This is a genomic window from Bradyrhizobium sp. LTSPM299 (genome assembly GCF_000938235.1).
Lineage (GTDB): Bacteria > Pseudomonadota > Alphaproteobacteria > Rhizobiales > Xanthobacteraceae > Bradyrhizobium.
In genome coordinates, this window is the sequence record NZ_JYMU01000058.1 from 1 (window position 1) to 228,799 (window position 228,799).

General features: G+C 64.1%; 216 protein-coding genes, 1 tRNA gene and 1 other RNA gene. 105 read left to right on the forward strand and 113 right to left on the reverse strand.

Annotated elements, in window-relative coordinates; all coding sequences use genetic code 11:
* Positions 1-334 precede the first annotated feature (334 nt).
* The 5 genes from UP10_RS29070 to UP10_RS29090 all read right to left on the reverse strand — a co-directional run bounded on the left by UP10_RS29070 (position 335) and on the right by UP10_RS29090 (position 7,686).
* Positions 335-2,779: a penicillin acylase family protein gene (locus UP10_RS29070; protein ID WP_044590648.1), complete on the reverse strand. Its 2,445-nt coding sequence runs from the start codon at positions 2,777-2,779 to the stop codon at positions 335-337.
* Positions 2,780-2,828: 49 nt separating this feature from the next.
* Positions 2,829-4,331, reverse strand: a complete 1,503-nt coding sequence (glpK, locus tag UP10_RS29075; RefSeq protein ID WP_044590649.1) for a glycerol kinase GlpK — start codon at positions 4,329-4,331, stop codon at positions 2,829-2,831.
* Positions 4,332-4,577: 246 nt separating this feature from the next.
* Positions 4,578-5,612, reverse strand: coding sequence for an SGNH/GDSL hydrolase family protein (locus tag UP10_RS29080; RefSeq protein WP_044590650.1), 1,035 nt, complete (start codon positions 5,610-5,612; stop codon positions 4,578-4,580).
* Positions 5,613-5,626: 14 nt separating this feature from the next.
* Positions 5,627-6,412 (reverse strand): SGNH/GDSL hydrolase family protein, encoded by a 786-nt coding sequence (locus tag UP10_RS29085; RefSeq protein ID WP_044590858.1) that lies wholly within the window; start codon positions 6,410-6,412, stop codon positions 5,627-5,629.
* 14 nt (positions 6,413-6,426) lie between these two features.
* Complete coding sequence (locus tag UP10_RS29090; RefSeq protein WP_044590859.1) at positions 6,427-7,686, reverse strand: OpgC domain-containing protein; 1,260 nt, start codon at positions 7,684-7,686, stop codon at positions 6,427-6,429.
* A gap of 231 nt (positions 7,687-7,917) precedes the next feature.
* Here UP10_RS29090 and apaG point away from each other — a divergent pair, with 231 nt between their 5' ends.
* Both apaG and UP10_RS29100 read left to right on the forward strand, forming a co-directional pair.
* Positions 7,918-8,316 carry a Co2+/Mg2+ efflux facilitator ApaG/CorD gene (apaG, locus tag UP10_RS29095; RefSeq protein ID WP_044541238.1) on the forward strand — a complete coding sequence of 133 codons (399 nt, stop codon included), beginning with the start codon at positions 7,918-7,920 and terminating at the stop codon, positions 8,314-8,316.
* A 245-nt stretch (positions 8,317-8,561) separates the two neighbouring features.
* A complete protein-coding gene (locus UP10_RS29100) occupies positions 8,562-8,900 on the forward strand; it encodes a hypothetical protein (protein ID WP_044590651.1) in 339 nt (112 codons plus the stop codon).
* A gap of 158 nt (positions 8,901-9,058) precedes the next feature.
* Here the strand turns inward: UP10_RS29100 and UP10_RS46010 are convergent, their stop codons facing one another.
* Positions 9,059-9,505 carry a DUF1488 family protein gene (locus tag UP10_RS46010; RefSeq protein ID WP_245321934.1) on the reverse strand — a complete coding sequence of 149 codons (447 nt, stop codon included), beginning with the start codon at positions 9,503-9,505 and terminating at the stop codon, positions 9,059-9,061.
* Positions 9,506-9,715: 210 nt separating this feature from the next.
* Between UP10_RS46010 and UP10_RS29110 the strand changes: the two genes are divergently transcribed.
* The 3 genes from UP10_RS29110 to UP10_RS29120 all read left to right on the forward strand — a co-directional run bounded on the left by UP10_RS29110 (position 9,716) and on the right by UP10_RS29120 (position 11,284).
* The gene (locus UP10_RS29110) at positions 9,716-10,099 is read left to right on the forward strand and encodes a response regulator (RefSeq protein WP_044541236.1); all 384 of its coding nucleotides are present in this window, start codon (positions 9,716-9,718) and stop codon (positions 10,097-10,099) included.
* Positions 10,100-10,204: 105 nt separating this feature from the next.
* Positions 10,205-10,984 carry a sensor histidine kinase gene (locus tag UP10_RS29115; protein WP_044590860.1) on the forward strand — a complete coding sequence of 260 codons (780 nt, stop codon included), beginning with the start codon at positions 10,205-10,207 and terminating at the stop codon, positions 10,982-10,984.
* Between the two features lie 72 nt (positions 10,985-11,056).
* Positions 11,057-11,284 (forward strand): hypothetical protein, encoded by a 228-nt coding sequence (locus tag UP10_RS29120; protein WP_044541235.1) that lies wholly within the window; start codon positions 11,057-11,059, stop codon positions 11,282-11,284.
* A 150-nt stretch (positions 11,285-11,434) separates the two neighbouring features.
* On the opposite strand, the gene UP10_RS29125 is transcribed toward UP10_RS29120, so the two are convergent.
* The 3 genes from UP10_RS29125 to UP10_RS29135 all read right to left on the reverse strand — a co-directional run bounded on the left by UP10_RS29125 (position 11,435) and on the right by UP10_RS29135 (position 14,766).
* Positions 11,435-12,448 (reverse strand): Hsp33 family molecular chaperone, encoded by a 1,014-nt coding sequence (locus tag UP10_RS29125; RefSeq protein WP_044590652.1) that lies wholly within the window; start codon positions 12,446-12,448, stop codon positions 11,435-11,437.
* Between the two features lie 183 nt (positions 12,449-12,631).
* On the reverse strand, positions 12,632-13,558 hold the full coding sequence (gene argF / locus UP10_RS29130) for an ornithine carbamoyltransferase (protein WP_044590653.1): 927 nt from the start codon (positions 13,556-13,558) through the stop codon (positions 12,632-12,634).
* Positions 13,558-14,766: an aspartate aminotransferase family protein gene (locus UP10_RS29135; protein WP_044590861.1), complete on the reverse strand. Its 1,209-nt coding sequence runs from the start codon at positions 14,764-14,766 to the stop codon at positions 13,558-13,560. The genes argF and UP10_RS29135 overlap by 1 nt, the downstream gene beginning before the upstream one ends.
* Positions 14,767-15,248: 482 nt before the next feature.
* Between UP10_RS29135 and UP10_RS29140 the strand changes: the two genes are divergently transcribed.
* Positions 15,249-15,758 (forward strand): GcrA family cell cycle regulator, encoded by a 510-nt coding sequence (locus UP10_RS29140; protein ID WP_044590862.1) that lies wholly within the window; start codon positions 15,249-15,251, stop codon positions 15,756-15,758.
* Between the two features lie 166 nt (positions 15,759-15,924).
* Here the strand turns inward: UP10_RS29140 and phoB are convergent, their stop codons facing one another.
* The 10 genes from phoB to UP10_RS29190 form a co-directional block, all read right to left on the reverse strand.
* A complete protein-coding gene (phoB, locus tag UP10_RS29145; RefSeq protein ID WP_044541087.1) occupies positions 15,925-16,635 on the reverse strand; it encodes a phosphate regulon transcriptional regulator PhoB in 711 nt (236 codons plus the stop codon).
* A gap of 53 nt (positions 16,636-16,688) precedes the next feature.
* Positions 16,689-17,405, reverse strand: a complete 717-nt coding sequence (gene phoU / locus UP10_RS29150; RefSeq protein ID WP_044541086.1) for a phosphate signaling complex protein PhoU — start codon at positions 17,403-17,405, stop codon at positions 16,689-16,691.
* An 11-nt stretch (positions 17,406-17,416) separates the two neighbouring features.
* On the reverse strand, positions 17,417-18,238 hold the full coding sequence (gene pstB, locus UP10_RS29155) for a phosphate ABC transporter ATP-binding protein PstB (RefSeq protein ID WP_044590654.1): 822 nt from the start codon (positions 18,236-18,238) through the stop codon (positions 17,417-17,419).
* Positions 18,235-19,080 carry a phosphate ABC transporter permease PstA gene (gene pstA / locus UP10_RS29160; RefSeq protein WP_044590655.1) on the reverse strand — a complete coding sequence of 282 codons (846 nt, stop codon included), beginning with the start codon at positions 19,078-19,080 and terminating at the stop codon, positions 18,235-18,237. The genes pstB and pstA overlap by 4 nt, the downstream gene beginning before the upstream one ends.
* Positions 19,081-19,084: 4 nt before the next feature.
* On the reverse strand, positions 19,085-20,074 hold the full coding sequence (pstC, locus tag UP10_RS29165) for a phosphate ABC transporter permease subunit PstC (protein ID WP_044590656.1): 990 nt from the start codon (positions 20,072-20,074) through the stop codon (positions 19,085-19,087).
* A gap of 213 nt (positions 20,075-20,287) precedes the next feature.
* Entirely contained in the window at positions 20,288-21,298 is a 1,011-nt protein-coding gene (gene pstS, locus UP10_RS29170; protein ID WP_044541082.1) for a phosphate ABC transporter substrate-binding protein PstS, read from the reverse strand.
* Positions 21,299-21,433: 135 nt separating this feature from the next.
* Entirely contained in the window at positions 21,434-22,738 is a 1,305-nt protein-coding gene (locus UP10_RS29175; RefSeq protein ID WP_044590657.1) for an ATP-binding protein, read from the reverse strand.
* 84 nt (positions 22,739-22,822) lie between these two features.
* Positions 22,823-23,878: a lysylphosphatidylglycerol synthase domain-containing protein gene (locus UP10_RS29180; RefSeq protein WP_044590658.1), complete on the reverse strand. Its 1,056-nt coding sequence runs from the start codon at positions 23,876-23,878 to the stop codon at positions 22,823-22,825.
* 295 nt (positions 23,879-24,173) lie between these two features.
* Entirely contained in the window at positions 24,174-24,470 is a 297-nt protein-coding gene (locus UP10_RS29185; RefSeq protein ID WP_044541079.1) for a hypothetical protein, read from the reverse strand.
* Between the two features lie 2 nt (positions 24,471-24,472).
* Positions 24,473-25,867: an OmpA family protein gene (locus UP10_RS29190; protein ID WP_044590659.1), complete on the reverse strand. Its 1,395-nt coding sequence runs from the start codon at positions 25,865-25,867 to the stop codon at positions 24,473-24,475.
* Between the two features lie 168 nt (positions 25,868-26,035).
* Here UP10_RS29190 and UP10_RS29195 point away from each other — a divergent pair, with 168 nt between their 5' ends.
* Positions 26,036-27,094, forward strand: a complete 1,059-nt coding sequence (locus UP10_RS29195; RefSeq protein WP_044590660.1) for a polysaccharide deacetylase family protein — start codon at positions 26,036-26,038, stop codon at positions 27,092-27,094.
* A 3-nt stretch (positions 27,095-27,097) separates the two neighbouring features.
* Here UP10_RS29195 and UP10_RS29200 read toward each other — a convergent pair whose 3' ends face one another.
* Genes UP10_RS29200 through UP10_RS29210 form a run of 3 tightly spaced genes read right to left on the reverse strand, consistent with a single transcriptional unit; the run spans position 27,098 to position 28,345 of the window.
* The gene (locus tag UP10_RS29200) at positions 27,098-27,826 is read right to left on the reverse strand and encodes a sulfite exporter TauE/SafE family protein (protein ID WP_044541076.1); all 729 of its coding nucleotides are present in this window, start codon (positions 27,824-27,826) and stop codon (positions 27,098-27,100) included.
* Between the two features lie 50 nt (positions 27,827-27,876).
* Positions 27,877-28,071 (reverse strand): hypothetical protein, encoded by a 195-nt coding sequence (locus tag UP10_RS29205; RefSeq protein ID WP_044590661.1) that lies wholly within the window; start codon positions 28,069-28,071, stop codon positions 27,877-27,879.
* Positions 28,058-28,345, reverse strand: a complete 288-nt coding sequence (locus UP10_RS29210; RefSeq protein WP_156180328.1) for a hypothetical protein — start codon at positions 28,343-28,345, stop codon at positions 28,058-28,060. The genes UP10_RS29205 and UP10_RS29210 overlap by 14 nt, the downstream gene beginning before the upstream one ends.
* 168 nt (positions 28,346-28,513) lie before the next feature.
* On the opposite strand from UP10_RS29210, the gene UP10_RS29215 reads away from it, so the two are divergent.
* A complete protein-coding gene (locus UP10_RS29215) occupies positions 28,514-29,314 on the forward strand; it encodes an SDR family oxidoreductase (RefSeq protein ID WP_044590663.1) in 801 nt (266 codons plus the stop codon).
* A gap of 149 nt (positions 29,315-29,463) precedes the next feature.
* Here UP10_RS29215 and UP10_RS29220 read toward each other — a convergent pair whose 3' ends face one another.
* From UP10_RS29220 to UP10_RS29240, 5 genes are all read right to left on the reverse strand, one after another.
* Positions 29,464-30,303, reverse strand: coding sequence for an alpha/beta fold hydrolase (locus tag UP10_RS29220; RefSeq protein ID WP_082077312.1), 840 nt, complete (start codon positions 30,301-30,303; stop codon positions 29,464-29,466).
* 130 nt (positions 30,304-30,433) lie between these two features.
* A complete protein-coding gene (boxB, locus tag UP10_RS29225) occupies positions 30,434-31,870 on the reverse strand; it encodes a benzoyl-CoA 2,3-epoxidase subunit BoxB (protein ID WP_044590864.1) in 1,437 nt (478 codons plus the stop codon).
* A 133-nt stretch (positions 31,871-32,003) separates the two neighbouring features.
* Positions 32,004-33,692, reverse strand: a complete 1,689-nt coding sequence (boxC, locus tag UP10_RS29230; RefSeq protein ID WP_044590664.1) for a 2,3-epoxybenzoyl-CoA dihydrolase — start codon at positions 33,690-33,692, stop codon at positions 32,004-32,006.
* A 162-nt stretch (positions 33,693-33,854) separates the two neighbouring features.
* Positions 33,855-34,664, reverse strand: coding sequence for an alpha/beta fold hydrolase (locus tag UP10_RS29235; protein WP_044590665.1), 810 nt, complete (start codon positions 34,662-34,664; stop codon positions 33,855-33,857).
* A gap of 150 nt (positions 34,665-34,814) precedes the next feature.
* Positions 34,815-36,347 (reverse strand): benzoate-CoA ligase family protein, encoded by a 1,533-nt coding sequence (locus UP10_RS29240; protein ID WP_044590666.1) that lies wholly within the window; start codon positions 36,345-36,347, stop codon positions 34,815-34,817.
* A 137-nt stretch (positions 36,348-36,484) separates the two neighbouring features.
* On the opposite strand from UP10_RS29240, the gene UP10_RS29245 reads away from it, so the two are divergent.
* The gene (locus UP10_RS29245; protein WP_283807689.1) at positions 36,485-37,498 is read left to right on the forward strand and encodes a helix-turn-helix transcriptional regulator; all 1,014 of its coding nucleotides are present in this window, start codon (positions 36,485-36,487) and stop codon (positions 37,496-37,498) included.
* 6 nt (positions 37,499-37,504) lie between these two features.
* On the opposite strand, the gene UP10_RS29250 is transcribed toward UP10_RS29245, so the two are convergent.
* The gene (locus UP10_RS29250; RefSeq protein ID WP_044590668.1) at positions 37,505-37,861 is read right to left on the reverse strand and encodes a hypothetical protein; all 357 of its coding nucleotides are present in this window, start codon (positions 37,859-37,861) and stop codon (positions 37,505-37,507) included.
* Between the two features lie 89 nt (positions 37,862-37,950).
* Positions 37,951-38,736: an IclR family transcriptional regulator domain-containing protein gene (locus tag UP10_RS29255; RefSeq protein ID WP_044590669.1), complete on the reverse strand. Its 786-nt coding sequence runs from the start codon at positions 38,734-38,736 to the stop codon at positions 37,951-37,953.
* 109 nt (positions 38,737-38,845) lie between these two features.
* On the opposite strand from UP10_RS29255, the gene UP10_RS29260 reads away from it, so the two are divergent.
* Both UP10_RS29260 and UP10_RS29265 read left to right on the forward strand, forming a co-directional pair.
* Positions 38,846-40,204 (forward strand): aromatic ring-hydroxylating dioxygenase subunit alpha, encoded by a 1,359-nt coding sequence (locus UP10_RS29260; RefSeq protein ID WP_044590670.1) that lies wholly within the window; start codon positions 38,846-38,848, stop codon positions 40,202-40,204.
* A 114-nt stretch (positions 40,205-40,318) separates the two neighbouring features.
* Positions 40,319-41,755 carry a glutamine synthetase family protein gene (locus tag UP10_RS29265; RefSeq protein ID WP_044590671.1) on the forward strand — a complete coding sequence of 479 codons (1,437 nt, stop codon included), beginning with the start codon at positions 40,319-40,321 and terminating at the stop codon, positions 41,753-41,755.
* 61 nt (positions 41,756-41,816) lie between these two features.
* Here the strand turns inward: UP10_RS29265 and UP10_RS29270 are convergent, their stop codons facing one another.
* The 6 genes from UP10_RS29270 to UP10_RS46015 form a co-directional block, all read right to left on the reverse strand.
* The gene (locus UP10_RS29270) at positions 41,817-42,833 is read right to left on the reverse strand and encodes an alpha/beta fold hydrolase (protein ID WP_044590672.1); all 1,017 of its coding nucleotides are present in this window, start codon (positions 42,831-42,833) and stop codon (positions 41,817-41,819) included.
* A gap of 24 nt (positions 42,834-42,857) precedes the next feature.
* On the reverse strand, positions 42,858-43,979 hold the full coding sequence (locus UP10_RS29275; RefSeq protein WP_044590673.1) for an ABC transporter ATP-binding protein: 1,122 nt from the start codon (positions 43,977-43,979) through the stop codon (positions 42,858-42,860).
* A 14-nt stretch (positions 43,980-43,993) separates the two neighbouring features.
* A complete protein-coding gene (locus UP10_RS29280; protein ID WP_082077301.1) occupies positions 43,994-44,881 on the reverse strand; it encodes an ABC transporter permease in 888 nt (295 codons plus the stop codon).
* Positions 44,878-45,741, reverse strand: a complete 864-nt coding sequence (locus UP10_RS29285) for an ABC transporter permease (RefSeq protein ID WP_044590674.1) — start codon at positions 45,739-45,741, stop codon at positions 44,878-44,880. Before UP10_RS29285 ends, UP10_RS29280 begins: the two co-directional genes overlap by 4 nt.
* A gap of 73 nt (positions 45,742-45,814) precedes the next feature.
* A complete protein-coding gene (locus UP10_RS29290; protein ID WP_044590675.1) occupies positions 45,815-47,140 on the reverse strand; it encodes an ABC transporter substrate-binding protein in 1,326 nt (441 codons plus the stop codon).
* A gap of 274 nt (positions 47,141-47,414) precedes the next feature.
* The gene (locus tag UP10_RS46015; protein ID WP_082077302.1) at positions 47,415-48,194 is read right to left on the reverse strand and encodes a response regulator transcription factor; all 780 of its coding nucleotides are present in this window, start codon (positions 48,192-48,194) and stop codon (positions 47,415-47,417) included.
* 479 nt (positions 48,195-48,673) lie between these two features.
* On the opposite strand from UP10_RS46015, the gene UP10_RS29300 reads away from it, so the two are divergent.
* From UP10_RS29300 to UP10_RS29320, 5 genes are read left to right on the forward strand one after another with little or no spacing between them, the layout of a single operon-like run.
* Entirely contained in the window at positions 48,674-49,906 is a 1,233-nt protein-coding gene (locus UP10_RS29300) for an acyl-CoA dehydrogenase family protein (protein ID WP_044590677.1), read from the forward strand.
* 29 nt (positions 49,907-49,935) lie between these two features.
* Positions 49,936-50,484, forward strand: a complete 549-nt coding sequence (locus tag UP10_RS29305) for an NAD(P)H-dependent oxidoreductase (protein WP_044590678.1) — start codon at positions 49,936-49,938, stop codon at positions 50,482-50,484.
* 54 nt (positions 50,485-50,538) lie between these two features.
* Positions 50,539-51,342, forward strand: a complete 804-nt coding sequence (locus UP10_RS29310) for an alpha/beta fold hydrolase (RefSeq protein ID WP_044590679.1) — start codon at positions 50,539-50,541, stop codon at positions 51,340-51,342.
* Between the two features lie 40 nt (positions 51,343-51,382).
* Positions 51,383-51,826: a cupin domain-containing protein gene (locus UP10_RS29315; RefSeq protein ID WP_044590680.1), complete on the forward strand. Its 444-nt coding sequence runs from the start codon at positions 51,383-51,385 to the stop codon at positions 51,824-51,826.
* Between the two features lie 46 nt (positions 51,827-51,872).
* Positions 51,873-53,144 (forward strand): MFS transporter, encoded by a 1,272-nt coding sequence (locus UP10_RS29320; RefSeq protein ID WP_044590681.1) that lies wholly within the window; start codon positions 51,873-51,875, stop codon positions 53,142-53,144.
* A 15-nt stretch (positions 53,145-53,159) separates the two neighbouring features.
* On the opposite strand, the gene UP10_RS29325 is transcribed toward UP10_RS29320, so the two are convergent.
* The 5 genes from UP10_RS29325 to UP10_RS29345 form a co-directional block, all read right to left on the reverse strand.
* Positions 53,160-53,894 (reverse strand): ABC transporter ATP-binding protein, encoded by a 735-nt coding sequence (locus UP10_RS29325; protein WP_044590682.1) that lies wholly within the window; start codon positions 53,892-53,894, stop codon positions 53,160-53,162.
* Entirely contained in the window at positions 53,887-54,654 is a 768-nt protein-coding gene (locus UP10_RS29330; protein ID WP_044590866.1) for an ABC transporter ATP-binding protein, read from the reverse strand. The genes UP10_RS29325 and UP10_RS29330 overlap by 8 nt, the downstream gene beginning before the upstream one ends.
* Positions 54,655-54,658: 4 nt before the next feature.
* On the reverse strand, positions 54,659-55,606 hold the full coding sequence (locus UP10_RS29335; RefSeq protein ID WP_044590683.1) for a branched-chain amino acid ABC transporter permease: 948 nt from the start codon (positions 55,604-55,606) through the stop codon (positions 54,659-54,661).
* Positions 55,603-56,520, reverse strand: coding sequence for a branched-chain amino acid ABC transporter permease (locus UP10_RS29340; RefSeq protein WP_044590684.1), 918 nt, complete (start codon positions 56,518-56,520; stop codon positions 55,603-55,605). The genes UP10_RS29335 and UP10_RS29340 overlap by 4 nt, the downstream gene beginning before the upstream one ends.
* A 204-nt stretch (positions 56,521-56,724) precedes the next feature.
* Positions 56,725-57,909 (reverse strand): ABC transporter substrate-binding protein, encoded by a 1,185-nt coding sequence (locus UP10_RS29345; RefSeq protein ID WP_044590685.1) that lies wholly within the window; start codon positions 57,907-57,909, stop codon positions 56,725-56,727.
* 406 nt (positions 57,910-58,315) lie between these two features.
* On the opposite strand from UP10_RS29345, the gene UP10_RS29350 reads away from it, so the two are divergent.
* On the forward strand, positions 58,316-58,864 hold the full coding sequence (locus UP10_RS29350; protein ID WP_044590867.1) for a hypothetical protein: 549 nt from the start codon (positions 58,316-58,318) through the stop codon (positions 58,862-58,864).
* 215 nt (positions 58,865-59,079) lie between these two features.
* Here the strand turns inward: UP10_RS29350 and UP10_RS29355 are convergent, their stop codons facing one another.
* Positions 59,080-59,973: a sigma-70 family RNA polymerase sigma factor gene (locus tag UP10_RS29355; protein WP_044590686.1), complete on the reverse strand. Its 894-nt coding sequence runs from the start codon at positions 59,971-59,973 to the stop codon at positions 59,080-59,082.
* A 19-nt stretch (positions 59,974-59,992) separates the two neighbouring features.
* Entirely contained in the window at positions 59,993-60,301 is a 309-nt protein-coding gene (locus tag UP10_RS29360; protein ID WP_044590687.1) for a hypothetical protein, read from the reverse strand.
* 168 nt (positions 60,302-60,469) lie between these two features.
* On the opposite strand from UP10_RS29360, the gene UP10_RS29365 reads away from it, so the two are divergent.
* The 3 genes from UP10_RS29365 (at position 60,470) to UP10_RS29375 (ending at position 65,153) form a co-directional block, all read left to right on the forward strand.
* On the forward strand, positions 60,470-61,876 hold the full coding sequence (locus UP10_RS29365; protein ID WP_044590688.1) for a DHA2 family efflux MFS transporter permease subunit: 1,407 nt from the start codon (positions 60,470-60,472) through the stop codon (positions 61,874-61,876).
* A gap of 120 nt (positions 61,877-61,996) precedes the next feature.
* On the forward strand, positions 61,997-63,271 hold the full coding sequence (locus tag UP10_RS29370) for an NAD(P)/FAD-dependent oxidoreductase (RefSeq protein WP_044590689.1): 1,275 nt from the start codon (positions 61,997-61,999) through the stop codon (positions 63,269-63,271).
* 268 nt (positions 63,272-63,539) lie between these two features.
* Complete coding sequence (locus tag UP10_RS29375; RefSeq protein ID WP_044590868.1) at positions 63,540-65,153, forward strand: tannase/feruloyl esterase family alpha/beta hydrolase; 1,614 nt, start codon at positions 63,540-63,542, stop codon at positions 65,151-65,153.
* Between the two features lie 133 nt (positions 65,154-65,286).
* On the opposite strand, the gene UP10_RS29380 is transcribed toward UP10_RS29375, so the two are convergent.
* Positions 65,287-66,498 (reverse strand): ABC transporter substrate-binding protein, encoded by a 1,212-nt coding sequence (locus UP10_RS29380; RefSeq protein WP_044590690.1) that lies wholly within the window; start codon positions 66,496-66,498, stop codon positions 65,287-65,289.
* Positions 66,499-66,535: 37 nt separating this feature from the next.
* The gene (locus tag UP10_RS29385) at positions 66,536-67,735 is read right to left on the reverse strand and encodes a cytochrome P450 (RefSeq protein ID WP_044590691.1); all 1,200 of its coding nucleotides are present in this window, start codon (positions 67,733-67,735) and stop codon (positions 66,536-66,538) included.
* 82 nt (positions 67,736-67,817) lie between these two features.
* On the opposite strand from UP10_RS29385, the gene UP10_RS29390 reads away from it, so the two are divergent.
* Positions 67,818-68,339: a MarR family winged helix-turn-helix transcriptional regulator gene (locus tag UP10_RS29390; protein ID WP_044590692.1), complete on the forward strand. Its 522-nt coding sequence runs from the start codon at positions 67,818-67,820 to the stop codon at positions 68,337-68,339.
* A gap of 176 nt (positions 68,340-68,515) precedes the next feature.
* On the opposite strand, the gene UP10_RS29395 is transcribed toward UP10_RS29390, so the two are convergent.
* Positions 68,516-70,327 carry a feruloyl-CoA synthase gene (locus UP10_RS29395; RefSeq protein ID WP_044590693.1) on the reverse strand — a complete coding sequence of 604 codons (1,812 nt, stop codon included), beginning with the start codon at positions 70,325-70,327 and terminating at the stop codon, positions 68,516-68,518.
* A 35-nt stretch (positions 70,328-70,362) separates the two neighbouring features.
* On the reverse strand, positions 70,363-71,544 hold the full coding sequence (locus UP10_RS29400) for an ABC transporter substrate-binding protein (RefSeq protein ID WP_044590869.1): 1,182 nt from the start codon (positions 71,542-71,544) through the stop codon (positions 70,363-70,365).
* A gap of 144 nt (positions 71,545-71,688) precedes the next feature.
* Between UP10_RS29400 and UP10_RS29405 the strand changes: the two genes are divergently transcribed.
* Both UP10_RS29405 and atzF read left to right on the forward strand, forming a co-directional pair.
* Positions 71,689-72,204, forward strand: coding sequence for a MarR family winged helix-turn-helix transcriptional regulator (locus UP10_RS29405; RefSeq protein ID WP_197086914.1), 516 nt, complete (start codon positions 71,689-71,691; stop codon positions 72,202-72,204).
* 257 nt (positions 72,205-72,461) lie between these two features.
* Positions 72,462-74,252: an allophanate hydrolase gene (gene atzF / locus UP10_RS29410; protein WP_044590694.1), complete on the forward strand. Its 1,791-nt coding sequence runs from the start codon at positions 72,462-72,464 to the stop codon at positions 74,250-74,252.
* 168 nt (positions 74,253-74,420) lie between these two features.
* Here the strand turns inward: atzF and UP10_RS29415 are convergent, their stop codons facing one another.
* The 8 genes from UP10_RS29415 to UP10_RS29450 all read right to left on the reverse strand — a co-directional run bounded on the left by UP10_RS29415 (position 74,421) and on the right by UP10_RS29450 (position 82,888).
* Positions 74,421-75,158, reverse strand: a complete 738-nt coding sequence (locus UP10_RS29415; RefSeq protein ID WP_044590695.1) for a GntR family transcriptional regulator — start codon at positions 75,156-75,158, stop codon at positions 74,421-74,423.
* A gap of 16 nt (positions 75,159-75,174) precedes the next feature.
* Positions 75,175-75,567 carry an oxalurate catabolism protein HpxZ gene (hpxZ, locus tag UP10_RS29420; protein ID WP_044590696.1) on the reverse strand — a complete coding sequence of 131 codons (393 nt, stop codon included), beginning with the start codon at positions 75,565-75,567 and terminating at the stop codon, positions 75,175-75,177.
* A 3-nt stretch (positions 75,568-75,570) separates the two neighbouring features.
* Positions 75,571-76,968: an AtzE family amidohydrolase gene (locus tag UP10_RS29425; protein ID WP_044590697.1), complete on the reverse strand. Its 1,398-nt coding sequence runs from the start codon at positions 76,966-76,968 to the stop codon at positions 75,571-75,573.
* Positions 76,969-76,975: 7 nt separating this feature from the next.
* Positions 76,976-77,155 carry a DUF4089 domain-containing protein gene (locus UP10_RS29430; protein ID WP_044590698.1) on the reverse strand — a complete coding sequence of 60 codons (180 nt, stop codon included), beginning with the start codon at positions 77,153-77,155 and terminating at the stop codon, positions 76,976-76,978.
* Between the two features lie 18 nt (positions 77,156-77,173).
* Positions 77,174-78,907, reverse strand: coding sequence for a dipeptide ABC transporter ATP-binding protein (locus UP10_RS29435; RefSeq protein WP_044590699.1), 1,734 nt, complete (start codon positions 78,905-78,907; stop codon positions 77,174-77,176).
* A gap of 97 nt (positions 78,908-79,004) precedes the next feature.
* Positions 79,005-79,904, reverse strand: coding sequence for an ABC transporter permease (locus UP10_RS29440; RefSeq protein ID WP_044590700.1), 900 nt, complete (start codon positions 79,902-79,904; stop codon positions 79,005-79,007).
* Between the two features lie 63 nt (positions 79,905-79,967).
* On the reverse strand, positions 79,968-80,981 hold the full coding sequence (locus UP10_RS29445; protein WP_044590701.1) for an ABC transporter permease: 1,014 nt from the start codon (positions 80,979-80,981) through the stop codon (positions 79,968-79,970).
* Positions 80,982-81,265: 284 nt separating this feature from the next.
* Positions 81,266-82,888 carry an ABC transporter substrate-binding protein gene (locus tag UP10_RS29450; RefSeq protein ID WP_044590702.1) on the reverse strand — a complete coding sequence of 541 codons (1,623 nt, stop codon included), beginning with the start codon at positions 82,886-82,888 and terminating at the stop codon, positions 81,266-81,268.
* A 391-nt stretch (positions 82,889-83,279) separates the two neighbouring features.
* Here UP10_RS29450 and UP10_RS45450 point away from each other — a divergent pair, with 391 nt between their 5' ends.
* The 3 genes from UP10_RS45450 to UP10_RS29465 all read left to right on the forward strand — a co-directional run bounded on the left by UP10_RS45450 (position 83,280) and on the right by UP10_RS29465 (position 84,538).
* On the forward strand, positions 83,280-83,597 hold the full coding sequence (locus UP10_RS45450) for an ArsR/SmtB family transcription factor (protein WP_197086922.1): 318 nt from the start codon (positions 83,280-83,282) through the stop codon (positions 83,595-83,597).
* A complete protein-coding gene (locus UP10_RS46520) occupies positions 83,594-83,854 on the forward strand; it encodes an SRPBCC family protein (protein WP_349643985.1) in 261 nt (86 codons plus the stop codon). Before UP10_RS45450 ends, UP10_RS46520 begins: the two co-directional genes overlap by 4 nt.
* Before the next feature lie 270 nt (positions 83,855-84,124).
* Positions 84,125-84,538 (forward strand): MAPEG family protein, encoded by a 414-nt coding sequence (locus UP10_RS29465; protein ID WP_044590872.1) that lies wholly within the window; start codon positions 84,125-84,127, stop codon positions 84,536-84,538.
* Positions 84,539-84,655: 117 nt separating this feature from the next.
* Here the strand turns inward: UP10_RS29465 and UP10_RS29470 are convergent, their stop codons facing one another.
* The 3 genes from UP10_RS29470 to ugpB form a co-directional block, all read right to left on the reverse strand.
* Entirely contained in the window at positions 84,656-85,279 is a 624-nt protein-coding gene (locus UP10_RS29470) for a class I SAM-dependent methyltransferase (protein ID WP_044590703.1), read from the reverse strand.
* A gap of 68 nt (positions 85,280-85,347) precedes the next feature.
* The gene (locus UP10_RS29475; RefSeq protein WP_044590704.1) at positions 85,348-86,301 is read right to left on the reverse strand and encodes a phosphotransferase; all 954 of its coding nucleotides are present in this window, start codon (positions 86,299-86,301) and stop codon (positions 85,348-85,350) included.
* A 115-nt stretch (positions 86,302-86,416) separates the two neighbouring features.
* Positions 86,417-87,733 (reverse strand): sn-glycerol-3-phosphate ABC transporter substrate-binding protein UgpB, encoded by a 1,317-nt coding sequence (gene ugpB, locus UP10_RS29480; protein WP_502692265.1) that lies wholly within the window; start codon positions 87,731-87,733, stop codon positions 86,417-86,419.
* A 181-nt stretch (positions 87,734-87,914) separates the two neighbouring features.
* Between ugpB and UP10_RS29485 the strand changes: the two genes are divergently transcribed.
* The 6 genes from UP10_RS29485 to UP10_RS29510 all read left to right on the forward strand — a co-directional run bounded on the left by UP10_RS29485 (position 87,915) and on the right by UP10_RS29510 (position 97,587).
* Positions 87,915-88,910: a TRAP transporter substrate-binding protein gene (locus UP10_RS29485; RefSeq protein WP_044590706.1), complete on the forward strand. Its 996-nt coding sequence runs from the start codon at positions 87,915-87,917 to the stop codon at positions 88,908-88,910.
* 103 nt (positions 88,911-89,013) lie between these two features.
* Positions 89,014-91,011 carry a sensor histidine kinase gene (locus UP10_RS29490; protein ID WP_245321954.1) on the forward strand — a complete coding sequence of 666 codons (1,998 nt, stop codon included), beginning with the start codon at positions 89,014-89,016 and terminating at the stop codon, positions 91,009-91,011.
* Positions 90,981-92,729, forward strand: coding sequence for an ATP-binding response regulator (locus UP10_RS29495; RefSeq protein WP_044590708.1), 1,749 nt, complete (start codon positions 90,981-90,983; stop codon positions 92,727-92,729). Before UP10_RS29490 ends, UP10_RS29495 begins: the two co-directional genes overlap by 31 nt.
* A complete protein-coding gene (locus tag UP10_RS29500; protein ID WP_044590709.1) occupies positions 92,726-93,463 on the forward strand; it encodes a response regulator in 738 nt (245 codons plus the stop codon). The genes UP10_RS29495 and UP10_RS29500 overlap by 4 nt, the downstream gene beginning before the upstream one ends.
* Positions 93,464-93,678: 215 nt before the next feature.
* Positions 93,679-96,693, forward strand: a complete 3,015-nt coding sequence (polA, locus tag UP10_RS29505; protein ID WP_044590710.1) for a DNA polymerase I — start codon at positions 93,679-93,681, stop codon at positions 96,691-96,693.
* A 258-nt stretch (positions 96,694-96,951) separates the two neighbouring features.
* Positions 96,952-97,587, forward strand: coding sequence for a LysE family translocator (locus UP10_RS29510; RefSeq protein ID WP_044590711.1), 636 nt, complete (start codon positions 96,952-96,954; stop codon positions 97,585-97,587).
* A 200-nt stretch (positions 97,588-97,787) separates the two neighbouring features.
* On the opposite strand, the gene UP10_RS29515 is transcribed toward UP10_RS29510, so the two are convergent.
* Entirely contained in the window at positions 97,788-98,414 is a 627-nt protein-coding gene (locus UP10_RS29515; RefSeq protein WP_044590712.1) for a glutathione S-transferase family protein, read from the reverse strand.
* A 188-nt stretch (positions 98,415-98,602) separates the two neighbouring features.
* On the opposite strand from UP10_RS29515, the gene pyrE reads away from it, so the two are divergent.
* Together pyrE and UP10_RS29525 are read left to right on the forward strand one after the other, a co-directional pair.
* Positions 98,603-99,166 carry an orotate phosphoribosyltransferase gene (gene pyrE / locus UP10_RS29520; RefSeq protein WP_044590713.1) on the forward strand — a complete coding sequence of 188 codons (564 nt, stop codon included), beginning with the start codon at positions 98,603-98,605 and terminating at the stop codon, positions 99,164-99,166.
* Between the two features lie 355 nt (positions 99,167-99,521).
* On the forward strand, positions 99,522-100,289 hold the full coding sequence (locus UP10_RS29525) for a DUF2865 domain-containing protein (RefSeq protein WP_197086924.1): 768 nt from the start codon (positions 99,522-99,524) through the stop codon (positions 100,287-100,289).
* Between the two features lie 128 nt (positions 100,290-100,417).
* Here UP10_RS29525 and UP10_RS29530 read toward each other — a convergent pair whose 3' ends face one another.
* Positions 100,418-100,849 carry a hypothetical protein gene (locus tag UP10_RS29530; protein WP_044590714.1) on the reverse strand — a complete coding sequence of 144 codons (432 nt, stop codon included), beginning with the start codon at positions 100,847-100,849 and terminating at the stop codon, positions 100,418-100,420.
* Positions 100,850-101,031: 182 nt separating this feature from the next.
* Here UP10_RS29530 and UP10_RS29535 point away from each other — a divergent pair, with 182 nt between their 5' ends.
* The gene (locus UP10_RS29535; protein WP_044590715.1) at positions 101,032-101,196 is read left to right on the forward strand and encodes an RNA polymerase sigma factor region1.1 domain-containing protein; all 165 of its coding nucleotides are present in this window, start codon (positions 101,032-101,034) and stop codon (positions 101,194-101,196) included.
* A 226-nt stretch (positions 101,197-101,422) separates the two neighbouring features.
* Positions 101,423-101,650 (forward strand): hypothetical protein, encoded by a 228-nt coding sequence (locus UP10_RS29540; RefSeq protein WP_044590716.1) that lies wholly within the window; start codon positions 101,423-101,425, stop codon positions 101,648-101,650.
* Positions 101,651-101,677: 27 nt separating this feature from the next.
* Here the strand turns inward: UP10_RS29540 and UP10_RS29545 are convergent, their stop codons facing one another.
* Positions 101,678-101,908 (reverse strand): hypothetical protein, encoded by a 231-nt coding sequence (locus tag UP10_RS29545; RefSeq protein WP_044590717.1) that lies wholly within the window; start codon positions 101,906-101,908, stop codon positions 101,678-101,680.
* 204 nt (positions 101,909-102,112) lie between these two features.
* Here UP10_RS29545 and UP10_RS29550 point away from each other — a divergent pair, with 204 nt between their 5' ends.
* The 3 genes from UP10_RS29550 to rocF all read left to right on the forward strand — a co-directional run bounded on the left by UP10_RS29550 (position 102,113) and on the right by rocF (position 106,676).
* The gene (locus UP10_RS29550) at positions 102,113-104,623 is read left to right on the forward strand and encodes a glycogen/starch/alpha-glucan phosphorylase (protein ID WP_044590874.1); all 2,511 of its coding nucleotides are present in this window, start codon (positions 102,113-102,115) and stop codon (positions 104,621-104,623) included.
* A gap of 194 nt (positions 104,624-104,817) precedes the next feature.
* A complete protein-coding gene (locus UP10_RS29555; protein ID WP_044590718.1) occupies positions 104,818-105,636 on the forward strand; it encodes an acyl-CoA thioesterase in 819 nt (272 codons plus the stop codon).
* 65 nt (positions 105,637-105,701) lie between these two features.
* A complete protein-coding gene (gene rocF / locus UP10_RS29560; protein ID WP_044590719.1) occupies positions 105,702-106,676 on the forward strand; it encodes an arginase in 975 nt (324 codons plus the stop codon).
* Between the two features lie 155 nt (positions 106,677-106,831).
* On the opposite strand, the gene UP10_RS29565 is transcribed toward rocF, so the two are convergent.
* The 3 genes from UP10_RS29565 to UP10_RS29575 form a co-directional block, all read right to left on the reverse strand.
* Entirely contained in the window at positions 106,832-108,448 is a 1,617-nt protein-coding gene (locus UP10_RS29565; RefSeq protein WP_044590720.1) for a phosphoenolpyruvate carboxykinase, read from the reverse strand.
* A 311-nt stretch (positions 108,449-108,759) separates the two neighbouring features.
* Entirely contained in the window at positions 108,760-111,357 is a 2,598-nt protein-coding gene (locus tag UP10_RS29570) for a CHAT domain-containing tetratricopeptide repeat protein (RefSeq protein WP_044590721.1), read from the reverse strand.
* A 121-nt stretch (positions 111,358-111,478) separates the two neighbouring features.
* A complete protein-coding gene (locus tag UP10_RS29575) occupies positions 111,479-112,213 on the reverse strand; it encodes a HugZ family pyridoxamine 5'-phosphate oxidase (RefSeq protein ID WP_044590722.1) in 735 nt (244 codons plus the stop codon).
* 238 nt (positions 112,214-112,451) lie between these two features.
* Here UP10_RS29575 and UP10_RS29580 point away from each other — a divergent pair, with 238 nt between their 5' ends.
* The 5 genes from UP10_RS29580 to UP10_RS29600 all read left to right on the forward strand — a co-directional run bounded on the left by UP10_RS29580 (position 112,452) and on the right by UP10_RS29600 (position 116,462).
* On the forward strand, positions 112,452-113,153 hold the full coding sequence (locus tag UP10_RS29580; RefSeq protein WP_044541017.1) for a response regulator transcription factor: 702 nt from the start codon (positions 112,452-112,454) through the stop codon (positions 113,151-113,153).
* 114 nt (positions 113,154-113,267) lie between these two features.
* The gene (locus tag UP10_RS29585; RefSeq protein ID WP_044590723.1) at positions 113,268-115,088 is read left to right on the forward strand and encodes a sensor histidine kinase; all 1,821 of its coding nucleotides are present in this window, start codon (positions 113,268-113,270) and stop codon (positions 115,086-115,088) included.
* Positions 115,085-115,651 carry an HPr kinase/phosphorylase gene (locus tag UP10_RS43340; RefSeq protein WP_082077306.1) on the forward strand — a complete coding sequence of 189 codons (567 nt, stop codon included), beginning with the start codon at positions 115,085-115,087 and terminating at the stop codon, positions 115,649-115,651. The genes UP10_RS29585 and UP10_RS43340 overlap by 4 nt, the downstream gene beginning before the upstream one ends.
* 86 nt (positions 115,652-115,737) lie before the next feature.
* The gene (locus UP10_RS29595) at positions 115,738-116,139 is read left to right on the forward strand and encodes a PTS sugar transporter subunit IIA (RefSeq protein WP_044541218.1); all 402 of its coding nucleotides are present in this window, start codon (positions 115,738-115,740) and stop codon (positions 116,137-116,139) included.
* The gene (locus UP10_RS29600) at positions 116,136-116,462 is read left to right on the forward strand and encodes an HPr family phosphocarrier protein (protein ID WP_044590725.1); all 327 of its coding nucleotides are present in this window, start codon (positions 116,136-116,138) and stop codon (positions 116,460-116,462) included. Before UP10_RS29595 ends, UP10_RS29600 begins: the two co-directional genes overlap by 4 nt.
* A 132-nt stretch (positions 116,463-116,594) precedes the next feature.
* On the opposite strand, the gene UP10_RS29605 is transcribed toward UP10_RS29600, so the two are convergent.
* Positions 116,595-118,193 (reverse strand): glycosyltransferase family 39 protein, encoded by a 1,599-nt coding sequence (locus UP10_RS29605; RefSeq protein ID WP_044590875.1) that lies wholly within the window; start codon positions 118,191-118,193, stop codon positions 116,595-116,597.
* Positions 118,194-118,380: 187 nt separating this feature from the next.
* Between UP10_RS29605 and lepA the strand changes: the two genes are divergently transcribed.
* From lepA to UP10_RS29625, 4 genes are all read left to right on the forward strand, one after another.
* The gene (gene lepA, locus UP10_RS29610) at positions 118,381-120,192 is read left to right on the forward strand and encodes a translation elongation factor 4 (RefSeq protein ID WP_044590726.1); all 1,812 of its coding nucleotides are present in this window, start codon (positions 118,381-118,383) and stop codon (positions 120,190-120,192) included.
* 102 nt (positions 120,193-120,294) lie between these two features.
* Positions 120,295-120,627: a hypothetical protein gene (locus UP10_RS29615; protein ID WP_044590876.1), complete on the forward strand. Its 333-nt coding sequence runs from the start codon at positions 120,295-120,297 to the stop codon at positions 120,625-120,627.
* Positions 120,628-120,829: 202 nt separating this feature from the next.
* Complete coding sequence (locus tag UP10_RS29620) at positions 120,830-122,002, forward strand: acyl-CoA dehydrogenase family protein (protein WP_044590727.1); 1,173 nt, start codon at positions 120,830-120,832, stop codon at positions 122,000-122,002.
* A 124-nt stretch (positions 122,003-122,126) separates the two neighbouring features.
* Positions 122,127-124,094, forward strand: a complete 1,968-nt coding sequence (locus UP10_RS29625; protein ID WP_044590728.1) for a methyl-accepting chemotaxis protein — start codon at positions 122,127-122,129, stop codon at positions 124,092-124,094.
* Positions 124,095-124,164: 70 nt separating this feature from the next.
* Here the strand turns inward: UP10_RS29625 and UP10_RS29630 are convergent, their stop codons facing one another.
* Positions 124,165-124,899, reverse strand: a complete 735-nt coding sequence (locus UP10_RS29630) for an RDD family protein (protein ID WP_197086916.1) — start codon at positions 124,897-124,899, stop codon at positions 124,165-124,167.
* Between the two features lie 128 nt (positions 124,900-125,027).
* On the opposite strand from UP10_RS29630, the gene UP10_RS29635 reads away from it, so the two are divergent.
* On the forward strand, positions 125,028-125,489 hold the full coding sequence (locus UP10_RS29635; protein WP_044590730.1) for a DUF1801 domain-containing protein: 462 nt from the start codon (positions 125,028-125,030) through the stop codon (positions 125,487-125,489).
* 114 nt (positions 125,490-125,603) lie between these two features.
* On the opposite strand, the gene UP10_RS29640 is transcribed toward UP10_RS29635, so the two are convergent.
* Together UP10_RS29640 and UP10_RS29645 are read right to left on the reverse strand one after the other, a co-directional pair.
* Complete coding sequence (locus UP10_RS29640; protein ID WP_082077314.1) at positions 125,604-127,808, reverse strand: putative bifunctional diguanylate cyclase/phosphodiesterase; 2,205 nt, start codon at positions 127,806-127,808, stop codon at positions 125,604-125,606.
* Positions 127,809-128,182: 374 nt separating this feature from the next.
* Positions 128,183-128,620: a L,D-transpeptidase gene (locus tag UP10_RS29645; protein ID WP_044590731.1), complete on the reverse strand. Its 438-nt coding sequence runs from the start codon at positions 128,618-128,620 to the stop codon at positions 128,183-128,185.
* A 210-nt stretch (positions 128,621-128,830) separates the two neighbouring features.
* Here UP10_RS29645 and mepA point away from each other — a divergent pair, with 210 nt between their 5' ends.
* The 7 genes from mepA to UP10_RS29680 all read left to right on the forward strand — a co-directional run bounded on the left by mepA (position 128,831) and on the right by UP10_RS29680 (position 135,611).
* A complete protein-coding gene (gene mepA, locus UP10_RS29650) occupies positions 128,831-129,778 on the forward strand; it encodes a penicillin-insensitive murein endopeptidase (protein WP_044590732.1) in 948 nt (315 codons plus the stop codon).
* Positions 129,779-129,882: 104 nt separating this feature from the next.
* Positions 129,883-131,442: a serine hydrolase domain-containing protein gene (locus tag UP10_RS29655; protein WP_044590733.1), complete on the forward strand. Its 1,560-nt coding sequence runs from the start codon at positions 129,883-129,885 to the stop codon at positions 131,440-131,442.
* 93 nt (positions 131,443-131,535) lie between these two features.
* A complete protein-coding gene (locus tag UP10_RS29660; protein WP_044590734.1) occupies positions 131,536-132,042 on the forward strand; it encodes a hypothetical protein in 507 nt (168 codons plus the stop codon).
* A 186-nt stretch (positions 132,043-132,228) separates the two neighbouring features.
* Entirely contained in the window at positions 132,229-133,014 is a 786-nt protein-coding gene (gene modA / locus UP10_RS29665) for a molybdate ABC transporter substrate-binding protein (RefSeq protein WP_044590735.1), read from the forward strand.
* Positions 133,015-133,019: 5 nt separating this feature from the next.
* Positions 133,020-133,715, forward strand: coding sequence for a molybdate ABC transporter permease subunit (gene modB, locus UP10_RS29670; RefSeq protein WP_044590736.1), 696 nt, complete (start codon positions 133,020-133,022; stop codon positions 133,713-133,715).
* 2 nt (positions 133,716-133,717) lie between these two features.
* A complete protein-coding gene (modC, locus tag UP10_RS29675; protein ID WP_044590878.1) occupies positions 133,718-134,389 on the forward strand; it encodes a molybdenum ABC transporter ATP-binding protein in 672 nt (223 codons plus the stop codon).
* Between the two features lie 136 nt (positions 134,390-134,525).
* Positions 134,526-135,611, forward strand: a complete 1,086-nt coding sequence (locus UP10_RS29680) for a hypothetical protein (protein ID WP_156180332.1) — start codon at positions 134,526-134,528, stop codon at positions 135,609-135,611.
* A gap of 16 nt (positions 135,612-135,627) precedes the next feature.
* On the opposite strand, the gene UP10_RS29685 is transcribed toward UP10_RS29680, so the two are convergent.
* Positions 135,628-137,421 (reverse strand): potassium/proton antiporter, encoded by a 1,794-nt coding sequence (locus UP10_RS29685; protein ID WP_044590738.1) that lies wholly within the window; start codon positions 137,419-137,421, stop codon positions 135,628-135,630.
* A gap of 234 nt (positions 137,422-137,655) precedes the next feature.
* Between UP10_RS29685 and UP10_RS29690 the strand changes: the two genes are divergently transcribed.
* Both UP10_RS29690 and map read left to right on the forward strand, forming a co-directional pair.
* On the forward strand, positions 137,656-138,972 hold the full coding sequence (locus UP10_RS29690) for a mechanosensitive ion channel family protein (protein ID WP_044590739.1): 1,317 nt from the start codon (positions 137,656-137,658) through the stop codon (positions 138,970-138,972).
* Between the two features lie 110 nt (positions 138,973-139,082).
* Complete coding sequence (map, locus tag UP10_RS29695) at positions 139,083-139,910, forward strand: type I methionyl aminopeptidase (protein WP_044590740.1); 828 nt, start codon at positions 139,083-139,085, stop codon at positions 139,908-139,910.
* Positions 139,911-139,958: 48 nt separating this feature from the next.
* Here map and UP10_RS29700 read toward each other — a convergent pair whose 3' ends face one another.
* From UP10_RS29700 to UP10_RS29715, 4 genes are all read right to left on the reverse strand, one after another.
* Positions 139,959-141,158: an MFS transporter gene (locus UP10_RS29700; RefSeq protein ID WP_044590741.1), complete on the reverse strand. Its 1,200-nt coding sequence runs from the start codon at positions 141,156-141,158 to the stop codon at positions 139,959-139,961.
* Between the two features lie 47 nt (positions 141,159-141,205).
* Entirely contained in the window at positions 141,206-141,817 is a 612-nt protein-coding gene (locus UP10_RS29705) for a TetR/AcrR family transcriptional regulator (RefSeq protein WP_349643986.1), read from the reverse strand.
* 66 nt (positions 141,818-141,883) lie between these two features.
* Entirely contained in the window at positions 141,884-142,603 is a 720-nt protein-coding gene (locus UP10_RS29710) for a DNA-3-methyladenine glycosylase I (RefSeq protein WP_044590743.1), read from the reverse strand.
* 29 nt (positions 142,604-142,632) lie between these two features.
* Positions 142,633-143,109 carry an Lrp/AsnC family transcriptional regulator gene (locus tag UP10_RS29715; RefSeq protein WP_044590744.1) on the reverse strand — a complete coding sequence of 159 codons (477 nt, stop codon included), beginning with the start codon at positions 143,107-143,109 and terminating at the stop codon, positions 142,633-142,635.
* Positions 143,110-143,448: 339 nt separating this feature from the next.
* On the opposite strand from UP10_RS29715, the gene UP10_RS29720 reads away from it, so the two are divergent.
* The 4 genes from UP10_RS29720 (at position 143,449) to UP10_RS29735 (ending at position 150,062) form a co-directional block, all read left to right on the forward strand.
* Complete coding sequence (locus UP10_RS29720; protein ID WP_245321938.1) at positions 143,449-144,075, forward strand: EamA family transporter; 627 nt, start codon at positions 143,449-143,451, stop codon at positions 144,073-144,075.
* 147 nt (positions 144,076-144,222) lie between these two features.
* Complete coding sequence (radC, locus tag UP10_RS29725) at positions 144,223-144,936, forward strand: RadC family protein (protein WP_044590879.1); 714 nt, start codon at positions 144,223-144,225, stop codon at positions 144,934-144,936.
* A 912-nt stretch (positions 144,937-145,848) separates the two neighbouring features.
* Positions 145,849-147,963 carry a glycogen debranching protein GlgX gene (gene glgX / locus UP10_RS29730; protein WP_044590746.1) on the forward strand — a complete coding sequence of 705 codons (2,115 nt, stop codon included), beginning with the start codon at positions 145,849-145,851 and terminating at the stop codon, positions 147,961-147,963.
* A gap of 230 nt (positions 147,964-148,193) precedes the next feature.
* Entirely contained in the window at positions 148,194-150,062 is a 1,869-nt protein-coding gene (locus tag UP10_RS29735; protein WP_044590880.1) for a sigma-54-dependent Fis family transcriptional regulator, read from the forward strand.
* A 181-nt stretch (positions 150,063-150,243) separates the two neighbouring features.
* Here UP10_RS29735 and UP10_RS29740 read toward each other — a convergent pair whose 3' ends face one another.
* From UP10_RS29740 to UP10_RS29750, 3 genes are all read right to left on the reverse strand, one after another.
* Entirely contained in the window at positions 150,244-150,798 is a 555-nt protein-coding gene (locus tag UP10_RS29740; protein WP_044590747.1) for a flavin reductase family protein, read from the reverse strand.
* Positions 150,799-150,879: 81 nt separating this feature from the next.
* Positions 150,880-151,980 carry an LLM class flavin-dependent oxidoreductase gene (locus UP10_RS29745; protein ID WP_044590748.1) on the reverse strand — a complete coding sequence of 367 codons (1,101 nt, stop codon included), beginning with the start codon at positions 151,978-151,980 and terminating at the stop codon, positions 150,880-150,882.
* A 404-nt stretch (positions 151,981-152,384) separates the two neighbouring features.
* Entirely contained in the window at positions 152,385-154,730 is a 2,346-nt protein-coding gene (locus UP10_RS29750; RefSeq protein ID WP_044590749.1) for a mechanosensitive ion channel family protein, read from the reverse strand.
* 342 nt (positions 154,731-155,072) lie between these two features.
* On the opposite strand from UP10_RS29750, the gene UP10_RS46020 reads away from it, so the two are divergent.
* The 3 genes from UP10_RS46020 to UP10_RS29760 all read left to right on the forward strand — a co-directional run bounded on the left by UP10_RS46020 (position 155,073) and on the right by UP10_RS29760 (position 157,121).
* On the forward strand, positions 155,073-155,258 hold the full coding sequence (locus tag UP10_RS46020) for an ATP-dependent Clp protease adaptor ClpS (protein WP_245321940.1): 186 nt from the start codon (positions 155,073-155,075) through the stop codon (positions 155,256-155,258).
* Between the two features lie 27 nt (positions 155,259-155,285).
* On the forward strand, positions 155,286-156,650 hold the full coding sequence (locus tag UP10_RS29755; RefSeq protein ID WP_245321942.1) for an AAA family ATPase: 1,365 nt from the start codon (positions 155,286-155,288) through the stop codon (positions 156,648-156,650).
* Between the two features lie 192 nt (positions 156,651-156,842).
* On the forward strand, positions 156,843-157,121 hold the full coding sequence (locus UP10_RS29760) for a helix-turn-helix domain-containing protein (protein WP_044590750.1): 279 nt from the start codon (positions 156,843-156,845) through the stop codon (positions 157,119-157,121).
* Between the two features lie 47 nt (positions 157,122-157,168).
* Here the strand turns inward: UP10_RS29760 and UP10_RS29765 are convergent, their stop codons facing one another.
* Both UP10_RS29765 and UP10_RS29770 read right to left on the reverse strand, forming a co-directional pair.
* Positions 157,169-159,277 carry a tetratricopeptide repeat protein gene (locus UP10_RS29765; RefSeq protein WP_044590751.1) on the reverse strand — a complete coding sequence of 703 codons (2,109 nt, stop codon included), beginning with the start codon at positions 159,275-159,277 and terminating at the stop codon, positions 157,169-157,171.
* A 75-nt stretch (positions 159,278-159,352) separates the two neighbouring features.
* Complete coding sequence (locus tag UP10_RS29770; protein WP_044590752.1) at positions 159,353-160,237, reverse strand: dihydrodipicolinate synthase family protein; 885 nt, start codon at positions 160,235-160,237, stop codon at positions 159,353-159,355.
* Between the two features lie 179 nt (positions 160,238-160,416).
* Between UP10_RS29770 and UP10_RS29775 the strand changes: the two genes are divergently transcribed.
* Positions 160,417-161,829 (forward strand): FAD-binding oxidoreductase, encoded by a 1,413-nt coding sequence (locus UP10_RS29775; protein ID WP_044590881.1) that lies wholly within the window; start codon positions 160,417-160,419, stop codon positions 161,827-161,829.
* Between the two features lie 19 nt (positions 161,830-161,848).
* Positions 161,849-162,514 (forward strand): GntR family transcriptional regulator, encoded by a 666-nt coding sequence (locus UP10_RS29780; RefSeq protein ID WP_044590753.1) that lies wholly within the window; start codon positions 161,849-161,851, stop codon positions 162,512-162,514.
* A gap of 310 nt (positions 162,515-162,824) precedes the next feature.
* On the opposite strand, the gene UP10_RS29785 is transcribed toward UP10_RS29780, so the two are convergent.
* The 8 genes from UP10_RS29785 to UP10_RS42240 all read right to left on the reverse strand — a co-directional run bounded on the left by UP10_RS29785 (position 162,825) and on the right by UP10_RS42240 (position 168,691).
* A complete protein-coding gene (locus UP10_RS29785) occupies positions 162,825-163,037 on the reverse strand; it encodes a hypothetical protein (RefSeq protein ID WP_044590754.1) in 213 nt (70 codons plus the stop codon).
* 34 nt (positions 163,038-163,071) lie between these two features.
* Entirely contained in the window at positions 163,072-163,482 is a 411-nt protein-coding gene (locus tag UP10_RS29790; protein WP_044590755.1) for a DUF3597 domain-containing protein, read from the reverse strand.
* Positions 163,483-163,839: 357 nt separating this feature from the next.
* Positions 163,840-164,340, reverse strand: a complete 501-nt coding sequence (locus tag UP10_RS29795; protein ID WP_044590756.1) for a Rab family GTPase — start codon at positions 164,338-164,340, stop codon at positions 163,840-163,842.
* A complete protein-coding gene (locus UP10_RS29800) occupies positions 164,340-166,091 on the reverse strand; it encodes an OmpA family protein (protein ID WP_044590757.1) in 1,752 nt (583 codons plus the stop codon). Before UP10_RS29800 ends, UP10_RS29795 begins: the two co-directional genes overlap by 1 nt.
* 1 nt (position 166,092) lies before the next feature.
* Positions 166,093-166,473, reverse strand: a complete 381-nt coding sequence (locus UP10_RS29805; RefSeq protein ID WP_044590758.1) for a hypothetical protein — start codon at positions 166,471-166,473, stop codon at positions 166,093-166,095.
* Between the two features lie 158 nt (positions 166,474-166,631).
* Complete coding sequence (locus tag UP10_RS29810; protein WP_050043852.1) at positions 166,632-167,288, reverse strand: response regulator transcription factor; 657 nt, start codon at positions 167,286-167,288, stop codon at positions 166,632-166,634.
* A 50-nt stretch (positions 167,289-167,338) separates the two neighbouring features.
* The gene (locus tag UP10_RS42235) at positions 167,339-168,409 is read right to left on the reverse strand and encodes a sensor histidine kinase (protein ID WP_050043843.1); all 1,071 of its coding nucleotides are present in this window, start codon (positions 168,407-168,409) and stop codon (positions 167,339-167,341) included.
* Between the two features lie 78 nt (positions 168,410-168,487).
* The gene (locus UP10_RS42240) at positions 168,488-168,691 is read right to left on the reverse strand and encodes a hypothetical protein (RefSeq protein ID WP_050043844.1); all 204 of its coding nucleotides are present in this window, start codon (positions 168,689-168,691) and stop codon (positions 168,488-168,490) included.
* Between the two features lies 1 nt (position 168,692).
* On the opposite strand from UP10_RS42240, the gene UP10_RS29820 reads away from it, so the two are divergent.
* The 6 genes from UP10_RS29820 (at position 168,693) to UP10_RS29845 (ending at position 172,301) form a co-directional block, all read left to right on the forward strand.
* A complete protein-coding gene (locus UP10_RS29820) occupies positions 168,693-168,992 on the forward strand; it encodes a hypothetical protein (protein WP_050043845.1) in 300 nt (99 codons plus the stop codon).
* Between the two features lie 210 nt (positions 168,993-169,202).
* Positions 169,203-169,490: a hypothetical protein gene (locus UP10_RS29825; protein WP_044590759.1), complete on the forward strand. Its 288-nt coding sequence runs from the start codon at positions 169,203-169,205 to the stop codon at positions 169,488-169,490.
* Between the two features lie 185 nt (positions 169,491-169,675).
* Entirely contained in the window at positions 169,676-170,128 is a 453-nt protein-coding gene (locus tag UP10_RS29830; protein ID WP_044590760.1) for a MarR family winged helix-turn-helix transcriptional regulator, read from the forward strand.
* Positions 170,129-170,183: 55 nt separating this feature from the next.
* A complete protein-coding gene (locus UP10_RS29835) occupies positions 170,184-170,753 on the forward strand; it encodes an isochorismatase family protein (RefSeq protein WP_044590761.1) in 570 nt (189 codons plus the stop codon).
* Positions 170,746-171,069 carry a hypothetical protein gene (locus UP10_RS29840; RefSeq protein WP_044590762.1) on the forward strand — a complete coding sequence of 108 codons (324 nt, stop codon included), beginning with the start codon at positions 170,746-170,748 and terminating at the stop codon, positions 171,067-171,069. Before UP10_RS29835 ends, UP10_RS29840 begins: the two co-directional genes overlap by 8 nt.
* Positions 171,066-172,301 (forward strand): MFS transporter, encoded by a 1,236-nt coding sequence (locus UP10_RS29845; protein WP_044590763.1) that lies wholly within the window; start codon positions 171,066-171,068, stop codon positions 172,299-172,301. The genes UP10_RS29840 and UP10_RS29845 overlap by 4 nt, the downstream gene beginning before the upstream one ends.
* A gap of 10 nt (positions 172,302-172,311) precedes the next feature.
* Here the strand turns inward: UP10_RS29845 and UP10_RS29850 are convergent, their stop codons facing one another.
* The 6 genes from UP10_RS29850 to UP10_RS29875 all read right to left on the reverse strand — a co-directional run bounded on the left by UP10_RS29850 (position 172,312) and on the right by UP10_RS29875 (position 178,910).
* Positions 172,312-173,529 (reverse strand): acyl-CoA dehydrogenase family protein, encoded by a 1,218-nt coding sequence (locus UP10_RS29850; protein ID WP_044590764.1) that lies wholly within the window; start codon positions 173,527-173,529, stop codon positions 172,312-172,314.
* Between the two features lie 110 nt (positions 173,530-173,639).
* Complete coding sequence (locus UP10_RS29855) at positions 173,640-174,065, reverse strand: phasin family protein (protein WP_044590765.1); 426 nt, start codon at positions 174,063-174,065, stop codon at positions 173,640-173,642.
* A gap of 23 nt (positions 174,066-174,088) precedes the next feature.
* A complete protein-coding gene (gene phaZ, locus UP10_RS29860; protein ID WP_082077309.1) occupies positions 174,089-175,033 on the reverse strand; it encodes a poly(3-hydroxyalkanoate) depolymerase in 945 nt (314 codons plus the stop codon).
* Positions 175,026-176,729, reverse strand: a complete 1,704-nt coding sequence (locus tag UP10_RS29865) for an alpha/beta fold hydrolase (RefSeq protein ID WP_050043853.1) — start codon at positions 176,727-176,729, stop codon at positions 175,026-175,028. The genes phaZ and UP10_RS29865 overlap by 8 nt, the downstream gene beginning before the upstream one ends.
* A gap of 5 nt (positions 176,730-176,734) precedes the next feature.
* Positions 176,735-177,217, reverse strand: a complete 483-nt coding sequence (locus UP10_RS29870) for a MaoC family dehydratase (RefSeq protein ID WP_044590767.1) — start codon at positions 177,215-177,217, stop codon at positions 176,735-176,737.
* A 40-nt stretch (positions 177,218-177,257) separates the two neighbouring features.
* Complete coding sequence (locus UP10_RS29875) at positions 177,258-178,910, reverse strand: fatty acid--CoA ligase (RefSeq protein ID WP_044590768.1); 1,653 nt, start codon at positions 178,908-178,910, stop codon at positions 177,258-177,260.
* Positions 178,911-179,317: 407 nt separating this feature from the next.
* Between UP10_RS29875 and UP10_RS42245 the strand changes: the two genes are divergently transcribed.
* Entirely contained in the window at positions 179,318-180,388 is a 1,071-nt protein-coding gene (locus tag UP10_RS42245; protein WP_050043847.1) for an AraC family transcriptional regulator, read from the forward strand.
* Between the two features lie 35 nt (positions 180,389-180,423).
* Here the strand turns inward: UP10_RS42245 and UP10_RS29890 are convergent, their stop codons facing one another.
* The 6 genes from UP10_RS29890 to fabA all read right to left on the reverse strand — a co-directional run bounded on the left by UP10_RS29890 (position 180,424) and on the right by fabA (position 185,954).
* Positions 180,424-181,143, reverse strand: a complete 720-nt coding sequence (locus UP10_RS29890) for an SDR family NAD(P)-dependent oxidoreductase (RefSeq protein ID WP_044590771.1) — start codon at positions 181,141-181,143, stop codon at positions 180,424-180,426.
* 35 nt (positions 181,144-181,178) lie between these two features.
* The gene (locus UP10_RS29895; RefSeq protein ID WP_044590772.1) at positions 181,179-182,429 is read right to left on the reverse strand and encodes an acyl-CoA dehydrogenase family protein; all 1,251 of its coding nucleotides are present in this window, start codon (positions 182,427-182,429) and stop codon (positions 181,179-181,181) included.
* 39 nt (positions 182,430-182,468) lie between these two features.
* Entirely contained in the window at positions 182,469-183,710 is a 1,242-nt protein-coding gene (locus UP10_RS29900; protein WP_245321944.1) for an acyl-CoA dehydrogenase family protein, read from the reverse strand.
* A 102-nt stretch (positions 183,711-183,812) separates the two neighbouring features.
* Positions 183,813-184,766, reverse strand: coding sequence for an AraC-like ligand-binding domain-containing protein (locus tag UP10_RS29905; RefSeq protein ID WP_044590774.1), 954 nt, complete (start codon positions 184,764-184,766; stop codon positions 183,813-183,815).
* Between the two features lie 136 nt (positions 184,767-184,902).
* Positions 184,903-185,280: a hypothetical protein gene (locus tag UP10_RS29910; protein ID WP_044590775.1), complete on the reverse strand. Its 378-nt coding sequence runs from the start codon at positions 185,278-185,280 to the stop codon at positions 184,903-184,905.
* 143 nt (positions 185,281-185,423) lie between these two features.
* Positions 185,424-185,954, reverse strand: coding sequence for a bifunctional 3-hydroxydecanoyl-ACP dehydratase/trans-2-decenoyl-ACP isomerase (gene fabA / locus UP10_RS29915; protein ID WP_044590776.1), 531 nt, complete (start codon positions 185,952-185,954; stop codon positions 185,424-185,426).
* Between the two features lie 489 nt (positions 185,955-186,443).
* Here fabA and UP10_RS29920 point away from each other — a divergent pair, with 489 nt between their 5' ends.
* The 6 genes from UP10_RS29920 (at position 186,444) to UP10_RS29945 (ending at position 191,012) form a co-directional block, all read left to right on the forward strand.
* Entirely contained in the window at positions 186,444-186,713 is a 270-nt protein-coding gene (locus tag UP10_RS29920) for a helix-turn-helix domain-containing protein (RefSeq protein WP_044590886.1), read from the forward strand.
* 142 nt (positions 186,714-186,855) lie between these two features.
* Positions 186,856-187,575, forward strand: coding sequence for an amino acid ABC transporter permease (locus tag UP10_RS29925; RefSeq protein WP_044590777.1), 720 nt, complete (start codon positions 186,856-186,858; stop codon positions 187,573-187,575).
* Positions 187,572-188,228 carry an amino acid ABC transporter permease gene (locus UP10_RS29930; protein WP_044540959.1) on the forward strand — a complete coding sequence of 219 codons (657 nt, stop codon included), beginning with the start codon at positions 187,572-187,574 and terminating at the stop codon, positions 188,226-188,228. The genes UP10_RS29925 and UP10_RS29930 overlap by 4 nt, the downstream gene beginning before the upstream one ends.
* Entirely contained in the window at positions 188,225-188,953 is a 729-nt protein-coding gene (locus UP10_RS29935; RefSeq protein ID WP_044590778.1) for an amino acid ABC transporter ATP-binding protein, read from the forward strand. The genes UP10_RS29930 and UP10_RS29935 overlap by 4 nt, the downstream gene beginning before the upstream one ends.
* 53 nt (positions 188,954-189,006) lie before the next feature.
* On the forward strand, positions 189,007-190,077 hold the full coding sequence (locus UP10_RS29940; RefSeq protein ID WP_044590779.1) for an NAD/NADP octopine/nopaline dehydrogenase family protein: 1,071 nt from the start codon (positions 189,007-189,009) through the stop codon (positions 190,075-190,077).
* Between the two features lie 62 nt (positions 190,078-190,139).
* Positions 190,140-191,012, forward strand: a complete 873-nt coding sequence (locus UP10_RS29945) for an amino acid ABC transporter substrate-binding protein (RefSeq protein WP_044590780.1) — start codon at positions 190,140-190,142, stop codon at positions 191,010-191,012.
* Between the two features lie 204 nt (positions 191,013-191,216).
* Here UP10_RS29945 and UP10_RS29950 read toward each other — a convergent pair.
* Positions 191,217-191,293: transfer RNA gene (locus UP10_RS29950), tRNA-Arg, on the reverse strand.
* A 272-nt stretch (positions 191,294-191,565) separates the two neighbouring features.
* Positions 191,566-193,044, reverse strand: a complete 1,479-nt coding sequence (locus UP10_RS29955; RefSeq protein ID WP_044590781.1) for a sensor histidine kinase — start codon at positions 193,042-193,044, stop codon at positions 191,566-191,568.
* A gap of 379 nt (positions 193,045-193,423) precedes the next feature.
* On the opposite strand from UP10_RS29955, the gene rpmH reads away from it, so the two are divergent.
* The 11 genes from rpmH to dapE all read left to right on the forward strand — a co-directional run bounded on the left by rpmH (position 193,424) and on the right by dapE (position 202,657).
* Positions 193,424-193,558, forward strand: a complete 135-nt coding sequence (rpmH, locus tag UP10_RS29960; RefSeq protein WP_006609582.1) for a 50S ribosomal protein L34 — start codon at positions 193,424-193,426, stop codon at positions 193,556-193,558.
* Positions 193,559-193,588: 30 nt separating this feature from the next.
* Positions 193,589-193,966 carry a ribonuclease P protein component gene (gene rnpA / locus UP10_RS29965; protein ID WP_044590782.1) on the forward strand — a complete coding sequence of 126 codons (378 nt, stop codon included), beginning with the start codon at positions 193,589-193,591 and terminating at the stop codon, positions 193,964-193,966.
* 4 nt (positions 193,967-193,970) lie between these two features.
* Positions 193,971-195,836 (forward strand): membrane protein insertase YidC, encoded by a 1,866-nt coding sequence (yidC, locus tag UP10_RS29970; RefSeq protein WP_044590887.1) that lies wholly within the window; start codon positions 193,971-193,973, stop codon positions 195,834-195,836.
* Positions 195,837-195,938: 102 nt separating this feature from the next.
* Positions 195,939-196,589 (forward strand): ribosome biogenesis GTP-binding protein YihA/YsxC, encoded by a 651-nt coding sequence (gene yihA / locus UP10_RS29975; protein WP_044590783.1) that lies wholly within the window; start codon positions 195,939-195,941, stop codon positions 196,587-196,589.
* A complete protein-coding gene (locus UP10_RS29980) occupies positions 196,589-196,957 on the forward strand; it encodes a DUF423 domain-containing protein (RefSeq protein ID WP_044540951.1) in 369 nt (122 codons plus the stop codon). The genes yihA and UP10_RS29980 overlap by 1 nt, the downstream gene beginning before the upstream one ends.
* Before the next feature lie 107 nt (positions 196,958-197,064).
* A complete protein-coding gene (gene argB, locus UP10_RS29985; RefSeq protein WP_044590784.1) occupies positions 197,065-197,958 on the forward strand; it encodes an acetylglutamate kinase in 894 nt (297 codons plus the stop codon).
* A gap of 194 nt (positions 197,959-198,152) precedes the next feature.
* Positions 198,153-199,139, forward strand: a complete 987-nt coding sequence (locus UP10_RS29990) for a DUF1036 domain-containing protein (protein WP_044590785.1) — start codon at positions 198,153-198,155, stop codon at positions 199,137-199,139.
* A 25-nt stretch (positions 199,140-199,164) separates the two neighbouring features.
* Entirely contained in the window at positions 199,165-199,857 is a 693-nt protein-coding gene (locus UP10_RS29995) for a pyrimidine 5'-nucleotidase (protein WP_044590786.1), read from the forward strand.
* A 94-nt stretch (positions 199,858-199,951) separates the two neighbouring features.
* The gene (dapD, locus tag UP10_RS30000; protein WP_044590787.1) at positions 199,952-200,797 is read left to right on the forward strand and encodes a 2,3,4,5-tetrahydropyridine-2,6-dicarboxylate N-succinyltransferase; all 846 of its coding nucleotides are present in this window, start codon (positions 199,952-199,954) and stop codon (positions 200,795-200,797) included.
* A gap of 67 nt (positions 200,798-200,864) precedes the next feature.
* The gene (locus UP10_RS30005) at positions 200,865-201,485 is read left to right on the forward strand and encodes a DUF805 domain-containing protein (RefSeq protein ID WP_044590788.1); all 621 of its coding nucleotides are present in this window, start codon (positions 200,865-200,867) and stop codon (positions 201,483-201,485) included.
* A gap of 17 nt (positions 201,486-201,502) precedes the next feature.
* Positions 201,503-202,657, forward strand: a complete 1,155-nt coding sequence (gene dapE / locus UP10_RS30010; protein ID WP_044590789.1) for a succinyl-diaminopimelate desuccinylase — start codon at positions 201,503-201,505, stop codon at positions 202,655-202,657.
* Positions 202,658-202,904: 247 nt separating this feature from the next.
* Here the strand turns inward: dapE and truA are convergent, their stop codons facing one another.
* From truA to def, 3 genes are all read right to left on the reverse strand, one after another.
* A complete protein-coding gene (gene truA / locus UP10_RS30015) occupies positions 202,905-203,642 on the reverse strand; it encodes a tRNA pseudouridine(38-40) synthase TruA (protein WP_044590790.1) in 738 nt (245 codons plus the stop codon).
* A complete protein-coding gene (fmt, locus tag UP10_RS30020; RefSeq protein ID WP_044590791.1) occupies positions 203,642-204,577 on the reverse strand; it encodes a methionyl-tRNA formyltransferase in 936 nt (311 codons plus the stop codon). Before fmt ends, truA begins: the two co-directional genes overlap by 1 nt.
* Positions 204,578-204,704: 127 nt before the next feature.
* Positions 204,705-205,232 carry a peptide deformylase gene (gene def, locus UP10_RS30025; protein WP_044590792.1) on the reverse strand — a complete coding sequence of 176 codons (528 nt, stop codon included), beginning with the start codon at positions 205,230-205,232 and terminating at the stop codon, positions 204,705-204,707.
* A 170-nt stretch (positions 205,233-205,402) separates the two neighbouring features.
* On the opposite strand from def, the gene UP10_RS30030 reads away from it, so the two are divergent.
* From UP10_RS30030 to UP10_RS30040, 3 genes are all read left to right on the forward strand, one after another.
* Positions 205,403-206,611, forward strand: coding sequence for a DNA recombination protein RmuC (locus tag UP10_RS30030; RefSeq protein WP_044590793.1), 1,209 nt, complete (start codon positions 205,403-205,405; stop codon positions 206,609-206,611).
* Between the two features lie 78 nt (positions 206,612-206,689).
* Positions 206,690-206,995, forward strand: coding sequence for a GIY-YIG nuclease family protein (locus UP10_RS30035; protein WP_044590794.1), 306 nt, complete (start codon positions 206,690-206,692; stop codon positions 206,993-206,995).
* Positions 206,996-207,074: 79 nt separating this feature from the next.
* Complete coding sequence (locus tag UP10_RS30040; protein ID WP_044590795.1) at positions 207,075-208,439, forward strand: AmpG family muropeptide MFS transporter; 1,365 nt, start codon at positions 207,075-207,077, stop codon at positions 208,437-208,439.
* Between the two features lie 146 nt (positions 208,440-208,585).
* On the opposite strand, the gene UP10_RS30045 is transcribed toward UP10_RS30040, so the two are convergent.
* The 5 genes from UP10_RS30045 to ffs all read right to left on the reverse strand — a co-directional run bounded on the left by UP10_RS30045 (position 208,586) and on the right by ffs (position 212,192).
* Positions 208,586-209,029 (reverse strand): hypothetical protein, encoded by a 444-nt coding sequence (locus UP10_RS30045; RefSeq protein ID WP_502692264.1) that lies wholly within the window; start codon positions 209,027-209,029, stop codon positions 208,586-208,588.
* Positions 209,030-209,175: 146 nt separating this feature from the next.
* The gene (gene recR, locus UP10_RS30050) at positions 209,176-209,781 is read right to left on the reverse strand and encodes a recombination mediator RecR (protein ID WP_044590796.1); all 606 of its coding nucleotides are present in this window, start codon (positions 209,779-209,781) and stop codon (positions 209,176-209,178) included.
* Entirely contained in the window at positions 209,782-210,102 is a 321-nt protein-coding gene (locus tag UP10_RS30055; protein WP_044590797.1) for a YbaB/EbfC family nucleoid-associated protein, read from the reverse strand. It lies immediately after the preceding gene.
* Between the two features lie 45 nt (positions 210,103-210,147).
* On the reverse strand, positions 210,148-211,983 hold the full coding sequence (locus UP10_RS30060; RefSeq protein ID WP_044590798.1) for a DNA polymerase III subunit gamma/tau: 1,836 nt from the start codon (positions 211,981-211,983) through the stop codon (positions 210,148-210,150).
* 112 nt (positions 211,984-212,095) lie between these two features.
* Positions 212,096-212,192: signal recognition particle sRNA small type (gene ffs / locus UP10_RS42610), an RNA gene on the reverse strand.
* A gap of 96 nt (positions 212,193-212,288) precedes the next feature.
* Here ffs and UP10_RS30065 point away from each other — a divergent pair.
* The 4 genes from UP10_RS30065 (at position 212,289) to UP10_RS30080 (ending at position 215,269) form a co-directional block, all read left to right on the forward strand.
* Positions 212,289-212,708 (forward strand): HIT domain-containing protein, encoded by a 420-nt coding sequence (locus UP10_RS30065; RefSeq protein WP_044590799.1) that lies wholly within the window; start codon positions 212,289-212,291, stop codon positions 212,706-212,708.
* 5 nt (positions 212,709-212,713) lie between these two features.
* Complete coding sequence (nudC, locus tag UP10_RS30070; protein ID WP_044590889.1) at positions 212,714-213,664, forward strand: NAD(+) diphosphatase; 951 nt, start codon at positions 212,714-212,716, stop codon at positions 213,662-213,664.
* Positions 213,665-213,744: 80 nt separating this feature from the next.
* Complete coding sequence (locus UP10_RS30075) at positions 213,745-214,692, forward strand: sugar kinase (protein ID WP_044590800.1); 948 nt, start codon at positions 213,745-213,747, stop codon at positions 214,690-214,692.
* A 76-nt stretch (positions 214,693-214,768) separates the two neighbouring features.
* Positions 214,769-215,269, forward strand: coding sequence for an Lrp/AsnC family transcriptional regulator (locus tag UP10_RS30080; RefSeq protein ID WP_044540933.1), 501 nt, complete (start codon positions 214,769-214,771; stop codon positions 215,267-215,269).
* A gap of 138 nt (positions 215,270-215,407) precedes the next feature.
* Here the strand turns inward: UP10_RS30080 and UP10_RS30085 are convergent, their stop codons facing one another.
* The 6 genes from UP10_RS30085 to UP10_RS30110 all read right to left on the reverse strand — a co-directional run bounded on the left by UP10_RS30085 (position 215,408) and on the right by UP10_RS30110 (position 222,332).
* A complete protein-coding gene (locus tag UP10_RS30085) occupies positions 215,408-216,907 on the reverse strand; it encodes a phosphomannomutase/phosphoglucomutase (protein WP_044590801.1) in 1,500 nt (499 codons plus the stop codon).
* A 140-nt stretch (positions 216,908-217,047) separates the two neighbouring features.
* The gene (locus UP10_RS30090; protein WP_044590802.1) at positions 217,048-217,395 is read right to left on the reverse strand and encodes a HepT-like ribonuclease domain-containing protein; all 348 of its coding nucleotides are present in this window, start codon (positions 217,393-217,395) and stop codon (positions 217,048-217,050) included.
* Positions 217,385-217,549: a hypothetical protein gene (locus UP10_RS46525; RefSeq protein WP_349643987.1), complete on the reverse strand. Its 165-nt coding sequence runs from the start codon at positions 217,547-217,549 to the stop codon at positions 217,385-217,387. The genes UP10_RS30090 and UP10_RS46525 overlap by 11 nt, the downstream gene beginning before the upstream one ends.
* 197 nt (positions 217,550-217,746) lie before the next feature.
* Entirely contained in the window at positions 217,747-218,259 is a 513-nt protein-coding gene (locus UP10_RS30100; protein WP_156180340.1) for a TIGR02281 family clan AA aspartic protease, read from the reverse strand.
* 164 nt (positions 218,260-218,423) lie between these two features.
* A complete protein-coding gene (gene hrpB / locus UP10_RS30105) occupies positions 218,424-220,892 on the reverse strand; it encodes an ATP-dependent helicase HrpB (protein ID WP_044590803.1) in 2,469 nt (822 codons plus the stop codon).
* A gap of 120 nt (positions 220,893-221,012) precedes the next feature.
* Positions 221,013-222,332 (reverse strand): UDP-glucose dehydrogenase family protein, encoded by a 1,320-nt coding sequence (locus UP10_RS30110; RefSeq protein ID WP_044590804.1) that lies wholly within the window; start codon positions 222,330-222,332, stop codon positions 221,013-221,015.
* A 177-nt stretch (positions 222,333-222,509) separates the two neighbouring features.
* Here UP10_RS30110 and UP10_RS30115 point away from each other — a divergent pair, with 177 nt between their 5' ends.
* The 7 genes from UP10_RS30115 to UP10_RS44645 all read left to right on the forward strand — a co-directional run bounded on the left by UP10_RS30115 (position 222,510) and on the right by UP10_RS44645 (position 228,783).
* Entirely contained in the window at positions 222,510-223,577 is a 1,068-nt protein-coding gene (locus tag UP10_RS30115; RefSeq protein WP_044590805.1) for an acyltransferase family protein, read from the forward strand.
* Between the two features lie 244 nt (positions 223,578-223,821).
* Positions 223,822-224,433 (forward strand): sigma-70 family RNA polymerase sigma factor, encoded by a 612-nt coding sequence (locus UP10_RS30120; protein WP_044590806.1) that lies wholly within the window; start codon positions 223,822-223,824, stop codon positions 224,431-224,433.
* A 411-nt stretch (positions 224,434-224,844) separates the two neighbouring features.
* Positions 224,845-225,540 carry a cytochrome c biogenesis CcdA family protein gene (locus UP10_RS30125; RefSeq protein ID WP_044590891.1) on the forward strand — a complete coding sequence of 232 codons (696 nt, stop codon included), beginning with the start codon at positions 224,845-224,847 and terminating at the stop codon, positions 225,538-225,540.
* 19 nt (positions 225,541-225,559) lie between these two features.
* Positions 225,560-226,138: a thioredoxin family protein gene (locus UP10_RS30130; RefSeq protein WP_044590807.1), complete on the forward strand. Its 579-nt coding sequence runs from the start codon at positions 225,560-225,562 to the stop codon at positions 226,136-226,138.
* Between the two features lie 109 nt (positions 226,139-226,247).
* Positions 226,248-227,654 carry a cytochrome ubiquinol oxidase subunit I gene (locus UP10_RS30135; protein WP_044590808.1) on the forward strand — a complete coding sequence of 469 codons (1,407 nt, stop codon included), beginning with the start codon at positions 226,248-226,250 and terminating at the stop codon, positions 227,652-227,654.
* Positions 227,651-228,655, forward strand: coding sequence for a cytochrome d ubiquinol oxidase subunit II (gene cydB, locus UP10_RS30140; RefSeq protein WP_044590809.1), 1,005 nt, complete (start codon positions 227,651-227,653; stop codon positions 228,653-228,655). The genes UP10_RS30135 and cydB overlap by 4 nt, the downstream gene beginning before the upstream one ends.
* The gene (locus UP10_RS44645; protein ID WP_156180342.1) at positions 228,655-228,783 is read left to right on the forward strand and encodes a DUF2474 domain-containing protein; all 129 of its coding nucleotides are present in this window, start codon (positions 228,655-228,657) and stop codon (positions 228,781-228,783) included. The genes cydB and UP10_RS44645 overlap by 1 nt, the downstream gene beginning before the upstream one ends.
* Positions 228,784-228,799: the final 16 nt, after the last annotated feature.

The following is a 228,799-nucleotide window of genomic DNA, read 5'->3' on the forward strand; positions in this document are numbered from 1 at the left end:
ATGGGAGCCGTCGCCTAACAGATTGGCCGGCCGGCGGGTTCGCCCACCGGCCGACCCGGAAGCTGCAAGAGCAGATGGAGCAATCGGTCGATCAACGATGCGAGACAGTCCGTGGGACCCATTGGCCGTCAACAGGTCGCGGGGTTGTTTGGAGCTCGCGTCGCGCAACCCATCTTGGCCAGCGATCAATGTGCGTCGCATCAACAGGCCGGACATATGGATGCAAGCGTTCCGATCTACTCACAAAGCTCTTGTGCCACGGGGGCCGTCCACATATGGGTCCCGGCCTTCGCCGGGACGACAGCGGAGTTTTTGGCAAGCGGCGGCGCCCCTCTCACCGCGGCGTCAGCGTGATCGCCTCTGCGGTGGCGGCTTCGACGGCGCTGCGGCTGTAGAGCAGCGGGACGTATTGGCCGGTCGCCCACAGTGGCGCGAGGTCGCGATAGTGGCCGCTGAAGGGATCGCCGGATTGGCCTGGTGTGTTGATGGTGCGGCTTGCATCCCACTGCCCGACATCGAGCACCATGCGGAACGAGGCGCCGCCAATGAGATGATAGTCGGAGCGGCGGTAATTGGCCGCACGCGGCACGTTGGCGGCGCCGCCATACGCGAGCGGGCCGACCAACATCTGCGCCGCGGTCGCCTTATCGGCCAGCGGCATCAGCGCGTGATCGAATTGTGCCACATGCAAACGGCCCCAGCGCCAGGTCGATGCATCGGGCCCGAGTTTTGACGTCACGTCGGCAACCGCCTCGCCGAGGCTGTCACGCAGCACGCGGTCGCGCTCTGCTGCTGGATTACTGCCCAGCGCTGCGTCAGGCTTTTCGAGGTAGCCGACAATGGCCGAGATGCTGGAGGCTTCCGGCGCGATCAGGTCAGCAGCCTTCGGCGCCGCGGTCTTCAGCAGCACCGGGCCGAGGTGATTTGCGATCCAGACCTCGTAGACCGCAGCCGCGGCACTATCGGCGGTGTCGCGCGCGTCCCACGCCTTCAACAAATCGAGGGCCTTCTTGACGTTGGCATCGTCTGAGGCGAGCGGCTGGAGCAGTGCGACCAGCCGGCGTCCGATCATGCCGGTGTCGTCGTTCTGCAAATCCATCGCGACTGATAAAGTCACCTTGCTGTTGGCCTGCAGCACCTCGGTGATGCGCTGCCAGCGCGCGCTGTCGGACCATTCGAAGCCGACCCGGCGCTCGTTGACGGGATAGTCGGCCGGCAGGTTCATCTGGTTGGCGGTGGCGATAAAGCCCTGCTTCGGCCGATAGGCCTTCGGCAGTTCGTCGAGCGACAGAAAGCCCTGCCACTCGTAGCGGCCGTCGCCGGGCACCGGCATCAGGCCGTCGAAATTGAGCCGGCGCGGCGTCTTGCCGGCGGCGATCCAGCCGATATTGCCTGACGTGTCGGCATAGACCTGGTTCTCCGACGGCGCGCCCCAGCGGCGCATCGCGGCGAGAAAGCCGTTCCAGCTCTTCGCCGTCATGTAATCGGCCGAGCCGAAATAGGCTGAGGTGCCGGCCTCGAACCAGATCGAGCGCACCGCGAAGGCGCGCTTGTTGGCCTCGTCGACATAGATCACCGGGCCATGGCGGGTAAATTTCAGCTCGAGGTCGCGGTTCGCCTCGCCCTTCACCTCCTCCTTCTCGTGGACGATGCGCATGTCTTCCCAGCCGGAGCCGTAGCGGTACTGGTTCGGGTTGGCGGGATTGAGCTCGTAGACGTAGAGATCTTCCTGGTCGACGTTGAAGATGGTCAGGCCGAACGCGATGGTGTCGTTGTGGCCGATCGAGATGCCGGGCAGCGCGGGTTCGCCGGCGCCGATCACGGAGATGCCGGGCGCGTTGAGGCCGACGATATAACGCAGCGACGGCACACTGTGTTCGCGATGCGGATCGTTGGCGAGGATCGGCCGTCCCGTGGCGGTGCGCGATGCCGCGATCACCCAATTGTTGGAGCCGATGGTGTCGCGCTGCTGGTCGGCCTCGGCCAGGAATTTATCGGGATCATGCGCCAGCGCGTCCTTCTGGTCCTTTGGTGCGGCGAAGGCGACCGGGCGCGTGGCGAGGTCGTAGGCGGCGAGGACTTCCTTCGGCACGCTGCAGGGATCGAGCCCATCGGGGATTTTCGTGGACCAGGCCGGCTCCAGCTTGACGCGGAAGCGGTCAGCATCGAGGCCGGCGGCACAGGCGACCAGCGCGCGCTTCACCTCAGACGCAACGTTGCGCGTCAGGCCGTGGCTGCGAACGCGGACGACATCCTCGGCCGACCACAGATCGGGCATGGTCCCTGCGATCCTGAACTCGATCGGCAGCGGGCGCTTGCCCGCCCTGACATCGGCGACATAGGCGTTGACGCCGGCGGCGAAGGCTTCCGCATAGGTTTTCGCCTTCGGGCCGTAGGCAGCCCATTCCGCGTTCATCTCGCCGCGATAAAGAAACAGCCGCAGCGCCTTGTCCTGCTCGGCATAGGCGGGGCCGAAATCCTTCGCCAGCAGGCCCAGTCCCCGCTTGCGCCAGAGATCGATCTGCCAGAGCCGGTCGCGCGCGGCGTTAAAACCTTGCAGGAAGAACAGGTCGTGCTCGTTGCCGGCATAGATGTGCGGGATGCCCCAAACGTCGACCAGGATCTGGCCCGGCGCCTTCAGCCCGGCGACGTCGGTCTTGACCTGGCGCGCGGCGGAGAGCGCGTTCTCCTTGTCGCGCGCCATGGCGGCTGAGGTCAGCAGCGCGGCGGCGATCGCGGTAGCAAGCAGTTTAGTGACCCGGTTGAAATCCGTGTTCATTGTCCTCTCCAATTTTTTGTTGTTGTCGAAACGCGCGATGGACTGCGCGCTATTCCCCCTCGTCGCTTGCCAGCACGCCCTTCACCGCGCGCCCCCATCCCGCAAGCTTGCGGTCGCGCGTCGCCTGACTCATCGCCGGCTTGAAGCGGTGTTCGAGCCGCCAATTGTCGGCGAATTTCGCCGGCTCCGGATAGACCCCCGCCTCGAGGCCGGCGAGATAGGCCGCGCCCAGCGCCGTGGTCTCCTGGATCATCGGGCGATCGACGGGGGCGTTGAGCAAATCCGCAAGGCGCTGCATGGTCCAGTCCGATGCGGTCATGCCGCCGTCGACGCGCAGCACGGTGTTGGCGGCATTGGCCTCCGGCCAGTCGGTGCGCATCGCAGCCCAGAGATCGAAGGTCTGGTAGCAGACGCTCTCCAGCACGGCATGCGCCAGCTCGGCAGGGCCGGTGTTGCGGGTGAGGCCGAACAGCGCGCCGCGCACGCGCGGATTCCAGTAGGGCGCGCCGAGGCCGACGAAGGCCGGCACCAGATAGACGCTCTGCATGCTGTCGGACTTGTCAGCAAGAGGTCCGGTCTCGGCGGCTTTCTTGATGATGCCGAGCCCGTCGCGCAGCCACTGCACGGCACTTCCGGCGACGAAGATCGAGCCTTCGAGCGCGTAGGTGCGCTGTCCGTTAAGCTGATAGGCAATCGTGGTGAGCAGCTTGTGCTTCGAGGCCACCGGCGTGGTGCCGGTGTTGAGCAGCGCGAAGCAGCCGGTGCCGTAGGTCGACTTCATCATGCCGGGCTCGAAGCAGGCCTGGCCGATGATCGCGGCCTGCTGGTCGCCGGCGATGCCCGAGATCGCGATCGGGCCGCCGAACAGATCGGCGGTGCTCTCGCCGAAGCGGGCCGAGGAATCCTTCACCTCGGGCAGCATCGAGCGCGGCACGCGCAGCAGGTTTGCCAGCTCATCGTCCCATTCGCCGCTGTGGATGTTGAACAGCAGCGTGCGCGAAGCGTTGGTGGCATCTGTCGCGTGCACCTTGCCGCCGGTGAGCCGCCACAGCAGATAGCAATCGACGGTGCCGAACAATAATTCGCCGCGCTCGGCGCGCTCGCGGGCGCCCGGCACGTGATCGAGGATCCATGCCACTTTGGTGCCGGAGAAATAGGGATCGACGATCAATCCTGTTTTAGCCGATATCGCGGGCTGATGGCCTTCGGCCTTGAGCCTGGCGCAGATGTCGGCGGTGCGGCGGTCCTGCCAGACGATGGCGCGGTGCACGGCCTGGCCGGTGGCGCGGTCCCACACCACGGTGGTCTCGCGCTGGTTGGTGATACCGATCGCGGCGATGTCCCTGGCCTTCAGGCCGGCCTTCTCCAGCGCCTCGCGGCACACCATGATGGTCGAGGTCCAGATGTCCTCCGGCTCGTGCTCGACCCAGCCGGAGGCCGGGAAATGCTGTGGAAATTCCTGCTGCGCAACCGCGGCGATGGAGATGTCGCTGCGGAATACCATGGCGCGCGACGATGTGGTGCCCTGATCGATAGCCAGCACGAAAGACATGAGCGTTCCCTGAAGCTTCGTCCCGAAGGTGGTTGTTTCGGGGCCAAAGGAGCGGATTACCGCGGCAACGTCAAGCTGGGGCGAGGGTACAGCGTTAGACCCGTCATCCTGAGAGTTCGTGAACCTATGCAGCCCCGTCATTGCGAAGAGCGACAGCGACGAAGCAATCCATGTATCCGCGCTTGCGGGCCGATGGATTGCTTCGCTTCGCTCGCAATGACGGCTGGACCGGGTGGCCAGAGCCGATCACATCGGCCGATAGGTCCGCACATCGGCCGGCACGTTGACGCCGGCTCGGACCTGGCCGACCGAGCGGATGATGTCGTCGCCGAGCAGTTGCGCGAAGCAGGCATAGCCCCAGTCGTTCATGTGGAGGCCGTCGGCGATGACGAAATCGTTGATCGGGATCGCCTGCCGCTCGTGCCAGTCGCGCATCACCTCGAAGCGCGGGAAGATGCCGACGTGACGAAGTGCTGCGATGCGGCTGAGCAGCTTGACCATGCCCCGCGCGCTCTCGGGCCGTTCGGTGACGCGCGGCGAATATTGCGGATCGACCAGCACGATGTCGGAGCCCGCGGCCTGGATACGCGCCACGCCGTCCTCGACCTGCTTGCCGGTTTCGCCGGGATCGAGGTTGCGCAGCACCGCATTGGTGCCAACCTGCCAGATCACCAGATCAGGATGCACGTCGATCACCTCCGACTGCAGCCGCTTCATCATCTCGGGCGCGTCGTCGCCGCCCTTGCCGCGATTGAGCACGGTGATGTCGGCGGACGGATACTGGCGGCGCAATTGCGTGTCGAGCCGGTTGGGATAGGTGAATTCCGGCGACGTCGAACCGTAACCTTGCGTCGAGGACGATCCGAACGCCACAATCACGACCGGCTTGCCCGCGGCGAGTTTGGCCGCGACATGCGGCAGCGAACCCATCGTGTCCGGCACGCCCTTGGGCTGCAGGCAAGGCACACGGTGGAAGATGTCGCCGGCGGCTTTCGCGACCTGCTTCACCTTATCGACGGCCCTCGCCGTCGCGCTGCGCTGGTCGACGGGCATGGCCGGATTGGTCGCGGCCGTAGATGTGGCTGACGTTGCGGCTGCAGGCGTGGCCGGATCGGGCTTCGCGGACTCGGCCCGTGCGCCGGGCGAGAGCGCCGCATGCTGGTCCGGCTGCGCGGTCTGCGCACAGAGCGGCGCGATCGGCGCTGAGGTCAGCAGCACGAGCGCCGCAACGGCGGACACGCTTCGCCAGCAGGTTCGGCGAAAAGGGGCGGCAAAACTCATCAACTCTGCTTCCTTTAATTCTGCTGCGCGGGGCCCAGATGGGCCGCATCGATCACAAATTTCGACAGCGCGCGGCCGAGACAGGCATGCACTTGCTGCGCCAGATCGACACCATGCGAGGTGCTGAACAGGTCGAAATATCCCGCATCGCTCCATTGCTTCATGATCGCGAACCGGTCGAACAGCGGGACATCGTGCTGCTGCGCCACCACCCGCATATTGTCGAGATAGGGCGGCGCAGAGATCATCGTCTCGGTACGTGGGCTGTACTGCAGATTAACCAAAACCACGTCGACCCCAGCGTTCCGCAACGCAACAACTCCGTCGTTGATGGCACCGCGGAAATCGTCGGGATCAATTGATCGCATAGCATCGACTGTGCCGGTCTGCCAGATAACCAAAGTAGGCTTTTTTGCTTCAACAAGCTTAACCAGGGTGCCGCCGGTCTCGTCGGCCGTGCTCTTTGCCTGTAATTCTACGGATAAATTGATCGTCGCGGACGGCAGCGCCGCCTGCAGGGCGGCCTGCAGCTTGGCCGGGTAGGCGCTCGTCTCATTCGAAGGGATGCTGGAGGAGCGGCTGCCCACCACCAGCACGTTCAACGGCTGTGCGGCCTTGACGGCCTCGGTGACCTTCGGAAGCGAGCTCTCGCTGGAGAGGAGATAGGCGGGCACGTCGCAGGGCGGCTCGGCCGTGTCCTCGGCACGCGCCGGGGCGGCCGCCAGCAAGGCGGCAAGCAGCGTCAGGCCAAATATCTGCAGGCCAACCTTCTTTAGGCCAACCTTCTTCAGGCCAAGCATCGTCCGTGCGGACTTCATGCTCCCCCTCCCGCCAGATCGGCGTTGCCGCCGGTGCTTTTTGTTCGCGAGGCACCTTTGTCGGCGGAGTGCTTGTACCACGAAATGATCCACGCCATGCCCCACATGATCAGGATGCCGGAGACGCTGATCAATGCGTGCAGTGCGGCACCACCGGAGACTTCAGCGAGCACGAAATGTCCGGCAAAGGCGAGGAAGACACCGAGGCAGAATATCTCAAGCGAATGCTGGCCGCACAGGATCAAAGGTCGCAACCAGGGCGATTTCAACCCCGGCCAATCCCGGGGCAGGAAGCGCACGGTGAGGGCTGCGAGCGCCAGGAAGTGCGCGAAACGCAACACGTCAAGGTCGGTCTTGTTGATCGGATACATCCACTGCTCGATGACCTTGGGCATGATGTGGCCGAGCTGCGGCACGTACCAGGTCAGCGTCACGAAGAACGCCGCGACCAGATAGACGATGCAGATCCACATCGTGACCGGCGATGACAGGATACGCGACATCCGCCGCGCGCCGCCGAGCGCGCACCAGGCGCCGAACACGAACAGCAATTGCCAGGCGAACGGGTTGAACGCCCAGAAACCGTTCGGATAGGCCGAGAGATAGAGGTCGAACTGCCAGGTCAGCGCATAGAGCAAGACCGACAGCCCCAGCGTGACGTCGGGCTTCCATTTCATCAGCCAAAGGATCAGCGGCAGGAACAGCATCAGTACGATGTAGAGCGGCAGCACGTCCATGTTGACCGGGCGGAAGCGCAGCAGCAACGCCTGGACGATGGTCACGTCGGGCTGCTTGAGGAAATCCATGATCCCCATCTCTTCGGTGTAGAGCGGGTTCTCGAACGAGGTCGCGACATAGGAGATCTCGGCGAGGAAGATCGTGAACAGGAAGACGTGCGCGACATAGATCTGCCAGACCCGGCGCAGGATCCGCGCGGTCGCGATCACGAAGCCGGCCTCCAGCATCGCCCGGCCGTAGACGAAAGCCGCGGTGTAGCCGGAGATGAAGATGAAGATCTCGGTGGCGTCGGAGAAGCCGTAGTTGCGGAGCGTCAGCCAGGTCAGCAGGTTTGCCGGCAAATGGTCGATGAAGATCAGCCACAGCGCGAGCCCACGGAACAGGTCGAGCCGCAATTCGCGCTCGCCGGCCGCCGGCAGCGTAATCGCCGGCGCCGCCGCCCGGATCTTTGCTGCCTCGGCCTTCGCCTTGGCGTCAGCCACCGGCGAACCGGCTATGGGATCGGCAATCGAACTCATCAAGCACCGTGTGGCCGCGGGAGGTGCGCGCCGCCCGGAATCGATAATATCGGTCCGCGACTTGCGGACAAAGCACTGAAAACGGCGGCACGCGGTCGCGCCTTAGAACGGAACTATGTTGAAACCGCGATGAAATCGGCCCGGACCGGGTTTTCACTGCCTCGCCAACCGATTGGTTCCGGCAGATCAATTCGATATGATGCAGTCATGAAGACCATCGGAATGAGCCGCATGTACCGCGCTGTTACCCGCCAGATCGAAGTCACCGTCGAGCCGAACTTCATGCCGGAGGAATCGTCGATCGAAAAGCGCGAATATTTCTGGTCCTACACCATCGTGATCACCAATTCCGGTTCGGAAACCGTCCAGTTGCGGACCCGGCACTGGATCATCACCGACGCCACCGGCCGCAGGCAGGAGGTGCGCGGGGAAGGCGTGATCGGCAAGCAGCCGGTGCTCGCCCCCGGCGAGCGCTTCGAATACACCTCGGGCGTGCCGCTGCCGACCGCCTCCGGCTTCATGACCGGCACCTATCAGATGGTCAGCGAGAGCGGCGAACGCTTCGAGATCGATGTGCCGACGTTTTCGCTGGATAGCCCGAGCCCGGACGGCAAAAGGGTGTTGAACTGACTGGGCGTGGCGTCGCCACGGATCGAACTCGCATAGCGGTCCTCAATCGGGTGAGACACGCTGACGCAGTGCGCTTGAACCCAACTCGTCATTCTTCGATGTGCCATATTCTTCGATGTGCCATGGCCCATCGGGGCGCTGCGACGCGGCCATCACGCGATCAATGGAATTCGCCGGTCGACACCTGGAACCAATGTCTCGCGAGACTCTTGGCTTCCTGACACAACCATTTTTGGAGGAGTATCTTGAAAAATTTTGCGATCTATCTGGCAGCCGGCGCAAGCGCTCTTGTCGTGACTGCCGCCACGGCTGCTTTCGCTGCCCCGCTTTCACCCCAGATCTCCATCGCGCCGGAGGGCAACATTCAAAACGTTCGCATGGTTTGCGATGAAACCGGCCGTTGCTGGCGCGACCGTGGTGAACGCCGCGTGATCCGCGACCCCGGTGATTCCTATGGATACGCGCCCCGCGAGCGTTATATCGAGCGTCGTGGCTATGAAGACCGCCGTGGCTATGACGATGGTGGTGGCATCGGCATCCGCGTCCCCGGCGTCAGCGTCGGAATCGGGACCGACCGCTACTGACGAAGGCCGAACGAGGTCAAAGGAAAAGCCGCGGAGAGATCCGCGGCTTTTCCTTTGGGAGAGCTGCCATCTCAGACAGAGTGAATCCAGCTTGCGGCGAACGCAACGCGGGCGCTCGATCTGCCAGATTGTCTCGCGTGATCCGAAAGGCTCTGGTTTCAGAAATTTGCGGCGACCAGATTGTACGAACCCCTGCTTCCGCGGACATAAATCCTGGCAGCGGCGGCACATATCGCATCACGGTTGGAATCGAAGGCGTTCAGAAATCCGGACTCATCGGGGCGTGCATCCGGTTGAATTCTCTTCAACGCGCCCTCGTCTATGAAGAATGAAGCCTCGATCGCGCTGTCGTGCCCCCAAAACCGCACGGCCCGCCGCGTTTGGTCGTATGAACGACTGTGATTTGGAAATTCGATCATGGTTGAGACCGTCAGGTTGTTGCCGTGGCTTGTCGTGACCCGCGTCGCGCGCGTCGAAGCGACGTGACGTTGGTCGATATCGGTCACAACATTTGGCGGCTTAAAGCTTCGCGCTTCCGCAAAGGGGATGCTGTAACAATACAGTTGCGCTGTGAAGCAAGTGGCTACTCCGGCATCGAACCACAAGCCCGCTCGAACCAGGCCGCGTTTCGGCCGGAATGCCTACACGCGAGTGACACGCAGAAGCATGCAATTCGCTGCCCTCGCGGCGGGCTTATTGTGTCAATGTTAAGCTGCCTTGGATCAAATGGGTGCTGAGATGCTTATTCCCAGTTCGGCCGCCTAAATTCCGGTCGATGGCAGTTTCGACACTCGAGCACCGTGAGCGCCGGTCTGATGGTACTTGATCATTCATCCATTCCAGCCGTCGTTCTGATTGTCGAAGACGAGATGATGCTGCGGATGAGCGCGGTCGACATGGTGGAATACGCCGGCTACACGCCGCTTGAGGCCCTGGACGCTGCCGAAGCCGTCGCCATCCTGGAATCCAGATCCGATATCGCGCTGATCTGCACCGACATCCAGATGCCCGGCAAAATGGACGGCATCGGGCTTGCGCATGCCGTGCATGCGCGGTGGCCGTCGATCAAGATCATCGTTGTATCCGGGCAAGCGAACCTGCCGAAGCTTGATCTTCCTCCGCACTGCAGGTTTTTCGGCAAGCCGCTCAATGCCGGGGAATTGATAGCCGGCATGCATGGCATGATCGGCCGGGCCTGATACGCGCGGTTTCAAGCTGATTGCAGCCTGAAACCGCCTTATTGCGGTAGAGCGCGTCTGCCGAACACTAGGTGCGGTATCCGACTCATGATGATACAGTGAATGATGATCGAAGCCGAATTCCGCACAATCCCGCGCCCCGCGAGCGTCACAGCATCGAATGAGGACGTTCTGGCGGCAGAGAATGTCAGCCTGCGGCTTCTGCTGGCGCAGGCCGAGATCAATGCAACGAGCTTGCTCGCCAAGGCCGGCATCGACGCCAGGGAGCGCGAGGCGTCCGATGAGCTGCAGAAGCTGATTCTCGAAGAGCTGCACCACCGCATCAAGAACACGCTCGCGACCGTTGGCGCGATCGTCTCCCAAAGCCTGCGTGAGCTGCCGGAGGCCAAGCCAGCGCAGCACGCCATCGAGGGCCGGCTATTGGCGCTCGGGCGGGCCCACGACCTGCTGCTGCAGGCAAGATGGAGCAGCGCGGATCTTGGCACCGTCGTCCGCGGCGCTGCTGAAGCTTTCATCGATCCGGATGAGCCGAAATTCTCGATTTCGGGACCCGCTGTCCGGATGGCGTCGGGCGCCGTCATCGCCATCGCAATGACGCTCAACGAGCTTTGCACGAACGCCACGAAGTTCGGCGCGCTGTCGGTCCCGGACGGGCGCGTCGACATCAGCTGGACGCTGGACCAGGCGGCGCAGCGCCTGCGCCTGACCTGGACCGAGAAGAACGGTGCGGCGGTCCGCCCTCCCGAAAGGCGCAGCTTCGGGACACGGCTGATCGAAACGCTCGGTAAGCAGCTCCGCGGCGACGTCCAGCTGAGCTATGAGCCCACCGGTTTCGTGTACGCATTCGATGTGCCAATGACTTCTCTGACGTCGTCGACGGCATAGCCTGTTCGTGCGAGAACCCTTGCCGACGGCGTTTCACAGACTGAGTCGAAGTAGATCTAGAAGGATCCCATGATGAAGAAAACCCTGCTCACTATTGACGAACCGGAACCGAGGAAAGTGATGCGCGCCGACCGGCCGCCCACCGAAGGTTTCGTGACCGTTGTCGACGGCCACTTCAAGTCGGAGTTTGACACTGTCGAGGCTGCTGAAACAGCCGGCCGAAAACTGAAGACGGCTTATCCGATGCTTCAGATCGAAATCTATGACGCCGCCAACAAGGCCCGTACCTTGCTGAGTTGACAGGCAAGCACCGACGGCACTGTCGACCATCAGACCGCGACGATGGGAATTGCCGAGCACGTCACCGAAAGTGGGCAAACGCCGGACGTCGCGAGCTGTGGCGCTTGCTGAGAGAACTGTTCGACGAACGCAGCGACACTGCGTTGCGGATCAGTTCCCCGCCTCCTCCACACCCGCTTCCTGCGGCGTAAAGTCGTAGACCGACGAGCAGAACTCGCAGGTCACGACGACCTTGCCGTCCTTGACCATGTCGGCGCGGTCGTTCGGCGCAAAACTGTTCAGCATCGCGGAGACGGCGTTGCGCGAGCAGGAGCACTGCGCGCGCAGCGGTTGCGGGGTGAAGACGCGGACACCGCGTTCGTGAAACAGCCGGTACAGCAGCCGCTCGCCGGAGAGACCAGGGTCGATCAGCTCGACATCCTCGACGGTTGAGATCAGCGACTGTCCTTCGACCCAGGCGTCGTCGTCGGGTACAGAATGCGTGACCGTGCCCTCCGGCGCGTCGCCGGGATGCATATCCGCCTGCTTGGCGCGCTCGGGTGCCTTGGGCAGGAATTGCAGCAGAATGCCGCCGGCACGCCAGTGGTGCTTGCCGCCCTCGCCGCCGCGCATCTCCTCGCCGACCGCCAGACGCACCCGCGTCGGAATCTGTTCCGAGCGAAGGAAATACTCATGGGCGGCCTCTTCCAGGCTGCCGCCGTCGAGCGCGACCAGTCCCTGGTAGCGGCTCATCTCCGCGCCCTGGTCGATGGTCATGGCCAGATGGCCCTTGCCGAGCAGCTCGCCCGAACTCTGGCCGGCCTTGAGCTGGCCCGCGTCGTAGCGCGCATAGGCGCGCAGCCGGTCGGGGGCCTGGAAATCGACGATCAGCAGCGAGACCGGACCGTCAGTCCGGGTCTGCAGGATGAAGCGCCCCTCGAACTTCACGGTCGAGCCGAGCAGCGTCGTCAGCACGATGGCTTCGCCGAGCAGCTTGCCGACCGGCGGCGGGTAATCGTGTTTGTGCAGGATCTCGTCGAGCGCGGGGCCGAGGCGGGTCAGCCGTCCGCGCAGGTCGAGCGCGCCGACCTCAAAGGCCAGCACCGCGTCATCAACGGGAATGGCCGACGGCGCGCGGATCGGCGCCTCAGCCGGGATTTTGATGTCAGAGGATTGTGAAACCATGGCGTTTTATCTGGGGTCTCGAACGATGAAATAAAGGGGTTGTTGTCGTCCCTGCGAACGCAGGGACCCATAACCACAGGAGCTTGTTTTGACTCAAGGCGTCTCTCCTTGTGCCTCTTTCACAGGCCGCCGCGTATGGGTCCCGGCTCGCGCCACGCTTGGCCGGGACGACAATTGTGGGCGCTACGCCACTGCGCCAAAACACCAGGCCAGAATGCCCTTCTGCGCATGCAGGCGGTTTTCCGCCTCATCGAATACGACGGATTGCGGGCCGTCGATCACCTCGTCGGTGACCTCCTCGCCGCGATGTGCCGGCAGGCAGTGCATGAACAGCGCGTCGGGCTTGGCAAGCTGCATCAGCTTGGCATTGACCTGATAGGGCTTAAGCACGTTGTGGCGGTGCTCGCCCTCCTTGTCGCCCATCGACACCCAGGTGTCGGTGACGACGCAGTCGGCGCCGTGCACCGCGGCCTCCGGATCGGTGCCGAGCACGATCGGCGCACCGGTCGCCTTGATCCAGTCGCGCATCGGCTTCTTCGGCGCGAGCTCCGGCGGCGTAGCGATGTTGAGGTTGAACTTGAAGCGCTCGGCAGCGTGGGCCCAGGAGGCCAGCACGTTGTTGTCGTCGCCGGTCCAGGCCACCGTCTTGCCTTCGATCGAGCCGCGATTTTCCTCGAAGGTCATCAGGTCGGCCATCACCTGGCAGGGATGCGAGCGGCGCGTCAGCCCGTTGATGACGGGAACGGTGGCGTGGGCGGCGAGCTCGAGCAGCGCATCGTGGTTGAGAATGCGGATCATGATCGCGTCGACATAGCGCGACAGCACGCGCGCGGTGTCGGCGATGGTCTCGCCGCGGCCGAGCTGCATCTCGGTGCCGGTCAGCATGATCGATTCACCGCCGAGCTGGCGCATGCCGACGTCGAACGACACCCGGGTGCGGGTCGACGGGCGCTCGAAGATCATCGCCAGGGTCTTGCCTTCGAGCGGCTTCCTGGGCTTCTCGTGCGCCTTCCGCGCCGCCTTCATGGCAGCGCCGGCCGAGAGCATGTTACGCAGCTCGGCAAGCGGCAGTTCGTCGATATCGAGGAAGTGTCGTACCGGCTTGCTCATCACCCGGCCGCCTTCTTCGGTAGCGCCGCCGACAGCGCAGCGCTGGCGCGCTCGAGGCTTGCGACCGCCAGGTCGAGTTCGGCCTCGGTGACGATCAGCGGTGCCAGGAACCGCACGACATTGTCACCGGCCCCGACGGTCAGCAGCTTCTCATTGCGCAGTGCGGCGACGAGATCGCCGGAGGGCACCACGGCCTTGACGCCGATCAGAAGGCCCTCGCCGCGTACGTCGGAGAGCACGCTGGGATAGCGGTCGACGACGGAGGCGAGCTTCTGCTTGAGCAGCAGCGACATCCGCTGCACGTGATCGAAGAAGCCGGGCTTGAGCATGACGTCGAGCACGGCGTTGGCCGCCGCCACCGCGAGCGGATTGCCGCCGAAGGTCGAGCCGTGCGAGCCCGGCGCCATACCTGCCGCGGCTTCCGCGCTTGCCAGCACCGCGCCGATCGGGAAGCCACCGCCGAGCGCCTTGGCGAGCGACATCACGTCGGGTGTGACGCCGGTGCGCTTGTAGGCGAACAGATCGCCGGTGCGGCCCATGCCGGTCTGCACCTCGTCGAACGCGAGCAGCAGGCCGTGCTCGTCGCAGAGCTGGCGCAACGCCTTGAAGAAGGCATGTGGCGCGGAGCGCACGCCGCCCTCGCCCTGCACCGGTTCGATCAGGATGCCAGCGGTGTGCGGTCCGATCGCCTTCTTGACGGCTTCGATGTCGCCGTGCGGCACCTGGTCGAAGCCGTCCATCGGCGGGCCAAAGCCCTCGAGGTATTTGGCCGAGCCGGTGGCGGCGAGCGTCCCCAGCGTGCGGCCATGGAAGGCGCCTTCGAAGGTGATGATGCGGTAGCGCTCGGGATGCCCCTTGGAGAAGTGATAATGGCGGACCAGCTTGATCACGCCCTCCATCGCCTCCGCGCCGGAATTGCAGAAGAACACGAAGTCGGCGAAGCTCTGCTCGCAAAGCCGCGCGGCGAGCTTCTCGCCGTCCGGGCTCTTGAACAGGTTCGACATGTGCCAGAGCTTCGTCGCCTGCTCCTGCAGCGCCGCGACCAGATGCGGGTGCGCGTGCCCAAGGGCGTTCACCGCGACACCGGAGGTGAAGTCGAGATAGCGGTCGCCATTGGTTGCGATCAACCAGGCGCCCTCACCGCGCTCGAAGCCGAGATCGACCCTGGCGAAGACGGGAAGCAGATGCGACGCTGCGCTGTTGGTCATGACCATCACTGACGGGTTTGAGGCCGACAATTGCCGCGCGCCTTGACGCCAACACGACAACAGCCAGCTTCGGAAAACAAAACGTGCCGCCTTTTCGGGCGGCACGTACGGGCATTCTATGCTGCGGGCAGTAACTGTCAATCGCCGGAAGCGGCCTTCCTGCGGTCCGAATCGAGCGCAATCCGGAGCATTCCGGTGCGGTGGAAAAGTGGAATTGCAATGCATAAGTGTGGGAACATGTGGACGCGCGACCGCGGACTCTTGCGCCAGAGTCACGCCATATTGTAGCGTTTGGGCTGTCGGGTACGACATCTCGTGCGGTAGTACTGGACCCCTTAAGTAGCCTTTCGTTCTGCGTAGACGTTCGGGCGCATAGGCGTGCCCGGCGAGGGCCAAGGGATTCTGACCGCAGGAGTTTTTCGAGATTTGGCTCGCAGCACCGCTCCAAGGATTGGCCGGTGCTAGGCGAAGGGATGAATGTGATGACTGTATTGACCTGGTCCGACGATCGCGTCGAGCAGCTGAAGAAGCTCTGGGAATCCGGCCTGTCCGCCAGCCAGATCGCGGCGGAACTTGGCAATGTGACGCGAAATGCCGTGATCGGCAAAGTGCACCGGCTCGGCCTGTCCGGCCGTGCCAAGGCGCCTTCCGCGGCCGCGCCGCGGCAACGCAAGGCACGTCCGGCGCAGCATATGATGCGGGTGGCGCGCCCGGTGTCGCGCGGCAACACCGCGCTGGCCCACGCCTTCGAGGTCGAGATGGAGGCCGATCCGGTCACCTACGACAACGTCGTGCCGATGAGCCAGCGGCTGTCGCTGCTCGAGCTGAACGAGGCAACCTGCCATTGGCCGGTCGGCGATCCGTCGAGCCCGGATTTCTTCTTCTGCGGCGGCAAGGCGCTCGGCGGCCTGCCCTATTGCGCACATCACTCGCGCATCGCCTACCAGCCGGCGAATGATCGCCGGCGGCCGGCGCCCAAGCCGACGCGGTAGGTAAGCCGACTCCATCCACGGCGTCATCCCGGCGAAAGCCGGGATCCATAACGACCGACGCGAGTGGTTGTGCCCCGCTGGGGCTCCAGCGTATTCCAACAATCAAGATTTGTGGTTATGGGCCCCGGCTTTCGCCGGGACGACAATTGTGAAAGCTCGCGCGGCCTTACTGCTGCGGCTCGGCCTTGGCAAAACGGTCATCCAGCGCGTAGCCCGCGCCGCGCACGGTGCGGATCGGATCCTGCTCGCGGCCCGGATTGAGCAGCTTGCGCAAACGGCCGATATGCACGTCGACGGTGCGCTCGTCGATATAGATGTCGCGGCCCCAGACGCTGTCGAGCAATTGCTCGCGGCTGAACACGCGGCCGGGATGCTCAAGGAAGAACTCGAGCAGCCGATACTCGGTCGGGCCGAGATCGATCGGCCGGCCGGAGCGCGCGACGCGGCGCTTCTCGCGATCGAGCTCGATGTCGCCATAGGTCAGCACGGTCGCAAGCCGCTCCGGGCTTGCCCGGCGCAGCAGGCCCTTCACCCGCGCCAACAGCTCCGGCACCGAGAACGGCTTGACGATGTAGTCGTCGGCGCCGGTGGCAAGGCCCCGTACCCGCTCGCTCTCCTCGCCGCGCGCGGTCAGCATGATGATCGGCAGCTGCTTGGTCTCGGGCCGCGCCCGCAGGCGGCGGCACAGTTCGATGCCGGAGAGGCCCGGCAGCATCCAGTCCAGCACCACGAGATCGGGAATGCGCTCCTTCAGCCGCGTGTCGGCGTCGTCGCCGCGGCCGACCGTCTCGACGTCATAGCCTTCCGCGTCGAGGTTGTAGCGCAACAACGTCGTCAGCGCTTCTTCGTCTTCGACCACCAGAATGCGTGCGCTCATCGCTTTGTGTTCTCTCTCTCTGTCTTGATCCGTTGCCCTGACGCGAACCGAAATTAACTGCCCGGAACCGTGGTGGCGAAATTGGTCATGTCGCCCTTCGGACGCTTGTCCATGATTTGCTGGCCTTCGATCATGTAGAAGACGGTTTCCGCGATGTTGGTGGCGTGGTCGCCGATCCGCTCGATGTTCTTGGCGCAGAACATCAGATGGATGCAGAACGAGATGTTGCGCGGATCTTCCATCATGTAGGTCAGCAGTTCGCGGAACAGCGAGGTGCAGATCGCGTCGACCTCCTCGTCGCCCTTCCAGACCGCCATCGCCGCCGGCAGATCGTGCGCCGCATAGGCGTCGAGCACCGACTTGACCTGCGACAGCACGAGATCGGTCATGTGCTCCAGGCCGCGGATCAGCTTGAGCGGCTGGAAATCGCTCTCCAGCGCCGCGACGCGCTTGCCCATGTTCTTGGCGAGGTCGCCGATCCGCTCGAGGTCGGTGGCCACGCGCATCGCGCCGACGATCTCGCGCAGATCAATCGCCATCGGCTGGCGGCGCGCGATGGTCAGAACCGCGCGTTCCTCGATGACGCGCTGCAGGCTGTCGATCTCGATGTCGGCGGCGACGACACGCTTGCCGAGCGCGACGTCGCGGCGGATCAACGCATCGACCGACTCGGTGATCATGCGCTCGACCAGGCCGCCCATCTCGGCGACCAGGCGGGTGAGTTCCTGCAGGTCGCTGTCGAACGCCTTGGCGGTATGTTCAGAAGCCATGTGTTATCTCCTCAACCGAACCGGCCGGTGATGTAATCCTGGGTACGTCGATCGCTCGGCGAGGTGAAGATCTTGTTGGTGTCGTCGAACTCGATCAGTTCGCCGAGATACATGAAGGCGGTCTTGTCGGAGACGCGCGCCGCCTGCTGCATGTTGTGGGTGACGATCGCGATCGTGTAGTCCTCGGACAGCTCCTGGATCAGCTCCTCGACCTTGGCGGTCGAGATCGGATCGAGCGCCGAGCACGGCTCGTCGAACAGGATCACTTCGGGCCGCACCGCAACCGTGCGCGCGATGCACAGGCGCTGCTGCTGGCCGCCGGAGAGCGAGAGGCCCGAGGCGTTCAGCTTGTCCTTGACCTCGTTCCACAGCGCGCCGCCGCGCAGCGCCTTCTCGACGCGGTCGTCCATCTCGGACTTCGAAATCTTCTCGTAGAGGCGGATGCCGAAGGCGATGTTCTCGTAGATCGTCATCGGGAACGGCGTCGGCTTCTGGAATACCATGCCGACCCGCGCGCGCAGCAGATTGAGGTCGAGCTTGGCGTCGAGGATGTTGGTCTGGTCCAGCATCAGCTGGCCGACGGCGCGCTGACCCGGATAGAGATCATACATCCGGTTGAAGATGCGCAGCAAAGTCGACTTGCCGCAGCCGGACGGGCCGATGAACGCGGTGACGCGGTTGGTGCCGAGCGTCAAATTGATGTTCTTCAGCGCGTGGTGCTCGCCGTAATAGAAATTGAGGTTGCGCACCGTGACCTTCGGCGGCGCATCCGGCAGCGGCGAATGCGGAGCAACATGGCTCGGGGGATTCGTCGAAACGGAGAGCTCGGTCATTTTGTGGCCCTTTCGGCACCGAGAATGCGCGCGCCGATATTGAGGGCGAGCACGGTGAAGGTGATGAGCAAAGCACCGCTCCAGGCCAACTCTTTCCAGTAGGCATAGGGGCTCTGCACGAAATTGTTGATGGTCACCGGGAGGTTGGCCATCGTCTTGGTCAGGTCGAGGCTGAAGAACTGGTTCGACAGCGCGGTGAACAGCAGCGGCGCGGTCTCGCCGGCGACGCGGGCGGTCGCCAGCAGCACACCGGTGATCAGACCCGATCGCGCGGCACGATAAGCGATCCGCTTGATCACCAGCGAGCGCGGCAGGCCGAGCGCGGAGGCCGCTTCGCGCAGCGGATTGGGCACCAGCAGCAGCATGTCCTCGGTGGTGCGCAGCACGACCGGGATCACGATGACCGCGAGCGCAAGGCAGCCCGCGAGCGCCGAGAAGCCGCGCATCGGCACCACGACGGCGCCATAGACGAACAGGCCGATGATGATCGAGGGCGCGCTGAGCAGGATGTCGTTGATGAAGCGGATCACCGAGGTGAGCCGGTCATTCTTGCCGTATTCGGCGAGATAGGTACCGGCGAACAGGCCGAGCGGCGCGCCGATGCCGACACCGATCACGGTCATGATGATCGAGCCGACGATGGCGTTGAGTAGGCCGCCGTCGGTCGAGCCGGGCGGCGGTGTGTTCTGGGTGAAGAGCTGAACGCTCAGGCCGGCAAGGCCGTTGTAGAGCAGCGTTGCCAGGATCAGCGCCAGCCAGGTGACACCGAACACCGCGGCGCCGAGACAAAGCAGGCGGACGATGACGTCGACGCGGCGGCGGGATTTGTAGATCGGGTTCATGGCGTCACTTCCCCGCCTTGGTTTCGAGCCGCATCAGCATCAGCCGCGCGCCGGCGAGCACGAAGAAGGTCAGCACGAACAATAGCAGGCCGAGCAGGATCAGGCCGGACTGATGGAGCCCGTCGCTCTCGGCGAATTCGGAGGCGATCGCCGCCGAGATCGTGGTGCCAGGTGCAAAGATCGACGACGAGATGCGGAACGAATTGCCGATGATGAAGGTCACCGCCATGGTCTCGCCGAGTGCGCGGCCGAGCGCCAGCATGACGCCGCCGATCACGCCAACCCGCGTGTAGGGGATCACGACGCTGCGGACCACTTCCCAGGTGGTGCAGCCCATGCCGTAGGCGGCTTCCTTCAGCACCGGCGGCACGGTCTTGAACACGTCGACCGAGATCGCGGTGATGAACGGCAGCACCATGATCGCGAGGATCAGCGCGGCGTTGAACAGGCTGAGATAGGACGGCGGACCTCCGAACACCGCACCGAGCACCGGCACGCCTTCGAAGATCCTGATCATGAACGGCTGGAAGTAGTTGGCGAGGAACGGGCCCAGCACGAAGAAGCCCCACATGCCGTAGATGATCGAGGGGATGCCGGCCAGCAGCTCGATCGCGATGCCGATCGGGCGGCGCAGCATTTGCGGGCAGAGCTCGGTCAGGAAGATGGCGATGCCGATGCCGACCGGAATCGCGATCAGCATCGCGATGATCGACGTGACGAGGGTGCCGTACATCGGACCGAGCGCGCCGAGCACCGGCGGATCGGCCGAGGGCGCCCAGCGCTGGGTCCACAGGAAGGCGAAGCCGTATTCCTTCATCGCCGGCCAGGCGCCGACAATCAGCGACAGAATGATGCCGCCGAGGATCAAGAGAACGGAAATCGCGGAGATGCGGGTGATCCAGTAGAAGGTGGCATCCCCGAGCCTGAAGGCGCTGAGGGCCTTGGCGCGATCGTAAGGTCCGGCAGCTTCCATCACATCGCTCTGAACAGCCATGTCTGCCACGCCAATTCCCTCTCTACTATGTGAAAGCTACGCAAACCGCTACGCCCCCGAAGCGATCTTCACTGGCGTTTTGGCCGGCGCCGTTCCGGCTGCGCCTGGTCGGGCGCGGGACCCTCGGCTCTTGTGGTGATGATGAGCCGTGGGTCTGGTCACTCGACCTGTGCCGCCCTTGAGGCGGCACAGGCGTGGTTCGAAGCGTTGAACTTAGCTCTTGATCTCGGCAGTCCAGGTCTTTTCGATCAGCTTGACGACCGGCTCCGGCATCGGGATGTAGTCGAGCTCTTCAGCCATCTTGCCACCCTTCTCGAAGGCGTATTTGAAGAACTTGATGGCTTCCTGCGAGGCCGCCTTGTCGGTCGCATCCTTGTGCATCAGGATGAAGGTCGCGGCGGTGATCGGCCAGGAGGCTTCGCCCGGCTGGTCGGTCAGGATCACGTAGTAGCCGGGAGCCTTGGCCCAGTCGGCGTTCGAAGCAGCGGCCTGGAAGGACGCAACGGTCGGCTGCACGGTCTTGCCGGCCTTGTTGATCAAGCCGGTGTAGGTCAGCTTGTTCTGCTTGGCGTAGGCATATTCGACATAGCCGATCGCGTTCTTGGTCTGGCTGATGTTGCCGGCAACGCCTTCGTTGCCCTTGGCGCCGACGCCGACAGGCCATTCGACCGCGGTGCCCGAACCGACCTTGGACTTCCAGTCGGCGTTCGACTTGGAGAGGTAGTCGGTGAAGTTGAAGGTGGTGCCCGAGCCGTCCGAACGGCGCACGACGGTGATGGCGTCGGTCGGCAGGGTCAGCTTCGGATTGAGCTTGGCGATCGCCGCGTCATTCCACTTGGTGATCTTGCCGAGATAGATGTCGCCGAGCACTTCGCCCGACAGGATCAGGTCGCCCGGCTTGATGCCTTCGAGGTTCACGACCGGCACGATCGCGCCCATCACCATCGGCCACTGAACCAGGCCATCCTTCTCGAGCTGCTCGGCCTTGAGCGGCGCGTCGCTGGCGCCGAAGGTCACGGTCTTGGCCTGGATCTGCTTGATGCCGGCGCCGGAGCCGATCGACTGGTAGTTCAGGCCATTGCCGGTGTCTTTCTTATAGGCGTCGGCCCATTTCGAGTAGATCGGGAACGGGAACGTCGCGCCCGCGCCGGTAATATCGGCAGCGAAGGCCGACGTCGAAGCGGCGACCAGGCCGGCAGCGACGATTGTCTTGATGAAATTCATGGGGTGGTCTCCATCTTGTGGGCGAAGCGCCAGTGCGCCCGATCGCGCCCACGCCGGTCCATCTAGGAGCGGTCGGTGCTGCTTTTACGAAGGTTAGATGACAGTTGGATGACACGCCCAAGCAGCTGAAACTGCTCAGCTTTGTGCCGGTACCGTGGTCTTCAGGCGGGGAAAACAGGCGGTAAAAGTAGCGCCGTTTTTCGGCACGCTTTCGATCAAAAGCCGGCCGCGATGACGGTTAAGAATATGTTTCACCAAGGATAATCCGAGGCCCGTACCGCCCTGGTTCCGGCTGTCGCCGACGTCCACCCGGTAGAACCGCTCGGTCAGCCGCGGCAGATGTTCCGGCGCGATGCCAGGGCCGAAATCCCTCACCATCACACGGACTTCCGGGCTTGCCTCGGTCTGCGCCGCCTGGCTTAGCGACACTATGACGCGGCCGCCGGAGGCACCGTATTTGAGCGCGTTCTCGATCAGGTTCTCGAACAGCCGCAGCAGTTCCTCGCGATCGCCGGCGATCGTGACCGGCCTCTCGGGCAGGTCGATCTCGATCTCGACCTGGCGCTCGCTGGCCAGCGCCTCGAGCCCGTCGGCGACCTGACGGATGATCGGCACGATATCGATCGAGGTTTCGGGCCGGACATGGGCCGAGAGCTCGACCCGGGACAGCGACAGCAGATCGTCGATCAGCCGCGCCATCCGGGTGGCCTGGCCGTGCATGATGCCGAGGAAGCGCTCGCGCGCCCGGACGTCGTCCCGGGCCGGCCCCTGCAGCGTATCGATGAAGCCGGACAGCGCGGCGAGGGGCGTGCGCAGCTCGTGGCTCGCATTGGCAACGAAGTCGGCGCGCATCTCCTCGACCCGCCGCAGCGGCGTCAGGTCGTGGAAGGTCATCAGCATGCACTTGTCGGTGCCGCCGAACTGCGTCGGCACCGGGACCGGCGTGATGACCAATTCCATCCAACGATCAACTGGCACGTGGTCGGTGTAAGTGGCGCGGCGCGGTTCGGTGGTCGCGATCGCCTCGCGCAGCGCCGTGATGATCTCGGGCGAACGCAGGGCAAATTGCGCCAGCTCGTTCTTGCGCAGCGCCGGCGCGAGCTCGGCCGCCGCGCTGTTGAGGTGGATGACGCGGCCGGCGCGATCCAGCAAGACGGCCGGATCCGGCATACCGGCGACAACGGCATTGACGGCAGCGGTCTCGACCGGATTGACGCCGCGGACATCCTCGCGCGACGTTGCGTTATCGTGCAGCCGCCATGGCACCAGGGCCGCAGCCGCGATGCAGGCGAACACCGCGCAGGCGCGCACTGGCGACAATTCGCCGAGCGCAACCACCACGCTGAGTGCAAGTGCCGCAGCCAAAAGGATGATGGCCGCGTGGCGCAGCCGGTCCGGCCACGGCGAGAACATCGATGAAGGCGAATCGTCAATAGCCATCGCGGCGGCCTTCTTCCCGTCGGTTCATGTCGTCCTCTGGCGAGGCCAAGCCGGCTTCGCGCAAGGAGGCAACTGGCCGCTTCGTCAGATGCCGGAATCACCACGCTTGCGGACATAGACCGCCTCGTGCTGCGGCCCGGCATGGGGACCCGAATCAGTCTGCGGCAGCCGCTTCAGTCGGGCGCTGAGAATAACTTCTCGAAACGTCAGCAAGATTACAGATATGACGAACGGCGCAATATAGTAGAGGAGCCGAAACAGCAGCATGCCCCCAAGCAGGTCCTCGCGGTCCATCTGCCAGAGGCCGACCAGCATGGCGGCGTCGAACACGCCGAGGCCGCCGGGGGAATGGCTGGCGAACCCAAGCAGGGTCGCCGACACGAAGATCACGGCGACCACGACGAAGCCAAGATTCGGCTCATCCGGCACCAGCACGTACATCGCGAGCGCGCAGAAGCCGAGGTCGACGATGCCGATCACGATCTGCAGCAGCGTCAGCGGCCCGCCCGGCAGGGTCACCGTCCATGGGCCGCGGCCGACCACCCGCGGCTGGGCCCAGACCCAGACCACATAGGCAACCAGCGCGGTGATGATCGCGAACGCCAAGGCGCGGTTGAGCCAGGGCGGCAGCTGGTCGATGTTGGCGGCGGCCTCCGGGTGGTAGGCGATGCCGAGACCGAGCACCGCGGCATTACCCAGCCAGAAGGTCAGCCCGGCGAGGAAGCAGATCTTGGCGACGTCGATCGCGTTCAGCCCCCAGGCCGAATAGATCCGGTAGCGCACCGCGCCGCCGGTGAAGACGCTGGCGCCGACATTGTGGCCGATCGAGTAGGAGGTAAAGGCGGCAAGCGCATTGATGCGATAGGGCACATGGGCGTGGCCGATCGCGCGCACCGCAAACAGGTCATAGAAGGTCAGGGTGAAGTAGCCCGCCGCGACGAACAAAGCGGCCAGCGCAATCTGGCGCGGCTCGGTGCTCTTGATCGCCTCGATCACCTCGTTGGTGTCGATGCCGCGCAGCATGTGATAGAGAACGTAGCAAGCGATCGCGATAACAGCGACGCTGATGACAACACCAAGCCTGTGCAGGACCTGCTTCTGCCGCAGAAACGCGATCGCCCTGCGTATTGCTTCCAGCATCTAGACCTCGAATTGCGATTCCGCGACGACGGCTCTCGGGCGAACCCCGCCGACGCTTCGCTCCCTGCCCCCATTAGCGCGTTTTGGGCCGGAGTGGAATTCGTCAGGCGAGAATAAATCGCGCTTCATCAAGATATTAGGGACGATTCATGACAGCAGATGCACAAATTTGAGCATTTCCCGCCGCATCGACAAGCTTTGTGGTGCTGAAGCGGCAGATCGCCCTTCAAGCCGCCACAAGTGACACCGGGAAACTACGGATAACGACACGCCACCGCGTCGCGGCGGCTGAGCGTCAGCTCGCCGGCCGGCTGCGCGAGACCACCCAGTCGCGTAGCCAGGAGCCGACGGCGCAGCCGCAGAGATAGAGCGCGAACATCACCAGGAAGAGATCGAGCCAGTAGCCGAAGCGGCCGGGGACGATCCGTGTGAACGACGCGGCGACCAAGGCTGCGGCGAGCAGCGCCAGCAAGCGTATCCAGAGCTTCGAGACGCCCGGCGCCCGATGCACCACGGCGATCCAGCCCATGCAGAAGCCGAGCAGCGCGGCCGCCAGCAGCCAACCCCAGAAGAATGTCGCGAGCGCGGTCATCCCTATTTCACCACGAATTCGATGCGGCGGTTCTGCGCCTTGCCGTCTTCACTGTCGTTGCCGGCGATCGGCTGCGCGCTGCCATAGCCGATCGGCATGAAGCGCTCGGCCGGCAGGCCGGCGCGAACCAGATAATCCGTCACCGCCTGCGCGCGCTTCTCCGACAGCGTCTGGTTGGCGGCTTCCTCGCCGTCGCTGTCGGTGTGTCCGGCGATCTCGATCGTCGCGTTCGGGCAGCGCATCGCGGTCTCGATCAGGCGATCGAGCAGGCCTCCTGAATCCGCGACGATGTCGGCCTTGCCGGATTCGAAGCGGATCTTGCCCTTCGACAGGATCTCGGAAAACAGCTGCTGGCACACCGTGGGATCGACCGGCGCGGCGGCGGGCTTGACCGAGACCTCGGCCTTGTACTGCCAGCCCTGCGGAAAGTCCTTGCCGAGCCCGTTGCGGATCTGGCCCGCGGCGGCGTCATAGAGCGCATCGCCCGACAGTTTCACCACGCGGTCCGACACCACGAGCGTCCCGGTCGACAGCCGCGACAGCGCGCCGAGCGCCGGCACCACGGCAGCGGCAAAGCCCGATGGCGCGCCGACGCTGGCCTTGAGATTGTCGACGACCTTTTCGCTGAAGAATTTACGGCCGGCGGCGGCAACCAGCGCGGCATGCACGTTGTTGTCGGGGACGTACCCCGTCAGCGTCAGCGTCACCGCGACCGGATCCTTGTAGGCCTGGAATATGTAAGGCGGCGCCTGGATGTCGTTGGCGGCGACCGAGTAGCCCTCCGGCAGGTTCTTCAGCGCCGCCGCGATCGCCTCGCGGCCGCCGAGGTCGCGCGCCATGCCGGCGAGAGCAACCTTGCTGTCGGTCAGCGTGATCTTGCCGTCCTTCAGCTTGCCGATCTGGTCGAGCAACAGCAGCGCCGCAGCGTCGAACCGCTGTGGCGCGCCACGGGCGAGCCCCATCTGATCGACCACCTCGACGCCGCCAAGATTGGCCTTCGCGGCCTCCATCAGCTTGCTTTTGCTCGACGGCAGCGGAGAATTGCCCCCGAGCGTCACCCGGACGACGTCGCGTTCGGCGGACCAGACATACGGTTTGGCCTCGGGAACGAGCCGGGTTTCATCGTTAACCAATCGCACGCCCGGCGCCGCTTCCACCGAAGCCACCGCGCTGACGCGGCCGTCTTCGGAGAACGCGTTGGCCGCGAAGGTCACATCGCGGCCGTCGACGCTGATGCGACGCTTGTCGAGAACGGTATCCTTGAGTGCGGCATTAGCGCGCGCGGCAAGATCGCCCTCGACCGTTGCGGTGCTCGTCCAGGCTGCGATACCCCAAAAGATGACCAGCGGAATCACGCCGGGCCACCATTTGCTGCTCCACTTGAAAAGTCCGTGCATTCAGGGTCCTGCGGCTCCGGAACCAGAGAGAAAACAAACCCTTGGCCGACTGTCAAACCCCAATTCACGCTGGATGGCAGAGCCGCCGTGTGAGGTTCGGCTAATGGTTTCTTCAATGGTCTTTCGCTAAGTTCAGCCCGGAATGCAAATCGGCCGGCCCGCGCCCTCATGAAACAGCTTCGCAACACCGTCATCCGCGCCGGGCTGGAGGCACTGTACTATTCAGGTGCGCATATGCTGCTGCGGCCGGTCCTGGCCGGCGTCGGCGTCATCTTCATGCTGCATCATGTCGGGCCGCGGCGCGACGACGCATTCCAGCCAAATCGCCATCTCGCGGTCGAACCGGAGTTCCTGCGCGCAACGCTGGCACATCTGCGCACGCTCGACATCGATATCGTCAGCATGGACGAGGCGCATCATCGCCTCGTCGAACGGAATTTCGCGCGGCGCTTCGCCTGCTTCACCTTCGACGATGGCTATCGCGACAACAGGGATTTTGCGCTGCCGGTCATGCGCGAGTTTGACGCACCGCTGACCGTCTATGTCGCCAGCGATTTCGCCGAGGGAAGCGGCCGGCTGTGGTGGATCGCGCTGGAGCGGGCGATCGCTGCGGTAACAGCGATCGAGGTGCCGATCGGCGGGACCATGACGCGGCTCGACGCGTCGACGGCGCAGGCAAAGCAGGCAACGTTCGACCGCATGCACGATTGGCTGCGGTCATTGCCGGGCGAAGCGGATATGCAACGCGAGATCTCGGCGCTCTGCACCCGCCACGGCGTCGACGAAACCGCAATCTCACGCGAACTCTGCCTGTCCTGGGCCGAGTTGCGGAGCTTTGCCGCCAATCCGCTGGTCACGATCGGCGCGCACACCATCACCCATTGTAATCTCGCCAAACAGACCGAGGCGACCGCATCGTTCGAGCTGGCAACCAGCCGCGCGCGGATCGAGGACGCTTTGCAGCGGCCGGTGCTGCATCTCGCCTATCCCTATGGCGACAGGATCGCCGCAGGCCAACGCGAATTCGCGCTCGCCAGGACAATCGGCTTCAAGACCGCGGTGACGACCCGGCCCGGCATGCTGTTCCCGGAAAGCGCCAACCATCTCACCGCCCTGCAGCGCGTCTCGCTAAACGGCAACTACCAGGATGCGCGCATCCTGCCGGTCCTGACCTCCGGCGCTGCCACCGCGATGTGGAACGGCTTCCGCCGCATCGACGCGGCGTAATCGTCAAACCACCAGCAGCAAGCCTGAAACCAGCAGCAGGCCGAGAATCACGCGCCTGAAATTGGCCTCGTTGATATTGCGAAACGCGAAAATTCCAAGCCACGATCCGGCGAGCAGCGCCGGCGCACCGAGAACGACGTCGCGAACGACTGATAACGGCAGGTCGTGATGCAACAGCAGCATCGCCAGTGCGGAGAGCTGCATCGCGGCAATGAAGGGTTGCACCAGGCCGCGCTGCTGCTGCTTCGGCACGCCGTGCATGTCGCACCAGATGGTCGGCAAGGCACCGGGCATCGCCGTCAGCCCTCCGATCAGGCCGCCGCCGAATCCGACGAGCGCATTGCGCCCCTGGTGCATTGCTTGAACGTAGGCGATCGCCGGCCTGAACAGCATGTACCCGGCGTAGACGGCGACCAACACCCCAAAACCTTCGCGGAAAATGCGGCTGTCTGTGTTGTGCAGCAGCCAGAGCGCGATCGGCACACCGAGCAGGCCGCCGAGAATCAGCGGCAGGCTTTGCTTCCACTGAATGTTCTGTCGAAGCGCCCAGAGATTGGCCCCCTGCACGCCGACGCTGCAGGCCATCATCAGCGGCACCGCCTCGGTCGGCGGCATCGCATGCAACAGAATGGCGCCGGCGACCGCGGAGAAGGCGAAGCCGGCGAGACCTGACACGAAGGCGCCGCAGAACACCGCGGCGCTGAGCACAAGGAATGACGTGACGTCGGCCATGAACTGACCTCCGGCTGATAGCGGCAATGATGGAATGACTGCGAGGAATGCTAGTCGGTGAGAACGGCTCTCGTCTCTTCCCGCTGACTTGCCGGATCGCTCTTGGCGACCGGCATCAGCAAGATCGCCGTGAGAAGGTGAAGGACGAGAAATCCGACCGCGATCGCGGCAAGCCACGTGGTCTCGCTGAGCTCAGGAATCCGGATCAGCGATTTGCGCGCGGACGACCGTTCAGTGACCGACATTGTCGTGCCCCTCCAGTTCGGCGCGGCGCCGCTCGGCCCGATCGATCAGATGCTGATACCGCTTGATGACGCGGCGCGCCTGAGCCTGCCGCGAGTGGTGGAGTGCGTCGAGAATTGACGCGAACAAACCTTTGCGTCGTCTGCCAAAAGGAACGAGGGTGACGGGCGTCACGCCCATCGCCGGCAATGAAACATGCTTCATATCAGGAACTCCTGCCTCGAAATTAGCCTCGAAACTTGCCTTGGAATTCCACCCACGGGCATGATGCAGCAAACCGCTCCGCGAATTTGTGCACTGCATCACATCTCAAGAATACTTGATCGTACCCGTGCAGCAGCACCGCATGGTGCAGGATGATTGAACGTCCCCGCAGGCCCGGACGGTTCCTTGACTAGCCCGGCCAACGCGCCCAGAACGCTTGGCCTGAATCAGGGAGGCAACATGTTCAAGGATCTGTTCTCACTCAAAGGCCGCGTCGCGCTGGTGACCGGCGGATCGCGCGGCATCGGCAAGATGATCGCGGCCGGCTTCCTCGCGCAGGGAGCCGCGAAGGTCTACATCACCGCGCGCAAGGCCGGGCCGTGTGAGGCGACCGCCAAGGAACTCACGAGCGCCTATGACGGCGAATGCATCGGGCTGCCGATCGACATTTCGACGGTTGCCGGTTGCGACAAGCTCGCGGCTGAAATCATCAAGCTGGAACCGAAGCTCGACATTCTCGTCAACAATGCAGGCGCCGCCTGGGGCGCGGATTTCGACGAATTCCCGGAAAGCGGCTGGGACAAAGTCATGGACCTCAACGTCAAGTCGGTGTTCTTCCTGACCAAGGCGCTGGCGAAGCCGCTTCGCGCCGCAGCGTCGCCTGATCGCCCCGCCAAGGTCATCAACATCGCCTCGGTGGACGGCATCTTCGTCAATCCGGGCGAGACCTATTCCTACGCCGCGAGCAAAGCCGCGGTGATCCATTTGACGCGGCGCATGGCAACCAGGCTGATCAAGGAAAATATCAACGTCACCGCGATTGCGCCAGGTGCGTTCAAGTCGGACATGAACCGTGCCGCCCGCGACCATTCGGACGAGGTCGCACAACGCATTCCAGCGCGGCGGATCGGATCTGATGAGGACATGGCGGGGGTTGCGATCTATCTCGCCTCACGCGCCGGCGACTACGTGGTCGGCAACACGATCGCGGTCGATGGCGGCGTGGTGTACGCGAACGCGGGACTTGAGATCGCGGGGTAGGCGCGCGGAATATTCAGTCGATCGATCGCCGTCTTACTGTCATGCCCCGGCTTGACCGGGGCATCCAGTACGCCGCGGCTTCTCGCTTCATGCCGCGCGGTCTCTGGAATACTGGATCACCCGCTTTCGCGGGTGATGACAGACCGTGCTCAAACGCTCGACGCGAAATCGTCGAGGATCTGGTCGAAGGCTTCGGCCTTCTCCCATTGGGTGGCGTGGCCGGCGCCGTCGATCACCTGGACCTGTCCGCGCCACAGCGTCGGCGCGGACAGCCGCTGCAGATAGCCGAGATCGACGATCTGCTCTTCGCTTCCTTGCGCGATCGCGAGTGGGATCTTGAGATCGCGCACGATCTCGACCTCGTCGGCGAAGCGACCGGCCTGCGCGCTGGCACCGAGATAGCCGCGCGCGTTGCCGTCGGTGCGGCGAAAATCAGCTTCGACGAACGATGGTATCGACGAATAGCCCGGCGCGAACGCCGATGTCAGCCACTCCGCGATGTCGGCATCACCAGGCGCCGGCGTGAAGGCGGTCGCCGACAGCCCCTTGAAGCCGGAGAATCCATCCGGCGTCTTGCCGAGCGGCGGCGTGCCGAAAATCATCAGCCCGGCCACCATCAGCAGTGAAGGCGCCGCATTGAGCACGGCGTGTCCGCCAAGGCTCCAGCCGACCACGACAGCGTCCTTCAGATCGAGTTCGCGCGCGACGGCAGCGATGCACCCCGCATAACCCGGACCTGAATAGTCCTGCTCCGGATTGGACGCCGGCGACGATTCGCCGTGGCCGGGAAGATCGATCGCAATCAGCCGATATTTGGCGCCGAGCGGCCCCTCGAGTTGCTTCTGCCAGATCCGGGATGACGATGAATTGCCGTGGATCAGCAGGATCGGGCGGCCGCTGCCTGGGCTTTCGAACCCCGTGATCGTCTGCTCGCCAATCTGAAGCCGCAGCGGACGCAGGCCCGGGCCTGGAAAAGTCTCTTCACTCATGACGGCACCACCGAATTGCCCAACCGCAACGACCTGGCTCAAACCAAATAGTAGATAGCGAATAGTGAGTAGCGAATGGCGAATAGCAGTTCTTCCATTCGCTATTCGCCATTCCCCATTCGCATCTATCTCAGGTCTCGATCCTCACATACTCGAAGTCGCCCGGCTTGTTGTCGATGCCGACCTTCGGCGGCGAGATCCAGGAGGCGAACTCACCGGCCTCGGTCACCGGCTTCATCAGCGAAGCGATGAAGTCGCCGTCCGCGGTCGACGGCAGCCACTCGTTCCTGCGCTTGACCCAGGTGGCATCGTCGATCAGCAGACCGTCGGGCGTCGCATGGACATCCCTGAACTCACCGATCTGGCGATGGAAGGCGACGTTCGGCAGCTCCAGCCTGAAGTCGTAGCCCGATGACGAGATCACCTTGTTCCAGCGCAGCATGCCCTTGATGCAATCCTGCGAGTAATCGTCGCGCAGCCGCATGTTGAGCGCGGTCAGCGCCGGCTCATCGACCCGCTTGATCTCGCCATTGACGAGCTTGAGCACCGGATAGGTCGAGTTCTTGAGCTGGTGATCGTCCTCGATGGTGGTTTCCTTGTAGCGGCCCTTGACGCCGGTGTTGAAGGCGTTCGCCGCGTTGGTCGAAACCTCTGAGCCGAACAGATCGAGCGACAGCGAATAATGCAGGTTCAGCTTCTTCTGGATGGTCGGCAGGTCGATCACGCCGAGCGCGCGGACCTTGGCGATATCGGTCGGGTCGGTGATGCCGGCTTCGCGCATGGCGTCGCAGGTGCGCTGCACGACCCGGGTGATGCCGGTCTCGCCGACGAACATGTGATGCGCTTCTTCGGTCAGCATGAAGCGGCAGGTGCGCGACAGCGGATCGAAGCCCGACTGCGCCAGCGAATGTAGCTGCATCTTGCCGTCGCGGTCGGTGAAGTAGGTGAACATGAAGAATGAAAGCCAGTCCGGCGTCGCTTCGTTGAAGGCGCCGAGCATGCGCGGCGAATCCGCATCGCCGGAGCGGCGGCGCAACAAATCATCGGCTTCCTCGCGGCCGTCGCGGCCGAAATATTTCTGCAGCAGATAGACCATCGCCCAGAGATGGCGGCCTTCCTCGACATTGACCTGGAACAGATTGCGCATGTCGTAGAGCGACGGCGCGGTCTTGCCGAGATGGCGCTGCTGCTCGACCGATGCCGGCTCGGTGTCGCCCTGGATCACGATCAGGCGGCGCAGCATCGCGCGATGCTCGCCGGGCACTTCCTGCCAGGCCGGCTTGCCAAAATCCTCGCCGAACGGAATCACGCGGTTCTCTTCCTGCGGTGCAAGCAGGATGCCCCAGCGGTAGTCCGGCATCCGCACATAGTCGAATTTGGCCCAGCCGCGCGGATCGACCGAATACGCGGTGCGCAGATAGACCAGCGATTCCTGGAAACCCTCCGGGCCCATGTCGCTCCACCAGTCCATATAGCCGGGGTGCCAGCCCTCCAGCGCCTTGAGCACCTGGCGGTCCTCGGCGAGATTCACGTTGTTGGGAATCTTGGTCGAGTAGTCGACGTTCATGATGTTCATGGCCGTGCTCCTTGGGTTCATTTCCCGTCATGCCCGGCCTTGTGCCGGGCATCCACGTCTTCCTTCTCATCGAGCGAAAGACGTGGATGGTCGGGACAAACCCGGCCATGACGCAGCAAGATTTCTAGACGCGCGTCATATCGAACTGCGCCTTCTGGCCGGTGCCGTAGCGGCGCAGGGCGCCCTCTTCACCGACCGCGTTCGGGCGCTGGAAGATCCAGTTCTGCCACGCGGTGAGGCGCGAGAAGATCTTCGATTCCATGGTCTCCGGGCCGGCGAAGCGCAGATTGGCCTCCATGCCGGTGAGGCTGTCGGGCGAGAATGAGGTGCGTTCCTCGACGAACACCCGCACCTCGTCGTCCCAATCGATATCGTCGAGCGCGAAAGTCACGAGGCCGAGCTCTTCGGCCTCCTCGGCGTCGAGCGCCTTGCCGATCGACGCCTGCGCGCGCTCAACATCCATTGGGTCGGCCTGGAAGCGCGATTGCAGCCGGGTCAGGCCGTGGCTCATCGGATAGGGCCCGAAATTCATCGCGGTGAGTTCGATCGCCGGCGGCGGACGGTTGTCGCCCTGCTTCTGGCCGATCAGCATGTAGGAGCGGTCGGCGGCGAACACGAGTTCGGCCAGCGTGCCGACGAAGCACGAGCCGGGCTCGACCAGCGTCACCAGCGTCCGCGAGGTGACATCGATGCGCTTCAGCACGCGCTTCCAGTAATGCCTGATCTCGTTGACCAGCCAGTGCGCCTTGTTGGCCTCGAGGAACGCATCATAGGCGACGACATTGGCGCGGTCGCCATGGCTCTTGAACACCAGCATCGCGATCCCGAGTTCGTTGATGCGCAGATGCAGGATCGCATCGTCGAGCTCGCGGGCAACCTGCAGCGGCCAGAACGATGCGCCTTGCGCGATCATGCCGTCGATGCCCGCCGGCGCGGTCGCTTCCGGCGCCTTGATCGAGATCGTCGCTATCCGCGCGGCGCGGTCGATATCGACGCTGACAAAACCGTAGCGGATCGCGCTGTCGTCGATGGTCCGCTTCAGCGGCGTCAGCGCAAGACCCTTGCCGGAGCCATTGCGGCTCGACTTCGCGGCAAATTCCTTGACCCGCTCGGCGAGCTTGCCTTCGAGTTTGCTGTTCGGCGCGATCTCGTCGACCAGCCGCCACTGCACGGCGCGCTTGCCCTTGATGCCTTCCTCGATGGTGCAGAAGAAGTCGGCGTGGTCGCGGCGCACCTTGCGCTTGTCGACGACGCGCGTCAGCCCGCCGGTGCCCGGCAACACCGCGAGCAGCGGCACTTCCGGCAGCGCGACGGCGGCAGCACCATCATCGGCCATCATGATGTGGTCGGTTGCGAGCGCCAGCTCATAGCCGCCGCCGGCCGCGGTGCCGTTGATCACGGTGATGAAGCGTTGGCCGGAATTCTCCGAGGAATCTTCCAGGCCGTTGCGGGTCTCGTTGGTGAATTTGCAGAAATTGACCTTGTGCGCGTGGGTCGAGCCCGCCAGCATGCGGATGTTGGCGCCGGCGCAGAACACCCGGTTCTTGCCCGAGCGCATCACCACGACCTTCACGTCCGGATGCTCGAAGCGCAGCCGCTGCACGGCGTCGGCCAGCTCGATATCGACGCCGAGATCGTAGGAATTCAGCTTGAGCTGATAGCCCTCGAACAGGCCGGCATTCTCGTCGACGTCCATGGTCAGCGTCGCGACATCGCCCTGCACGTCCAGCTTCCAGTGCCGGTAGCGCGACGGCTCGGTCTGGAAATCGATGTATTTCGCCCCGCCTGCAAGGACCCGATCGTCGCCAGCCATTGGGCCACCCTTCAAGTTTATTGGTTGCGCTTCGTTGGATTTACTTCATGCACAATAGTGCATGTTTTCGATCTGGTCTAGTTCAAAACGCAAAAACATGCATTTTGTTTCATGTTGGCCAAATTCCCCGTTCGGCCAATGGCCTACGGCCGGAGATGAATGTCAGGCGGCCAACGTCTGGTCGTCGCGAAGCGCCGCGAGAGCGAATTCGGTGACCGCCTCCAGCGTCACCGCGGGCGCCTCACGGTGCGGCGAATGGCCGGCGCCGGCGATGACGGCGACGTCAACCGGGCAGTAGCACTCCTCCCTGGCGATCTCGACCTGGCGCATCGTGCCGTACTGATCGTCCACGCCCTGCACGATCAGCACGGGCACGCGGACATAGGCGAGATATTCGGAGATATCCCAGTCGCGGAATTTTGGATCGAGCCAGGCGCCGTTCCAGCCATGGAAGGCGTTGTCGACATCCTTGTGCCAGCGCGCGAGCTTGTCGCGGAGGTTGGTGGTCTCATACGCCGTCCTGATCTCGGCGATCGACGTGACCGAGATGTCCTCGACGATGAAATGCGGCGCGATCAGTGCAATGCCCTGCAGGCGATGATCCTGATGCGCGCCGGCATAGATCGCCGCAATCGACGCGCCGTCGGAGTGACCGAGCAGCAAGCCGCGGCGGAAGCCGATGCTATCGAGCAGCTTCGGCAACACATCGAGCGCCTCGATATGCATGTAGTCGATCGGGCGCGGCAATTTCACTGATGTCGAGGCGCCATAACCGGCGCGCGAATGGACGAACACGCCGGCGCCGGTCGCAGCCTGCAGCTTCTCGGGGAAGTCACCCCACAGCCCGGCGGAGCCGAGGCCTTCATGCAGCATCACGATGGTGGGCGCGGCGTCGGGTGACGAACCGATCATGCGGTATTCGAGATCAGAGTTGTCGATGCTGAGGAAGCCTGTGGCGTTTAAGTTCTGCATGGCGGGTCCCTCCTCGCTCGTCGTCCCGGCGAAAGCCGAGACCCATAACCACAGGCTCCAGTTATTGCGCAAAAGCCGTGGAACAGCATCTCTCAAAACAAAGGCCGCGGCGTATGGTCCCGGCTTTCGCCGGGACGACGCGTGGAGGGGCTATTGCGCGCCGTCGCGCAACTTGAACCGCTGTATTTTTCCGGTTGCCGTCTTCGGCAGTGAATCCACCACATCGATCCAGCGCGGATATTTCCACGGGCCGATCTTCTGCTTGACGTGCTCTTTCAACGCCTCGTGCAGGCCATCGGTCTTTCCCCCGGGCCGCAGTACCACGAACGCCTTCGGCTTCAACAGTCCTTCCGGATCAGCTTCCGGTACCACAGCCGCTTCCAGCACCGCGGGATGGGTGATCAGCGCGCTCTCGACCTCGAACGGCGAGACCCAGATGCCGGAGACCTTGAACATGTCGTCCGAGCGGCCGCAGAAGGTATAGCGGCCCTCGGCATCGCGGATATATTTGTCGCCGGTGCGGGTCCATGCGCCCTCGAAGGTCGCGCGGCTCTTGCCGCGCTGGTTCCAGTAGCACTCGCCCGCCGAGGGCGCATCGACCAGCAATTCGCCGACTTCGCCGTCGGCCACCTCGACACCCGTCTCGTTGACCAGCCGCACCTTGTAGCCGGGCACCGGGCGGCCCGAGGTGCCGTATTTGATGTCGCCGGGCGCGTTCGACAGAAAGATGTGCAGCAGTTCGGTCGAGCCGACGCCGTCGAGGATGTCGACGCCGAAACGCGCGCGCCACGCGTTGCCGACCGATTCCGGCAGCGCCTCGCCGGCCGAGGTGCAGATCCGCAACCGATCGCCGCCACCCTGCGCCTTCATCGCCTCATCGTTCAGCATCGCCGCGAACAAGGTCGGCACGCCGAAGAAGATACTCGGATGATATCTGTTCATCAGCGCGAACATCACGGCCGGCGTCGGACGCTCCGAATTCAGCACCGTGGTGGCGCCGACAGACATCGGGAAGGTCAACGCGTTGCCGAGGCCATAGGCGAAGAACAGCTTGGCCGCGGATAGCCCGACATCGTCCTCGCGAATGCCGAGCACCTGGCTGGCATAGGTCTCCGCGGTCGCGGCCAGATTGGAATGCAGATGGCGCACGCCCTTCGGCATGCCGGTCGAGCCCGACGAATAGAGCCAGAACGCCGGCTCGTCGGGATGCGTCGCGGCGGTGGCGAAAACATCGTCCTCACGCGCGATCTCGTCGGCGAGCCTGGTGTGCCCATGCGCGTCCTTGCCGGAGACCACGACATGCTCGAGATCCGGCAGGCGTCCGATGATTTCCTTCACGACAGGCAGCAGCGCCTCGGAGACGAACAGCACGCGCGCGCGACAATCCGCCAGCACATAGCCGTATTGTTCGGCAGTGAGCAGCGTGTTCAGCGGCACCGGCACCACGCCGGCGCGGATCGTGCCCAAAAACACGACCGGGAAATCGACCGTGTCCAGCATGATCATCGCGACCCGCTCTTCGCGGCGGACGCCGAGCCGCCGCAGCATGTTGCCGAGCCGGCGCGTCTGCTGCTGCAACTCGCCATAGGTGAGTTTGGACACCGTATCGTCGAAGGCGATCTTGCCGCCGCGGCCCTCGTCGACATTGCGGTCGAGCAGCCAGGTCACCGCATTGTAAATCATGCCCCGCTCCTCGGACCCGAACGCGTCACGCGGCCTCTCCTGCCTTTTTAAGAATTATAATTCATACAAAGCCACTACATTGGCTTGCTGTCAATCCTCATCGGCATTATGTTTCCTAGCGGTTCGGCTCTGATCGAATCAGAACCGAACCGCTAGATTCTTGTTTTGACGCGTTTTCTTCACGCGAACCGGCGGCCACTTCGCTCGAAGACGCTTCGGAACCCGCGAGTCGCACAGGGATAATGACCCAGGATACCGATCCCGAAACCGGCTTTCTCGAGCAGCTCGGCCAGCGCGTGCGCACGATGCGTGCCCTGCGCGGCATGTCGCGCAAGGTGCTCGCCAAGGTCTCTGGCATTTCCGAACGCTACATCGCCCAGCTCGAGAGCGGCAAAGGCAATGTCTCGATCGTGCTGCTGCGCCGCGTCGCAGGCGCGATGGGCGCGCATCTCGAAGATCTCATTCCCTCGAGCGAGCCGATCCCCGACTGGGCCGTCATCCGCGATCTCCTGCGCAAAGCGTCACAGAGCCAGATCGCGCAGGCCAAGGACATTCTCGCCGGTGGCAGCGCGTCGGCGCAACGCCGCGCCTCGTTCTCCGGCATCGCGCTGATCGGCCTGCGCGGCGCCGGCAAGACCACGCTCGGCAGGATGCTCGCGAAGAAGATCGGCTGGAGCTTTGTCGAGCTCAACAAGGAGATCGAGGCGCAGAACGGCTTGTCTGTCGCCGAGATCATCGCTCTCTACGGCCAGGAAGGTTTCCGCCGCATGGAGCAGGCCGCGCTGACGCAGCTTCTGGCGCGCAAGGAATTGATGGTGCTGGCGACCGGCGGCGGCATCGTCTCCGAGCCGCTCACCTTCGACCTGATCCTGTCGTCGTTCTACACCATCTGGCTGAAGGCCGAGCCGGAAGAGCACATGGCCCGCGTCCGCCGCCAGGGCGATCTGCGCCCGATGGCCGACGATCGCTCCGCGATGGCAGAATTGCGCAACATCCTGGTCAGCCGCGAACCGCTCTACGCGCGCGCGTCCGCCGTGGTCGACACCGCCGGGCTTTCGGTCGATGCGGCCGCGGCGCGGCTGATCGACTCCGTGCGGCCGGTGCTGCAGAACGAGGCGCGCAGTTTTGGCCTGCGCAGCGTGGCGCTGTAATTGATGTCACACGACCTGGCAGACGTGTCCATGAAAGAGCAGATAGCGTCCCGGGCCGACCACCTCTGACGCATTGGCGCGCCACCATGCGGCAGCCTCCGGGCTGGCTCCGGCCAACTTCTCGATCGCAATTGCAGCGTCCACCGCATAGCCATCGACGACTTCGGCGCGACCGAGCAGCACGAAAAGCCACTGCTTCCACCACGACCGCGGCAATGACAGCACGCCGAAGCCGAAGAACCGGCGACGGTGCGCATAGCGATCGACCGGTAGCTCCAGCCCGCCCCATTTCTCGCGCACCCAATGCGGCGCTTCGCCGGGCGGGACGTCGACGATGCGGATGGTGAAGCTCGGCTCTGTCACGTGGACACTCAGGTATTTTGGACTCCCGTCTGTCGCGGCGACGAACCATTGCGTTCACGGTCGGCTACGCAGAACGAACTGTGCTGAGATCACAGAAGCCTGTTCTTCACATCGTCAGCGCCATCGCGCAGCAGCGGCAGGAAGCGCTCGATCAGCTCCTGCTTCGGCACGCGGTCGACATGCGCGCCCATGTTGATGGCGGCGACGATGGTGCCGTCGTAGCGGCGCACCGGGACCGAGATCGAACGGAAATGCGGCTCGGCCTCGCGGTCGACGAGCGAATAGCCCTTCGCGCGATCGGCGATGATCGCGGCCAGCAGTTTTTTCGGATCGGTCACGGTCTGCGGCGTCACAGCCTCGCGCCGCATCGCCTTCAGCCGTGCCGCAAGTTCAGCGTCATCGAGCCGGCCGAGCATGGCGCGGCCAACCGAGGTGCAGAAGGAAGGCAAGCGATAGCCGATGTCGAGGCCGGCTGAGAACATTCGCGTCGGGCTCGAGCGTGCCACGAACACGACATCGTCGCCGTCGAGCAGCGCCAGCGAACTGATCTCCTGCGCTGCAGTGGCGATACGGTCGAGCACCGGCTGCAGCACCGTCACCACCTGGTTCGATCGCAGATAGGAGCCCGATAGTGTCAGCACATGCGGCGTCAGGGCGAACAGCTTGCCGTCGGTCGCGACGAAGCCGCCATGCGCGAGCGTGAACAGGATGCGCCTCGCGGTGGCGCGCGGCAGGTCGGCGGCGCGAGCGAGGTCGCTCAACGTCGCCGGGCCGCTGATCGTGCCGAACACCTGCAACAGGCGCAGGCCGCGATCGAGGCTCTCGACGAAATCGGTCGCGCGCTCGTCCGGATCGGTCCGCTTCAGCTTGGGCATTGGGGTACGGCTTTGAACGGTTCAAAAATTGGACTTGCTGTCCTATCAAGACATGGCATAATTCGCACATACGTTCAATAGGCGAACAAATCTAAGTGGAGACGCCGCCATGATGAGCCAGGAAGCGAATGACCTGATCACCCGCACCGGGGCTAAGGACGCTTGCGGGAAGCTGATGCGGATGTACTGGCAGCCAGCGGCGCTGGTCGATGAGTTGCAGGGCGCGCGCCCGGTACGGCCGGTGAAACTGCTCGGCGAGAACCTGGTGCTATTTCGCCGCGAGGACGGCCGCTACGGGCTGATCGACCGTCACTGCGCGCATCGTGGCGCCGATCTCGCCTTCGGCCGGCTCGAGAATGGCGGCCTGCGCTGTGCCTTCCACGGCTGGCTGTTCGACGCGAGCGGCCAATGCATCGAGACACCGGCGGAGCCCGCCGGTTCGCAGCTCTGCAAGGGCATCAAACAGCGTTCCTATCCGGTGGTCGAGAAGAGCGGCATCCTCTGGGCTTATCTCGGCGAGGGCGAGCCGCCGGCATTTCCGGAGCTCGACTGCTTCATCGCGCCCGACAGCCACATTTTTGCGTTCAAGGGCCACATGAATTGCAACTGGCTGCAGGCGCTCGAAGTCGGCATCGACCCGGCACATGCGTCCTATCTGCATCGTTTCTTCGAGGATGAAGATACATCCGCCGCCTACGGCAAGCAGTTTCGCGGGGCGTCGGCCGGCAGCGACATGCCGATGACCAAAATCCTGCGCGAGCACGATCGCCCGATCATCAATGTCGAGCACACCGAATATGGCCTGCGGCTGATTGCGCTGCGCGAGCTCGACGACGAGCGCACCCATGTGCGCGTCACCAACCAGCTGTTCCCCCATGCCTTCGTCATCCCGATGTCGACGGAGATGACGATCACGCAGTGGCACGTGCCAATCGATGACGAGAACTGCTACTGGTACGCGATCTTCACCAGCTATACGAACGCTGTCGACAAGCAGAAGATGCGCGACCAGCGGCTCGCACTGTATGAGCTGCCCGACTACAAGTCGCGCAAGAACCGCAGCAACGATTACGGCTTCGATCCGCATGAGCAGGCGACTGAGACCTACACCGGCATGGGCACCGACATCAACGTCCACGACCAGTGGGCGGTGGAATCGATGGGCCCGATCCAGGACCGCACCAACGAGCATCTCGGCCAGAGCGACAAGGCGATCGTGCAATATCGCCGCCTGCTGCGGCAGGAGATCGAGAAGGTGTCCGGCGGCGAGCAGCCGATGCTGTTCCTCGACGAGGCCACCGCGCGCAGCATTCAAGGTCCCGCCACCATGGACGGCATCGGGCCGACGCAAGGCTGGGAGCTCTACTGGATGGAAGTCGATGTCAAGCGCCGCCGCGGCGCGCCCTGGGCTGCGCCGGTACCGCGCGAGATCGCAGGCCGGGTGCATCATCTGACGGCGGCGGAGTGATGGTTGTGGCATCGTCATTCCGGGGCGGTGCGCAGCACCGAACCCGGAATCTCGAGGTTCCGGGTCTGGTCCTTCGGACCATCCCGGAACGACGAACAACGTGGGAGTAACGCCGTGAGTTTTGTCGAGCGTCACGGCCTGTGGTCGGACGAGCAGAAGGAGGCGGCACACCGCCTTCGCCGCATCGTCGAGGAGAAGAATCTCGAAGTCATCCGTCTGGCCTTCCCCGACCAGCACGGCATCCTGCGCGGCAAGACGCTGATCGCTGGTGAAGCGGTGCGCTCGCTGGAGAGCGGCTGCTCGATCACGACGACGATGCTGGCCAAGGACACCTCGCACAGGACGGTGTTTCCGGTGTTCACCGCCGGCGGCGGTTTTGGCATGAAGGAGATGGAGGGCGCGGCCGATGTACTGATGGTCGCCGACCCCACTACGTTCCGCGTGCTGCCCTGGGCGCCGAACACCGGCTGGCTGCTCTGCGACCTCCATTTCAACGACGGTCGGCCGGTGCCGTTCGCCACCCGCCATCTCTATCGCAAGGTGCTCGATCAACTCGGCAGCCGCGGCTACGATTTCGTCGCCGGCCTCGAGGTCGAATTCCATCTGTTCAAGCTCGACGACGCCCACTTGGCGCCGGAGGATGCCGGCCAGCCGGGCCGGCCGCCATCGGTCAGCCTGCTGTCGCACGGCTACCAATATCTGACCGAGCAGCGCTACGATCTGATGGAGCCGGCGCTCGAGATTATCCGCCGCGACGTCATTGCGCTCGGCCTGCCCCTGCGTTCGGTCGAGGTCGAGTTCGGCCCGAGCCAGTGCGAATTCGTTTTTCAACCGACGACAGGCCTCGTACCGGCTGACAATATGGTGCTGTTTCGTTCAGCGGTGAAGCAGATCGCGCGGCGCCATGGCTATCACGCCACCTTCATGTGCCGGCCGAAGCTGCCGAATGTGTTTGCGAGCGGCTGGCACCTGCATCAATCGCTGGTGTCGCGCGCCAACGGCGAGAACGCCTTTATGGCGAGGGAGGGCAGCGAACCCCTAAGCCCGTTCGGCCGTGCCTGGCTCGCCGGCCTGATCGAGCATGCGCGGGCTTCCACCGTGTTCACGACGCCGACCATCAACGGCTACAAGCGCTACCGCACCTACTCGCTGGCGCCGGACCGCGCGATCTGGGGCCGCGACAACCGCGGCGTCATGATCCGCGTGCTCGGCGGCGCGGGTGATCCGGCAACAAGGCTGGAGAACCGGATCGGCGAGCCGGCGGCGAACCCCTACCTCTACATGGCCTCGCAAATCCTTTCCGGCCTCGACGGCGTCGACCGCAAGCTCGATCCTGGTCCGTCGGCGGATACGCCCTACGAGACCAAGGCCGCGCTGCTGCCGAAGTCGCTGCGCGAGGCGGTGTTCGCGCTGAACGACGATCCGTTCTTCCGCCAAGCGCTCGGCGCCGAGTTCGTGGACTATTACGTCCACATCAAGAATGCCGAGATCGAGCGGTTCCAGGCCGAAGTCTCCGACTGGGAACATCGCGAATATTTCGAGATGTTTTGAGACGCGGCACATAAGTCGTCCGTCGGACGACGGCAGTCTGCCGTCGTCCTTGAACGAGCCGTCAGCTCGCGAGCAGTTCCTTCAGGGCTGCGTCGATGACCTTGATGTCTTCAGGGCTGGTGCCCGGTCCGCCGGCGAAATGCCCCCAATAGGTTTCGACGACGCGCAGCTCTGCGTTCGGCATGTGCTCGACCTCGATGGCGCTGTCTTCCGGAGGGAAATACAGGTCCGTGGAGGCCGGCATGACAATGGCCTTCGCCTTGATCCCGGCCAGCGCCTTCTTGTAGTCGCCGTTGTAGATCGGGTTGTTGGAGATATCGCCGTTCTGCCAGGTCCACAGCATGGTCAAGAGATTGTTGGCATCCTTGGAGAGCAACCAGCCTTCCCAGAAGCCCACCAGGAAATCCTCCAGCGAGGCGTAGCCCATCTTCTTCAGATCGGCTTCGACGCGGTAGAACGTCTGGGAAAAACCCCAGCCTGCATAAACGCGCGACGCGGCGCGGAGGCCCTTCTGCGGCTGCTCCTTGTAGAAGCCGTCCATGAAGGCGGCGTCGGCCTGAAGTGCCGCCTTAACGCCTTCGAGGAAGACGAAGTTGTGGCGCGAGCATTTGGCCGAACCCTGAAATGGCAGGATGCGCTCGACCATCTCGGGGAAGATCGCGCCCCAATGGAACGTCTGCAGCGCGCCCATCGACCAGCCGGTCACTAGCTTGACCTTGCTGATTCCGAATTTTTCCGTGACCAGCCGATGCTGCTGCACGACATTGTCGTAAGCGGTGATCTTCGGGAAGCGGGACCCATTGAACGGCGCCGGCGTGTTGCTTGCCGAGGTCGAGAGGCCGTTGCCGAACATGTTCGGCACGATGATGATGTATTTTTCCGGATCCAGCGCCATCGTTGGCCCGATCAGCCACTCGTTTTCCAGATGAGTCCCGGAATACCAGCAGGGATAAACGATGACGTTGTCCTTGGCCGCGTTGAGCTTGCCATAGGTCTTGTACGCCATCTTGGCGCCGCGCAGGATCTGCCCGCATTGCAGCGTCACGTCGCCAAGCTCGAACACCTCATAGTCAGCCATGGAAGTCCCTCTCTGGTTTTGAGTTTACGCAGTTGGTGAAGTCGTTTTGGCAAGCAGCCGCGCGAGGTGACACGGCCACGTCGCCTGAACGACATCGCCGATCGTGTAGGGATCGCGGAAGAACACCCGTTCGGGAACATAGGCGACGAACTCGTCTTCACCGGTCGCATCCAGCATGACCTTGACGAAGTTGCCCTGATATTCGACTGCCAGCACCCGGCTCGCCAACGATGAAACATCGGGCGCCAGATCAATGCCCGGCCGGATCAGGTCGACATCATCCCGACGGACCGCGACGTCGATGATGTCGCCCTTGCCGACGCGCGACGCCCCGACGGGGACGGCGACATGCTTCATCTGCGGCGCTACGAAGCTGACGAGATTGTCCTTGATGGCATCAATACGGCCGGAGAACACGTTCTGCCCACCCAGGAACTCGGCCACGTAGCGATCTCTCGGCGCTGCATAGACGTCTCGCGCCGGGCCGGCTTGCTTGATCTCTCCGCGGTCCATCACGACGACCATATCGGCCAGTGCGATAGCCTCGAGCTGCGAATGGGTGACGTGCACGAAGGTGATGCCGAGGTCGCGCTGCATTCGCTGCAGCTCGAGCCGCATCCGCACCCGCAATTGCTCGTCGAGCGCGGAAAGCGGTTCATCCAGCAGCAGCACCCGGGGCTCGGTGATGGCGGCACGCGCCAGCGCGACACGCTGCTGCTGGCCGCCGGAGAGTTGGGCCGGCAGCCGGTCGGCCAGCTCCGAAAGCCGAACCTTCTCGAGCATCGCATCGGTTTGCCGGTAACGATCCGCCTTCGACAGGCCGCGGATGCGCAGCGCAAACGCGACATTGTCCCGTACCGTCAGATGCGGGAACAGCGCGTAGGATTGAAACATCATCGCCGTGCCGCGCGTGACCGGCGGCAATCCCACCACGTTTTCGCCGCCGATCAGAATCTCGCCGTCGGTTGGATCTTCATGCCCGGCAATCATGCGCAGAATCGTGGTCTTGCCGCAGCCGGATGGACCGAGAAAGCAGCAATAGGCACCATCGGGAATCTTCAGGTTGATGCCCTGCACAACCGTGTGCACGCCGTCATAACTCTTTGTCAGGCCGGCGAGTTCGATGTCACCGCGCAGAACCGCCATGGCTTGGTCTCCGATCAGGACGCGCGAGCGCCCCGACGTCTTTGAATGAATACGATGGTTCCCAGTGCCGCACCAATGATCGAGAACGAGATGATCGTGGTCACGGTGCCGAGCGCATAGAGAGACGGTGATGTGACGTTGAGCGTCATGCTCCATATCTCAAGCGGCAGGGTGTTTTGCGGACCGGCGGTCTGAAGCGTTCGCGCAAACTCGTCGTAGGACAGCGTGAATCCGAACAATGCGACGGCCACCAGACCAGGCGCCAGAACGGGAATGATCACAAGTCGAATCGTTTGCCACGCCGTGGCACCGAGATCACGCGCCGCCTCCTCCCAGGCCGGATTGAAGCGCGACATCACGGCGAACATCACCAGCACACCAAACGGCAGCGTCCACGAGAGTTGCGCACCCAGGGCCGACGCATAGGGGGACGTTTCGATGCCGATCGCGTTGAACAGCAGTCCCACACCGATGCCCAATACCAGGCCCGGCGCCACCAGGCTGCCGATCATCAGCGCGAACACGATATTGTCGCCCGGGAAGCGCCTGCGGAAAGCCATCGCCGCCATGAACGAAACCACCACCGTGATGACAGTTACCACGATCGCGAGCTTGATGGAGCGATCAAATGCACCTTTGACATCGCCGGTTCTCACCTGCGTGAACAGATCGATGAACCAGTGCAGCGACAGCCCCTTCATCGGGAATACCAGGCCGCCGCGCACGTCCTGGAACGACAGGATGTAAATGCAGATCATCGGACCGTAGAGCGCGACGACATAGCAAGCGAATAGCGTCGCCAGCAGGTAGAAGGTCCACGGCCGTCCGCCACGGCTGGGTGCGATCGCCCGCTTCGTCATACGCTCGTCAGCCATCGTGACCGCCTGCGGCGCCGTACTCATCGGGTGATTTCTTTTCTTATATCGACGGTGCGCAGGATCAGGGCAACCATCGCCAGCAACACGACCGTCAAGACGATCGCGCTCGCCGCCGCTCCCGGATATTGCAGCACCGAAATGTCCTCGTAGAAGGCGCTCACCACCGATGCGGAGCCGCCGCCGGACATCACCTTGGTGACGAAGAAATCACCCATGACAATCGATGCCACGAAGATAGAACCCAAGGCGATCCCGCTCTTGGACAGCGGCACGATGATCAAGCGCATAATATCGAAGCGGCTGGCCCCCGCATCGATCGCGGCCTCGACGACCCGCTTGTCGATACGGGCCATCGAATTGAAGATCGGCACGATCATGAAGATTGTGAGCTGATGCACATAGGCAACCACGACCGCAAATCCGGAGTAAAGCAGGAATTCGAGCGGCTCACGGATCAGGCCGATCCGCAACAGCGCGGAATTGATCAAGCCTTCCTTGCCCAGCAGCGGAATCCAGGAAATCATTCTGATGATGTTCGAAGTCCAGAACGGCACCGTGCAAATCAGGAACAGGCCGATCGCGAGCAGCGGATTGCGGACATGGAAGACCAGGAAGTAGGCGACGAAGAAGCCGAGCAGCAGCGTGAAGAACCAGGTGAGGACGGTGAATTTCACCGTCGCGAGATAGAGATTGAAGGTGAGACCCGAGGTCAGCACCGTGGCGTAGTTGGCCAAGGTGAAGGTCGGGATCAAGCCGCCGAATCCGTCGGTCTCGAACACGCTGGCGGCCAGCACAACCAGAATGGGCAGGACGAAGAATGGGATCAGCACGAACATCAGTGGCGACACATACAGCCAGCTGATGGTCGATCGAGATACTTTCATGAAACTTCTCTGGAAAATCCACTCACCTCGTCGGCCGATCTTCGGCCGACTGCCCCGACGATGATGGCCCTGCTCAGGCGACCTTGAAATCGTTCCAGCGCTTGTTCATGTACGCCGACTCTTCCATCAGCGTGTTCCAGCACGAGATGTTGGTGACGCGTTCAACGAACGAACCGCCGTCGCGAACCGTGCCGGCCGCCTCCATCGGGACGCCATACGGATCGGTCACGGGCTCGGGAGCCGGTTTTCCCTCATACCAGAAGGTGTATTCCGCCGGCGTCATGAATTTCTTCGCGGTCGAAGGCACCGGGCTATAGTAGCCGTAGCGGCTGACGAACGCGCCCTGCCAGCCCGACATGTACCAGTTCATGTATTCGTAGGCGGCATCGAGCTTTTTGCCGGTGAGATGCTTCATCAGCCCCATGCCGTTGCACCAGCCGCGGTAACCTTCCTTGCCGTCCTTGAAGTTCACTGGCGCATAAACGCAGGGAACCTGCTTGACCCGAACGGCCGCGACGGCCGGCGACCACATCGACTGGATCACGACTTCTCCGGCCGCCATCAATTGAACCGATTGGTCGAACGTGGTCCATGTTGCGCGGAACTGGCCGGCCTTCTTGAGTTCAATCAGCTTGTCGCAAGTGAAGTCGATCTCCTTCTTCGTCATGTTTCCCTTGTTGCCGTATTTGATCAGCCCGGCGCTTTCGAAGCACAGCGCGGCATCCATGATGCCGATCGCAGGCACGTCAAGAATGGCAGCCTTGCCCTTGAATTTCGGATCGATCAGATCCTTCCATTGAGTCACGGTGTGGCCGACGAGATCTGGCCGGTAGCCGATCGAATCCGCGTTATAAACCTGCGGCACGTTGGTCAACCATTCGGTGACGCCGTCACGCAGGTCGGTGGAGTCGGGCTTCTCGATATAGAGCGCTTCATAGGGCGAAATTCCCTGGCGCGGAATCTTGTGACCGTCGAGTTCGCCCTTTGTGAAGATTGGAAGGAAGTTATCGAACTCCTTGATCTTCTTGGCCGAGATGCCCTGGATCACGCCGCGCTTGGCTGCAAGCTTGGCCTGCCAGCCCTCGAGATCCGCGATGTCGACGCTGTTGGGCTGAGTGATGAAACGATTGATGGCCGCCGATGTGTCAAGGTTCTGCATCGTGACCTTGAAGCCGAGATCCTTGGCCGCCTGATCACCGATCGCCTTCACGACGGAGTACGACACGCCGACATGGCGCAACTCGATATCCTTGATCTCCTGCGCCCAGATCGTGGGAAATCCGGTCACGGCATCGGTTCCGATCGCCGCGCCGGCGGCCGCGGCACCCGCCTTCAGCAATGATCGCCGGCTGACGCCCTTGGTGGATTTGCCCGCGTCACTCTTGTCCTTGACCGCCATTTTGCTTAGCCCCCGCTCGAAGTTCGAGACAGTGTCGGGCGCTTGCGGGGAATGTGTTATTCGGCGTTTACCCCATCCCCCGTCGGCAAAGCACGTATTTCAATTTTCGCGACGGGCGAGTAGCGCGCAGGCAAATGGGCGTGTGGAGAATGATTAGGCAAAGCGGTGTTGACAAAGGCATCACAGCATCGTCTTTGCCGCCACTGCTCAGAATGAGTGCAACATCCGGTTGGTCCCGCGGATCAAGTCCGGGCCGGGCCTTTGCTCGAAATGCTCAATGGCGCGAGCTATCGCGCAACAGGCACGCGGCCAATTCCGTGCGGTTATGCGCGCCAAACCGCCGACAGAGATTGGCGACGTGTTCCTTGACGGTTTGATCCGAGATGCCCATCTCGCGCGCTATTTCCTTGTTGGTCTGGCCGCGGCAAATCCGGACCGCGACATCCGCGGAACGTGGCGGGAGCCGCAGCGAGAGCATGGCCGGCGACGGCGACACCGCGCGCTCGGGCAGCATGATGGCGTCGCGGTTCTGCTCGAGTTCACCGGAATTCATCATATTCGTCACGGCCAGCGAGCCCGCCCGGCACAGCATGTCCATCCGCTGCCGCAGCAGCGGGGTATACGGAGCTTCGGCATCCATCGTCGCGGTGAACAGCACGCCAATGATCTTGTGGCCGCACCGCAGGGGCCCGCCCATGTTGTAGCTGAAGCCCCATTCTCTCAACATCTCGAACGACGCGCTGCGCGGCCAATGCTCCGAACCAAGCAGCGATGCGCCATCGACGACGCGGCTTCGGGTCAGAATGCAGTCGAGCACGGGATCACGCTTCCAGAAACCCGCTTTGTAATTGTCGAGCAGGCCTTCCGCGACATGGCGGCTGTAGACCAGTTCCGGCTCGGCGCCGTCGAGCAGATAGAGGCCGACAGTCGGAGATCCGGTCAGGCTGCTGATCGCCGAGCAGCAGGCGACGCCTAAACCGCGCACCGACCGGCTCTCCGCGATGGACATGAGTCCATCGGCGAGCCGGCGCTCGCGCAGATGATCCAACTGCATTCGTCCCGCTGGCACCGCCACTCCTTGCGCGCTCGCGCTGCACCGGCCTCTAGGAATCTGCCCCAGGACGTGTGCGCCGTTGACGGATCTTATAGGCTTAAAATTTCTGCGCTGCCTTACGATTGGTCAAGCGAAAAGAAGCGGCAGCAGCGCTTCTGCTCGGCCCTACCGCAGGCCACGGCCGCGAATACCCCCCATGCTGGGGGATTGCCGGGTTGCCGAGCCGTCTCCTACCATCCTGACATCGCAATCGCGCGACGCCCGAGTGCCGGCTCCGACCGCCGTCTCGTGATCGCGCGATTCGGCGGGACACGCCGACATCGATCGCAGGTGCACTCTCCCGCCCGCCCAATCCCTGGCGGACGAAGGAAGTCGCGTGCCCGGGATCGGCGGACTCCTGCCATCCGGTTTCAACCACCCGCTCCGCGCCACCGATCGGTGAACGCGACGGGATCGATCCTGACCTGGAGATATCGACCATGAACGTGTCTGCTCAGCGCGCCGCCAAACCCTTCGGCACCACGACAGCCGCCGAGTTTCACGCCCGTCTCGACGCGCTGTTGCCCCTGGTGGAATCCAGGGCAGGCGACGCCGAGGCCCAAGGCTATCTCACCGATGACGTGGTCGCCGCGCTGCGCAAGGCCGGCATCTATACCATGCTGTTTCCGAAGCAGGTCGGCGGCGCGGAATTGCTGCCCTTCGAAGCGATGACGGTGATCGAACGTCTGTCCTACGCCCACGCGTCGGCCGGCTGGTGCGTAATCGGCAACAACATGGAAGGCACCACCCTCGCCATCTATGTCGAGGACGAAGGTATCAAGACAGTCTTCGCCAACGGCCCCGACATCACCATCGCCGGAAACGGCGTGCCGCGCGGCTTTGCCCGACCGGTCGAGGGTGGCTACATGATCCGCGGCAATTGGGCCTATGGCAGCGGCATTCAGCACGCTGAATGGGTGCATTCCGGCTGCTTCGTCACCGATCCAACCGGCAAGGACATGGTGATCGGGCCCAACGGCCAGCCCAAAATCGTCGTCACCCATCACCCGCGCGCAACCATCAAGCTGATGGGCAACTGGGATGTGCTCGGCCTGCGCGCCACCGGCAGCTTCGACTACACGATCAGCGAAGGCACCGAGCTGTTCGTGCCGACCCATATGACATACGACTTCGACATCGGCGCACCCCGTCGCGGCGGCGTGCAGGGCGCGCTCGGCCTTGCCGGCTACAGCGCCTGGGCTCATTCCGGCTGGGCGGTCGGCGTCGGGCGCCGCATGCTCGACGAACTCGTGAAAGTCATCGTGCTGCGCCAGGATGCTTTCGGCAAGTCGAGCGAGAGCGCGAGCTTCAAGTTCCAGTTCGCCCAGGTCGAGGCGCGCTTTCGTGCAGCACGGGCGCTGGTGCACGAGACCTGGCGCGAGGTGTCGGAGAGCTGCGCGCGTGGCGAAGCCCCGACGCTCGACCAGATGACGATGATCAAGCTGTCGCTGCGCCACGTTCATGACGTGATTTCCGACGTCGGCACCTTCGCACACCGCGCCGCGCGTGGCGCCTCGCTGCACAACACGCCGATGCAGCGCTTCTATCGCGACATCCATTCGGGGACGCAGCACATCCTGATGGCCGACCAGATCGTCGAGGAATGCGGGCGCGCTTTGCTCGGCCTTCCTGCGCCGGGATCGCAATGGACCGTGTTCGGGGTCACGGGCTGAGCCGATCATCGAGACATGAGGATGGCCACGTGACGAAGCCTCGCATCGTCGGCTTCTGCGGCAACACCTCGCGGCCGTCCAAGGCGCGCGCGCTGGTGGAAGCCGTCGGCGCCGAGTTGAGCGCAAGGCATCCGCTCACCTTCGAGGTTGTTGATCTGGTCGATGCCGGTTCCGGCATCGCCGCATTCAGCCGCACTACGCTCGATGACAACGCCCGCATTGTGATCGAGGCGATCGAGCGCGCCGATGGCCTTGTGATCGGCTGCCCCGTCTTCCAGGGCTCCTATCCGGGCCTGTTCAAGCATGTCTTCGACCTGATCGAGCCCAGCACCCTGCGCAATCGTCCCGTGGTGCTGACGGCCGTCGGCGGCGGGCTGCGCCACTCCCTGGTGGTGGAGCATCAGCTGCGCCCGCTGTTCGGCTTCTTCGAAGCCTGCACCGTGTCGACCGCAATCTACGCCAGCCGCGGCGAGCTCGCGCCCGGCGAAGCGCTCGCCCCGATGATCACCGCGCGAATCGCCAACGCGGCCGAACAGTTCGCCGCTCTCTTGAGGGGCCGTCGCGCCGACGCCGCATGAGTAACCTCGACACCCAGTGCCCGGCCCTGCGGCCTTCAACCGGAGACTTCGACCATGCTTGATGCTGCCGCCAAGGCTTTGCCTGACCTGACCGGCTTCACCCGTTCGGAACACGATATCAACGGCGCGCGGACGGTCGTTCACACCATCGGAAGCGGACCGGCGCTGGTGTTCCTGCACGGCACCGGCACCTTCACCGGCTTCGACATGGCGCGCGAATGGGCCGCCCGACACACCGTGATCATCCCCTACCATATCGGCTTCGGCGATTCCGGCGATGCAGATGCGATCGACACCGCCGAGGATCACGTCCTGCACTATATGGACCTGTTCGACCGAATGGGCCTCGACGGGTTCGACCTCGCCGGGTTTTCACTCGGCGGATGGCTCGCGGCCGAATTCGCGATCCGCCAACCGCAGCGGGTCCGCCGGCTCGTGCTGGTCGCCCCCGCCGGGCTCGTCGTCGCTAGCGCGCCGGCACCGGGACTGTTCGAGATCGCTCCTCAGGACCTTCCGTCCTACCTCGCGCACGATCCGGCGGCGGCACTGCGCTATTTCCCGCAAGCCCCCGATCCTGCATTCGACGCGCGGCTTGGACGCGAGGTCACAAGCTTCGCCAAGCTGATCCGCAACGAGCCGCAGGGCAACCCAAAGCTCGCGCATTGGCTGCATCGGATCGGCGCACCGACCCTAGTCCTGTGGGGCGCCGAGGATCGCCTGCGTCCGACCGCCCAGGCGCACGCCTGGATGGCCGGCCTTGCGGACGGACGTCTCGTTCTGGTGCCGGCGACCGGACACCTCGTGTTCGAAGAGACGCCGGCAGCCGCACGTCACGTCACCGATTTCCTCGCCGGCTGAGCCGGCCGATCCCAATCCCGCAACAACAGAGGACACCACCATGGGCGACATGCCTCCCGGCGTCACGGCAAGCAACGACGGCTTTGACGATATCGTTTGGAACATCCTGGGTCAGACCTACACCCTCAAGCAGCAATCCGAAGCCTCGATGGCCTGGCACGCCGTATTTCCGGATGGCACCTTCGTGCCGCCGCACGTCCATCCGACCCAGGACGAATTCGTCTACGTCCTGAGCGGCCGCTACGATTTGTCGCTCGACGGCAAGGATTTCGTCGCCAGGGCCGGCGACCTGGTCCGCATGCCCAAGGGATTGCCGCACGGAATCTTCAACCGATCGGGCGAGACCGCGACCAGCCTGTTCTGGGTGGCGCCGACGCGCTCGCTGAAGACGTTGTTCGCGCGCATCCACAATGTTCCGGACCCGCAGCAGGTTGTGCGCATCGCCGCCGAGCACGAGGTCAATTTCCTGCCGCCTCCCGCCTGATGTCGCGTTCACCTTCACCTGATCTCGATCCCCAAGAGGAGCAATCATGAGCTGGACCACCATTGCCGAGACCGATCGCCAGAGCATAGCACGCTGGCAAAAAGGGATGCTGATGCTCGCGATCCTGTGCGAGATCTTCCTCGCCGCGGACTGGTACGCGTTCGCCGCCGTGCTTCCCTTCGTATCCGAGACGCTCAAGCTCAATCCGGCCGAGGCCGGCCTCGCCCAGGGCATCTTCGCGCTCACCTATGGCGTCGGCATGGTGGTCTGGTCTCCGGTCAGCCGGTCGATGTCCGCACGCAACATGCTGCTGATCGGGCTCGCCGGCACCGGGCTCGGCATGGTGTTGCAGGTGTTCGTGCAGAGCTATCTCCAGCTCGTCGTGCTGCGGCTCGTGATCGGCTTCTTCGATGCCGGCATCTTCATCGGAAACATGAAGCTGATCTTCGGCTGGTTCCCGCAGAGCAGGCGCGGCTCCGTCGTCGGCTTGATCCTGGCAGCCTACAGCCTCGCCATCACCATGGATTTCGCACTCGGCATTCCGCTGACACTCGCCACCAGCTGGCGTACCTTCTTCGCCGTCCTCGCAATCGGTACGCTGAACGTCGCTGTCATCGACGCCCTTGTGGTGCGCAACGGTCCGCGCGAACTCGGCATCGCCAATTTCAACTGGGGCAACGAAGCGGCGCGCGAGGCGCTGCCGCTCGGCGAAATCTTCCGCTCGAAATGGATCGCCGTCGGCGGCTTCGGCATCGTGGCCTGCACGTTCGCGATCGCAGGCACCGCCACCTGGGTGGTCCCCGCCTTCATCACCGTCCAGCATATACCTCCGGAAGCCGGAGCCGTGATCGGCACCGTGATGGGTCTGTCCCAGGTGGTCTTCCTCGTGATCGGCGGCTACATGTCCGATCGGCTCGGGAAGCTCTTCATGATCAAGCTTACCGCCTTGCTGGCGTTCCTGACCGCGCTGATGTTTCTGTGGAGCGTCGTCACGCCGCTGCCGTTCTCCGCGCTGGTGCTGCTGGCCGCAATCAGCGGGATCGCCCTGCTGGGCGGCGGAGCGATTTTCGCGCTGCTGAGCGAGAAATATTCCGACGCGCTCGCCCCGGCCGCGATCGGCTATGCCGAAGTGTTCGGGATATTCTCGGCGTTTGTCGCGCCATGGTTGATGGGAGCCATCATCAACGCCTCCGGCGGTTCGTTCACCGGCGCCTTCGCCGCCTTTGCGATCATCGAGGCCATCATCGTCGCGCTGCTGATGATCCTCGCCCGGGATAAAATCGGCCAAACAGAGGTGATTGAAAGCCCTGCGGAATAGAATAACGAGCCCCGTTCAAATTCCTAAATAGCGGTGCTGCAGATCCGGCTCCGCGATCAGCTGCTCGCTGGTGCCGCTCCACACCGTCCGGCCGCGCTCGATGATGTAGTGGCGGTCGGCGATGCGGGAGAGGTTTCCGACGTTCTTGTCGATCACCAGCACCGACTGCCCCTGTGCCTTCAGCAACGACAGGCAGTTCCAGATCTCGTCGCGGATCAGCGGCGCGAGGCCTTCGGTGGCCTCGTCGAGGATCAGCAATTTCGGATTGGTCATCAGCGCGCGGCCGATCGCGAGCATCTGCTGCTCACCACCGGACAGCGTAACGCCCATATTGCTACCGCGCTCGGCGAGCCGCGGAAACAGCGCGTGGATTTTTTCGAGCGTCCAGGGATCACGGCTGCCGAGGCGATTGCCTGACGCGGCGACGAGGTTTTCCCGCACCGTCAGGTTTGGAAAGATCTGGCGCCCCTCTGGGACAAGCCCGATACCGAGTTTTGCGATTCTGTAGGACGGCAGGCCACGCACCTGCTCGCCGGCAAAGCGGATGGCGCCTGATCGCGCGGGGGTCAGGCCCATGATCGAGCGGATCGTCGTGGTCTTGCCCATGCCATTGCGGCCCATCAAGGCGACCATCTCGCCGGCCTTGATCTGCAATGACAGGCCGAACAGCACCTGGCTCAGACCGTAGCAAGTCTCGATCGCATCGACTTCAAGCAGGTTCTCGCCATCAGCCACTTCTGTTTCAGACATGGGTAACCACCACATGCTGATCGCCAAGATAGGCCCGCTTGACCTCGTCGTGCTTGCGGATCGCGTCGGGCACATCGCAGGCGATGACGCGGCCATAGACCAACACCGTGATGCGGTCGGCGAGCGCGAACACGGCTTCCATGTCGTGCTCGACCAGCACGATCGTCACTTCCATGCGCAACTCCTTGAGGAGCGCGACCATCCGCGCGGATTCGGTGACGCCGAGGCCCGCCATCGGCTCGTCGAGCAGCAGGAGCCGCGGCTTGGTGGCGAGCGCGACCGCAAGCTCGAGCTCGCGCTGCTCGCCATGGCTTAATTGCGACACCACGATATCGGCGCGTTGGCCGAGACCAACGCGCTCAAGCGCCGCGCGCGCGAGTTCGCGCAGGTGCTTCTCCTTGCGCGCATTGCCCCAGAAGCGGAAGGAGTGGCCGTCATGCGCCTGGGCGGCCAGCGCGACATTGTCGATCGCCGAAAAGTCCTTCAGCAGGGACGTGATCTGGAACGAGCGCGCCAGCCCGAGCCGGCTACGCTTGTAAGCCGGCAACCCGGTGACGTCGCGGCCGCCGAAATGGATGGTGCCGGAATTTGGCATCAACTGTCCGGTGAGCTGGCTGATCAGCGTGGTCTTGCCGGCGCCATTGGGGCCGATGATGGCGTGCAGCTCGCCCGGCACGACCTCCAGCGAGAGGTTGTCGGTCGCGGTGATGCCGCCGAAGCGGCGGACCAGATTGTCGACACGGAGCAAGGGATCAGGCAAGGAATCAGCCACGGCTCATCCTCCCAAGCAGGCCCATGATGCCGCCCCGCCCGAACAGCACGATCAGCAGCAGCACCGGACCCAGGATCAACCCGGAATATTCGGTGAACTGCGACAGCAACTCCTCGAGCAGGAGATAGACGATCGCGCCGATCACCGGACCGAACAGCGAGCCCATGCCGCCGAGGATCACCATCACCATCAGGTCACCGGAGCGGGTCCAGTCCATCACGGCGGGGCTGATGAAATCGGTGTTGTTGGCGAGCAGCGCGCCCGACAGTCCGCAGATCGTGCCTGCGATGACGAAGCAGACCAGGCGATAGCGGTTGGCCTGGAAGCCGATTGCCAGCATGCGCTGCTCGTTGGAGCGGACGCCCTGCACCACCAGACCGAAGCGGGAATTGACGATGCGCCAGATCAGATAGAGGCCGCCGAACAGGCAGCCGAGGCAGAGATAGTAAAACTGCGTACGGTCAGACAGGTTGATCAGGCCGGCGAAATCGCTGCGCTTGTAGATGGTGAGTCCGTCGTCGCCGCCATAACGCGACAGGCCGGAAGCGATGTAGAAGACCATCTTCGCAAACGCCAGCGTGATCATGATGAAGTAGACGCCGCGGGTGCGAAGCGAAAGCGCGCCGATCACGAGCGCGAACAACGCAGAGACCACGAGTGCCACCGGCCACTGGATGAAGCCGGAGCCGATGCCCTCGGCGGCGAGGATGCCGACCGCATAGCCGCCGACGCCGAGATAGGCGGCGTGGCCGAAACTCATCATGCCGCCATAGCCCATGATCAGGTTCAGGCTCGCAGCAGCCAGCGCGTAGATCACGATGCGGGTGAACAGCGTGAGAATGAAGATATTGCCCGTGACAGTCGAATAGACCGGCAGCAGGACCAAGGCGGCGCAGAGCAACGCCGCGACGGAATTGGAAACGTTAGGCTTGGGCATCATCGCTTGGCGGCCGGAAACAGCCCCTCCGGCCGGACCACGAGGATGATCGCCATCAAGAGGTAGATCAGCATCGAGGACAGCGCGGGTGCGGCGGTCGAGGCAGCAGCCCCGCTCAGCACCTTGCGCAGCAGGTCCGGCAGGAAGGCACGGCCCATCGTATCGATGACGCCGACGAAGATCGCCGCCAGGAATGCGCCGCGGATCGAGCCGATGCCGCCGATCACGATGATGACAAAGGCGAGGATCAGGATGTTCTCGCCCATGCCGATCTGCACGGTGAGGATCGGCGCCTGCATCAGCCCGGCCAGGCCGGCGAGCGCGGCGCCAAGGCCGAATACCAGCGTGAACAGCAGCTTGATGTTGATGCCGAGCGCACCGATCATCTCGCGGTTGGAGGCGCCGGCGCGGATCAGCATGCCCACGCGGGTGCGCATCACGACCAGATAGAGCAATGCGGCGACCGCCAGCGCGACGGCGATGATCATCAGCCGATAGGCCGGGTAGAACACGCCGGGGATGATCTCGACCGGCACGGTCAGCCAGAGTGGCAGCGGCAGCGCGAGGCCGGCCGGGCCCCAGATCAGCCGCACGGCATCGTTGAAGAACAGGATCAGGCCGAAGGTCGCCAGCACCTGGTCGAGATGGTCACGGCCATAGAGATGCCGGAGCGCGACATATTCCAGCGCGATGCCGAGCAGCAGCGTAGCGCCGAGCGCCAACAGGGCGCCGAGCACGAAGCTGCCGGTCCAGGCCACGAAGGTCGCCGCAAAATAGGCGCCCATCATGTAGAGCGAGCCATGCGCCAGATTGACGAAATCCATGATGCCGAACACCAGCGTCAGGCCGGCTGCGAGCAGGAACAGCAGCAGACCGAACTGCAGGCCGTTCAGGAGTTGTTCGACGACGAGATACATCGTGAGGCTACATCACCTTTAAACAAAACAGCGGCAGCATGCGCCGCCGCTTGCGGAGTATGTGTTCTCCCTCGCCCCGCTCTTCGCGGGGAGAGGGTTGGGGTGAGGGGCTCTCTCCACGAGTCGAATTCGCGGAGATGACCCGTCACCCGATTGCTTCGCAATCGACCTCTCCCCGCAAGAGCGGGGCGAGGTGACTTCCAATCACTTCATCGAACACTTGTCGTGGAAGCGGTCCTGGTCGTCCTTGACGATGGTCGCGACCGTCTTCAGCGAGAGCTGGCCGTCGCCGTCCTTGACCACGTCCTGCAGATAGAAGTTCTGGATTGGGATGTGGTTGCTGCCGTACTTGAACGGGCCGCGCAGCGACTTGAAGTTGGCCTTCTCCATCTCGGCCTTCATCTCGTCCTTCTTGGTGAGGTCGCCCTTCACCGCGATGACTGCGCTGTTGATGAGCTGGGCGGCGTCATAGGCCTGGGCGCCGTAATAGGTCGGGCGCAGGCCGGTGTACTTCTTGCGGTAATCCTCGACGAACTTCTTGTTCTCGGCGTTCGGCAAATCGTTGACCCATTCCTGCGCGCCAGGGATGCCGATCGCGTTGTCCTTCTGCAGCGGCAGCGACAATTCGTCGACGGTGAACGCGGTGTAGAGCGGGATCTGCGCCTTGATGCCGGCCTGGGCGTACTGGTTCAGGAACTGGACGCCGGCCGCGCCCGGATAGAACACGAAGATCGACTCGGCCTTGGAGTTGCGCGCTTTCGACAGCTCGGCGGAGAAGTCGAGCTGGCTCGGCCACACCGTGTATTCCTCGCCGACCACCTCACCCTTGAAGGTGCTCTTCAGCCCGGCGAGCATGTCCTTGCCGGCGGCGTAGTTCGGGCCGATCAGGAACACCGACTTGACGCCCTTCTGGTTCATGTAGAGGCCCATCGCGGCGGGCGTCTGGTCGTTCTGCCAGGAAGTCGAGAAGGTGTAGGGCGAGCACAGCTCGCCGGCGAGCTGCGACGGACCGGCATTGGCCGAGATCAGGAAGGTCTTCGAGTCGGCCGCGGTCTTCAGCGACGCCAGCAGCACGTTCGACCAGATATAGCCGACGATGAAATCGACCTTGTCGGACTGCACCAGCTTCTCGGTCTTCTGCTTGCCGACATCGGGCTTCTGCTGGTCGTCCTCATAGATCACCTCGACCGGCTTGCCGTCGATCTTGCGGCCCAGATGGTCGAGCGCGAGCTCGAAGGAATTGCGCATATCGTTGCCGATCACCGCAGTCGGGCCGCTGAAGGTCGAGACAAACCCGATCTTGATGCTGTCAGCCGCCGTCGCGGGCTGCGCCAGCGCCAGAGCCGAAACCACGGCCATGGCGCTTGCCAGCCAAAATGCCTTTTTCATAGTCACTCCCCTCCTCAGCAAAGTCCCGCCAGCCCGCGAACCCGGCCTGGCTCCGCGCTTTGCGCGCGCCGTTTTCAGTGACGTGTTTTGTGCGCGATATCGCAAGTCTGCAGCAAGCATGAACCGACGCCCCGGCTTTAGAACCTTCGGCGCATACCCCAGCACCTTGCACCATAATTCGTCTAAACCGGCCGTGGCAAGAAATATAATGCCGGTTGCGTAGGCAACTATTGTCGCAGGCATCTGCCCGAAGAACCCAAATCCCAAAACCCCAAGCCTTTGGCGCACCGCAGCAGGATTTACGCATTCGGTAAAGCAACCGGAAACCACGCGCCGACACGCCGGCCAACGCTTCATGGTCTCGAAAGCACTGGCGGGCGAAGCTCGGCCGAAAGGGAAGCGTCACATGTTGGGTTACCTGTTCGGCTTCAACGCCCGGATCGGCCGGCTGACCTTCGTGGTCGGCACCTTCGGGCTCTGCATCGGCTTTGCGTTGATTCTCGCGGCGATCATCGGCAGCTTGCCGCGAAACCATGATGTGCTGCTGGCCCAGGCCGCGAACAGTCCGCAAATCGTCATCGCCTTCTTTGCCATCCTCGCCATCAACTTTATGCTGCAGTCGATGCGCATCCGCGACATCGGCTGGGATCCGGTCTGCGTGATGGTGGGGTGGGTCGCACTGGTCGTGATCGACTACGTCGTCGCCGGCAAATTCCCCGAATATGCGCTGACCTATCAGCACACCGGCACGGTGGTCGGCGCGCTGGTCAATGCCGGGCTGACGCTCGCTTTGTTCTTCTGGCCGGGCGGGTATTCCGAAGACGCGCCGGCGCAGCCGCGCGGCCGTAGCGGGACATCCGATGGCGCCTGGCGCAAGCCCACCGCGCCACCGGCCGCAGCCACCAACCGCATCGCGCGCGTGACCAACGGCGAATTCGGCGGACGGACGCGGTAGCTGATCTTTCAAGCGCTCCCGCTCTCGGCTGTCGTCGCCCGCGAAAACGGGCGATCCAGTATTCCAGAGACATTCGTGCTTGAGCTGATGGGCCGCGGCGTCCTGGGTCGCCCGCTCCTGTGCGCAATTGCGCACAGGCCGGGCGATGACATCTGTGGATGGGACGCAGCTTCGCATTCTCGCGACATGCGAGCCCGGAATGACGAGAGTGGTGTTTACCCTCGATCCACCACGCACTCCGCGCCATCGATGGCATACGCCGCATGGCGGAAATCCCTGATCGTCGCGACCTTGTCGGCGGACCAGTTCAGCAGCATGAAATATTTCGGCCGGTCCGGCTCATTCGGATCGAACACCAGAATCGCTGGACGTCCGTCGACCTGCCCGGCCACCAGGCGCCAGTCATCGATCTTCGAATAATTGCCGAAATAGGTCGACACTTCAGCCTTGCCGTTCAGCCTGGTCCGGTTGACGAGTTCGAGCCTGATGTCGTCGGCGATCATCGCCCTGATCGCGTCGAAGTCGCGGGCGTTGAAATGGCTGACATAGGCATTCAACCTGAGACGGTCCGCGTCCGACAGCCCGGGCCACGGCGCATCGTCAGGCTCGCGAGCGAATTCGCGTAGCTGCGTACGCCCGCGATGCAACGCGGCCTTCACCGCGGGCAGGCCGAAATCCATGATGCCGCAGACTTCCGCAAGCGAGCAACCGAGCACGTCCATCAGGATCACGCTGGAGCGCTGCGCCACCGGCAGGCGCATGAAAGTGCGCAGGCTGGTCGCGGCGATCTGGCGGCTTTCCACGTCGTCAAGCCGGTCGGCAATCATCTCCACCTCCTCAGCCGAACGCAGCGCCTCCAGCCGGTTGCGGCGACGCAGGAAATCAAGCGCGGTATTGTGCGCGATGCGGAACAGCCAGGCTTGCGGGTTCTGGATCGGCGCAGCGGAAGCGAATGCTTCCACTGCCTTGATCAGCGCATCCTGCAGCACGTCCTCGCCGTCGATGACCGAGCCGACCATGCGCGCACAGTAGCGATGCAGTCCTGGCCGCGTCGCTGCCAGCAATGCGTCGATATCGGTCGCCGCCGGCGGATCAGGAAGTGGAGTCATCGTTCCTCGCCCGGTCTGTTCAGGTCTCGTCCAGCATCCGATAATTGCCGACGATACCGACCGCCCGAACCAGCGGCGGCTCGACGCAACGGTCGCGAATGCCGTCCTGGAACACCTGAAACGCTTTGAGCTTCGGGATCGGGCTCGAGCCGTCCTCGGACGCAGCCTCGACGAAGTGCAGGAACGTATCATCTTCCAGGCGCAGCGTCAGGTAACGAACGCCGTCCGGCTTTGCCGCGTTCAGCTCGGCAAAGACCGCCGCCACCAGCTCGGCATTCGTGTCCGCCATCTCCGGTCGGGTTTTGTACCTGATCAGGGTCCGTCTCATGGGTCTCTCCTTGGGAACAAAAGGTTGTCGTCCCCCCAAGGACGTTTGCCGGCCGCCAAAGGATGCGGCCCGGCAAAGATATTTTCGTGGCCGCATCCTTTGGCTCTCTCGCCTCGTCTTGCCGGCAAGGCGCGCCGCAACAGGGTGGCGCGACAAGGGAGACCAACCATGCAGATCCCCGACAATCGCGCCGAACAGCGCTGGGTGCTCGGCATCACCGCACTTGCATCCTTCATGATGGCGCTGGACACCATGATCATCACGACGGCATTCGCGACCATCCGCGCCGAGCTCAGTAGCCCGCTGCAAACGCTGCAATGGACCGTCAACGCCTTCAACCTGACTTTTGCCGTGCTGCTGCTGACCGGCGCCGCGCTCGGCGACCGCTTTGGGCGCCGCAGGATGTTCGCGGCCGGGATCGCCCTGTTCGTGATGGCTTCCGCGGCCTGCGCACTGGCCGGCAACGCCGGTGCGCTGATCGCCGCCCGTGCGCTGCAAGGCGCCGGCGCGGCGCTGGTGATGCCGCTGGCGATGGCGATCCTGAGCGGCGCCTCCGGCCGCGAGGACCGCGCCCGCGCGCTCGGCATTTTCAGCGGCATTACCGGATGCGCGCTGATCATCGGCCCCGCGATCGGCGGCTTCATCACCGAACATCTCGGCTGGCGCTGGATCTTCTGGATCAACCTGCCGATCGGCCTGGTCGCGATCGCGCTAGTGCGGGCGCGCTTGCGCGAAAGCTTCGGCCCGGCCGCACCGCTGGATATCACCGGGTTGTTGCTCGTCGCCCTCGCCGCGCTGGCGCTGGTCTGGAGCCTGTTGCGCGGCAACGCCGTCGGATGGGCCAGCGCAGAAGTGATCGGCACGCTGATCGCCGGCCTCGCGTTCACGGCCGGCTTCGTGCTGTGGGAGCTGCGCGCCGCAGCACCAATGGTGCCGCTACGGCTGTTCGCCTCGCGGCCGTTCGCGGCAGGCATCGCCGCGAGCGTGCTGTTCTATGCCGCGATGTATGGCGTGCTGTTCCTGCTGCCGCAGTTCCTGCAGATCACGCTGGGGTTCGACCCGTTCGGTGCCGGACTTCGGCTGTTGCCCTGGACCGCGACGCTGTTCGTTACCGCACCGATCGCCGGCGCTGTCGTCAACCGCTTCGGCGAGCGGCCGCTGGTCGTGACCGGCCTGCTGATGCAGGCGATCGGGCTCGGCTGGATCGCCGAGATCGTGAGCCCCTCGGTGCCCTACTCCGCGTTGGTCGTGCCGCTGGTGCTCGCCGGGGTCGGCGTGTCGATGGCGATGCCGGCGGCGCAGAATGCCGTCCTCGGTTCAGTGCCGGTCACTGAAATGGGCAAGGCGTCGGGCATCTTTAACATGGGCCGCTTCCTTGGCGGGATGTTCGGCGTCGCGGCGCTGGTGGCGAGCTTTTCGGCCGATGGCGCGGCGGACTCCGCCATTCATTTCACCAGCGGATTTGCCGCGGCGATGAGCCTTGCCGCGACGCTGTCGTTCGCCGGTGCGATCGCCGGATTGCTCCTGCCGGCGCGACGCCGCGCGACCGTTGCAACCGTGCCGCAGGATGCGTGACGATAGCGCTTCGCTATCGACCGATCGGGTAATTCGTCTTGGAATATTCGTCTTGGAATGGACGCGCGAATGACTACATAATCAGGCGACGAAGCCATTCGAAACCGAGGGCGACATCGCATGACGCAAGCACCGGCCAAACCCCATCGCGTGGTGATCGTCGGTGCCGGCTTCGGCGGACTCGAGGCCGCATTCGGGCTGTCAGGCGCGCCGGTCGAGATCACCCTGATCGACCGTCGCAACCACCATCTGTTCCAACCGCTGCTCTATCAGGTCGCGACAGCGTCACTCGCGACCAGCGAGATCGCCTGGCCGATCCGCTATTTGCTGCGCGACCGCCCCGATGTGACCACCTTGTTTGCCAATGCCTGCGGCGTCGATGCAGCCGGCAAGCACGTGCTGATCGATGACGGCGACAGCATTCCCTTTGACACGCTGATCCTCGCCACCGGCGCACGCCACGCCTATTTCGGCCATGACGAATGGGAGCCGTTCGCGCCCGGGCTGAAGACCCTGGAGGACGCCACCACGCTGCGGCGGCGCATCCTGGTTGCCTTCGAGCACGCCGAGCGCGAGACCGATCCGGAGATCCGCGCGGCACTGTTGACCTTCGTCGTAATCGGCGCCGGCCCAACCGGCGTCGAGATGGCCGGCACCATCGCCGACCTCGCCAATGACACGCTGCCGCGCGACTTCCGCCACATCGACACCCGCAAGGCGCGCGTCGTGCTGATCGAGGCCGGCCCGCGAGTGCTGGCCGGCTTTCCCGACGATCTCTCGGCCTATGCGCAGCGCTCGCTGCAAAGCCTCGGCATCGAGGTGATGCTCGGCGAGCCCGTCACCGAATGCTCTGCCGACGGCGTGGTCTATGGCGGCAAGCGGTTGGAGGCTCGCACCATCGTCTGGGCCGCCGGCGTCCAGGCCTCGCGCGCGGCCGAATGGCTGAATGCGCCGGCCGACCGCGCCCAGCGGCTGCAGGTCGAGCCTGATCTCACCGTGCCCGGCCATCCCGATATCTTCGCGGTCGGCGACACCGTCACGATCAAGGATTCCGACGGCAATCCGGTGCCTGGCATCGCGCCGGCGGCGAAGCAGGAGGGACGTTATGTGGCAGCCCAGATCAAGGCGCGGCTCAAGGGCGAAACCCTGCCGCCGTTCCGCTACAAGCATGCCGGCAGCCTCGCGCAGATCGGCAAGCGGCTCGCAGTGATCGACTTCGGCAAGTTCAAGCTGCGCGGCACCATCGCCTGGTGGATCTGGGGTATCGCTCACATCTACTTCCTGATCGGCCTGCGCAACCGCCTCAGCGTCGCACTGAGCTGGATGTGGATCCACGCCCGCAACCAGCGCGCGGCCCGGCTGATCACGCAAGGCAGCAGCAAGGTGGACAAGTAGAGGCGCGCTTCGGCGATACGCGCATTCAGTCTGCGTCATTGCGGGGAGCGATAGCGACGAAGCAATCCATCCTTCCGCGTATGCGGCACGATGGATTGCTTCGCTTCGCTCGCAATGACGGGATAGGTTGTAACTCAATCTCGACCACCGACCATTGTGTACCGCCGCTTCGCGTGAAATACTTGCCGTAGCAACAATCTTCCCTGGGAGGGAAACAATGCAGATCGACGCGCGCGCCATCGCGCTGGCGGCTTCGCTTGTCACGCTGATGTCATTCTCTGGCGATGCCGTGGCATCGGAAATGGTCGGCGATCCCGCGGCGACCTGCAGCGGGCTGGCCGGCCCGGCCGACGGTGCAGTCACAATCGGTAGCGCCACATTACAGGCGCCAACGCCGCTCACTGTGATGGAGAAGTCGGCGACGCCGGCCGGACGCATCGTCCCGGCCAATCCCGCCTTCTGCAAGGTGCTCGGGCATATCGCCGCGACCGATCCTGCAGCGCCGCCGATCAAATTCGAGGTCAATTTGCCGGTCGAGTGGAACGGCCGCTCGGTGCAATATGGCGGCGGCGGCTTCAACGGCGTGCTGATCACCGGCCTTTCGCTGCCGCCGGCCTATCCGTTCGGCAAGGCCGCGCCGCTGGCGCTGGGCTTTACGACCTACGGTACGGACTCCGGCCATGAGTCCAAACCCGGCGAGCCGCCGCAACTATTCGCGCTCAACGACGAGGCGTTCGAGAATTTTGCACACAAGGCCTACAAGAAGGTCCGCGATGCGGCGCGAGCGCTGATGGTGCGCGCCTACGGCAATCCGCCGGCCAAGATGTACTTCATGGGATCGTCGGAAGGTGGCCGCGAGGCACTGACCATGGCGCAGCGTTACCCCGAGGATTTCGACGGCATTTTGGCGCGCGTGCCTGTGATCAACTGGGTCGGCCTGCAGCATGCCGGCACCCGCTCGGGCGTCGCAACGATCGGCGACGGCTGGATCCGCCCCGCGCAGGTAAAGCTTGTCGCCGATGCGGTGCTGAAAGCCTGCGACAAGGATGACGGCTCCGACGACGCCCTGGTGCAGAATCCGGTCGGCTGCAAGGCGCAGTTCAAGCCGGAGACGCTGCGCTGCGCCGCGGGCCAGAGCGGCGACGATTGCCTGACCGACAAGCAGATCGCGGCGATCGATACCTTGCATTCGACCTACAAGTTCCCGTTCCCAGTCGCCAACGGGCTCGACGACTATCCGGGCTGGGGCGTCTCAGGCGAGAACACGCCGGCCTTTGGCCCGACCGGCGGCTGGATCGCCTGGTGGCTCGGCACCTCGGCACCGGCGCAGCCGCCGGCCCCGACCAACGGCATCGCCTGGATCTATGGCGCCGGCGGGATTCAGTATGTGTTCGCGCGTGATCCAAAGCTCGATGTCACGACCTACAAGCCGGAGGACCACAAGGAACGCGTGCTGCAGGTCTCCGCGCTGATGGATTCGACCGATCCGGACCTCAGCCGCTTCCATGCCCACGGCGGCAAGCTGGTGATCCTCGAGCACATGGCCGACTACGCGCAAAGCCCTTATGCCGGCATCCGCTATTTCGAAAACGTCGAGAAGACGCTCGGCAAGGACAAGACGGCAGAGTTCGCGCGGCTCTACACCGCGCCCGGCGTCGACCACGTCGGCTCCGGCGCGCCGGCCAATGTCGACATGCTCGCGGTGCTGGTCGACTGGGTCGAGAACGGCAAGGCGCCCGGCGATCTCGAAGTCGTCGAGCAGAAAGTCGCGGCGCCGGACTTCGCCCCACTGCGCGCACTGCCGTTGTGCCGCTGGCCAGCCTGGCCGCATTACAAGGCGGGGCCGGTGACAGGCGCGGTGAGTTTTACCTGCGCGCCTTAGGATCGAGGCGCATGGAGGACCGTAGGGTGGGCAAAGGCGCGCTTGCGCCGTGCCCACCATTTCTGCGGTGATCGAAGTGGTGGGCACGCTGCGCTTTGCCCACTCTACGGCATCTGCGTACGCGGCAACAACGTCACTTCACCAGCGCGCATCCGCCATCCGCGAGCGGGCGGAACGCCTGGTCGGCCGGGATGGTCGCGATCAGCTTGTAATAGTCGTACGCGTATTTCGACTCCTCCGGCTTTTTCACCTCGAACAGATACATCGGATGGATGACGCGGCCGTCCTGGCGGATGGTGACGTCGCCGAACAGTTTGTCGGCCCCCTTGAAGGTCTTCATCTGCGGCACCACCGCCTTGGCGTCGTCGCTGCCGGTGGCGGCGACGGCGTTAAGATAGGCGAGCGTGGAAGCGTAGACGCCGGCCTGGTTGCCGCTCGGCATCTTGCCGTTCATGCCGGGACGCGCGGCAAAGCGCTTGGCAAACGCGCGCGTGTCGTCATTCATGTCCCAGTAGAACGCCTCGAGCAGTTGCAGGCCCTGCGCGACCTTCAGGCCCATGCCGTGGACGTCGTTGACGAACAGCAGGAACGCCACCAGGGTCTGGCCGCCCTGCTGGATGCCGAACTCGGCGGCCTGCTTCACGGTGTTGATGGTGTCGCCGCCGGCATTGGCGAGCCCGATCACTTTTGCTTTCGAGTTCTGCGCTTGCAGCAGGAAGGAAGCGAAGTCGGAGGTGCCGAGCGGATGCTTGCTCGAACCCAAGACCTTGCCGCCGTGCTTCTCGATGTAGTTGGTCGCTTCTGCCTCGATGCCCTTGCCGAGCGCGTAGTCGACCGTGACGAAATACCAGTCCTTGCCGCCGCGCTGCATCATCGCCGCCGCAGTGGTGTTGCCGGTCGCCCAAGCGTCGTTGACCCACTGAATGGTGTTGGGCGAGCAGGCCTTGCCGGTGAGATCGGAGCTTGCGGTCGAGGACGCCAGGAACGTCATCCTGGAATCGCGCAGGAGGGAGTTGATGGCGAGCCCGACAGCCGAGTTCGGCACGTCGACGATGGCATCGACGCCGTCGACGTCAAGCCATTTGCGCGCGATCGCCGAGCCGACGTCGGCCTTGTTCTGGTGATCGGCATAGACGATCTCGACCTTGATGCCCTTGCCGCCGCCGTTGAAATCCTCCGCGGCCATCCGCGCGGCCTCGACCGAGCCCAGGCCGTTGGTGTCCTGGAAGATGCCGGAGATGTCGTTGAGCACGCCGACCCGCACCACCTCGCCGGATATCTGCGCATGCGCCACGCCGGCCGCGCAGGACAGTGCCAGCGCCAGAGCCAACCCAAAGCCCCTCATCGTATTTCCCCTCTTGTGTTGTTCGTGAGCCAGCCTGTCAGGCCGGCGTGATCTCGATTGGCAGGTTGTTGAGCCCACGCAGCGTATTGTTGAAGAGGCGCCTTGGCTCGCCGGTGATTTCGATCTTGGCGACGCGCCGCGCCAGCGCCGCCATCATCACCTCACCTTCGAGGCGTGCAACGAGTTGGCCGACACACATGTGGATGCCGGAGCCGTAGCCGACATGGCCGGAGGTGCGGCGGGTGATGTCGTAAGTATCGGGCTGGTCCCAGCGGCGCGGATCGCGGTTGGCGGCGGCGAGGAACATCAAGACCTTCTCGCCTTCGGGGATCGTGGCGCCGCTGAGTTCGACGTCGCGTGTGGTGGTGCGGAAGAAGGTCTGGACCGGGCTTTCGAACCGCACGGCTTCCTCAAAGGCGTTGCGCGCCAGCGTCGGGTCAGCGCGCAGCTTCTGGAACTGGTCGGGGAAGCGCGCGAGGCAATAGACCGCGGCGCCGATCCCGTTGACGGTGGTATCGAGACCCGCCGACAGCAGTGAGCGCACCAGCAGCGGCGCCTCGGTCGCGGTGATGGCGCCGTTATCGACGTGGGCGTGGATGCAGGCGCCGATGCCATCAGGGGTGAGATTGTCGCGCTGGCACTGCTCCGCAATATAGGCCTGGTGCGGCGCCGAACGCTCGATTGCCTCCTTGCGCAGCTGATTCGGTGGGCCGAAGGCGTTGAACACCAGGCTCGCGTAAGGCAGCAGATGCTCGCGGCCCTCCGACCTCAAGCCCAACGCATCCGGGAAGATCGACAGCGGATAGGCTTCGGCGAGGTCCTCGATCGCATCAAAACTGCGCTTCTCGAGCAGGGCATCGACGCGGGCCTCGGCGGCGACGGCAAAGCGCCCGCGAAGCTGCTTCATCACGGTCGCCGACAGCACCGTGCTCAGCACCGTGCGGGTGCGGCCATGGGCGGGCGGATCGGCCTCCAGGATCAGGCTCGGCGGCCGCCACGGCTTCTCCTTGGCGAAGTCGCTCAGGCCGACGCCGCGGCTGGAGCAGAACGTCGCGGGATCGTTCAGCACCGCATGGACCTCGGCATAGCGGGCCACGCCGTAGACGTTCCATTTGTCGAGATAGACCACCGGCCCTACCTCGCGCAGCCGCTCATGGGTCGGGAACGGGTCGGCGAAGAACTCCATCGCAAAGGGGTCGACGTCGAGATGCGGGACGGACGTGCCGGATGCTGTCATCGAGACCTCCCGAGGTTTGATCTTGTCAAGACGGGCCGCATGTCTATTGCTCCCGGACCATTTCACAGCGATGATTTGAGAGATGAGTACGCCACTCCCCCGAAAGCCACGCCGGCCCAGACCGGCCGATCCCGCAGATGCCGCCAGCGGCCTGCTGCTCGACCTCGATCGCTACGTGCCGGCGTTCATCACCTTCATCGGCAACAAGCTGTCGAACAGCGCCACCGCCTTTTACCAGAAGAATTTCGGCGTCAACGTCACCGAATGGCGGATCATATCGCAGCTTGCGATCGAGCCCGGCATTCCGGCCTCGCGGATCTGCCACGTCATCGGCTTCGACAAGGGGCCGGTCAGCCGCAACCTCGCGGCGCTGCAAAAGCGCGGCCTGCTGGCGATCCGCACTGCACCCGACGACGGCCGCACCCATTCGATCACGCTGACCGCCCGCGGCCGCGCCGTCCACGACAGGGTGATCGTCGCCGCGCTGGATCGCGAGCGGCGGCTGCTGGCCTGCCTGAAAAAGGACGAGCGCGAGGTGCTGATCGACCTGCTGCGCCGGCTGCACGAAAATCTCGGCGCCGTGACCGGGCAAAGCACGAGCTGACGACGGCGCCCCGGCGCTGGCGGCCGTTCGCATTGCCCGCATTGCGCAGCAATCCATTGTCCCTCCCGACAGGCGAGCCGTTGACCGGCTCATCCCTTGGCTTTCTAAAAACGCTCGCACAAATTAGTTGCCTTAGCAACAAATAAAACGGCTGACGGCTGCGGCGACGGTCGCGTTCAGCCGCCGCCGATCATGTCAGGATGGCTGCCGCGATGCAGCGCCTCGACGAGCTCGGCGCGGCGCTCGCGGATCAGCCGGGCATTCAACGACCCCTTCTCGGTGATTTCCCCGGAATCGAAACTCGGCGGCTGTCGCATGATGATGGCGCGCGCGACGCATTGCGACGCGCCTGTCACCCCCTGGTTGAGACGAAGCAGCGCCGCGGCAAGTTTGCCACGATAGGCGGGGTCGTCAGGATCGTGGCCGGCGGCGCATAACAGCAACAGCCCGACGTCGTCGCGATCGGCGCCGGTCACCACGACATCATTGATCAGGCCCGCCATCGCGGCGTGCGCGCGCAGCCTGATCGCGGCGGCATCGACCCAGGTTCCGGTCAAGAGCTTGAAATCTTCCGTCGTCCGTCCGTCGAACATCACCCCCTGCGTGGCATCGTCGGGATCGGCGAGAATGACGGCGTCGCCGGTGCGGAAATATCCCTCCTCGTCGAACGCCGCCGCGGTAGCCTCCGGCGCGTTCCAGTAACCGTCCATCACGTTCGGCCCGCGGACGCGCGCCTCGAGCTTGCCCTGGTGCGGCACCAGTTTCAACGCGAGCCCCGGCATCGGAATCCCGATATTGCCCGGCGCCAGCACGGCGCGGTTGATCATGGTGATCGACGGCGCGGTTTCGGTCAGTCCCCAGCTCGTGGTCATCGGAATGACGCGGCCGCTGGCGCGCTGTCCGATCGTCACCAGGTCCTGCCACAGCGGCGCCGGCAGGCTGGCGCCGGCGTAGAACATCAGCGCGAGATCGCCGAAGAAGCTTTGCCGAACCTCGGCATCGCTCTCGAGCACCGCAAGCAGCAGCTCGTAGCCTCTCGGAACGTTCCAGTACAGCGTCGGCCTGACCTCGCGGAGATTGCGGATCGTCCGCGCAAACTCGCCGGGGATCGGCTTGCCGTCGTCGATGTAGAGCGTGCCGCCATAGCGGAGCACGGTGTTGAAGCTGAACGAGCCGCCAAACACATGGCTCCAGGGCAGCCAATCGAGGATGACAGGCGTGTGATCGCGCAGGAACGGCCACATCACGGCGATCTGCGATTGCGACGTGCACATCATCCGGTGCGTGGTCGGCACGCCCTTCGGCATGCCGGTCGAGCCCGAGGTGAAGAGAATTTTTGCAACCGTTTGCGATGGCAGCTCGCGGGCGCGATGCAACACCGCCGCATCGGCCGGATCGGCCAGCAGCGACTGCAGCGCCGTCGCGCCGGCGATCTCCGCGTGCCCCTCGCCCAGCACGATCGCGCGGCCCTTCATCTCGTCGATTGCCAATGCGCGCGCGAACGGCGCCGCCTCGGCAGCAAAAACCAGTCCGGGATCGAGACTCCGCAGGATCGCACGGAGCTTGCCGAAATCGCCGCTCATGGTGGAATAAGCGACCGACAGCGGCGCATAGGGAATGCCGGCCATCATCGCCCCCAGCGCGACCAGCTGGTGCGCAATGCTGTTGCCGGAGAGGATCAGGATCGGACGGGACGGCCCCAGCTCTCGCGCCGCGAAGGCTGTCGCGAGCCGCGTTGCCGCCTCATGGGCGTCGCCATAGCTGATGGTCCGCCAGGCCCGGCCATCTGTGGTTCGTTCCGCGAGAAAGGTCTGGTCCGGGCGCGCCTCTGCCCATTCGCGGAGATAATTGTGCAGCAGCGCATCCGTCGGCACGAACGGCACCTCGGTGCGAAGCACAAGGGCGCCGTCGGGACGCCGCTCGACGCTGACATCGGCATCGAGAAAGCTGAGCTCGAGGGCCGGCTGTACCACCGCGGGGTCTGGCATGACGGAGCCTCCGATCGGACTGCAGCACAAGCTGCCTATTTCAGCAACGGACAGCCGCCATCCTTTTCAGGCCGGAACGCGTCCTCGCCGGACACCGTGGCAACGACTTTGAGCAGATCCCATTTCGACTGCGATTCCTCGGGCTTCTTGACCTCGAGCAAATAGAGCGGATGGATCTTGCGGCCGTCGGCGCGGATGTAGCCTTTTCCGAACAGCGGATCGTCGGTCGGGAGCGCCTTCATCGCCGCGACCACGGCACGACCGTCACCGGCGCCGCCGACCTTGTCGACGGCCTTGAGGTAGTGAATGACCGACGCATAGACGCCGGCCTGCATGTCGTTCGGATAATTGTTCTGCGGGTGGCGCTCGGCAAAGCGCTTGGCGAAGCTGCGCGTGCCTTCGTTCAGATCCCAGTAGAACGGGTTCATGATCTGCGCGCCCTGCGCCGCCTTCAGCGTCAGCGCCGGCAGCCCATTCATGCCGAGGATCAAGCCGACCAGCTTCTGCTTCGCAGTCAGGCCGAATTCGGCCGCCTGCTTCATCGAGGTGATGGTGTCGTCGCCGGCATTGGCGATGCCGATGACGTCGGCGCCGGACGCCTGGGCCTGCAGCAGGAACGACGCGTAGTCGGCGGTTCCGAGCGGATGGCGGACCGCGCCGACCACCTCGCCGCCGGCGGCCTTGACCGCTTCCATCGCCTGCTTTTCGAGGTCGTGGCCGAACGCATAATCGGCCGTGAGGAAGAACCATTTCTTGCCGCCTTGCGCGACCACGGCACGGCCGAGGCCGCGGCCATAGGCGTAGGTGTCGTAGGTCCAGTGCACGGTGTTCGGCGTGCATTTTTCACCGGTCAGCAGCGCCGTGCCGGCGCCGGAACCGACGAACACCTTGTTCTTCTGCTCGCTCATGGCGGCAACCGCGAGCGCTATCGCCGAGTTCGGCAGGTCGAAGATCGCATCGACATTTTCGTTTTCGTACCAGCGCCGCGCGATACCGACACCGATATCGGGCTTGTTCTGGTGATCGGCGGCAACAACTTCGACCGGCTTGCCGGCGGCCTTGCCGCCATAATCCTCGACCGCCATCTGCGCGGCGATCACCGAGCCGATGCCCTGATAGGTCGAGAACACGCCGGACTGATCGTTCAGGACACCGATGCGGACCTTGTCCTGCGCCTCTGCGCCGGATGCGAGCAACAAGGCGGCCACGGCGAGCAGTGGCCGTATCGCGCGTCGCGAAAAAACATGGCCCAACCGGACCTCCCAGCGTTACAACCCGATCGGCAATCTTCATGCTGCCGAATTGCTTATATAATATAAGCATTTTTGGCGATGTCAATTCGGTTCGGGAATCACGCGCCCATGCACAAGCGAACGAGCCTTTCCGCGAACAAGTCGCTTGCTGACGACGTCGCTAACGGACACCCGAAACGGCCGCTCGATCTGACGGCGCTGCAGCAGACGCCGGGTTTCATGATCCGCATGCTGCAGATCCAGATCTTCGAGGAGTTCTTTCCGCACTTCGCGGAGACCGGTTTCTCGCCCGCCGAACATTCGGTCATGATCACGGTCCGCGACAATCCTTCCGTCACCCAGAGCGAGGTCGCGAACGCGCTGCGCATCCAGTTGCCCAATCTCGTGAAGATCCTGGCGAAGCTGGAAGGCAAGGATCTCATCAAGCGAAAGCGGTCGGATCGCGACAAGCGCGCCGTCGAACTGGTGCTGACGGCCCGCGGCACGCAGGCGGCCGCGCGCGCCTGGGCGCTCGCGCAGGAGTTCAACCGACTGACGCTGGCGCCCCTGGGCATCAAGGATGGCCGGCAGTTCCTGCAGATGCTGAGCCGACTGGTCCGTGCGCGCAGCGCAGGAGCGGATTAGCGGCAAGGCGACGCGCCGGTTCGCCGCGCTCGGATGACACTGCTCATGAAATAGGCAAGCAGGCCACGATGGATCTGCCCGACCGACCCGTGCGGCTTGCGTATGATTGCCCTAAACAACTGACATCGTGCGACAATCTGCTTGGTGGCCCCCGGTGGCCAAATGTACACAATGGCACATCGCTTGCTTCGATCAGGCTGCAATTCCTTCGCGCAGGGCGCCGTTGCCTTGCCGCTTAATGGACGGGACCAACTCACGTGACTGAAACCGTCGCTGCAATATCAGCTGCGCACCGCGCCGGCACCATGACGCCGGCGCAGACCATCGCGCGCAGCTACCAGCGCATCCGCGAGCACAACGATCCCGCCATCTTCATCAGCCTGCGCGACGAAAACGACGCGATCGCCGAGGCCGAACGGCTCGCGACGAAAGACCCGGCACAGTTGCCGCTCTATGGCGTGCCGGTCGCGGTGAAGGACAATATCGACGTCAAGGGCCTGCCGACCACTGCCGCCTGCCCGGCCTTCTCCTATCTGCCGGTGCACGATTCCACGGCGGTTGCGAAGCTGCGCGAGGCCGGCGCCATCATCATCGGCAAGACCAATCTCGACCAATTCGCCACCGGGCTGGTCGGCGTGCGCTCGCCCTACGGCATTCCCAAGAATCCGGTGCGCGGCGATCTCATTCCGGGCGGCTCGAGTTCGGGCTCGGCGGTCGCGGTCTCCGCCGGCCTGGTGCCGCTCGCACTCGGCACCGACACCGCCGGTAGCGGCCGCGTGCCGGCGATGCTCAACAACATCGTCGGCCTCAAGCCGAGCCTCGGGCTGATCTCGACCGCGGGCCTGGTGCCGGCCTGCCGCACGCTCGACTGCATCTCGGTGTTCTCGCTCACGGTCGATGATGCGATGGCCGCGCTTGCCGTGATGGCGGGTCCCGACGGCGCCGACCCGTTCTCGCGCAACCGGCCGCTGGGCGACCTCGCGGCGTTTCCAACGCAACTGAAGCTCGGCATTCCCCGCAACGGCCAACTCATCTTCTTCGGCGACCGAGCGTCGGAGAAGGCCTATGGCGAGGCGCTGAAGCGATGGGAAGCGCTCGGCGCAACGCTGGTCGAATTCGACCTTGAGCCGTTCTACGAGACCGCGCGGCTGCTCTACGAGGGACCGTGGGTCGCCGAACGCTATCTGGTGATCCGTAACCTGCTGGCGTCATCGCCCGACGCCATTCATCCCGTGACCCGCGAGATCACCGCGGCTGGCGCGCGGCTCACCGCAGCCGACACGTTCTCCGCGCTGTACCGCCTGCAGGCGCTCCGCGCCAGCACCGCACGCGCCTTTGCACAGCTCGACGCGGTCGTGCTGCCGACGGCGCCGACGATCTATTCGACCGCGCAGGTGCTCGCCAATCCGGTCGAGCTCAATTCGCGGCTCGGCACCTACACCAATTTCGTCAATCTGCTCGATCTCTGCGGGCTGGCGCTGCCGGCGGCAATGCGGTCCGACGGCGCGCCGTTCGGCATTACGCTGCTGGCACCGGCCGGCCGCGACGCTGATCTTGCCAGCATCGGCCGCGCCTTCCACGCCGACACGAAGCTGCCGATCGGAGCCAAGTCGCTGCCTCAGCCGCCACTCGCCGCGATTCCGGTGGTGATGCCTGACGAGATTCCGATCGCGGTGGTCGGCGCGCATCTCTCCGGCATGGCACTGAACGGCGAATTGACCGCGCTCGACGCGCGCCTGCTTGAGGAAGCGGTTACCGCGCCGGATTACAAGCTCTATGCGCTCGACACCACACCGCCGAAGCCCGGCATGCTGCGCGTCGAGGCGGGCCAGGGCACCGCGATCAAGCTCGAACTTTGGGCGATGTCACCGGCCGCATTCGGAACATTCGTCGCCGCCATCCCGCCGCCGATGTCGATCGGCACGGTCCGGCTTGCGGATGGACGCGAGGTGAAGGGCTTTCTCGTTGAGCCGGCTGCGATCAACGGCGCCAAGGATATTTCGGCGTACGGCGGTTGGCGCGCGTTCATGGCGGAGAAGGCCTCCTAGTCGTCATTCCGGGGCGCGCGAAGCGCGAGCCCGGAATCCATCCCACCAAGGCGACGGCCTCAGGGAAAGCGCGCCGACCAACCAGTGACATCTTATGCGGACGAATGGATTCCGGGCTCGGCCGCTTCGCGGCGCCCCGGAATGACGAACTTGATACGTTGCGCCAGCCTACACCGACACCGCGTAGATCTCGTACTCCCCGCGCACCAGCTCGATATGGGCGCGCATCGCGGCGGCGGCCCCGGCCTTGTCGCCGCGCATGATGGCGACGACGACGCGGTCGTGCTCGGCGTGGGACTTTGCCAATCGCCCGAGATTGCGGAACTGGGCGCGGCGGAACGGCTGCACGCGCACACGGGTGGCCAGCGTCATCTCGGCGATATAGGCGTTCTGCGATCCGGCATAGATCGCGTTGTGGAAGCGCTCATTGACCTCGTGGAAACGGTCGGGATTGCCGGTGTAGCTCAGCACCCGCAATTCCTCGTGGATCGTCTCCAGCGCGTTGCGTTCCGCCGGCATCATGCGCTCGGCGGCAAGGCCGGCGCACATCGCCTCCAGTTCGGCCATCGCCTCGAACATGCCGGTCAGTCTTTCAAGCGAAGGCCGCGCCACCACCGCGCCGCGATGCGCGCGAGCATCGATCAGGCCAGAGGCCGCAAGTTGCCGCAGCGCTTCCCGCACCGGGGTGCGCGAGACGTTGAAGCGGCGCGCGATCTCGGTCTCGTCGAGGGCGGCGCCCGGCGCGAGCGTACCGCGCACGATCTCGTCGGCGAGCTGTAGCCTGAGTTCCTCGGCGCGGGTCACCTTGTCCAGCGGCGAGGCCGGGCGATCGACGCGGCGCACGACCGCCTCGGGCTCGGTGCCCTGCGGTTGCGGTGCGCGTGTCGGAAGCTCGTCCAGGCTCATGCTTCAAGTATCCGTTTCAGGCAGCTTTGGGCTCGTCGATGATGCTGACATGGGCCGCGACGATTCTCCACCCCTCGGGGAAGCGAATCCAGGTCTGCATCTGGCGTCCCACTCGGCCCGGCGTGGATTCGCGATGGAACAGCGTCGAGGCGATCGCGGTGTCGCGGCCATAGGTCGTGATCACGGTGCGGTCGATGCTACGCATCAGCCCGACCGGCGAGCGCCCGGCGCGGAACGCCATGATCTCGTCATAGCCATAGAGGTTTTCACCGATGCCATAGCGGAGCGTGCGCTTGTCCTTGCGGAACAGCTCGTCGAGCACCGCCACGTCGTTGGAGATCAGCGCCTTTTCATAGCGTTCGAACTGCGCCGTAACCTCGGCGAGCACGTCGGGTCGATCGATATCCATGGTTTAGAGTCCCCTCGGCGGCGGCGCGGCCGCAACACCCATCTGTTCCAGTGCGTAGGCCACCCGCAGCGCGATGTCCTCGCGCCAGGGCGCGACGATGAGCTGCACGCCGATCGGCATCGGCTCCAGCGGCACCGGCACGGCGACAACGGGAAGGCCGATGAAGGAAATCGGCTGGGTGTGAATGCCGATATTGGCGCGCACCGGCAGCTCCACACCGTCGAGCACGAAGTTGACCTGTCCGAGTTTTGGCGCGGTGCAGGGCGTCGCCGGCGCCAGGATCACATCGACCGACTTGTATAGCTCCAGCACTTTTGCGCGATACCAGCGGCGGAATTTCTGCGCCTTGTCGACATAGGGCGCAGGCACCATCGCGCCCGCGATCAAACGGTCGCGCACCGCGGGATCGAAATCATTCGGACGCTGGCGCAGGCGATCGAGGTGCAGCGAGGCGCCCTCGGTCGTCGTGATGATGTAGGCGGCGGCGCGGGCGCGCGCGACTTCAGGCAATTCGATTGTCTGCGTGGCGCCGAGTGCCTTCGCCACACGCGCGACGGCTTCGATCGCTTCGGGAAACACGTTCTTTTGAAAATAGCCGCCGGCGATCGCGATGCGCAAACCGTCGATATCATGGGTCAGCAAAGGCAATGTCGGCTCGAGCGATCGGCCGGCACAACCGACGTCATCGGCATCCGGCCCCTGCATCGCATCATAGGCGAGCGCGAGGTCTTTCACGTTGCGCGCGAACGGGCCGAGATGATCTAGGCTCGCGACGAACGGAAAGGACCGCGCCCGCGACAACCTTCCATAGGTCGGCTTCAGTCCAAAAATGCCGCAGAACGACGAGGGCACGCGGATCGAGCCGTTGGTGTCGGAGCCGAGCGAGATCGGAACCAGCGCACCGCCGACAGCGCTGCCGGAGCCGCCCGAGGAGCCGCCGGCCATCCGCGTCGGATCGTGCGGATTGCGCGACGGGCCGTCATGGACGTTTTCGCCGGTGAAGTCGTAGGCGTATTCGCCCATGTTGAGCGCGCCGACCAACACGGCGCCGGCCGCTTCCATCCGCTCGATCAGCGTGGCGTCGCGCGGTGACGGCGGCAGGTCGCGATTGATCTTTGAGCCCGCGCGGGTGGAGAGCCCCTGCACGTCGAACAGGTTCTTCACCGCAAACGGCACGCCTGCAAGTGGGCCGACCGATTGGCCGGCTGCAATCGCGGCGTCGATCGCTTTCGCCTTGGCGCGGGCACGATCGGCGGTGACGTCGGTGAAGGAGTTGAGGACCTTGTCGTGAACAGCGATCCGCGACAGCGCGGCTTCTGTCGCGTCGAGCGCGGTGATCTTACGGCCTGACACGGCCTGCGCGATGTCGGCGGCTGACATAAGGGCAGATTTCTCGGACATCGCGGTCTCAGGCCGAATAGATCGCGGCGGACTCGGTCTCGTCCGGCAGCGGGAAGTCGTCGACCAGCCGCGCCAGCCTCAGCGAGACCTCGAGGTTCGCACGCACCGCGGGACGCCAGGCGTCCTCCACCGGCAACGCCATCGCGCTGGCGACGGCATTGATATAGTCGTCGAGATGATCGGCCATTTCGCTCCCGTTAGGTTCTCAAGAGACCGGCAACGGCGGATGCGGGATCGCCGTCAGCAGCTCCCTTGTATAGGCATCCTGCGGATTGCCCAAGACCTGTTCGGACGAGCCCTGCTCCACGATGCGGCCTGAGCGCATCACGATGACGCGGTCGCATAGCAACCGCACCACATTGAGGTCGTGGGAGACGAACAGATAGCTCATGCCCATCGACTGCTTGAGGTCCTGCAGCAGGTTGAGCACGACCGCCTGCACGGAAACGTCGAGCGCCGCGGTCGGTTCGTCGAGGATGACGAGTTTCGGATGCAGCGCGATCGCCCGCGCGATGCCAACGCGGGCCTTCTGGCCGCCGGAGAGCTGGTGCGGAAAGCGATCGAGCAGATTGAGCGGCAGGCCGACCAATCGCGCCAGCTCCTCGCAACGATCGCGCAGCGCGTCGCGGCCCTTGATGTCGCTGAGCTGCATGATCGGGTCCGCGATCGCGCGCGCCGCGGTGAAGCGCGGATTGAGGCTGTCGGTCGGATCCTGGAACACCATCTGGATCTGGCTGCGCTGCGGCAACCGCGCAAACGACTGCGGCATGATCGCGCCGATGTCCCCGCCGTCGAACATGATGCGGCCGGAGGTCTGGTCCAGCAGCCGCATCACCATCATCGACGTCGTCGACTTGCCGCAGCCGGATTCGCCGACCAGTCCGACGCTCTCGCCATAACCGACATGGAAGCTGATGCCGTCGACGGCGCGGAAGACATCCTCCTCCACCGGCGGCTTGCGGCCGAACAATTTTGACAGTACCGCGCCGGCGCCCTGGCGGGGATATTCCTTGACCAGCTTTTCGACGAGCAGGAGCGGCTGCTCCCTCGCCCCGCCCTTCGCGGGAAGAGGGGCCGCTTCCGCGGGCGCAGGGCGAGGAGAGGCGAGAGCCTCCTCCTCCGGCAACAAATCGCGCAACGACACGCCGATCCGCGGCGTCGCGCGCATCAGCTTCTTGGTGTAGGCGTGCTGGGGTGCGGCGAAGATGTCGGCCGACTTCGCCGTCTCGACCACGCGGCCCTTTTCCATGACAACGACGCGGTCGCAATAGGCCGCGGCGAGGCCGAGATCATGGGTGATCAGGATGGTCGACATCGATCGGCGTTTTGTCAGTTCGACGATCAGATCCATCACCGCCTTCTGGGTGGTGACGTCGAGGCCGGTGGTCGGCTCATCGGCGATCAGGAGCTGCGGATTGCAGGCCAATGCCAGCGCGATGACAACGCGCTGGCACATGCCGCCCGAGAGCTCGAACGGATAGGCGTGGTAGCGTTCGCGCGGACGGGCGATCTTGACCGCCTCCAGCGCCTCGATCGCCTTCTCGCCGCGATCGGCGACGGTAGCCTGCTGGACGTGCTGGCGCAGCACGTCCTCGATCTGGTCGCCGACTTTGCGGATCGGATTGAGCGCGGCGCGCGGATTCTGGAACACCATCGAGACCTCGCGGCCGCGCAGGTCGCGCATCTGGCTCTCGGTCGCCGCCTTGACGTCGATGCCGGAGAACATCACCGAACCCTCGGCGATCCTGCCGGCGCGGTCGAGGATGCGCATCACGGCATACGACGTCACGGATTTTCCGGAGCCGGACTCGCCGACGATGCCGACGGTCTCGCCCTTGGCGACGGAGACGTTGACGTGCTGCACGGCCTTCACAATGCCGCGGCGGGTGTTGAATTCGACGGTGAGGTCGGAGACGTCGAGCAGCGGCTGGGCGGTCATGCGCACCTCCCCTCATGCGAGGCGTCATCCAAAAATCCGCAAAACAACCCCATGCAAAGTAGCGGAGCGGTATTGTGGCACCGTGTTGAGACAGTCATCACGTCCTCCGCTGCGGGTCGACGATGTCGCGCAGGCCGTCGCCGAGCAAATTGAAGCAGAACACCGCAATCATCAGCGCAAGGCCGGGGAACAGCGCGATCCACCACTCGCCCGACACCATGAAGCCGGCGCCCTCCGCAACCATGATGCCCCATTCGGCGGTCGGCGGCCGGACGCCGAGACCGATAAAGGAGAGGCCCGCGGCGTTGAGGATGGCATAGCCCATGGTCAGCGACATCTGCACGATCATGATCGGCATGATGTTGGGCAGGATATGCACCAGCAGGATGCGGAATTCTCCGTTGCCGGACAGCCGCGCCGCCTGCACGAAGCCGGCATTGCGGCGGACATTGGCCTCGGCGCGCGCGACGCGGGCATAGAGCGGGAAGTTCACGATCGCAGTCGCGATGATGATGTTCTGCACGGTGTTGCCGAGCGCGGCGACGATGCCCATCGCCAGCACGAACAGCGGAAACGCCATGATGGTGTCGGCGATGCGGCCGACGATGCGGTCGGTCCAGCCGCCGAAATAGCCGGCGGCGATGCCGGCGAGCCCGCCCATCAGGAACACCAGCACGACGGAGGCGACCGCAATGAAGGTGTCGAGCCGTGTCGCAACAACGACGCGGCTAAAAATGTCGCGGCCGAGTTGGTCGGTGCCGAACCAGTGCGCGGCCGACGGTGCCTTCAGTGCCGCCACAGTATCGGAAGCGAGCGGATCGTACGGCACGATGTAAGGACCGAACAGCGCTGCGAACACAATCAGGACCAGCAGCCCGAAGGCGAAGCCGGTGACCTTGTTCTCGTCCAGCACATAACGCGTTTGCTCGATGATCGCGGCCAAGCCCGAGGTGCGTGCGGGACCGGCGGGTTCGACTGTCGGCGCAACGGTGCTCATGGCTTTCTCCTTGGAGCATGATCTCTTTCGGAAAACCGGTTCCCACTTTTCCGGATCATGCTCTTAGCCCTCCAGCCTGACGCGTGGATCGATCACACCATAGAGAATGTCGATGATGAGATTGAGCAGCACGTACATGACCGCCATGGTCAACACGAAGCCTTGCACTGGGGCAAAGTCGGATGCGATCAAAGCTTCCACCGCGTAGGAGCCGATGCCGGGCCAGGCGAACACTTTCTCAACCAGCACATTGGCGCCGAGCAGGAACGAGAACACCATGCTGAGCGTGGTGATGACAGGCAGCATCGCGTTGCGGAACGCATAGGTGACGATCACCTTGCCCGGCGACAGGCCGCTGGCGCGCGCGGTGCGGACGAAATCCGACGACAGCACCGCCAGCATCGAGGCCCGCGTCATCCGCGCGATCGGCGCCAGCGAGAAGATCGCAAGCGTCACTGCGGGCAGGATCAACTGGCTGAACGCCGACCGGAACGCCTCGAAGTCACGTGCGATCAAGGTGTCGATCAGATAGAAGCCCGTGACGGTCGGCGGCGCGCTGGCGAAGACGTCGAGGCGCCCGAGCGGCGCCGGCGACCAGCCGAGGCGGAAATAGAACACGTAGACCAGCACAAGCCCGGTGAAGAACACCGGCAGCGACACGCCGGCCGTGGTCGTGACCCGGCAGAGATGGTCGATCCATGAGCCCGGCCGCGTCGCCGCCAGCACGCCGAGCGGAATCGCGATCACGATCGAGACGACGAGACCGAGCAAGGTGAGCTCAGCTGACGCCGGCAAGCGATTGCGCAATTCCGCCGCGACCGGCTGTCCTGTCGTCAGCGAGTTGCCGAAATCGCCATGCGCGAGATCGTTGGTGTAGTGGAAGAACTGCTCGATCAGCGGCTTGTCGAGACCGAGCTTCTTCCTGATCTGCTCGACCGCTTCCTTGCCGGCCGCAGGGCCAGCGAAATACGCCGCCGGATCGCCCGGCAACGCGCGCGTCAACAGGAAAGTCACGATCACGACGCCGATCAGCGACGGGATTGCGAACAGAAGGCGTTTGCCGATGAGAGTCAGCATGGCGTGCTCCCAATTGCCTTGTGAAAAGCCCTACGGGGACTGGATGGGCTCCCTCTCCCACGCAACCGGGGTCTACCCCGGTTGCGCATCGTTGATTTGCGCAAGTCGGGCAAGCCCGACTTGCGATGGGAGAGGGTTGGGGTGAGGGGTAGCCCCAAGCGAGGTCGGAGTTCGTGGCTACCCCTCACCCTGCCCCTCTCCCACAAGGGGAGAGGGAATGAGAGAGCAGTGCCCACCTCACTCGGAAACTCAGCCGGCGTCATGGCCGTGTCGCGCGCCATGCATCACCCCTTCGCCATCGCGCGGTAGTCGAGGCGGCGGTGGAACCAGTATTCGTAGCCCGAGATGTTCTTCTGCATCGCGACGTTGACGAAGGGCTGGTAGAGCGGGATGCGCGGAATGTCGCTGAAGGCGAGATCGACGAAGCCTTTCACGTCGGCGTCATAGGCGGCGGTGTCGCCGTTGGCCGCGGCGTTGCGCGCGCCGTCGATCAGCTTGTCCATCTCGCCCGACTTGTAGCTCATGGTGTTGAAGACGGAATTGTTGCCGTGATAGCACCAGTAGAAAAAGTACTCGGGATAATCGAGCCAGCCCGAGAACACGTTGGTGAACAGCGGCATCTCCTTCTTGTTCAATTCGGTGCGCCAGTTGGCGCCGGGCACCTTGTTGATCGTGGTCTTGATGCCGAGCTGGGCGAGGCTCTCCTGCACCAGCACGCAAAGCGGCTCGTTGACGCCGGCAAAATTGAGATCGAACGAGATCGTGGTCTCGAAGCCGTTGGCGTAGCCGGCCTCCGCGAGCAGCGCCTTCGCCTTGTCCATGTCGGTGTTGTATTTGGTCGGCTGCGGCCAGGCGACCTCGGTCGGCTTGTCCTTGGGCGCGCCGAACATCGGATTGGCGAGCCCGAACATCACCGCATCCATGATCTTCTGATACGGAATCGCATAGGCGATCGCCTGACGTACCTTGGGATTGTCGAACGGCGGCTTGGTGACGTTCATGCCGATGTACTGGATGCCGTTGGAGAACGGCAGCGAGACCACGTTGAGCTTGCCGCTCGCCTTCATTTCCTGGAAATCCTTGAACGGCAGCTCATAGGAGATGTCGGCGTCGCCACGCTCGAGCAGTGCGCGGCGGTTGCCGGCCTGCGGCACCATCCGCCAGATCACGCGCCTGATCTTCGGCAACGGACCACCGACCCAATCGTCGTTGCGCTCCATCACCACTTCGGTGCCGGCGGTCCATTTCGTCACCTTGTAGGCGCCGGAGCCCGCGGTCTGCTGTTTGGTGTATTCGAGGCCCCAGGGATCCTTCTCGCTGGCGTTCTTCTTCACCAGCTCGGAATTGATGACGCAGGGCACGATCACGGCGAGATCGGGAATCGTCAGCCGGTCCTTCTTCATGAAGTCGACGCGCACGGTGTTGTCGTCGACCACGACGAACTGCTCCGGCTTGGTCAGCGAGCCCGCGCTCATCTGGAAGGTCGGGAAGCCGCCGACCGTCACCGCGCGGTCGAGCGACCATTTGACATCCTTCGCCGTAACCGGCGTGCCGTCATGGAATTTGGCGTTCTTCTTCAGCTTGAAGGTGACCGACATGTCACCGACGACCATGTCCTCGGCGAGTTCAGGCTTGATCTTGTCGCGGTCGTAATAGGGCACACCGCCCGGACCGCTCTTCATCTCGTGGCTGATCAGCCGGTCGTAGCAATTCCACGACACCTCGTAGCCGGGCACGTTGGTGCCGATGCCCTGGATGTCGAGATTGTTGGGGCCGCCCTCGGACACGATCAGCAGCGTCTCGGAGCGGGCATCGGCCTTGGCCGGCGACCAGATCGCGGGGGCGGTCGGCGCCAGCGTCCCCGCTGCCAGCCCGGACACCGATTTGAGGAAATCGCGACGCTTCATGGGATGCTCCAAATGCCTTTTGGAAAATGGCTTTGGAACAGGGATCGCAAGGTTTGTGCCAATCCTTAAGGGAATCTTATTTTGGATTAAAAGACTGACATATAAAGATAAATCTCTGCACCGACATCAAGGTACGGTCCGACACATTGCATACAAAGCCGAACTATTTGCTCAATCTGAATGCACTCGAGGTGCGCTGCTCTTATTCTCGCACCGCGTCAGGCGGCCGGAAACTGGGGCTTGGACCCATTAGCACGTAGCCAAATTCGGTTTGAAGCTATCATTAGTTTGTGCTAATCATTAGTGGTGGCTTATTTTACTATGAGAATCTGTTTTCATGACCGAACCGAAAGGCCGCGTAAGCATGGCCGGCAACAGGCATCGACCAGCCGTGGCTAAGGACAGCGCACAACTGGCCGCCCTGGGCGATGCGACCCGCAGACGAATATTCGAACTGCTGGGCGCGCGGCCTCGCACTGTCGTTGAACTCACCCGAGAACTGACTGTCTCCCAGTCAGCCGTCTCCCAGCATCTGAAGGTGCTGCGCGAATCTCGTTTGGTTCGTGCCGAGCCAAAAGGGGCGAGCAACATTTACCACATCGATCCAGCGGGGCTCGGCCAGATGCGTATCTGGCTTGACCCGTTCTGGAGCAGCACGCTGGAAGCTTACAAAGTGGCCGTCGAAAAATCAGTGGAGGACCAGAAATGAGCATGCGTGTATCAGCCGCGCCCATCAAACAATCTATCGTGGTTGAGGCGCCAATCGAGCTTGCGTTCAAGGTCTTTACGGAAGACTTCGGCAGCTTTAAGCCACGCGAGCACAACCTGCTCTCCGTCCCCATCGCAGAGACGGTGTTCGAGCCTCGGATCGGCGGTCACGCCTATGATCGGGGTGTCGACGGCAGCGAATGCCGCTGGGCGCGTGTGTTGGCTTTTGAACCGCCGAATCGCGTGCTTCTAAGCTAGGACATCAGCCCGCGCTGGCAAATCGAAACCGATCCCGACAAGACCAGTGAATGGGAGGTGCGATTCATCGCCGAGACGCCAAGCCGGACTCGGTTGGAGCTTGAGCACCGTCACCTCGAACGTCATGGCCAAGGTTGGGAAGGCGTGCGCGAAGGCGTTGTAGGCGATCAGGGTTGGCCGCTCTATCTAAGACGGTTCGCCGAGCGGATTGCCCGCGAGCCATGATACTCGCGTAACCCGTGCGACATGATCGTAATTGCGGAGGTCCGTATGGCAGCCTACTCGCTTAGCATTGTCGGGGTGCTTGTCCTTTGCCTCCTGTCAATTTTACTCGCGATCTATTCAGGATCGTTCAAAGGCAGGACCGGGGCGCTCTCCGGACCTGTCCTGCCGTTGGACGACGAGAATCTGCTGTACCGGATCGATCGCGTCCACATGAACGCGGTAGAGGCGCTGCCACCTTTTGTCGTGCCGGCAATACTGGCTATGATGGTGGGGGTGGGACCCGTCACGCTTGCAACGCTCGTATGGGTCTATGTCGCAATTCGCCTCATCCACGTTGCGATCTATCTGCGCGGCGGCAAAGCGGCCAAAGGCGGCAGCATCAGAACCATTCTCTATGTTTCAGGTGCGCTCGTAACGATCATTCTCATTGCCGTAACCGCAGTGGCAGCCATCCACTAGGGTATCAACACCAGGCCGCCTGACGACGGCGACAATTTTCAGCTTTTGGCCCGAAGCGAGTAACCTGTGCAATTCGCAAATAATGGCCCAATGCAGACGTTGGGTTGCAGTGCGAGTTCAGTATGATCTGATGAAGCTGCTAAACTGGAAATTCTGTACCGATTGCCATGGCGTCGTGTGATTATGGCGCCGATGATCCGTCAATGTGAAGCCCGCGCCGAGCAGAGCGGTGATGCTGTCAGCGCTGTGACGTGTCACGGGCAAGCCGCTGCATTTCTCCGGACCATCGATTGCGAATGTGCCGATAATAACATGACCGCCAATTTGTACAGCTCGTCGGACGCACGCGACATAAGCCGCTTGTTCTTCCGGCGCGTTGAGAAAATGGAACGCTGCACGGTCGTGCCAGATGTCATAATTCCGCGTTGGTCGCCACGTCGTCACATCGGCGACGATCCAGTCCACGCGGTCGCTAGCGGCACCGAGCCGTGCACGCGACGCCGCGAGCGCCGCGTCGGACAAATCAAGGACAGTCAGATCTGCATATCCGGCGGTCAGCAACGCATCGACCAATCGAGCCGCTCCACCACCGACGTCAACAATTGGTGAGGTAGGCTCCGCATCGGCAAATGCGATGAGTTCGAGCGAAGGCGACGGGCTCTCCTGGAACCAGCTTACCTCGCGTTCGCCCTTGCGCTCGTATACATTCTGCCAATGAGCGGCCCGGCCTGAAATCGTCATGAAGCCGGATCCCTCCCATGTTGTCCCGCCGATACTCGAGGACGACCGGCAGATTTGTGGTTCACGGCCTAGTCCGGCCAAATCAACTGCTGGAGCTGCACGAGGTCGTCGACCTTGTCGGGCCAGCGGTCGATGCAGATGTGCCGGAGCGGATCGCTGGCCCGATGCAGCAGCATCAGCGCCATCAGCCGCCGCTTCAGCGCAAACGTCACGTCGTTGCGCGAAATGCCGAAGCCGTCGAACAGGCTGTGCACTCGGCGCGGATGGCCGGCGGCCATGAAGGCGCTGGGACCGAGCAGATCGTACTCGCCCCATCCGGTCTGCACATCGCCGAAGTCGAACAGCCCGGCGACATGCCACCCGTCGCCGCGGCGCGCCAGCAGGAAATTTTCGGGGATGTATTCGCCAACCAGGATCACCGGCGGCGCATCCATCGGGATCAGCGCGGCGGCGTCACGCAGGAGATCGTCGAGCCCGGCGAGAAATTTCTGCGGCAGTCCGAGCCGTTCGTGGCGCGCCCGGCACTGCGCAATTTGCTGGCGCATGTAAGCGTCCCAGCGCGGCTCGATCGCGAGCAGGGCGCCCGGCGGGACGCGCTGGACCTCCGCGATGACGGCGCCGATCTCGGCGAGCACGCGCTCCTTTTCAGCCTCCCCCAGCGACGGCCACACCTCCGATCCGACGACGCCGGAAAGGCGCGTGATGACGAGATAGGGCCAACCATCACGCTCGCCCGCCGCGACGACGTCCGGAATCGGAATGCCAAGCCGACCGCGCAGCTCCGCGAGCGCACCGCGTTCGGAGACGAATTGCCGAGCCAGAAACGGCGGGAAGAGTTTCAGGATCAGGTCGTCACCGAGCCCGACGACGAGGTTGGTGCCGGTCGCAAACACATGCGGCGCGGCGCAAGACAACCCGTGACCATGGGCGATATCAAGCGCGACTGGCAACCAGCGCGAAATGTCGCTGCGCCAGGCGCGGTAGGTGTCGTAGCCCGTGATGGGTGGAAGGGACGTGGTCATCAGTTAAGCCGTCATTGCGAACGAAGCGAAGCAATCCATGCTTCAGCGCATGCGGAACGATGGATTGCTTCGTCGCTTCGCTCCTCGCAATGACGTCGGCAAGATCGAGCCACCCTCACCTATCCGGATTGGCGCGCTCGAACTGGCGCAGCAGGCGGTTGCCGCGCTCGACGGCGTTGTCCATCGCGGCCTGCGCGGTGCGCTTGCCGGCGAACACCTGCTCGAGCTCGTCCTCGATCGCGTCGCGGATCAAGACGAACGAGCCGAGGCGAATGCCCTTCGAATTGTCGGTCGGTGGCTTCAGCGTGACTTCCTCGATCGACATGGAGGCGCCCGGATTACGGTCGTAGAAGCCCTGCGCGCGGGTGAGATCGAACGCGGCGCGGGTGATCGGCAGGTAGCCGGTGTTCTGGTGCCAGGCGGCCTGCACCTCGGGCCGCGACAGAAAGGCGAAGAGCTTCGCCACCCCGGCATATTCGGCGCGCGGCCGGTCGCGCAGCACCCACAGCGTGGCGCCGCCGATGATCGAGTTCTGCGGCGCGCCCTGGACATCCGGATAATACGGCATCATGCCGTAGCCGATCTCGAAATTCGAGTTGGCCTTGATGTCGGCGCGCGTGCCGGACGAGCCGATGAAGATGCCGCATTCGCCCTTCTGGAAGCGCGGCTCGGCGGTCTGCCCGCGGCCGCTATAGTCGAAGGTCTTGTCGGCCTGCCACTGCGCCAGCATCGCGATGTGGCGCAACACAATCGGATTGTTGAAGACCAGCTGCGCGTCCAGTCCGCCGAAACCATTGCCCCGGGTTGCGATCGGCAGATTGTGAAACGCGGAAAAATTCTCGACATTGATCCAGGACGGCCACGACGTGGTCACGCCGCACATCGCACCTGCCGCACGCAGCCGCTTCGCCGCTGCGCCGACCTCGGGCCAGGTCTTCGGCGCGACGTCCGGATCGAGCCCGGCCGAGCGGAACATATCCTTGTTGTAGTAGAGGATCGGCGTCGAGGCATTGAACGGGAACGACAGCATGTTGCCGTCGACATCGGCGTAATAGCCGGCCACCGCCGGCAGATAGGCCGACGGCGTGAACCCCTCCGACTGATCGCGCATCAAGTCGAACACCGGATAGATAGCGCCGCGCGCCGCCATCATGGTCGCGGTGGCGATCTCGTTGACCTGCACGATCGCCGGCTGACTGCGCGAACGGAATGCGAAGATCGCCGCGGTGACGGTCTCGGTGTAGTTGCCCTTGTAGGCGGGCACGATCCGGTAATCGGATTGCGAGGCGTTGAAATCGGCGGCGAGCTTGTCGACCTGCTTGCCGAGTTCGCCCGACATCGCATGCCACCACATGATGTCGGTCGCGGCCCCCGCGGGCGATACAAGCAGAATGGCCGCGGCGACGGCAAGCAGCAGGAATTTCGAGACCAACTTCACAATGAGCCATTCCCATGTCAGGTCATGCCGTCATAAGGTGCTAGAACCGTAGTTTCAATCTATCCCTCTGGTTGCAGCGCGGAATTAACGAATTGGCCGATGGGCGAACCATCCACCTTCTGCTAAAAACCGTTGAACCTTTTGCTCCCACCCTGGACACAATCTACAAGGGGAATTGTTGGTGTATCGCCGCGCCGGACTTTCGCGGACCATGACGCTTGTCGTCGCGCTGTTGTGTACGGCGGTTTCGGCGAGCGCGTTTGCGCGCGAATTCCGCGCTGCCGACACCCAGAACGAGGATTATCCGACCGTCCTGGCGTTGCGTTATATGGGTCGGCTGATCGCTGAGCGGACCGGTGGCCGGCATCAGGTGACGGTGTTCCATTCGCACCAGCTCGGCGAGGAAAAAGAAACGCTGGAGCAGACCCGGGCCGGGGCAATCGACCTCAACCGGACCAACGTCGCTCTGATCGGAACCATGGTGCCCGCCGTGAAGGTGCTGGCGATGCCGTTCCTGTTTCGATCGCTCGACCACCTGCAAAAGGTGCTGGACGGCCCGATCGGCACCGACATCCTGAACAGTTTCGAAGCCTTTGGCTTCGTCGGGCTTGCCTTCTATGATTCCGGCGCCCGCTCGATCTACAGCCGCGTCCGCCCGGTGCGCTCGCTCGACGATCTCAGGGGGTTGCGACTGCGGGTGCAACAATCGGAGCAGATGTCCGACATGATCCGCGCGCTCGGCGCCGAACCGGTCGAAATGCCCTACGGCCAGGTGCTGACCGGCCTTGCCAACGGACTGATCGACGGCGCCGAAAACAACTGGCCGTCCTTCGTCACCACCGGTCACTATAAATATGCCGGCTACTACTCGCTGACCCAACATACCGTCAGCCCGGAAGTCCTGGTGATGTCGCAAAAGGCCTGGGCCAGCCTGTCGCCGGACGACCAGAAGATCTTTCGCGAAGCCGCCCAGCACTCCAGCCTCTACATGCGGGAGAAATGGAACGAGCTCGAGGAACGCTCGCGCAAACGGGCAGAAGAGGCCGGCGTCAAGATCGTGACCGATATCGACCGCAAGCCGTTCGAGGCGGCGACGGCCGGCATCTATGCCAAGGCCGAGCGCGATCCCGCGATCGCAGCGCTGATCGAACGCATCCGCAAGGTGGAGTGAGCTGATCTTGGACGCGCCCCAACAGCACAGGACAGTGGGACGGCCGCCGGGCTTCGCGGCGGAGAGCCGCTTCCGCATCGTCCAGCTGCTGCGCGCGGTTCCGATCCGCTGGCGCATCCTGTCGATCGCGCTGCTCAATTCCGCCGTCGTGATCGTGCTCGCCGTGCTGATCTGGAATGGCTCCAAGGTGCTCGGCTCGGCCTGGGACGACGTCCGCCAGGTGCGCGAATCCGACAAGATCCTGGCCCGGCTCGAAAGCGAGACCTCCAGGCTGCAGAACCTGATCCACCGTTACATCAACCAGCCGAGCCCGGACCTGTTCGCCGAAATCCTGCTGCTGCGCGAGGCCGTGCTCGGCACGCTGACGAACCGCGCCTCGACCGACCCGATGCTGTCAGGCTCGGTGGAGCAGCTCGAACGCGTCACCAGCCGTTTCCTCGACGGCTTCGGCGAATTGCGCACGGTACAGTCGGCCATCGGCAAGACCTACAACGAGCAGGTGCTTGCGCCGACCAGGGACATGGCCGGCCTCTATTCGATCATCGAGGGCGCGACAGGTCATCGCGACGCGCTGATCTGGCCCTCGCTCGGCAAGTCTCGCGAGGCATTCACCTCGCTCCTGGTCGCCGCCAACGCCTACTATTTGTCGCTCGACTCCGCGTCGGCCGACGAGGCCCGCCGCAACACCGATACGATCGAGAACACGATCCCTGTGATGACCGATCTTGCCGAGAACGACCTGCAGCGCATGGCGCTGGCACGGCTCAAGGTCAAGACCGAGGAACTGCGCGACGGCCTCACCAAGCTCAGCGAACAGCTCACCAACCGCACCGAATTGTTGCGCAACACCATCGACGCCAGCCAGGCCGACGCGATCGGCGCGATCGACGACCTCTCGGCCAAGATGCGCCAGCGCGAGCAGAAGGCGCAGGAGACATTCGACCGGACGCTGGCCGCGATCTCGCGCCGGGTGCTGTCGATCGCTGTGCTTTTTCTCGGCATCATCATGTCCGCCGGCGTCCTGATCGCGCTGTCGATCCGGCTGCCGCTGGCCCAGATCATGGCATCGATGCGCGCCATCACGTCGGGTGACTACGACCGCCCGGTGCAGGGCACGTCGGCCAAGGACGAGGTCGGCGCCATGGCGCGCGCCGTCGAGGTGTTCCGGGAGAACGCGATCGCCAAGAGCAAGACCGAGGATGAGCTGCGAACCGCCAAGGAAAAGGCCGAGACCGCGCTGATCGAGCTCAACACCACGCAGCAGAACCTGATCGATGCCGAGCGCCTTGCGGCGCTGGGCGGCCTCGTCGCCGGCGTCGCCCATGAGGTCAACAATCCGATCGGCATCAGCCTGACGGTCGCCTCGAGCTTCGCCCGGCGCGCGGAAATGTTCGAGAACGACCTGAAGACCGAGCCGCTGCGCCGCTCGAAGCTCGACGAATTCGTCCGCACCTCGCGCGACGCGTCGCAGCAGCTCGTCGCCAATTTGCAGCGCGCCGGCGAGCTGATCCAGTCCTTCAAGCAGGTCGCCGTCGACCGCTCGCATGCCGAACGGCGCCCGTTTAATCTGGGCGAAGCGACTGACCAGATCGTGTCGAGCCTGCGTCCGGTGCTGAAGAAAGCCGCCACCGCGCTATCGGTCGACGTGCCCGAGGGCCTGCTGATCGACGGCTACCCGGGCGCCTATGGGCAAATCTTAACCAATCTTTTCCTCAACGCCGTCAATCATGCCTTCGCCGACGGTCGCTCCGGCACGATCACGATCACGGCCCGGGCGCGCGGTGCCGACGATGTCGAGATCATCTTCGCCGATGACGGCGCCGGCATGACGCCGGACGTGCAGCGGCAGGCGTTCGACCCCTTCTTCACGACGCGCCGCAACGAAGGTGGTACGGGTCTCGGGCTGCATATCGTCTATAACCTGGTCACCCAGCAGCTGGGCGGACGCATGATGCTGGAGTCAAGGGTAGGACAAGGCACCACTTTTCGCATTATCATGCCCAGGATCGCTAAAGGGCAGCCCACGAGCCAGCCCACGATCACTGACGCAGCAGCCGACGGAACCAGTCAATGGCCGAACAGGACGATGTCCTCCAACTGATCGACGATACCGAGGCTCCTCCGGAGGATTCGTCGGTACGCAAATGGAAGATCGCCGTCATCGACGACGATCACGCGGTCCATGAGGGCACCCGCTTCGCGTTGAGCGACTACAATCTGAACGGCGCGACGCTGGAGATCGTATCGGCCTATTCCGCGGCCGAAGGTCGCACGCTGATGCGGGACAACCCCGATATCGCCGCCGTCCTGCTCGACGTCATCATGGAGACCGACGTCGCCGGCCTCGAGCTCGTCGAGTACATTCGCAACGAGATCAAGAACGAGACGGTCCGCATCATCCTGCGCACGGGACAGCCAGGCCAGGCGCCGGAACGGCGCGTCATCGTCCAGTACGACATCAACGACTACAAGGCGAAGACCGAGCTCACCGCCGACAAGCTGTTCACCTCGCTGACCGCAGCGCTGCGCAGCTACCAGCAACTTGAGCGCATGGTGCAGACCAGGCGCGGGCTGGAGATCATCATCGACGCCGCCTCGACGCTGTACGATTTCAAGTCGATGCAGCGGCTGGCCGAGGGCGTGCTGACCCAGCTCGCCTCGCTGCTCAATGTCGACTGCGCTGGCATCCTGGTGCTGCGCGACGACGGCAACGCCCCCGCGCCCGACTTCTCGGTGCTGGCCTGCTCCGGCTGCTACAGCCGCTTCATCGGCACGACATCTTCGAAGGCGCTCGATGCGGATCTGCGGTCGATGGTGGAGGCCGCCTTCCATCGCCGCAAAAACGAGTTCGCCGACCATCGCAGCGTACTCTATTTGCGCACCGGCAGCGGCCGCGAGGTCGTGGTGCTGCTGCAGGCGGAACGCCAATTGTCCGACACCGACCGTGCGCTGGTCGAGATTTTCTCCAGCCGATTGTCGATCGCGTTCGACAACGTGATCCTCTACCAGCAGCTCCACGAGGCCAACACCCAGCTCGAAGACCGCGTGGCGCAGCGCACCCGCGCGCTGATGCAGGCCAACCGGCGGCTGTCGGCGCAATGGCTGCGGCTGCAGCGCGCCAACGGCTTCAAGAACGAGATCCTCGGCACCGTCGCCCATGACCTGAAGAATCCGCTCGGGGTGATCCTCGGCCGCACCGAAATGCTGACCGAGTTGATCGGCGCCGGCTCGCCCAAGGAGAACGTCACCGCGCAGGTCGAGCACATCAGGGACGCCACCAAGCGGCTGACCTCGATGGTCGACCATTTGATCTCGGACGCGATGGCCGACGCGTTCGACATCACCATCCGCCGCGAGCCGGTCGACATCGCCGGCCTTGTCAAGGAGGTCACCGACTCGAACCTGCCCTCGGCCATCAACAAGCAGCAGAGCATCTCGGTCTCGGGGCCGCAGCATTTCGTCACGATGTGCGACACCGACCGGATCCGCGAGGCAATCGACAACCTCATCAGCAATGCCATCAAATATTCGCCGATCGGCGGCAAGATCAATGTTGCAGTCAGCCACGAGGGCGAGAACACCGTGATCCGCATCGCCGACCAGGGCCCCGGCCTCAGCCCGGAGGATCTAGGGCGGCTGTTCGGCCGGTTCCAGCGGCTGTCGGCCAAGCCGACCGCGGGCGAGAGCTCGACGGGCCTCGGGCTTTCGATCGTCAAGCGCATCATCGACATGCATGGCGGCCATGTGACCGCGCAGAGCCCCGGCCCCGGACAGGGGTCGACCTTTACGGTTACATTGCCCGCGACAGAGACATCATGAGCCAGACCCCGCATATCTTCATTGTCGACGACGAGGCGCCGGCCCGCGAAATGGTCGGCGATTACCTCAAGATGCACGGCTTTAGCGTGACGCTGTGCGATGGCGGCAAGAGCCTGCGCAAGGAGATCGAGACCAGCGTGCCCGATCTCGTGGTGCTGGACCTCAATATGCCCGAGGAAGACGGGCTCTCGATCATCCGCGACCTCAAAAGCAAGATCAACGTTCCCGTCATCATGCTGACAGCTACTGCCAGCCCGATCGACCGCGTGGTTGGGCTCGAGCTCGGCGCCGATGATTACGTCGCCAAGCCCTGCGAGTTGCGCGAGCTGATGGCCCGCATCCGCTCGGTGCTGCGGCGAAGCGCGCCTGCCAGGACCGCGACGCCGGAACCGGCTGGGGCAAAGGCCGAAAAGGAGCAATTGGTGCGGTTCGGCACCAAATGGCTCGATCTCGAGGCCCAGGCGCTACGCGACGACGAGGGCAACGAACATCCGCTCACCGCCTCCGAATTCGGCCTGCTGAAGGTGTTCGCAGCCAACCCGAAGCGGGTGCTGTCGCGCGAACGGCTGCTGGAACTCGCCAATGCGCGCGACGCCGAGGCCTTCGACCGCGCCGTCGACCTGCGCATCATGCGCATCCGCCGCAAGATCGAGATCGATCCGACCAAGCCGGCCGTGATCCGCACCATCAGGGGCGGCGGTTATTTGTTCTCGCCGACAGGGGATAAGGCCTGATCCCTGCGGGCATTTGTTGTCGTCCCGGCGAAGGCCGGGACCCATAGCCACAAATGCCTATGTGGCGCGAAATTCGGGCCGCAACGAGTGCCAACAACGAACATCGGTGGTTATGGGTCCCGGCCTTCGCCGGGACGACGATTTGGTTGTGTGGCGCGTGCGGATTCTAGGTCGCAAAGGCTGTCAATCCGCGCAAAAATCCCTAAGTTTCGGCCATGCCGAAAACAGCCTCCGACGCCTCCGCCAAATCAGCTCCGAACACCGCCACGCCCGTTGCCGCCAAGGCCCTGGCAAAGGGCGACCATGTCTTTCTGGTCGATGGTTCGGGCTACATTTTCCGCGCCTATCACGCGCTGCCGCCGATGAACCGCAAGTCCGACGGGCTGCAGGTTAATGCCGTGCTCGGCTTCTGCAACATGCTGTGGAAGCTGTTGCGCGACATGCCTGCGGACAACCGGCCGACGCACCTGGCCATCATCTTCGACAAGTCGGAAATCACCTTCCGCAACAAGCTTTATCCCGACTACAAGGCGCACCGGCCGCCGGCGCCCGACGACCTGATCCCACAATTCGCGCTGATCCGCGAGGCGGTGCGCGCCTTCGACCTGCCCTGCCTTGAACAGGGCGGCTTCGAAGCCGACGATTTGATCGCGACCTATGCAAGGCAGGCCGGCGAACGCGGCGCCACCACGACGATCGTGTCATCAGACAAGGACCTGATGCAGCTCGTCACCGACAAGGTCGTGATGTACGACACCATGAAGGAGCGCCGCATCGGAATCCCGGAGGTGATCGAGAAGTTCGGCGTGCCGCCGGAGAAGGTGGTCGAGGTGCAGGCGCTGGCCGGCGACTCCACCGACAACGTGCCCGGCGTGCCCGGCATCGGCATCAAGACCGCGGCGCAACTGATCATCGAATATGGCGACCTCGAACAGCTGCTGTTCCGCGCCGGCGAGATCAAGCAACCGAAGCGGCGCGAGTCGCTGCTCGAGAATGCCGAGAAGGCGCGCATCTCGAGGCAATTGGTTTTACTCGACGACAAGGTGGCGCTCGACGTGCCACTCGACGACCTTGCGGTGCACGAGCCCGACGCACGCAAGCTGGTCGCGTTCCTCAAGGCGATGGAGTTCACAACCCTCACCCGCCGCGTCGCCGAGTATTCGCAGATCGATCCCGCCAACATCGACGCCGATACGGCGAACAAAAGCGCAGCCGCCGCGAAACCGGCAGCCGACAATCCCATCCGCTCCGGCGACCTCTTCGCAAGCCCCGCGGCCCCCGCGAAGAGCGGCAGCAGGGAAGACAAGTCCTTCAGCCCAAAGGGCACGCCGGTCACGCTGACCGAGGCGCGCACGGAGGCCATGAAGAAGCTGCCGTTCGACCGCAGCAAATACCCTGCGATCGGCAGTCTCGACGCGCTGACGGCGTGGATCGCCCGTGTCGGCGACGTCGGTCATGTCGCGATCGAGGTGTTGAGCGACTCGATCGACCCGATGCAGGCGGAGATCTCAGGCATTGCACTGGCGCTGGCGCCCGGCGACGCCTGCTACATACCGCTCGGCCACAAGCAGGCCGGCGGCGGCGCAGGCCTGTTCGATGCCGGGCTCGCGCCCGACCAGATCAAGGCATCGGACGCGCTCGCCGCGCTGAAGCCGCTGCTGGAATCCGCTGGGATCCTCAAGGTCGGCTTCAACGTCAAGTTTTCAGCAGTGCTGCTGGCGCAACACGGCATCACCCTGCGCAACACCGACGACGCCCAGCTGATGTCCTATGCGCTCGACGCCGGCCGCGGCTCGCATGCGCTGGAACAGCTTGCCGAACGTTCGTTCGGTCATGCCATGGTCGCCTATGGCAGTTTGATCGGCAGCGGCAAGGGCAAGCTCAGCTTCGATCAGGTCCCGATCGACAAGGCGACCGAGTATTCGGCGGAGAGCGCGGACGCGACCCTGCGGCTGTGGCGCATCCTCAAGCCGCGCCTGGTCGCCGACCGCATGGCGACGGTCTACGAAACGCTGGAGCGCCCGCTGGTCTCGGTGCTGGCGCGGATGGAGCGGCGCGGCATCTCGATCGACCGCCAGGTGCTGTCGCGGCTGTCGGGCGATTTCGCCCAGACCGCGGCACGGGTCGAGGCCGAGATCCAGGAAATCGCCGGCGAACCGGTCAATGTCGGCAGCCCCAAACAAATCGGCGACATCCTGTTCGGCAAGATGGGGCTCTCAGGTGGCACCAAGACCAAAACCGGCGCGTGGTCGACCACCGCGCAGGTGCTCGACGACCTCGCCGAACAGGGCCACACGCTTCCAAGCAAGATCCTCGAGTGGCGGCAGGTCTCGAAGCTGAAATCGACCTATACCGACGCGCTGCCGACCTACGTCAATCCGCAGAGCCATCGCGTCCACACCACCTACGCGCTGGCTGCGACCACCACGGGCCGGCTGTCGTCGAACGAGCCGAACCTGCAGAACATTCCGGTGCGCACCGAGGACGGCAGAAAAATCCGCCGCGCGTTCATTGCGACCCCGGGTCACAAGCTGGTGTCGGCGGACTACTCCCAGATCGAGCTGCGGCTGCTTGCCGAGATCGCCGACGTGCCGGTGCTGCGCGAGGCGTTCCGCGACGGGCTCGACATTCATGCGATGACGGCATCGGAAATGTTCGGCGTGCCGATCAAGGACATGCCGAGCGAGGTGCGCCGCCGCGCCAAGGCGATCAATTTCGGCATCATCTACGGCATCTCGGCGTTCGGCCTCGCCAACCAGCTCGGCATCGCGCGCGAGGAAGCCTCGGCCTACATCAAGAAATACTTCGAGCGCTTCCCGGGCATCCGCGCCTACATGGACGACACCAAGGAATTCTGCCGCAGCAACGGCTATGTCACCACGCTGTTCGGCCGGAAGATGTACTACCCCGAGATCAAGGCCTCGAACGCCTCGCACCGCGCCTTCAACGAGCGCGCCGCGATCAACGCGCGGCTGCAGGGCTCCGCCGCCGACATCATCCGCCGCGCCATGATCCGGATGGAAGACGCGCTCGCCGAGAAGAAGCTCTCGGCGCAGATGCTGTTGCAGGTGCATGACGAGCTGATCTTCGAGGTGCCCGACAACGAGGTCGCAGCGACGCTGCCGGTGGTGCAGAAGGTGATGCAGGACGCGCCGTTCCCGGCCGTGAACCTGTCGCTCCCGCTGCAGGTCGACGCGCGGGCCGCGAACAACTGGGACGAGGCGCATTGAAAGTCACCTCGCCCCGCTTGCGGGGAGAGGTCGGATCGCATGCAGCGTAGCGAAATGCGATCCGGGTGAGGGGGAGTCTCCGCGAATCCAAGTCTCACCGTCAATGCGGAGAGAGCCCCTCACCCCAACCCTCTCCCCGCAAGGGCGGGGCGAGGGAGTAGACCGCCGCCGCGGCGATTGCTCCGAGAGCAATTGCAACATGGCCTCTCGGCGAATGGCACGCTAAAAATAAGCGTATCCCTCCGCGAGTCCTTTCTGATGCCCCACATCTCCGCTTTGCTTGGCTTTGCGCTCGTCTGCTTCGGCATGGTGCTGACGCCGGGACCGAACATGATGTACCTGATCTCGCGCTCGATCACGCAAGGGCCGGCGGCCGGCATCGTCTCGCTTGGCGGCGTGGCGCTCGGCTTCGTGTTCTACATGCTGTGCGCGGCGTTCGGCATCACCGCGCTGCTGTTCGCGATTCCCTATGCCTATGACGCGCTGCGTTTTGCCGGCGCGGCCTATCTGCTCTGGCTCGCATGGCAGGCGCTGAAGCCCGGCGGCCGCTCGCCATTCCAGGTCAAGACGCTGAAGGTTGACGGCCCGCGCAAATTGTTTGCGATGGGTTTTGTCACCAATCTCCTGAACCCGAAGATCGCGATGCTCTATCTCGCGCTGCTGCCGCAGTTCATCGATCCCACCGGGGGCAGCGTGCTGACGCAGTCGCTGGCGCTCGGCTCGATCCAGATCGCGATCAGCATCAGTGTGAATGCAATGATCGCACTCGCCGCCGGCTCGATCGCGGTGTTTTTGGGAACGCGTCCGACCTGGCTCTTGGTACAGCGCTGGCTGATGGGCACAGTGTTGACCGGGCTCGCAGTGAAGATGGCGCTCGAGGCGAGACGGGCGTGATCTGTCTTCCTTCTCCCCTTGTGGGAGAAGGTGGCCATAGGCGGCCCCCGGCCGCCGTTCTTCAAAGAGGACGCCGATGCTTTGCATCGGCTATGCGCAGTCCGCGACGGATGAGGGGCCTGCATCCGCGGAGAGGCCCCCTCATCCGGCTCGCATCTAGCGATGCGAGCCACCTTCTCCCACAAAGGGAGAAGGTGAACTCAATCCAGCTTCGCTTCCATGCCCCGCTTCGTGCCAGGCCGCGCCATCAGCGTGTCGTACCAGCGCTTGACGTTGGGGAAATCGACCAGATCGACCTTGTGGCGCGGATGGCGCCAGGCCCAGCCGAGAATGGCGAAATCGGCGACCGAGAGATCGCCGGCGACATAGTCGCGGCCGGCGAGCCGACGGTCCAGCACACCATAAAGGCGGCGCGTCTCGGTCATGTAGCGCTTCAGGCCATAGGCCCGGTCCTGCTCGTTCTCCAGCGCGATGAAATGATGCACCTGGCCTGGCATCGGGCCGAAACCGCCCATCTGCCACATCAGCCACTCATAGACAGGAATCCGCTCAGTCAGCGATTTCGGCAGGAATTTGCCGGTTTTCTCGCCGAGATAGAGCAGGATCGCGCCTGACTCGAAGCTACTGACGCGCTTGCCATCCGGTCCATCCGGATCGACGATCGCCGGGATCTTGTTGTTCGGGCTGATCTCGAGGAAGGCGGGCGCCATCTGCTCGCCCTTGCTGATATTCACCGGGATCACCGTGTAGGGCAGCCCCATTTCCTCCAGCGCCACCGAGATCTTGCGGCCGTTTGGCGTGTTCCAGGTGTGCAGCTCGATGGTCATTTCCGCTTCCCTTCCAGATATTTGGCCCTTGCTTACGGGGAACCCGGCGAGGCGACAACCCGCGCTTTCCGCAGGCGTGTCAGCCGGAAATCGCGGCGCGGGCGCTGTTGACGGCGTCATATCCACGCTGGAATGTGCCGGCCGGCGCCGATAGATTGCCGCCGCCTCGAACCCGAAGAGAAGACGCCTTGTCCAGATCAGCCTCCCGCGCCCGCCTCGCCGAGATCATCCGCAAGCGTTCGTTCGGGCGCGGCGAGATCACGCTGGCATCGGGCCGCAAGAGCGACTTCTATTTCAACCTGAAGCCGACGATGCTCGACCCCGAGGGCGCGGCCCTGCTCGCCGAGCTCACCTATGACGCGCTGAAGGACGACAATCTCGATTTCGTCGGCGGCCTGGAGATGGGCGCGGTGCCGCTGGCCGGCGCGATCGCGCAATTGTCCTGGCTGAAGGGCTACCCCATCGCGGCCTTCTTCGTGCGCAAGAAGCCGAAGGAGCACGGCGCGCGGCTCGCGGTCGAAGGGCTCGCCAAGGGCGAGACGCTCGTGGGCAAGCGCATCGTGATCGTCGAGGACGTCACGACAACCGGCGGCTCGGCGCTGAAGGCGGCCGAAGCCGTGCGCGAGGCCGGCGGCGAGATCGCGCTGGTCTTCACCATGGTCGACCGCGAGGAAGGTGCGACCGAAACGTTCGCGCAAGCCGGACTGGCGTTCCGTTCGCTGTACAAGGCCAGCGAGTTCTTGAAGAGCTGACGGGTCTCTGTTCTCCCTCGCCCCGCCCTTCGCGGGGTCGAGACGAGCGAAGCTCGCTCTTAGAGGGTCGGGGCGAGGGGCTCTCTCCGCGAGCGATATCTGTGGTGGGACCTGTACCCCCTCACCCGGATTGCATCTGATGATGCGATCCGACCTCTCCCCGCAAGCGGGGCGAGGTGAAGGGAAGTCTGGACGCGCGACTTCTTTCCGTCCGTTCCCCTTCCTGATCAATCGCTCGTTTACCATCCCGCACTATGGTGAATCGCGCCGGGGCAATCGTCGCCGCGGTGTGTTGCGTCGGGTGGAGTTCGCGTTGCGTACAGAGTTCAATGATCGGCGCGTGCGGCGTCGCGTGATGCTTGTCGCCGCAACGCTTGCGGGCTCGATGATCTGCGTCCCCGCCCCGGTCTCGGCCGAAGGGCTGTTCGACCTCTTCTTCGGCGGCGCGCAGAAACAGCAGGCGCGCCAGGCCCCGCCGCAAGCCAATTTCTTCGCCGATCCGTTCGGCCTCAACCAGCAGCCTGAGCGGCCGGCCCCGACACAGCGCGTCGCTGGATCCGGTCCGGCATTCTGCGTGCGCAGCTGTGACGGAAAATATTTTCCGCTGACCATGCGCGGCAACGCCACGCCGGTCCAGATCTGCCAGGCGTTCTGTCCGGCGAGCCCGACCAAGATCTTCTACGGCAGCAATATCGACAGCGCCGCCTCGAACACCGGCGAGCGCTACGCCGACAGCGAAAACGCCTTCGCCTATCGCAAGGCGTTGCGCGCCGACTGCACCTGCAATGGCCGTGATCCGGCTGGCCTCGCGCCAATCGACCTCGCGCTCGACACCTCGCTGCGAGCCGGCGACGTGGTCGCCACCACCGACGGTCTCGTCGCCTATACCGGCATCCGCGTCGGCAACGACCAGTCGTTCGACTTCGCGCCGGTCGCCTCCTATCCCGGCCTGACGGCCGAGATCCGCGCCCGGCTCGGCGAAATGAAGGTCGCGCCGGTCAGCGCCGAACTGGCGGGCGACGCGCCGCTGCCGGAAACCAGCCGCGACGTTGCACCGGCGACCCCGGTCTCGGTGGTGCCGAAGACCACGCAGAAGCCCGCCAAGCGGGCGGACGCGAACTGACGGCTTCAGCCGTCATTCCGGGATGGTGCGTCAGCACCAGACCTCAGATGCGCAACTGCGCATCGGGGAATCTCGAGATTCCGGATTCGATGCTTCGCATCGCTCCGGAATGACGGCGCGACAAATAATCAACGCCCGACGATCACGCCGATCACGTTCGGCGCCGCCAGATACTTGTCCTCGATATCCGCGCGTGCCGCGGCGCGGTTCTCCGGATTGAGCAGGCCGCGCTTCTCGGCGAGGATCATCCAGCAATAGCCCCACCAGTCGGTCAGCATGCCGTGATCGTCGACGAGGTCGTAGCCATGCTCGCCCGCGAAGATGCGCGCATGCGCTTCATCGAGCTGGTCGAGCCAGGCGTGATCCTCGACCGAAAGCAGGTCGTCGCTGAAATCGTCCGTGGTGTAGCCCCAGATCGACATGCAGACCGCATTGAACTCGCGGTCGATCTGGTCGTCGTCGATCGGCTGGCGCCGCGAGGCCTGATGCAGCCGCGACAGTGAGCGCGCGAAATCGGCGATCCGGGTGAGAGCGAACTGATCAAAGGCGATGGTGGACATGTAGTCCTCGCGGAGACTGATAGACCATAGATGTTGTATCGGCACTGCACCGAATCACAACGATATATCAAAGACTTGCTAAAGTGTTCTTAATTTGTTCCGACCCCACGTAGCAGCAAAGGCGACTCCCGCCCTCTTTAGTAGAGGCCAATTTTAGGAGGACCGCAGAGCTACAGCGAGACATGATCCGACGCGCCATCGAACTCGGCCATCTGACGGGCGTGATCACCTTCGATCAGCTCAATGACCTGCTACCGTCAGCCACGACCGAACCGGAAGACATCGAGACAATCATGCAAGCGCTGAGCGACGAAGGAATTAACGTCATCGAGGGGGACCAATCGTAGTCCGGATGATGTGCCACGAAAGCAATACGGGCCGCTGACGATGTCAGCGGCCCCGCCACGATAATAAATTCGGAAGGAAATTGCCCTGCCCCACGCTCGGCATCTCTGTCGTAGCGCAGTGGTCAAGATCCGGAAATCCGTGTCACCCCGGTGTTCCCGACCGGGCGATTACCTCGCATGTTTGTGCTTTGGCAATCAAATGCCGACAAGGCTTTGGGGGAAACACATGAGGATTATTGCTTGGATCTTGTCTGCCGCGCTTGTCCTGAATGCGAGCGCGGCGTTCGCCTACGACGCGCAGGGCTCGGGAAAGATCTCCAGCGGAAACTGCACCTGCAAGACGCACTGCGACCAGTTCGCCAAGTCGGGCCAGCTTGCCGGCCCGGCACTCGCGCAATGCAAGGTGGATTGCGCGCAAAAATACGCCGGCTGCAACAAGGGTTCGGCGCGCTGAGGCCGCACAACCGCGCTTCGGCGCAGGTCAGTTCGCCGACAGCAATTTGTCGCCGCACGCGTTCGCGTCAAACTTGCCGCCGCATTGCCGCTTGATGGCGGCGCAGCGGGCGGCAGGGCTGGCGTTCGGCGCAGCGCTGAAGCTGCAGCTCAGGCCGTCGGCGCTGCGGCCCAATTTATCTGCTGCGTTCGCCGCGCTGCTGGCGGTGATGCAGATCACGAGAAATGCTGCGGCTGCGATCTCGATCAACAGTCTCATCACGCATCCTCCGCTAAACTGTCGCAAAATCTCGGCTTTCGAAGCCGAGTGTAGCACCGGCGATGGCAAGGCCGAATGCCCTAAACCGGCCCGGTCCTTGCATAAAAATACGCCAGCGCTGTGCACGGCAACGTTTCAGACGGTTTCGATTGCAGTGCAACGCGGGTATGGTTGTGTAGAGTCTGAATGGCGGGGATTGGCGCGTTGCAAGAAAAAACACACTACCCGGCACTGAACCAGCCGGTCGACGAACTGGCGCTGGGCGAAATCAAGAGCGCGATCCTCGCCAAGCTCAGGCTTGCGATCGGCAAGGACGCCGGCATGGCGACCCGGCGCGACTGGTACAAGGCAGCAGCGCTGGCGCTGCGCGACCGTATCGTGCATCGCTGGCTGACCGCCGAGAAGCAGAGCTACGACGCCGGCTCCAAGCGCGTCTATTATCTCTCGCTCGAATTCCTGATCGGCCGCCTGTTCACCGACGCGCTGAACAATATGGGATTGCTGCCGGTGTTCGAGGCCGCGCTCGGCGATCTCGGCGTCGACCTCGCCGATTTGCGCAAATGCGAGCCCGACGCGGCGCTCGGCAATGGCGGCCTCGGGCGCCTCGCCGCCTGCTTCATGGAAAGCATGGCAACGCTTGCGATCCCCGCGATCGGCTACGGCATCCGCTACGATTTCGGCCTGTTCCGCCAGATCATGAACCAGGGCTGGCAGCAGGAATATCCCGACGAATGGCTCGCATTCGGCAACCCCTGGGAATTCCAGCGGCCGGAGGTGGTCTACAACATCCATTTCGGCGGTCATGTCGACCATGTCGACGACCGCGGCCGCGATCGCGCCACCTGGCAGCCGACGGAAACCGTCGAAGCGATGGCCTACGACACGCCGATCGTCGGCTGGCGCGGCCAGCACGTCAACGCGCTGCGTTTGTGGTCGGCGCATGCGCCGGATCCGCTCAGGCTCGACGTCTTCAACAGCGGCGACTACGTCTCGGCCAGCGCCGAGCAGGCGCGCGCCGAAGCGATCTGCAAATTCCTCTATCCGAACGACGAGAGCGCGGCGGGCCGCGAGCTGCGGCTGCGCCAGGAATATTTCTTCGTCTCGGCCTCGCTGCAGGACCTGATCAACCGGCATCTGTCCGCCGACGGCCAGTTGCGCAGCCTGGCGCAGAAGGCGGCCGTGCAGCTCAACGACACCCATCCGAGCCTCGCGGTCACCGAGCTGATGCGCATCCTGGTCGACCTGCACAACTTCCGCTGGGACGAGGCCTGGAAGATCACGGTCGCCACGCTGTCCTACACCAACCATACGCTGCTGCCAGAGGCACTGGAGACCTGGCCGGTCGAATTGTTCGAACGGCTGCTGCCGCGGCATCTCGAGATCATCTACCGGATCAACGTGCAGCATCTCGCGCTCGCCGAGGAACGCTGCCCCGGCGACATCGAGTACCGCGCCTCGGTGTCGCTGATCGACGAACGGAGTGGCCGCCGGGTTCGGATGGGCCAGCTCGCCTTTGTCGGCTCGCATCGCATCAACGGCGTCTCGGCGATGCATTCTGACCTGATGAAGGAGACCGTGTTCCACGACCTCCATCACCTCTATCCCCAGCGCATCACCAACAAGACCAACGGCATCACCTTCCGCCGCTGGCTGATGCTGGCCAATCCAAGGCTGACCGCGCTGTTGCGCGAGACCTGCGGCGAGGCCGTGCTCGACGACTTCTCGCTACTCGAGCGGCTCGAGACCCACAGCAGCGATATTGGATTTCAGCAACGCTTCCGCGACGTCAAGCATCACAACAAGCTGGCGCTGGCGCGGCTGATCGGCGAGCGCAACAACATCAAGGTCGATCCGTCGGCGCTGTTCGACGTGCAGATCAAACGCATCCACGAATACAAGCGGCAGCTGCTCAACATCCTGGAGACGATCGCGCTCTACCACGCGATGAAGGATGACCCGCAGGCCAACTGGGTGCCGCGGGTGAAGATTTTCGCGGGCAAGGCGGCGGCGAGCTACCGTTATGCAAAACTGATCATCAAGCTGATCAACGACGTCGGTGAGGTCGTGAACAACGACCCGGCGCTCGCCGGCAAGCTGAAAGTCGTCTTCCTCGCCGATTACAATGTCAGCCTCGCCGAGGTGATCATCCCGGCCGCCGACCTTTCCGAGCAGATCTCGACCGCCGGCATGGAGGCCTCCGGCACCGGCAACATGAAGCTCGCGCTCAACGGTGCGCTGACCATCGGCACGCTCGACGGCGCCAACATCGAGATCCGCGACAATGTCGGCGAGGAAAACATCGCGATCTTCGGCCTGGAGGCCGGCGACGTCATGGTCCGCCGCAAGCAGGGGCTGGACGCCAGCGACGCGATCCGCAACTCGCCGCGGCTGGAGCGCGCGATCCGCGCCATCGAAAGCGGCGAATTCTCGCCCGGCGATCCCGCGCGCTTCGCCTCAATCGGGCACGCGCTGCGTTATCTCGACCACTACATGGTCTCGGCCGATTTCGAGTCCTACTACGCGGCGCAGCGCGGCATCGACGCGCGCTGGCAGGTGATCCCGGCCTGGACCCGCGCCTCGATCCTCAACGTGGCGCGGATGCCGTGGTTCTCCTCCGACCGCACCATCCGCGAATATGCCGAGGATGTCTGGCACGTGCCGGTGCATCCGAGCGCGCCACCGGTGCTCGGCACCCAGCGCGAGGCGAAGGGGTAATACCGGGATACGGAAATCCATTACGTCCGGCGTTATTGAACTCGGCGCAGTAGCCCGCGATATTGCTGCCCAGATGAGACCGTCATTGCGAGGAGCGATAGCGACGAAGCAATCCATGCCTCCACTTGTAGGGACATGGATTGCTTCGCTTCGCTCGCAATGACGGAAACGAACGTCTGCGATCAAGGAATCAAATGCTCACCAAGACCCCGCATTTGTTCGACGAAGCCACCGCGATCACTGCCGGCGACAGCCGCTGGCAGGGGCGGACCAGCCCGGATTACTGGGCCTTTGTCGGTCCGTTCGGCGGCTGCACCGCCGCGACGATCCTGCGCGCCTTGATGCAGCATCCGCAACGCGCTGGCGATCCGCTGGCGCTGACCGTCAATTATTGCGCGCCGATCGCCGAGGGCACCTTCGATCTCGACCTCCGTTTGGTGAAGGCCAACCGGTCCAGCCAGCACTGGTCGGTCGAGATGACGCAGGGCCGCGGCGAGGTCGCGACACTGGCGACGGCCGTGTTCGCGGAACGTCGCCCGTCATGGTCGCACCAGCCGGGCGAATTTCCCGGCGCGACGCCGTTCGAGCAGACCCTGCCCTATCCAAAACTCGCGATGACCTGGGCCAACCAGTACGACTTCCGCTTCGTCGAAGGCGACCCGAAGCTTGGCAGCGGCGCGGCGAAGGCGCCGTTGAGCGCCTATTCGAAGATGTGGATTGCCGACCGCGTACCTCGCAAGGTCGACGCACTGTCGCTGATGTCGATGTCGGACGCCTTCTTCGGCCGCGTGTTCCATGCGCGGCGCGAGCTGGTGCCATTCGGCACGGTCTCGCTGACGACCTATTTCCACGTCGACGCGGCCGACCTGGAGGAGGAGGACACCACCCGCTTGCTTGCCGTCGCCGACGCCCGGATTTTCCACAAGAGTTACGGCGACCAGCATGGCGAATTGTGGTCGCCGGCCGGCCGCGTGCTCGCCACCACGACGCAAATCGCCTATTTCAAGGCCTGAGCAGGAAGGCGTAGGGTCGGCAACGGCGCAGTCGCGCCGTCTCCACTCCTACGAGGCCGTGACATATGTCCGAAGCCCTACCAAACTCCCAGCGCATCGCGCTGCTTGGCGTTCCCATCGAGATTGGCGCGTCGCAGGCCGGCCCGCTGATGGGACCGGATGCGTTGCGCACCGCGGGGATCGCGCGGCTCCTTGAGCAGCTGGGTTTTCACGTTGACGACCACGGCAACCTTGCGATCCCGGCCATCGTCGCCGATGGCCCGGTGCCGGCAAACACGAGATTCTACGATGAGGTGAAAACCTGGATCCGCGCGCTCTCCGAACGCGCCTACTGGCTGGCGCATACCGGCGCGATTCCAATTTTCATGGGTGGCGATCACTCATTGTCGATGGGGTCGATCAATGGAGTCGCGCGCTACTGGCAGGAGAAGGGCCGGCCGCTGTTCGCGCTGTGGGTCGATGCGCATGCCGACTACAACACGCCGGCCACCACCCTCACCGGCAACATGCACGGCATGTCGGCGGCTTTCCTGTGCGGCGAAGACGGGTTCGACGACCTGCTCGGCGGGCTGCCGCGCGCCTCGATCCCGCCCGACCAGCTCGATGTGATCGGCGCGCGCTCGATCGATCCGCTGGAGCGCAAATTGCTGCGGCAGCGCAACGTCTCGATATCAGACATGCGCCAGATCGACGAGTTCGGTGTCGCCGTGCTGATCCGCCGCGTGATCGAGCGCGTCAAGGCGAAGAACGGTGTGCTGCATGTCTCGTTCGACGTCGACTTCCTCGATCCTTCGGTGGCGCCCGGTGTCGGCACCACAGTGCCTGGAGGCGCGACTTATCGGGAAGCCCATCTCATTATGGAGCTGCTGCACGATTCCGGGCTGGTGCGCTCGCTCGACATCGTCGAGCTCAATCCGTTCCTCGACGAGCGCGGCCGCACCGCACGCGTCGCGGTCGAGCTGATCGGCAGCCTGTTCGGCCTGCAGATCACCGACCGGCAGACCCCGAGCAACGCGGTGTTGCCGGAAATGGGGGAATAGTTCAGCTGTCATTCCGGGGCGACGCCAACGGGTCCGCGCAAAGCGCGGCCCGATGACAGGCTCCGCGTCGAGCCCGGAATCCATTCAACCTCAAAGGCTGCGGCCCGATGGATTCCGGGCTCTCGCTTACGCGAGCCCCGGAATGACGAGCCAGCCTACTCCGCCGCGAGCTTCACTTCCGGCGCGGCGGCGCGGACGTCGGCATCGACCTGGGCTTCGAACTTGGCAAAGTTCTTCTGGAACATGCCGACCAGCGCACGCGCGGTCTTGTCGAACTCGGCCTTGTCGGCCCAGGTCTTGATCGGATCGAGGATATGCGGCTCGACACCCGGCAGCGAGGTCGGCACCGCGAAGCCGAAATACTTGTCGGTACGGAAGTCGGCGTTGCGCAAGCTGCCGTTCAGCGCGGCGGTGAGCAGCGCGCGCGTCACCTTGATCGGCATGCGGCGGCCGGTGCCGTATTTGCCGCCGGTCCAGCCGGTGTTGACCAGCCAGCAATCGACATTGTGCTTGGCGATCAGCTCGCGCAGCAAATTGCCATAGACCGACGGATCGCGGGGCAGGAACGGCGAGCCGAAGCAGGTCGAGAATTCCGGCTGCGGCTCATTGCCCAGGCCGCGCTCGGTGCCCGCGACCTTCGCGGTGTAGCCGGACAGGAAGTGATACATCGCCTGCGCCGGCGTCAGCTTGGCGATCGGCGGCATCACGCCGAAGGCGTCGGCGGCGAGCATCACCACATTCTTCGGATGCGGCGCGCAGCCGGTGCGCGAGGCGTTCGGGATAAACTCGAGCGGATAGGCCGAGCGGGTGTTCTCGGTCTTGGAGCCGTCGTCGAAATCGGGCGCGCGGGTGTTGGCGTCGAGCACGACGTTTTCCAGCACGGCGCCGAAGCGCTTGCTGGCGGCATAGATTTCCGGTTCGGCTTCGCCTGACAGCTTGATGCATTTGGCGTAGCAGCCGCCTTCGAAATTGAAGACGCCGTCTTCGCTCCAGCCATGCTCGTCATCGCCGATCAGCGTGCGCTTGGGATCGGCCGAGAGCGTGGTCTTGCCGGTGCCGGAGAGGCCGAAGAAAATCGCGGTGTCACCGTCGGGGCCGACATTGGCCGAGCAGTGCATCGGCATCACGCCCTTCTCGGGCAGATAGAAGTTCAGCGTGGTGAACACGCTCTTCTTCATTTCGCCGGCATAATAGGAACCACCGATCAGGACGATCTTGCGGGCGAAATCGATGGCGACGACGTTCTCCGATTTGCAGCCATGGCGTTTCGGATCGGCGCGGAAGCTCGGCAGGTCGATGATGGTGAGTTCTGGCACGAAGCTCGCGAGTTCCGACGCTTCGGGACGAATCAGCAGCGTGCGGATGAACAGCGAGTGCCAGGCCAACTCGGTGAAGACACGGGTCTTGATGCGATGGGTCGGATCGGCGCCGCCGTAGAGGTCCTGCGCGAACAGCGTCATGCCTTCGGCATGGCTGATGAAGTCGGCATAGAGCGTGGCGAACTGCTCCGAGGTGATCGACTGGTTGCCGGCCCACCACATCGACTTGTCGGTGAGGCCGTCGCGGACCGTGAACTTGTCCTTCGGGCTGCGGCCGGTGAATTCACCGGTATCGGCGCAGAGCGCGCCATCGGCCGAAAGCACCGCTTCGCCGGATCGCAGCGAATGCTCGTAGAGCTGCGGCGCACCGTAGTTCCAGTGCACGCCCTTGAGATTTTTTAAGCCGAATTTATCGGCACCGAAGGCACCGTTATGCACGCCCGTCTCTTGCACGAAGAACCTCCTCGAACCCGCGTATCCTTGTTCGCGCGAATGTCGCTAAACGCGCCCCGACGCGGTGACCGCCTGTGAAATATAGCCTTCCGGCCTCGGTCCGGCGACCTAATAGTGGGGATCGCCGGGCTTGCCAAGCTACTCGACCGGGTTTTGGTTTATTCCAAGGCAGGCACATCGTCTGATGCAAATACCGCAATGCGGGACAGTTTCGTTTTGCTTTCGCTTTCCTGTTGTTTTCAAAGAAGTCGCGCGACGTTCCGTCGCCATTCCCGGAAAACTACGGCATTGCAATGCACAAACAGTGCCAGCTAACGTGCCGCGCCCTCGCCGATCAGGGCGAACGGCGCCCAGAATGCCGGGTATGCATTTCGTGGCGACGAGGCATCGTTGAGATACGCCAGCATGGCCTGGCGCAGCGCTTCGGCGCGGCCGAGCTTCGGATCGGCCTTCAGGCGATCGAATGTCGATGTCGTCAGCCGCGTGGCCGCTTCCGAATCCACCGACCAATGCGACACCAGGAGCGCCCGCGCGCCCGCATAGAAGAAGGAACGCGCGAGACCGGACAGTGCTTCGGCACCCGGCTTGTCGCCGGCTATCGTGTTGCACGCGGATAGTACCACCCAATCGGCATTGAGCTTCAGTTGCGCGACTTCGCTCGAGGTTAACAGGCCATCGTCGAACTCGGTTGGCTGTCTTGGAATGCTCAACACCAGCGAAGGTTCCGCTACGCCCTTCACATCGCCGGCGACGAGGCCGTGGGTCGCGAAATAGACGATGCCGTAATCTGCCAGGGCTGCGCGTTTTACCGTGGTTTCGCTGGCGTCGCGGCCCACATGAATGTCGGATGCGGTAACGCCGAGATCTTTCGCGACCGCATTCAACTCGTCGGCGGTATCCGGCAGTTGCGGCAGCGCTGCCGCAAGCCGCGCGCGGTCGACGCCGGCACCCTGCCAGAAATCGGTGTAGGCCGACGTGACGAGCGCGCGCGACGCCTGCCTCGTCGCTGGGTGACCACCAGCCTCATCCTGCGACGGATTGAACAAGGGATCGCCAAAGCCGATCATCGGCCTGGTTGCCTCCTCTTTGCGCGCGAACACACGCGACGCCTTCAGGCTCGACGCTGCCGGTAACACCGACACCGCCTGCCGCTTCAACAGCCATGCCGCATCGCGATAGCCGGCAAATGTCTCAGGAATCGCAGCCGCGGGCGGTTCGGTCACCAGCAGATGGAATGGTAGCGCTGTCAACGCTCCCGCCGGCGCGACCAGGAGGCTGCGCTTGTCCTTGATCAGCGCATCGACCGGACCAAGCAGCGTCACGTAGAGTTCATTGGCCCGCGCGAGATCGAACAAGCCGATCTTGCCGGTCGCATCGCGCGCCTTGCCGACATCGAGGCCGCGACGGAACGCCGCGACCTTGGCGGACAGCGCATCGGCGCCGAACGGAACCGGCTTCCAGTCGATGCGATCACGGGTGATCGCAAACACAAAGCTTTCCTTTTCGGCGACAGCGAACAGCACCATCGCTTCATCGGCGGAGAGCAGCGACTGGATTTCGCTGGCCGTCATCGGCAATGGATTCGACAGCGCGGCATAATCGGGGAATTCGATGGCAAAGGTCTTTTGCAGGCCGGCGCGCTCGGCTGCGATCGCGGCGAGCCGCGCGCGGCTGCGCTGCTCGGCCGCGGCATCGCGCTTCGCGCGATCCCTCGACACCGCCGCGAGCTGCGATTTGTCCAGCACATCGGACTCAGCCGCGAGATCCTGATCGCGGCGCACCAGTTCGGCGAGACGATCGGTGCCGGCGGCGAGCCGCACCGCGAGCTTGTTCACCGCCGAAGCCGCCGACGATTGGGTGCCGCGCTGGACCACGTTGAGCGCAGCGTCGAGCGCCTTGTCACGAGGCATGATCTGCTGCGCCTCTGCCGCGAGCAATACCGGCAGCGCGACGCGCAACTGTGCGCGGCCGCTTGCGATCGTGGTCTCCACGATCGGCAGCGCATCTGCGGTGCGGCCTTCGGCCTGGTAGAGCGAGGCGAGGTTGTTGAGCGAAATCGTAAGATCCGGATGGTCCGGCCCGAGCGCGCTTTGCCGGATCGCGACCGCGCGCCGATAGAGCGGCTCGGCATCGGCGTAACGGCCCTGCCGCTCGTAGAGGTCGGCGAGATTGTTGAGCGAGCGCGCGACGTCGGGATGCTCGCGCCCAAGCACCTTCTCGCGGATCGCAAGCGAGCGCTTGATCAGCGGTTCGGCGTCCGCATAGCGCCCCTGCACCTTGTCGACCTGGCCGATATTGTTGAGCAAGGTCGCGACCGCGGGATGCTCGGGGCCGGCAGCCTTCTCGTAGATCGCGAGCGCGCGTTTGAACAGCGGCTCGGATTCGTCGTGACGGCCGAGCTTCTCGTACAGCGTCGCGAGATTGTTGAGCGATTGCCCGAGATCGGGATGATTGGGTCCAAGCGCCTTTTCGCGGATCGCCAGCGCGCGCTTGAACAGCGGTTCGGCATCGGCAAAACGCTCCTGCCGCTGATAGAGCGCGGCGAGATTGTTCAACTCGGGTGCGGCGTCGGCGGAGTTCAGGCCCGACACCTTGTCGAGGACCGCAATGGCACGCTTCAGCAGCGGCTCCGCTTCGGCGTCGCGGCCCTGGCTGCCATAGAGTTGCGCGAGATTGTTCAGTGCTCCTGCGACGTCGCGATTATCGGGCCCATACTTCTTTTCGAGGCTGTCGAGTTGGCCCTGCGCGAGCGGGATCGCGTCGGCATATTTGCCGGCGCGGGCGAGCGCATTGATCTTCGCGCTGAGCGCAGCCACGTCGCCGGCCTGCGCGAATGACGGCCCTGTCGGGCTGGTGCTCGCGGCAAGCGCCAGCCACAGCGCGACGACCAGATGACTACCTGACTTCATGGAGGTCTCGCTCTCCCGCTTCAACGATCGCGCGAGAGGCCAGGGCCGTGCGACATCCAGCGCTGCCATGGGTCGCGCGAGCTGCGACGCCCGTTCAAGGCCGCGGGATTATCCCGTCCCATTAACGTCTGGCGCGGGCCTCGCCGGCGAGCCGGACCAGCATCTTGCGCAGCTCGGTGCCGTTGGTGACCCTGTCAGGGAAATCGAGCCGCAACGTCCTGCGATCGGCCTGCATGTCCATGCCCTCAGGGTCGCAGCCGGTGCAGGCCCAATCCGCACTGTCAGCGCTGAGCAGCCGCGTGGCGTAGAGGTTCATCGCCTCGCGGTGGTCCTCATTCATATGCGTCACCGCCCCCGCCTCGGCCTCCAGCAGGCCCGCGGCATCGCCCAGATCGGTCAAAAACTGCTCGGGCCCGAGATCGACGATGCGGCCAAACCCGGCGACCAGATGGGCGCCGGTGGGCCGGATCCGGAAGAACGCGAAATCCTTAAATTCTACAAAGACTTCCGCCGAGGGATGGGCGGCCAGATAGCGCCGGCAGGCGAGTTCCAGCTCGCCCTCCGCTGCCTCTTCCGCCCGCCCCGCCAGCATGATCCGGGCGCCCTCCAGCGGATCGCCTTCGGCGCGCTCGTCGAGCATCAGGGATACCCTATTGTCGGCCAGGATGTTCTTCGTATGCAGCGCCAGTCGCGAGATCAGCAGAATCGGCGAGCCGTCTGGATGACTGGCCAGATTGACCAGGGAACAATAGGGGTCGCCGCTGGCAGCCATCAGCGTGGCGAGTGCCCCCTGGTGGCTGCGGCGCAGCAGCGAGCGGGCAAGGCGGGCGGGGTCGAAATCGGCGGTCGGTTGCATGGCTCTGTCACGCTATCCTGTTGCAGAAAGGGCTCTTTTTTGCTGCAAAAAGGACCTTTTCTCCCGGCGGCAGGGTGCTATATGGGAATGGAACGCCTCGACCGCAGAAGAGTTTTTGCGGAACTCGGTCACACTTCAGCCCAGCTTGCATTGCTCGTTGACCGCCTTCGAAGCCCATTTACACGGCGCGTTGCTGGAATGCCCGCCGTTTAAACCACTCTCATTGTGAAAGCAGCCCATGCCCACAATCGCCTTGGTCGACGACGACCGCAACATCCTCACTTCCGTCTCGATCGCGCTCGAAGCCGAAGGCTATCGGATCATGACCTATACGGACGGAGCGTCGGCGCTGGATGGGTTTCGCACCTCACCGCCCGATCTCGCGATCCTCGACATCAAGATGCCGCGCATGGACGGCATGGAGACGCTGCGGCGGCTGCGCCAGAAGTCCGACCTGCCGGTGATTTTCCTCACCTCCAAGGATGAAGAGATCGACGAATTGTTCGGCCTGAAAATGGGCGCCGACGATTTCATCCGCAAGCCGTTTTCCCAGCGCCTGCTGGTCGAACGCGTCAAGGCGGTGCTCCGCCGCGGCCAGCCCAAGGACCCGGCTGCGCCGGCGAAGGAGCCGGATGCCCGCGCGCTCGATCGCGGCCTGCTGCGGATGGACCCGGAGCGCCATACCTGCACCTGGAAGAACGAGCCGGTGACGCTGACGGTGACCGAGTTCCTGATCCTGCAGGCGCTGGCCACCCGCCCCGGCGTGGTGAAGAGCCGCAACGCGCTGATGGACGCGGCCTATGACGACCAGGTCTATGTCGACGACCGCACCATCGACAGCCACATCAAGCGGCTGCGCAAGAAGTTCAAGGTGGTCGACGACGATTTCGAGATGATCGAGACGCTGTACGGCGTCGGCTATCGTTTCAAAGAAGCCTGATCTGCGCTTTTCGGACAGTTTGCTGACTGACACGGCCCGCGCGATTGCAGTAAGCTCGCGCGGGCAATCATATGCTTCGCGGGACGACATCCAAACCAACCGGCAGTTTTGCCTGTGCTTGATCGAACGCAGCCTCAACAGGGCCTGAACAGCGAGGACACGTCGCAGTCCGTCGATCAGGACCTCGTGGCGCAAGACCTTGCGGACAAGGAGCCACGGGACCGAGGCTGGCGCCGCCCGCTCGGCTGGCTGCGCCGCGCCGGGCAGTTTTTTTTCGCGCTGTCGTTCTCGAGCCTGACGCGCCGCATCGTCTCGCTCAACCTCGCCGGCCTCGTCGCGCTGGTCGCGAGCATCCTCTATCTCTCGCAGTTCCGCGCCGGCCTGATCGAGGCGCGCACCCAGAGCCTGATGGTCTATGCCGAGATCATCTCGGAGGCGATCGCGGCCTCGGCGACCGTCGAAGGCAATACCGTCACCATCGATCCTGACCGGCTGCTCGACCTCAAGCCCGGCGAGAGTTTTGGCCAGCCGGATGAATCGGCGGACTTCCCGATCAATCCCGAGCGCGTCGCGCCGATCCTGCGCCGCCTGATCGCACCGACCAAGACGCGGGCCCGCATCTTCGACCGCGACGGCGGGCTGATCCTCGACAGCCGCAATCTGTTCGCGCGCGGCGACGTGCTGCGCTTCGAGCTGCCGCCGCCGTCGGAAAAGCCGTCTTTGTTCGAGAAGACCAAGACCGCGATCAAGACCTGGTTCAACCGCGGCGACCTGCCGATCTACCGCGAGCTCGGGCCGGAAGGCGGCAAGGGCTATCCCGAAGTCGCGGAGTCGCTCGAGGGCACCAACGGCAGCAAGGTGCGGGTCACCGAACGCGGTGCGGTGGTGGTTTCGGTCGCGGTTCCGGTGCAGCATTTCCGCGCCGTGCGCGGCGCGCTGATGCTGACCACCCAGGGCGACGACATCGACCACATGGTGACGTCCGAACGCCTCGCCATCCTCAAGATCGGCGGCGTCGCCTCCGTCGTCATGATCGTGCTGTCGCTGCTGCTTGCGAGCACCATCGCAGGCCCGGTGCGGCGGCTCGCCGACGGGGCCGAGCGCGTTCGCCGCCGCATCCAGACCCGCGTCGAAATCCCCGATTTCACCGGGCGCCGCGACGAGATCGGCCATCTCTCAGGCACATTGCGCGACATGACGAACGCGCTTTACAGCCGCATCGAGGCGATCGAGATGTTCGCCGCCGACGTCGCGCACGAGCTCAAGAATCCACTGACCTCGCTGCGCTCGGCGGTCGAGACCTTGCCGCTGGCGCGCAACGAGAACAGCCGCGCGCGGCTGCTCGCCGTGATCGAACACGACGTCAAGCGGCTCGACCGGCTGATCTCCGATATCTCGGACGCCAGCCGCCTCGACGCCGAGTTGCAGCGGCAGGACATGGCGCCGGTCGATCTGCGCCGGCTGCTGACGACGCTGACCAGCGTTGCCAACGAGACGCGGCTCGGCCACGACGTCGCCGTCGAAATCCGCCTCGAGGGCCGCGGACCGAACGACGCGTTCTCGCTGCCCGGCCATGATTCACGGCTCGGCCAGGTGATCTCGAATTTGCTGTCGAACGCGCAGTCGTTTTCCAAGCCCGGCGACAAGGTGCGCATCATCTGCCGCCGCGTCCGCGGCGAGATCGAGATCATCGTCGACGATGATGGACCCGGCATCGGCGTCGATGCGCTGGAACGGATCTTCGAGCGCTTCTACACCGACCGGCCGCACCAGGGCTTCGGCCAGAATTCGGGTCTCGGGCTGTCGATCTCCAAGCAGATCATCGAGGCGCATGGCGGGCGCATCTGGGCGGAAAACCGTCCGGGCCCGGCGGATGAGGACGGCAATCCCACGGCCGCCGGCGCGCGCTTCGTGGTTCGGTTGCCGGCGCTATGAGCGGCAAGGCAAGCGTGCACGCGTCAGCCGTTCTGGTCGGCAGCCTTGCCGTGCTGATCCGGGGGCCTTCGGGCGCCGGCAAGTCGCGCCTGGCGTTCGATCTGATTCTCGCCGGCCGCGCCGGACAGCTCCCTCCGGCCATTTTGGTCGGCGACGACCGTGTCCATCTCGACACAGCCGGCGAACAATTGTGGGTTCGCCCGGCGCGCGAACTGGCCGGCCTGATCGAGATTCGAGGCCTCGGAATCCGCCGTTGTGCCTTCGTCGCGGAGGCTGTGGTGGGATTGGTCGTCGACCTTGCCGCCGATGACGCGGAACGGCTGCCGCCGCCAGAAGCGCTCAAAACCAGCCTTAATGGTGTTATAATACCGAGAATTGCCGTGACAACCAGTTTCCAACCCCTGCCGCTGGTTGTCGCCGCGCTGACGACAACTGAAAGTTCATGTTCCCGTAACCTTGCAGCCGATTGTGGGAAGGGAATTGGTAACCATATCAGTTCCACTATCGCGTCCGATTTGGTCGGCGCAGCCTCCCCTCTCTATCGCCAGGAACAGGGAGACTAGCCAAGATGCCCCCTTGCGCGGGGCCTCTGGATGGTCAAAGTGGCGCGTTCGTGCGGTGCACCAAAAGCGCCCGCGAGGAGTTTCCGATGATTGGTCTAGTGCTGGTGACCCATGGGCGCCTTGCCGACGAGTTCAGGGCAGCGCTTGAACACGTAATGGGTCCGCAGAAACAAATTGAAGCAATTACGATCGGAGCCGAGGACGACTCCGATCTCTGTCGAAGCGACATCATCGAAGCGGTGAATCGCGTCGATAGTGGCGACGGGGTTGCGATCCTCACCGACATGTTTGGTGGGACGCCGTCCAACCTTGCGATCTCCTGTATGAGCCGTCCGAAGGTGGAAGTGCTCGCAGGCATCAATCTTCCGATGCTGGTCAAGCTCGCCAAGGTTCGCGAGGAGCGCTCGCTGCCCGATGCGATCTCGATGGCGCAGGAAGCCGGCCGCAAATACGTCACCATCGCCAGCCGCGTTCTCGCAGGCAAATGAGCGACGAGGCCTCGGGCGCGAACGACGTCGGCCCGAGCGTGCCAGCGAGCGCCATTTCCCGCGAACTCCTGATCGTCAACAAGCGTGGCCTGCACGCGCGGGCGTCGGCCAAATTCGTCCAGATGGTCGAGCGCTTCAACGCCGAGATCTGGGTCACCCGCGGCGGCGAGACCGTCGGCGGCACCTCGATCATGGGCCTGATGATGCTCGCTGCCGGCCCCGGCACCACGGTCACGGTCTCCGCGACCGGCCCCGAAGCGCAGGCCGCGCTGGACGCGATCGCCGAACTCGTCGCTGGGAAATTCAACGAAGAAGGCACGTAAGCGTAGTGTCGTAACGTCAGTGCGGTGGGCAAAGGCGCGCAGCGACGTGCCCACCTTCACACGCTGTGCTCGCGGTGGTGGGCACGCTTGCGCTTTGCCCACCCTACGCACTCTCTGCGAGACCCAGCTACGCTAGTTCGCCGGCGGCACCAGATAGACTTTCCAGATCGTCGAGGGGCCGGGATGGCCCTGGAAGAAGCGCTGCGTGGTCATCACCAGCGACTCGGCGTCCTTGGCATGCTCCGCCATCCAGGCCTCGCACGGCCTCAGATAGTCCGGATCGGTGGTGTCGCAGATGCCGATGAAGCCGTAACGCCTGGCTTCATCGAGCGAGGTCAGTCCGGACGACACTTCGCCGGGCGTGATCGCCGCCGGATGATCCGTGCTGTAGAACGTGATCGGCTCGCTGATATCGGAGCGCGCGGCGACAACCGCCCAGCGCGAATGGAATTTGGCCTGCCAGGTTTCGGTCAGCTCCCGCGCCAGCTCGGAGCGCGCGGCATAGGTCGAGGCGCCGGCGTGGCTGGACGCCATCTCCTGCCTTGCGATCCAGGGCGCGGCCAATAGCGTGGCGATCGTGACCACGAACCAAATCGCCGTGATCGTGAACAGTGCCATGCGCGGCACCCGCAGCGAGGGAATCGCGACCAGCGCCAGCGGCACCAGGAAGAACAGCGGGATGCCCCAATCGGTCTTGATATAGACCGTGAACGCCAGCGCGCCGAGCGGCGGCCCGATCGCGACGATGGACTGCACGATCCAGATGTTGAGCGCCTGCGGCAGATTGATGCCTGGATTTGGCCCACGCGACCAGATCCGCGCCGGCCGCCACGACAGCGAGCTCAGTGACAGCCCCAGCAGGCCGAGCAGGACCGGCGCGGCAAGCAGCCCGAGATTGTGCCCGAGATAGCCGATCACAAGCTGGACGTTGAGCGCGCGGCTCGACAGCGCGTAGACGTCGCCGGCATAGGTGAGCGGCGCGAAGTCCACCTCCTCCAGCCAGACCAGATGGGGGATCATCGCCACGATCATCGTGCCGATCGCGACCCATGGCGCCGGCGAGCGCAGGAATTGCATCCGCTGCGGATGGATCAGCGCGGCAAGCCCGATGGCGCCGATCATCGTCAGCACCCAGTATTTGGCCATCAGTGCCAGCGCAGCGGCGAAGCCGAGCCACAGGCCGGATTTCACACTGCGCTTCTCGAACGCGTTCAGATAGGCCAGCATCAGCAATGGCAGCGGCACCAGCTGCGCCAGGTCCGCATTGTACTTGAAGCCCTTGAAATTGAAGATCGGGTAAAGCGCGAGCACCACCACCATGAAGAACGCACGGCGGCGGTCGACGACGCGCAGCGCGATCAGCCAGCAAACCACCAGCGCGAAGCTGACGGTGGCCATCGCGAGCGCGTAAGTCGACCAGTTGGTGACCGGAAAGATCCTGAACCAGACGCCGGCGATCCAGCCCGACAGCGGCGGATGCTTGCCATAGCCGAGCAGGAAGCGCTGGCCCCAGGCATAGGCCTCCGCGACGTCCATATGGACGTCCTGCGCGGCCTTGAGCCTGACCAGGATCAACGTCCAGAGCACCGCATGGACCAGCGCGAAGCCGATCACGAGCCAGAGGCCGGCCTTGGGATCGGTCGCGCGCGAGACCAGCCATGCGGCAGTCCGCCGGAGCGACAATTTGCGCTTCGCGCGTGATGCGGTGGGGAGATATGAGGCAGTCGACATGGCGAGTGCGTAGCGCGTTTTTCGCATCCGTGGAATCAGCTTGGCGTGAACGTCAAACCCAGCCGAACCATGCCCGAAAATCGATCACGGCGGGTTCGCGGCAAAACCCCGGTGATTCGCGGTCACATCGCTGCAAAATACCGCAATATGGTTGCCGCTCGGGGGTGCGGATGCTATCCCGCGCCCCATGACAACTGCCCCGATTTCGAACATCCGCAACTTCTCCATCGTCGCCCATATCGACCATGGCAAATCGACCCTGGCCGACCGCCTGATCCAGATGACGGGCGGGCTGACGGATCGCGAAATGGCGGGCAAGGAGCAGGTGCTCGATTCGATGGACATCGAGCGCGAGCGCGGCATCACCATCAAGGCGCAGACCGTCCGGCTCAACTACCACGCCAAGGACGGCAAGGATTACATCTTCAACCTGATGGACACGCCCGGCCATGTCGACTTCGCCTACGAAGTCTCACGGTCGCTGGCGGCCTGCGAAGGTTCCCTGCTGGTGGTTGACGCCAGCCAGGGCGTCGAGGCGCAGACCTTGGCCAATGTCTACCACGCGCTCGACGCCGGTCACGAGATCGTGCCGGTGCTCAACAAGATCGATCTCCCCGCCGCGGAACCCGACAAGATCAAGCAGCAGATCGAGGACGTGATCGGCATCGACGCCTCCAACGCCGTGATGATCTCGGCCAAGACCGGCCTTGGCGTCCCCGACGTGCTGGAGGCGATCGTCACCCGGCTGCCGCCGCCGAAGGGCGACCGCGATGCGACCCTGAAGGCGCTGCTGGTCGACAGCTGGTACGACGTCTATCTCGGCGTCGTCGTGCTGATCCGCGTGGTCGACGGCGTGATGAAGAAGGGCGGCCGCATCCGTATGATGGGCACCAATGCGGCCTATGACGTCGAGCGCGTCGGCTTCTTCACGCCCAAGATGACGCAGGTCGACGAACTCGGCCCCGGCGAGATCGGATTCATCACCGCTGCGATCAAGGAAGTCGCCGATACCCGCGTCGGCGACACCATCACCGACGACCGCAAGCCGATCACCGAAATGCTGCCGGGCTTCAAGCCGGCAATCCCGGTGGTGTTCTGCGGCCTGTTCCCGGCCGACGCTGACGATTTCGAAACGCTGCGCGCCGCGATGGGCAAGCTGCGGCTGAACGACGCCAGCTTCTCCTACGAGATGGAGACATCGGCCGCGCTCGGCTTCGGCTTTCGCTGCGGCTTCCTCGGGTTGTTGCACCTGGAGATCATCCAGGAGCGGCTGTCGCGCGAGTTCGACCTCAACCTGATCGCGACCGCGCCGAGCGTGATCTACAAGATGCACCTGACCGACGGCCAGGAGATATCGATCCACAACCCCGTCGACATGCCCGACGTGGTCAAGATCGCCGATATCGAGGAGCCGTGGATCGAGGCCACGATCCTGACCCCCGACGAATATCTCGGCAGCGTGCTGAAGCTGTGCCAGGACCGCCGCGGATCGCAGAAGGAGCTGACCTATGTCGGCTCCCGCGCCATGGTGAAGTACGATCTGCCGCTCAACGAAGTCGTGTTCGATTTCTACGATCGCCTGAAATCGGTCTCCAAGGGTTACGCCTCGTTCGACTATCATTTGACCGACTACAAGGTGGCAGATCTCGTCAAGATGCAGATCCTGGTCAACAACGAGCCGGTCGATGCGCTGTCGATGCTGGTGCATCGGACCCGCGCCGAAGGCCGCGGCCGCGCCATGGTCGAGAAGATGAAGGAACTGATCCCGCCGCACATGTTCCAGATCCCGATCCAGGCGGCGATCGGCGGCAAAGTGATCGCGCGCGAAACCGTCCGCGCACTGCGCAAGGACGTCACCGCGAAATGCTACGGCGGCGACATCACGCGCAAACGGAAACTTCTGGAGAAGCAGAAGGAAGGCAAGAAGAAGATGCGGCAGTTCGGCAAGGTCGATATCCCGCAGGAAGCTTTTATTGCCGCGCTGAAGGTGGATAGCTGAGGTGCGGTCCTGCTGCCGCTCTTCGATGTCCATTCGTGTCTCAACGTGAAACGCACTTTGATTTGAATCGCCATTGAACGGCGAGCCGACTATGCTGTGATCATGTTGCGCATCCTGTCCCTGTCGATCGCCATTCTCCTGTCGTTGCAGCCCGCCGTGTCGTGGAGCGCGCCCGCGCAGAAGCGAAACGTCGCCCGCTGGCATGGCTATGGGTTCCTGCCTGGCTACCGCCAACCACCCAACGAAACCATTCCGGTGCTTGGGCCGCGGGGCGCCGCCCGTGGCTACCCGGACTATTCGCCGCGCTACTGGTATGGCGGCGATCAATATTATTTCGGCCGGCCCGGATTCCACGGCGGAGGCCGCTACAATGGCGGCAGCTACGGCCCGTGCTGGACCTGGACGCCGATTGGCCGTGCCTGGAATTGCGGGTAGCAGCTCGAATCGTAGACGCGATCAGCAACGCTGAAGGCCGGCTGCTGACGATCGGCTGCGCTCCCTGACCGTCTTCCACGTCGCGGACATCTCCCTGAATAGCTGATCTGCAACGGTGTCATCCCACCTTGCCGTCTCCCGCCGAATGCGCCACCATTGCGTAACCCGCCCAACAAGAATGCGAAAAGGGGCAGAGGAACGCATGAACAGGCCGCAGGGATTCGACCTCGTCGAGCGGGCGCGCGCGTTGGCGCCGCTGATCTCAAGCGAAGCCGATGAGATCGAACGGACGCGGCGGCTGACGCCTTCCGTCACCACAGCTCTCGTCGAGAATGGACTCTACCGCGCGCTGCTGCCGCGCAGCTTTGGCGGCGCCGAGGCACCGCTCGACGTGTTCATGCAGATGCAGGAGGAGATCGCCAAGGCCGACGCGTCGACCGCTTGGTGCCTCGGCCAGTGCAGCGTCTGCGCGATGACCGCGGCCTGTCTCGCGCCCGACGCCGCCAACGAGATCTTCAACACGGCGCCCGGCATCCTGGCCTGGGGCGCGATCGGCCACGAGGTTCGCGCCGAGCCCGGCGGTTATCGCGCCAGCGCACGCTGGGACTATGCCTCCGGCTCGCGGCAGGCGAGCTGGCTCGGCGCCCATGTCCGCGTCGTCGAGGCCGACGGCTCGCAGCGCAAGAAGCCGGACGGCTCGCCGGAGATCCGCACCCTCCTGTTCCCGATGGCGTCGGCCACGATGTACGACGTCTGGGATGTGATCGGGCTGAAGGGCACCGGCACCGATTCCTATTCGGTCGACAATCTCTTCATCCCCGAAAAGTTCGCCGCCCTGCGCGATGATCCCACCGCGCTGCGCGAGCCGGGACCGCTCTACAAGCTGTCGACCAACATGGTGTTCAGCATGGGCTTTGCCGCCACCTCGCTCGGCGTCGCCCGCGCCATGCTGGACGCGGCGACCGAGCTGGCGCGCGGCAAGACGCCGCAAGGATTGAAGGCGATGCGCGACAACAATGGCGTGCAGGGCCTGATCGGCCGCACCGAGGCGAGCCTGCGCGCGGCCCGCGCCTATCTCTATGCGACGGCGAACGACGTCTGGCAGGACCTGTCGCAGGGCGGTCCGATCAGCGAAGCGCATCGCATCGCGATCCGCATCGCCTCGACCTGGACCATCCACCAATCGGCCGCGGTGGTCGACACCGCCTATCACATGTCGGGCGCGACGGCGGTGTTCGCGAAAAATCCGTTCGAGCGGCGCTTCCGCGACATGCACGCGATCGCGCAGCAGATTCAGGCGCGCGACACCCAGTACGAGGACGCCGGCAAGGCGATTCTTTCCGGCAATTTGACCGCGGCGCCGACCACCCGCTAGCCGGTACGAAAGTAGCATTAGCTGCTGTTGCCGTGGTCGAAATACGGGCCGCGACGACGCGCAGTTGTTAAGTTTTTTCTGAGACTTTGCGGACGGCGCTAATGCCTGGAGTTCCGCCGGTCCCATGTTCAAGCTTCGATCGATTGCCGCCCGCCTGATCCTGGCGATCTCACTGACCGTTGCGGTCGCCTGCGCCATCCTCGGCGGCTTCTCGATCAGCCAGCAGCGCGCACTGACCCGGCTGGCGCTCGATCAGCAGCTCAAGCTGCAATATGACAGCGTGATTGCAGCGATCGACTATGAGGGACGCGCGGCGCTGGCGGTCTCAGCTGTCATCGCCGCGTTGCCGCCGGTCGGCGACGCCATCGCCAAGGGCGACCGCGACGGCCTCGGAAAGCTGCTCGGCGCCCCCTGGGCGGCGCTGAAGGCGCAAGGCATCCCGCTGATCTCGTTCTGGCAGGCCCCGGCGGTCAGCTTCTACCGCGTCCACACGCCAAAACTGTTCGGCGACGACGCCTCCGCACGGCGCGCGACGGTGGTGGAGTCAATCAAGACCGGCAATCCGATCGTTGGCGTCGAGCCCAGCCGCGAGGCGCTTTCGATCTTCGGCATGACCCCGATCATGCGCGATGGCAAGACGCTGGCCAATGTCGACGTCGGCGTTGCCTTCGGCAAGGAGTTCGTCGACCGCGCCAAGAAGCGCTTTGGCATCGACTTGGCCGTGCATTCCTTCGACGGCCAGAGTTTTCGGCGGCTGTCCTCGACTTTCGGCGACACCGTGATTACGACCCAGGACGAACTCAGAAGCGTGATGAACGGTGCGGCGCTGCTGCGCGACGCTGTTCTCGACGGCCATGCGGTCGAGCTCTACCTCGGGCAGATCAGGAACTATGCCGGTCAGCCGGTCGCCGTGCTCGAGATCGTCAAGGACACCACGGACTACGAAGCCGCTGCTGCCAGCGCACAGCGCAGTCTGATCCTTGGCACCGTCGCGATCCTGGTCGCGGCCGTGCTGCTCGCCTTCCTGCTCGGCCGCGGCCTGTCACGGCCGCTGACTGCGATCACGGCGGTGATGAACAGACTGTCCAGCGGCGATACCGGCGTCACGATTCCCGGCAGCGACCGGCGCGACGAGCTCGGCACGATGGCGAAGGCGGTCGACGTGTTCCGCCGCGGCATGATCGAAACCTCGTCGCTGCGCGAGGCGCAAGAGGCCGACAAGGCCAAGGGAGAACTGGAGAAGCGGGCGCTGCAGCGTCAGATGGCCGACCGCTTCGAATCCGACGTCAAGGGCGTGGTCGCCGCCGTCGCCCGGGCGACGGCCGACATGCAGCGTGTCGCCCGCGAGATCACGACCAGCGTCAGCGGCACCTCCGAGCGGACCTCGGCCGCAGCCGCCGCCTCCGAGGAGGCTTCGGCCAGTGTCAACGCGGTCGCAGCGGCGACCGAAGAGCTGGCGTCCTCGATCACCGAGATCGGCCGTCAGGTCACCCACTCCAGCCACGTCGCTGAGAATGCCGTGGTCAAGGCCAGGGAAACCACCGACATGGTGACGAGCCTTGCTGTATCAGCCGAGAAGATCGGCGACGTGCTGCGCCTGATCAGCGCGATTGCCAGCCAAACCAATTTGCTGGCGCTCAACGCCACCATCGAGGCGGCGCGCGCCGGCGACGCAGGCCGCGGCTTTGCCGTGGTCGCCGCCGAGGTCAAGGACCTGGCGAGCCAGACCGCGAAGGCAACCGAGGAGATCGCCGGTCAAGTCAGCGCGATCCAGTCGGCAACCGGCAACTGCGTGAGCGCCATCGGCGACATCAGCGGCACCATCCGCGAGATCTCGGGCATCGCCACCGCGATTGCGGCCGCCGTCGAGCAACAGGACTCAGCCACACGGGAGATCGCCCGCAGCGTGCAGCAGGCATCCGCCGGCACCGGCGAGGTCTCCACCAACGTCGCGGGCGCGAGTGAGGCAGCCGGCCAGTCCCGCGCCCTCACCGGCAGCGTGCTGGACGCCTCGAGCCAACTCGGTGATCACGCCTCCGCGCTGTCGCACAGCGTCGATACGTTCCTCGCCGGGCTGCGCAACGCGGCCTAATGCGCGATGAGATCAAGTTGCCCCGTCAGCGCGACTTAGATGCGGTCTATATGACGGCCAAGGCGCGCTCTCATCGTGACGCCCGGCGTGCCCGCGCGCCAAACAACTTGCCTCGCCAACCCGCTGCGATGATCACCGCCATCAGCAGCAAAACTGCAGTGTCGAGGGCAAGTTCGAAGATCCTGTCCGCCCCCGAGCAATGGCTGCCGTCGAGGCACGGCCCCGACTCCAGGATCACGGCGGCGCCGGCAGAGGCAAGGAACAGCAGCACGAGATAGACGCAGATCGTCAATACGCGCTCCCAGCGCGCCGGCATCCGGGCTGCCGCGGGCTCGGCTCGCTCGGTGACAAATTGGCCCGATCGCGCCTTGGCGGGATCGCGGATCTGCACCGTCGATCGCGTCACCAGATCGTGAATGGCCTGATTGCGGCGCGTCGCCGCGAGAATGACGAACGAATACCAGCCGAGCAGGCTCTTGAGCAGAAGCCGGGCACACGCCTTCGGGAAACCGACATTGCCGCCGGTCGCGTCATCGACGACGCGGAGGTTGGTCAGATGATGTCCAACGGTACCTCCGGTAAACGACACCAGGATCGGCTCGTAAAGCAACAGCACCGCAATCACCACGATCCCGAGCGCACGCGACAGCGTGTCGGTCGCCACCGTGGAGGCCACCAGCAACGCGCCGAAGATCACAATGAGCGTGATGGCCCAGTCGATGAAGATGCCGCGAAAGCGGCGCGAGAACCGCGCGTAGAGCGGCGACGACGCCGCGACCGGTGGAACGGTGGTACCAACACTCATCGGGCTCATCCCGCTCTTGCGTCCCGCTTACGCTTAAGACGAGACGGCGACGACAGCGGTTCAACCATGGGCTTCCGCTGGATCGCTGGGTGGCCTAGTTTCCGGGACGGAATGCCTGCGGAGCCGCCATGACCAGACCGGTGAAAAAATCGACCGCCAATGTGACAACGAAGCCGCGCCGGGGCAACCCGGATTCCGCAGACGCGCTGTTCGCCGCGTATCCCGCACCGGTCAAGACCCGATTGCTGGCGCTCAGGCGCCTGATCCTCGATACCGCCAAAGCGACCAAGGGCGTCGGTGCACTCGAAGAGACGCTGAAATGGGGACAGCCGAGTTATCTCACGCCGAAAACCGGAAGCGGCAGTACCATCCGGATCGATCAGGTGAAGCCGGCCGCGGACCAGGTCGCGATCTACTTCCATTGCCAGACCAATCTGGTCGAGACGTTCCGCGAGCTCTATCCCGAACTCAGCTACAGCGGCAATCGCGCGATCCTGCTCGATGTCGCCGACAAGCTGCCGGAGACTGCGCTGCGCCACTGCGTGGCGCTCGCGCTGACCTATCATCTGAACAGGAAGAAGCCGGGGTAGGTGCCCATTCGTAGGGTGGGCAAAGGAGCGCAAGCGACGTGCCCACCATCAAGTGTCGTGCTCGCGATGGTGGGCACGCTTCGCTTTGCCCACCGATCTGCAGAGACCGGATGACTACGCCACCAGCGCCGATTCCATCTCAGCGCCGCGCTGGGCCGTCAGCAGGCTGACGATCTCGGCATTCGGCCGGGCTCGGCTGAACAGGAAACCCTGGCCCTCGTGGCAGCCTTCGGCGCGCAGGCAGCTCAGCTCCGATTCGGTCTCGACACCCTCCGCCGTGATGGTGACGCCGAGCCCCATGCCGAGACTGATGATCGAACGCACGATCGCCTGTGCGTCGCGGTTGGAGCCGAGATCGCGCACGAAGGACTGGTCGATCTTGATCTTGTCGAACGGGAAGCTGCGCAAATAACTCAGGCTCGAATAGCCGGTGCCGAAATCATCCATCGAGATGCGCACCCCGAGGGTGCGGAGCGCGTGCAGCGTGGCCAGCACCTGGCTGCTCTTCTCGAGCAGCAGTGTCTCGGTGATCTCGAGCTCGAGCCGCCGCGCCGGCAGACCGGATCGCTTCAGCGCGTCGGTGACCAGCGGCAACAGATTGCCGGTACGGAATTGCAGCGGCGACAAATTGACCGCGACGCGGACATCATCCGGCCACTGCGCCGCGTCCATGCAGGCGCGATGGAGCATCAGCCCACCCAGCGCATTGATCAGGCCGGTCTCCTCGGCCACCGGAATGAACTCGCCAGGCGAGATCATGCCGCGCTCCGGATGCGGCCAGCGCACCAGCGCCTCGAAGCCGGTAATGCGCCCGCTCGCGAGATCGATCAGCGGCTGGTAGTAGGGTCGCAGGCCTTCGTTCTGGATCGCATCACGCAGATCGGTCTCGATCTTGCGACGGCTCCGGGCGCGGGCATCCATCTCCGCCTCGAAGAAGGAGAAGGTGCCGCGGAACTCGCTCTTGGCGCGCGACAGCGCCATGTCGGCGCTCTTCAAGAGCTTTTCCGAATCCTCGCCGTCGCCGGGTGACATCGCGATGCCGATGCTGGCGCCGATCAACACCGAATGTCCCTCGAGCAGATAGGGCTCGCCGATCGCGTCCAGGATACGCTTGGCGAGCAGCACCGCGTCCTCGGGCCGCACCACGCCGTTCTGCACGATGGTGAACTCATCGGAGTTGAGACGGGCCAGCGCGTCCTCGTCGCGCAAGGTCGAGCGCAGACGCTTGGCCACGCCGCGCAGCAGCTTGTCGCCGATGCCATGGCCGAGCGTGTCGTTGACCGCCTTGAAATTATCGAGCCCGAGCATCAGCACCGCGACCTTGTCCGAGCTGCGCCGGGTGTGCAGCAGCATCTCGTCCATCTTCTGGCGCAGCAAATTGCGGTTCGGCAGGCCGGTCAGGCCGTCATGCTGCGCCATGAAGGCAAGCCGCGCCTCGGCGCGCTTGCGCTCGGTGATGTCCATCAGCGCGAGCAGCATCGCCGGCTGGTCGCCGTGCATCAGCTGGCGCGAATAGATCGCAAGATCGATCAGCGTGCCGTCGGCGCGCACGTGCTTCCAGGTTCGCGCCGCCTGCTCGTCGCTGCTGCGCCCGGCGGCCCAGGGCAATTCGGTATCGAACGCCTGCAGGTTCTTGATCGTCAGCTTCTCGAACTCGGTGCGGGCGTAGCCGTAATGGGCGATCGCCGCGTCGTTGACGCTGAGGATGCGCTCGCCATCGAGCGCGCACACGATCATCGGCACCGGATTGCCATCGAACAGCAGGCGGAACGACGCCTCGCGCTGCTTCAACTCGGTGATGTCGACGCGCAGGCCGACGATGCCGCCATCCGAGGTCAGCCGCTCTTCGATCAGGACGACACGGCCATCGGCCAGCACCTGCTCGTGCCGCTCGCCCGGCTGATACATCCTGCTGACCCGCTCGGCGATCCACTCCTCCTCGCGGCCCTTGGACGCGGGATAGTCGCCGCGTTCGACGCCGATGCGAATGGTATCTTCCAGCCGCGCGCCGTACTCGAAGAGATCCGAGCTGCGCTTGTAGATTTCCGAATATTTTTTGTTCCAGAGGGTGTAGCGGCCCTCGGGGTCGAGAAACACGATGCCCTGCGGCAGGATATCGATCGCTTCACGCAGCAGCTCGTTCGACTTGCGCGCATCCGCAATCGCCGCCTCGGCCTGGGCGCGCTGGCGCACCAGCTCGCCGATTTCGGCGGCGGCGCGACGCGAACCGCCCGACAGTTTCGGCAGGGCTTTGGCCTGATGACCCCGGAGACGGGACACTCTGGCTTGTTTCGGTTTCTTGATTTTCTTCGGCCGCATCATCGGTATCGCACGCCCCACGCGTAGTCCAACTCGGCGGTATTTCTGCGATAAGTATCTGAAAAATTGGTATCTATTGGCGGGTAGCCGTGCCGAACGGAATCCCGCGGCCTGCCTGCTTTAGAGGCGGGTTGCATGCAGCACGAGTGCGCGACGCCGTGAAAGCGGCAAGCACATCAAATTCGCAGGCGGAAGCACCTGTCCATGGTGAGGAATGCGTAAACGGAAACGCGATTGCACAATGAACGCGCTGAAGTCCTGCCGATCGCATCAATATTTGTCAGCGAATAGCAGGGTTATCGCGGAGTTAAGACGCGATGCGGTTCAGCTCATCCTTCGCACCGCGGACGGTTAGTTCGTGATCTCGATCACGACTAATTCGTGATCTCGATGCGCGTGCCGCCGCGGCCGTTGCGCTCGACGAGCCCATAGAGAACCGCGGCATGTGACGGATGCAGCCGGACGCAACCATGCGAGGCCGGCCCGCCGAGACAGGCAAGATCGTTGGTGCCGTGGATCGCAAAGCCGCCATAGAAGAAGATCGAATGCGGCATCGGCGAATTGTAGTACTTCCGGGAATACCAGCGGCGCGCCATCAGTTGCGGATGGAAAACGCCATTCGGCGTGCCATAGCCGCTACGCCCGGTCGACACCGGCCACTCGTAGCGCATCGCGCCATCAACACTGACGGCCATGCGCTGCGACGATTTGTCGATGTGGACGACGACGTCGGCATGCGCTGGAGAGAGCGCCGATGTCAAAACAGCAATCGCGGCCGCAAAGACCAGCCGTACGCCAAATACGCTTGTCATAATAACGCCCGCCCTGAATTATTTGACCGTTTATGAATTGACCGCATGATGTCGCCGGCTGCCGCCTGTTGTAAAGTCCGACCATCACACGCGGAGGGAAGAAGCCGCGGGTAATCTTAATCGAGGCTGTGGGCGATCAAGCAATTGGGATGAAAGCGCGATCCGCGAGCGTCAAATCCATGTTAGCTTCGCGCAGACTAGAGTGATCCGATGACACCCCGCCTGCTTCTGATCCCGCTCCTGCTATCCGCCCTCGTTGCCTGCACCATCTTCGCATGGGCGCAGGACAAGGGCTCCGTCAATCCAAAACCACTGCCGCCGCTCGCCAACCCGAACGATCCGAAGATCGGGGCCAGGGAATTGTTCGCGCGCAAGGTGCTGCCGGCTGCGATGCTGACGCAGGCGATCGGCTCCTACGTGAAAGGCTGTCTCGCCGGCGCCGAGCAGATGCCGCTCAACGGTGATACCTGGCAGGTGATGCGGCTGTCGCGCAACCGCTACTGGGGTCATCCCGACATAATCGCGCTGTTGAAGCGGCTGTCGGCCAAGGCACACAAGGACGCCGGCTGGCCGGGGATCCTGGTCGGCGATATCGGCCAGCCGCGCGGCGGCCCCGCACTGAGCGGGCATGCCAGCCACCAGATCGGGCTCGACGCCGACATTTGGCTGACGCCGATGCCGAATCGCAAATTGTCGCGCGAAGATCGCGAGGACATGTCTGCAGTGATGATGGTGCGCGACGACCGGCTCGACATCGATCCGCGCGTCTTCACGCCGGGTCATCTGCTCGTCATCCGCGACGCGGCGCAGGAGCCGGCCGTGCAACGCATCTTCGTCAACCCCGCGATCAAGAAAGCGCTGTGCCGCGAGGCCAAAGGCGACCGCAGCTGGCTGTCCAAGATCAGGCCGTGGTGGGGCCACGACTATCACTTCCACATCCGCATCAAATGTCCGCCCGGCAGTCCCGAATGCGAGGGACAGAAGTCGCAATCCGAGGACGAGGGCTGCAAGCCGTCCGACTTGGCCTACTGGTTCAAGGATTCCGTGCTGCATCCAAAGCCGTCGCCGGAGCCGGCGAAACCGCGCCCGCCGATGACGCTGGCGCAGCTGCCTGCAGCTTGCAAAACCGTGCTGAACGCACCGGATGCGAAGCAATAGCGGCGCGAAGGCGGATTTCGCCAACGGCCATTCATTGTTGCCTCAATTTCAGTTAGTACTGCTCTTCCAACGCAACGGTTACGAACATCGACCGGAGAGCCGACATGCTTCTCAGAATTGCGATGACGGCGGCGCTGATCGCGACGCTGCAATGCCTTGCGGGGTTGAGCACGCCCGCGAACGCAGCCGACGACCAAGAGTCTCCCAATATTCCCTGGCCGACCAAAGCGTGGCCGGTTTCGACGCCCGAGGAGCAAGGCATGGACTCGGCGAGCCTCGCCCGGCTCGTGGAGAACGTCGGCGGATACAAGCACGACAGCCTGATGCTCATCCGGCACGGGCGCATCGTCACGGAAGCCTATTACGCGCCCTATATCGCCGGCATCCGCCATGACCTGAGATCGGTGACCAAAAGCGTCGTCTCAACGCTGGTCGGAATCGAAGTCGAGCACGGTGAGCTCGACAACGCCAATCCTGGTATTCTGGATCTCTTCTCCGACAAGCCGCACGCGAACGACGACGACAACAAGCGGGCCATGACGGTCCAGCACCTTCTCGACATGACGTCGGGAATCAAGTGGCAGGAGAAGGCCTATACGTCGGACGAGACCATCATGCAGATGTATCGCAGCCCGAACCCGACCGCGTTCGTGCTCGACCAGCCGATGTCGAATGCGCCGGGAAGCCAATTCTACTACAACAGCGGAAATCCCTATGTGCTCTCCGCCTTGATCACCCGGAAGACCGGGCAGAGTGCGTTTGACTTCGCCAAGAAGGAACTGTTCTCGCCGCTCGGCATCACCAGCGCAGCGTGGGGCCGCATCGATGCCCAGGGCGTCAGCGACGGCGAATCCGGACTCTACCTGGCGCCGCACGACATGGCGCGGATCGGCTATCTCTACCTCCACAACGGAATGTGGGACGGCAAGCAATTGATCCCGCCATCATGGGTCGAAAGGGCGAAGGCCGGCCCGGTTCAGGCGACGTACGGATTTCACTACGGAAACCTGTGGTGGTCGCTCCCGGAAAAAGGGGCGTACATGGCGCGCGGCCGCCATTCGCAACTGATCCTGGTGCTGCCGAAGCTCGACATCATTGCGGTGACAACCGGCATATTGCGGGACGACGAATATTACTCGGTGCCCCGCCTGATCGACGACATCTCGAGCGCGGTCAAATCCGACACCGCAATACCCGCAGACCCGATCGCGACATCCCTGCTGGCCGCATCGATCCATCAGGCGGCGACGGAACGGCCTTCGGCGCTGGGCGGTACGCCGGAATTGGCAAAGATGGTCTCGGGACGGACCTATCAGCTCGACATAAACGTGCTGCACATCAAGACCTTCACCTTGAACTTTCTGGAGTCGGATTCCTCCTGGGTCATCACCACCGAGAGCGGAAGAGCGGATCGCCCCGAGGATCGCTTCACCGGACTGATGGGGCTCGACGGCACGTTCCGGAAGAGCCCACCGGCAATGTACGGCATCAACGCCGCCAGAGGCCGCTGGATCAACGAACATACATTCGCGCTCGAGCGCCGGATTCTGGGACATGGTGAAGTCCAGACCTGGACCCTGACATTCGACGGCAACAAGGTGGCTGTCATGTTCGAGAACACCGACGGTGCCAAGATCGCACTGCACGGGGACGCTTCGGAGTGAAGCCCGGGCTCTCCGCAGCTTGATTTTCATTTGTCCCCGAGATGCGCTAAACTTCTTCACGTACGACGTGATCAAAATTGCAGTGGACTGGACATGCGCAAATCGCTCTTCGCCGTATTGCTGTTGCTCGTCTCAGCCCCCGCTTTCGCAGCGGAGGAGCCGAGCGGCTGCGACAAGTTCAAATGGCCGATCGACCGCGAGCGCGCTGCGCTCACCGCACCCGATCGCGTCAAGCTTGCGTCCGGGAGCGAGCAGGCGGCGTTGCCGTCGACCGGCATCACACTGGCGTTGGTCGCACCTGGTGATGCCAAACTCCCCACGCCACCGGAACGCGCGCCGAAGGACGGCACCTTTGCCGGCTTCACCAGCATCAAGACGGCACCGAAGGCCGGGCTCTACACCATCAGCCTGTCGGCCGGTGCCTGGGTTGACGTGGTGCAGGACGGCCATTTCCTCAAGCCGAAGGCATTCAGCGGCGCGACCGATTGCGACGGGATCCGCAAGACCATCAAGGTCGAGCTCGCCGCGAGCCCCCTCGTCCTGCAGGTCAGCGGCGCCAGGGAGAACGCGATCTCGATCTCGATCCTGCCCTCCGAGTAGGGGTTAGACAAAGGGTCGCCTTTACCCTAAGCCGCAGCCTGCTATGGTTGCAGTGCGATATCCTTTCGGACCGTAAGTCCTTGCGGGATCAGCGGAACAGCGCTTCCGCCCGTCGCGACCCAGACCTCAAGCCAACGCCTGATTGCGCGTGCCCGTTCGCGCGCGAGCCCGCACGGAGCGCCTTCCATGTCACGTATTGCCGGACTTCTCACTGCCTTCCTCATCCTGCTCGGCGCGATGCATTCGCCCGCCAGCGCCGACGACAAGACACTCACCGTCTTCGCCGCGGCCTCGATGAAGAATGCGCTCGACGACATTGATGCCGCGTACACCGCCAAGACCGGCGTCAAGATCAACGCCAGCTATGCCGCGAGCTCGGCATTGGCAAAGCAGATCGAGCAGGGCGCGCCGGCCGACGCGTTCGTCTCCGCCGATACCGACTGGATGGACTACGCGATCAAGCAGAAGACCATCAACGAGCCGACCCGGGTCAATTTGCTCGGCAACTCCATCGTGCTAATTGCGCCGAAGGATTCCAAGATCGACAACGTCGATATCGGCCCGGGCTTCGACCTCGCCAAGCTCGCCGGCGACGGCAAGATCGCGACCGGCGACGTCAAGGCGGTGCCGGTCGGCAAATACGCCAAGGCGGCGCTGGAGAAGCTCGGCGCGTGGCAGGCGGCTGAGCCGAAATTCGCGATGGCCGAAAGCGTGCGCGCGGCGTTGACGCTGGTGGCGCGCGGCGAAGCCGTGCTCGGCATCGTCTATTCGACCGACGCCAAGGTCGAGCCCGGCGTCAAGATCGTCGGCACCTTCCCGGCCGACACCCATCCCGCCATCATCTATCCGGTCGCGGCGACCACGACCGCGAAGCCGGAGACCGCTGACTATCTCGCTTTCCTGCGCTCCTCGGCGGCGAAGGCGATCCTCGAGAAATACGGCTTCAAGTTCCTGATCAGCCCGACGACGTAACCGACGTGTTCGAGATCTCGCCGACCGAATGGACGGCGATCCTGCTTTCATTGCGGGTCGCCGTCATCGCAACGCTGGTGGCGACCCCGTTCGGGATCGCGCTCGCGTGGCTGCTGGCGCGGCGCGATTTCTGGGGCAAATCGATCCTCGACGCCGCCGTGCATCTCCCGCTGGTGCTGCCGCCCGTCGTCACCGGCTATCTGTTGCTGCTGACATTCGGCAAGCGCGGCATGGTCGGCGCGTGGCTTGCCGAACATCTCGGCATCGTCTTCGCTTTCCGCTGGACCGGCGCAGCGCTGGCCTGCGGCGTGATGTCGTTTCCGCTGCTGGTGCGGCCGATCCGGCTCTCGATCGAGGCGGTCGACCGGCGGCTCGAGCAGGCGGCCGAAACGCTCGGCGCAGCGCCATGGCGGGTGTTCGCGACGGTGACGCTGCCGCTCGCTTTGCCGGGGGTGCTGGCCGGCATGGTGCTCGGCTTCGCCAAGGCGATCGGCGAGTTCGGTGCGACCATCACCTTCGTCTCCAACATCCCCGGCGAAACCCAGACCATTTCGTCGGCGATCTATTCGCTGATCCAGACGCCGGACGGCGACGCCGCCGCAGGACGGCTCGTGATCATTTCGGTCGCGATCGCGATGGGTGCGCTGATTGCCGCGGAATGGTTCGCACGCCGCGCCACCGCACGCTTGCACGGACAATGACGATGCTGCGCGTCGACATCACCAAGCAGCTTGGAGAATTCACGCTCGCGGCCTCGTTCACCGGCGAGGGCCGCGTCATCGGCCTGTTCGGAGCCTCCGGCTCCGGCAAGACCTCGCTGATCAATACCATTGCGGGGCTGTTGCGCCCCGACCGCGGCACCATCGTGATCGACGGCGAAACCGTCGACGATACCGCCGCCGCTATCCACGTCCCGGCCTATCGCCGCCGCATCGGCTACGTGTTCCAGGATGCGCGGCTGTTTCCGCATCTCGATATCAGGCAAAATCTCGACTATGGCCGCCGCATGAACCGCCTCGCCGACGACCCGGTGCAGCACAAGCGCGTGGTCGAGTTGCTCGACATCGGCGCACTGCTTGACCGGCGCCCCGGGAAGCTTTCGGGCGGCGAGCGCCAGCGCGTCGCGCTGGGCCGGGCGCTGCTGTCCAAGCCGCGGCTGTTGCTGCTGGACGAGCCGCTGGGCGCGCTCGACGCGGGCCGCAAGCTGGAGATCCTGCCCTATCTGGCGCGGCTGCGCGACGAGGCCGGTATTCCCATGGTCTATGTCAGCCACGACGCGGCCGAGCTTCGCCAGCTCGCCACCCAGATCGTGATGCTGCGCCGCGGCCAGGTCACCGCCTTCGGCGGTGTCAAGGTGCTGACGGGCCCCCAGTAGCATTCTGTTTCCACGAAAGTCGGCATAAGATAGCCAAGCTTATCCGTTAGGCCCACGTTGGAACGTCGGGTCGGACACATGGAGAAGATACGTTTTGCGATTTGCTGGCTGGATATCGTTGCTGATCGGAATGCTCATGTGCGCCACGGTCGCATGGGCTGCGCTTGGATTCCTGCTGATGGGCGTCGGGCTGATCTCGCTCCAGGTCGCCGAGCGGAGCCGGCGCCGGACCGATGTCGCAGCAGCGGTTCCGGCGGGCCTCAACCTTGCCCTGACGGGACCCGAGCTGCAGCCGCCGAAATTCGAGCCTGTCGTCTCGCGTGACGGCCCCCCCCCGCCACGTCAGCCCCGCCGCGTCGCATGGCCCTCCAAGAGCAACGGTGCGCCCTACGACAAGGAGGCCTGGCGCCAGCTGGTCGAGCGCGATCCCGATATCGCGCAGCTGACCAATGTCCTTGCCGATTACGGCCCGCAATATGTCGACGAGCTGGCGATCAGCTATCTCGCCGCGCCCGACAAGAGCCGGCTCGGCGCGATCGTTGACGGGATCATCGCACGCGCCCGCGGCAGCCGGCCGTCCCCGCCCGCGGCTCCGCCACCGGGACTGCGGCCGCCACCCGTACCGGCCGACCCGGCCGCAGACCTCGAAGCGTCCCTGATCGCGGCTTTCGAAGAGGCATCCGCCAAATCCCCCGCCGAGCGGCCAGATCCGCCACCACCAGCCAGGGCGGCAGAGGTCCGGCCATCGCCGGTGACGCGGCGGGAGCCGGCTTTCCGCAGCGCGCCCAACGATCCGAAGCTTGGCCAATCGCCGCCGCCAGTGCCGGTGCCGCTGCCGGCAAGCGCACCTGCCGACCTCGAAGCGTCACTGATCGCCGCCGTCGCGGAGGCCTCCGCCAGGCGGGTCGATCCGCCGAAGCCTGCTCCAATGCCGGAGCCCCCGCCTCTGCCGACGAAGCGCGAGCCGGATATCCGCACTGCGCCGAAGGAGCAGAAGCCCGTTCCGCCGCCGGTCCCGCCGGCAAGCACGCCAGCCGACGATCTGGATGAATCATTGCTCGCGGCGCTTGCCGAGATCTCCGGCGAGAAGGCCTCCAGCCCCGCCGATCCGGTCACACCCGCCTCTGCCGCCAAGGATCCGCCGAGCGCGCCGGTCGACGATGACCTGTCGGAGATGATCAAGAAATTCGCGCCGGATTCGAGCTTCCTGCGCAAGCAGTGAGCCGCGGCCTGAAGGTTCAGACGCCCGCCACCGATGCCCAGATATCGGCGAGCTTGCGCCGGACCGCCTGCATGCGCGTCTGCGGCACGTCCTCCTCCTCTTCCTCCGGCAGGCGGAGGCCGACCACATTGACGCGACCGCCGCCGATGTTGCGCGCCACCAGCACGATCGAATCAAGCGCGAGCTCGGCGCCTTGCTTCGGCGCGCGGTCGAGGTTGACGTCGAAATAGTCCGCGAGCGTCAGCTTGGCCTGCTGTTCGTCGACCTTGACGCCATAGATCTCGGCAAGCTCGCCCAGCGTGTGCTCGCCCGACACCATGAAGTCGCCAAGCAGATGCGGATCGGGCGTGCTCGATGGCGCCATGTCGACAAAGAAGCGGTCGAGCGCGTCGGCACGCTCCGGCGGCGCCAGCAGATAGATATAGTCGCCGGGTGCGACCGGGTCGGCCTCGACGGGGGTCAGGATCTGCTGATTGCGGATCACCAAGGTCGGCTTCGACCAGGACGGGATCAGCCCGCGCCGGAAATACAGGCTCTTCGGCCGCACCGGATAGCCGACCAGCTGCTGCTCGAGCTGGCCCGGCAGGTCCAGTTCGACACGGCGCGGGCCGCGTTCGGCGCGCGGCAGCGCAACATGCAGCCGCCGCGCCGCCGGCGCCAGCGTCCAGCCCTGCAACAACAGCGAGATGATGACGACGACGAAAGCGACGTCGAAATACAGATAGGCCTTCGACAGCCCCACCAGCATCGGGATCGAAGCCAGGAAGATCGCGACCGCACCGCGCAGCCCGGTCCAGGCGATGAAGACCTTCTCCCGCCAGTTGAACTTGAACGGCGCCAGACAAATCAGCACCGCCAGCGGCCGCGCCACCAGCATCAGCGCAAATGCCACCGCCACCGCGCCGCCCGCGCTCGAGAGCAGGCGATGTGGCGACACGAGGAGGCCGAGCAGCACGAACATCACGATCTGCGCCAGCCAGGTCGCGGCGTCGAGGAACGTCACCACGGAATTATGCGCGCGGGTCGGCCGGTTGGCGATGATGATGCCAGCCAGGTAGACGGCGAGAAAGCCCGAGGCATGCACCATCTGCGAGCCGCCGAAGATCACCAGCGCGGCGGTCGTGACGAACGGCGCGTGCAGGCCCTGCGGCAGTGCCACACGGTTCAGCGCCACCACCACCAGCCGCCCGCCGATCACACCGATGATGGCGCCGAGCACCGCTTCCTGGATGAACTCCATCGCAATGTGCAACGCCGAGCTTTGGCCGACCGAGATGAACTCGACCAGCATCAGGGTGAGGAAGACCGCAAACGGATCGTTGGTGCCGGATTCCGCCTCCAGCGTCGCGCCGACGCGCGGGCGCAGCCGCAGGCCCTGCGTGTGCACCAGCAGGAACACCGCCGCCGCGTCGGTCGAGGCGACGACGGCGCCGACCAGGAACGACTCGGTCCAGTTGAGATCGAGCACATAACGGGCGACCGGCGCCGTGATCAGCGCGGTCAAGAGCACGCCGACGGTTGCCAGCATCATCGAGGGCGCCAGCACGGTGCGAATGCTGGTAAATCGCGTCTTCAATCCGCCGTCGAACAGGATCAGCGCCAGCGCCACCGAGCCGACCAGATAGGTGGTGCGGACGTCGTCGAACTGCAGCCGGCCCGGCCCGGAATCGCCGGCCAGCATGCCGACCAGCAAGAACACCAGCAGCAGGGGGGCGCCGAACCGCAATGCCAGCAGGCTCGACAGGATGCCGGCCATCACCAGAGCCGCGCCGAGCAGGATCGCTATGCTGACCGAGTCGAGGGAAGCCATGGACCTTTAGAGCTTGCGCCTTCAGATGTGTGAAATACTTGCAATTGCATCCTTATCGTCGCCACACTTGGACGCCAACCCATTTTATGACATCAGCGGCAATGTGCCCGCATTTACAGCCCGACGTCGCCTCGGCACCGTGTTGTATCGATGGTCGCACAGGCGCCTTTGTGGGATTCTACCGGGCATTCGAATCACATTCGCCTGACCCGCGCGCAGATTGAGATTAAGCCGATGGACATGGGCCTGAACGACCTCCTGGAATCGATCAAAATGGCGGCGAGCTCAGTCGGCGCCGAGATCACCTCGCCATGGTTCTACCTGCAATTCGGCATCATCCTCGCGGCCGCGGGGTTTGCGTACGCGGCCGACACCGCGATCCACGCGCGGGTCGAGATGTCGTCGCTGGCGATCCGCTGGCCGCTGCCGCTGCGGCACTTCGCGCGCGTGATGGTGAAGAGTGCCTCGACCGCCGTGTTCGCGGTCCTGATGGTCGTCTCGCGCATCGTCATGTGGCACATGACCTGGCCGAGCCGCAGCTATCTGATTGCGGTCTCCGCGAAACTGGCGCTGGCCTGGCTGGTGATCCGCCTCGTGACGTCGGTGATCGACAACGCCTTTATCGTCAAGCTGGTATCGATCGCGGCGTGGCTGGTCGCGGCGCTGAGCATCATCGGCCAGATCGACTGGGCCGCCGACACGCTGGATTCGGTCGGGATCTTGGTCGGGGGCCTGCGGTTGACGCCGCTGTTGCTGATCAAGGCCTGCGCGCTGCTGATCGTGGCGCTGTGGCTGACCAATATCGCCAGCAATTTCGCCGAGAGCCGCATCAACCGCGCCACCGACCTGACGCCGTCGATCCAGGTGCTGCTGGTCAAGATCATCCGGATCGGCTTGATGGTGGTGGCGATCGCGATCGCGCTCGACGCGGTCGGCATCAACCTCTCTGCGCTGGCGGTGTTCACAGGTGCGGCCGGCGTCGGCATCGGTCTCGGTCTGCAGAAGATCGTCGCCAATTTCATCAGCGGGCTGATTCTCCTGGTCGACAAATCGGTGAAGCCCGGCGATCTCGTCACCATCGGCGAGAGCCAGGGCAAGATCAGCGCGATGAAGACCCGCTACATCTCGGTCGCCGCCGGCGACGGCCGCGAATTCCTGATCCCGAACGAGGACCTGGTGACGCAGAAGGTCACCAACTGGACCTATACCGACAAGAACACGCTGGTGAAGATCGCCTTCGCCGCCAATTACGACGCCGATCCCCGGCTGGTCTGCAAGCTCGCGACCGACACCGCCGCCGCCCATGAGCGCGCGACAAAGGGCAAGCCGCCATCCTGCGTCCTGACCGAATTCGCCGAGTTCGGCATGAAATTCTCGCTGACCTTCTGGATCGCCGACCCCGACGGCATGGACAGGGTGAAAAGCGACGTGATGCTGGCGCTGTGGGACGGCTTCAAGGGCAACGGCATCAAGGTGCCCTATCCGGTGCGGGAACTCCGGGTCCGCGGCGGCGCGCTGCCGGTGGAGAGTGTGGTGGAGGTTTCCAGCTAACATCAACCGTTCGGGCATTGTCCCCATGCCCAACCTTGGCTTGCACCTGCCGCCCCGATCATTAAATTAGACCCTCAAATCAGCCCTTTTGCCCCTGAAGCGATCCGCCCATGAGCTATATCGAGACCACCGACACCACCTCCCTCCGCAAGACCGGCCAGATCAAGCTGCACGGCGAGAACGGCTTCGCCGGCATGCGCAAGGCGGGCGCGCTGGTCTCAAAATGCCTCGACGCGCTCACCGACATTGTCAAGCCGGGCGTCGCGACCTCTGTCATCGACGAGTTCGTCCGCGACTTCGCTTTCAGCCACGGCGCCTATCCGGCGACGCTGATGTATCGCGGCTATCGCTACTCGACCTGCACCTCGATCAATCACGTGGTCTGCCACGGCATGCCCGGCGACCGCCCGCTGAAGGAAGGCGACATCGTCAATGTCGACGTCACCTTCATCGTCGACGGCTGGTACGGCGATTCCAGCCGGATGTATGCGATCGGCCCGATCGCACGCAAGGCCGAGCGGCTGATCGAAGTGACCTATGAGGCGATGATGCGCGGCATCGCCGCGGTGAAGCCCGGCGCCACCACGGGCGATATCGGCCACGCCATCCAAAGCTATGTCGAACCGCAAGGCATGAGCGTGGTGCGCGATTTCTGCGGCCACGGCCTCGGCCGCCTGTTCCACGACGAGCCGAACATCATCCATATCGGCCGGCCCGGCGAAGGCGTGCCGCTGCGGCCCGGCATGTTCTTCACCATCGAGCCGATGATCAATCTCGGCAAGCCGCATGTGAAGATCCTGTCCGACGGCTGGACCGCGGTGACCCGCGACCGCTCGCTGTCGGCGCAGTTCGAACACTCCGTCGGCGTCACCGCCAACGGCGTCGAGATCTTCACGCTGTCCGAGCGCCACGGCGAGAAGCCGTGGGTGCAAGTGTAACGGGTCCAAGTGTAACGGGTCGCAGTCTGAGACTGCGCCGGTCCGCATCTACTTTTTCTCCGTCGCGAGATAGATGAGCGCGAAGAGCGGCAGCACGCCGCCGATGGCGGCCGCGAGCAGCCAGCCGCCTGATACGTAGGCCCAGCCGCCGACCGCCGAACCGAGCGCGCCGGCCAGGAAGAACGTCGCCATGTAAAGCCCGTTGAGCCGGCTTCGCGAGTCCGCGCCAAGCAGGAACAGCGTGCGGAAGCCGAGCACGACGTTGGCCTGCACGCCGAAATCGATCGCGATTGCGGCTACGACGAACAGCACCAGTGAAAGCATCGAGCCCGGCGCGACGACAAGTGTGAGCGCAAATCCGGCGCTGGTCAGCACCATCGATGCGGCGGTCGCGGGGCGCGTCCAGCCCCGATCCGCGAGGCGCCCCGCGATCGGTGCAGAGATGGCACCTGCAACACCCATCAGCGCGAACACCGCGATTCCGGACTGCGACAGCCGGAAGGCGGGCCCCGCAAGCACGAGCGGCACGGTGGTCCAGAACAGGCTGAAGCCCGCGAACAGACTGGCCTGATAGAGCGCGCGCCGCCACAGGATTGGCGTGGTGCGGGCAAGACGCACCATGGAGCGCATCAGCTCGCCATAGCCAAGACGTCCCTGCGGAATGCGTGGCGGCAACGTCCAGCGCAGCAGGATGGCCAGTGCCGCCATGATCGCGGACGACATCCAGTAGACCGCATGCCAGGACGACACCGACGCGACGAAGCTCGACACCGGGCGGGCCAGCATGATCCCGAGCAGCAAGCCGCTCGCGACATTGCCGACGACCTGGCCCCTGATACGCTCGGGTGCCAGATGACCCGCATAGGGAAGCAGGATCTGCACGGCGACCGATCCGACGCCGACCGACAGCGCGGCGGCGAGGAACGGCAGCGGATGCGTCGATAGCGCCGCCGCGACCAGCGCGACTGCGGCGAGCACGATCACGGACGTGATCAACCGGCGGTTCTCGATGAGATCGCCGAGCGGAACGATCAGCAGCAGCCCGACGCCGTAACCGATCTGGGTCATAGTCACGATCAGGCCGGCGGATTGCGGCCGCAGGCCGAGCTCGGCGGCGATCGGCCCTGCCAGCGGCTGGGCATAGTAGATGTTGGCTGCAATCAAACCGCAGGACAGCGCCAGCAGGAAGGTGAGCCAGGTGGACACCGAGTCCGGCTCCGGCCGGGTGTCGGATGTGATCGTCGTCATGGAGTCTCCATATTTTGGGAACGATTGTTTCCTAAATAACCAAAAGATCATGCGAGCAGTTTCATCGCGATATCGACTGCGGCTGACGTGTCAGACGGGGCGCGCCCGGATTTTCCGACCACCCGCAGGCCTTGCGTGAGGCAGACCATGATGCGCGCGGTGTCCTCAGGGTTGATCTTCCCCGAAATCGAACCGTCGACCTGTCCCTGCCGAATCAAATCCACCAGAAACGCCTCATTCCGCGAGAGGCTGGCGCCGACGCGCGCCGCGACCTCCCGATCGACGATCGCAAGCTCCACCGCGCTACCGACGAACATGCAGCCGCGCCGACCTTCGACGCCCTTCGATGAATCGATATAGAAGCCGAGCACCGCACGCAGCCGATCGCGCGCCGACCCTGTGCGGGCAACCGATGCAAGCTGCTCGTTGCGCAGAAGCTTGTAGCGATCGAGCGCCGCCAGGAATACCGCCCGCTTGTCCCTGAAGGCCTTGTAGATGCTGCCTGACGCCAGCCCCATCGCCGCAGTCAGGTCGCCGATCGAGGTGGCATTGTAGCCCTGCTCGCAAAACACCCTGATGGCCTTGTCGAGCGCCTCGTCAACATCGAACTCGCGCGGCCGCCCCCGCGGGCGTCCGGCCTCTTGTGTCGACTTTGCCATCGCTTTCATTTTGCCATTTAGGAAACAATCGATCCCGAAATCAAGTCACGAATTTGTGCAGCGCAATCAGTGGTCGCTCCGCGTCCGCGCGACGATCTCCTCCGCGGTGCGGTTCTCTCCGATCGACATCGCGCAGATGTGCGAGATGTGCCCGTAGGGCAAACCGGTCTCCTCGGCCCAGGCATTGAACTGCGCCTGAACCTTGGCGAGATCGCGCTTCGATTTGACCTCCTCGGCGATATCGAGGCCGGCATCGCGCAGGCAGGCGACGACATCGCGCGAGGTGACGAAGCCGTCCCAGCCGAGGAAGCGCAGCAGCATCTGCCCGGTCTGCCCGCCGAGCCGGCTGCCGCGCCTGGCCAGCAAGTCCAGCAGCCCTATCTCATCCGACGACGGCCAGGCCGCGAGGAATTTGCCGAAGCCGCCGTGCTCGCGCGCGATCTCTTGCACGAAACGGCCGTTGTCGCGCACCGACATGATCTTGGCGCCGTTGCGCACGATCCTGGCGTCGCTGGTCAGCCTCTCCCAATATTCGTCGGGCTGGAATGCGAGCTCGGCCGGCGCAAAGCCGAGGAACGCCGCCTCGAAGCCCTCCCATTTCGCCTCGATTACGCTCCACGCGAAGCCCGCGCTGAACACGCGCCTGGTCATCTCGGCCAGCACGCGGTCGTCGCCGAGTTTTGCCAGTGCCTTGGCGCTCGCGACCGGCCGCAACACCTTCTCCAGCGCCTTCGCCCCGCCCTTGCGCTTCTCGGCGCGGGCCCTGATTACTTTGAACGAGGTCACGCGGGCACCTTTCGCCGCCGGTGAAGTGATCACGATCCGTCATCCGAAAGCGGTAGCGCTCTTGGCGGAACCGGCGAAGACTGAATGATCGAGGTGGTGGTCTGCCCGTAGAACAGGAAGGTGTCCAACACGCTATCGAGCACATCGATGCTTTCCAAATGAAGGCGCATGACAAAGCAATCCTCGCCCGTAACCCGATGGCACTCGACCACACGAGGCGTGCTCCGCGCCAGTTCGATGATCTTTTGAATCTGACCCGGCATGGGCCTGATCCGAACTTGCACGCCGACTGGATAGCCGAGAAGCGCCGGATCGAGATCGAGCCTGATCCCGCGAATTAGCCCGACATCCTCGAGACGTTGCACACGCTCGCGGACGGCGGGGCCTGACATCCCCACCGCTCGCGCGAGCTCCGCGTTCGGCATACGCGGCCTGGCGGCCAGCGCTTTCAGAATCTGCACATTGGTCGGGTCTGAAAGCAGAGGCGACCGCTGAAGGTTGGACACATAAATCTCCTCACATCTGAAGGAACAGACATGCTCTGCCCTTCAAAGTGCTATGGACCACCTGACGATTACTATCGATAAGAATCCATGGACAGCGGCGCCGTCACACCAAACTCGACTTCCAAGCCGACCTTGGCCGATCGGGTGCCACCGCACGCCTATTTCCTCGTCAGCGCCGTCTTCCACTATTTGGGCCCGGCCTTTGCGGTCATGCTGTTCGCAAAAATCGAGCCGCTCGGCGTCGCGTGGCTCCGTATCGCGAGCGCCGCAATCGTATTCGCGATCTGGCGACGGCCATGGCGCTATTTTCGAACGCTGACCGTGTCGGAGCGATGGACGGTGGTCGGTCTCGGCGTGGTGCTGGCCGCCATGAACTCGCTGTTCTATCTCGCCATCCATCAACTCCCCCTCGGCACGGTGGGCGCGATCGAATTCCTGGGGCCGATTGGTCTTGCCGCCGTCGGCGTCCGGTCGATCCGAAATTTCGCCGCCCTCGCCGTCGCCATCTGCGGCGTCGCCGTATTGACCGACGTGCGCTTTGAAGGCGCCCCCCTTGGCTACGTCTTCGCCTTCGCCAATTGCGCGCTCTTCGCCCTTTACATCGTCCTTGGCCACCGCATCTCCGGCCGTGGTGGCATCGACCGGCTCGGCCTTTCCATGCTGATCGCCATGGTCGCCGCCTTGCCCGTCGGGATCAGAGAAGCCGCGCCGGCCTTCCTCGACATTCGCCTGCTCGCGGCCGGCATCGGCGTCGGGGTTTCCTCGTCGGTCATTCCCTATGTCGCTGACCAACTTGCAATGGCGCGACTTCCGCGCGCCACCTTCGCCATCCTGCTTTCCATCTTGCCCGCGACCGCCACCGCCATCGGCTTCCTCGTTCTGCGGCAGATCCCGACGATCGCCGAACTCTTCGGCATTGGTCTCGTGATTGTCGGCGTTGCGCTTCATCGCGCCAAGGAGAGCTGAGACAGGAACGCGGTGCGTTATGGAGGTGGACGGGGACCGTTCCGGCGTGTGGTGGAATGACCGAAGCGGGGCCCGGTAAACCGGTCCGGCTCGTCGCTGTAGCATCGGCGCTTGCAAAACCCGGCGGGCACGGCATGGTTGTGGCCGATGCCTGCCAAGCCCGGTCACAGCGAGGACGAGTCCGACGAGACGCCGCATTACCACGGCCATCGCGAGCGGCTGCGCGAGCGCTTCTACGCTGCCGGTCCCGAGGCGCTGAGCGACTATGAGCTGCTCGAGATGGCGCTGTTCGCCGCGATCCCGCGCCGCGACACCAAGCCGCTGGCAAAGGCACTGCTGAAGAAGTTCGGTTCGTTCGCCGAGGTCGTGCATGCGCCGGTGGCGCGGCTGCGCGAAGTCGACGGCATCAAGGATGCCTCGATCAACCAGCTCAAGCTGCTGGCCGCAGCCGCCGGACGGATCGCCAAGGGCGAGATCAAGCGCAGCATCGCGCTGTCGTCGTGGAACGAGGTGATCGACTATTGTCGCTCCAGCATGGCCTTCGCCGACAAGGAGCAGTTTCGCCTGCTCTTCCTCGACAAGCGCAACCAATTGATCGCCGACGAGGTGCAGCAGACCGGCACCGTCGATCACACCCCGGTTTACCCGCGCGAGGTGATCAAGCGCGCGCTGGAACTGTCTGCGACCGCGCTGATCCTGGTGCACAATCACCCGAGCGGCGACCCGACGCCGTCGCAGGCCGACATCCAGATGACGAAGGCCATCGTCGAGATCGCCAAGCCGCTCGGAATCGCCGTGCACGATCACATCATCGTCGGCAAGAACGGGCATGCGAGTCTGAAGGGGATGCGGCTGATGTGAGACTCCGCTGTCGTCCCTGCGAAAGCAGGGACCCATGACCACAGGATTGTGTCGTTGAAGTAAGCTGTGGCCCCAGCGTCGCGCAACAATTGCCATTGGTGGTTATGGGTCCCGGGTCAAGCCTGGGACGACACCGAGTATGTGGCACCGCTTGTGAATCATACATCCCCGTTCTCGCGGCGCGTTTCGCCCGAGCTTTGCATTTCGTTTGCCCTCTCTGGAAATAGGGCGCAGGGAAAGCCGGGTGCACGCTGCACCCGCGATCTCGTGTGCAAAGTAAGAGAAAGAAAGCGCACACGAGCATACAGGTTCAGCGGAGGCACTCCGGCTTTCCCTGCGCGATGGGTTACGACTTATACGTGCTCTCCCCGGCGAGACTAGGCTTTGTTGTCACCGTCCTCACAAAGACGCCTTTCGCGCACTTCACGAGGAGACACCAACCACTGGGGCGTCCGAACCACACGACTTCACCGTCCGCTTCATGCGCTCTCGTCAGTTGCGCAATCAGCGTCCACCGCATCCCACCGCGCGTTCGTGACGATCGCGAGCGTCCCTCAATCGGGTGAGAGGGATTCTATACACCATTTTGCCTTGCCGATAAACCGAAATATTTTTGCTGTGAGGGCTTGCGCCGTCGGGCAACTCAGATGTAAGGGCGCCCGCCCTCCCCCTCGTCATTCCGGGGCTCGCCGTAGGCGAGAGCCCGGAATCCATCGGACCGCATCACTCGTCGTGAAATGGATTCCGGGCTCGCGCCAAGCGGCGCGCCCCGGAATGACGGCGGAGAGGCAACACTGGCACGAGGCCTGGAGCGTCATACGGGCCATCGGCAAATGCCCTTAGAATAGCCAATGCAACGTTTGCCGCGCTGCGGCGTTTGTTGCAGGTTGATTTGTGGCTTTGGGGGTTGTGATGTCCGATTTCGTGATTGAAGAGGGCCTGCCCTATCCGCTGGGTGCCCATTGGAGCGGCAACGGCACCAATTTCGCGGTGTTTTCCGCCAACGCCACCAAGGTCGAGGTTTGCCTGTTCGACGGTGAGCGCGCGACGCATCGCTTCGAGCTGCCGGAATATACCGACCAGGTGTTTCACGGCTTCATCAACGGCGTCCAGCCGGGCACGTTCTACGGCTATCGCGTTTACGGCCCCTACCAGCCGGAGGGCGGCCATCGCTTCAATCCGAACAAGCTGCTGCTCGATCCCTATGCCCGTGCCCATGCCGGAGCGCTGACCTGGAATCCGGCGGTGTTCGGCTACAAGATGGAGACCGGCGACGATCTGACCTTCGACGAGCGCGACAGCGCGCCCTTCATGCCGAAATGCGTGGTGGTCGATCCCGGTTTCGACTGGGCGGAGGAGGCGCAACGTCAGAACGTCCATTGGGACGAGACCGTGGTCTACGAAACCCACGTCAAGGGCTTTACCAAACAACACCCCGGCATCGCAGAGAATTTGCGCGGCACCTATGCCGGCTTCGGGTCGAACGTTGCGATCGACTATCTGAAGGCGCTCGGCATCACCTCGGTCGAGCTGCTGCCGGTGCATTCCTTCATCAACGACAGCAATCTGCTCGACAAACACCTCGTCAATTACTGGGGCTACAACACGATCGGCTTCTTCGCGCCGGACCCGCGCTACGCCGCCGACGTCGCCAACAGCCTGCGCGAATTCAAGGAGATGGTGTCGCGGCTGCATGGCGCCGGCCTCGAGGTGATCCTCGACGTGGTCTACAACCACACCGCCGAAGGCAATGAGCGCGGCCCGACGCTGTCGTTCAAGGGCATCGACAATGCCAGCTACTACCGGCTCTTGCCCGACAAAAGGCGCTACTACATCAACGACACCGGCACCGGCAACACCGTCAATCTGTCGCAGCCGCGCGTCATCCAGATGGTGATGGACAGCCTGCGCTACTGGACCGGCCACATGCATGTCGACGGCTTCCGGTTCGACCTCGGCACCATCCTGGCGCGCGAGGTCTATGGCTTCGACGAGCAGTCGGGTTTCCTGAAGGCGATGAACCAGGACCCGCTACTGGCAACGGTCAAGCTGATCGCCGAGCCCTGGGATTGCGGCCCCGGCGGCTACCAGGTCGGCGGCTTTCCGCCGGGCTGGGCGGAATGGAACGACAAGTTTCGCGACACGATGCGCAATTTCTGGCGCGGCGAGGCACCGCCTTCGGCGATTGCGCCGCGGCTGTTGGGCTCGCACGATGTGTTCAACCGCGAGGGACGCCGCACCTGGGCCAGCGTCAACTTCATCACCGCGCATGATGGGTTCACGCTGAACGACTGGGCGAGCTACAACAACAAGCACAACGAGGCCAACGGCGAGAACAACAAGGACGGCTCGTCCGACAACCATTCCTGGAATTGCGGCGCCGAGGGCCCGACTGACAATCCCGACATCATCACGTTGCGCGAACGCCAGAAGCGCAACATGCTGGCGACATTGCTGGCCTCGCAGGGCACGCCGATGCTGCTCGGCGGCGACGAATTCGGCCGCACCCAGCTTGGCAACAACAACGCCTATTGCCAGGACAACACCATCTCCTGGTTCGACTGGGATCTTCGCGCAGACGCCGAGAAACAACTCGTCTTCACCAAGCGGATGATCAAGCTGCGGCGCGACTACCCGATCCTGCGCCGCAGCCGCTTCCTCAGCGGTAACAGCGACCCGCAGCTCGATATCCGCGACGTGGTCTGGATCAACTCCTCAGGCGTGGAGATGACGCAAGCCGACTGGACCACCGGCTGGATCAAATGTTTTGGCGTGCTGCTGGACGGCCGCGCACGCAAGACCGCCATCGCGCGCCAGGGCGAGGACGACACCGTGCTTGTTATCCTCAACAGCTACGAGGGCGAAGTCGATTTCAAGCTGCCGCAGACCACCGCCGGTCAGCATTGGTCGCTGTTGCTGGATACCAACGCGCCGGAGGAACCGGCAGGCGGGCATTTCGAGTTCGGGAGTGACTATAAGGTGACAGGGCGCTCGTTCCTGCTGTTCACGGCCGGAGAGGTGAAATAGCGCCGCTGCACACTGCCACTCTCGTCATTCGTGCGAAGCACGAGCCCGGAATCCATCGGACCGCAAACTCTGCGGATCAATGGATTCCGGGTTCTCGCTCCGCGAGCCCCAGAATGACGAGGGGAGCCGCTCCCCACCCAAAGGTCCCCCCTCCTGCGACCCCGCCGGCCAATTGACATTCGGCCGCACGGTGCCAGACTTCGGCGAAAATGCAGGGTGGAGACCTCTGGATGGCCAAACTCGCGGCCTCTCATCACGTCGCCCGTGTGTTGTCGGTGGCCAATCATCTGGCCGGCGTCGAGACGGAGTCGCGGATTGCCGCATCCTGGCGGCGCTGCCTGGTCAATCACAAGCTCGATCCGGCCCGGCGCGGCCCACCGCAAACGCTGACCGAGACCGAGGTCCGGCACATCGCCGAGCCGATGGAAGAGTTGATCCAGGCCGCCCTTCCCGAATTGGAAGACCTCGCGCGGGTGCTGCGCGACTCCGGCTATTGCGTCAATCTCGCCGACCCCAATGCCACCATGCTGCTGAGCCGCCTGCCCGAGGGCGACTATGCGCGGATGTTCCTGGAGTGGAAGATCTACACCGGCTCGAACTTCGCCGAGACCTTCGAGGGCACCAACGGGCTCGGGACTGCGTTGGCCGAACAACGTCCGATCATCGTGCATGGCGACGAGCATTTCCGCGAGCAGTGGAGCATGTTCACCTGCGCGGTGTCGCCGCTGTTCGATCACACCGGCCGTCTCGCCGGCGCCGTCAACATCACCTCGTGCCGCAGCGACCTCGGCCGTGGCGCGCATGAATTGGCGTTGGCCGTCACCACGGACGCGACGCGGCGGATCGAACGCGCGATGTTCCGCCGGCATTACCGCGCCGCCTGGGTCGCGACCCTGCCCGGGAGCGAGAGCAGCGGGCTGATCGCCTATGACGACGATCGCCGCGTTGTCGGCGCCTGCCGCACCGCGCGTGCGGTCTTCGGCTTGAGCGACGCGATGATCGCAGACGGCATCGACCTGTCGCATCTGATCCAGCTCGACGATCGCGCCGCGCGGGCGCCGGAGGGCAGCGTCGCGCTGCGCCGCGCCGACGGCACGCCGTGGGGCCAGGGCCGCGTCGCGCCGCCGCTGCGCGCAAGATCGCCGCGCTCGCTGCCGGCGCCGCCGCGCGAAAATCGCTCGGGACATTTTGCCGGCCTGCACAAGCTCGCAGGGCACGATCCGGTGCTGCTCAAGGGCGTCAAGCGGCTGATGACGGTCGGCAATCTCGATCTGCCGATCCTGCTGCGCGGCGAGACCGGCTCCGGCAAGGACGTGTTCGCCCGCGCCATCCACGCGGCGAGCAATCGCGCCCGCAATAATTATGTCGCGCTGAACTGCGCGGCGATGCCGGAGAGCCTGATCGATGCCGAGCTGTTCGGCTATGAGGCGGGCGCCTTCACCGGCGCGCGGCGCGAGGGATCGAAGGGGCTGATCGTGCAGGCGAGCTCCGGCACGCTTTTTCTGGACGAGATCGGCGACATGCCGCTGACGCTGCAGACACGGCTGTTGCGCGTCCTCGAGAACCGCGAAGTCTGGCCACTCGGCGCGCTGAAGCCAGTACCGGTGGATATCCGCCTGATCAGCGCCACCCACTGCGACCTCGCAGCGATGGCGGAAGACGGCAGCTTCCGCTCCGATCTCTATTACCGGCTGCGCGGCATGGAGGTCCGGCTGCCCGCGCTGCGCGAACGCGCGGACAAGCGCGAGGTGATCGCACAGATCGCCGACGAGGAAGCCCCACAACACCGCATCGCGCCCGATGCGTGGGCGCTGCTGATGGCCTATCCCTTCCCGGGCAACATGCGCCAGCTCCGCCACGTGCTGCGGCTCGCCGGCTGCACCGCGGAAGGCGGCGTCATCACCGAGGCCGATCTCGATTTGCCGCCGTTCGGCGGCCGCGCGGCCGAGGCAGATCAGGCAGCGAGCGAGCGCGCGGCGATCATCGAAGCATTGCGCGCGAGCGGTGGACGCGTGACCGAGGCGGCGAAGGCGCTCAAGCTTAGCCGCGCGACACTGTATCGCAAGATCAAAGCGTTGAAGATCGGCGCACCGTCCTAGAGATCGTCGAGGCACACTGGCTGCGCTCCCTCGCCCCGCTCTTGCGGGGAGAGGGTTGGGGTGAGGGGCTTTCTCCACAAGGACGGTGAGAGTTAGACTCGCGGAGAGTCCCTCCTCACCCGTATCGCATCTTCGATGCGATACGACCTCTCCCCGCGAGCGGGGCGAGGTAAGCAATCAATCAGGAAAACTCGTTCCAGCTCACGCGCCGCGCGTCGAGATCGCCGAGTACGACCGGATCATGGATATTGCGGACGCTCTGGAAGCCGCTGCGCAAATAGATCAGCGGGTCGACCGCGGTCTCGGCCCGGACGTGCTGGACTTCGCCGATGAACACGGAATGAGTCTTGGTCTCGAGCGCCTGCGCCAGCACGCAGTCGAATGCGGCCACCGCATCTTCCAGCACCGGGGAGCCGGTGACGCCGGTGGTCCAGCGGCCAAAGGCAAAACGGTCGTCGCCATTGACGCCCTTCTGGCCCGAGAAGGTCAGCGCCAGCATCGCGTGCTCCTCGCTCAGGAAGTTGATGACGAAATGGCGCTCCTCGAGGATCCGCGTATGAGCGCTGGCGTTGCGGTTGACGCAGACCAGGACCGAGGGCGGATTGTCCGACAGCGAGCAGGCCGAGGTCACGGTCAGGCCGGTGCGCTTCCCGGGTTCGGAGCCGACCGTCACCAGCGCCACGGCGCCGGCGCAGTGGCGCATCGCCTGCTTAAAACTCTGTGCGTCGACCGTCATGCCTTTAGCCCCGATAGCGAAAACTCCCCCTAAAATATGCGATGCAGGGTGCGAGGCAAGCCCCCGCACCCTGCGCAGCCGTCATGCCGCCTTGTCGAATTCGGCGCCGAGATGCTTCAGCCGCGGCATCACCTCGTTCTTGAGCAGTTCTAGCGAGTGCCGCCAGGCCTCCGGCTTGTGCTTGTAGTCGAAGCCGAACACCAAGAGCACGCCGAAGCCGCCGACCTCCTGGTAGATCTTCTCGATCTTCTCGGTGACGGTTTTGGGCGAGCCGACCACCCAATTCCGGCGCGCGCAATATTCGACGGTGACGTCGCTGTCGGGCACATCGGGATTGTGCTTCAGATAGTCCTTGAAGCCGAAATGGCCGAGCAGCGGCAGGAAATACTCGCCCATCATCCGGCCCATCATGTCGCCGGTGGAGAGCCTCCAGGCCTCCTCGTCGGTGTCGGCGACGAACACTTCGCGGACCAACCGCCAATCCTTGCGGTTCGGCTTGCGGCCGGTCTTGGCCGCACCGGCCTCGACCGAGTCCCAATGGCTGCCGACATAGGCCGGATTGAGGTTAAGGCTCATCGGAATGAACCCACGCTCTCCCGCGAGCTTCAGCGTGTCCGAATTCTTCGACAGGCCCGCGACGCCGATCGGTGGATGCGGCGCCTGCTTCGGCTTGATGTGCGGTTTCAGGAAGTCGAACATCGTGTCCGGCTTGGTCACCGTCCAGAACTTGCCCTTGTGGGTCCACGGGCCAGGGTCGCTCCACATCTTCAGGATGATCTCGAGCGCCTCGCGCGTCATGTCGCGATTCTGGCCCGACATGCCGTCGACATTGAACATTGCCCAGTCGCTCGGCAAGCCTGAGGCGGCGACGCCGAAGTTCAAACGACCGTCCGAGAGATGATCGAGCATCGCGACACGGTTGGCGAGCTCGGCCGGGTGATGATAGGGCAGCAGGAAGCCACCGGGCCCGATCCGGATATTTTTCGTGTGCAGCAGCGCCTGCGCGACCAACAGATCGGGCGCCGGATGCGGCTCCCAGGGCGCGGTGTGATGCTCGCCGATCCAGGCTTCCTTGTAGCCGAGCTCATCGAGCCAGCGCAGGGTCTGCAGGTCCCAGTCGTGGCCCTCCTTCAATCCGCACTCCGGCGGATGCGAGGGCATGGTGAAGTAGCCAAGCTCCATGGTGTGTTTCCTTCTTGCTTTGGGGTTTCGTTTCGCAATGCGTCTTGCCGCGCATTAACAGCAGCGGTGAGCAAGCGGCGTGCCAGCGAGGAAATCGCGGGGAATGTGAAGAAACGGCCGGATTTCGTAGCCGTGACAACTGAAGTGCGGGCTCACGCGGGGTGTGGCCGTCTCACCGTCGCGAGACGATGTCGCAGCGGTGAGACGGACATCGCAGGGCGACCAACCCGCGGCGACATGACTGCGCTCCCTCGCCCCATTCTTACGGGGAGAGGGTTGGGGTGAGGGGCTGCCTCAGCATACTCTCTGGGAGAAGTGCTCGCGGAGGGCTCCCCTCACCCGTATCGCATCTTCGATGCGATACGACCTCTCCCCGCGGGGCGAGGTGAAGCGGAGCCCGCGGATCAACCTGCAGCGCGGCGTGGCAGCGTGGTGGCATCCGGCTCGGCGGGAGCCGGAAGCTGCATCAAAATGGTCTGGCCGGCGGAAGCGATCTCGATGCCGTTGTCCTGGAAGCGGCGCTTCATGCGGCGGTTGAATTCGCGCTGCACCGGCCAGCGGCCGCCGTCGGTGCAGCGGATCTGGCCGACGATGGTCACGACCGAACCATCGACCTTGTCGACGCCCCACAATTCGAGATCGCCGCGGATCACCGCGCGGTAGTCCGCCTCGCGTCGCATCTCGGCAACGATGTCCTTCAGGATCTGGCCGGCGCGATCGGTATCCTCCCTGAACGCGACGTTGACGCTGACAGCGGCATTGCCGGCGCCACGGCTGGCATTGGTGATCGTCGTCACCGCGCTGAACGGCACGATATGCACCGAGCCATCGCCGGCGCGCAGCCGCATGGTGCGGATCGAAACGTTCTCGACCGAGCCCGTGAGGCCCGACACCGTGACGGTGTCGCCGACCTGCACGGTGTTCTCCAGCAACAGGAACAGCCCGGTGATGAGGTCCTGCACCAGCTTCTGCGAGCCGAAACCGATCGCGATACCGACGATGCCAGCGCCGGCAAGCAGCGGCGCCACATTGACCCCGATCTCGCTCAGCGCGGTGAGCCCGACCACCGTGACGATCAGGCAGAGCAGCGCGGTGCGCAGCATCGGCTGGAAGGTGCGCAGCCGCGCCGCGCGGGCGAAATGCCCCTCGCGCGACAGCACATTGAGCTGGCGGTCCATCAGCGCGTTGGCGCCCTCCCAGATCACGACCGCGGCGAGCGCGGCGATGCCGATCGTCACCACCGCCGAGATCAGACGGCTGCCGATCTGGCCGCCATAGAACCAGACGATGGCGTCGACGCCCCAGACCTCCAGCAGCGCGACGAAGCCGATCACGGCGATGACCGAAGCGACGATCCTGCGGAGCAGCGGCAGATAGCGGTTGGCGCGCGCCTCCAGCCCGGGGAAGCGCTGCAGGATATCCGGCGAGATGCGAAAGCCGCGATCGATCAGGCTCAGCACCACCATGATGACGAGGCGCGTCACCAGCAGCACCGCGACGGTGCCGACGAAATATTGCAGCAGCAGCGAATAGCCGTTGCGGATGTTGAGCGCCCAAACCGCCCACAGCGAGAGATCGAGCACGATCGCCAGCACATGCCATACCGCCGCGACACGGTTGCGGATCCGCGCCGCGATACTGGTCCGCTCGACTGGGGCGCGAATCGCAGCCGCGACCTGGCGGCGGCACTGCAGGATGATGACGACGATGAAGAGATGCACCACCAGCATCACCAGCCGCAGCACCGCGGCATAGCCAGCACGGTGCAACCCGAGCAGCAGCGCGACATTGGCAAAGCAGATGCCGGACACGCCGACCGCGACGATGCGGCGCGCCCAGATCTCGATATAGGCAGCCGTCTCGGCGCGCACCCTAAACAGGCCGAACGGCCCCGCCAGCGCTCGTACCGCGCAGATCAGCGCGCGCGAGAATGCATAGGCGTTGACCACCGCGAGGATCACCAGCCGCGTGGTCGACTGATCGCCCAACTCGGTGCCAAGCAGTGCCGTGGCGACGCCGACGAAGACCACCACCGGCAGCAATTCGAGCACGAGGCGGCCGAGCACGAAAGGCAATCGAATCAGCGACTGCCAGAGCGGCGCCAGGCTGAGTCGGCGGCGATGCAGTTCCGGTTCCGGGGTCACGTCGGCGACCGACGACGGCGGATCGGCGCTCGCGAGCGCCTGCACCGGGACCCGCGCCGTCTGCGGCAGCCGCTGCTCCAGGAACACCACCGGCCGCTTGATCAGGCGGAACACCACCCATTCGGCAGCGAGCGCGCAGCCGAACACCAGCGCCAGCTTCCAGGCGATATCGATCAACAGGCCATAGGCCTCAGGATCGTTGGCGGTGCGCACGATCCAGTAATAGAACGCCGGGACATGCGTCAGCGTGCGCGCAAGGTCAGCGATGTCGCGCGACGTCTCGCCGACCTGTTCCGACACCATCAGCAAGAGTTGCGCGCCGAGGCTGTCGGCGGTGAGCGGGATCGGCGACTGCTCCGGCGCGGGTTGCACCGCCTGCGGCGATGCATTGGCGATCGCGCGCAGAGTGTCGATCATCTCGCCGCGCTTCTTGTCGTCCTGCAATGTCTCCAGCGCGCGCTTCGCCTGCTCCGGCGTCAGCGCGTCAACAGATTGGGCCTGGGCGGATTTGGTTTGCGGCGCCGCCGGTATCGCGACCTGGGCGGCGGCGGGAGTGACGAGCAGCGTGAGCGCGAACAGAAACGCAAAAGGAAGTTTGTGCGACACGAGAGCCTCTTCTTAAAATGATTGCGCGACGGTTGATTGGAATCAGCCCTCGCGCTCGCGTCATGTCGGAAGCGCCCTTTTCGCACCGCCGGTGTGTCGGAAGTTTGCTGCCTGGGCGGCGATCTCTTGGCAATTTTCTTGGCATTTGCCGCGGCACAAAATCGTCACAAGAGTTGAGCGGCGCTTAACGGCGCAGAGGCGTAAGGGCGGACCGATCGATGGGCTCTCGCCGACACCAGCACACGTCCAGGATGCGACCGAAAAATCTTCGCTTGACGGGTTTCAATCCCTGCGATGTTCTAGTTTTGTTCTTTTTGATTCCAGATGCGTATCGAGGCTCTCATGCACGACCTGTTCGCCGAGAACGGCCCGCTCGAGCTCTTGATCCATGATGACGGCACTACGCCACTGGACTTCGTCCGGCACCTGCTGCGCGTGGTGTTCGGCAAGTCCGAGCGGGAAGCGATCACGGTCGCCGCGCAAATCGAGGACAAGTACGGAATCGTTTGCGGCCCATTTCCCGCTTAAGTGGCCAAGGCACTGCTGGAGGCGGCGGTGCAATTGATCCGCGATGACGAGCAGCCGCTGCGGATCACGACTGAGGCCGCCGATGCCGTCCGCCTGTGCGATCTCTGTGAAACGCAAAGATCGGTCGCCAATATCTTTCTCAACGACGGAAGGGCGTGCCTGTGCACAAACTGCCTGCTTGCCGTCAGGAGGAGTTCGGAAGAGCTGCCGGGCGACGAATTCAAATTTGCCGTCACCGCGCTCGATTGGCATTTTGCCGGAATGCCGCGCAACCGGATCGTGACGCGGTCGCGGCAGTTTCCCGGCCACATGCGCGCCGACGTCCAGATCGCGATCGACAGACTGCTCGCCGACCCGATCCATTTCTTCGGCATCCATGAAGAACATCGCTACGAGACGCTTGATATCGCGGCGCTGATAAAATTCGGCCGCAACGCGCCGGCGATCGCGCCGCCGCAGTACCAGGATGTCGATATCGGCGAGGCCGAGCCGGTGAAATGCCTCGCCAACGGGTTATGGCTGTGGCGCAGCGGCGAGCTGCGCTACGCCGTGCTGCTCGCCTTCCATCGCGACTATGGCCGCGAGCCGTCGTTGCGGATCGAACTCGCGGTGCCTGCCGGCGCTGCCGGCAACGGCTTCGTGCAGCGCATCTTGGCCGAATTGGAATCCACCGTGGACACGGCGCGGTCCTATCGCGGCAAGATCCTTTCGCTCGATGGTGACGCCGACTACCGCGGCCGCACGCGCGGCGTGACCGTGCATCGGCTGCCGACGGTCGCTCGCGACGATGTGATCCTGCCGGAAAAAACTCTGCGGCTGCTCGACCGCAACGTGCTCGATTTCGTCGAGAGCCGTGACCTGCTGCGTCGGCTCGGCCAATCGACCCGCAAGGGAATCCTGCTCTACGGCCCGCCCGGCACCGGCAAGACCCACACCATCCGCTATCTCGCGACCAACCTGCCCGGCCATACCACGCTGATCATCACCGCCGAGCAGGTCGGCCTGCTCGGCGCCTATATGAACCTTGCACGCCTGCTGCAGCCGGCCATGGTCGTGATCGAGGACGTCGACCTGATCGCGCGCCACCGCGAGGACATGGGCGGACCCTGCGAGGAATCGTTGCTCAACAAGCCGCTCAACGAGATGGATGGGCTGAAGGAAGACGCCGACATCCTGTTCCTGCTCACGACCACCGGCCGGAAGAGCTGGAAAGCGCGCTCGCCGGCCGGCCCGGCCGCATCGACCAGGCGATCGAGGTGCCGTTGCCCGACACGATCGGGCGCGACAAGGTCGTCCGGCTCTACGGCAAGGGACTGCCTTTGGAGCAGGAGGTCGTCAACGAAGCGGTGCGGCGCACGACCGGCGTCAGCGCCGCCTTCATCAAGGAGTTGATGCGGCGTGTCGCCCAGGCCAGCATCGTGCGCGACGCGGCAAGACCGTCATTCCAGCCGACATCGACGAGGCATTGAACGACATGCTGTTCGATGGCGGACGGCTCAACGTGAAATTGCTCGGTGGCGCGCAGGGGATGAGTGCATAGTAAGTGGGACGCTGGCGCCCCAGCCGCGGAGTGACGCGAACTAAATGATCATCCCGCTCAAGAAGCTCAAGGCACGTCTGTTGGCCAACCCGAAGGTCAAGGCCGAATACGCGCTTGCGCCCGAGTTCGAGATCGCCACCGAGTTGCTCAAGGCGCGACAGCGCGCGGGATTGTCGCAATCCGAGCTGGCGACGCGGATGGGCACCAGCCAGTCGACGATTGCTCGTCTCGAGAGCGGACATACGCTTCCCAGCACCAAGACGCTGCTTCGATTTGCCAAGGCGACCGGCAGCAAATTCCGTATTCGGCTCTCGGCTGCGTAGGCTCGGCCGAGGTAACGAGCGCCCCCGCCGCTAGCTGATCAATCCCGCTATACTTGTGGCAGCAGCAGCTCCCGCTCGCCCGCTGCGACGCGCGCAAGATCGGCGGAGGCTCGCGCCAGCACGCGCTCCCAGGCCTGCGGCTTGTCCTGGCGGAACAGCCGCATGGTCGGATACCAGGGCGTGTCCTCGCGGTCGCGCAGCCAGCGCCAGTCGAGCGCGTAGGGGCACAACAGCCAGACCGGACGGCCAAGGGCGCCGGCGAGATGCGCGACCGACGTATCGACGGCGATGACGAGATCGAGCGCGCAGACGGCTGCCGCCGTGTCGGCGAAATCGCCGAGCGTCGGCGCCAGATCGACGACGTCGCTGCCGAGGCGCGCCAGCACCGGAGCATCGTCTGGCCGCGGTTCCTTCTGCAGACTGTAGAGCTGTGCGCCCGGTACTATCAAGCGCGGCAGCACCGCCTCCGCCGCCAGCGAGCGCTGACGGTCGCCCTTGTGCCTGGGATTGCCGGCCCAGACCACGCCGACCTTCAGCGCCGTGTCGCCGGCGAGCGCCTGGCGCCAGCGCGCAAGCTTGCCCTCATCCGCATACAGATAGGGAATCGCCGCAGGGATGGTGTCAACCGTGGTGCGGAACACCCGCGGCAGGCTCATCAGCGGCAATTGCAGATCGAACAGCGGCAACGGCTCGCCGCGGGCGAACACCGCGACATCAGGCAGCATCGCCCGCAGCAGCGACGCGATGGCAGGCTGCACCTGGACGATGATACGGCCGCCGCCCCGTGCGGCGACCATCGGCACGTAACGGACGAAATTCAGGGCGTCACCGAGCCCGTATTCGGCGAACAACAACAGTGTACGGCCGGCGAGCGGCTCCCCCTGCCATTCCTTCTCGCCGAAGATCGGATCACCGTCGATCAGCGCCTTGCACTTGCGGCGCCATTGATACTCCTCAAAGCCCTTCTCGAACTCACCATTCATCAGCAGGAAGTGCGCGTGATTGTAATGCGCCAGCGGAATATCCGGATCGAGCTCGATGGCCCGGTGCGAGGCGACCAGCGCCTCGTCGATCTCGCCGGCATTGCGCAGCGCGACCGCGAGATTGGCATGACCCTTGGCATAATCGGGGTCGGCGGCGATGGCGCGCCGATGCGCCGCGACCGCCGCCTCGACCAGGTTCTGCGCCTCGAAGATGATGCCGAGATTGGTATGCGCGGAGGCATAGTCCGGCTTCAGCGCCAGCGCCAGCTCACAGCAGCCGATCGCGTCGTCGACCTGTCCGAGCTCGAACAGGCAGGCGCCGAGATTGCTGAGGATCAGATAATCGCTGGGATCGCGCGCAGTCACCTGCCGGTAGAGACGAACCGCCTCCTCACGCTCGCCGGCTTCGTGCAGCACGAGCGCAAGCATACGCAGCGGCGTGACGTCGTCCGGATCGAGCACCGTCGCGCGGCGGTAGTTGAGTATCGCGTCCTTCAGGTGGCGCTGGCGATAGAGCGCCGCGCCGAGGCTGCAATGCAGCGCCGCATTGTCGGCGTCCGTGCTCAGTCCGCGAAGATACGCCGTGACGGCGGCGTCGAGCTTTTTTTGATCGACCAGCACATTGCCGAGATTGAGCCAGACGCCGCGATAGGCCGGATCGCGCGCGATCACCTCGCGATAGGCCGCCTCCGCCTCCACCAGCCGTTTCTGCCCGGCCAATGCGACGGCGAGGTTGAACCGCGCCCGCGTCAGGCCGGGATCGAGGGCGATCGCGCGGCGAAACGCTGCCTCGGCTTCCTCGAAGCGCGACAGGTCGCACAGCGCGACACCGAGCTTGACGTGAAGCCCGGCATCCTGCGGCCGCAGCGTCACGCCGCGCTCGAACGCCGCCACCGCGCCGTCGCGCTCACCTTTCACTGCGAGCGCATCGCCAAGCGTCGCAAAGGCCGGTCCATGAAGCGGATCGAGGCTGAACACCCGGTTCAGCAGCACCGCACCTTCAGCGGCGCGATCGGTGACGAAGGCGATGACGGCGGACAGGTGCAGCGCGGAAAGATGGTCGGGATCGGCGGTCAGGATGTCGCCGCACAGCGCGTCGGCCTCTTCTGAGCGGCCCGCGCCATAATGCGCGACCGCGTCCATCAACATCCGATCGACCGCCACACTGCCCATGATACCAACCCCGCCGAAGACCCCAATAGGAGTTAAACGGGCGGCGATGCAGATTCCGGCACGCGAATTAGATGCTCACGCGAGCGCCGGGCTGGTCAATTGCTCCAGCTTCGCCTTGAGTGCTGTCCCGTCAGAAGACGGGCGCAATGGCGGACGCACCCGCAGCCAACCGGCGTCGCCGGTCTGTGCAGCGAGAATGGCCTTCAGCGCCGCAACCAGTGACGGCGTGTTGAGTACAATATCGATCGCGGCCTGCATGCGCGCTTCCGCGCCTGATCCGTTGAGCATGGCCTTGACCAGGCCGGGCGCGATATTGGCCATGCCGCAGATCGTGCCGGCACCACCGGCGGCAAGCGCACGGGCGATGTCGGCTTCGTTGCCGATCGTGATCGCAAGCTCGGGCGCGGCGGCGCGGAATGCCTGGAACTGCCGGAAGTCGCCGCTCGAATCCTTCAGGCCGGCAACGAGCTTGCCGTAACGCTTGCGCAAGCTGGCGGCGACCGCAGCAGGGATGCCGACGCCGGACACCTGCGGGATATGATAGAGCGTGAGCCGCAGGCGATCATCCGCCACGCCATCGATGACGCCGGAGAAGGCATCCTCGATTCCGTCAGGCGTGACGCTGCGGTCGAAATAGGGCGGCAGCACCAGCACGTGATTCAAGCCAAGCGCCAGCGCCGACCGCGTCAGCGCGACGGCGTCCGTGATCGCAGGAAAGCCGGCTCCAAGCCCGAGGCGCGACGCCGGCACGCCAGCCTTGAGCAGCGCCTCGATGGCGGCGATCCGCTCGGCGACATTGAATGAGGTGCCCTCGCCGGTCGTGCCGAACAACACGACCCCGTCGATGCCTTGCGTGAAGAGATGGGACGCGTGGCCTGCGAGACTGGCGCAATTGACGGTCCCGTCCGATGTCAGCGGGGTAGGAACCGCCGCCCAGAATCCGCGAATTGCTTCCGTCATGACAGCTCCTCGGTTGGTGGGCTAAGGCATTGTCAAAAATAACGTTTTCTCGGAAAGATCTTCGCCGCTTTTCATCTGGTGCCTGATCTTGTACCTTACATACAAGAACGCTGCAATTCACACGAGAGCGGCGGTGCAATCCCGGAATGCATGACCGCATCTCGCACAACAAGTTTGCCATGAACGCCATCACTCCGTCCGAACGCCCCGAAGACCTGCTCGCCGGCTTGCGCCACAGCCTTGGCCCGCAAGCCGTGCTCGTTGGCGCCGAGGTGCCCGCGCGCAATTGCAACGACTGGAGCGCGAGCCTGCCGCAAACGCCACTCGCGGTGATCCGTCCGACCGATGCCGCCGGCGTCTCGAAAGCGGTCGCGGCCTGCCGCAAGGCCCGGCTGCCCTTCGTGCCACAGGGCGGTTTGACCGGGCTCTGCCGCGGCGCTGCGCCCGGAGCAGGCTGGGTCGCGATTTCACTGGAACGCATGGTCGGCATCGAGGAAATCGATCGTGCCTCCGCCACCATGACGGTGAAGGCCGGTACGCCATTGGAGACGATTCAAAAGGCGGCCGACGAAGCCGGCTTTTTCTTCCCGCTCGACCTCGGATCGCGCGGCTCCTGCGCGATCGGCGGCAATCTGTCGACCAACGCCGGCGGAAATCGCGTGATCCGCTACGGCATGACGCGCGAGCTGGTGCTCGGCCTCGAAGTCGTGCTGCCTGACGGCACCGTGATGACCAGCCTCAACAAGCTGATGAAGAACAACGCCGGCTACGACCTGAAGCATCTTTTCATCGGCTCGGAAGGCACGCTCGGCATCATTACGCGCGTGGTGCTGCGGCTGTTTCCGAAACCGCGTTCGACCATGGCCGCGCTATGCGCGCTGAACGACTATGCCGCCGTGGTCGCCCTGCTCGACGCCGCGCGCAGCGGCCTTGGCCCGCTGTTGTCGGCGTTCGAGGTAATGTGGCCGGACTACTGGGACGTGATCACCGCGCGTGCCGGCGTGCGGCCGCCGGTTGCCCCCGGTCACGGTCTCTACGTGCTGGTGGAAGCGCAGGGCACCGACGAAAGCCTCGACGCACCGCGCTTCGAGGCCTGGCTCGAAGGATTGATGGAGCGCGGCCTGCTTGCGGACGCGGCCGTTGCGCAGTCGCTCGCGCAGGCCCAGAAATTCTGGGCGGTACGCGACATCTGTTCGGAGTTCGGCCAGGTGCTCGGGCCCCATATCTCCTATGACATTGGCCTGGCGGTTGCGCGGATGGACGAGTTCGTCACGCGCTGCAAGGCTGCGCTCGCCACAGGCATTGCGGGATGCGAAAGCGTCTATTACGGCCATATCGGCGACGGCAATCTGCATCTCGTCTCCTGGGTGACGGGCCTGGCCGTCGAACGCCAGCCGAAGGAAGAGATGGATGAGATCATCTACGGCCTGGTGCGTGAGATGGGCGGCAGCGTGTCCGCCGAGCATGGTATCGGCACGCTCAAGAAGAAATGGCTGGGTCACGCGCGCAGCGAGGCCGAGATTACGCTGATGCGCACGCTGAAGGCTGCGCTCGATCCGGCGGGCCTGCTCAACCCCGGCAAGGTGATCTGACGAGCTGCCGGAGGGGCGGATGAAATCGCTGAAACTCGATACGCCGAAATCGCTGGCGCAGCGGGTGATGCTGCGGCTGCGCCAGGGCATCATCGACGGCGAGTTCGCGCTGGGCGCTGCGATTTCCGAGGAGATGGTCGCGCAATTCTTCGGCGTAAGCCGCACGCCGGTCCGCGAAGCGATGGGACAGTTGCAGGCGCAGGGCCTCGTGGTGATCCGGCCGCAGGTCGGCAGCTTCGTCTTCACGCCGAGCGCAGCCGACATCGCGGAACTCTGCGCCTTCAGGATCATCATCGAGCCCAAAGCCGCCGAGTTTGCCTATCGTCATGACTGTGCCGGCGCCGTCGCTGCGATGGAGCAGGCGATTGCCGGAATGAAGCGCGCGCTTGCCGCCAAGGACAACGTCGCCTATGGGCGCGCGGACACCGCGATGCACGACGTCCTGTTCGCATCCTGCGGCAATCATTATCTTGTCGAATCCTACCAGCTCGTCTCGGGCCGCGTGGCCGCGCTGCGGACCAATCTGACATCGCCGATCGATGTGCAGACGCCCGCCTCGTTCGAGGAGCATCGCCGGCTCCTGCATCTGTTCGAATGCGGTGATTTCGCAGCTTTCGAAAGCCTGATGACGACACACATCGCCAATTCAGGGCGGACTTACGCGCAGGCGCTGCAGGTAGCCTAAGGCAGGTGGCCTTGGGAACCACCGTCGCCGCCTGCTCTTCGTCACACGTGCGAACGCGCGCTGCCCTCACCTTCTTTCGCGTCACCCGTCGTGGGCGGTTGAAGGCTTGGAGGTTGAAGGCTCGGTGGCTGAAGACCTGGACTGTTGGCCCAACGGTCCAGTTCCTCGATGATCCGCTCGTGGCTCGGCCGAAGCGATGCCGGCCCGCCGGGCTCCTGAGAGAGTTTTCGGGGCAGCTTGACCTTGTCTGTCATGGCTATCGCTCCTGTGCAGGCAGCACGACCCGCGCCGGCGCGGTGCCACCCCCGGTCTATTTGTGGTGATGCCGCAGGTAATCGTGCAGCGAGCTCGACCCGGTCTCCTTGAGCAAGGTCTTGAGCATCATGTCCTTGCGGCGCCCTTCGGCAAAACTCTCGCCATACTTCTTGCGCAGCGCGGCAACCTTGGTGTTGCCGTGCTTGCGTTCAATCCTGCCGGTCTTGTCGCGATGACGGCCGTCGAGACCCTTGCGTGCCTTTGCCATGCCCTGCTCTTCCGTTTCGATTTCGTCGAGACGCCTAGACCTTGATATCGCTCGGCAGCTTTCCGCCGTTGGCGGCGAGCTTGGCCATGACCTGCTGGTGCAGCCAGACATTCATCGCGGCCGAGTTGCTGGTATCGCCGGTGTAGTTCAGCTCCTGCGCAAGCTGCTTGCGAGCCGCAAGGCTGCTGTCGAGCCCGAGTGCCTTCATCAGGTCGACGATCGAGGTCCGCCACTCGAGCCGTTCACCCGTGGCAGAAGCGGCCTTGTCGACGATCGCTGCGACATCGACGGTTTGCGCCGGAGCCGCGCCGGGCGCTGCGGCAGGTGTGGAGGCAGTCGGCGACGCGCCAGCGGTCCCCGCAGTGGTCGTTGCCGTCGGCGGCGTCTTGGCCTGGACCGAACCGTGGCCAAAGATTGCGCCCATGATGCTTCCAAAAACGCTCATGATCTTCGCTCCTGTTCTCGCCCGATACCTGCTCCTGGTCCGGCGATGGACCAGACGATAGGCAGGGCGCAATGCAGGCGGAAGATGACCTTCGTCACTTCCGGAAGGTTCGGCGGCGTGGTGCAATTTGGTCGCAAGCGCGTGGTCGCGAGTCGACGATGCGTCTCGGAATGCATGCTTGCATGAACTCGCCAATGCGGCCCTCCGGCACAGAGGCCGGACAGGTCACGCTATCCGACTGGCGAGAACTGTTCATCGCGCGCCCCACGCGTGGTGAAGTCAGCCGCTCCGACGCGATTCGCCAGCCCCGAGAGGTCGGGGCGGCTGACACCAATCTCGCCGCGTGATGCCGAACGCCTAAAACTGCCGGCGGCGGATGATTTGGGCGAGTTCGGTAAAGCTTTCCGCGATGCCAGCGCCGGTCTTTGCGCTCACCGACTTGACATTCGACTTGGCGAGTTCGCCGATCTGGCCGGCACTTCCCGCGGCTTGCGGAAGATCGATCTTGTTCAGAAGCGCCCGGTACGGCCGGCCCGGGAACCTGGCCTCGAAGCCATGGACCAGCTCGACCATGCGCGTCACCGTTTGCGGCCGCGTGACGTCTGATACGATGATGGCGGCCGACGCACCGGTGACATAGACGGTGTCGAAGATCTGCGTGCCGAAATCGCCGTCGGTGTCCCACAGCACAAGCCGCATCGGATCGCTGTCGTCGCTCGGCGCAACGTCATGGCTCAGAATTTCGACACCGAGCGTCGATTTGTACTGCCCTTCGAACTTGTTGTAGACGAGGCGATACAGGATCGACGTCTTGCCGACCCCCATATCGCCGAGCAGCATGACCTTCGCGGTGAGCATCAGCGGGACACTTCGGAACGATAGACGTTTTCGAACGACACCCGGCGGTTGCCGCCGATCGTGGTGTCGAGCTTGTCGGTGATCGGTAGTGTCGCCGCGCGCGACACCAGGATCAGCCGTGCCGGCTCGACCCCGAGCGCCGTCAATCTCCGCGTCACCTGCTCCGCCCGCTTGCGCCCGAGCGTCCTGTTGGTACCCTCGGTGCCGCTCTGGTCGGCATATCCGACGATTCGAACCCTGAGATCGTTGTTGGCAAGCAATCCAGCAAGTTCGCGAATCTGCTGCTCGGCCTGTTCGTTGTCGAGGAATTCATCGGAGTTGTTGGTGAAGAACACCGCCGTCGAGGCGATGAATCGGTCGAGCCGCGCGGCCGGGCTGTCGACGACGGACTGCAGGGCGGCATATTGCTCGCCCAGTTTGGCGTACTGCTCGCCGAGCTTGTCATATTGCCCGTTCAGCCCGGCATATTGCCGGTCACCCGACTTCGATTGCTCTGACATCGCGTCGCGCATCTGGTCGAGGCTCGCCTGCAGGCGCGCGAGCGACTGCTGCACGGCTGCGACGGATGCTTGCGATGCAGCCAACTGCTCGGGTCCGGACACGACGCCGATCCGGTTGACAATCCGGTACGGCGATGCGGCTGAGCCAAGCGCATCGATCAGCGGTGCGGTCTCCAGCTGGCTCGGCTCGATGCCTGATACCGCGACGCTTCGGTTGCCGTGATCGAAATCGAGCCGAAGCGGAAACGAAGCCAGCAGCGGCTGCTTCGCGGCGAACTGCTCCAGCGCAGCTTGCGTCCGTCGCTCCAGCAGGCCCCTCGTCACCGACATCCAGGCGAACCAGACCAGCGCCGCCACGGCGAGCGTCAGCAGACCGAACAGAATAACCTTGCCGCGCCGGCTCGTGGCTTTGCAAGGGGCATCATCGACTTCGATCGACGTCGCCAATGCCGCAAGCATCGCGCGATCGCAGGTCGCGCCGCGGTCGATGCTCTCGATCGCATCAAAGAACAGCGAATTGATCCTGGCATTGTCGCCGGGGCGCAGCGAGCCGAGGCATTGCGCCGCGAGGATGAAGCGGGGCGAGGCGCGAAGCGCGATCTCGCGTCCGCCGAAATCGAGCGTTTGCAGATTGCCTTCGCCGGCGAGCGCCTGAACGGAAAATTCCAGGATCGCCGCAACCATCGCGCTGAGCAGGTCGGCGCGCTCATCGGGGGTTTCGTCGCGCTTCCAGTCCGCGACCAGACGGCCGTTGCCGCGCTCGATGATCAGGAGCCGGTTCACCCGCGGCGGATTGTCCGTCAGCACGAACTCGCTGATCGGGCGGCCCGTGACCAGCGACTTGATGCGCCCCACCCACAATTGGGCGGATGTCAGCGCGTTGATGCGCTGCTCGAGCGACGCCAGCGTTTCCCTGAAGGAATTTGCCACCGCGGCGCTGACCAGCCGGCCGACGATCGGATAGAGCGCCTCGACCATCAGCTCGCGCGAATTCCTGATCTCGCTCCTGATCGCCGAGACCACGGTGGGCGCGATGGCGTTGGCGAGTTCACGCGGACGATTGACCTCGGCCCGCTCCAGCGCCGCGACCAGGATATCAGCGGTCGCCGTCTCCAGGCGATCGGCGTTGCCGACATAATGCTGCAGCGACGCGAGGTCGGTTTCGAGCGACTCCAGCCGAACCGCCTCGGGCTGAAACAGTAATGTCCTGAGCTGCTCGATCTCGCGATTCTGGCCGGCAGCGGCTGCCATGCTATTTGCCCGAACGGCCAGATCCCAATCCGCTGACGGCCGCGCCGAGCTGCGAGATGGCCGCACCGATATCCTTCAGCGACTCAAGCCGCTTCTGCTCGGTGTCGCGCTCGAGGTCCGAGACCCTCGCCTGAACGGCTGCGAGTTCGTTGGCAAAGTCCGCCTGCATCTGCTTGAGGGACGCAAGCATCTCCTCGCGCAGGCCCGTCAGGTTGCTTTCGATCGAGCGCTGCGCGCCGCCGAACAAGAGGTCGCGGACCTGATCGATTGTCGCAGCGCCATGCACCGCTCCATCCGCTCCGTTACCTGCAGCGACGGTATTTGCAGCTACGGTGTTTGCCAGTCCATCCGTGCCCTTGGCCTGGCGCTCGGTGCCCTTCATGGTCGTTCCCTGCTAATATCCGAAGCTACGCAAACCCGTTGCGTGCCGAAAAACAAATCTGGAACAATCCTATAGCGAATTTCAGCAGCGCGGCACAACAAAAGGCGAGCAATCAGCGGCAGGTTGTGCCGGCCCAGCGAGGGTATCGCCAAATTATTTCAGTAAGTGATTGCCTTTATTGCGAGTTCCGTGCGGTTCTTGACCTGACACTTCTCCAGGATCGCGCTGACATAGTTCTTCACGGTCCCCTCAGCCAAATGCAGCTGCTCGCCGATCTCGGTGTTGCTCTTGCCCTCGACGATCAGCGTGAGAATTTCATTCTCCCGGGCCGTCAAGCCGTCGCGCACCGGCAGCTTGGCCGATGCGCGCGGGCCGCGCAGCCGCTTGAACTCGTCGAGAATGCGTGCGGCCACCCCGGGTGAGAGCCCCGACTGGCCGTTCATCACCGCGCGAATCGTCGTCGCGATCTCGTCTATCCGAGCGTCCTTCAGGAGATACGCCTTGGCGCCCGCGCTGACGGCTTCGAAGATCAGGTCGTTGGTCTCGAACGTCGTCAGCACGACGACATGGGTCCGCGGCAGTTCGCGCAGTATCCGCTGGGTTGCCGCAATGCCGTCGACGCGCGGCATCTGCAGGTCCATCAGGATGACGTCCGGCCGGTATCGCCGTGCGAATTCGATCGCCTGCTCGCCATCGGCGGCGCCTGGGAGAATCTCGAAGTCGTCGTTCTGCTGAGCGAGGAGTGTGGCGATACCTTCCCTGATCAGCGCCTGATCCTCGGCGATCAGCACCCGCACCTTCTCGATATTGCTCACGGGCTCCATCATCCTCTCGAATACCAGTCGTCCCCGGACGGCCGGCGGGCTCAATCGGCCAACACGCCCGACAGCGCGGCTGGCGGCACCGCCACCGGTAGCGAGATCCGGACCAGCGTCCCCTGCCCCGGCGCGCTCTCAACCGAGCAGTCTCCCCCGACAAGTTCAGCAAATTCAGTCATTCCAATCAATCCGAAATGTCCGGGCGCGGGCACGGCCGGATCGAAGCCGCAGCCATCATCGCGGATTTCGACGACAAGTTTGCGGCCGACCGCCGCCGGCGCCTCGAAGGCACGAAACCAGACACGCCGTGCCCTGGCGTGGGTCTGGACGTTACGCAGCGCCTCGCTGAGCACGCGTTGAACCGTCAGTGCGCAATCACGCAATCCGTCGCGCGACCGCTCGTCGATCTCGGTCGAGACGTCAATGCCGCTGCGTTCGGCAAAGTCGGTCAGCAATCCTTCGACATCCGGGTCGATCTTGAGATCGTCGGGCATCCGCAGACGGGCAATGGCATCGCGTGCCCGCACCAGACCACTTGCCGCCGCATCTTCCGCGGTCGCGAGGCTGTCCGCGAGACGCGTCGGATCGGTCGACAGATAGTGCCGGATCAGCCGGATCTGGGTCAGCAGCGCCACGATCGAATGAACCAGCGTATCGTGCAGGTCACGCGCCAGCCGAAGCCTGGTGCGCGCCAGCGAGGCAAAGCGCACCTCGGCGCTCGCCGCCTCGAGCTGCTGCTCCATCAGGCGCCGGGCACGGCGTTCGCTTCCGAGCAGCGTTTCGACCTGACGCGCCGCGAAATCCGGCATCGCGATGACGAAGTAGTGCGACCGCTCGCTATTCCAGAGCACGACAGCAGTCACCGGTTGCGTCAACCCCGGCGATGCGCCACGCACGCCCGCGAGCGCGATCATGTCCCGTTGTCCATCAGTGAGGGCTTTAAATTCGGCCTCCATTCCGACCAGCAATACACACTCGCAACAATCGGCGCCGATCGCGGGCAGCCATTCGACCAGGCGCCCGATTTTCCGCACCATCGCTCTGTCGGCGCCGATGACGGCGAGACCGATGACATCTGCCTCTGCGGCCGGAATCAAATCCGCGCTCAGGTCGATCATTCGTTGCCCAAATAAGCTCGAAGCGAGCGCCCCACTCTGGCGTAAGCCCATGGCGGCCGCAAACGAATATGACTTTCGTCATGATCGATCCTGACTTTCGTCAGGTGCCGCTGCCGCCGGAAATGCGGTTCTGATTTCATTGGCGAGCGAAATCGTGCGGGCTGTGAAAGTGCCACGTGCCGATGCCAGCCGGGCCGCGCCGATGAGGCCGCGCCAATCGACCGGAGTGAGCTGACGGATGAGGGTCGCGCCACGAAAATTGTCGCGCACGGCGCCGCCCATTTTGGCCGACGCGGCAAAGCCTGTGAAGCGCTTTCGCCTGAGCGGGACGCAGAAGGCGGCACTCTACGCCGCGCTCACCGGCCGTCTGCAGCTCTATCCGCGTGGATATGCCGCGAGCAAGTTGGGACCGTTTCATTCACGGCGAGCCGTCCTCGGGCTGGCGCGCGCAGGCCTGATCAACATCAGCGCGACGGCTCGTTACGCGACGGCCACACAGCGGGCGCGCGAAGTCCATGCCGATCCAACGAACGGTGGAACGAGCGGGCAGGACGGCCGCACGCTTTCCCAACTCATGCCCTAGAATAGAGGCGCCAACTCCCGCACGGGACATTGGCGAGCCCGGCAATCGGATTGGTCATGATCGTCGCCGGGGCGGTCGGGTCGTCGCGTCACGTCCAGCGAGACTGGCCATGCCTCGCGCAATCGCGGCATCGTGCATCGCACTGCACAAAGCTGTGCAGATGCTTACTTTATCGTCAGAGCCGTGCTATATCTTGACTCGAAGAGAGTGATGGATGACACGCATATGCGGTTCCTCGGTCTCGTTCTACGGACGCTGTTTCTGATCGTCGTGGTGGTGGTAACGGCCCGCGTGGCCACGCCGCAGAATGAAAGCCTGTGGACGGCATATGACACGCCTGCCGATTTGTTCCGCATCATCCTCGGCGCCACCGTCTGCATCGTCGTGGCCTTCCAGATCTTCAGATATTCGCGGAATCCCGCCGACATGCGCAACTGGGTTCCGATCGGCCTTGCCGTGGTGCCGCTTGCGGTGATCTGCGCTGTGGTCATCTGGTAGCGCGCAGGCTTCGCGCTCCTGGCGGCCGGCGGGCGCCTCCATCACGTTCAGTCACCCAACTTTGGTCCGGCCTGAAAGCGATCCGTCGCCGGGCGCCAGCGACGCGCGGGTGGCCGACTCGCTCAGCAGCTAAACTGCAAAGATAATCTTTACAGATTACCTTCATATATGTTATCTACTCCGGCATGAGCAATTCACCTGACCGTCCCCGGCCGGCGCGCACATCCGCGTTGGCCGAAGACCTGCGTTTGCTGATCGGAAAGCTGAAGCGCCGGCTTCGCGAGCAGGGCGATCATGGCGACCTGACGCCGTCGCAGGTCTCGGTCCTGCTCCGCCTCGAAAAGGCTGGCCCTGCGACCGTGTCCAGCCTGGCGCGATCAGAAGGGATGCGCCCGCAGTCGATGAGTTCGGCAATATCAGCGCTCGAAGCCGCAGGGCTCGTCAGCGGCAAACCCGATCCCGAAGACGGCCGGCAAACCATCATGTCATTGACGGACACTTGCCGCGACTGGATCCGGGTCGGCCGCGCCGCGCGGCAGGATTGGCTGACCCGCACCATCACCGCGCGGCTGTCGCCACGAGAGCAGGACGAGCTCGCCGCCGCTGTCGAGCTTTTGAAGCGGCTGATCGACGATTGATGCAGGCCTCATCGCCTCCATCGCGCAAAACATCCGGCTGCAGAAGGAAACCATCATGGCCCTCACGACGCTCGATCCGATCACCGCGCTCATTATTGTCGATCTGCAAAGCGGCATCGTCGGCCTGCCCCTCATTCATCCCGTCACCGATGTCGTGACGCGCTCCTGCGCCCTCGCGGCGGCGTTTCGACGACACCGCCTGCCGGTCGTGCTGGTCAATGTCGATGGCACCGCGCCGGGACGAACCGAGCGGCCGCGCCCTGGCGGACCGTTTCCCGACGGATGGACCGACCTCATCCCAGAGCTTGATCGGCAACCCGACGACATCGTCGTGACCAAACGGACGTGGGGCGCCTTTGCGAACACCGATCTTGAGAAACAGCTGAAAGCGCGCGGGGTCACGCAAGTGGTGGTCACCGGCGTCGCCACGGGCACCGGCGTCGAATCGACGGCTCGCCAGGCCTATGAGGCGGGCTTCAACGTCACGCTTGCCATCGATGCCATGACCGACGCGCGGCCGGAGGCGCACGACTACAGCATTGCCAACGTTTTCCCGCGGCTCGGCGAAACCGGCGCGACGCAATCAATTATCGATCTCCTTGAAAGGACGCACGCCCATGCTTGATCTCGTCGCCTATTTCTTCGGAGGCGCCTTTCTCACCAACGCGATTCCCCATGTCGTCGCCGGCATGATGGGCGAACCGTTCCAGAGCCCGTTCGCAAAGCCGCGAGGCGAAGGACTGTCCTCGTCGACCGTCAACATCCTGTGGGGCTTCTTCAATCTGCTCGTCGGATATCTCTTGGTCTGCCGCGTCGGCGACTTCGGCCTGCGGACGACAAGCCACGTTGCCGCACTCGGTCTCGGCGGACTTTTGATGGGTCTTTTCGCGGCACGGCACTTCGGGCGGTTTCACGGCGGCAATGAGCCAACGCGATCATGAGACGGGTGTTTCGATCGCTGCGGAGCTTCAACTACCGGGTCTGGGCCGCAGGCGCGCTGGTCTCCAACATCGGGACCTGGATGCAGCGCGCCGCCCAGGACTGGCTCGTTCTGACCCAGCTCACCAACCACAGTGCGTCCGCCGTCGGCATCGTGATGGCGCTGCAGTTCGGACCCCAGCTGCTGCTGATGCCGTGGTCCGGCTATGCCGCCGATCATTTCAACCAGCGCAAACTGCTGATGGCCACGCAAGCGACCATGGGCGCGCTCGCCCTCATCCTCGGCATCCTCACCGTCACCGGGCTGGTGCAGCTCTGGCACGTCTATGTATTCGCCTTCCTGTTCGGTTGCAGCGCGGCGCTCGATGCTCCAGTGCGCCAGACATTCGTCGCCGAACTGGTTGATGAGGCGGATCTGTCGAACGCGATCGCGCTGAACTCGACCACGTTCAACGCCGCCCGCATGATCGGACCCGCGATCGCCGGCCTCATCATCGCCTCCGTCGGCACCGGCTGGGCGTTCCTGCTCAACGGCGCGTCGTTCATGGCCGTCCTGACCTCGATGTCGCTGCTGCGCACCTCGGAGCTTCGTCCGAATGCCCGCGCGCATCGCGCCAAGGGAGGCATCACGCAGGGATTCCACTATGTCTGGTCGCGCCCCGACCTCAGAGCCACCCTGGTGATGCTGTTCCTGATCGGGACCTTCGGCCTGAACTTTCCGATCTTCATCTCGACCATGGCGGTCGGCGTCTTCCACACCGATGCGCGCGGCTTTGGCCTGCTGTCCTCAATGATGGCGATCGGCACGGTGTCGGGCGCACTGCTGGCCGCAAGCCGCGAGCGGCCCCGGTTCAGCTCGCTGATGCTGGGCGCTGCGATCTTCGGACTGGGCTGCACGCTGGCCGCGCTGGCGCCGAACTACTGGCTGTTCGCGGCCGCGCTCGTCGTCATCGGCGTCGCTGCGCTCACCGTCACCAACACCTCGAACGCGCTGATGCAGCTCTCGACCGAGCCTGCAATGCGCGGACGCGTGATGGCGCTGCGGCTCGGTGTTGCGCTGGGCGGCACGCCGATCGGCGCACCGATCGTCGGCTGGGTCGCCGACCATCTCGGTCCGCGCTGGGCACTTGGCGTTGGCGCATGCTCGGGCTTTGCCGCTGCGCTGGTGGCGATCGCCTTCCTGTCGCAACGAGATGTCGAAGCAAGCGGCCTGCCACCTGCGGTGAAACGGTAGAGCAGCCTCTTCAGACGAAGGCACTCAGGCCCGTGATCGACTTGCCGACGATCAGGGTGTTCATCTCCCGGGTGCCCTCATAGGAATAGATCGCCTCGGCGTCGGCGACGAACCGGCCGATATGGTTCTCGAGCAGGATGCCATTGCCGCCGAGCAGCTCGCGCGCATAGCCGACTGTCTCGCGGCACTTGACGGTGCAGAACGCTTTCGCGAGCGAGGCGTGCTCGTCCAGCATCACGCCCTCGTCCTGCAGCTGCGCGAGCCGCAGCATCATCGCCTGGGTCGAGGTGACGTTGCCGAGCATCCGCACCAAAAGATCTTGAACGAGCTGGAAGCCGCCGATCGGCTTGCCGAACTGCTTTCGCTCGGTCGCGTAGCGCAGCGCGTGCTCATAGGCGCCCATCTGGCAGCCGACGGCGAACCACGCCACCCCGGTGCGGGTCATCCGCAGCACCTTGGCGGTGTCCTTGAACGTGTTGGCATTCTGCAGGCGGTCCGCTTCGGGCACCCGGCAGTCCTTCAGCGTGATCAACCCGTTCTGCACCACGCGCAGCGCCATCTTGGTCTTGATCTTCTCGACCGAAAAGCCCGGATTGTCCTTGCCCACGACGAAGCCCTTGACCTGGTTCGAGCCTTCGTCGCGCGCCCAAATCACGTTGATGTCGGCGAAGGTGGCGTTGCCGATCCATTTCTTCTGGCCGTTGAGGATCCAGACATCGCCCTCGCGCCGGCAACTCGTCAGCATCCCGCCCGATGTGGCGGAGCCGACCAGCGGTTCTGTGAGGCCAAAAGAGCCGATCTTCTCGAAGCGCATCATCGCCGGCAGCCAGCGCTGCTTTTGCGCCTCGTCGCCGCACAGATAGATCGAGCCTGCCGACAGCCCGGTGTGCACACCCCAGAACGTCGCGACCGAGGAATCGACCCGCGCCAGCTCCATCGCGACGAAGCCGTTCAGCAGCCAGCTGCCGCCCGCCGCGCCATAGCCCTGGTAGCCAACGCCGCCGATGCCGGTCTCGGCCATGTCAGGAATGATCGCGAACGGAAATTCATCGCGCGCCCAATAGTCCTCGATCACGGGCGCGACCACGCCTTCCGTGAACTCCCGCACGCGCCGCACCAGCGCGCGTTCCTGCTCGTTCAGCACATTTGCAATGCTGTAGAAATCACCGTTGATCGGCGGCGGCGCATAGTCCGGCTTTGCAGCCCGTGTCGCCTGCGGATTCGTCATGGATTTCCTCCCTGAGCGTGGCGAGGTTTTGCTCTCATGTGTCGCGGTCTCGGCAGGGCGGACTATCCTGCCGAGACTTAATCTCGTCGTGACGTCCCTCGGGAGCGATGTCAGACCGATTTGTTCGGACGGACGCTACTGCGGAACTCCTCAAAGCTCTCCTTGACGCGGTCCTGGATGATCTTCACCGCGTCGGTGGTCGACTGCCTCGCCGTCGACGCGCTGTCCTGGGCACCCTTCACCGCGATATCGAACACCTTCCGCGCGAACTCGGTCTGCAGCGCGAGGTTCTCCTGAACCTTGAGCGGCTTGTATTCGCGCGCCAGCGTCGCGGCCTCGCGCAATCCAGCTTCGAGCACTTCGCGTTGCTTCTGCGCCACCGACTGCGCGCCTTGCGCGGCGACCTTCGCGCTCTGGCCGAGGGCGTCGAGGTTCTTCCTCTGGGTCTGCAGCAATTCGTCCACGTTCAGCTTCGGCAGGCCGAGATCCGTGCCGAACTTCCGCAGCATATCGATGTATGAGGCGTTATCAGTCATGAGTTCCTCCCTGGTTGCTGTGCTTAGGATTTGTTGCGTCCGCCGCCGGACATTGGAACGAGATCTCTGAGGCTGTTGGTCGTTCGCGACAGCAGCGATGATGGCGCGACCTCGCGGCTCTCGTCGGCCAGAAACGCCTCGATCAGGGCCGCCGTTTCCTTGGGCCGCGTCACCAGGAACAAGTGCCCGTCGTCGATCATCTGGAGTTCGGCGTTCGGGATCAGACCCGCCAGGATGTGACCGTTGATCGGGGGCACCAGCGGATCGTCGCTGCCCATCAGCACCAGCGTCGGCTGCGGCAGCGACCACAGCCATGGCAGGCTGGTCCAGCCGGCCATCGCAAGCAGCTGGTACAGATAACCGAGGTTGCGCGTGCCATGCATCCCGGCAGCATGCCGGCCAATCAATGACGGATCGTCACGAAACGCCCCGCCATAGATGTCCGCCGCGACCTTGTTCATATAGTCCTTGTCGGTGTAGCGGCGCGGCGTCGCCATCTTCCACAGAACTGACGGGCTTGCCGGCACCATCGTGAAACCGGCCGCGGTCGCGGCGAGCACCAGCCGCCGGCACCGCTTTGGAAATTGATGGGCGAACTGCTGCGCGATTCCGCCGCCCCACGACACACCGGCGACGTCGACCTGCGCGTAGCCCAGTTCCGCAACCAGATCGGCGGCAAGCCGCGCCAGCGTCGACGGGCGATATGGCAGCATCGGCCTTGGCGAGCCACCGACGCCGGGCACGTCGAAGATGATGGCGGTCGTGCTGGTGAGTGCATCGAGGAACGGCTTCGCCAGCTCCCAATTGGCGCCGATCCCGTTGAACAGCAGCAACGGCGGCCCGCTGCCGCCGCCATGCCTGATCGCGACCTCGAGCAACTGGCCGTCGATCGTGACCTGACGGGTCTCGAGCGCACCTGGCTTCGCGACCGTCTCGGCCTTATCGTCGCCGGCGAGATCTTCACTCAAAGACGTAGGTCCCGGGAGCCGCACCAAGGGGCGAATGTTTCGCGCTGCCGAGCGAGGCAGGTGCGGTCACCTCATCGCCGGAGCGAGCATGCATCCAGTCGCGCCAATCGAGCCACCAGCTTCCCTTGCGCTTCTCGGCCGAAGCCATGAATGCGTCCGGCGTGTCCGTGGTGATCGGCCCGATCATGAACGACGCCTTCGTGTTGGTCGGCGGATTGACCAGACTCTGCAAATGTCCGCTGTTCGCCAGCACGAAGGTGGTGCCCTCACCCATGATCTGGGCCGTCTTGTAGACGCCCTTCCACGGCGTGATGTGGTCGGTGACCCCTGCGACGATGTAGCTGTCGGCCTTGACCTTGCTCATGTCGATGGTCTTGTCGTTGAGCGTCAGCTTGCCGGCGTTCACGAACGGATTGCTGAAATAGAGATCGAGATAGTCGCGATGCAGCGCCGCCGGGAGGCGGGTCGTATCGGCGTTCCAGAACAGGATGTCGAAGGCCGGCGGCTGGTTGCCGAGCAGGTAATTGTTGACCCAGTAGTTCCAGATCAGGTCATTGGGCCGCATCCAGGCAAACATCCGCGCCAGATCGTGGCCGTCGACGATGCCGCGCAGCCGCGAGGACTCCTTGGCGAGGCGCATCGTCTCGGGCGTCATCAGGCAGCCGAGCGTGCTTTCCTCCGCTGAGTTGGGATCGAGCAGGCAGACCGCCAGCACGAGATTTTTGATCTTCTTCTCGGCGGCGCTACCCAGCGTCGCAAAATAGGCGGTCGAGGTGATGCCGCCGGAGCAGGCCCCCATCATCGAGATGTCTTCGCTGCCGGAGATCTCGCGCGCCGCGTCGACCGCCTCGTCGACCGCCGCGACGTAGGTGTCCAGTCCCCAGTCGCGATGGGCCGCCGTCGGGTTGCGCCAGCTGATGGCATAGGTCTGGATTCCGCTCTCCAGCAGAAAGCGGATCATGCTCTTGTCCGGCGACAAATCGAGCGAGTAGTATTTGTTGATCTGCGGCGGCGTGATCAGCAGCGGGCGCTTTCGCACGGTCGCCGTCGTCGGCGTGTACTGGATCAGCTCGAGCAGCTCGTTGCGGAACACGACGGCGCCAGGAGTAATCGCGATATTCTCGCCGACCTTGAAGGCGGAGCTATCCACCATCGACGGCATGCCGCGATTGTGCGTGAGATCGTCGAGATAGTTCTTCAAGCCGCTCCACATGCTTTGTCCGCCGCTGTCGATGAACTTGCGGACCGCCGCCGGGTTGGTAAGCATCGTGTTGGTCGGCGCCACGGCATCGATCAGGATGTCCGTGACCAGGTGCGCGCGCGCCTTGTCGATGTCGCTGAGGCTGGTCTTGTCGACCAGGCCGCTGACCGCCTCACCCCACGCCAGATAGGACTTGAGCAGGCCAGAGTGCAGTGAACTCTCCTTCCAGGTCGGGTCCGCGAAGCGCTTGTCGCCCGCCTTCGGCGTGCGCTCGGATTTGCCGGCGACGATGGAGCCCAATTCGCCGACGAAGGACAACCATTGCTCGGTCGCGACCTTGGGCTCGTTCATGACCGCCTTGAACAGGATGCCGGCGCTGTCGACCAGATCCTGGCCGCGGATGCCGACCAGCGGATTGAGCGCCAGCGTGTTGCGGGATGCGGCCTCGGAGAGGTCAGCCTGCGCGGGTTCGGGAGTGCGATTGTCTGTGCTCATGGCCGTCATGCCCTCTTGGATGCTCCCTTGGCGGGAATCAGAAGCGCCAGTGTTTCGGCGATCAGCGCGGGCTTCTCGGATCCCTCGACTTCCAGCGTGTTCTGGGTCTTCATGACCATCTGCCCGGCATCCTTCGGCTCGATCCCGGCGAGCACGACGCGCAGCCTGACGCGCGCGCCTGATGGCACCGGTGCCAGGAAGCGGACCTTGTCGATCCCGTAATTCAACCCGGCGGCGGCGTCGCTCGGGATGATCCCGACCTGCATCGCGAGCGGCGCCACCATCGCCAGCGTCAGGTAACCGTGCGCGATCGGCGCCCGGAACGGACTCTCGCGTTTGGCCCGTTCAACGTCGACATGGATCCATTGGTGATCGCCGGTGCAGGCCGCAAAGGTGTCGATGCGCTGCTGGTCGATCGTGACCCAGTCGGAAACGCCGATCTCCTGTCCAATGCGTTCGCCCAGGCCGGCTATTGTGAGGCTGCTCATGTTTCCCTCCTCGATCTTTTTCTCGGCCGCGCTCGGACCGTCACATGTCGCCGTACCGCTCGCGCAGCTCCTTCTTGTTGATCTTGCCGACGCTGGTCTTGGGGATGCTGTCGATGAACAGGATCTTCCCGGGGATTCCGTATTTCGAAATGATGCCCTTGTCGGCGAACAGTTTGAGATGGTCCTTGATGGCATCGTCGCTGAGGCCGTCCGCGCCGGACGGCTTCTTGACCACGAGCGCCAGCGGCCGCTCGCCCCATTTGTCGTCCTTGACGCCGATCACCGCGGCCTCGGCGACGCCGGCGCATTGCGTAATCAGGTCCTCGATCTGCAGCGACGAGACCCATTCGCCGCCGGTCTTGATCACGTCCTTGATCCGGTCGGTGATGTGGACATAGCCGCCCGGGCTCACCACCGCGATATCGCTGGTGTGCAGATAACCGCCGGTCCAGAGCTGCTCCGAGCCTTCCGGATTGTTGAAGTAACCCTGGGTGAGCCAGGGCGCGCGCAGCACGATCTCGCCGGCGGACTTGCCGTCATGCGGCACGTCGTTCATGTCGGGGTCGACGATGCGCAGGTCGACCAGCGGCCCCGCCATGCCGGCCCTGGTGCGGAATTCGACCTCGCCATCGGGATCGCCGCTGAGGTCCTTTGACAGGACATGGGACACCGCCGCAAGCGGCCCGGTCTCCGACATGCCGTAACCGGCGAAGATATCGATGCCGGCGGCGAGCGCCTGCTTGGCCAGCGCCTTCGGCAACGCCGAGCCACCGATCACCATCTTGAGACCCTTCAGATCGACATTCGCCGCGGCCGCGGCGTTGAGCAGCATCTGCAGGATGGTCGGCACGCCATGGGTGAAGGTGACGCCTTCGCTCTTGATCAGCTTGACCAGCATCGCCGGCTCGTAGCGGCCGGGATAAACCTGCTTGGCGCCGGCGAGCGTCGCCGACCAGGGGAAGCCCCAGGCATGGACGTGGAACATCGGCGTGATCGGCATGTAGACGTCGTCACGCGAGAATCGGCCCTGCGAGCCGGCCATGCCGAACAGCGCCAGCCCGGCGATTGTGTGCAGCACGAGTTGCCGGTGGCTGTAATAGACGCCCTTGGGCAGCCCGGTGGTGCCGGTCGTGTAGAAGGTGGTGGCTTGGGTGTTCTCGTCGAAATCGGGAAAATCGTAGTCGGGCGAGGCTGCGGCCAGCAGGCTCTCATATTCACCGATGAAGGACAGGCTGCCGGTCTGCGGCGCCGGTCGGTCCGCCATCACGATCATCCGCTTTACCTTCGGCAGTTGCGCCTTCAGCCCCTCCAGCAATCCGACGAACTCCTCGTTGACGAGCAGCGTCGAGGCACCGGCGTGATTGATCGTGTAAGCAACCTGTTCGGGCGACAGGCGGACATTCACCGTCTGCAGCACGGCGCCCATCATCGGGATCGCGAAGAAGGCTTCGAGAAACCGGTTGCTGTCCCACTCGAGCACGCCGACGGTGTCGCCGGGCTCGACCCCCGCCTTGCTCAACGCCGAAGCGAGGCGACCAATCCGCTCTCTGATTTGACGATAAGTGAAGCGCTTCAGGTCGCGGTAAACCACCTCCTGGTCCGGCGCCTGCACGCGCGGCGTGTGCCAGAGTTGCTTGAAGATCAGCGGATATTGATAGGCGGATTTGGTGGTTTGAATCAGCCTTCCGACCATCGCGGCCTCCCTCGACTTGTTTCCTCGGCGTGGCAGCGTCCGCAATTCTAAGGAGCGGATCGTCTGGCCTGCCGTCCTGTCACGACGGTCCCGACCTCGTCACATTAGGCCGAAGCGTCGCGTGATGCCCGAGATTTGTGAAGGTCCGAAACGGACATCGAGCGGGTCTGAACCGGTCAGACTGCTCGCGCTGACGGCGATGGTCTTGAATAAAACTGCGCTCTTTGCCGCGGCGCCCTCTGCTGCTCTGCAGCAAGGGCGAACCCCACCGATCTGCCTTGGGCTGTGCCGCGAACCGGTTATGTTGCGCGGCGCTGGCGAACCGGAATCTGCCGCTGTAGAGAAGCTGGTTCGCCTGCAACATTGCCGCCTCTATTGTCAGGCGTCGAAGGAAAGGCTGATTCACGTTGCAACCAACCACGCGTCTCAAGAAGCCTGCAAGCTCCCCCAATGAGATCCTGACCGTCGGCGCCGGCGACAGGGTCTATGAGTCGACCAAGCTTGGTGCCGTCTTCGACATGCTGGTCAGTCACGGCGTCCCGGCCGATGCCATCCTGCGCGACGTGAACATCCCGCAGCAGGACGTGCATTCGCCTCAGACGCGGATTTCACTGACGCAACTGATGACCATCTGTCAAAACGCGCTCCGGCTGTCGACCGATCCTCACCTGCCCTATCGGATCGGCGCGTCGGTCCACGTCTCGACCTACGGGATGTACGGCTATGCGATCCTGTGCAGCCCGGATTTCCGCAAGGCGATGGATTTTGCGATGCGCTATCACGCGCTCGCAGCTCCGCTGGCGACGATCGAATTCAGCGAAGACAAGGCTGACGCGAGATGGACCGTCGAGCCCCATCTGCACGCGATGGCCAAATCCGCACTCTACCGGTTCGTCACCGAGATGCAGATCGGCATCCACATCTCGCTGATGCGCGATATCATGGGGCCGACCTTTACGCCCTCCGAAATCAGGCTCGCCTATCCGCAAGCGTCGGACTTCGGTCTTCCCCAGGACCAGATCGGATGTCCCGTTCGGTCCGAACAACGGGTCAATCAGATCGTCTTCAGGTCGCAATGGCTGGATCGGATCGCAGATCTCGGCAACAAGACGACATATCCGACCATCGTTGCCTTGTGCGATGATTTGCTTGGAGACCTGAAACTGCGAATCGGGATTGCCGGCAAGATTCGCGCGGTCCTGCTTCGCGACATCGCAAACCCGCCGAGCTTTGAGGCCATCGCCAAGCTGCTCGGCGTGAATGGCCGGTCGCTGCGGCGCCAGCTTCGTCAGCAGGGCTTTTCCTTCCGCGGCCTGCGCGACGAGCTGCGGACCCAGATTGCCCTGAAATATCTCCGCCACACGACGCTCGCTAACGAAGATATCGCACTGGCCCTCGGCTTCAGCGATGCCGCAAACTTCAGGCGTGCGCTCCACCGCTGGACCAACAAGGCACCGAGCGATATCCGCGGCGAATAGGGCAGGTCACGCTTCGCTCGAAAACGCTCCATCTCCTACATCTGGTGGTGGCCGGCAGCCTGCCCGCCATCGACGTGGAGAATCTCACCTGTGACAAACTCCGCGCCATCGAGATAGAACACCGCGTCCACAATGTCGGACACCTCCCCCATCCGCCCCATGGGATGGAGCGCCGCCAACGCTTGATGGGCCTCTTTCGGATGCATCGGCGTCTTGATGATTCCCGGCGACACGGCGTTGACGCGAATCCCGGTCCTCGCACACTCGATCGCAAGCGCCTTCGTTGCTGCGCTCAGCGCTCCTTTTGTGAGAGAGGCAAGTGCGGCCGGGACACTGCTCATCGGCTGGTCGACAAGACTCGTCGTTATCGTGACGACGTGACCGCTCCCTTGCTTGCTCATGACGTCCAATGCGCGCTGGGTCATATGAAAGAAGCTCGTCACATTCGTCGACATGTAGAGCGCGTAGTCGTCCGGCGAATAGAGCGTGAATGGCTTTGCCATGAACATGCCGGCGTTGTTAACCAGCGTGTCGACACGGCCGAATTGATCGAGGGCCGCCTTGAACACGCGCTCGGCCGTATCAGCGGCACCGATGTCGCCTTGTACGGTCAAGACGCCGCTATCGGCGGACGGCTTGATCGACCGCGATGTTGCGACGACCCTGTAACCGCGATCCCTGAATGCCCCGAGGATACCTGCACCGATCCCCTGAGATGCACCGGTTACAATGGCTACTTTCTGCTCTGCGCTCATGATTCACCCCATTGTTCGAGGAAGCTTCGCTTTCGTCACACCTCCGCCTCGCAACTGGCCGTCAGCGGATCGTAGTCCGGGTGTTTCAGCATCGCGTGGAGCTGTCGGCGTCGGACGCCGATATTGCCTCCGCCAAACAGAGGCAGCGCGAGCGCGTCCTGCAGCAGGCGTCCCAACGGGAGGGCATGATCGTAGCTCTCGATCCCGACGACGCGCATGAGATCCGTCAGCACCCGCACGGCCGTTTCCGAACCATGGATCTTTGCTTCGATCGCCAGCTCCTGCGCAGCGGGCGACTGCACATCGACCGCCTGGCACGCCCGCCAACACAGGCAACGGGTGGTTTCGATGGCGATCTTTGCGTCCGCCAACGCGTATCCGACGGCCTGATGCTCGATGATGGGATGAATGCCGCCGCGCCGTTCGGTGCGCGCGAAGCCCAGCGTGAACTCAAACGCGGCGCGCATCAGCGCCACGGCGAAAATTCCGACCAGCGCGGCCGCCCCGGTGAAGCAAGCACCGGTCAGGGCCAAACCACCGCCGACACTACCCAGGACATTGTCTCTGGAGACGCTGACAGCCCTGAGATTGAACTCGGGCAAGAGGTGTGCCCGGTGCCCCACCGCGTCGATCGCACGTTCGAAGACCAGGCCCGATGCCGGGCGCTCCACGACGAGGATCGAAATCCCCCGTTCGGGAGGCGCATCAGAATCGGTTCGGCAAAGGATCGATAGAAGGTCTGCGCCCTTGCGATCCCAACCGGTGGCCGACGAGACCCAGCTCTTTCGTCCATCGATGATCCATCGGTCACCCCGAAGCGTGGCCGTGGTGCGAACGCCCTCGCCCGGCGGGGGTGATCCAGCATTGGCACTGCCGCCCGGTTCGGTGGCGCAAAACCCGGCCAACGGTGCTGCGGATTGTTCGAGGAATCGAGGCAGCAGCCTGTTCCGCTGCTGCTCCGTACCGCCGATCAAGACCGGTAAAAGTCCAAGCACGGTTCCAATCAGCGTCAATGTCGCGCTGGCGTTCACTGAGTAGAGTTCCTCGACCACGATCGCAGTGTCGATCAGGCCAGCACTCTCTCCCCCGGCGGAAAGCGGAATGCATTTCCGCAGAAACCCGGCCGCAATCAATGCCTCGTAAGCGGGCTTCGTTGCGGCAAACCGCTCCTCCGCGGTGGGCAGCGTCTCTGCCTCCAAAGCCGGCGAAAGCACGTCCCTTGCGAACTTCCGGGATTGGAGCTGGAGTTCGCGCTGACGCGCGGTCAATCGAAAATCAATGGCCACCGATCTTCCCTCTCACCGGAACATCATCAGCCCGACGCACTACGCCGCTCCGCTCGCAGTGAGCGGATCATAATCGCTTCGCTTGAACATCATGTGCAGTTGACGACGCCTGACGCCCATATTGCCGCCGTCGAAGACCGGCAGCGCGAGCGCATCCTGCAGCAGACCGCCGAACGGCGTTTCATGATCGTAGCTGTCGATGCCGACGACGCGCATCAGATCGGTGATCACGCGGACCGCGGCCTCCGAGCCGAAAATCTTCGCCTGGACTGCAAGCTCCTCGGCCGCCGGCGACTGGGTGTCGAGCGCATGACAGGCGCGCCAGCTGAGATAGCGCGCCGCTTCGATCGTGGTCTTGGCGTCGGCCAAGGCGTATCCGACCGCCTGGTGCTCAATGATCGTGTGAACGCCACCCCGCTTTTCCGTACGCGCGAAATGAAGCGCAAAGTCGAACGCGGCACGCATCAATGCGACGCCGAAGATACCGACGAGTGCGGCGGTGCCGGTGAATGCCGCAGCCGCCAACGCTAGTCCTGCGCCCTCCTGTCCCAGCAGATTGTGGCGGGGTGTCGCGACGTTCTGCAAGCCGAATTGCGGCGCGAGATGCGCCCGATGACCGATCGTGTCGATCGCGCGTTCGAAGACGAGACCCGTGACCGGCCGCTCTACCGCAATGATGGAAATCCCGGCATCAGGCGCCGCCGCCGGATCGGTTCGGCACACAACGCAGAGAACATCGGCGCCTTCGCGGTTCCAGCCGGTGGCCGACGACACCCATTTCTTGCGGCCGTTGATCACCCAATTGTCGCCCTCTCGCCTGGCCGTAGTGCGGACGCCCTCGCCGGGCGGAGGCGAGGCGGCATTGGCGCTACCCCCTGGCTCGCTGGAGCAGAAGCCGGCCAGCGGCGCGCCGCTTGTCTTGAGAAACGGCGCCAGCAGCCGCTGGCACTGATCCGGAGTGCCGCCGAGCAGGATCGGCAACAGGCCGAGCACCGTCCCGAGCATCGTGAGCGTCACGCTGGGGTTCACGCTGTAGAATTCTTCAGCGAGAAGCGCCATATCGATCAGGCCGGCATTGTCGCCACCGGCCGGCGCCGGGATACATTTGCGCAAATAGCCGGCCGCCACCATCGCTTCGTAGGTCGGCTTGGTCGCGAGAAAGCGTGCCTCCGGCGTCGGCAATAACTCGGCCGCTTTGGCCTCGCTCAGCACCTCTCTCGCAAATTTGCGGGATGCGAGCTGGTTATCGCGCTGCTGCGCCGTGAGCGTGAAATCAATCACTGGTGAAGCGTCCTCGTCTTCAGCGGCGTGTCGCCGCATCCAACAGAGGATTAGCTTGCCGGTTCGGCAAAGTCTTGGGCGGGAGTGAACCGATTTCTTGGTCTACTGTGTACCGTCGGCCGGCTTTCCCATGACGCGTCGAAACTCTCGGGGCGCCAGGCCGTTGCTGCGCTTGAACAGCTTGTTGAAATGCGAAATATCGCGAAAACCGGCATTGAACGCGATTTCCGCAATGGTCGCGCGTCGATGCGCTTGATCCAGCAAATTGCGGGTACACACAAGGATCCGCTGCCCGTTGATGTGCTCTCCGACCGAGCGACCCGTGGCAGAAAACAGCTTGTGCACATAGCGCTGCGAGCAATTGAATTTCAGCGCGAGCGTGGCCGCACCCAGCTCGGCGTCCGCTACGTGACGATCGACGTAGTCAAGCATCATCGACAGCAAGACAGACTGACCGGCCTGTTCCGGCGGCCTGTCGTCCAAAATGCCGGGCGCATGAGATATCAGGTCAACGACATGTTGCGCACCGAAGGCAGAGATTCCCGAGTTCGGCTCCGAACGAAGACACAGCTCCGCATGTCCCGCGAGTGTCCGGGATAGCGCGCGGCCGGCCTCGGTCCCGGAGAGCCTCAACCGTGGCCGCTCCGCGAGGGTACCTGGCAACAGCTGTCGTGGCACCGCAAAGCAAAACAGACTGAAATTCCGGCCATTCGCGATTTCGAACGGCTCCGTCGTGTCGACAATGGCGAGATCTCCGGGGCCGCAGATCTGCTCGTGGCCGCGCTGGGTGTAACGCCCAACGCCATCGAGCTGGAGATTGACAAAATACACATCGCCGATGCTTCGCGCGATGTGCGAGCGCAAACGGAGAACCACGTGCTTTGTCGCTTCGACGCGGGAAATCTGGATCGAGGCGACGTCGGTTCGCGAAATCGTCCCTTGGAAAGGTTGTTCGGCGATTTTCCGCGGCTCGAGCTGAACGAAAGCGTCGGCCAGGTCCTCGGCCCAACTTCCGAAGGGCCGGTCCGTCTCAATCGCTTTTGTCGACCACTCCATAGGACCACCCAAAATTCACGGCTGCAAATTTCATGGCTTGGCCTATGCACGATACATCAGGGAATGACGAGGTCAAACCGGCTACGACATGCATCGATCCTCAGACCGGGCCGCTGGCCCGGCGACCGCAGCAAGCTTACTGCCGGGGGCCGACGGTTCCGGTTACCTTGAGCCTTGCCGACCTCACCCAGCCCGAGACGTCATTCCCCGTTTTGGGATTTAAATACGTGACGGACGACCAGCCATCATCGGTCTGCGCGTAGGCGACGAGCTGATCCTTCGGAATGACGAACACCCCGCCGATCGGGCAGTGCAGGTTTGGTGCCGAATAGAACTGCAGCCGTCCGGTGCCCGTCACCACATTGGCGAGTGGCGGTGAAAACATCGGCGCACGCGTCGTCCCCTCCTGCGGCTCCTTGCAGCTTGACGGCGTCTGCGCGCGCACCGACGCTCCCAGCAAGCCCAGGATCAAGGCGCTGCAGAGCACGGAGGCGAGTACGATTTTGTCCGGCATTGATCTTTCTCCCTGAGCCGCCACGGGAGGCGATCGACGCATCGTTTGTCGCCGAACGGCGCCAACAGGTTCTGGACGATATAGCGATGCCAGCGCGATCAAGACGTGCTGCGCACGTGTTGGGGGCAAGACAGGGCTGTAGATCAGCCCGCGGACACGATCAGTCCGACCCTCATATCCTTGGCGAGATAGACGCAGGTGTCATCGGCAAAGACACGGCCGTTGGCAATTGCAACCGCCAGTTTGCCGCGCCTGACTTGGCGCATGCTGACCTCGTAACGCACGCGCTTGATGTCCGGCTTGATGTCTCCGCGGAACTTGACCTCGCCGACTCCGACGGCGCGGCCCTTGCCCGGTGAGCCCGACCAGCCAAGCCAATAGCCGATGATCTGCCACATCGCGTCCAGACCAAGACATCCCGGCATCACCGGGTCGCCGACAAAGTGACAGCCGAAGAACCAGAGGTCCGGCGTGATATCCAGCTCAGCGATGACATGGCCCTTGCCGAATTCACCGCCGTCCAGGCTGATCTCGGTGATGCGGTCCATCATCAGCATCGGCGGCGCCGGCAGCTGTGCATTGCCCGGGCCGAAATAGCCGCCGGTGCTCGATTTGAGCAGATCGTCTTTTGTGTAGGACGATTGCGGCGTGTGGAAGTCGCGAGGGTCGGACAATGGCGTGTCACCTTCGATGTTTGGCTGGCGTCCGCCGAACGTCAGGCGACTTTGTCACGGCCGCGTGTTCGACGACGGCACTGGGCGGCAGGCGCACCATGCGTGTCGCCCCGTGCCTTTGCCTCCATTGGAGAACTCCTATCGAAGGTGTGCGCCACCAAAATATCGAAAACAACCCCATGCAAAGTAGCAGGCGGGTGCCGGCACTCGGAAAAACCACTTGACGCGGCGGGCAACTCAGTGGCATTCTTCCATTATTCCGAAATCTGCGAACGTCCGTCGCCGGGCAATAACTTCCATGCCCGGAATGCCCGCGCGCGGCGTTGCCGCGCGGGGCCGCGGGGTTCGGCCAGTCGGGGACGACGACACGAGCTAGGCGGGATGAGCGTGACGCAAGCGATGATATCAGGCATCAATTGAGTGCACTGGACTGCACCCCGTAAGTGAGACACGGTAATTTCTGTGACAGGTTATCCTGGAGGATGACCTATGAGAGACAAAGTTAAGTTCAAGCCGCTTCCGACAGCGTTCAAGCTGGCGGCGATCAAGCGGCTTGAGGCGGGTGAAGCTGTGTTGCCATTGGCGCGCAAGCTAGGTGTTTCACGCAAACTTCTGCATGACTCGCGCAAGGCGTGGAAGCTGCATGGGCCTGCAGGATTAAACCGCAAGCGTGGCCCCAAACCCGGCTCCCAGAAGTTGCGCCCCCCGGCCGAACCAGCGGTAAAAGGCAGCAGCGGCGAGCTGGCCCAGGCGAATTGACCCGGCGCCCGCAACCGGTACGTTTGACAATATTCAATCGATGGCGGAATCATTCCACGAATAATGGAATTCAAGGGGCGCCAATGGACGGCCGAGACTCGCGCTGCAATGCTGAGATATCGCGAGACAGGGCTTCCGCGACATGAATTACCGTTGGGACTGGTCGGTCCTCTTCAAAGATACCTATACGGGTTGGCTGTGGAACGGTCTGCTCTGGACCGTGATCATCAGCCTTGCCAGTTGGGCCGTCGCGCTCACGGTCGGCGTCCTGATCGGAATCGCCCGGAGCGCCCCTTCGCGTAGTGCCCGGCTGCTGGCCGGGCTCTATATCGACGTCTTCCGCAACATTCCGCCGCTGGTGCAGCTCTTTCTCTGGTACTTCGTTCTGCCCGAGGTGGTCCCCGATGCCGTTGGGCTCTGGCTGAAGAGGGATCTGCCCTATCCAGAGGCCGTCACCGCTGTCGTGGCCATCGGCCTCTTCGCCGGCGCGCGCGTCGCCGAGCAGGTCCGCGCCGGAATCGAGGCGGTGGGCGCTCCGCTGATGCCGGCAGCGCTGGCGACGGGACTTCGCCCGGTGCAGGCCTTCCGACTGATCGTGCTGCCACTGGGCCTGCGCGCCATTGTCGGGCCGCTGACTTCCGAATTCCTGATCACCGTCAAGCTCTCCTCTCTCAGCCTGACGATAGGCGTGCTCGAACTCACCGCGCAGAGCCGCCATGTCGAGAACTACACCTTCCAGGGCTTCGAGGTCTTCACCTTCGCGACGATCGGCTACCTCGTCATCGGCCTGTGCGTGACGGGGCTGATGCGCTTCATCGATCTCAAGATCGGCGGCGCGGCCCTGCGAAAAGCGCCGGCATGAGCGATTTCGACTGGGGCGTCATTGCCCGCTCCTCGGGGTTTCTGGCAGATGGCATGGCGCTCAGCGCGCTGCTCGTACTGGTCGCGACCGTTGGCGGGCTGATCCTCGGCTTCGGACTTGCGCTGATGCGGCTGTCCTCGCACCGGCTGCTCTCCGTCCCCGCCTCGGCCTACGTCACCGTGATGCGCACGCTACCGCTGGTGCTGGTGCTGTTCTGGTTCTACTTCCTCGTGCCGCTCGCCATCGGCAGGCCAGTCGGCTCGCTGGCCTCGGCACTATTGGCCTTCGTGCTGTTTGAGGCGGCGTTCTATTGCGAGATCGTCCGCGCCGGCATCTCGAACGTTCGCAACGGACAGAGCGATGCGGGGCTGGCGACCGGGCTGCGGCGCACTCAGGTGCTGCGCCTCATCATCCTGCCGCAGGCGCTGCGGGCGATGATGCCGCTGGTCCTGAACCAGATCGTCATCGTCTTCCAGGACACGTCGCTGGTCTATGTCGTCTCACTGCATGATTTCCTGACCGCGGCGAGCGTCGTTGCATCCCGCGATGGGCGCGCCACTGAAATGTATACGCTGGTCGCTGTGGTTTATCTGGTGATTTGCCTGAGCACGACGAAAGCCGCCGAGTTCTACAGGAAGGGCCTGCCGTCATGATCGTCATCGAGGACTTGCATAAATCCTACGGCAACCAGCAAATCCTGTGCGGCTGCTCCGCTACGGTCAACCTCGGCGAGGTCGTGGTGGTTTGCGGGCCGTCCGGCTCCGGCAAGAGCACGATGATCAAATGCATCAACGGGCTCGTGCCGTTCGAGCGCGGCGCAATCACCGTGGACGGCGTCTCCGTCTCCTCGCCCAAGACTGACCTGCCGGCCCTGCGCTCGCGCATCGGCATGGTCTTCCAGAGCTTCGAACTCTATCCACATATGACCGCGTTGCAGAATGTCAGCCTGGCGCAGACCCATGTGCTGAAGCGCTCACGGGCGGAGGCCGATGCGCGCTCGGAGAAAATTCTGGCGCGGGTCGGGCTCGGCGACAAGCGGGACAGCCGACCCAGCCAGCTCTCAGGCGGGCAGCAGCAGCGCGTCTCGATCGCCCGCGCTCTGGCCATGGATCCACAGGCCATGCTCTTCGACGAGCCGACCTCGGCGCTCGACCCCGAAATGATCAACGAGGTGTTGGAAGTGATGCAGGAGCTCGCGCTCGAAGGCATGACCATGATGGTCGTGACCCACGAGATGGGTTTCGCCCAGCGCGTCGCCGATCGCGTGCTGTTCATGGACCGTGGCCAGATCGTGGAGGACACGCCCAAGGCCCAGTTCTTCACCGCCCCCGCCTCGGAGCGGGCCAAGCAGTTCCTCACCAAGGTCTTGACGCATTGAGCGCCTGAGATGACCGCCCTTCCTCTACCAGACCCAGAAAAGGCGCTCGCAACATGCGCGTAAGTATTCTTGGAGCCGGCTCCGCCGCCTGCGCCGCCGCCGCTTATCTCTCGACGGCGGGGCATGACCCGATGCTGTGGTCGCCTTCCGGCCGGAGCACGGCAGCCTTCGCGGCAGGAGATCCGCTGCGGGCGACGATGGCGATCGAGACGAGTTTCCATCCGCGCATTGCCGGCGGTGCCGCCGAAGCCATCGCCGACGCGGACGTCTTGATGCTCGCGATGCCGGGCTACGCCCACAAGATGGCCCTCGATGCCGCGGCGCAGCACCTGCGGGATGGCCAGCCGATCATCATCAGCTCGCACGCCTCCTTTGGCGCGCTCTATCTCTCGCAGCAGCTCGCGGCGCGGGGAGTCCGTGCACCGATCATCACCTGGAACACGACGCTGACCACCGGCCGCAAGACTTCGCCCACCGAGGTCGCCGTCAACTCGGTGCGCTCGAAGGTCGATCTCGCGACGGTGCCGCAAAGCGGCAGCGCCGAAGGTCTCGCGCTCTGCACCGCGCTGTTCGGCGACCGCTTCGTCGAACGCGACGGGCTTCTCGCCATCGCGCTCAGCAACCTCAACCCGCAGAACCATCTCGGCATCGCCCTGTTCAACCTGACGCGCATGGAGCGCGGCGAGCGCTGGGGGCAGGCGGAGAACGTCACGCCGGCCGTCGGGCGCGTGATGGAAGCGCTCGACGCCGAGCGGCTGGCGATCGCCGAAGCCTTCGGCGTTTCGGTGCGGACCATCCGCGAACACTACGCCTACTCCTATCAACTTCCGGTCGCCAGCATCGCCGAGATGAATGCCGAACTACACAACCGCGGGCGCGGCGGCTTCGGCCCAGCCACGCTGGACAGCCGCTACGTCCTCGAGGACGCCCCCTTCGGATTGCTGCCGACGGTGCTGCTCGGGCAGCTCGTCGGGCGTCCGGCGACGCTTCACGAGGCCGGGGTGACCATGCTCTCGGCGGCCTACGGCCGCGACTTCACACAAGACAATGACCTTCTGCCCGCGCTCGGCCTCATGCAGATGACGCGGGAGGAACTCCAGACGCGAGCACGCGGAGGATTCTAGACACCCTCCCTCAGCCGGGGGCGGATCACCATGCGAGCGATCGCGACAACCGAGAGAGACCTATGACACCCAATCTTGCTGCCGCCACAGGCGCGTTCCTAGCCATCGGCCTCGCATCTTCGTCCGCCGGGGCGCAGGAGGTGGACTCCATCGTCAAGAAGTTGCGCGACACCCAGACCATCACCATGGGCGTCAGGGACACTTTGTTTCCCTACAGTTACCTCGACGACAAAAAGAACCCCACGGGCTATTCGATCGAGTTCTGCACACGCATCATCGAAGACATCAAGAGCGAGTTGAACCTGCCGGAGATCAAGATCAAATACGTCCCGGTTACGATCCAGAACCGTCAGGCGCTCGTCGCCAATGGCACGATAGACCTCGAATGCGAAGGTACGGTCAACACTTTCGGCCGCAACAAGCAGGTTGACTTCTCGTCGGTCTCCTATGTTTCGTCGAGCCAAATGCTCGCTCTCAAGAGCACCGGCATCAAGAGCTATGACGATTTGAACGGCAAGATCGTCGCCGTGGCAACCGGCGGCAGTAGTGAGCCTGACCTCAAAAACCTCGTCGCCGAAAAGAAGCTGAACATCCGGATCCTGAACGTCGACGACCACGCGGCCGGCCTGATCACCGTGGAGACCAGGCGCGCCGACGCCTATTTCAGCGACAACGGCGCCTTCTACGGGCTGATACGGCAGTCGAAGAAGCCCGACGCGCTGGAAATCGTTGGCGATGAATATGGCTATGCGCCCCAAGGCTTCATGGTGCCCAAGCTAAACCCGACGATCATCTGGATCGTCAACCATTCCATGGGGAAGATGTTCAAATCGGGCGAGGCCGAAGCCCTGTTCAACAAGTGGTTCGGGCAGTTCGGTGCTCATGTCTCGCCGAAACTAAGGGCGGCCTGGGCCACCCAGTCCTACGCCGAGTGAGCCCGGCCTGACATCGCACCGGTACTGCTTACCAATCGGGACTGTGCATCATCCTCTGAAGGCGCGCTTAAAGTGTCTTGAAAGCCAAAATGCAAGAACACGACACCCACGGTCGCAATCGAACTATCGGTCTGGATAAGGCACCGATAGTCGACTTCCGTGCACCCTGTTGGGTTCGCGACTCTGTTCAGAATGGTGGGAAAATGGCGCGCCCGGAACGATTCGAACGTCCGACCCTCAGATTCGTAGTCTGATGCTCTATCCAGCTGAGCTACGGGCGCATTTTCGCGGCAGGGCCATAGGGCCCGCGTGCATCCGGGAGGCCCGGAGACAGCGCGAAAGAGCGCTTTAGCTACAGGCTCCGGGTCCGGTTGGCAAGGTCTTGGAGGCAGGTTCTGACCGGCGAATTTGATCGGAAAGGGCGAAAATGGAGCCTGGAATGACCCATTTTCTGTCGTTTCGGGCCCGGCCGCGGTGCGATCCCCGAATCTCGGGCAACAACTTCGAGATTCCGGGTTCGGCGCGTTGCGCCGCCCCGGAATGACGGCTTGGCTTACGCCCGTGCCCGCTCGTTCCGGATCGAGAGCAGTTCCACCGGGCGGTCCGGGATCGAGATCTGGAAGGTGGCGCCGATGGTGCCCTCGACCAGATGGATATTGCCGCCATGGGCGCGGATCAGTTCGGCGGAGATGGCCAGTCCCAGCCCGCTGCCGCCGGGGCGGCCCGAGGTCTGGAAGGCCTCGAACAGATGCTCGCGCGCCTTGGCCGGCACGCCGGGGCCGGTGTCGGAGACCTCGATGATCGCAACCGTCCCCTCGCGGCGGCCGGTGATACGGATCTGCAGGGCACCGCCGTCGCTGGCCGGCCGGTTCTCGAGCGCCTGCGCCGCGTTGCGCACGAGGTTGAGCAGCACCCGGAACAGCTGGTCTGGATCGGCGTCGATGGTCAGCCCGCGCTCGATCGCGCTGATCCAGGCGATGCTGGCATCGGTGGCGAGACCTGCGGATTCCCGCACCTCGGCGACCGCCGGCTCGACCGCGATGACGCGGCGGTCGGGCGCCGCCTCCTGCGCGCGGCCGTAGGACAGCGTCGACTGGCAGAAGGCGATGGCGCGCTCCAGCGAGCGCAACAGCTTTGGCGCAAAGCGCTGCACCCGCGGATCGGGCACGCTGGCGAGCTGGTCCGACAGCAGTTGCGAGGAGGCCAGCAGATTGCGCAAATCGTGATTGATCTTGGAGACGGCCAGCCCCAGCGCCGCGAGCCGGCTCTTCTGATGCAGCATCGAGACGAGATCGCGCTGCATGTCCGACAGCTCGCGCTCGGCGACGCCGATCTCATCGCCGCGCTGGCTCGGCACGATGATTCGCGCCGGGCTTTCCGGATTTTCGTGGAAGCCGATCAGGTTCGCGGTCAGCCGCCGCATCGGGCGGACGAACAGATAGTGGAGCGCGAGATAGACGAGACCTGCGGTCAGCCCCGCGATCAGGAGCGCAACGACCAGGACGTTGCGCGAGAAGCGGTACATCGCTTGCCGCAGCGGCTTTTCGTCGATCACCACCTCGATGAACTGGGCCTGGCCCGGCGCCGCGCCGACCACACGGATGGTCTGGTCGCCCCGCTCCAGCATGATCTCGAAGGCGTCGACGATCGCCGACCACACCGTCAAGTTCCGCATGTCGACGTCATGATCGATCGCGGCCGGCAGGTCGGCGCTGGCGAGCAGGCGGCGCTGCTGCCCCAGCTTGATCGCGACCGCGCGCGCGCCGATGCTGGTCAAGATCTGCCGCGACAGCGAATCCGGCACCATGCCGGAGGGCGCGGCATCCAGCACCAGCGCCGCGGTGTTGGCGGCGGCCAGGCGGTCGTTCAGCCGATTCATGCGGAAGTTGGCGATCGCCGGCACATAGATCAGCAGCCCGGCGATCATCACCAGGGGAATCGTCAGCAGCAACAGCTTGCCAGACAGCCCGAGCCGGAGGGATGGCTTGGGCCGCAGCTTCAGCGCGGTCGCCTGATCGTCGGTTACAGCCACAACTAAGGCCTTGCTTGGCTTAGGGGGTCGAAGATGCGGCCCGGCCCCCAAGCCGGTCAAATTACGGATCGCTAATGTCGGCAGGTTCCCTCAGACGCCGCAAAGCGCTGCCCCTTACCGCCAAAAACCCCGCGAAAACAGATATATTCGTCCCAATTGCGACCTTTCGAAGAAGTCCTTTTGCGACACCCTGCGACGTTGACGAAAAGGGGACGCTCCCTTATAAGCCGCGCAATTGTCCGCGATGGTCCGGTTCTTGACCGGAGGCGGCTCATTGGGGCCGTGAACGGCTCGCCGTGGGCCCGCCAGCATCACCGGACTTCATCTCAACGGACTTATCTTAATCCGGGCGAACTGCCCGGTCAGCGGAGACTTACCCGTGAAGCGGACTTATCAACCCAGCAAACTGGTGCGCAAGCGCCGTCACGGCTTCCGCGCTCGCCTCGCCACGACTGGCGGCCGCAAGGTCCTCGCCGCGCGCCGCGCGCGTGGCCGCAAGCGCCTGAGCGCCTAAGCCCGGACGTCTCCTCCCCGGAGATACCTTATGGATCGGCTAAGGCAGCGGGCGGACTTCCTCGCCGTTGCCAATGGCGCGCGGGCGAACAGTACGGCCTTTGTGCTGCAGGGACTGCGCCGCGACGATGATGGCCCGATCCGAGTCGGATTCACCGTCACCAAGAAGAACGGGACCGCGACCGAGCGAAACCGCATTCGCCGCCGGCTTCGCGAAGTGGTGAAGCAGGTCGACGTCATATCGATGCTGCCGCACCATGATTATGTGCTAGTCGGCCGCCGTGACGCGCTGACCCGTGACTTTGCGACCATGATTGACGATCTGCGGTCGGCGCTGCGCCGCCTCGACCGGCCTGCGCCCAAGGTACCTAACAAGGCGCGTAATCCGAACGGAATGACGAGACCCTAAGATGATGTCCGACAACCGCAACACCATCCTTGCCGTCATTCTGTCCGGGGTCGTCCTGATCGCCTGGCAATATTTCTACAACGTGCCGCAGATGGAAAAGCAGCGCGCCGAGACCCAGCGACAGACCGAGCTGCTGAAGCCGACGGCGCAGCCGACGCCTGGCCAGAGCCCCACGACGACGCCATCGCCGTCGGCCAGCGGCACGCCAACCGCCACGCAACCCTCGGCCATCGCCGAACCGGCCGTCAGCCGTGAGGCTGCCATCGCAGCCGCCCCGCGCGTCAAGATCGACACCCCGCGGATCACAGGCTCGATCTCGCTGAAGGGCGCGCGCATCGACGACATCGCACTGGTTCAGTTCCGCGAGACGGTCGACCCGGCCTCGCCGCCGATCGTGCTGTTCTCGCCGTCGCAGACCGCCGCCCCCTATTACGCCGAATTCGGCTGGGTGCCTGCGAGCGGCACGACGGCGCGCATTCCCGACCAGAACACCGAGTGGCAACAGGACGGCTCCGGCAGCCTGACCCCGACCACCCCGGTGATGCTGAAATACGACAATGGCGCGGGCCTCACCTTCCGCCGCATCATTTCGATCGACGACCGCTACCTCTTCACCATCAAGGACGAGGTCAGCAATGTCGGCAGCGCGCCGGTCACGCTCTATCCGTTCGCGCTGATCTCGCGCCACGGCACGCCGCAGGTCTCCGGCTACTACATCCTGCATGAGGGCCTGACCGGCTATCTCGGCGAGCAGGGCCTGCAGGAATACGCCTACAAGAAGATCGACGACGCCAAGCAGATGACCTTCGACGTCACCGATGGCTGGCTCGGCATGACCGACAAGTACTGGGCGTCGGCGCTGTTGCCCGACACTACGGCCAAGCTGCATGTGACCTACAGGTCGAACGCGGTCGGCACCAACCACAACTACCAGACCGACTATCTGCAGGACGCGCAGACGCTGCCGATCGGCGGCACCATCAGCGCCAATGCGCGGCTGTTCGCCGGCGCCAAGGAAGCCAGCGTGGTCGGCATCAACTTCCCGCTGGTCGGCTTCGGCGGCTACACCAAGCAGCTCGGGCTGAACCATTTCGATCTCTTGATCGACTGGGGCTGGTTCTACTTCATCACCAAGCCGATGTTCCTGGCGCTCGACTGGTTCTACCACCTGTTCGGCAATTTCGGCGTCTCGATCCTGCTCGTGACCGTGATCGTGAAGCTGCTGTTCTTTCCGCTCGCCAACAAGTCCTACGCCTCGATGGCGAAGATGAAGTCGGTGCAGCCGCAGCTCGCCGCGCTGAAGGAGCGCTATCCGGACGACCGGGTGAAGCAGCAGCAGGAGATGATGGAGATCTACAAGAAGGAGAAGATCAACCCGATCGCCGGTTGTCTTCCCGTTGCGCTCCAGATCCCGGTGTTCTTCTCGCTCTACAAGGTGCTGTTTATCACCATTGAAATGCGGCACGCGCCGTTCTTCGGCTGGGTCAAGGACCTGTCGGCGCCGGATCCGACCAATCTGTTCACGCTGTTCGGCCTTTTCCACTACGATCCGACGCAGCTTCCGATCTTCGGCCACTATCTGGCGCTCGGCATCTGGCCGATCATCATGGGCATCACGATGTGGTTCCAGATGAAGCTCAATCCGACGCCGCCGGATCCGACGCAGCAGATGATCTTCACCTGGATGCCGCTGATCTTCACCTTCATGCTGGCGGGCTTCCCGGCGGGCCTCGTGATCTATTGGGCCTGGAACAACACGCTCTCGGTGCTGCAGCAGAGCTTCATCATGCGCCGCAACGGCGTGAAGGTGGAACTGTTCGACAATCTGAAGTCCACGTTTGCGTCAAAAAAAGCGGTATCGAAGACCTAGCAAGCGCCGTTGCTTGGACGCGCAAAGCCTAACTCGTCATGCCCGGGCTCAAGCGCGTCTTCGCGCTTTAGCCCGGCTACGACGATGGATGGAAACCTTCGCATGAGCACCGAACCTGATGCGAAGCTGATCGAGCAAGGGCGAAAGCTGTTCGCCGGCGACTGGCACTTCATCTGGGCCTCGCCCTCGATCGAGACGCTGCCGCCGATGGCAGGCCTGGAAGTGGCCTTTGCCGGCCGCTCCAATGTCGGCAAGTCGAGCCTGATCAACGCGCTGACCGGCCGCGGCAGTCTGGCACGCACTTCGCACACGCCGGGCCGCACCCAGGAGCTGATCTTCTTCGAGGGCCCGGAACAGGCGGACGTTCGCCTCGTCGACATGCCCGGCTACGGCTACGCATCGGCGCCCAAGGTCAAGGTGGCGTCGTGGACGGCGCTGATCCACAAATTCCTGCTCGGACGCGCCACGCTGGCGCGGGTCTATGTGCTGATCGACGCCCGTCACGGCATCAAGGACGTCGATCTCGACGTGCTGAAGACGCTGAATAAATCCGCGGTCAGCTATCAGGTCGTGCTGACCAAGGCCGACCAGGTCAAGGCCGGCGAATTGAGCACGACGCTCGCCGAGACCATTGCGGCGCTGGCCAAACACCCCGCGGCATTCCCCGAGGTGCTGGTGACCTCGTCGCGCACCGGCGCCGGGATGCCGGAGCTGCGCGCCGCGATGGTGCGCCTGATCGAAGAGCGGCGCTGATGGCCGGCCTGCACCGCATCCTGATCGGCCTCGCCGGGCTGATGGGCGCCTGTGGCGTGGTGTTGGCGGCGGCCGCAGCCCACCTCGCCGACGCGTCGCGGCTGGGGGCCGCCTCCTCGATGCTGCTGTTTCACGCCACCGCCGTGCTTGCGACCGTGGCGGTCGCGGACCGCGCCATCGTTCATGCGAGGATCGGAACCGTTGCGGCGATCGGTTTCGTCATCGCGGCGTCATTGTTCGCGGGCGACCTGACGGTCCGCCAATATGCCAGCCACGGGTTGTTTCCGATGGCCGCCCCGACCGGCGGAACATTGCTGATTCTGAGCTGGGTGGTGCTGGCGATCGCGGCGATGTGGCCGAAGCGTTGATCAATCTGGCCTTCTCCCATGCTGATGGGAGGGGGCAGCACTTTGCGCCCTGCCCGCCAATCGGATAGAACCCTGCGCGCCCCTCCGCTGACGACGAGACCCGCCCCATGACCGACCAGCAGATCAGCCCGCTCGATCAGGCCCGTATCCTGTCCGAGGCGCTGCCGCACATGCAGGAATATGACGAGGAAACCATCGTCATCAAGTATGGCGGCCATGCCATGGGCTCCGAGGACACCGCCAAGGCCTTCGCGCGCGACATCGTGCTGCTCGAGCAGACCGCGATCAATCCGGTGGTGGTGCACGGCGGCGGCCCGCAGATCGCGACCATGCTAAAGCGCCTCGGCATCCAGTCGGAATTCGCAGCCGGACTGCGCATCACTGACGCCGCGACCATCGAGATCGTCGAGATGGTGCTGGCGGGCTCGGTCAACAAGCAGATCGTCGGCTACATCAACGAGGCCGGCGGCAAGGCCGTGGGCCTCTCCGGCAAGGACGGCAACATGGTGAAGGCGTCGAAGACGACGCGCACCATGGTCGACCCGGATTCCAACATCGAGAAGGCGATCGATCTCGGCTTCGTCGGCGATCCCGAAAAGGTCGATCTCACGCTGCTCAACCAGCTGATCGGCTATGACCTGATCCCGGTGCTGGCGCCGCTGGCAACGTCGAAGGACGGCCAGACGCTGAACATCAACGCCGACACCTTTGCCGGCGCGATCGCGGGCGCGCTGAAGGCCAAGCGGCTGTTGCTGCTGACCGACGTGCCCGGCGTGCTCGACCAGTCCAAGAAGCTGATTCCGGACCTGTCGATCAAGGATGCCCGCAAGCTGATCGCCGACGGCACCATCTCCGGCGGCATGATCCCGAAGGTCGAGACCTGTATCTACGCGCTCGAACAGGGCGTGCAGGGCGTCGTGATCATCGACGGCAAGACGCAGCACGCGGTGCTGCTCGAACTCTTCACCAACCAGGGCACGGGCACACTGATCCACAAGTGATGCGAGATGCGGGCACGCGCATACGAAGCGTCATGGCCGGGTTTATCCCGGCCATCCACGTCTTGTTTGATCGCCGGGCGAAAGATGTGGATGCCCGGGGCATTGCTGTCCATACGCGCTTCGCGCTTTTGCCCGGGCATGACGAATTAAAAGCGAGGCCACCGCACCGTCGCTCTTCGCTAGATCGGCTCTTGATGTCACTGCCGGCCGCCGTCGTGTCGGTTCTGTTCTCTGGGGCGCCGGCGCTTGCCGATCTCAAGCTCTGCAACCGCATGAGCTATGTGGTCGAGGCGGCGATCGGTATCGACGACAAGGCGGCGACCGCGACGCGAGGCTGGTTTCGCATCGATCCCGCCACCTGCCGCGTCGTGGTGCAGGGCCAGCTGACCGCCGACCGCGTGCTGTTGAATGCACGCGCGCTCGGCGTCTACGGCGCCTCGCCGATCCCGCAGAACGGCACCGACACGCTCTGCGTCGCGCAGGACAATTTCGTGATCGCCGCTGCGCGCCAGTGCCGCGCGGGCCAGACGCCCGCACAGTTCACCCAGATCACGCCGACGCAGGGCGATGACGGCAACCTCACTGCGTATCTCGCCGAGGACAGCGAATATGACGACGAACAGGCGCGGCTCGCCGCCATCCAGCGCCTGCTGGTGATCGCGGGCTATGATGCGGCACCGATCGACGGCGTCGACGGGCCGAAGACGCAAGGCGCGCTGTCCGCATTCCTCAAGAGCCGCGGGCTCGCCAGCGACATCGTGCAATCGCCGACCTTCTTCACCGCGATGGTCGACGCCGTGCAGAAGCCATCGTCATCGGGGCTGACCTGGTGCAACGACACCCCGCACAAAGTGATGGCCGCAGTCGCGACCGACGACGGCAAGGTGGTGACCAGCCGCGGCTGGTATCGCGTCGATCCCGGCAAGTGCCTGCATCCCGACGTGACGGGCGCGCCGAAACAGATCTACTCCTTCGCCGAAGCCGTCGACGGCGATAACCGCACCATCAAGGTCAAGGACAAGCCGCTGAACTGGGGCGGCCTCACCCAGCTATGCACCCGGGAAAGCACATTCGAGATCAACGACCAGGGCGACTGCGCCAACCGCGGCCTCGCCGTAACAGGCTTTGTGCCCGTCGACATGACCAGCGGCGGCAAGACGCTGCGCTTCGCGATGCCGTGATGGGCCCCCTCTTTGCCGTGAGAGCTTGATGAAAACTCCCCGCAGCTTCGGCCATGTCGACACCTGGGTGTTCGACCTCGACAACACCCTGTACCCGCATCACGTCAATCTTTGGCAGCAGGTCGATGCGCGGATCGGCGAGTTCGTCAGCAACTGGCTGAAGATTTCGCCGGAGGAAGCACGGCTGATACAGAAGGACTATTACCTGCGCTACGGCACCACGATGCGCGGCATGATGACCGAGCACGGCGTGCGCGCCGACGACTATCTCGCCTATGTGCACAAGATCGACCACTCGCCTCTCGAGCCTAATCCGGCGATGGGGGCTGCGATCGCGAAGCTGCCGGGGCGCAAGCTGATCCTGACCAACGGCTCGACCGACCATGTCGATGCGGTGCTCGGCCGGCTCGGCATCAGCGATCATTTCGACGGCGTGTTCGACATCATCGCCGCCGATCTCGAGCCGAAGCCGGCGCCGCAGACTTATCAGAAGTTCCTGACGCTGCATGACGTCGATCCCACGCGGTCGGCGATGTTCGAGGACCTCGCGCGAAACCTGGTCGTTCCGCACCAGCTCGGCATGACCACCGTGCTTGTGGTGCCCGACGGCAGCCGGGAGGTGGTGCGCGAGACCTGGGAGCTCGAAGGCCGCGACGCCGAACACGTCGATCATGTCACGGACGATCTGACCGGGTTTTTGCAGCAGTTGACGCCCTGACGACGGCGGAGTTTGGCTTGACTCCGCGGCCCCAAATCCCGAAAAAGCCTTCCAACCTCCCGTCATAATCCCGATACGCCCAAGGATTGTCCCGATGTCGCTGTCCGCCCTCGAATCCACCGTCAACACCGCATTCGATGCCCGCGACGGCGTTTCGACCTCCACCAAAGGCGAGGTCCGCGAGGCCGTCGATCACGCGCTGGAGCTGCTCGACAAGGGCGAGGCCCGCGTCGCCGAGCGCGAGGCCAGCGGCAAGTGGAAGGTCAATCAGTGGCTGAAGAAGGCCGTGCTGCTGTCGTTCCGCCTCAACGACATGAGCGCCATTCCCGGTGGCCCCGGCAACGCCTCGTCGTGGGATAAGGTGCCGATGAAGTTCGAGGGCTGGGGCGAGAACCGTTTTCGCGATGCTGGCTTCCGCGCCGTGCCGGGCGCGATCGTCCGCCGCTCAGCCTTCATCGCCCGCAACGTCGTGCTGATGCCGTCCTTCGTCAATCTCGGTGCTTACGTCGATGAAGCCACCATGATCGACACCTGGTCGACGGTCGGGTCCTGCGCCCAGATCGGCAAGCGCGTGCACATCTCCGGCGGCGTCGGCATCGGCGGCGTGCTCGAACCGTTGCAGGCCGAGCCCGTGATCGTCGAGGATGATTGCTTCATCGGCGCACGAAGCGAGGTCGCCGAGGGCGTGATCGTGCGCAAGGGCGCGGTGCTGGCGATGGGCGTGTTCCTCGGCGCCTCCACCAAGATCGTCGATCGCGAGACCGGCGAGATCTTCATCGGCGAGGTCCCGGAATATTCTGTCGTGGTCCCCGGCACAATGCCGCCAAAGCTGATGAAGAACGGCCAGCCGGGCCCGGCCGTCGCCTGCGCCGTGATCGTCAAGCGTGTCGACGAGCGCACCCGCTCCAAGACCAGCATCAACGAGCTGCTGCGGGACTGATCGAACCAGTTTCCACCCCAGAGCGACAAAATTTCGGGCCGCGAGTGATTTCCGCCCGGAGTTTTTTATGGATTGGACGTCGTACCTTTTCAGCTTCGAGGGCCGCATCAACCGCGCCAAATACTGGCTCGCGGGACTGGTCATCGTCTGCGGCATGATCGCCCTCGCCGGCGCGGTGCTGGCTGCCGGCCTTGCGTTCAGATGGAACATGTCGTTCGGCTACAACACCAATGATATCTTCGGGATCGTCGATCCAGGCTCCTACAGATCGCTCTCCTGGTCTCGCCTGCCGCGGACCGTGATCAAGGTGATCGGAACGGCACTGTTCGTCTGGGTCTATTGTGCGGCTTCGATCAAGCGCCTGCACGATCGCGACAAGAGCGCGTGGTGGATGCTGCCCTACTTTGTGCTACCCGGCCTCTGCAACCAGTTCGCCGATCGTCTGCCCGACTCGTACTGGTGTCTCCTGCTGACCGCCCCGATGGCGCTGTTGTATCTCTGCGGCTTCATCGAGATGGGCTTCCTCCCCGGCACCCGATATCCCAATCAATATGGTCCCAATCCGCTCGGCAAGACACCGGGACGGCCGCGCAACGACCGCGGCAACGCGTCGCGCCCGACGCAGGGCTGGGATCAGCAAAGCGAGCTCGAATTCATGCCGCACAAGGCTGGCCCATCCGCGGTGTGACGTGTTAAGCGGACGGCATGACTGATGCTGTTTCCATCACCCGCGATCTCGTCCGCTGCCCATCCGTCACCCCGGTCGATGCCGGCGCGCTCGGCGTTCTCGAAAATCTCCTGACAGCCGCCGGTTTCGACGCCCATCGCGTGACCTTCTCGGAGCCCGGCACCGCCGACATCGACAATCTCTATGCCCGCATCGGCAGCGAAGCGCTGCATATCACCTTCGCCGGACATACCGATGTGGTGCCGCCGGGCGATGAATCGGCATGGACGCTCGGCGCATTCTCCGGCGAGGTGAGGGACGGCTATCTCTACGGCCGCGGCGCGGTCGACATGAAAGGCGGCATCGCCTGCAGCGTCGCCGCGGTGCTGCAATATCTCAAAGACAATGGCGGCAAGCCAAAAGGCTCGATCTCGTTCCTGATCACCGGCGATGAGGAAGACGTCTCGGTCAATGGCACCGTCAAGCTGCTGAAATGGTGCGCCGAACGCGGCGAAAAATTCGACCATTGCGTGCTCGGCGAACCCTCGAATGTCGAGGTGCTTGGCGACATGATCAAGGTTGGCCGCCGCGGCTCGCAGTCCGGCACGCTTGTTGTCGATGGCGTGCAGGGCCACGTCGCCTATCCGCACCGCGCGTCGAACCCGGTGCCCGACATCTCGCGGCTGATCGTAGCCTTGAGCGACGAACCGCTCGATCACGGCAGCGCACAATTCCAGGCGAGCAATCTCGAATTCACCACCGTGGACGTCGGCAACACCGCAGGCAACGTGATCCCCGGCCAGGCGCGCGCGAAATTTAACATCCGCTTCAACGACAACCACACCCAGGAAACCCTGCGCCAGCTGGTCGACGCGCGCCTCGAAAAGGCCTGCGGCAACCGCATCCGCGCCCACATCGACTGGATGCCGTCGAACTCCAATGTGTTCGTCACCAAGCCGGGGCCGTTCACCGACCTCGCGGTATCGGCGATCGAGGAGGTCACCGGCCGCAAGCCGGAGCTCTCCACCTCCGGCGGCACCTCGGACGCGCGCTTCATCTCCAGCTACTGCCCGGTGATCGAATTCGGCCTGGTCGGCCAGACCATGCACCAGATCGACGAGCGCACACCGGTGTCGGATCTGGAGAAGCTGACGAAGGTCTATCGCGGCGTGCTGGACCGGTATTTCGGCTGAGCTGTCATCGTCCGCCACCGGGTCGCGCGAATGCGCGCCCGATGACAGGCTCCGGCGGACGATCCAGTACTCCGTGACATCTCCGTTCACCATCTGCCGCCGCGGCATACTGGATACCCCGCCTTCGCGGGGTATGACGGGCGAACTAGAGCCTTTTCCGTTCCGATGGAATCGGAACGGGGCTCTAGATTCTTGTTTTGACCCGTTTTCTTCACGCGAACCGGTATCCACTTCGCTCGAAAACGCTCTAGTAATCCACCCGCATCAGATAGAGGCCGTCCGGCGGCGCGACGGGGCCGCAGGCGGCGCGGTTGCGGGCGGCGAGTGCTGTGGCGAGATCGTCCGCGCTCCAGCGGCCTTCGCCGACCCAGACCAGCGATCCCACCATCGAGCGCACCTGGCTGTGCAGGAACGAGCGCGCCGAGGTGACGATGTTGACGGCGTCGCCATTGCGCGTGACGTCGAGCTGATCGAGCGTCTTCTCGGGCGACTTCGCCTGGCACTCGGTGTCGCGAAAGGTGGTGAAATCGTGCTTGCCGAGCAGACGCTGCGCGGCCGCGTGCATTGCATCCGCGTCGAGCGCACGTGGCACGCGCCAGGTGCGGGCGATGTCGAGCGCAAGGTTGGCGCGCGTGTTGGTGATGCGATAGAGATAGTGCCGCTTCCTCGCCGAGAAGCGCGCCTGAAAATCGTCTGGCACGATGTCGGCCGCGAGCACGCCGATCGGATGCGGGCGCAGATGGGCGTTCAGCCCGTCGCGCAGGCGGCCCGGCGGAAACGGCTTTGCGATGTCGCAATGCGCGACCTGGCCGCGCGCGTGCACGCCGGCATCGGTGCGGCCGGCGCCGTGGACGCGCACGTCCTCGCCGCAGATCGCCTTGACCGCCTTCTCCATCGCGCCCTGCACGGTCGGCGCGGTGTCCTGGATCTGCCAGCCGGAGAACGGCGTGCCGTCATATTCGATGATGAGCTTGTAGCGAGGCATCAGGCGAGCCGCGCCGGCGGCTTCAACGCCGTGCCGCGCAGGAAGTCTGATGCCTTCATCCGCGCCTTGCCTTCCCGCTGCAGTTCGAGCAGGCGGATCGCGCCGTCGCCGCAGGCGATCGCAAGATCGTCGTCGAGCACGTCGCCGGGCGCACCCGAGCCTTTGGTCAATTCGCAGCGCAGAATTTTCAGACGCACCGGCCCGCCGTCATCCGCCAATTCGCACCACGCACCGGGAAACGGCGACAGCCCATGAATATGCCGCAGCACCGCGTGTGCCGGCTTGCTCCAGTCGATCCGCGCCTCGGCCTTGTCGATCTTGGCGGCGTAGGTGACCCCGTCCTCGCTCTGCTTGGTGAGCTGCAATCGCCCGCGCTCCAGCGCGCCCATGGCGCGGACCATCAAATCCGCGCCGAGCGGCGCTAGCGCGTCGTGGAGATCTGACGCCGTAATGCTGTCCGATATCGCCAGCCGCTCGGCCATCGCGACGTCGCCGGTGTCGAGGCCGACATCCATCTTCATCACCATCACGCCACTCTCGGCGTCGCCCGCCATGATGGCGCGGTTGATCGGCGCGGCGCCGCGCCAGCGCGGCAGCAGCGAGGCGTGCAGGTTGAAGCAGCCGAGCTTGGGCGTATCGAGGATGGACTGCGGCAGGATCATGCCATAGGCGACGACGACCGCCGCATCCGCATCGTGGGCGCGAAACTCCTCCAGCGCTTCCGGCGTCCTCAGCGTCTTTGGCGTCAACACGGGAATGCCGAGCGGCCGCGCTTCCTGCTCGACCGGCGTGGGCTGCAATTGCAGGCCGCGGCGGCCGCCCGGCTTCGGCGTCCGGGTGTAGACGGCCGCGACCTCATGGCCGTGCGCCACGAGCTCCAGCAGCGTGGGCACCGCGAAATCGGGCGTGCCCATGAAGATCAGGCGGAGAGGCATGAGGCTTACTCGGCAGAAAGAAGAGTTTCCGTCATGCCCGGGCTTGACCCGGGCATCCACGTTCTTCGACAGCGAAGCAAGACGTGGATGGCCGGGTCAAGCCCGGCCATGACGGCGGAGCGTGCGGCTAGTCCGACGCGCGCTTGGCGGCCTTTGCAAACTTCTTCAGCACGCGGTCGCGCTTCAGCTTCGACAGATAGTCCACGAACAGCACGCCGTTGAGGTGGTCGATCTCGTGCTGGACGCAGGTGGCGAACAGGCCCTCCGCATCCTCCTCGTGCAGCTTGCCGTCGAGATCGAGGTAGCGCACGCGTACCCGCGCCGGCCGCTCGACCTCCTCGTAATATTCGGGGATCGACAGGCAGCCCTCTTCGTAGACGGAGAGGTCTTCCGAATGCGCGATGATCTCGGGATTGATGAAGACGCGCGGCTGCGGCGTCGTTTCGCCGCTCTCGTCGCGCTTGGCGAGGTCCATGGTGATCAGGCGCAGCGGCTGCGCGACCTGGATCGCCGCGAGCCCGATTCCGGGCGCGTCATACATGGTCTCGAACATGTCGTCGGCGAGCCTGCGGATCTCCGGCGTCACCGTCTCGACAGGTTTCGACACCAGCCGCAACTGCTTGTCCGGCAGGATGATGATTTCTCTAAGTGCCATGCGCGCGATTTAAGCCGCTGATCTGCGAGGGTCAATCCGAACCAAGGCCGGTTAAGCCCGCCTTAACCACGTTTCTTCAGGACAAATTAGCCAGGAAAATAAAGGAAGCATTAACCATAAATGTTCCCTTTTCGTTCGGCGTCAGCTGCGAATCGGCTACAACGGCTGGCATGAATGAGATTCTTTTCATGATCGGCGAGCTGCCGGTCCGCGCTTCTGACGTGCTGGTCGCCTTTGGCGCGCTCGCACTGGTCCTGCTGCTGGTGATCGCCATCGTGATCGCGCGATCGAGCCGGCGCGGTGCGGAAATCGCTATCGCTCAGACCATCCGCGCCGACGAGCTGGAGGAGCGGCTCGCCGACGTGCTGCGCGCCCAGACCGAGGCGTCCGGCCGGGCCGATGCGATTGCGCAGTCGCTGGCCGGCCGCCAGGCCGAGATGGCGCGCGCCGTCAACGAGCGGCTGGATTCGGTCACCCACCGGGTCGGCCAGTCGATGGAAAATTCGACGCGCAATACGATGGATTCCTTGCGGGTGCTGCACGAGCGGCTCGGCATCATCGATCATGCCCACAAGAACCTCAGCGAGCTCACCACCCAGGTGACGACCCTGCGTGACGTGCTCGCCAACAAGCAGTCGCGCGGCGCGTTCGGCCAGGCGCGGATGGAGGCGATCGTCCAGGACGGTATGCCGAAGGGCTCCTACGAGTTCCAGCACACCCTCACCACGGGCAAGCGGCCGGACTGCGTGGTGTTCCTGCCCGATCAGCGGCCGCTCTGCATCGACGCGAAATTTCCGCTGGAGGCAATGACCGCGCTGCATGATGCGCGCAGTGACGAGGAACGGAAGTTCGCCAGCCAGCGGCTGCGCAGTGACGTGCTGAAGCATGTCAGCGACATCGCGGAGAAATATCTCATCCCCGGCGAGACCCAGGACACCGCACTGATGTTCGTGCCGTCGGAATCGGTCTACGCCGAAATCCATGATGGCTTCGACGACGTGGTCCAGAAGGCCTATCGCGCCCGCGTCGTGCTGGTGTCGCCGTCACTGTTGATGCTCGCGATCCAGGTGATGCAGCAGATCCTGAAGGACGCCCGCATCCGCGACGCCGCCGACCAGATCCGCAACGAGGTGATGCATCTGGGCGACGATCTCAGCCGCCTGCGCGAGCGCGTGCTCAAGCTGCAGAATCATTTCGGCCAGGTCAACGAGGACGTCAGGCAGATCCTGATCTCCGCCGACAAGATCGAAAAGCGCGCCGGCCGCATCGAGGAGCTCGACTTCAGCAAGTCCGAGGCACCCGTCGAAGTCCCCCGCTTCGTCAAGAGCGCGGCGCCAGAGCTGTTTCCTGCCCCGCGCAAGCTGCAGGCGGGGGAGTAGTGTCCGACGCTGCTTTCACCACACAAATGGCGTCATCGCCCGGCTTGACCGGGCGACCCAGTATCCCAGAGGCGGCAATTGGGAGCACGCAGCTACTACGTTTACATCCTCGCCAGCCACATCGGCGGCACGCTCTACATCGGTGTGACCAATGACCTCATCAGGCGGGTTGGAGAGCACAAGCTGAAGCTCGTCGGCGGCTTCACCAAGCAATACGACGTGAACCGGCTGGTGTACTTCGAGATATTCGAGGATATCGAACAGGCGATTCGTCGCGAGAAGCGGCTGAAGAAATGGCCTCGCGCGTGGAAGATTTCCCTTATCGAGAAAGACAATCCGGGCTGGATTGATCTTTATCCGGAGATTGCTGCGGGAGGCGGGTAGGCCTCTGGAATACTGGGTCGCCCGGACAAGCCGGGCGATGACACCTTCTTTTTGGCTCGAATCTGCTACCAACTGCTTCATGACCGCTCCTGAAGCGACCGAAACTCCACTGCAAAAGCCCGCCCCCCCCTCCTGGCGCGACAGCTTCGCGGTGTATCTGCAGCCGCGCGTGCTGATCGTGCTGCTGCTTGGCTTCTCCTCAGGCCTGCCGCTGGCGCTGTCGGGCTCGACGCTGCAGGTGTGGATGAAGGAGGCCGGTGTCGACCTCGGCACGATCGGACTGCTCGCACTGATCGGCACGCCATACACGCTGAAATTCCTCTGGGCGCCGCTGGTCGATGCCATGCATGTGCCGCTGTTCACGCAGCGGTTTGGGCGCCGCCGCGGCTGGCTCCTTTTCTCTCAGTTGCTGCTGATCGCAACGATCCTCGTGCTTGCAATGTCCGACCCCGCGCGATCGCCGTGGTTCGCGGCCTTCGCCGCGCTGCTGGTTGCGACGGCATCGTCGACGCAGGACATCGTGGTCGACGCCCTCCGCGTCGAGAGCCTGCCTGAAAGCGAGCAGGCCGCCGGCATGGCGTCCTACGTCGCAGCCTACCGCATCGGGATGCTGGTCTCGACGGCGGGCACGCTGTTCATCGTCGCCGGCTTCGAGACGACGGGCCTGGCACGCTCGTCGGCCTGGATGTGGGGTTATGTGGTGATGGCCGCACTGATCCTGATCGGCACGGTCACCGCACTCGCCGCGACCGAGCCTGCGCAATCGAGAGATGCCGAGGCGGCCACGCATGCCCAGACCGCGGCCGAACGCGTGCTGCTGGCGGCGGCCGGCGCGTTCTCGGAATTTCTGACCCGCAAGAACGCGTTCGCCGCACTCGCCTTCGTGGTGCTATTCAAATTCACCGACGCGTTTTCCGGCACCATGACCGCGCCGTTCGTGATCGACATCGGCTTTTCCAAGGTCGACTACGCCGCGATTGTGAAGGGCGTCGGGCTTGCCGCGACCCTGATCGGCGGCTTTGCCGGGGGCTTTGTGGCGCGGCGCTATTCGCTCGCAACCAGCCTGTGGATCGGCGGCGTGCTGCAGGCACTCGCCAATCTGTCGTTCTCCTGGCTCGCGCATGTCGGCGTCAACCAGTGGGCGCTGGCGCTCGCCATCACCGCGGAAAACTTCACCAGCGCAATCGGCACCGTGATCTTCGTCGCCTACCTCTCGGCGCTGTGCCGCAATCCGCTGCACACCGCGACCCAATATGCGCTGCTGACCGCGCTGGCCGCGGTCGGCCGCACCTATCTGTCATCGGGCGCGGGCTATGTGGCGAAAGCCGTGGGCTGGCCAGCCTTCTTCGTGATCTGCGTGCTGGTCGCGATCCCGAGCCTGATCCTGCTGGTCTGGCTACAGCGGCGCGGGCATTTTGATGAACTGGGGCCGGTGAGAGTTTAGCCACCAGTGTCGTCACCCGCGTAGACGGGTGACCCAGTATTCCAGAGACGCCGATTGATTCAATGGAGAGGCCGCGGCGTACTGGGTCGCCCAGTCCATGTGCGCAATTGCGCACAGGCCGCGCGATGACACCGCGATGTAGGCACTTACTTCGTCACCACGGTCCACTTGGTGACGACGGCTTCGCTCATCTGGCCGGCGTCCTGTGCGCAGGCGACCTCGTCGACCTTCACCGCGATCTCCTTGCCGGCAAGGCTCCTGAGCTGGGTGGCCTGGCTCTCGCTGGTCGGGACGAGCTGGAAGGTTTCCGGACCGGTCTCGAGGTTGCAGAGGCCGTTCGGCGGCGGCAGGCGGCGTGGCTCGCTGGTGATCTGATAGGTCGGGACGCGCTTGCCCGCCTTCTTAGGATCACGCACCCGCATGGTGTTGAGTTCCCCCGACAGCACGTCACCGATCTTGATCAGCTTGCCGGCCTTTTGCGGCGCTACGTCCTGCTGCGCGCGTACGCCAGGCGCGGCCAACGCCAACGCCAGAATCGCAAAGCCCAGAATCGCAAAGTTCTGGCGTACGCCGAATCGGTGTTTCATCATGTCGAATGATTCCGTATCTGATGTCTTTAGCGCGCGATTGACCCGTCCCCGAATCGCGTTCCCACCCTATCACATTGTTTAAACAGTATCTTTTCAGTGCGTCGCGGCCATCTGATGGTCCGCCGCCCAGTCTTTCAAATGTGCTTCTAGAACAGCGTGCGCTGTCTCATGGCAGCGGATAGCGTACCTTCGTCGAGGTAATCAAGCTCGCCGCCGACGGGGACGCCATGCGCCAGCCGCGTTACCCGGACGTTGGCTTCCGACAGCAAGTCGGTGATGTAATGCGCCGTGGTCTGGCCATCGACGGTGGCGTTGAGCGCCAGGATGATCTCGTTGACCTCTGATACGTGCGCGCGCGCCACCAGCGCATCGATGGTCAGATCCTGCGGGCCGATGCCGTCGAGCGGCGACAGCGTCGCGCCCAGCACGTGATAGCGGCCATTGGTCGCATTGGCGCGTTCCAGCGCCCAGAGATCGGCGACATCGGCGACCACGACGATGATCGAGGGATCACGGCGCGGATCGATGCACACCGTGCAGGGATTCTGCGTATCGATGTTGCCGCAGGTCTTGCAGACCTGGATCTTGTCGATCGCCACCTGCAGCGCCGACGTCAGCGGCGTCATCAGCGCTTCGCGCTTCTTGATCAGATGCAGCGCCGCGCGTCGCGCCGAACGCGGACCGAGCCCCGGCAACCGCGCCAGCAGCTGGATCAGGCGCTCAATCTCGGGGCCGGCAACGCTTGCGGCCATTTAGGTGAGACCGAGTCCCGGCGGCAGGCCGAGCCCGCCGGTCAGCGTCGACATTTTCTCCTGCATCGCGGCCTCCGCCTTGCGGCGGGCATCACCATGTGCGGTGACGAGCAGATCCTCGAGCACTTCGCGCTCCTCGGGCTTCATCAGCGACGGATCGATCTTGACGCCCTTCACTTCCATCTTCGCGGTCATGCGCACCGCGACGAGCCCGCCGCCGGAACTGCCTTCGACCTCGACATTGCCGAGTTCTTCCTGCATCGCCTGCATCTTGGATTGCAGTTGCGCTGCTTGCTTCATCATGCCGAGAAAATCAGCCATTGGTGTGTCCTTCGGTGCGTCCTTGCGTGCGTCCTGGTGAGCGGATCAATCGTCGTCGCTGTCGGAAGGCTCGATGGGGTCTTCGCCGGTCAGATCGGAGTCCGGCGGCTCGGCCGCAAGGCGGCGCACTTCGACCACCCGCGTGCCGGGAAAACGCGCCAGCACCTCCTGTACGCGCGGATCGGCTTCAGCCGTGCGCTGATGCTCGCTGCGCGCCAGCTCGTTCTGCGAGCGTACCGTCGGCTGTCCGGCGGCGTTCGAGATGATCACAGTCCAGCGCCGCCCGGTCCATAGTTCGAGCTTGCGCGACAGATCGGTGACAATGCTGCGCGCGGCCTTCGGCTCGAGCGCGATCTCGAGCTGGCCGTCCTCGATGCGGACCAGCCGCACATCGGCCTCCAGCGCGCTCTTGGTCAGCACGTCGCGCTTCTCGCCGGCGAGCGCGATCAGTTGCGGAAAGCTTGATATCCGCAACGCCGGCGCCGAATCGGCGGCCGGCGCTACCATTTGCGGTCGCGGCGCGAGATCGGCGCGCGGCGCCCCCTGCGGGGCGCGCAACGGCGCGGACTGCATCGCAGACATCGACGATGTCGGCGCACCGCGTGACGGTGCAGTTCCGCCCGTCGTCGCGGGCGCGGCACCACCGCCATTCTGCTCGATCATCCGGATCGCTTCATCCGGCGTCGGCAAATCGGCGACATAGGCGATCCGCACCAGCACCATTTCGGCAGCAGCCGCCGGGCGTGTCGCGGTCTGCACCTCGGTGATGCCCTTGAGCAGCATCTGCCACATCCGCGACAGCACCCGCATCGACAGTTTCGCCGCGAATTCGCGGGCCCGCACCCGTTCGGTCTCGCCAAACGCGACGTTGTCGGCGGTCGCGGGCACGACCTTGACGCGGGTGACGAAATTAACGAACTCGGCCAAGTCTGACAGCACCACGATCGGATCGGCGCCGACATCGTACTGCGCACGGAATTCGGAGAAGGCGCTGGCGAGATCGCCGCGCGCCAGCGAATCGAAGAGATCGATGACGCGGGTGCGGTCGGCAAGACCGAGCATCTGCCTGACCGCATCGGCCTTCACATCGCCGGCGGCATTCGCGATCGCCTGGTCGAACACCGACAGCGAATCACGCACTGAACCTTCGGCGGCGCGCGCGATGATGCCGAGCGCCTCGGGCTCGACCTTGACGCCCTCGTTCGTTGCGATGTTGCCGAGATGCTTCATCAGCACATCGGCTTCCACTCGGCGCAGGTCAAAACGCTGGCAGCGCGACAGCACCGTGACGGGCACTTTACGGATTTCGGTGGTGGCGAAGACGAACTTGGCGTGCTCAGGCGGTTCCTCCAGCGTCTTCAGGAAGGCGTTGAAGGCCGCCGTCGACAGCATGTGGACTTCGTCGATGATGTAGACCTTGTAGCGCGCGCTGGACGGCGCGTAGCGGACGCTGTCGTTGATCTGGCGGACGTCGTCGACGCCGGTGTGGGAGGCGGCGTCCATCTCCAGCACGTCCATGTGCCGGCTTTCCATGATCGCCTGGCAGTGCACGCCGAGGTCGGGCATGTGGATGGTCGGCCCCTTCACCGAGCCGTCCGGCTTCTCGTAGTTGAGCGCACGGGCGAGGATGCGCGCGGTGGTAGTCTTGCCGACCCCGCGCACGCCGGTCAGGATCCAGGCCTGCGGAATCCGGCCGGTCTCGAACGCGTTCGAGACCGTGCGCACCATGGCCTCCTGGCCGATCAGGTGCTCGAAGCTGGATGGGCGGTATTTGCGGGCGAGAACGCGGTACGGCTTGGTGGCGTCAGGCGCCCCGCCGAGGTCGAAACCGCTCTGGCCTGCGCCGTCAGGCTGATCAGTGGGGTCGCCAGCGTCGTTCATGCGTCGATCCGCAACTTGGATGGTCTCTTGGCAGCCGGCTTGCGGATAAGAGCCGAAATCAAACGCCGGGCGCGGGCACCGCCATTCCAGCGCGATTCGCTCGGAAAAACAGGTAGGAGACTGACGAGCGACCCGATCCGGACCTCGTTAGGGCTGCTTCCTTCCGGACCTGACCCGGTTGGCGAGTGGCTCGTCCACCGCCAATCTCCCGGTCTCTATTTGGGGCCAAAAGAGCCGGAAAGCAAGCGGCCTGACCGTGGTTTCTGGGACTTGTAAGGGAACACGGAAAGGCATTACTTCCCCTCATGCCATCAGCCAATTGGACGCTGCATTCGCAGCTCAAAAAAGACACCATCGACATCGGCGATTTGCCGTTGAGCAAGGTGCTGGTCATCAAGGACGCGCATTATCCGTGGCTCCTGCTGGTGCCACGGCGCGATAACGCGGTCGAGATTATCGATCTCGACGAAGTCGAGCAGGCGCAGCTGATGACGGAGGTGTCCCGCGTTGCGCGAGCCCTCAAAGAGATCACCAAATGCGACAAGCTGAACATCGCAGCCCTCGGCAATCTGGTCCCGCAGCTTCACGTCCACGTCATCGCCCGCCGAACCAGCGATGCTGCATGGCCGCGTCCCGTCTGGGGCGTGATGCCGCCGCTGGCGCATGACGCCGAGGAAGTGCAAAATTTCATCAGCGCGCTTCGCCGCAAGATCTGGTTGGGTTGAAATTCATGTCCGCATTCGATTCCTTTCCGCTCGGGCAACCGGCCTTCGTCACCCATGTGCTGGATCGTGCCGCGCATCTGCGCAGCAATGACGAGAAACTGTTCGCGCTCGAGGGCCACCGCGAGGCCCGCGCCTATGTGGTCTATCGCGACTCGCTGGTGGTGAAGCAGGAGGATGGCGGCGCCCGTGCGCTGCTTTCGCTTGAGGAGGCCCGTGGCTTCGGCGCCAATCCCGGCACGATCTTCTTAGGTCTGCGCGATAGCGCGCCGGTGTTCGGCATGGGCATCGCCCCGCAGGCGGCCGAAAAGCTGGTCGGCCGCAGCGACGTCGCCGTCAACGAACTGCGCGGCATGGCGATGCAGGGCGCGGTGCCGCCCGAGCAGCTTTCGGCGATCGCGATGGCGAAATCGATGGTGAGCTGGCATCAACGCCACGGCTTCTGCGCCAATTGCGGCACCCGTACCGCGATGAAGGACGGCGGCTGGAAGCGCGAATGCCCGAGCTGCAAGGCCGAGCATTTTCCGCGCACCGACCCCGTGGTGATCATGCTGGTGACATCGGGCGACAAGGTGCTGATGGGCCGCCAGAAGCAGTTCCTGCCCGGCATGTATTCTTGCCTCGCCGGCTTCGTCGAAGCCGCCGAGACCATCGAGGACGCGGTCCGGCGCGAGATTTTCGAGGAGTCGGGAATCCGCTGCACCGACGTGAAGTACTACATGACGCAGCCCTGGCCCTATCCGTCTTCGCTGATGATCGGCTGCACCGCACGTGCGACCAACGAGGACATCGTGGTCGACCGCACCGAACTGGAGGACGCCCGCTGGTTCGACCGCGCGGAGGCGACATTGATGCTCAAGCGGCAGCATCCGGACGGCCTCGCCGGTCCGCATCCGTTTGCAATCGCCCATCATTTGCTTGGACAATGGGTGCATGGCGGAGACGCCTCGGGCAAATAATGGGAACCGGACATGGCGCTGTCGATTAACCCGGGCTATCCGTTCCGCATGTCGGCGGAACCGTCATGACGGACTCGCGAATGAATTTTCAGACCAGCGCCCCGAAGATCCCGCCCCGCATCCTCTGCATCGGGCTGCCGGTGCGCGACCTGACCTTCCGCGTCAACGTTCCGGCGCGCGGCTCCAAGGAGAACGCGACCCATTTCGATGAGATCTGCGGCGGCAACGCCCTGAACGCGGCGATCGGCATCGCCCGGCTGGGCGGCCGTGCCTCGATCTGCGGACCGATGGGCGATTCGCGGGAAACCTCGAGCCGCTTCATCTTCGACAAGATGGCGGAGGAGGGCATCGAGACCAACCACCTCATCCACATGCCGAACCTGGTCACGCCGATCTCGGCCATCATGATCGACGACACCGGCGAGCGCACCATCGTCACCTTCCGCGATCCGGAGCTCTGGAAGGTGCAACTGCCACCGACCGAGCTGCTGCTGGAGGACTGCGCAGCGATCCTGACCGAGAGCCGCTGTGCGCCGTTCTGCACCGAGCTTTGCGCCGAGGCCGTCAAGCGCGGCATTCCCGTGGTCGTCGACGTCGACCGCGCGATGTCGATGCGGGAGGGGCTGCTCACCGCCTCCTCGCACCTGGTGTTCTCCAGCGAGCCGCTGCAGGAGACCGCCGACGTCACCGACGACGGTCAGGCGCTGCAGAAGCTCGCCAAGCTCACCCCGTCCTTCCTGGCGGGCACGCGCGGGCCCAAGGGCACGATCTGGCTCAACGAGCAGGGCGGGTTCGAGGAGACCCCCGCCTTCCCGGTCCATACCGTCGACACACTCGGGGCCGGCGACGTCTTCCATGGGGCGTTCGCGCTTGCTGTCACCGAGGGACAGGAACTGCGGCAGGCACTGCGATTCGCCTCGGCCGCCGCAGCGCTGAAATGCACCCGCTTTGGAGGCGCCTATGCTGCGCCGCAACGTACTGAAGTTGAAGCGTTTTTGGGCCAGCACGCGGAAGTGCGGCCGGCCTAGTCGATCAGGAACCGCTTGCGTGAGAAGATTTTTCTATATATGAGAGATATCAACCTCTCATATGGAACTTTCTTCTATGTCCGATGTCGCCATCCAGCTTCACGACAATAACCGCCGCCTCGACGCCATCGATCGCAAGATCCTGACAGTGCTGCAGGAGGACGCCTCGCTGTCCGTCGCCGAGATCGGCGACCGGGTTGGGCTGTCGTCGACGCCGTGCTGGAAGCGGATCCAGCGGCTGGAAGCCGACGGCGTGATCCTACGCCGGGTGGCGCTGGTCGACCAGAACAAGATCGGGCTCGGGATTTCAGTATTCGTCTCGGTCGAGAGCGCCGACCATTCGGAAGCCTGGCTGCGCAAATTCGCCGACGCGGTCAGCGCGATGCCCGAGGTGATGGAATTCTACCGGATGGCCGGCGACGTCGACTACATGCTGCGCGTCGTCTGCGCCGACATGGCGAGCTATGACATCTTCTACAAGAAGCTGATCTCGGCGGTGCCGCTGAAGAACGTCACCTCGCGGTTTGCGATGGAGAAGATCAAGTCGGTCACCGCGCTGCCGGTACCGGCGGCGTAATCTTCGATGCTGTCGTCGCCCGCGAAGGCGGGCGACCCAGTATTCCAGAGACGGTTGTGCTTGAGCCGATAGGCCGCGGCGTACTGGATACCCCGCATGCGCGGGGTATGACAGCAACGGGCGTCGCGAGCGCCCCGTTCAAATCTTCTGATTGTACTCGCCGACCTCGGGATGGGTGCGCAGCACCGAATCCATCGCCTCGAACATGTCGTGCATGCGCTGCTCGCTGACCGGGCTTTCGACCACGACCACCAGTTCGGGCTTGTTCGACGACGCCCGCACCAGGCCCCAGCTGCCGTCCTCGGCCGTGACCCGCACGCCGTTGACGGTGACGAGATCGCGGATCGGCTGGCCCGCGACCTTGCCACCCTGCTGCTGCAGCGTCTCGAAATGCTTCACCACGGAATCGACGACGCCATATTTCGTCTCGTCGGCGCAATGCGGCGACATCGTCGGCGACGACCAGGTCTTCGGCAGCGCGTTCTTCAAATCGGCCATCGACTTGCCGGACGCGCGGTCGAGCATCTCGCAGATCGCGATCGCCGAGACCAGCCCGTCGTCATAGCCGCGGCCGAACGGCTTGTTGAAGAAGAAGTGGCCGGACTTCTCGAAGCCGGCGAGCGCCCCGAGTTCGTTGGTGCGGCGCTTCATGTAGGAATGGCCGGTCTTCCAGTAGACGGTCTCGGCGCCCTGCTTTTGCAGCACCGGGTCCGTCACGAACAGCCCGGTCGACTTCACGTCGACGACGAACTGCGCGTCCTTGTGGATCGCCGACATGTCGCGCGCCAGCATCACGCCGACCTTGTCGGCGAAGATCTCCTCGCCGGTGTTGTCGACCACGCCGCAGCGGTCGCCGTCGCCGTCGAAGCCTAGGCCGACATCGGCCTTGTGCGCCAGCACCGCGTCGCGGATCGCGTGCAGCATTTCCATGTCTTCGGGATTCGGATTGTATTTCGGGAAGGTGTAGTCGAGCTCGGTGTCGAGCGGAATCACCTCGCAGCCGATTGCTTCCATCACCTGCGGCGCGAATGCGCCCGCGGTGCCGTTGCCGCAGGCCACCACGACCTTCAACTTGCGCTTCAGCTTCGGCCGGCTGGTGAGGTCGGCGATGTAGCGCGCCGGATAATTCTCGTGGAATTGATACGAGCCGCCGACCTTGTTGTTGAATTCGGCATTGAGCACGATCTGCTTCAGCCGCGTCATCTCGTCGGGACCGAAGGTCAGCGGACGGTTGGCGCCCATCTTCACGCCGGTCCAGCCATTGTCGTTATGCGACGCGGTGACCATCGCAACGCAGGGCACATCGAGATCGAATTGCGCGAAGTACGACATCGGCGTGACGGCGAGCCCGATGTCGTGCACCTTGCAGCCCGCCGCCATCAGGCCCGAGATCAGCGCATATTTGATCGAGGCCGAATAGCCTCGGAAATCATGGCCGGTGACGATCTCTTGCTCGACGCCGAGTTCGGCAATCAGCGCGCCGAGCCCCATGCCCAGCGCCTGCACGCCCATCAGGTTGATTTCCTTGTTGAACAGCCAGCGCGCGTCATATTCGCGAAACCCGGTCGGCTTCACCATCGGTTCGGATTCGAAGGCATAGGTATTCGGAACCAGCGCGGATTTCGGCTTGGGAAACATAGATCAGCCTTATGGTCGGGTGCGGAAGGGCATCGCTGCAGCCTTAGCGAATGCGCAGGCCGAGCGAAAGACGAGACTAGTGGCTGGGTGGCCGATAATTGCGGCAGAATTGGCGGTGACCACGCGAGATGCGGCCGCATCTATCTGATCAGACGCGCGATCTCCTGTTCGACGACGGTTCTCAAGGGCGGCAAGGCGCGCTCAACCATGTCCCATACGAACTGCGCGGCAACATCCTCATAGTCATGCGGATAGACATTCCCGGCGCCGGCCATCTGCTTCCACGCAATTGCAGAATATCGCGCCTTGAGGTCGGCCGGCAAACGCCGCGATGCTTCCGAGATGATTTCCAGACAGCGCGTCGCCGCATAGACGGAGCGAATGTCAGCCTTGAACGTCTGACGATCGAAGCCTTCTACAAACTTCGTCGCCAAGTCGATGTGATGCAGGATATCGCGAAGCGCACCGTCAGCGCGATCAGAAGGCATAGACGGCATCGGCCGTTGCTGCGGGCCGAACGTGCGATTTCAAGGTGTCACGATTGACCACATCGACGGGCCTATCGAAGAGGCCCGCGATGTACTCCTTGAGACCGACGTAGTCGAAAACCGTCAGGTGCGCGTCCGGATCGATTTCGATCATAATGTCGATATCGCTGTTCGAGCGGCTATCGCCCCGCGCGACCGAGCCGAACAGGGCAGGGCAGCATGCGCGACCCCACGATCGCGCAGGGCCTGCTCGGAACGCTGGAGTGTGTCGATCGCATCGGAGCTGTTCATGGACTCAATATAACACGTAGCGGCCGCAACCGGGAGGGGCTGCCGCAGCGCGATCGGGCCTTACTGCTCCAGCACCAGCTTGCCGTTGGCGTATTCGAAGCGCTTCAGCTTCGACAGGAAGGACAGTCCGAGCAGGTTTTCGGAGAGTGCTTCATCCGGAAGCACCAGGGCATCGACGTCGCGCACGATCAGGCCGCCGAGTTCGATCATGGCGATGTGAGTGCGCGCGGCCTTGATGGTGCCGTTGGCGGTGGTGATGCGCGAGGTGTAATCGCCGGGCGTCGGACGCACACCAAAACGCGCGGCCGCTGTCTCGTTCAGTGCCACCAGCGAGGCGCCGGTGTCGACCATGAAGTCGATGCGCTGGCCGTCGATGCGGCCGTCGGTCGCGAAGTGGCCGCGGGGGTCTTGCGGAATGCTCAGGGTACGGGCGCTGGCCTGCGCTACCGTGACGACGGGAGCCGCGGTCTTCTGCACAGAGGTCGCGGCGGCGGGCGTCATCTTGCTGGCGACCTGAGCCATGAAGGTGCCCAGCCCGATCATGATGGCCGCGAAAATCATCAGGTTACGCATGACGCCACACTCGGAGACCGAAGACGCAATTTGACCACGCCGGACGCCCCGCGGCGAGCGATGCCGCGGGCACGAGCCTGCCATTTTGACGAAAAGGATGAGCGAAGGGTTAATGCCGGCCAGCTCACTGGACCTGCCGCTACCCAATCTCGTCGTACCCAAATCTACGTCCCGCGCGGTTTGACCCGCCTGGTCGGCATCGCGCTGGCGGGATCCTCGGGCCAGGGGTGGCGCGGATAGCGGCCGCGCAAGTCGGAACGCACTGCAGCGTAGCTGCCGCGCCAAAAACCCGGCAAATCCCGCGTCACCTGCACCGGCCGCTGCGCCGGCGACAGCAGCTCCAGCACCAGCGGCACCGCGCCCTTGGCAATTGCCGGATGGGTGTTGAGCCCAAACAGCTCCTGCAATCGCACCGCGATGGTCGGTCCCTGCTCAGCCTCGTAGTCGATCGCAAGCTGGGTGCCGGTCGGCGCCTCGAAATGCGTCGGCGCCTCGCGATCGAGCCGCGCCCGCAGCTCCCACGGCAACAGCGACGTCAGCGCATCTGATAGCTCCCCGGCGGAGAGGTCCTTCAGGGCGATCTTGTCGTAGAGTGCGGGCACCAGCCAATCGTCGGTGCGCGCGGCAAGCGCGGCGTCGGACAGATCGGGCCAGTTCTCACCCTCGGCCTTGCGCAGGAACATGGCGCGGTCGCGCCATTGCTTGGAATGCTTCGACCACGGCAGCCGGTCGAGGCCAGCGGCGATCAGGCCATCAGCGAAGACGCGCGCCGTTTCGGCCGATGGCGATAGCGACATCGGCGCCTCCGACAGCGTGATCGCGTGCAGCGAGCGCTTGCGGCGGGCGCGTAGCGACATCGCGCCGCGGTCGAACGACACCTCCTCGACGGTCTCGATCTGGTCGGCGAAACGCTGCTCGATCTCGTCCTGCGTGATCGGTGCCGCCAGCAGAACACGGCCGTTCGCGGCCGTGCCGGTCAGTTCGGCGACCGCGATATAGGGCGCACGCGCCAGCGCGGAGATCTGCTCGACGGCTGCGCCGCGGCCATTGGCGAGCACAAAGCTGCCATTGCCGCGGTTCTTCGCGACGCGGTCCGGAAAGGCGAAGGCCAGCATGACGCCGGTGGAGAGATCCGCCTGCTCAGCCCCGCGTGCATCGACCTGCGCGGCCCAGCGCTGCGCCATGCTGCGCGCACTCGACGCCCGCTGCGAGCGGTCACGGCGGAACTGATCAAGCCGGTAATCCAGATCGGCGCCGTCACCGCCGAGCCCGCGCTCGGTGAGGATGGCCGCGATCTCGGACGCGTCCTCGGCTGCGCCGAAGCGCGCCGAATCCACGATCATGCGCGCCAGCCGCGGCGGCAACGCCAGCGCGCGCAGGCTCTTGCCTTCCGCGGTGATGCGGCCGTCACCATCGAGCGCGCCGAGTTCGCTCAGCAGCGATCTAGCCTCCTTCAGCGCGGGCGCCGGCGGCGGATCGAGGAAGGCGAGACTTGCGGGATCGCTGACACCCCATTGCGCGAGGTCGAGCAACAGCGACGACAGATCGGCGGAGAGGATTTCAGGGCTCGTGTAGGCCGGGAGCGACGCGGTCTGCGGCTCGTCCCAGAGCCGGTAGCACACCCCGGGCTCGGTGCGGCCGGCGCGGCCGCGCCGCTGGTCGACCGCCGCGCGCGAGGCGCGCACCGTCTCGAGCCGGGTCAGCGCGATATCAGGCTCGTAGCGCGGCACGCGCGCGAGGCCGCAATCTACCACGATGCGAACGCCCTCGATGGTCAGTGACGTCTCGGCGATCGAGGTCGCCAGCACCACCTTGCGGACTCCCTTCGGCGCTGGCGCGATGGCGCGATCCTGCACGCTGGCGTCGAGCGCGCCAAACAGCGGCACGATCTCGACCGAGGGGTCCTGCACCCGCTCGGTGAGGAAATTCTGGGTGCGGCGGATTTCGGCGGCACCCGGCAGGAACGCCAGTACCGAACCGGCATCGGCGCGCAGCGCGGTCGCAATCGCATCCGCCATCTGCCGCTCCAGCGGCACATCCATCTTGCGGCCGAGATAGCGGGTCTCGACCGGAAAGGCGCGGCCTTCGCTCGCCACGACAGGCGCATCGCCGAGCAGCTTGCCGACCCGCGCGCCGTCCAGCGTTGCCGACATCACCAGGATGCGCAGGTCCTCGCGCAGCCCGGTCTGCGCGTCGCGCGCCAGCGCCAGCCCCAAATCTGCATCGAGCGAGCGCTCGTGGAATTCGTCGAACAGCACGGCGGCCACGCCGTTGAGCTCGGGATCATCGAGGATCTGCCGCGAGAAGATACCCTCGGTGACGACCTCGATCCGCGTCGCGCGCGATATCTTGGACCCGAAGCGAACGCGATAGCCGACGGTCTCCCCGGCGCGCTCGCCAAGCGTCTTCGCCATCCGCTCGGCGCTGGCGCGCGCCGCGATGCGGCGCGGCTCCAGCACGATGATCTTCTTTCCCTTCGCCCAAGGCGCATCGAGCAGCGCCAGCGGCACCCGCGTGGTCTTGCCGGCGCCCGGCGGCGCGACCAGCACCGCGGCGTTATGATTGGCGAGCGTGCGATCGAGTTCATCGAGCACAGCATCGATCGGCAGCGGGCTATCGAATTGGCGGGGCAAACCAGATATCCGTCAATCACCCGCGAAAGCGCGTGATCCAGTAACCACTGTCATCTCCGGTTACAAAAACCGGGGGTACTGGATACCCCGCCTCCGCGGGGTATGACAGCGGTATTGCAGTTACGCCCGCGGCACCGGCGCGCGGCCGATGCTGTCATAGGCAAAGCCGAGCGCGGCCATGTCCTCGGGGCGGTAGATGTTGCGCAGGTCGATCACGACCGGCTGCTTCATCTCGGCCTTCAGCCGCGCGAGATCGAGCGTGCGGTACTGCACCCACTCGGTGACCACGACCATAGCGTCGGCACCCCTCACGCAATCATAGGGGTCGTCGCAATACTCGATGTCGGGCAGTTCCTTGCGGGCCTGCTCCATGCCGACCGGATCATGCGCGCGCACCTTGGCGCCGAGGTCGAGCAGGCCGGTGACCAGCGGGATCGACGGCGCCTCGCGCATGTCATCGGTGTCGGGCTTGAAGGTCAGGCCGAGCACCGCGATGGTCTTGCCGCGCAGGCTGCCGCCGGAGAGGTTCGCGACCTTGCGCGCCATCGCGCGCTTGCGGATGTCGTTGACGCTGAGCACCGCCTCGACGATGCGCAGGTGCACGTCGTTATCCTGCGCAATCTTGATCAGCGCGCGGGTGTCCTTCGGAAAGCAGGAGCCGCCGAAACCCGGGCCCGCATGCAGGAATTTCGAGCCGATGCGGTTGTCGAGGCCGATGCCGCGCGCGACCTCCTGCACGTCGGCGCCGACCTTCTCGGCGAGATCGGCGATCTCGTTGATGAAGGTGATCTTGGTCGCGAGGAACGCATTCGCGGCGTATTTGATCAGCTCGGCGGTGCGCCGCTCGGTGTACATCACCGGCGCCTGGTTGAGCGACAGCGGCCGGTAGACGTCCCCGAGCACCTTGCGTCCGCGCTCGTCCGATGTGCCGACCACGATGCGATCGGGGAATTTGAAGTCGCGGATCGCGGCGCCCTCGCGCAGGAATTCCGGATTGGAAGCGACGACGAATTCGGCCGCGGGATTGGTCTCGCGGATCAGCTGCTCGACCTCGTCGCCGGTGCCGACCGGCACGGTCGATTTGGTGACGACGACGGTGAAGCCCTTCAGGGCTGCGGCGATCTCGCGCGCGGCGCCGTAGACATAGGTCAGGTCGGCGTGACCGTCGCCGCGCCGCGACGGGGTGCCGACCGCGATGAAGACCGCGTCGGCTTCGGCGACAGGCGCCGCCAGATCGGTGGTGAATTCGAGCCGCTTGGCCTTCACATTGGCTGCGACCAGCGCGTCAAGGCCGGGCTCGAAGATCGGGATCTCACCGCGATGCAGCGCTGCGATCTTGCTCGCATCCTTGTCCACGCAGGTCACGTGGTGACCGAAATCTGCAAAGCAGGCGCCCGACACCAGCCCGACATAACCCGTGCCAATCATGGCAATGCGCATGAAACAACCCGCTTCCTATGGTTAACGATCCCAGCGATTCCTGCGCCTCTTAGAGCATTTGCCGGTCAAGGGGAACGTGGAAAAGCGCCGATTCGGCGGCATGTCATTTGTATGAATAAAGAAGAAAGAAACCGATCGGGCCGATGATGCGCCCGCGACCGCCGAAACAGGACAAAGATGACCGCAAACGGCACATCCGCTGCGACAGATCGTTCCGCCGGGACGACGGCCGGGCGTGTCGATTGGGTCGACTATGCCAAGGGCATCTGCATCGTCATGGTCGTGATGATGCATTCGGTACTGGGCGTGGAGAAGGCCGCCGAGCAGACCGGCTTCATGCACTATGTCGTGATGTTCGCCAAACCGTTCCGGATGCCGGATTTCTTCCTGATTTCGGGGCTTTTCCTGTCGGTCGTGATCGATCGCGACTGGCGCACCTATCTCGACCGCAAGGTGATGCACTTCGCCTATTTCTACGTGCTCTGGGTGACGATCCAGTTCGGCTTCAAGGCGCCGTCGCTCGCCGCTGAATCGAGTTGGAGCCAGGTCGGGCTGCTTTATCTGGAATCCTTCATCGAGCCGTTCGGCACGTTGTGGTTCATCTACCTGCTGCCGATCTTCTTCGTCGTCACGAAGCTGACACGCAATATTCACCCGCTCGTCATCTGGCTGATCGCTGCGGCGCTCGAGATGACGCATGTTGCGACCGGCTGGACCGCCATCGACGAGTTCTGCGCGCGCTTCGTCTATTTCTTTACCGGCTACATCGTGGCCAGCTACGTCTTCGCGCTGTCGGACCGCGCGCGGGCGCGGCCCATGTTTGCGCTGCTCGGGCTTGGGCTCTGGGCAGTCATCAATGGCGGCCTTGTCACGCTCGACGTCAGCGAGTGGCCGATCGTCTCGCTGGCGCTGGGCCTTGCGGGTGCCTGCGCGATCATCGTGATCGGCACGCTGCTGGCACGCGCACACTGGCTGAACTTCCTGCGCTTCTGCGGCGAGCACTCGATCGTCATCTATCTCGCGTTCTTCCTGCCGATGGCCGTGACACGGACCGTCCTGCTGCGGTTCGGCCCGATCCACGACATCGGCCTGATCTCGCTGCTCGTGACCGCGGTCGGCGTCGCCGGTGCGCTGCTGATCTGGCGGCTGGCGCTGGCAGCGCGGGCCAATTTCCTGTTCGAGCGACCCGAGGCATTCTGGATTGCCCCCAAAAAGGCAGCGCCCAAGCTGCAGGCGGCCGAGTAAGCCCCGATAGTGCCGGAAGTCACGGCCGGATTCGTTCCGGCACGAGAGAATCCGGCCCATCGAATTTTCTGCATATTGAAATGATTGGATTTTTTGTCCCGAATGTTTCGTCGCGAGCCTTCCGACGAAACAATTCTCCCGCTCACGAAACCATTTTCCACTTTTCGCGCAGACATCCGGAAACGGGCGGTAACTAACAATTCTCCCAACGAACCGCCGCCAAACGGCGAATTGGGAGCCTGTCATGCCGAACGTCATCGCCATCAACGCCGCAGCCGACAAGCACATTGCCGCTGCCCGTGCGACCTCGGATGAGATGCTGCTCGAGAGTATCTCCACGCACGACCGCACCGCGATGCACACGCTCTATGCCCGTCACAATGTCCGGGTCTACCGCTTCGTGCTGCGCATGGTGCGCGACACCACCCTGGCGGAAGATCTGGTGAGCCAGGTGTTCCTGGACGTCTGGCGGACCGCCTCCCAGTTCGAGGGGCGTTCGCAGGTGTCGACCTGGCTGCTGTCGATCGCCCGTTTCAAGGCGCTGACCGCGCTGCGTCAGCGCAAGCATGAGGACATCGACCAGGAGGATGTGCTGGAGATCGCCGACGGTTCCGACACCCCGGAAGCCTCGCTCGATCGCGCCACCACCAGCGAAATCCTGCGCGCCTGCGTCGCCAAGCTGTCGCCGGCCCATCGCGAGATCATCAACCTCGTCTACTACCATGAGAAGTCGGTCGAAGAGGCCGGGCTGATCATCGGCATCCCGCAGAGCACGGTGAAGACCCGGATGTTCTATGCCCGCAAGCAGCTCGCCGACCTCCTCAGGGGCGCCGGCGTGGACAGCGTCGCGGCATAAATCAAACAAATTCAACGCTTTAACGGGAGATCGAGACATCAGGGCAATTGTCCACGAAGCCAAAAAAGTCAGGCGACGAAACAATTGAAACAATCGACGACATCGGCCTGAAAGACTCGATCTCTATACCTTCACTCAACAACGCAACGCCAACCGCCGAACAGGCGCCGGCTAACCAGTTTCTAACCGCTCAAGTTCTAAACCTCCCAAGTTACCTCCAACGACCCGGCCGGGATGCCCCCCAGCCGGGTCGCTTCATATTTGGCGCAGCTTCATGAAGCGGGTCCCATCTCACACAGACGTGTGGGTCCCGTGATCCGGCAGCCGTAACGGCACAAGCCCCAGCGCGAAGAACATCAGGCGTCCCGGTGCGGCCATATGGCGAACCGGGACTCTGATGGACCGACCACGATGCTTAGTCTTGCGCTAGCCCTGCTTGCCGGCGTCGCCACCGTCGCCGCGCCTTGCACCCTGCCGATGCTGCCAATCCTGCTCGGGGTATCGATAGGTCAGACCGGCAAGGCGCGGCCCGCCATGATCGCGCTCGGCTTCGTGATGTCATTCTCTGTTGTGGCGTTGCTGCTGAGCGCGATCACGCGTGCGTTCGATTTCGATCCGAACGTGCTGCGGACCGGCGCTGCCATTTTGCTTGCCGGCTTCGCACTGTTGATGATCTGGCCGGCGCCATTCGAATGGCTTTCGACCCGGATCTCCGGCGCCACCGGCAGCATGGGCAACGCCATCCCGTCGCAGGGCCTGCTCGGCGGCTTCATCCTTGGCAGCACGCTCGGACTGGTCTGGACACCCTGCGCCGGTCCCGTGCTCGGCTCGATCCTGACCATCGTCGCGACATCGAAAGACACGGCATGGGCCAGCCTCCAACTGGTCACCTATGCGATCGGCGCGGCGATTCCGATGCTGGCGATCGCCTATGGCGGCCAGACCATCACGGCTCGCGTCCGCAGCTTTGCTCGCCTGGCGCCGCGCCTGCAACAGGGCTTTGGCGTCCTCATCCTTGGCTTCGCCGCACTGTCCTACCTGCAATACGACACGCTGATCGTGGCGTGGCTGACACGCTTTTATCCCGACGGCCAGATCGGCCTGTGAATCCCAAAAGGAGATATCGATGACCCTGCGCTTGATCGCTGTATCCGCTCTCGTGGCGGGCCTTGGCCTGGGCGGCGCCGTCATCCCCGGCCTCTGCACCGAAGCTGATGCCCCGGCGCGGCCAGTCACGTTCGCAGCGGCCACGACGGCCGCGCAAAGCAAGACCGCCCCCGAGTTCGTCGGCCTCGGCAACTGGTTCAATTCGCCGCCGCTGAAGCTGGCCGACCTGCGGGGCAAGGTCGTGCTGGTGGACTTCTGGACCTATGGCTGCGTCAACTGCGTCAACACGCTGTCGCATGTGACCGAACTCTATTCAAAGTATAGGGATCGCGGCCTCGTCGTGGTCGGCATCCACACCCCGGAGTTCCCGTTCGAGCACTCCGCCAGCAACGTCCAGGCCGCGCTGAAGCGCCACGGCATCCTCTATCCGGTGGCGCAGGACAACAACTCACAGACCTGGAACGCCTACCGCAACCAGTATTGGCCGGCACAGTACATCATCGACCAGAACGGCAAGATCGTGTTCCAGCACGACGGCGAGGGGCAGTACGGAGAGATCGACCGCACCATCGCCCGGCTGCTCAACGCCAGCAGCTAGTTGGACAATCGGACCAGTATTGTCGTCATTCCCGGCATGGTAGGCTCCACGCTGGGAATGCGCGATCCCGTACAAGATCGCGCCGATAATTGACGACGGACGGTGCGTCATGTTCGAAGGTTGGGATGCGGTCGCGCTCGCCCGCGCGCAATTTGCTTTCACGATGTCGTTTCACATCGTGTTTCCCGCGTTCTCGATCGGACTTGCGAGCTATCTCGCGGTGCTGGAGGCGCTGTGGCTTGCGACCGGGCGCGAGGTCTTCATCAACCTGTTCAATTACTGGCTGAAGATTTTCGCGGTCGCGTTCGGCATGGGCGTCGTGTCGGGTATCGTGATGTCCTACCAGTTCGGCACCAACTGGTCGGCTTACGCCGACAAGACCGGCCCCATCATCGGCCCGTTGATGGCCTATGAGGTGCTGACCGCATTCTTCCTCGAGGCGGGGTTCCTCGGCGTGATGCTGTTCGGGATGCAGCGCGTCGGCCCCAGGCTGCATTTCCTCGCAACCCTGATGGTCGCGACCGGCACGCTGATCTCGGCGTTCTGGATCCTGTCAGCCAATTCCTGGATGCAGACCCCGACCGGCTACGCCGTCAATGCCGACGGCCAGTTCGTCGCGGCCAGCTGGCTGAAGGTGATCTTCAATCCGTCGTTTCCCTATCGCCTCGTGCACATGGTGCTGGGGGCCTATCTCACCACCTCGCTCGTGGTCGGCGCGGTCGGCGCCTGGCATCTGCTGCGCGACCAGCATCTCGCCGGCCCGCGCGTGATGTTCTCGATGGCGATGTGGATGGCCACTCTCGTGGCGCCGATCCAGATCCTCGCCGGCGATCAGCACGGCCTCAACACGCTGGAGCATCAGCCGGCCAAGATCATGGCGATGGAAGGCCATTTCGAGAGCCACAAGGACGGTGCGCCGCTGATCTTGTTCGGCCTGCCCAGCATGGCCGAGGCAAAAGTCAAATACGCGGTCGAAATCCCCAAGCTGGGCTCGCTGATCCTCAAACATTCGCCGGACGCGCCGATGGCCGGCCTCGACACCGTGCCGCGCGAAAACTGGCCGCCGGTGCCGATCACCTTCTGGTCGTTCCGCATCATGGTCGGCCTCGGCTTCCTGATCCTGGGGCTCGGCCTGTTCAGCCTGCTGATGCGCTGGCGCGGACGCCTGTATCATTCGCGGCTGCTGCATCTGTTCGCGGTGACGATGGGGCCGGCCGGTTTCATTGCGGTGCTGGCGGGCTGGATCACCACCGAGACCGGGCGGCAGCCGTTCACCGTCTACGGCTTGCTGCGAACCGCTGACTCCGCCTCGCCGCTGGCCGCGCCCGCAGTCGGCTCTTCGCTGATCGCCTTCATCATCGTCTATTTCGCCGTGTTCACCGCGGGCGTGATCTACATCCTGCGGCTGATGGCGCAACCGCCGCATCAGGGTGAGCAGGGCCCGTCACGCGACGTGCCCGCGCGGGCTGCCGGCATCACGCCGGCGGCGGGCGCTGCCGTGGAGGGCGCGCGATGAGCTTCGACCTCGCCACGCTCTGGGCCTTCATCATCGCCTTTGCCGTGTTCGTCTATGTCGTGATGGACGGCTTCGATCTCGGCCTCGGCATCCTGTTCCCGCTGTTCCCGCAGAAGGCCGATCGCGACGTCATCATGAACAGCGTCGCGCCGGTGTGGGACGGCAACGAGACCTGGCTGGTGCTCGGCGGCGGCGGCATGATGGCGGCGTTTCCGCTGGCCTATGCGGTGCTGATGCCGGCGCTCTACACGCCTGTCATCGCGATGCTGCTGGGACTGGTGTTCCGCGGCGTCGCCTTCGAATTCCGCTGGCGGACGCAGAAGGAACGCAACAAGTGGGATATCGCCTTTGCCGGCGGCTCGCTGCTCGCGGCGCTGGCTCAGGGCATTGCGCTCGGCGCCGTCCTGCGGGGCATCCATGTCGAGGGTCGCCATTATGCCGGCGGCTGGTGGGACTGGCTGACGCCGTTCAGCATCTTGACCGGCCTGGCGCTCGTCACCGGCTATGCGCTGTTGGGGGCGACCTGGCTCGTGATGAAGACCGACGGCGAATTGCGCGACCGCGCCTATCATTTGAGCTGGGTGCTGCTGATCGCGATGCTGGCCGCGATCGGCCTTGTCAGCATCGCGACACCGTTCCTGCATGTGCAATACACACATCGCTGGTTCACCTGGCCGAACATCATCCTGACCGCGCCGGTGCCGATCGCGGTCGCCGCCGTCGCCGCGCTGCTGCTGCGCGCGCTCTCCAACAGATACGATTACCAGCCGTTCTTCCTGACGCTGGCATTGTTCGCGCTGTCCTATGCCGGGCTCGGCATCAGCATGTATCCGTTCATCGTGCCGCAGAGCATCACGATCTGGCAGGCGGCAGCACCCGAGAACAGCCAGATCTTCATGCTGTTCGGGGTCTCGGTGCTGATCCCACTGATCCTCGGCTACACCGCCTGGGCCTATTGGGTGTTCCGCGGCAAGGTGCAGCCCGGGCACGGCTATCACTGATGCGGTCAGACCCGAATCCACGCCCGCTCGGCCAACGCCTGCTGTGGTTCGCGGCGCTCTGGCTCGGCGGCGTCGGCACGGTCGCCCTGATTTCCTTTGCCTTGCGACTCTGGATTGCGCCGAAATGAGCAGTTCGGCGCAGCA

Bases quoted from the DNA above. Each gene is read 5' to 3' on its own strand.
- UP10_RS29700 (WP_044590741.1), bottom strand. From the start codon at position 141,158: ATGACGACGATCACATCCGACACCCGGCCGGAGCCGGACTCGGTGTCC.
- UP10_RS29940 (WP_044590779.1), top strand. From the start codon at position 189,007: ATGCGCGTAAGTATTCTTGGAGCCGGCTCCGCCGCCTGCGCCGCCGCC.
- UP10_RS29600 (WP_044590725.1), top strand. From the start codon at position 116,136: ATGAGCGACGAGGCCTCGGGCGCGAACGACGTCGGCCCGAGCGTGCCA.
- glpK (WP_044590649.1), bottom strand. From the start codon at position 4,331: ATGTCTTTCGTGCTGGCTATCGATCAGGGCACCACATCGTCGCGCGCC.
- modA (WP_044590735.1), top strand. From the start codon at position 132,229: ATGTCACGTATTGCCGGACTTCTCACTGCCTTCCTCATCCTGCTCGGC.
- UP10_RS29910 (WP_044590775.1), bottom strand. From the start codon at position 185,280: ATGCCGGACAAAATCGTACTCGCCTCCGTGCTCTGCAGCGCCTTGATC.
- UP10_RS29865 (WP_050043853.1), bottom strand. From the start codon at position 176,729: ATGAGCACAGACAATCGCACTCCCGAACCCGCGCAGGCTGACCTCTCC.
- UP10_RS29945 (WP_044590780.1), top strand. From the start codon at position 190,140: ATGACACCCAATCTTGCTGCCGCCACAGGCGCGTTCCTAGCCATCGGC.
- UP10_RS29135 (WP_044590861.1), bottom strand. From the start codon at position 14,766: ATGACCAACAGCGCAGCGTCGCATCTGCTTCCCGTCTTCGCCAGGGTC.
- UP10_RS29890 (WP_044590771.1), bottom strand. From the start codon at position 181,143: ATGAGCGCAGAGCAGAAAGTAGCCATTGTAACCGGTGCATCTCAGGGG.
- cydB (WP_044590809.1), top strand. From the start codon at position 227,651: ATGAGCTTCGACCTCGCCACGCTCTGGGCCTTCATCATCGCCTTTGCC.
- truA (WP_044590790.1), bottom strand. From the start codon at position 203,642: ATGCCTCGCTACAAGCTCATCATCGAATATGACGGCACGCCGTTCTCC.
- UP10_RS29200 (WP_044541076.1), bottom strand. From the start codon at position 27,826: ATGGCCGACGTCACGTCATTCCTTGTGCTCAGCGCCGCGGTGTTCTGC.
- UP10_RS29285 (WP_044590674.1), bottom strand. From the start codon at position 45,741: ATGAAAGTATCTCGATCGACCATCAGCTGGCTGTATGTGTCGCCACTG.
- UP10_RS29435 (WP_044590699.1), bottom strand. From the start codon at position 78,907: ATGACCGCCCAGCCGCTGCTCGACGTCTCCGACCTCACCGTCGAATTC.
- UP10_RS29875 (WP_044590768.1), bottom strand. From the start codon at position 178,910: ATGGTCGGAAGGCTGATTCAAACCACCAAATCCGCCTATCAATATCCG.
- UP10_RS29850 (WP_044590764.1), bottom strand. From the start codon at position 173,529: ATGACGAATCCGCAGGCGACACGGGCTGCAAAGCCGGACTATGCGCCG.
- UP10_RS29405 (WP_197086914.1), top strand. From the start codon at position 71,689: ATGCACAAGCGAACGAGCCTTTCCGCGAACAAGTCGCTTGCTGACGAC.
- UP10_RS30130 (WP_044590807.1), top strand. From the start codon at position 225,560: ATGACCCTGCGCTTGATCGCTGTATCCGCTCTCGTGGCGGGCCTTGGC.
- UP10_RS29845 (WP_044590763.1), top strand. From the start codon at position 171,066: ATGAGACGGGTGTTTCGATCGCTGCGGAGCTTCAACTACCGGGTCTGG.
- UP10_RS29825 (WP_044590759.1), top strand. From the start codon at position 169,203: ATGGATGACACGCATATGCGGTTCCTCGGTCTCGTTCTACGGACGCTG.
- boxB (WP_044590864.1), bottom strand. From the start codon at position 31,870: ATGAACGTCGACTACTCGACCAAGATTCCCAACAACGTGAATCTCGCC.
- UP10_RS29545 (WP_044590717.1), bottom strand. From the start codon at position 101,908: ATGAGACTGTTGATCGAGATCGCAGCCGCAGCATTTCTCGTGATCTGC.
- UP10_RS46020 (WP_245321940.1), top strand. From the start codon at position 155,073: ATGCACGACCTGTTCGCCGAGAACGGCCCGCTCGAGCTCTTGATCCAT.
- UP10_RS29625 (WP_044590728.1), top strand. From the start codon at position 122,127: ATGTTCAAGCTTCGATCGATTGCCGCCCGCCTGATCCTGGCGATCTCA.
- UP10_RS29535 (WP_044590715.1), top strand. From the start codon at position 101,032: ATGATCCGACGCGCCATCGAACTCGGCCATCTGACGGGCGTGATCACC.
- UP10_RS29570 (WP_044590721.1), bottom strand. From the start codon at position 111,357: ATGAAGTCAGGTAGTCATCTGGTCGTCGCGCTGTGGCTGGCGCTTGCC.
- UP10_RS29795 (WP_044590756.1), bottom strand. From the start codon at position 164,340: ATGCTCACCGCGAAGGTCATGCTGCTCGGCGATATGGGGGTCGGCAAG.
- UP10_RS29515 (WP_044590712.1), bottom strand. From the start codon at position 98,414: ATGACCATCGAGCTGCACACCTGGAACACGCCAAACGGCCGCAAGATC.
- UP10_RS29685 (WP_044590738.1), bottom strand. From the start codon at position 137,421: ATGGCTTCCCTCGACTCGGTCAGCATAGCGATCCTGCTCGGCGCGGCT.
- UP10_RS29870 (WP_044590767.1), bottom strand. From the start codon at position 177,217: ATGAGCAGCCTCACAATAGCCGGCCTGGGCGAACGCATTGGACAGGAG.
- UP10_RS29530 (WP_044590714.1), bottom strand. From the start codon at position 100,849: ATGTCCACCATCGCCTTTGATCAGTTCGCTCTCACCCGGATCGCCGAT.
- UP10_RS29280 (WP_082077301.1), bottom strand. From the start codon at position 44,881: ATGAGTACGGCGCCGCAGGCGGTCACGATGGCTGACGAGCGTATGACG.
- UP10_RS29780 (WP_044590753.1), top strand. From the start codon at position 161,849: ATGAAATCGCTGAAACTCGATACGCCGAAATCGCTGGCGCAGCGGGTG.
- UP10_RS29635 (WP_044590730.1), top strand. From the start codon at position 125,028: ATGACCAGACCGGTGAAAAAATCGACCGCCAATGTGACAACGAAGCCG.
- UP10_RS29320 (WP_044590681.1), top strand. From the start codon at position 51,873: ATGAGCTGGACCACCATTGCCGAGACCGATCGCCAGAGCATAGCACGC.
- UP10_RS29470 (WP_044590703.1), bottom strand. From the start codon at position 85,279: ATGACGATTTCAGGCCGGGCCGCTCATTGGCAGAATGTATACGAGCGC.
- UP10_RS29350 (WP_044590867.1), top strand. From the start codon at position 58,316: ATGTTGGGTTACCTGTTCGGCTTCAACGCCCGGATCGGCCGGCTGACC.
- UP10_RS30110 (WP_044590804.1), bottom strand. From the start codon at position 222,332: ATGCGCATTGCCATGATTGGCACGGGTTATGTCGGGCTGGTGTCGGGC.
- UP10_RS29090 (WP_044590859.1), bottom strand. From the start codon at position 7,686: ATGAGTTCGATTGCCGATCCCATAGCCGGTTCGCCGGTGGCTGACGCC.
- UP10_RS29475 (WP_044590704.1), bottom strand. From the start codon at position 86,301: ATGACCACGTCCCTTCCACCCATCACGGGCTACGACACCTACCGCGCC.
- UP10_RS30065 (WP_044590799.1), top strand. From the start codon at position 212,289: ATGCCATCAGCCAATTGGACGCTGCATTCGCAGCTCAAAAAAGACACC.
- UP10_RS29840 (WP_044590762.1), top strand. From the start codon at position 170,746: ATGCTTGATCTCGTCGCCTATTTCTTCGGAGGCGCCTTTCTCACCAAC.
- UP10_RS29735 (WP_044590880.1), top strand. From the start codon at position 148,194: ATGGCCAAACTCGCGGCCTCTCATCACGTCGCCCGTGTGTTGTCGGTG.
- UP10_RS42235 (WP_050043843.1), bottom strand. From the start codon at position 168,409: ATGATCGACCTGAGCGCGGATTTGATTCCGGCCGCAGAGGCAGATGTC.
- dapE (WP_044590789.1), top strand. From the start codon at position 201,503: ATGACTGATGCTGTTTCCATCACCCGCGATCTCGTCCGCTGCCCATCC.
- UP10_RS30060 (WP_044590798.1), bottom strand. From the start codon at position 211,983: ATGAACGACGCTGGCGACCCCACTGATCAGCCTGACGGCGCAGGCCAG.
- UP10_RS29655 (WP_044590733.1), top strand. From the start codon at position 129,883: ATGCTTCTCAGAATTGCGATGACGGCGGCGCTGATCGCGACGCTGCAA.
- apaG (WP_044541238.1), top strand. From the start codon at position 7,918: ATGTACCGCGCTGTTACCCGCCAGATCGAAGTCACCGTCGAGCCGAAC.
- yidC (WP_044590887.1), top strand. From the start codon at position 193,971: ATGTCCGACAACCGCAACACCATCCTTGCCGTCATTCTGTCCGGGGTC.
- UP10_RS29365 (WP_044590688.1), top strand. From the start codon at position 60,470: ATGCAGATCCCCGACAATCGCGCCGAACAGCGCTGGGTGCTCGGCATC.
- UP10_RS29905 (WP_044590774.1), bottom strand. From the start codon at position 184,766: ATGGAGTGGTCGACAAAAGCGATTGAGACGGACCGGCCCTTCGGAAGT.
- UP10_RS29115 (WP_044590860.1), top strand. From the start codon at position 10,205: ATGATCGAAGCCGAATTCCGCACAATCCCGCGCCCCGCGAGCGTCACA.
- UP10_RS29125 (WP_044590652.1), bottom strand. From the start codon at position 12,448: ATGGTTTCACAATCCTCTGACATCAAAATCCCGGCTGAGGCGCCGATC.
- UP10_RS29785 (WP_044590754.1), bottom strand. From the start codon at position 163,037: ATGGCAAAGGCACGCAAGGGTCTCGACGGCCGTCATCGCGACAAGACC.
- UP10_RS29500 (WP_044590709.1), top strand. From the start codon at position 92,726: ATGAGCCAGACCCCGCATATCTTCATTGTCGACGACGAGGCGCCGGCC.
- UP10_RS29175 (WP_044590657.1), bottom strand. From the start codon at position 22,738: ATGGCTATTGACGATTCGCCTTCATCGATGTTCTCGCCGTGGCCGGAC.
- dapD (WP_044590787.1), top strand. From the start codon at position 199,952: ATGTCGCTGTCCGCCCTCGAATCCACCGTCAACACCGCATTCGATGCC.
- fmt (WP_044590791.1), bottom strand. From the start codon at position 204,577: ATGCCTCTCCGCCTGATCTTCATGGGCACGCCCGATTTCGCGGTGCCC.
- UP10_RS29445 (WP_044590701.1), bottom strand. From the start codon at position 80,981: ATGCTGACTCTCATCGGCAAACGCCTTCTGTTCGCAATCCCGTCGCTG.
- pstB (WP_044590654.1), bottom strand. From the start codon at position 18,238: ATGACCGAGCTCTCCGTTTCGACGAATCCCCCGAGCCATGTTGCTCCG.
- def (WP_044590792.1), bottom strand. From the start codon at position 205,232: ATGGCACTTAGAGAAATCATCATCCTGCCGGACAAGCAGTTGCGGCTG.
- UP10_RS29855 (WP_044590765.1), bottom strand. From the start codon at position 174,065: ATGACTGATAACGCCTCATACATCGATATGCTGCGGAAGTTCGGCACG.
- UP10_RS30055 (WP_044590797.1), bottom strand. From the start codon at position 210,102: ATGGCTGATTTTCTCGGCATGATGAAGCAAGCAGCGCAACTGCAATCC.
- UP10_RS30080 (WP_044540933.1), top strand. From the start codon at position 214,769: ATGTCCGATGTCGCCATCCAGCTTCACGACAATAACCGCCGCCTCGAC.
- UP10_RS29805 (WP_044590758.1), bottom strand. From the start codon at position 166,473: ATGAAGGGCACCGAGCGCCAGGCCAAGGGCACGGATGGACTGGCAAAC.
- UP10_RS29770 (WP_044590752.1), bottom strand. From the start codon at position 160,237: ATGACGGAAGCAATTCGCGGATTCTGGGCGGCGGTTCCTACCCCGCTG.
- UP10_RS29605 (WP_044590875.1), bottom strand. From the start codon at position 118,193: ATGTCGACTGCCTCATATCTCCCCACCGCATCACGCGCGAAGCGCAAA.
- UP10_RS29370 (WP_044590689.1), top strand. From the start codon at position 61,997: ATGACGCAAGCACCGGCCAAACCCCATCGCGTGGTGATCGTCGGTGCC.
- UP10_RS29360 (WP_044590687.1), bottom strand. From the start codon at position 60,301: ATGAGACGGACCCTGATCAGGTACAAAACCCGACCGGAGATGGCGGAC.
- UP10_RS30075 (WP_044590800.1), top strand. From the start codon at position 213,745: ATGAATTTTCAGACCAGCGCCCCGAAGATCCCGCCCCGCATCCTCTGC.
- UP10_RS46015 (WP_082077302.1), bottom strand. From the start codon at position 48,194: ATGCAGTTGGATCATCTGCGCGAGCGCCGGCTCGCCGATGGACTCATG.
- UP10_RS29355 (WP_044590686.1), bottom strand. From the start codon at position 59,973: ATGACTCCACTTCCTGATCCGCCGGCGGCGACCGATATCGACGCATTG.
- yihA (WP_044590783.1), top strand. From the start codon at position 195,939: ATGAGCACCGAACCTGATGCGAAGCTGATCGAGCAAGGGCGAAAGCTG.
- recR (WP_044590796.1), bottom strand. From the start codon at position 209,781: ATGGCCGCAAGCGTTGCCGGCCCCGAGATTGAGCGCCTGATCCAGCTG.
- UP10_RS29495 (WP_044590708.1), top strand. From the start codon at position 90,981: ATGGCCGAACAGGACGATGTCCTCCAACTGATCGACGATACCGAGGCT.
- rocF (WP_044590719.1), top strand. From the start codon at position 105,702: ATGTCCGAAGCCCTACCAAACTCCCAGCGCATCGCGCTGCTTGGCGTT.
- UP10_RS29760 (WP_044590750.1), top strand. From the start codon at position 156,843: ATGATCATCCCGCTCAAGAAGCTCAAGGCACGTCTGTTGGCCAACCCG.
- phoB (WP_044541087.1), bottom strand. From the start codon at position 16,635: ATGAGCGCACGCATTCTGGTGGTCGAAGACGAAGAAGCGCTGACGACG.
- mepA (WP_044590732.1), top strand. From the start codon at position 128,831: ATGACACCCCGCCTGCTTCTGATCCCGCTCCTGCTATCCGCCCTCGTT.
- UP10_RS29140 (WP_044590862.1), top strand. From the start codon at position 15,249: ATGACTGTATTGACCTGGTCCGACGATCGCGTCGAGCAGCTGAAGAAG.
- UP10_RS29510 (WP_044590711.1), top strand. From the start codon at position 96,952: ATGCCCCACATCTCCGCTTTGCTTGGCTTTGCGCTCGTCTGCTTCGGC.
- UP10_RS29240 (WP_044590666.1), bottom strand. From the start codon at position 36,347: ATGATTTACAATGCGGTGACCTGGCTGCTCGACCGCAATGTCGACGAG.
- UP10_RS30005 (WP_044590788.1), top strand. From the start codon at position 200,865: ATGGATTGGACGTCGTACCTTTTCAGCTTCGAGGGCCGCATCAACCGC.
- UP10_RS29925 (WP_044590777.1), top strand. From the start codon at position 186,856: ATGAATTACCGTTGGGACTGGTCGGTCCTCTTCAAAGATACCTATACG.
- UP10_RS29315 (WP_044590680.1), top strand. From the start codon at position 51,383: ATGGGCGACATGCCTCCCGGCGTCACGGCAAGCAACGACGGCTTTGAC.
- UP10_RS30085 (WP_044590801.1), bottom strand. From the start codon at position 216,907: ATGTTTCCCAAGCCGAAATCCGCGCTGGTTCCGAATACCTATGCCTTC.
- UP10_RS29390 (WP_044590692.1), top strand. From the start codon at position 67,818: ATGAGTACGCCACTCCCCCGAAAGCCACGCCGGCCCAGACCGGCCGAT.
- UP10_RS29235 (WP_044590665.1), bottom strand. From the start codon at position 34,664: ATGCAGAACTTAAACGCCACAGGCTTCCTCAGCATCGACAACTCTGAT.
- UP10_RS29575 (WP_044590722.1), bottom strand. From the start codon at position 112,213: ATGCAACCGACCGCCGATTTCGACCCCGCCCGCCTTGCCCGCTCGCTG.
- UP10_RS30125 (WP_044590891.1), top strand. From the start codon at position 224,845: ATGCTTAGTCTTGCGCTAGCCCTGCTTGCCGGCGTCGCCACCGTCGCC.
- UP10_RS46520 (WP_349643985.1), top strand. From the start codon at position 83,594: ATGAGCATGCGTGTATCAGCCGCGCCCATCAAACAATCTATCGTGGTT.
- UP10_RS29595 (WP_044541218.1), top strand. From the start codon at position 115,738: ATGATTGGTCTAGTGCTGGTGACCCATGGGCGCCTTGCCGACGAGTTC.
- UP10_RS29255 (WP_044590669.1), bottom strand. From the start codon at position 38,736: ATGCCCAAGCTGAAGCGGACCGATCCGGACGAGCGCGCGACCGATTTC.
- UP10_RS29765 (WP_044590751.1), bottom strand. From the start codon at position 159,277: ATGGGCAGTGTGGCGGTCGATCGGATGTTGATGGACGCGGTCGCGCAT.
- UP10_RS29300 (WP_044590677.1), top strand. From the start codon at position 48,674: ATGAACGTGTCTGCTCAGCGCGCCGCCAAACCCTTCGGCACCACGACA.
- UP10_RS29745 (WP_044590748.1), bottom strand. From the start codon at position 151,980: ATGGAGCTTGGCTACTTCACCATGCCCTCGCATCCGCCGGAGTGCGGA.
- UP10_RS29835 (WP_044590761.1), top strand. From the start codon at position 170,184: ATGGCCCTCACGACGCTCGATCCGATCACCGCGCTCATTATTGTCGAT.
- UP10_RS29540 (WP_044590716.1), top strand. From the start codon at position 101,423: ATGAGGATTATTGCTTGGATCTTGTCTGCCGCGCTTGTCCTGAATGCG.
- UP10_RS29205 (WP_044590661.1), bottom strand. From the start codon at position 28,071: ATGTCGGTCACTGAACGGTCGTCCGCGCGCAAATCGCTGATCCGGATT.
- UP10_RS30115 (WP_044590805.1), top strand. From the start codon at position 222,510: ATGACCGCAAACGGCACATCCGCTGCGACAGATCGTTCCGCCGGGACG.
- UP10_RS29120 (WP_044541235.1), top strand. From the start codon at position 11,057: ATGAAGAAAACCCTGCTCACTATTGACGAACCGGAACCGAGGAAAGTG.
- UP10_RS29775 (WP_044590881.1), top strand. From the start codon at position 160,417: ATGAACGCCATCACTCCGTCCGAACGCCCCGAAGACCTGCTCGCCGGC.
- UP10_RS29215 (WP_044590663.1), top strand. From the start codon at position 28,514: ATGTTCAAGGATCTGTTCTCACTCAAAGGCCGCGTCGCGCTGGTGACC.
- UP10_RS29260 (WP_044590670.1), top strand. From the start codon at position 38,846: ATGATGAGCCAGGAAGCGAATGACCTGATCACCCGCACCGGGGCTAAG.
- nudC (WP_044590889.1), top strand. From the start codon at position 212,714: ATGTCCGCATTCGATTCCTTTCCGCTCGGGCAACCGGCCTTCGTCACC.
- UP10_RS29800 (WP_044590757.1), bottom strand. From the start codon at position 166,091: ATGGCAGCCGCTGCCGGCCAGAATCGCGAGATCGAGCAGCTCAGGACA.
- UP10_RS44645 (WP_156180342.1), top strand. From the start codon at position 228,655: ATGCGGTCAGACCCGAATCCACGCCCGCTCGGCCAACGCCTGCTGTGG.
- UP10_RS29190 (WP_044590659.1), bottom strand. From the start codon at position 25,867: ATGCACGGACTTTTCAAGTGGAGCAGCAAATGGTGGCCCGGCGTGATT.
- UP10_RS42240 (WP_050043844.1), bottom strand. From the start codon at position 168,691: ATGGGCGGCGCCGTGCGCGACAATTTTCGTGGCGCGACCCTCATCCGT.
- UP10_RS30045 (WP_502692264.1), bottom strand. From the start codon at position 209,029: ATGATGAAACACCGATTCGGCGTACGCCAGAACTTTGCGATTCTGGGC.
- pstA (WP_044590655.1), bottom strand. From the start codon at position 19,080: ATGAACCCGATCTACAAATCCCGCCGCCGCGTCGACGTCATCGTCCGC.
- UP10_RS29425 (WP_044590697.1), bottom strand. From the start codon at position 76,968: ATGTCCGAGAAATCTGCCCTTATGTCAGCCGCCGACATCGCGCAGGCC.
- pstS (WP_044541082.1), bottom strand. From the start codon at position 21,298: ATGAATTTCATCAAGACAATCGTCGCTGCCGGCCTGGTCGCCGCTTCG.
- UP10_RS29740 (WP_044590747.1), bottom strand. From the start codon at position 150,798: ATGACGGTCGACGCACAGAGTTTTAAGCAGGCGATGCGCCACTGCGCC.
- UP10_RS43340 (WP_082077306.1), top strand. From the start codon at position 115,085: ATGAGCGGCAAGGCAAGCGTGCACGCGTCAGCCGTTCTGGTCGGCAGC.
- UP10_RS30030 (WP_044590793.1), top strand. From the start codon at position 205,403: ATGAATGAGATTCTTTTCATGATCGGCGAGCTGCCGGTCCGCGCTTCT.
- argB (WP_044590784.1), top strand. From the start codon at position 197,065: ATGACCGACCAGCAGATCAGCCCGCTCGATCAGGCCCGTATCCTGTCC.
- UP10_RS29345 (WP_044590685.1), bottom strand. From the start codon at position 57,909: ATGAAAAAGGCATTTTGGCTGGCAAGCGCCATGGCCGTGGTTTCGGCT.
- UP10_RS29275 (WP_044590673.1), bottom strand. From the start codon at position 43,979: ATGGCGGTTCTGCGCGGTGACATCGAACTCGCCGGCCTGACAAAGAGT.
- lepA (WP_044590726.1), top strand. From the start codon at position 118,381: ATGACAACTGCCCCGATTTCGAACATCCGCAACTTCTCCATCGTCGCC.
- modC (WP_044590878.1), top strand. From the start codon at position 133,718: ATGCTGCGCGTCGACATCACCAAGCAGCTTGGAGAATTCACGCTCGCG.
- phoU (WP_044541086.1), bottom strand. From the start codon at position 17,405: ATGGCTTCTGAACATACCGCCAAGGCGTTCGACAGCGACCTGCAGGAA.
- UP10_RS29195 (WP_044590660.1), top strand. From the start codon at position 26,036: ATGAAACAGCTTCGCAACACCGTCATCCGCGCCGGGCTGGAGGCACTG.
- UP10_RS29705 (WP_349643986.1), bottom strand. From the start codon at position 141,817: ATGGCAAAGTCGACACAAGAGGCCGGACGCCCGCGGGGGCGGCCGCGC.
- UP10_RS29980 (WP_044540951.1), top strand. From the start codon at position 196,589: ATGGCCGGCCTGCACCGCATCCTGATCGGCCTCGCCGGGCTGATGGGC.
- boxC (WP_044590664.1), bottom strand. From the start codon at position 33,692: ATGGCTGGCGACGATCGGGTCCTTGCAGGCGGGGCGAAATACATCGAT.
- UP10_RS29640 (WP_082077314.1), bottom strand. From the start codon at position 127,808: ATGCGGCCGAAGAAAATCAAGAAACCGAAACAAGCCAGAGTGTCCCGT.
- UP10_RS29450 (WP_044590702.1), bottom strand. From the start codon at position 82,888: ATGAAGCGTCGCGATTTCCTCAAATCGGTGTCCGGGCTGGCAGCGGGG.
- UP10_RS29070 (WP_044590648.1), bottom strand. From the start codon at position 2,779: ATGAACACGGATTTCAACCGGGTCACTAAACTGCTTGCTACCGCGATC.
- UP10_RS29340 (WP_044590684.1), bottom strand. From the start codon at position 56,520: ATGTATCTCGTCGTCGAACAACTCCTGAACGGCCTGCAGTTCGGTCTG.
- UP10_RS29270 (WP_044590672.1), bottom strand. From the start codon at position 42,833: ATGGCTGACTATGAGGTGTTCGAGCTTGGCGACGTGACGCTGCAATGC.
- UP10_RS29085 (WP_044590858.1), bottom strand. From the start codon at position 6,412: ATGCTTGGCCTGAAGAAGGTTGGCCTAAAGAAGGTTGGCCTGCAGATA.
- argF (WP_044590653.1), bottom strand. From the start codon at position 13,558: ATGAGCAAGCCGGTACGACACTTCCTCGATATCGACGAACTGCCGCTT.
- pstC (WP_044590656.1), bottom strand. From the start codon at position 20,074: ATGGCTGTTCAGAGCGATGTGATGGAAGCTGCCGGACCTTACGATCGC.
- UP10_RS29185 (WP_044541079.1), bottom strand. From the start codon at position 24,470: ATGACCGCGCTCGCGACATTCTTCTGGGGTTGGCTGCTGGCGGCCGCG.
- UP10_RS29430 (WP_044590698.1), bottom strand. From the start codon at position 77,155: ATGGCCGATCATCTCGACGACTATATCAATGCCGTCGCCAGCGCGATG.
- UP10_RS30040 (WP_044590795.1), top strand. From the start codon at position 207,075: ATGACCGCTCCTGAAGCGACCGAAACTCCACTGCAAAAGCCCGCCCCC.
- UP10_RS29385 (WP_044590691.1), bottom strand. From the start codon at position 67,735: ATGACAGCATCCGGCACGTCCGTCCCGCATCTCGACGTCGACCCCTTT.
- UP10_RS29110 (WP_044541236.1), top strand. From the start codon at position 9,716: ATGGTACTTGATCATTCATCCATTCCAGCCGTCGTTCTGATTGTCGAA.
- UP10_RS29335 (WP_044590683.1), bottom strand. From the start codon at position 55,606: ATGATGCCCAAGCCTAACGTTTCCAATTCCGTCGCGGCGTTGCTCTGC.
- UP10_RS29920 (WP_044590886.1), top strand. From the start codon at position 186,444: ATGAGAGACAAAGTTAAGTTCAAGCCGCTTCCGACAGCGTTCAAGCTG.
- UP10_RS29935 (WP_044590778.1), top strand. From the start codon at position 188,225: ATGATCGTCATCGAGGACTTGCATAAATCCTACGGCAACCAGCAAATC.
- UP10_RS29440 (WP_044590700.1), bottom strand. From the start codon at position 79,904: ATGAGCACCGTTGCGCCGACAGTCGAACCCGCCGGTCCCGCACGCACC.
- UP10_RS29680 (WP_156180332.1), top strand. From the start codon at position 134,526: ATGTGCGCCACGGTCGCATGGGCTGCGCTTGGATTCCTGCTGATGGGC.
- UP10_RS29580 (WP_044541017.1), top strand. From the start codon at position 112,452: ATGCCCACAATCGCCTTGGTCGACGACGACCGCAACATCCTCACTTCC.
- UP10_RS29310 (WP_044590679.1), top strand. From the start codon at position 50,539: ATGCTTGATGCTGCCGCCAAGGCTTTGCCTGACCTGACCGGCTTCACC.
- UP10_RS29620 (WP_044590727.1), top strand. From the start codon at position 120,830: ATGAACAGGCCGCAGGGATTCGACCTCGTCGAGCGGGCGCGCGCGTTG.
- UP10_RS29930 (WP_044540959.1), top strand. From the start codon at position 187,572: ATGAGCGATTTCGACTGGGGCGTCATTGCCCGCTCCTCGGGGTTTCTG.
- UP10_RS29380 (WP_044590690.1), bottom strand. From the start codon at position 66,498: ATGAGGGGCTTTGGGTTGGCTCTGGCGCTGGCACTGTCCTGCGCGGCC.
- UP10_RS30120 (WP_044590806.1), top strand. From the start codon at position 223,822: ATGCCGAACGTCATCGCCATCAACGCCGCAGCCGACAAGCACATTGCC.
- UP10_RS29080 (WP_044590650.1), bottom strand. From the start codon at position 5,612: ATGAGTTTTGCCGCCCCTTTTCGCCGAACCTGCTGGCGAAGCGTGTCC.
- polA (WP_044590710.1), top strand. From the start codon at position 93,679: ATGCCGAAAACAGCCTCCGACGCCTCCGCCAAATCAGCTCCGAACACC.
- glgX (WP_044590746.1), top strand. From the start codon at position 145,849: ATGTCCGATTTCGTGATTGAAGAGGGCCTGCCCTATCCGCTGGGTGCC.
- hpxZ (WP_044590696.1), bottom strand. From the start codon at position 75,567: ATGGATATCGATCGACCCGACGTGCTCGCCGAGGTTACGGCGCAGTTC.
- rnpA (WP_044590782.1), top strand. From the start codon at position 193,589: ATGGATCGGCTAAGGCAGCGGGCGGACTTCCTCGCCGTTGCCAATGGC.
- UP10_RS30135 (WP_044590808.1), top strand. From the start codon at position 226,248: ATGTTCGAAGGTTGGGATGCGGTCGCGCTCGCCCGCGCGCAATTTGCT.
- UP10_RS29465 (WP_044590872.1), top strand. From the start codon at position 84,125: ATGGCAGCCTACTCGCTTAGCATTGTCGGGGTGCTTGTCCTTTGCCTC.
- UP10_RS46525 (WP_349643987.1), bottom strand. From the start codon at position 217,549: ATGATCGAAATCGATCCGGACGCGCACCTGACGGTTTTCGACTACGTC.
- UP10_RS29415 (WP_044590695.1), bottom strand. From the start codon at position 75,158: ATGAGCCTGGACGAGCTTCCGACACGCGCACCGCAACCGCAGGGCACC.
- UP10_RS29375 (WP_044590868.1), top strand. From the start codon at position 63,540: ATGTCATTCTCTGGCGATGCCGTGGCATCGGAAATGGTCGGCGATCCC.
- map (WP_044590740.1), top strand. From the start codon at position 139,083: ATGAGCTATATCGAGACCACCGACACCACCTCCCTCCGCAAGACCGGC.
- UP10_RS29990 (WP_044590785.1), top strand. From the start codon at position 198,153: ATGTCACTGCCGGCCGCCGTCGTGTCGGTTCTGTTCTCTGGGGCGCCG.
- UP10_RS29660 (WP_044590734.1), top strand. From the start codon at position 131,536: ATGCGCAAATCGCTCTTCGCCGTATTGCTGTTGCTCGTCTCAGCCCCC.
- UP10_RS29220 (WP_082077312.1), bottom strand. From the start codon at position 30,303: ATGAGTGAAGAGACTTTTCCAGGCCCGGGCCTGCGTCCGCTGCGGCTT.
- UP10_RS29290 (WP_044590675.1), bottom strand. From the start codon at position 47,140: ATGGCGGTCAAGGACAAGAGTGACGCGGGCAAATCCACCAAGGGCGTC.
- UP10_RS29395 (WP_044590693.1), bottom strand. From the start codon at position 70,327: ATGCCAGACCCCGCGGTGGTACAGCCGGCCCTCGAGCTCAGCTTTCTC.
- UP10_RS29325 (WP_044590682.1), bottom strand. From the start codon at position 53,894: ATGTCTGAAACAGAAGTGGCTGATGGCGAGAACCTGCTTGAAGTCGAT.
- radC (WP_044590879.1), top strand. From the start codon at position 144,223: ATGCCTGCCAAGCCCGGTCACAGCGAGGACGAGTCCGACGAGACGCCG.
- UP10_RS29555 (WP_044590718.1), top strand. From the start codon at position 104,818: ATGCTCACCAAGACCCCGCATTTGTTCGACGAAGCCACCGCGATCACT.
- UP10_RS29615 (WP_044590876.1), top strand. From the start codon at position 120,295: ATGTTGCGCATCCTGTCCCTGTCGATCGCCATTCTCCTGTCGTTGCAG.
- UP10_RS29525 (WP_197086924.1), top strand. From the start codon at position 99,522: ATGCTTGTCGCCGCAACGCTTGCGGGCTCGATGATCTGCGTCCCCGCC.
- UP10_RS29645 (WP_044590731.1), bottom strand. From the start codon at position 128,620: ATGACAAGCGTATTTGGCGTACGGCTGGTCTTTGCGGCCGCGATTGCT.
- UP10_RS29630 (WP_197086916.1), bottom strand. From the start codon at position 124,899: ATGAGTGTTGGTACCACCGTTCCACCGGTCGCGGCGTCGTCGCCGCTC.
- UP10_RS30090 (WP_044590802.1), bottom strand. From the start codon at position 217,395: ATGCCTTCTGATCGCGCTGACGGTGCGCTTCGCGATATCCTGCATCAC.
- UP10_RS29830 (WP_044590760.1), top strand. From the start codon at position 169,676: ATGAGCAATTCACCTGACCGTCCCCGGCCGGCGCGCACATCCGCGTTG.
- UP10_RS29180 (WP_044590658.1), bottom strand. From the start codon at position 23,878: ATGCTGGAAGCAATACGCAGGGCGATCGCGTTTCTGCGGCAGAAGCAG.
- UP10_RS29790 (WP_044590755.1), bottom strand. From the start codon at position 163,482: ATGAGCGTTTTTGGAAGCATCATGGGCGCAATCTTTGGCCACGGTTCG.
- UP10_RS29690 (WP_044590739.1), top strand. From the start codon at position 137,656: ATGGACATGGGCCTGAACGACCTCCTGGAATCGATCAAAATGGCGGCG.
- UP10_RS30100 (WP_156180340.1), bottom strand. From the start codon at position 218,259: ATGCGTAACCTGATGATTTTCGCGGCCATCATGATCGGGCTGGGCACC.